At 45.3% G+C, this 230,686-nt stretch carries 216 protein-coding genes and 7 tRNA genes (2 of these 223 running past the window's edge); 125 read left to right on the top strand and 98 right to left on the bottom strand.

The genetic code is table 11. The features are described 5' to 3' along the window. A protein-coding gene (locus tag QEP07_RS07510; RefSeq protein ID WP_285009288.1) for a rhomboid family intramembrane serine protease crosses the window boundary here: on the top strand, positions 1-636 show its 3' portion. Its footprint begins 372 nt before the window's first position; the window shows 636 of its 1,008 coding nt (coding positions 373-1,008); its start codon lies off the left edge, out of view; its stop codon occupies positions 634-636. On the opposite strand, the gene QEP07_RS07505 is transcribed toward QEP07_RS07510, so the two are convergent. From QEP07_RS07505 to QEP07_RS07490, 4 genes are read right to left on the bottom strand one after another with little or no spacing between them, the layout of a single operon-like run. After that, the gene (locus QEP07_RS07505) at positions 615-1,463 is read right to left on the bottom strand and encodes a hypothetical protein (protein WP_285009287.1); all 849 of its coding nucleotides are present in this window, start codon (positions 1,461-1,463) and stop codon (positions 615-617) included. The genes QEP07_RS07510 and QEP07_RS07505 overlap by 22 nt on opposite strands. Beyond that, positions 1,460-1,843, bottom strand: a complete 384-nt coding sequence (locus tag QEP07_RS07500; RefSeq protein WP_256004012.1) for a GntR family transcriptional regulator — start codon at positions 1,841-1,843, stop codon at positions 1,460-1,462. Before QEP07_RS07500 ends, QEP07_RS07505 begins: the two co-directional genes overlap by 4 nt. A gap of 15 nt (positions 1,844-1,858) precedes the next feature. Next, entirely contained in the window at positions 1,859-2,629 is a 771-nt protein-coding gene (locus QEP07_RS07495; protein WP_285009286.1) for a hypothetical protein, read from the bottom strand. 5 nt (positions 2,630-2,634) lie between these two features. Beyond that, positions 2,635-3,462: an ABC transporter ATP-binding protein gene (locus QEP07_RS07490; protein ID WP_285009285.1), complete on the bottom strand. Its 828-nt coding sequence runs from the start codon at positions 3,460-3,462 to the stop codon at positions 2,635-2,637. A gap of 133 nt (positions 3,463-3,595) precedes the next feature. Here QEP07_RS07490 and QEP07_RS07485 point away from each other — a divergent pair, with 133 nt between their 5' ends. After that, the gene (locus QEP07_RS07485; RefSeq protein ID WP_285009284.1) at positions 3,596-4,018 is read left to right on the top strand and encodes a hypothetical protein; all 423 of its coding nucleotides are present in this window, start codon (positions 3,596-3,598) and stop codon (positions 4,016-4,018) included. 178 nt (positions 4,019-4,196) lie between these two features. Here the strand turns inward: QEP07_RS07485 and QEP07_RS07480 are convergent, their stop codons facing one another. Continuing rightward, positions 4,197-4,739 carry a lipocalin family protein gene (locus tag QEP07_RS07480; protein WP_285009283.1) on the bottom strand — a complete coding sequence of 181 codons (543 nt, stop codon included), beginning with the start codon at positions 4,737-4,739 and terminating at the stop codon, positions 4,197-4,199. Positions 4,740-5,083: 344 nt separating this feature from the next. Between QEP07_RS07480 and QEP07_RS07475 the strand changes: the two genes are divergently transcribed. The 4 genes from QEP07_RS07475 to QEP07_RS07460 all read left to right on the top strand — a co-directional run bounded on the left by QEP07_RS07475 (position 5,084) and on the right by QEP07_RS07460 (position 8,453). Then, complete coding sequence (locus QEP07_RS07475) at positions 5,084-6,079, top strand: SDR family NAD(P)-dependent oxidoreductase (protein ID WP_285009282.1); 996 nt, start codon at positions 5,084-5,086, stop codon at positions 6,077-6,079. Between the two features lie 28 nt (positions 6,080-6,107). Further along, complete coding sequence (locus tag QEP07_RS07470) at positions 6,108-6,917, top strand: AraC family transcriptional regulator (protein WP_285009281.1); 810 nt, start codon at positions 6,108-6,110, stop codon at positions 6,915-6,917. A gap of 28 nt (positions 6,918-6,945) precedes the next feature. Then, positions 6,946-7,422: a hypothetical protein gene (locus tag QEP07_RS07465; RefSeq protein ID WP_285009280.1), complete on the top strand. Its 477-nt coding sequence runs from the start codon at positions 6,946-6,948 to the stop codon at positions 7,420-7,422. A gap of 116 nt (positions 7,423-7,538) precedes the next feature. After that, entirely contained in the window at positions 7,539-8,453 is a 915-nt protein-coding gene (locus QEP07_RS07460; protein ID WP_285009279.1) for a hypothetical protein, read from the top strand. 302 nt (positions 8,454-8,755) lie between these two features. On the opposite strand, the gene QEP07_RS07455 is transcribed toward QEP07_RS07460, so the two are convergent. Then, on the bottom strand, positions 8,756-9,400 hold the full coding sequence (locus tag QEP07_RS07455; RefSeq protein WP_285009278.1) for a DUF1349 domain-containing protein: 645 nt from the start codon (positions 9,398-9,400) through the stop codon (positions 8,756-8,758). A gap of 63 nt (positions 9,401-9,463) precedes the next feature. On the opposite strand from QEP07_RS07455, the gene QEP07_RS07450 reads away from it, so the two are divergent. From QEP07_RS07450 to QEP07_RS07440, 3 genes are all read left to right on the top strand, one after another. Further along, the gene (locus QEP07_RS07450; protein WP_285009277.1) at positions 9,464-10,249 is read left to right on the top strand and encodes a helix-turn-helix transcriptional regulator; all 786 of its coding nucleotides are present in this window, start codon (positions 9,464-9,466) and stop codon (positions 10,247-10,249) included. Positions 10,250-10,382: 133 nt separating this feature from the next. Beyond that, a complete protein-coding gene (locus tag QEP07_RS07445) occupies positions 10,383-11,039 on the top strand; it encodes a DUF2927 domain-containing protein (RefSeq protein ID WP_285009276.1) in 657 nt (218 codons plus the stop codon). Further along, positions 11,039-11,776, top strand: a complete 738-nt coding sequence (locus tag QEP07_RS07440; RefSeq protein ID WP_285009275.1) for a DUF2927 domain-containing protein — start codon at positions 11,039-11,041, stop codon at positions 11,774-11,776. The genes QEP07_RS07445 and QEP07_RS07440 overlap by 1 nt, the downstream gene beginning before the upstream one ends. Here QEP07_RS07440 and QEP07_RS07435 read toward each other — a convergent pair. Beyond that, on the bottom strand, positions 11,773-12,414 hold the full coding sequence (locus QEP07_RS07435) for an alpha/beta fold hydrolase (protein ID WP_285009274.1): 642 nt from the start codon (positions 12,412-12,414) through the stop codon (positions 11,773-11,775). The genes QEP07_RS07440 and QEP07_RS07435 overlap by 4 nt on opposite strands. A 6-nt stretch (positions 12,415-12,420) precedes the next feature. Next, complete coding sequence (locus QEP07_RS07430) at positions 12,421-12,831, bottom strand: helix-turn-helix domain-containing protein (RefSeq protein ID WP_285009273.1); 411 nt, start codon at positions 12,829-12,831, stop codon at positions 12,421-12,423. 122 nt (positions 12,832-12,953) lie between these two features. On the opposite strand from QEP07_RS07430, the gene QEP07_RS07425 reads away from it, so the two are divergent. Further along, positions 12,954-13,430, top strand: coding sequence for a hypothetical protein (locus QEP07_RS07425; protein WP_285009272.1), 477 nt, complete (start codon positions 12,954-12,956; stop codon positions 13,428-13,430). Here the strand turns inward: QEP07_RS07425 and QEP07_RS07420 are convergent. After that, positions 13,427-13,780, bottom strand: a complete 354-nt coding sequence (locus tag QEP07_RS07420; RefSeq protein WP_285009271.1) for a winged helix-turn-helix transcriptional regulator — start codon at positions 13,778-13,780, stop codon at positions 13,427-13,429. The two genes, QEP07_RS07425 and QEP07_RS07420, sit on opposite strands and share 4 nt — an antisense overlap. Before the next feature lie 112 nt (positions 13,781-13,892). On the opposite strand from QEP07_RS07420, the gene QEP07_RS07415 reads away from it, so the two are divergent. Next, positions 13,893-14,492 (top strand): FMN-dependent NADH-azoreductase, encoded by a 600-nt coding sequence (locus tag QEP07_RS07415; RefSeq protein WP_285009270.1) that lies wholly within the window; start codon positions 13,893-13,895, stop codon positions 14,490-14,492. A gap of 63 nt (positions 14,493-14,555) precedes the next feature. Beyond that, positions 14,556-15,311, top strand: coding sequence for a hypothetical protein (locus tag QEP07_RS07410; protein WP_285009269.1), 756 nt, complete (start codon positions 14,556-14,558; stop codon positions 15,309-15,311). A gap of 44 nt (positions 15,312-15,355) precedes the next feature. On the opposite strand, the gene QEP07_RS07405 is transcribed toward QEP07_RS07410, so the two are convergent. Continuing rightward, positions 15,356-15,877: a hypothetical protein gene (locus QEP07_RS07405; protein ID WP_285009268.1), complete on the bottom strand. Its 522-nt coding sequence runs from the start codon at positions 15,875-15,877 to the stop codon at positions 15,356-15,358. Positions 15,878-16,003: 126 nt separating this feature from the next. Here QEP07_RS07405 and QEP07_RS07400 point away from each other — a divergent pair, with 126 nt between their 5' ends. Together QEP07_RS07400 and QEP07_RS07395 are read left to right on the top strand one after the other, a co-directional pair. Next, complete coding sequence (locus QEP07_RS07400) at positions 16,004-16,762, top strand: hypothetical protein (RefSeq protein ID WP_285009267.1); 759 nt, start codon at positions 16,004-16,006, stop codon at positions 16,760-16,762. Position 16,763: 1 nt separating this feature from the next. Next, on the top strand, positions 16,764-17,300 hold the full coding sequence (locus QEP07_RS07395) for a type II secretion system protein GspG (protein ID WP_256004048.1): 537 nt from the start codon (positions 16,764-16,766) through the stop codon (positions 17,298-17,300). Between the two features lie 5 nt (positions 17,301-17,305). Here QEP07_RS07395 and QEP07_RS07390 read toward each other — a convergent pair whose 3' ends face one another. The 10 genes from QEP07_RS07390 to QEP07_RS07345 all read right to left on the bottom strand — a co-directional run bounded on the left by QEP07_RS07390 (position 17,306) and on the right by QEP07_RS07345 (position 25,500). Next, on the bottom strand, positions 17,306-18,715 hold the full coding sequence (locus QEP07_RS07390) for an alpha/beta hydrolase family protein (protein ID WP_285009266.1): 1,410 nt from the start codon (positions 18,713-18,715) through the stop codon (positions 17,306-17,308). Positions 18,716-18,734: 19 nt separating this feature from the next. Then, positions 18,735-19,085 carry a DUF2200 domain-containing protein gene (locus QEP07_RS07385; protein WP_285009265.1) on the bottom strand — a complete coding sequence of 117 codons (351 nt, stop codon included), beginning with the start codon at positions 19,083-19,085 and terminating at the stop codon, positions 18,735-18,737. 219 nt (positions 19,086-19,304) lie between these two features. Beyond that, on the bottom strand, positions 19,305-19,679 hold the full coding sequence (locus QEP07_RS07380; RefSeq protein ID WP_285009264.1) for a cupin domain-containing protein: 375 nt from the start codon (positions 19,677-19,679) through the stop codon (positions 19,305-19,307). A gap of 92 nt (positions 19,680-19,771) precedes the next feature. Next, positions 19,772-20,830 carry a glycoside hydrolase family 5 protein gene (locus QEP07_RS07375; RefSeq protein ID WP_285009263.1) on the bottom strand — a complete coding sequence of 353 codons (1,059 nt, stop codon included), beginning with the start codon at positions 20,828-20,830 and terminating at the stop codon, positions 19,772-19,774. Beyond that, the gene (locus QEP07_RS07370) at positions 20,827-21,156 is read right to left on the bottom strand and encodes a hypothetical protein (protein WP_285009262.1); all 330 of its coding nucleotides are present in this window, start codon (positions 21,154-21,156) and stop codon (positions 20,827-20,829) included. Before QEP07_RS07370 ends, QEP07_RS07375 begins: the two co-directional genes overlap by 4 nt. Positions 21,157-21,182: 26 nt before the next feature. After that, positions 21,183-21,686: a DUF892 family protein gene (locus tag QEP07_RS07365; RefSeq protein WP_285009261.1), complete on the bottom strand. Its 504-nt coding sequence runs from the start codon at positions 21,684-21,686 to the stop codon at positions 21,183-21,185. A 31-nt stretch (positions 21,687-21,717) separates the two neighbouring features. Continuing rightward, positions 21,718-22,647 (bottom strand): endonuclease/exonuclease/phosphatase family protein, encoded by a 930-nt coding sequence (locus tag QEP07_RS07360; RefSeq protein WP_285009260.1) that lies wholly within the window; start codon positions 22,645-22,647, stop codon positions 21,718-21,720. A gap of 41 nt (positions 22,648-22,688) precedes the next feature. Then, positions 22,689-23,162 carry a low affinity iron permease family protein gene (locus QEP07_RS07355; RefSeq protein ID WP_285009259.1) on the bottom strand — a complete coding sequence of 158 codons (474 nt, stop codon included), beginning with the start codon at positions 23,160-23,162 and terminating at the stop codon, positions 22,689-22,691. Between the two features lie 12 nt (positions 23,163-23,174). Beyond that, complete coding sequence (locus QEP07_RS07350) at positions 23,175-23,684, bottom strand: GNAT family N-acetyltransferase (protein ID WP_285009258.1); 510 nt, start codon at positions 23,682-23,684, stop codon at positions 23,175-23,177. A 4-nt stretch (positions 23,685-23,688) separates the two neighbouring features. Then, entirely contained in the window at positions 23,689-25,500 is a 1,812-nt protein-coding gene (locus QEP07_RS07345; protein WP_285009257.1) for a glycoside hydrolase family 2 protein, read from the bottom strand. Positions 25,501-25,584: 84 nt separating this feature from the next. On the opposite strand from QEP07_RS07345, the gene QEP07_RS07340 reads away from it, so the two are divergent. Then, entirely contained in the window at positions 25,585-25,929 is a 345-nt protein-coding gene (locus QEP07_RS07340) for a HopJ type III effector protein (RefSeq protein WP_256004069.1), read from the top strand. On the opposite strand, the gene QEP07_RS07335 is transcribed toward QEP07_RS07340, so the two are convergent. Further along, positions 25,926-26,510 (bottom strand): HPP family protein, encoded by a 585-nt coding sequence (locus tag QEP07_RS07335; protein WP_285009256.1) that lies wholly within the window; start codon positions 26,508-26,510, stop codon positions 25,926-25,928. The two genes, QEP07_RS07340 and QEP07_RS07335, sit on opposite strands and share 4 nt — an antisense overlap. A gap of 44 nt (positions 26,511-26,554) precedes the next feature. Continuing rightward, on the bottom strand, positions 26,555-26,950 hold the full coding sequence (locus QEP07_RS07330; protein ID WP_285009255.1) for a group III truncated hemoglobin: 396 nt from the start codon (positions 26,948-26,950) through the stop codon (positions 26,555-26,557). Positions 26,951-27,121: 171 nt separating this feature from the next. Here QEP07_RS07330 and QEP07_RS07325 point away from each other — a divergent pair, with 171 nt between their 5' ends. The 14 genes from QEP07_RS07325 to QEP07_RS07260 all read left to right on the top strand — a co-directional run bounded on the left by QEP07_RS07325 (position 27,122) and on the right by QEP07_RS07260 (position 44,577). Then, positions 27,122-28,798 (top strand): arylsulfatase, encoded by a 1,677-nt coding sequence (locus tag QEP07_RS07325; protein WP_285009254.1) that lies wholly within the window; start codon positions 27,122-27,124, stop codon positions 28,796-28,798. Position 28,799: 1 nt separating this feature from the next. Further along, on the top strand, positions 28,800-30,449 hold the full coding sequence (locus tag QEP07_RS07320) for an arylsulfatase (RefSeq protein ID WP_285009253.1): 1,650 nt from the start codon (positions 28,800-28,802) through the stop codon (positions 30,447-30,449). A gap of 6 nt (positions 30,450-30,455) precedes the next feature. Further along, entirely contained in the window at positions 30,456-31,601 is a 1,146-nt protein-coding gene (locus QEP07_RS07315; protein WP_285009252.1) for a formylglycine-generating enzyme family protein, read from the top strand. Positions 31,602-31,625: 24 nt separating this feature from the next. Then, positions 31,626-32,900, top strand: a complete 1,275-nt coding sequence (locus QEP07_RS07310) for a dicarboxylate/amino acid:cation symporter (protein WP_285009251.1) — start codon at positions 31,626-31,628, stop codon at positions 32,898-32,900. Further along, positions 32,897-33,709: a 3-keto-disaccharide hydrolase gene (locus tag QEP07_RS07305; protein ID WP_285009250.1), complete on the top strand. Its 813-nt coding sequence runs from the start codon at positions 32,897-32,899 to the stop codon at positions 33,707-33,709. Before QEP07_RS07310 ends, QEP07_RS07305 begins: the two co-directional genes overlap by 4 nt. A 92-nt stretch (positions 33,710-33,801) precedes the next feature. After that, positions 33,802-34,674, top strand: coding sequence for a succinate--CoA ligase subunit alpha (gene sucD / locus QEP07_RS07300; RefSeq protein ID WP_256004078.1), 873 nt, complete (start codon positions 33,802-33,804; stop codon positions 34,672-34,674). Positions 34,675-34,802: 128 nt separating this feature from the next. Beyond that, the gene (locus QEP07_RS07295) at positions 34,803-35,294 is read left to right on the top strand and encodes a methionine-R-sulfoxide reductase (RefSeq protein WP_285009249.1); all 492 of its coding nucleotides are present in this window, start codon (positions 34,803-34,805) and stop codon (positions 35,292-35,294) included. A 171-nt stretch (positions 35,295-35,465) separates the two neighbouring features. After that, positions 35,466-35,852: a septal ring lytic transglycosylase RlpA family protein gene (locus QEP07_RS07290; protein ID WP_256004081.1), complete on the top strand. Its 387-nt coding sequence runs from the start codon at positions 35,466-35,468 to the stop codon at positions 35,850-35,852. Between the two features lie 373 nt (positions 35,853-36,225). Beyond that, the gene (locus QEP07_RS07285) at positions 36,226-37,200 is read left to right on the top strand and encodes a ribonucleoside-diphosphate reductase small subunit (protein ID WP_256004084.1); all 975 of its coding nucleotides are present in this window, start codon (positions 36,226-36,228) and stop codon (positions 37,198-37,200) included. Positions 37,201-37,252: 52 nt separating this feature from the next. Further along, the gene (locus QEP07_RS07280) at positions 37,253-39,631 is read left to right on the top strand and encodes a ribonucleoside-diphosphate reductase subunit alpha (protein WP_285009248.1); all 2,379 of its coding nucleotides are present in this window, start codon (positions 37,253-37,255) and stop codon (positions 39,629-39,631) included. 116 nt (positions 39,632-39,747) lie between these two features. Beyond that, a complete protein-coding gene (locus QEP07_RS07275) occupies positions 39,748-40,623 on the top strand; it encodes a carbon-nitrogen hydrolase (RefSeq protein WP_285009247.1) in 876 nt (291 codons plus the stop codon). A gap of 8 nt (positions 40,624-40,631) precedes the next feature. After that, positions 40,632-41,699: an agmatine deiminase family protein gene (locus QEP07_RS07270; protein WP_285009246.1), complete on the top strand. Its 1,068-nt coding sequence runs from the start codon at positions 40,632-40,634 to the stop codon at positions 41,697-41,699. A 36-nt stretch (positions 41,700-41,735) separates the two neighbouring features. Continuing rightward, positions 41,736-42,479, top strand: coding sequence for a 3-oxoacyl-[acyl-carrier-protein] reductase (gene fabG / locus QEP07_RS07265; protein ID WP_256004099.1), 744 nt, complete (start codon positions 41,736-41,738; stop codon positions 42,477-42,479). Between the two features lie 13 nt (positions 42,480-42,492). Then, a complete protein-coding gene (locus QEP07_RS07260) occupies positions 42,493-44,577 on the top strand; it encodes a hypothetical protein (RefSeq protein ID WP_285009245.1) in 2,085 nt (694 codons plus the stop codon). A gap of 8 nt (positions 44,578-44,585) precedes the next feature. Here the strand turns inward: QEP07_RS07260 and QEP07_RS07255 are convergent, their stop codons facing one another. Continuing rightward, positions 44,586-44,885 (bottom strand): FtsB family cell division protein, encoded by a 300-nt coding sequence (locus QEP07_RS07255; RefSeq protein ID WP_285009244.1) that lies wholly within the window; start codon positions 44,883-44,885, stop codon positions 44,586-44,588. Between the two features lie 218 nt (positions 44,886-45,103). Between QEP07_RS07255 and QEP07_RS07250 the strand changes: the two genes are divergently transcribed. The 5 genes from QEP07_RS07250 to QEP07_RS07230 all read left to right on the top strand — a co-directional run bounded on the left by QEP07_RS07250 (position 45,104) and on the right by QEP07_RS07230 (position 49,640). After that, positions 45,104-45,958 carry a sigma-70 family RNA polymerase sigma factor gene (locus QEP07_RS07250; protein WP_285009243.1) on the top strand — a complete coding sequence of 285 codons (855 nt, stop codon included), beginning with the start codon at positions 45,104-45,106 and terminating at the stop codon, positions 45,956-45,958. Positions 45,959-46,024: 66 nt separating this feature from the next. After that, positions 46,025-46,729 (top strand): 5-oxoprolinase subunit PxpB, encoded by a 705-nt coding sequence (gene pxpB, locus QEP07_RS07245; protein ID WP_285009242.1) that lies wholly within the window; start codon positions 46,025-46,027, stop codon positions 46,727-46,729. Then, the gene (locus QEP07_RS07240; protein WP_285009241.1) at positions 46,719-47,681 is read left to right on the top strand and encodes a 5-oxoprolinase subunit C family protein; all 963 of its coding nucleotides are present in this window, start codon (positions 46,719-46,721) and stop codon (positions 47,679-47,681) included. Before pxpB ends, QEP07_RS07240 begins: the two co-directional genes overlap by 11 nt. After that, entirely contained in the window at positions 47,678-48,472 is a 795-nt protein-coding gene (locus QEP07_RS07235) for a LamB/YcsF family protein (protein ID WP_285009240.1), read from the top strand. The genes QEP07_RS07240 and QEP07_RS07235 overlap by 4 nt, the downstream gene beginning before the upstream one ends. Beyond that, on the top strand, positions 48,459-49,640 hold the full coding sequence (locus QEP07_RS07230) for an NRAMP family divalent metal transporter (RefSeq protein WP_285009239.1): 1,182 nt from the start codon (positions 48,459-48,461) through the stop codon (positions 49,638-49,640). Before QEP07_RS07235 ends, QEP07_RS07230 begins: the two co-directional genes overlap by 14 nt. A gap of 49 nt (positions 49,641-49,689) precedes the next feature. Here QEP07_RS07230 and eno read toward each other — a convergent pair whose 3' ends face one another. The 4 genes from eno to carA all read right to left on the bottom strand — a co-directional run bounded on the left by eno (position 49,690) and on the right by carA (position 54,078). Next, positions 49,690-50,988 (bottom strand): phosphopyruvate hydratase, encoded by a 1,299-nt coding sequence (gene eno, locus QEP07_RS07225; RefSeq protein ID WP_256004120.1) that lies wholly within the window; start codon positions 50,986-50,988, stop codon positions 49,690-49,692. Between the two features lie 91 nt (positions 50,989-51,079). Beyond that, complete coding sequence (locus tag QEP07_RS07220; RefSeq protein WP_285009238.1) at positions 51,080-52,171, bottom strand: ABC transporter permease; 1,092 nt, start codon at positions 52,169-52,171, stop codon at positions 51,080-51,082. 6 nt (positions 52,172-52,177) lie between these two features. Continuing rightward, positions 52,178-52,948, bottom strand: coding sequence for an ABC transporter ATP-binding protein (locus tag QEP07_RS07215; RefSeq protein WP_285009237.1), 771 nt, complete (start codon positions 52,946-52,948; stop codon positions 52,178-52,180). Positions 52,949-52,965: 17 nt separating this feature from the next. Further along, positions 52,966-54,078, bottom strand: a complete 1,113-nt coding sequence (gene carA, locus QEP07_RS07210) for a glutamine-hydrolyzing carbamoyl-phosphate synthase small subunit (protein WP_256004123.1) — start codon at positions 54,076-54,078, stop codon at positions 52,966-52,968. A gap of 189 nt (positions 54,079-54,267) precedes the next feature. Here carA and panB point away from each other — a divergent pair, with 189 nt between their 5' ends. Further along, the gene (gene panB, locus QEP07_RS07205) at positions 54,268-55,083 is read left to right on the top strand and encodes a 3-methyl-2-oxobutanoate hydroxymethyltransferase (protein WP_285009236.1); all 816 of its coding nucleotides are present in this window, start codon (positions 54,268-54,270) and stop codon (positions 55,081-55,083) included. After that, positions 55,083-55,775, top strand: coding sequence for an RluA family pseudouridine synthase (locus QEP07_RS07200; protein ID WP_256004126.1), 693 nt, complete (start codon positions 55,083-55,085; stop codon positions 55,773-55,775). Before panB ends, QEP07_RS07200 begins: the two co-directional genes overlap by 1 nt. Here the strand turns inward: QEP07_RS07200 and QEP07_RS07195 are convergent. Continuing rightward, on the bottom strand, positions 55,772-56,221 hold the full coding sequence (locus QEP07_RS07195; protein WP_285009235.1) for a hypothetical protein: 450 nt from the start codon (positions 56,219-56,221) through the stop codon (positions 55,772-55,774). The genes QEP07_RS07200 and QEP07_RS07195 overlap by 4 nt on opposite strands. A gap of 152 nt (positions 56,222-56,373) precedes the next feature. Here QEP07_RS07195 and QEP07_RS07190 point away from each other — a divergent pair, with 152 nt between their 5' ends. Continuing rightward, positions 56,374-58,734, top strand: coding sequence for an ATP-binding protein (locus QEP07_RS07190; RefSeq protein WP_285009234.1), 2,361 nt, complete (start codon positions 56,374-56,376; stop codon positions 58,732-58,734). On the opposite strand, the gene QEP07_RS07185 is transcribed toward QEP07_RS07190, so the two are convergent. Both QEP07_RS07185 and QEP07_RS07180 read right to left on the bottom strand, forming a co-directional pair. Continuing rightward, positions 58,712-59,977, bottom strand: coding sequence for a flavin monoamine oxidase family protein (locus QEP07_RS07185; protein WP_285009233.1), 1,266 nt, complete (start codon positions 59,975-59,977; stop codon positions 58,712-58,714). The genes QEP07_RS07190 and QEP07_RS07185 overlap by 23 nt on opposite strands. Then, entirely contained in the window at positions 59,978-62,020 is a 2,043-nt protein-coding gene (locus QEP07_RS07180; protein WP_285009232.1) for a TonB-dependent receptor, read from the bottom strand. A gap of 87 nt (positions 62,021-62,107) precedes the next feature. Here QEP07_RS07180 and QEP07_RS07175 point away from each other — a divergent pair, with 87 nt between their 5' ends. Both QEP07_RS07175 and QEP07_RS07170 read left to right on the top strand, forming a co-directional pair. Next, positions 62,108-64,333, top strand: a complete 2,226-nt coding sequence (locus tag QEP07_RS07175; protein WP_285009231.1) for an NADP-dependent isocitrate dehydrogenase — start codon at positions 62,108-62,110, stop codon at positions 64,331-64,333. Positions 64,334-64,441: 108 nt separating this feature from the next. After that, entirely contained in the window at positions 64,442-64,864 is a 423-nt protein-coding gene (locus tag QEP07_RS07170; RefSeq protein ID WP_285009230.1) for a hypothetical protein, read from the top strand. On the opposite strand, the gene QEP07_RS07165 is transcribed toward QEP07_RS07170, so the two are convergent. After that, positions 64,861-66,639: a DNA polymerase III subunit gamma/tau gene (locus QEP07_RS07165; protein WP_285009229.1), complete on the bottom strand. Its 1,779-nt coding sequence runs from the start codon at positions 66,637-66,639 to the stop codon at positions 64,861-64,863. The genes QEP07_RS07170 and QEP07_RS07165 overlap by 4 nt on opposite strands. A 178-nt stretch (positions 66,640-66,817) precedes the next feature. On the opposite strand from QEP07_RS07165, the gene rpsF reads away from it, so the two are divergent. The 4 genes from rpsF to mtgA all read left to right on the top strand — a co-directional run bounded on the left by rpsF (position 66,818) and on the right by mtgA (position 68,688). Further along, a complete protein-coding gene (rpsF, locus tag QEP07_RS07160; RefSeq protein ID WP_256004142.1) occupies positions 66,818-67,177 on the top strand; it encodes a 30S ribosomal protein S6 in 360 nt (119 codons plus the stop codon). Further along, complete coding sequence (gene rpsR / locus QEP07_RS07155; RefSeq protein WP_131594648.1) at positions 67,177-67,440, top strand: 30S ribosomal protein S18; 264 nt, start codon at positions 67,177-67,179, stop codon at positions 67,438-67,440. Before rpsF ends, rpsR begins: the two co-directional genes overlap by 1 nt. 8 nt (positions 67,441-67,448) lie before the next feature. Next, the gene (gene rplI, locus QEP07_RS07150; protein ID WP_256004143.1) at positions 67,449-67,892 is read left to right on the top strand and encodes a 50S ribosomal protein L9; all 444 of its coding nucleotides are present in this window, start codon (positions 67,449-67,451) and stop codon (positions 67,890-67,892) included. A 79-nt stretch (positions 67,893-67,971) separates the two neighbouring features. Further along, complete coding sequence (gene mtgA, locus QEP07_RS07145; RefSeq protein ID WP_350223363.1) at positions 67,972-68,688, top strand: monofunctional biosynthetic peptidoglycan transglycosylase; 717 nt, start codon at positions 67,972-67,974, stop codon at positions 68,686-68,688. 5 nt (positions 68,689-68,693) lie between these two features. On the opposite strand, the gene QEP07_RS07140 is transcribed toward mtgA, so the two are convergent. Continuing rightward, entirely contained in the window at positions 68,694-69,164 is a 471-nt protein-coding gene (locus tag QEP07_RS07140; RefSeq protein ID WP_285009228.1) for a glycosyltransferase family 47 protein, read from the bottom strand. A gap of 67 nt (positions 69,165-69,231) precedes the next feature. Between QEP07_RS07140 and QEP07_RS07135 the strand changes: the two genes are divergently transcribed. After that, the gene (locus tag QEP07_RS07135; RefSeq protein ID WP_285009227.1) at positions 69,232-69,717 is read left to right on the top strand and encodes a hypothetical protein; all 486 of its coding nucleotides are present in this window, start codon (positions 69,232-69,234) and stop codon (positions 69,715-69,717) included. Here the strand turns inward: QEP07_RS07135 and QEP07_RS07130 are convergent. From QEP07_RS07130 to QEP07_RS07090, 9 genes are all read right to left on the bottom strand, one after another. Further along, positions 69,683-70,516: an MBL fold metallo-hydrolase gene (locus tag QEP07_RS07130; RefSeq protein WP_285009226.1), complete on the bottom strand. Its 834-nt coding sequence runs from the start codon at positions 70,514-70,516 to the stop codon at positions 69,683-69,685. The genes QEP07_RS07135 and QEP07_RS07130 overlap by 35 nt on opposite strands. Next, the gene (locus QEP07_RS07125; protein ID WP_256004148.1) at positions 70,506-71,306 is read right to left on the bottom strand and encodes a (Fe-S)-binding protein; all 801 of its coding nucleotides are present in this window, start codon (positions 71,304-71,306) and stop codon (positions 70,506-70,508) included. The genes QEP07_RS07130 and QEP07_RS07125 overlap by 11 nt, the downstream gene beginning before the upstream one ends. A gap of 30 nt (positions 71,307-71,336) precedes the next feature. Next, positions 71,337-72,632 (bottom strand): 4Fe-4S dicluster domain-containing protein, encoded by a 1,296-nt coding sequence (locus QEP07_RS07120; protein ID WP_285009225.1) that lies wholly within the window; start codon positions 72,630-72,632, stop codon positions 71,337-71,339. 94 nt (positions 72,633-72,726) lie between these two features. Further along, on the bottom strand, positions 72,727-73,287 hold the full coding sequence (locus QEP07_RS07115; protein WP_285009224.1) for a pyridoxamine 5'-phosphate oxidase family protein: 561 nt from the start codon (positions 73,285-73,287) through the stop codon (positions 72,727-72,729). A 217-nt stretch (positions 73,288-73,504) separates the two neighbouring features. Further along, on the bottom strand, positions 73,505-74,761 hold the full coding sequence (locus QEP07_RS07110; RefSeq protein WP_285009223.1) for an OmpA family protein: 1,257 nt from the start codon (positions 74,759-74,761) through the stop codon (positions 73,505-73,507). A 51-nt stretch (positions 74,762-74,812) separates the two neighbouring features. Next, positions 74,813-75,493, bottom strand: coding sequence for a hemerythrin domain-containing protein (locus tag QEP07_RS07105; RefSeq protein WP_285009222.1), 681 nt, complete (start codon positions 75,491-75,493; stop codon positions 74,813-74,815). A 134-nt stretch (positions 75,494-75,627) separates the two neighbouring features. Then, positions 75,628-77,484, bottom strand: coding sequence for a sensor histidine kinase (locus QEP07_RS07100; RefSeq protein WP_285009221.1), 1,857 nt, complete (start codon positions 77,482-77,484; stop codon positions 75,628-75,630). After that, a complete protein-coding gene (locus QEP07_RS07095) occupies positions 77,441-78,085 on the bottom strand; it encodes a response regulator (protein WP_256004155.1) in 645 nt (214 codons plus the stop codon). Before QEP07_RS07095 ends, QEP07_RS07100 begins: the two co-directional genes overlap by 44 nt. Beyond that, entirely contained in the window at positions 78,082-79,494 is a 1,413-nt protein-coding gene (locus tag QEP07_RS07090) for a sensor histidine kinase (protein WP_285009220.1), read from the bottom strand. The genes QEP07_RS07095 and QEP07_RS07090 overlap by 4 nt, the downstream gene beginning before the upstream one ends. A gap of 146 nt (positions 79,495-79,640) precedes the next feature. On the opposite strand from QEP07_RS07090, the gene QEP07_RS07085 reads away from it, so the two are divergent. Then, complete coding sequence (locus tag QEP07_RS07085; protein WP_285009219.1) at positions 79,641-80,900, top strand: hypothetical protein; 1,260 nt, start codon at positions 79,641-79,643, stop codon at positions 80,898-80,900. Between the two features lie 44 nt (positions 80,901-80,944). Here the strand turns inward: QEP07_RS07085 and QEP07_RS07080 are convergent. Both QEP07_RS07080 and QEP07_RS07075 read right to left on the bottom strand, forming a co-directional pair. Beyond that, positions 80,945-81,017: transfer RNA gene (locus QEP07_RS07080), tRNA-Phe, on the bottom strand. Between the two features lie 88 nt (positions 81,018-81,105). Then, on the bottom strand, positions 81,106-82,443 hold the full coding sequence (locus tag QEP07_RS07075; RefSeq protein ID WP_285009218.1) for a sensor histidine kinase: 1,338 nt from the start codon (positions 82,441-82,443) through the stop codon (positions 81,106-81,108). Between the two features lie 176 nt (positions 82,444-82,619). Between QEP07_RS07075 and QEP07_RS07070 the strand changes: the two genes are divergently transcribed. From QEP07_RS07070 to QEP07_RS07060, 3 genes are all read left to right on the top strand, one after another. Continuing rightward, positions 82,620-82,985, top strand: a complete 366-nt coding sequence (locus QEP07_RS07070) for a hypothetical protein (RefSeq protein WP_285009217.1) — start codon at positions 82,620-82,622, stop codon at positions 82,983-82,985. A gap of 99 nt (positions 82,986-83,084) precedes the next feature. Continuing rightward, positions 83,085-83,615, top strand: a complete 531-nt coding sequence (locus QEP07_RS07065; protein WP_256004161.1) for a ferritin — start codon at positions 83,085-83,087, stop codon at positions 83,613-83,615. Between the two features lie 287 nt (positions 83,616-83,902). Then, positions 83,903-84,790 (top strand): DUF8457 domain-containing protein, encoded by an 888-nt coding sequence (locus QEP07_RS07060; protein ID WP_285009216.1) that lies wholly within the window; start codon positions 83,903-83,905, stop codon positions 84,788-84,790. Positions 84,791-84,796: 6 nt separating this feature from the next. Here QEP07_RS07060 and rodA read toward each other — a convergent pair whose 3' ends face one another. The 7 genes from rodA to purN all read right to left on the bottom strand — a co-directional run bounded on the left by rodA (position 84,797) and on the right by purN (position 92,616). Further along, on the bottom strand, positions 84,797-86,065 hold the full coding sequence (gene rodA / locus QEP07_RS07055; protein ID WP_285009215.1) for a rod shape-determining protein RodA: 1,269 nt from the start codon (positions 86,063-86,065) through the stop codon (positions 84,797-84,799). Then, entirely contained in the window at positions 86,062-87,966 is a 1,905-nt protein-coding gene (gene mrdA, locus QEP07_RS07050; RefSeq protein ID WP_285009214.1) for a penicillin-binding protein 2, read from the bottom strand. Before mrdA ends, rodA begins: the two co-directional genes overlap by 4 nt. Next, positions 87,966-88,481 (bottom strand): rod shape-determining protein MreD, encoded by a 516-nt coding sequence (locus QEP07_RS07045; RefSeq protein WP_256004167.1) that lies wholly within the window; start codon positions 88,479-88,481, stop codon positions 87,966-87,968. The genes mrdA and QEP07_RS07045 overlap by 1 nt, the downstream gene beginning before the upstream one ends. Further along, positions 88,471-89,310, bottom strand: a complete 840-nt coding sequence (gene mreC / locus QEP07_RS07040; RefSeq protein WP_256004168.1) for a rod shape-determining protein MreC — start codon at positions 89,308-89,310, stop codon at positions 88,471-88,473. The genes QEP07_RS07045 and mreC overlap by 11 nt, the downstream gene beginning before the upstream one ends. Before the next feature lie 17 nt (positions 89,311-89,327). After that, a complete protein-coding gene (locus tag QEP07_RS07035) occupies positions 89,328-90,350 on the bottom strand; it encodes a rod shape-determining protein (RefSeq protein WP_084241394.1) in 1,023 nt (340 codons plus the stop codon). Between the two features lie 87 nt (positions 90,351-90,437). After that, complete coding sequence (purH, locus tag QEP07_RS07030; RefSeq protein WP_285009213.1) at positions 90,438-91,964, bottom strand: bifunctional phosphoribosylaminoimidazolecarboxamide formyltransferase/IMP cyclohydrolase; 1,527 nt, start codon at positions 91,962-91,964, stop codon at positions 90,438-90,440. A gap of 73 nt (positions 91,965-92,037) precedes the next feature. Beyond that, the gene (purN, locus tag QEP07_RS07025) at positions 92,038-92,616 is read right to left on the bottom strand and encodes a phosphoribosylglycinamide formyltransferase (protein ID WP_256004176.1); all 579 of its coding nucleotides are present in this window, start codon (positions 92,614-92,616) and stop codon (positions 92,038-92,040) included. A 432-nt stretch (positions 92,617-93,048) separates the two neighbouring features. Between purN and rpsT the strand changes: the two genes are divergently transcribed. From rpsT to QEP07_RS06980, 9 genes are all read left to right on the top strand, one after another. Further along, on the top strand, positions 93,049-93,303 hold the full coding sequence (gene rpsT / locus QEP07_RS07020; protein WP_256004177.1) for a 30S ribosomal protein S20: 255 nt from the start codon (positions 93,049-93,051) through the stop codon (positions 93,301-93,303). 76 nt (positions 93,304-93,379) lie between these two features. Next, entirely contained in the window at positions 93,380-94,078 is a 699-nt protein-coding gene (gene radC / locus QEP07_RS07015; protein ID WP_285010736.1) for a RadC family protein, read from the top strand. Between the two features lie 55 nt (positions 94,079-94,133). Continuing rightward, positions 94,134-96,530, top strand: a complete 2,397-nt coding sequence (pheT, locus tag QEP07_RS07010; RefSeq protein WP_285009212.1) for a phenylalanine--tRNA ligase subunit beta — start codon at positions 94,134-94,136, stop codon at positions 96,528-96,530. Between the two features lie 41 nt (positions 96,531-96,571). Beyond that, positions 96,572-96,862 carry a hypothetical protein gene (locus tag QEP07_RS07005; RefSeq protein WP_285009211.1) on the top strand — a complete coding sequence of 97 codons (291 nt, stop codon included), beginning with the start codon at positions 96,572-96,574 and terminating at the stop codon, positions 96,860-96,862. Between the two features lie 31 nt (positions 96,863-96,893). Beyond that, a complete protein-coding gene (locus tag QEP07_RS07000; protein WP_256004183.1) occupies positions 96,894-97,184 on the top strand; it encodes a cell division protein ZapA in 291 nt (96 codons plus the stop codon). A gap of 261 nt (positions 97,185-97,445) precedes the next feature. Further along, the gene (gene rny, locus QEP07_RS06995) at positions 97,446-99,008 is read left to right on the top strand and encodes a ribonuclease Y (RefSeq protein ID WP_285009210.1); all 1,563 of its coding nucleotides are present in this window, start codon (positions 97,446-97,448) and stop codon (positions 99,006-99,008) included. Between the two features lie 10 nt (positions 99,009-99,018). Continuing rightward, positions 99,019-99,519 (top strand): Mpo1 family 2-hydroxy fatty acid dioxygenase, encoded by a 501-nt coding sequence (locus tag QEP07_RS06990; RefSeq protein ID WP_256004185.1) that lies wholly within the window; start codon positions 99,019-99,021, stop codon positions 99,517-99,519. A gap of 112 nt (positions 99,520-99,631) precedes the next feature. Further along, positions 99,632-102,433 carry a TonB-dependent receptor gene (locus QEP07_RS06985; protein WP_285009209.1) on the top strand — a complete coding sequence of 934 codons (2,802 nt, stop codon included), beginning with the start codon at positions 99,632-99,634 and terminating at the stop codon, positions 102,431-102,433. Positions 102,434-102,543: 110 nt separating this feature from the next. Further along, positions 102,544-103,887: a beta-helix domain-containing protein gene (locus tag QEP07_RS06980; protein ID WP_256004187.1), complete on the top strand. Its 1,344-nt coding sequence runs from the start codon at positions 102,544-102,546 to the stop codon at positions 103,885-103,887. Positions 103,888-103,919: 32 nt separating this feature from the next. On the opposite strand, the gene QEP07_RS06975 is transcribed toward QEP07_RS06980, so the two are convergent. Further along, a complete protein-coding gene (locus QEP07_RS06975; protein ID WP_285009208.1) occupies positions 103,920-105,140 on the bottom strand; it encodes a hypothetical protein in 1,221 nt (406 codons plus the stop codon). Positions 105,141-105,405: 265 nt separating this feature from the next. On the opposite strand from QEP07_RS06975, the gene QEP07_RS06970 reads away from it, so the two are divergent. Beyond that, positions 105,406-106,890 (top strand): alpha-amylase, encoded by a 1,485-nt coding sequence (locus QEP07_RS06970; protein WP_285009207.1) that lies wholly within the window; start codon positions 105,406-105,408, stop codon positions 106,888-106,890. Here QEP07_RS06970 and QEP07_RS06965 read toward each other — a convergent pair. Then, positions 106,887-108,638, bottom strand: a complete 1,752-nt coding sequence (locus QEP07_RS06965; RefSeq protein WP_256004194.1) for a bifunctional lysophospholipid acyltransferase family protein/GNAT family N-acetyltransferase — start codon at positions 108,636-108,638, stop codon at positions 106,887-106,889. The genes QEP07_RS06970 and QEP07_RS06965 overlap by 4 nt on opposite strands. Positions 108,639-108,728: 90 nt before the next feature. On the opposite strand from QEP07_RS06965, the gene QEP07_RS06960 reads away from it, so the two are divergent. The 21 genes from QEP07_RS06960 to QEP07_RS06860 all read left to right on the top strand — a co-directional run bounded on the left by QEP07_RS06960 (position 108,729) and on the right by QEP07_RS06860 (position 126,919). Next, positions 108,729-109,649, top strand: coding sequence for a ComEA family DNA-binding protein (locus QEP07_RS06960; RefSeq protein WP_285009206.1), 921 nt, complete (start codon positions 108,729-108,731; stop codon positions 109,647-109,649). 3 nt (positions 109,650-109,652) lie between these two features. Then, positions 109,653-110,180 (top strand): adenine phosphoribosyltransferase, encoded by a 528-nt coding sequence (locus tag QEP07_RS06955; protein WP_285009205.1) that lies wholly within the window; start codon positions 109,653-109,655, stop codon positions 110,178-110,180. 183 nt (positions 110,181-110,363) lie between these two features. After that, complete coding sequence (locus QEP07_RS06950; protein ID WP_350223362.1) at positions 110,364-111,527, top strand: acyl-CoA dehydrogenase; 1,164 nt, start codon at positions 110,364-110,366, stop codon at positions 111,525-111,527. A gap of 76 nt (positions 111,528-111,603) precedes the next feature. After that, on the top strand, positions 111,604-111,798 hold the full coding sequence (gene rpsU, locus QEP07_RS06945; protein WP_256004201.1) for a 30S ribosomal protein S21: 195 nt from the start codon (positions 111,604-111,606) through the stop codon (positions 111,796-111,798). Positions 111,799-111,915: 117 nt separating this feature from the next. Then, positions 111,916-112,806 carry a tyrosine-type recombinase/integrase gene (locus QEP07_RS06940; protein ID WP_285009203.1) on the top strand — a complete coding sequence of 297 codons (891 nt, stop codon included), beginning with the start codon at positions 111,916-111,918 and terminating at the stop codon, positions 112,804-112,806. A gap of 14 nt (positions 112,807-112,820) precedes the next feature. After that, positions 112,821-113,168, top strand: coding sequence for a ribosome hibernation-promoting factor, HPF/YfiA family (hpf, locus tag QEP07_RS06935; protein WP_256004204.1), 348 nt, complete (start codon positions 112,821-112,823; stop codon positions 113,166-113,168). A gap of 206 nt (positions 113,169-113,374) precedes the next feature. Further along, positions 113,375-113,447: transfer RNA gene (locus QEP07_RS06930), tRNA-Thr, on the top strand. Positions 113,448-113,455: 8 nt separating this feature from the next. Continuing rightward, a tRNA-Tyr gene (locus QEP07_RS06925) sits at positions 113,456-113,538 on the top strand. A 10-nt stretch (positions 113,539-113,548) separates the two neighbouring features. Beyond that, positions 113,549-113,621, top strand: a tRNA-Gly gene (locus QEP07_RS06920). A 64-nt stretch (positions 113,622-113,685) separates the two neighbouring features. Beyond that, positions 113,686-113,757, top strand: a tRNA-Thr gene (locus QEP07_RS06915). A 115-nt stretch (positions 113,758-113,872) separates the two neighbouring features. Further along, complete coding sequence (tuf, locus tag QEP07_RS06910) at positions 113,873-115,060, top strand: elongation factor Tu (protein ID WP_256004205.1); 1,188 nt, start codon at positions 113,873-113,875, stop codon at positions 115,058-115,060. Positions 115,061-115,141: 81 nt separating this feature from the next. After that, positions 115,142-115,212, top strand: a tRNA-Trp gene (locus tag QEP07_RS06905). 13 nt (positions 115,213-115,225) lie between these two features. Then, the gene (gene secE, locus QEP07_RS06900; protein WP_256004207.1) at positions 115,226-115,423 is read left to right on the top strand and encodes a preprotein translocase subunit SecE; all 198 of its coding nucleotides are present in this window, start codon (positions 115,226-115,228) and stop codon (positions 115,421-115,423) included. Positions 115,424-115,431: 8 nt separating this feature from the next. Further along, the gene (gene nusG / locus QEP07_RS06895; RefSeq protein ID WP_256004208.1) at positions 115,432-115,974 is read left to right on the top strand and encodes a transcription termination/antitermination protein NusG; all 543 of its coding nucleotides are present in this window, start codon (positions 115,432-115,434) and stop codon (positions 115,972-115,974) included. A gap of 79 nt (positions 115,975-116,053) precedes the next feature. After that, positions 116,054-116,497 carry a 50S ribosomal protein L11 gene (gene rplK / locus QEP07_RS06890; protein WP_256004209.1) on the top strand — a complete coding sequence of 148 codons (444 nt, stop codon included), beginning with the start codon at positions 116,054-116,056 and terminating at the stop codon, positions 116,495-116,497. Positions 116,498-116,520: 23 nt separating this feature from the next. Then, complete coding sequence (gene rplA / locus QEP07_RS06885) at positions 116,521-117,219, top strand: 50S ribosomal protein L1 (protein WP_256004210.1); 699 nt, start codon at positions 116,521-116,523, stop codon at positions 117,217-117,219. Positions 117,220-117,221: 2 nt separating this feature from the next. After that, the gene (rplJ, locus tag QEP07_RS06880; RefSeq protein ID WP_256004211.1) at positions 117,222-117,743 is read left to right on the top strand and encodes a 50S ribosomal protein L10; all 522 of its coding nucleotides are present in this window, start codon (positions 117,222-117,224) and stop codon (positions 117,741-117,743) included. Between the two features lie 62 nt (positions 117,744-117,805). Next, a complete protein-coding gene (rplL, locus tag QEP07_RS06875; protein WP_256004212.1) occupies positions 117,806-118,183 on the top strand; it encodes a 50S ribosomal protein L7/L12 in 378 nt (125 codons plus the stop codon). Positions 118,184-118,336: 153 nt separating this feature from the next. After that, positions 118,337-122,140, top strand: coding sequence for a DNA-directed RNA polymerase subunit beta (gene rpoB / locus QEP07_RS06870; RefSeq protein WP_256004214.1), 3,804 nt, complete (start codon positions 118,337-118,339; stop codon positions 122,138-122,140). A gap of 72 nt (positions 122,141-122,212) precedes the next feature. Continuing rightward, positions 122,213-126,496: a DNA-directed RNA polymerase subunit beta' gene (gene rpoC, locus QEP07_RS06865; RefSeq protein WP_285009202.1), complete on the top strand. Its 4,284-nt coding sequence runs from the start codon at positions 122,213-122,215 to the stop codon at positions 126,494-126,496. A 108-nt stretch (positions 126,497-126,604) separates the two neighbouring features. Further along, positions 126,605-126,919 carry a DUF3467 domain-containing protein gene (locus QEP07_RS06860; protein WP_285009201.1) on the top strand — a complete coding sequence of 105 codons (315 nt, stop codon included), beginning with the start codon at positions 126,605-126,607 and terminating at the stop codon, positions 126,917-126,919. Here QEP07_RS06860 and miaA read toward each other — a convergent pair. From miaA to QEP07_RS06830, 6 genes are read right to left on the bottom strand one after another with little or no spacing between them, the layout of a single operon-like run. Then, complete coding sequence (gene miaA / locus QEP07_RS06855; protein ID WP_285009200.1) at positions 126,916-127,824, bottom strand: tRNA (adenosine(37)-N6)-dimethylallyltransferase MiaA; 909 nt, start codon at positions 127,822-127,824, stop codon at positions 126,916-126,918. The two genes, QEP07_RS06860 and miaA, sit on opposite strands and share 4 nt — an antisense overlap. 7 nt (positions 127,825-127,831) lie before the next feature. Then, positions 127,832-128,482, bottom strand: a complete 651-nt coding sequence (locus QEP07_RS06850; protein ID WP_285009199.1) for an IS1096 element passenger TnpR family protein — start codon at positions 128,480-128,482, stop codon at positions 127,832-127,834. A gap of 45 nt (positions 128,483-128,527) precedes the next feature. Continuing rightward, on the bottom strand, positions 128,528-129,946 hold the full coding sequence (locus tag QEP07_RS06845; RefSeq protein ID WP_285009198.1) for a CCA tRNA nucleotidyltransferase: 1,419 nt from the start codon (positions 129,944-129,946) through the stop codon (positions 128,528-128,530). Positions 129,947-129,970: 24 nt separating this feature from the next. Continuing rightward, on the bottom strand, positions 129,971-130,537 hold the full coding sequence (locus QEP07_RS06840) for an L-threonylcarbamoyladenylate synthase (RefSeq protein ID WP_285009197.1): 567 nt from the start codon (positions 130,535-130,537) through the stop codon (positions 129,971-129,973). Beyond that, entirely contained in the window at positions 130,524-131,672 is a 1,149-nt protein-coding gene (locus tag QEP07_RS06835) for a glycosyltransferase family 4 protein (protein WP_350223361.1), read from the bottom strand. The genes QEP07_RS06840 and QEP07_RS06835 overlap by 14 nt, the downstream gene beginning before the upstream one ends. Position 131,673: 1 nt before the next feature. Then, a complete protein-coding gene (locus tag QEP07_RS06830; RefSeq protein ID WP_256004226.1) occupies positions 131,674-132,492 on the bottom strand; it encodes a 2,3,4,5-tetrahydropyridine-2,6-dicarboxylate N-succinyltransferase in 819 nt (272 codons plus the stop codon). A gap of 67 nt (positions 132,493-132,559) precedes the next feature. On the opposite strand from QEP07_RS06830, the gene QEP07_RS06825 reads away from it, so the two are divergent. After that, positions 132,560-132,967 (top strand): RNA-binding S4 domain-containing protein, encoded by a 408-nt coding sequence (locus tag QEP07_RS06825; protein ID WP_285009196.1) that lies wholly within the window; start codon positions 132,560-132,562, stop codon positions 132,965-132,967. Here QEP07_RS06825 and QEP07_RS06820 read toward each other — a convergent pair. Next, on the bottom strand, positions 132,934-133,686 hold the full coding sequence (locus tag QEP07_RS06820) for an EcsC family protein (RefSeq protein WP_285009195.1): 753 nt from the start codon (positions 133,684-133,686) through the stop codon (positions 132,934-132,936). The two genes, QEP07_RS06825 and QEP07_RS06820, sit on opposite strands and share 34 nt — an antisense overlap. Before the next feature lie 96 nt (positions 133,687-133,782). Further along, a complete protein-coding gene (locus QEP07_RS06815; protein WP_285009194.1) occupies positions 133,783-134,364 on the bottom strand; it encodes an OmpH/Skp family outer membrane protein in 582 nt (193 codons plus the stop codon). A gap of 192 nt (positions 134,365-134,556) precedes the next feature. On the opposite strand from QEP07_RS06815, the gene gyrB reads away from it, so the two are divergent. Continuing rightward, positions 134,557-136,515 carry a DNA topoisomerase (ATP-hydrolyzing) subunit B gene (gene gyrB, locus QEP07_RS06810; protein WP_256004230.1) on the top strand — a complete coding sequence of 653 codons (1,959 nt, stop codon included), beginning with the start codon at positions 134,557-134,559 and terminating at the stop codon, positions 136,513-136,515. A gap of 112 nt (positions 136,516-136,627) precedes the next feature. Beyond that, positions 136,628-137,239 (top strand): DUF4142 domain-containing protein, encoded by a 612-nt coding sequence (locus tag QEP07_RS06805; protein WP_256004232.1) that lies wholly within the window; start codon positions 136,628-136,630, stop codon positions 137,237-137,239. Here the strand turns inward: QEP07_RS06805 and QEP07_RS06800 are convergent. Next, positions 137,231-137,677, bottom strand: coding sequence for an aspartyl protease family protein (locus tag QEP07_RS06800; protein ID WP_256004235.1), 447 nt, complete (start codon positions 137,675-137,677; stop codon positions 137,231-137,233). The genes QEP07_RS06805 and QEP07_RS06800 overlap by 9 nt on opposite strands. Further along, the gene (gene mdh / locus QEP07_RS06795; protein ID WP_256004236.1) at positions 137,678-138,616 is read right to left on the bottom strand and encodes a malate dehydrogenase; all 939 of its coding nucleotides are present in this window, start codon (positions 138,614-138,616) and stop codon (positions 137,678-137,680) included. Positions 138,617-138,764: 148 nt separating this feature from the next. On the opposite strand from mdh, the gene QEP07_RS06790 reads away from it, so the two are divergent. The 4 genes from QEP07_RS06790 (at position 138,765) to QEP07_RS06775 (ending at position 145,059) form a co-directional block, all read left to right on the top strand. Beyond that, the gene (locus QEP07_RS06790) at positions 138,765-139,214 is read left to right on the top strand and encodes a lipocalin family protein (protein WP_285009193.1); all 450 of its coding nucleotides are present in this window, start codon (positions 138,765-138,767) and stop codon (positions 139,212-139,214) included. Between the two features lie 50 nt (positions 139,215-139,264). After that, complete coding sequence (gene dnaE, locus QEP07_RS06785) at positions 139,265-143,692, top strand: DNA polymerase III subunit alpha (RefSeq protein ID WP_285009192.1); 4,428 nt, start codon at positions 139,265-139,267, stop codon at positions 143,690-143,692. 70 nt (positions 143,693-143,762) lie between these two features. Continuing rightward, positions 143,763-144,080 carry a thioredoxin gene (trxA, locus tag QEP07_RS06780; RefSeq protein ID WP_256004239.1) on the top strand — a complete coding sequence of 106 codons (318 nt, stop codon included), beginning with the start codon at positions 143,763-143,765 and terminating at the stop codon, positions 144,078-144,080. Positions 144,081-144,144: 64 nt separating this feature from the next. Continuing rightward, entirely contained in the window at positions 144,145-145,059 is a 915-nt protein-coding gene (locus QEP07_RS06775; protein ID WP_285009191.1) for a DUF58 domain-containing protein, read from the top strand. Positions 145,060-145,066: 7 nt separating this feature from the next. Here QEP07_RS06775 and QEP07_RS06770 read toward each other — a convergent pair whose 3' ends face one another. The 9 genes from QEP07_RS06770 to QEP07_RS06730 all read right to left on the bottom strand — a co-directional run bounded on the left by QEP07_RS06770 (position 145,067) and on the right by QEP07_RS06730 (position 151,853). Continuing rightward, positions 145,067-145,519 carry a hypothetical protein gene (locus QEP07_RS06770; protein WP_285009190.1) on the bottom strand — a complete coding sequence of 151 codons (453 nt, stop codon included), beginning with the start codon at positions 145,517-145,519 and terminating at the stop codon, positions 145,067-145,069. A gap of 9 nt (positions 145,520-145,528) precedes the next feature. Then, positions 145,529-146,059 (bottom strand): hypothetical protein, encoded by a 531-nt coding sequence (locus tag QEP07_RS06765; protein WP_285009189.1) that lies wholly within the window; start codon positions 146,057-146,059, stop codon positions 145,529-145,531. Between the two features lie 33 nt (positions 146,060-146,092). Then, positions 146,093-146,653, bottom strand: a complete 561-nt coding sequence (locus tag QEP07_RS06760) for an RNA polymerase sigma factor (RefSeq protein ID WP_256004244.1) — start codon at positions 146,651-146,653, stop codon at positions 146,093-146,095. A 32-nt stretch (positions 146,654-146,685) separates the two neighbouring features. Beyond that, complete coding sequence (locus QEP07_RS06755; RefSeq protein ID WP_285009188.1) at positions 146,686-147,645, bottom strand: transketolase family protein; 960 nt, start codon at positions 147,643-147,645, stop codon at positions 146,686-146,688. 1 nt (position 147,646) lies between these two features. After that, the gene (locus tag QEP07_RS06750) at positions 147,647-148,492 is read right to left on the bottom strand and encodes a transketolase (protein ID WP_285009187.1); all 846 of its coding nucleotides are present in this window, start codon (positions 148,490-148,492) and stop codon (positions 147,647-147,649) included. 81 nt (positions 148,493-148,573) lie between these two features. Next, the gene (bcp, locus tag QEP07_RS06745; RefSeq protein WP_285009186.1) at positions 148,574-149,035 is read right to left on the bottom strand and encodes a thioredoxin-dependent thiol peroxidase; all 462 of its coding nucleotides are present in this window, start codon (positions 149,033-149,035) and stop codon (positions 148,574-148,576) included. A gap of 4 nt (positions 149,036-149,039) precedes the next feature. After that, entirely contained in the window at positions 149,040-150,761 is a 1,722-nt protein-coding gene (locus QEP07_RS06740) for a peptidoglycan DD-metalloendopeptidase family protein (protein WP_285009185.1), read from the bottom strand. Between the two features lies 1 nt (position 150,762). Then, positions 150,763-151,374: a fumarylacetoacetate hydrolase family protein gene (locus QEP07_RS06735; protein ID WP_285009184.1), complete on the bottom strand. Its 612-nt coding sequence runs from the start codon at positions 151,372-151,374 to the stop codon at positions 150,763-150,765. 29 nt (positions 151,375-151,403) lie between these two features. Further along, positions 151,404-151,853 carry a T9SS type A sorting domain-containing protein gene (locus QEP07_RS06730; protein WP_285009183.1) on the bottom strand — a complete coding sequence of 150 codons (450 nt, stop codon included), beginning with the start codon at positions 151,851-151,853 and terminating at the stop codon, positions 151,404-151,406. Positions 151,854-152,088: 235 nt separating this feature from the next. Between QEP07_RS06730 and QEP07_RS06725 the strand changes: the two genes are divergently transcribed. Next, a complete protein-coding gene (locus QEP07_RS06725; RefSeq protein ID WP_256004258.1) occupies positions 152,089-154,041 on the top strand; it encodes a KUP/HAK/KT family potassium transporter in 1,953 nt (650 codons plus the stop codon). Between the two features lie 196 nt (positions 154,042-154,237). Here QEP07_RS06725 and QEP07_RS06720 read toward each other — a convergent pair whose 3' ends face one another. Genes QEP07_RS06720 through yihA form a run of 4 tightly spaced genes read right to left on the bottom strand, consistent with a single transcriptional unit; the run spans position 154,238 to position 159,406 of the window. Further along, positions 154,238-156,181 (bottom strand): amino acid permease, encoded by a 1,944-nt coding sequence (locus tag QEP07_RS06720; RefSeq protein ID WP_285009182.1) that lies wholly within the window; start codon positions 156,179-156,181, stop codon positions 154,238-154,240. 8 nt (positions 156,182-156,189) lie between these two features. Next, a complete protein-coding gene (locus QEP07_RS06715; protein ID WP_285009181.1) occupies positions 156,190-157,902 on the bottom strand; it encodes a M3 family oligoendopeptidase in 1,713 nt (570 codons plus the stop codon). A gap of 8 nt (positions 157,903-157,910) precedes the next feature. Continuing rightward, the gene (locus QEP07_RS06710; protein ID WP_285009180.1) at positions 157,911-158,771 is read right to left on the bottom strand and encodes a UbiA-like polyprenyltransferase; all 861 of its coding nucleotides are present in this window, start codon (positions 158,769-158,771) and stop codon (positions 157,911-157,913) included. Further along, on the bottom strand, positions 158,768-159,406 hold the full coding sequence (gene yihA / locus QEP07_RS06705) for a ribosome biogenesis GTP-binding protein YihA/YsxC (RefSeq protein WP_256004266.1): 639 nt from the start codon (positions 159,404-159,406) through the stop codon (positions 158,768-158,770). The genes QEP07_RS06710 and yihA overlap by 4 nt, the downstream gene beginning before the upstream one ends. A 50-nt stretch (positions 159,407-159,456) precedes the next feature. Here yihA and ubiE point away from each other — a divergent pair, with 50 nt between their 5' ends. From ubiE to QEP07_RS06635, 14 genes are all read left to right on the top strand, one after another. Continuing rightward, positions 159,457-160,188, top strand: a complete 732-nt coding sequence (gene ubiE / locus QEP07_RS06700) for a bifunctional demethylmenaquinone methyltransferase/2-methoxy-6-polyprenyl-1,4-benzoquinol methylase UbiE (protein ID WP_285009179.1) — start codon at positions 159,457-159,459, stop codon at positions 160,186-160,188. Then, positions 160,185-160,916, top strand: a complete 732-nt coding sequence (gene porT / locus QEP07_RS06695) for a type IX secretion/gliding motility protein PorT/SprT (protein ID WP_285009178.1) — start codon at positions 160,185-160,187, stop codon at positions 160,914-160,916. Before ubiE ends, porT begins: the two co-directional genes overlap by 4 nt. 43 nt (positions 160,917-160,959) lie before the next feature. After that, on the top strand, positions 160,960-161,718 hold the full coding sequence (locus tag QEP07_RS06690; protein ID WP_285009177.1) for an SDR family NAD(P)-dependent oxidoreductase: 759 nt from the start codon (positions 160,960-160,962) through the stop codon (positions 161,716-161,718). A gap of 10 nt (positions 161,719-161,728) precedes the next feature. Beyond that, positions 161,729-162,175 (top strand): GatB/YqeY domain-containing protein, encoded by a 447-nt coding sequence (locus QEP07_RS06685; RefSeq protein WP_285009176.1) that lies wholly within the window; start codon positions 161,729-161,731, stop codon positions 162,173-162,175. Between the two features lie 106 nt (positions 162,176-162,281). Then, entirely contained in the window at positions 162,282-163,046 is a 765-nt protein-coding gene (locus tag QEP07_RS06680) for an alpha/beta fold hydrolase (protein WP_285009175.1), read from the top strand. Beyond that, complete coding sequence (locus QEP07_RS06675; RefSeq protein WP_285009174.1) at positions 163,046-163,708, top strand: CBS domain-containing protein; 663 nt, start codon at positions 163,046-163,048, stop codon at positions 163,706-163,708. The genes QEP07_RS06680 and QEP07_RS06675 overlap by 1 nt, the downstream gene beginning before the upstream one ends. Positions 163,709-163,734: 26 nt before the next feature. Then, positions 163,735-164,616 (top strand): NAD kinase, encoded by an 882-nt coding sequence (locus tag QEP07_RS06670; RefSeq protein WP_285009173.1) that lies wholly within the window; start codon positions 163,735-163,737, stop codon positions 164,614-164,616. 1 nt (position 164,617) lies between these two features. Then, positions 164,618-165,436 carry a type IX secretion system protein PorG gene (porG, locus tag QEP07_RS06665; RefSeq protein ID WP_285009172.1) on the top strand — a complete coding sequence of 273 codons (819 nt, stop codon included), beginning with the start codon at positions 164,618-164,620 and terminating at the stop codon, positions 165,434-165,436. A 19-nt stretch (positions 165,437-165,455) separates the two neighbouring features. Continuing rightward, a complete protein-coding gene (uppS, locus tag QEP07_RS06660) occupies positions 165,456-166,196 on the top strand; it encodes an undecaprenyl pyrophosphate synthase (RefSeq protein WP_285010734.1) in 741 nt (246 codons plus the stop codon). A gap of 63 nt (positions 166,197-166,259) precedes the next feature. Further along, the gene (gene bamA / locus QEP07_RS06655; RefSeq protein ID WP_285009171.1) at positions 166,260-168,812 is read left to right on the top strand and encodes an outer membrane protein assembly factor BamA; all 2,553 of its coding nucleotides are present in this window, start codon (positions 166,260-166,262) and stop codon (positions 168,810-168,812) included. Between the two features lie 13 nt (positions 168,813-168,825). Then, the gene (locus QEP07_RS06650) at positions 168,826-169,365 is read left to right on the top strand and encodes an OmpH/Skp family outer membrane protein (RefSeq protein WP_285009170.1); all 540 of its coding nucleotides are present in this window, start codon (positions 168,826-168,828) and stop codon (positions 169,363-169,365) included. Between the two features lie 23 nt (positions 169,366-169,388). After that, positions 169,389-169,952: an OmpH/Skp family outer membrane protein gene (locus QEP07_RS06645; RefSeq protein ID WP_256004278.1), complete on the top strand. Its 564-nt coding sequence runs from the start codon at positions 169,389-169,391 to the stop codon at positions 169,950-169,952. A 53-nt stretch (positions 169,953-170,005) separates the two neighbouring features. After that, entirely contained in the window at positions 170,006-170,845 is an 840-nt protein-coding gene (gene murI, locus QEP07_RS06640; RefSeq protein WP_285009169.1) for a glutamate racemase, read from the top strand. A 131-nt stretch (positions 170,846-170,976) separates the two neighbouring features. After that, complete coding sequence (locus QEP07_RS06635) at positions 170,977-172,878, top strand: amidophosphoribosyltransferase (protein ID WP_285009168.1); 1,902 nt, start codon at positions 170,977-170,979, stop codon at positions 172,876-172,878. A 35-nt stretch (positions 172,879-172,913) separates the two neighbouring features. Here the strand turns inward: QEP07_RS06635 and QEP07_RS06630 are convergent, their stop codons facing one another. Further along, positions 172,914-173,534 (bottom strand): LysE family translocator, encoded by a 621-nt coding sequence (locus tag QEP07_RS06630; RefSeq protein WP_285009167.1) that lies wholly within the window; start codon positions 173,532-173,534, stop codon positions 172,914-172,916. Positions 173,535-173,654: 120 nt separating this feature from the next. Between QEP07_RS06630 and QEP07_RS06625 the strand changes: the two genes are divergently transcribed. The 5 genes from QEP07_RS06625 to QEP07_RS06605 are packed head-to-tail and all read left to right on the top strand — an operon-like array spanning position 173,655 to position 179,500. Then, positions 173,655-175,091 (top strand): MFS transporter, encoded by a 1,437-nt coding sequence (locus QEP07_RS06625; protein WP_256004282.1) that lies wholly within the window; start codon positions 173,655-173,657, stop codon positions 175,089-175,091. Positions 175,092-175,151: 60 nt separating this feature from the next. Further along, positions 175,152-175,607, top strand: coding sequence for a deoxycytidylate deaminase (locus QEP07_RS06620; RefSeq protein WP_285009166.1), 456 nt, complete (start codon positions 175,152-175,154; stop codon positions 175,605-175,607). 8 nt (positions 175,608-175,615) lie between these two features. After that, positions 175,616-177,145, top strand: coding sequence for a glutamine-hydrolyzing GMP synthase (gene guaA, locus QEP07_RS06615; RefSeq protein ID WP_285009165.1), 1,530 nt, complete (start codon positions 175,616-175,618; stop codon positions 177,143-177,145). A 19-nt stretch (positions 177,146-177,164) separates the two neighbouring features. After that, positions 177,165-178,334 (top strand): ABC transporter substrate-binding protein, encoded by a 1,170-nt coding sequence (locus QEP07_RS06610; protein WP_285009164.1) that lies wholly within the window; start codon positions 177,165-177,167, stop codon positions 178,332-178,334. Continuing rightward, complete coding sequence (locus QEP07_RS06605) at positions 178,331-179,500, top strand: RsmB/NOP family class I SAM-dependent RNA methyltransferase (protein ID WP_285009163.1); 1,170 nt, start codon at positions 178,331-178,333, stop codon at positions 179,498-179,500. The genes QEP07_RS06610 and QEP07_RS06605 overlap by 4 nt, the downstream gene beginning before the upstream one ends. On the opposite strand, the gene QEP07_RS06600 is transcribed toward QEP07_RS06605, so the two are convergent. The 3 genes from QEP07_RS06600 to QEP07_RS06590 all read right to left on the bottom strand — a co-directional run bounded on the left by QEP07_RS06600 (position 179,501) and on the right by QEP07_RS06590 (position 184,097). Next, a complete protein-coding gene (locus tag QEP07_RS06600) occupies positions 179,501-180,070 on the bottom strand; it encodes a MarC family protein (protein WP_256004287.1) in 570 nt (189 codons plus the stop codon). Positions 180,071-180,179: 109 nt separating this feature from the next. Continuing rightward, complete coding sequence (locus QEP07_RS06595; RefSeq protein ID WP_285009162.1) at positions 180,180-181,694, bottom strand: amino acid permease; 1,515 nt, start codon at positions 181,692-181,694, stop codon at positions 180,180-180,182. Positions 181,695-181,805: 111 nt separating this feature from the next. Beyond that, on the bottom strand, positions 181,806-184,097 hold the full coding sequence (locus QEP07_RS06590) for a sodium-translocating pyrophosphatase (protein WP_285009161.1): 2,292 nt from the start codon (positions 184,095-184,097) through the stop codon (positions 181,806-181,808). A 291-nt stretch (positions 184,098-184,388) separates the two neighbouring features. Here QEP07_RS06590 and QEP07_RS06585 point away from each other — a divergent pair, with 291 nt between their 5' ends. Next, positions 184,389-185,804, top strand: coding sequence for an APC family permease (locus QEP07_RS06585; RefSeq protein WP_285009160.1), 1,416 nt, complete (start codon positions 184,389-184,391; stop codon positions 185,802-185,804). Here QEP07_RS06585 and QEP07_RS06580 read toward each other — a convergent pair. The 7 genes from QEP07_RS06580 to QEP07_RS06550 all read right to left on the bottom strand — a co-directional run bounded on the left by QEP07_RS06580 (position 185,797) and on the right by QEP07_RS06550 (position 196,972). Beyond that, positions 185,797-186,585: a hypothetical protein gene (locus tag QEP07_RS06580; RefSeq protein WP_285009159.1), complete on the bottom strand. Its 789-nt coding sequence runs from the start codon at positions 186,583-186,585 to the stop codon at positions 185,797-185,799. The two genes, QEP07_RS06585 and QEP07_RS06580, sit on opposite strands and share 8 nt — an antisense overlap. Before the next feature lie 223 nt (positions 186,586-186,808). Continuing rightward, on the bottom strand, positions 186,809-188,353 hold the full coding sequence (locus QEP07_RS06575) for a serine/threonine protein kinase (RefSeq protein ID WP_285009158.1): 1,545 nt from the start codon (positions 188,351-188,353) through the stop codon (positions 186,809-186,811). Positions 188,354-188,370: 17 nt separating this feature from the next. Beyond that, positions 188,371-189,654: a serine/threonine protein kinase gene (locus tag QEP07_RS06570; RefSeq protein ID WP_285009157.1), complete on the bottom strand. Its 1,284-nt coding sequence runs from the start codon at positions 189,652-189,654 to the stop codon at positions 188,371-188,373. Further along, entirely contained in the window at positions 189,654-190,454 is an 801-nt protein-coding gene (locus QEP07_RS06565; protein ID WP_285009156.1) for an FHA domain-containing protein, read from the bottom strand. Before QEP07_RS06565 ends, QEP07_RS06570 begins: the two co-directional genes overlap by 1 nt. After that, complete coding sequence (locus tag QEP07_RS06560) at positions 190,438-194,457, bottom strand: FtsW/RodA/SpoVE family cell cycle protein (RefSeq protein ID WP_285009155.1); 4,020 nt, start codon at positions 194,455-194,457, stop codon at positions 190,438-190,440. The genes QEP07_RS06565 and QEP07_RS06560 overlap by 17 nt, the downstream gene beginning before the upstream one ends. Before the next feature lie 2 nt (positions 194,458-194,459). Beyond that, on the bottom strand, positions 194,460-195,932 hold the full coding sequence (locus QEP07_RS06555; RefSeq protein ID WP_285009154.1) for a PP2C family protein-serine/threonine phosphatase: 1,473 nt from the start codon (positions 195,930-195,932) through the stop codon (positions 194,460-194,462). Between the two features lie 92 nt (positions 195,933-196,024). Further along, positions 196,025-196,972, bottom strand: a complete 948-nt coding sequence (locus QEP07_RS06550; protein ID WP_285009153.1) for a hypothetical protein — start codon at positions 196,970-196,972, stop codon at positions 196,025-196,027. A gap of 23 nt (positions 196,973-196,995) precedes the next feature. Here QEP07_RS06550 and QEP07_RS06545 point away from each other — a divergent pair, with 23 nt between their 5' ends. After that, positions 196,996-197,214, top strand: coding sequence for a hypothetical protein (locus tag QEP07_RS06545; RefSeq protein WP_285009152.1), 219 nt, complete (start codon positions 196,996-196,998; stop codon positions 197,212-197,214). Positions 197,215-198,153: 939 nt separating this feature from the next. Here QEP07_RS06545 and QEP07_RS06540 read toward each other — a convergent pair. The 4 genes from QEP07_RS06540 to QEP07_RS06525 form a co-directional block, all read right to left on the bottom strand. Further along, positions 198,154-198,227, bottom strand: a tRNA-Ala gene (locus tag QEP07_RS06540). 134 nt (positions 198,228-198,361) lie between these two features. Then, the gene (locus QEP07_RS06535; protein WP_285009151.1) at positions 198,362-198,856 is read right to left on the bottom strand and encodes a DUF4411 family protein; all 495 of its coding nucleotides are present in this window, start codon (positions 198,854-198,856) and stop codon (positions 198,362-198,364) included. Position 198,857: 1 nt separating this feature from the next. Then, positions 198,858-199,268 (bottom strand): ImmA/IrrE family metallo-endopeptidase, encoded by a 411-nt coding sequence (locus tag QEP07_RS06530; protein WP_285009150.1) that lies wholly within the window; start codon positions 199,266-199,268, stop codon positions 198,858-198,860. Positions 199,269-199,436: 168 nt separating this feature from the next. Further along, entirely contained in the window at positions 199,437-199,787 is a 351-nt protein-coding gene (locus tag QEP07_RS06525; protein WP_285009149.1) for a hypothetical protein, read from the bottom strand. A gap of 298 nt (positions 199,788-200,085) precedes the next feature. Here QEP07_RS06525 and QEP07_RS06520 point away from each other — a divergent pair, with 298 nt between their 5' ends. Next, complete coding sequence (locus QEP07_RS06520; RefSeq protein ID WP_285009148.1) at positions 200,086-202,215, top strand: hybrid sensor histidine kinase/response regulator; 2,130 nt, start codon at positions 200,086-200,088, stop codon at positions 202,213-202,215. Here the strand turns inward: QEP07_RS06520 and QEP07_RS06515 are convergent, their stop codons facing one another. Next, a complete protein-coding gene (locus QEP07_RS06515) occupies positions 202,216-203,421 on the bottom strand; it encodes an MFS transporter (protein WP_285009147.1) in 1,206 nt (401 codons plus the stop codon). A 124-nt stretch (positions 203,422-203,545) separates the two neighbouring features. On the opposite strand from QEP07_RS06515, the gene QEP07_RS06510 reads away from it, so the two are divergent. Continuing rightward, on the top strand, positions 203,546-204,139 hold the full coding sequence (locus QEP07_RS06510) for a DUF4142 domain-containing protein (RefSeq protein WP_285009146.1): 594 nt from the start codon (positions 203,546-203,548) through the stop codon (positions 204,137-204,139). An 80-nt stretch (positions 204,140-204,219) separates the two neighbouring features. On the opposite strand, the gene QEP07_RS06505 is transcribed toward QEP07_RS06510, so the two are convergent. After that, positions 204,220-204,882: a DUF4142 domain-containing protein gene (locus tag QEP07_RS06505; RefSeq protein ID WP_285009145.1), complete on the bottom strand. Its 663-nt coding sequence runs from the start codon at positions 204,880-204,882 to the stop codon at positions 204,220-204,222. Beyond that, on the bottom strand, positions 204,872-205,114 hold the full coding sequence (locus tag QEP07_RS06500; protein ID WP_256004306.1) for a hypothetical protein: 243 nt from the start codon (positions 205,112-205,114) through the stop codon (positions 204,872-204,874). Before QEP07_RS06500 ends, QEP07_RS06505 begins: the two co-directional genes overlap by 11 nt. A gap of 94 nt (positions 205,115-205,208) precedes the next feature. Between QEP07_RS06500 and QEP07_RS06495 the strand changes: the two genes are divergently transcribed. The 4 genes from QEP07_RS06495 to QEP07_RS06480 are packed head-to-tail and all read left to right on the top strand — an operon-like array spanning position 205,209 to position 210,055. Then, complete coding sequence (locus QEP07_RS06495) at positions 205,209-205,571, top strand: response regulator transcription factor (protein WP_256004307.1); 363 nt, start codon at positions 205,209-205,211, stop codon at positions 205,569-205,571. Continuing rightward, positions 205,568-206,620, top strand: coding sequence for a HEAT repeat domain-containing protein (locus tag QEP07_RS06490; protein WP_285009144.1), 1,053 nt, complete (start codon positions 205,568-205,570; stop codon positions 206,618-206,620). The genes QEP07_RS06495 and QEP07_RS06490 overlap by 4 nt, the downstream gene beginning before the upstream one ends. Continuing rightward, positions 206,617-208,041: a glycosyltransferase family 2 protein gene (locus tag QEP07_RS06485; protein ID WP_285009143.1), complete on the top strand. Its 1,425-nt coding sequence runs from the start codon at positions 206,617-206,619 to the stop codon at positions 208,039-208,041. The genes QEP07_RS06490 and QEP07_RS06485 overlap by 4 nt, the downstream gene beginning before the upstream one ends. Position 208,042: 1 nt before the next feature. Continuing rightward, complete coding sequence (locus QEP07_RS06480; protein ID WP_285009142.1) at positions 208,043-210,055, top strand: LTA synthase family protein; 2,013 nt, start codon at positions 208,043-208,045, stop codon at positions 210,053-210,055. Positions 210,056-210,059: 4 nt separating this feature from the next. Here QEP07_RS06480 and QEP07_RS06475 read toward each other — a convergent pair whose 3' ends face one another. Genes QEP07_RS06475 through QEP07_RS06465 form a run of 3 tightly spaced genes read right to left on the bottom strand, consistent with a single transcriptional unit; the run spans position 210,060 to position 213,688 of the window. Further along, a complete protein-coding gene (locus QEP07_RS06475; protein ID WP_285009141.1) occupies positions 210,060-211,223 on the bottom strand; it encodes a hypothetical protein in 1,164 nt (387 codons plus the stop codon). A 1-nt stretch (position 211,224) separates the two neighbouring features. Next, on the bottom strand, positions 211,225-212,472 hold the full coding sequence (locus tag QEP07_RS06470; RefSeq protein ID WP_285009140.1) for a YaiO family outer membrane beta-barrel protein: 1,248 nt from the start codon (positions 212,470-212,472) through the stop codon (positions 211,225-211,227). After that, on the bottom strand, positions 212,465-213,688 hold the full coding sequence (locus tag QEP07_RS06465) for a GAF domain-containing sensor histidine kinase (protein WP_285009139.1): 1,224 nt from the start codon (positions 213,686-213,688) through the stop codon (positions 212,465-212,467). Before QEP07_RS06465 ends, QEP07_RS06470 begins: the two co-directional genes overlap by 8 nt. 106 nt (positions 213,689-213,794) lie before the next feature. On the opposite strand from QEP07_RS06465, the gene QEP07_RS06460 reads away from it, so the two are divergent. Genes QEP07_RS06460 through QEP07_RS06450 form a run of 3 tightly spaced genes read left to right on the top strand, consistent with a single transcriptional unit; the run spans position 213,795 to position 216,236 of the window. Continuing rightward, positions 213,795-214,694 carry a DUF6263 family protein gene (locus QEP07_RS06460; protein WP_285009138.1) on the top strand — a complete coding sequence of 300 codons (900 nt, stop codon included), beginning with the start codon at positions 213,795-213,797 and terminating at the stop codon, positions 214,692-214,694. A 13-nt stretch (positions 214,695-214,707) separates the two neighbouring features. Then, a complete protein-coding gene (locus tag QEP07_RS06455; RefSeq protein ID WP_285009137.1) occupies positions 214,708-215,379 on the top strand; it encodes a 3-keto-disaccharide hydrolase in 672 nt (223 codons plus the stop codon). 2 nt (positions 215,380-215,381) lie between these two features. Continuing rightward, on the top strand, positions 215,382-216,236 hold the full coding sequence (locus tag QEP07_RS06450; protein WP_285009136.1) for a LamG-like jellyroll fold domain-containing protein: 855 nt from the start codon (positions 215,382-215,384) through the stop codon (positions 216,234-216,236). Here QEP07_RS06450 and QEP07_RS06445 read toward each other — a convergent pair. After that, a complete protein-coding gene (locus QEP07_RS06445) occupies positions 216,226-216,474 on the bottom strand; it encodes a hypothetical protein (RefSeq protein WP_256004321.1) in 249 nt (82 codons plus the stop codon). The genes QEP07_RS06450 and QEP07_RS06445 overlap by 11 nt on opposite strands. Positions 216,475-216,584: 110 nt before the next feature. Between QEP07_RS06445 and QEP07_RS06440 the strand changes: the two genes are divergently transcribed. The 3 genes from QEP07_RS06440 to QEP07_RS06430 all read left to right on the top strand — a co-directional run bounded on the left by QEP07_RS06440 (position 216,585) and on the right by QEP07_RS06430 (position 222,294). Next, positions 216,585-218,186 (top strand): PAS domain-containing sensor histidine kinase, encoded by a 1,602-nt coding sequence (locus QEP07_RS06440; protein WP_285009135.1) that lies wholly within the window; start codon positions 216,585-216,587, stop codon positions 218,184-218,186. A gap of 69 nt (positions 218,187-218,255) precedes the next feature. After that, positions 218,256-220,352 (top strand): CehA/McbA family metallohydrolase domain-containing protein, encoded by a 2,097-nt coding sequence (locus tag QEP07_RS06435; protein ID WP_285009134.1) that lies wholly within the window; start codon positions 218,256-218,258, stop codon positions 220,350-220,352. Between the two features lie 91 nt (positions 220,353-220,443). Next, entirely contained in the window at positions 220,444-222,294 is a 1,851-nt protein-coding gene (locus tag QEP07_RS06430) for a glycoside hydrolase family 2 protein (protein ID WP_285009133.1), read from the top strand. Here the strand turns inward: QEP07_RS06430 and QEP07_RS06425 are convergent. Beyond that, positions 222,291-222,944 (bottom strand): DUF6266 family protein, encoded by a 654-nt coding sequence (locus QEP07_RS06425; RefSeq protein WP_285009132.1) that lies wholly within the window; start codon positions 222,942-222,944, stop codon positions 222,291-222,293. The two genes, QEP07_RS06430 and QEP07_RS06425, sit on opposite strands and share 4 nt — an antisense overlap. Positions 222,945-223,385: 441 nt before the next feature. On the opposite strand from QEP07_RS06425, the gene QEP07_RS06420 reads away from it, so the two are divergent. The 5 genes from QEP07_RS06420 to QEP07_RS06400 all read left to right on the top strand — a co-directional run. Continuing rightward, the gene (locus tag QEP07_RS06420) at positions 223,386-223,973 is read left to right on the top strand and encodes an RNA polymerase sigma factor (RefSeq protein WP_285009131.1); all 588 of its coding nucleotides are present in this window, start codon (positions 223,386-223,388) and stop codon (positions 223,971-223,973) included. 86 nt (positions 223,974-224,059) lie between these two features. Next, on the top strand, positions 224,060-225,271 hold the full coding sequence (locus QEP07_RS06415; RefSeq protein ID WP_285009130.1) for a FecR family protein: 1,212 nt from the start codon (positions 224,060-224,062) through the stop codon (positions 225,269-225,271). 145 nt (positions 225,272-225,416) lie between these two features. Continuing rightward, the gene (locus QEP07_RS06410; protein WP_285009129.1) at positions 225,417-228,755 is read left to right on the top strand and encodes a SusC/RagA family TonB-linked outer membrane protein; all 3,339 of its coding nucleotides are present in this window, start codon (positions 225,417-225,419) and stop codon (positions 228,753-228,755) included. A gap of 3 nt (positions 228,756-228,758) precedes the next feature. Next, positions 228,759-230,222 (top strand): RagB/SusD family nutrient uptake outer membrane protein, encoded by a 1,464-nt coding sequence (locus QEP07_RS06405; protein WP_285009128.1) that lies wholly within the window; start codon positions 228,759-228,761, stop codon positions 230,220-230,222. A 30-nt stretch (positions 230,223-230,252) separates the two neighbouring features. Next, on the top strand, positions 230,253-230,686 hold the 5' portion of the coding sequence (locus QEP07_RS06400) for an alpha/beta hydrolase family protein (protein WP_285009127.1). 2,146 nt of this gene lie beyond the right edge of the window; the window shows 434 of its 2,580 coding nt (coding positions 1-434); its start codon is at positions 230,253-230,255; the stop codon falls past the right edge of the window.

The following is a 230,686-nucleotide window of genomic DNA, read 5'->3' as shown; positions in this document are numbered from 1 at the left end:
GAAGCTCCGCCGATCGCGCCGGAGGTGACTAACAGAGGCTTTGCCTCGTTCTTCCTCCCGCGCGAGGGCTATATCATTACGCCGCTGCTGGTGAACATAAGCCTGCTCATCTTTATTATTATGCGTCTTTCCGGGGTGCCTTTCTTTGCGGCAGGCGAAGAGGCGCTGATAAGATGGGGTGCTAATTTTGGTCCGGACACCCTGAATGGGCAGCCGTGGCGTCTCATTACAGCATCTTTTCTAAGCACGGGTGTTCTTCCGCTCCTCGTAAGCATGTTTGCGCTGGTGTACATCGGACAAATATTAGAACCCCTCCTGGGTTCCTTGCGGTTCACACTCGCGTACCTCCTCGGGGCTATAGCTGCAGGTCTAACTTCCCTGTGGTGGAATGACGCCGCAGCAACCTCAGGAGCCTTTGGTGCCATTTTTGGGCTCTGCGGCATTTGCCTGGCAGTGTTCTCCACTGAGCTTTTACCTCGGGGGCTGCGGAAGAGCATGTTCAGAAATATGTGCATCTTTACGCTCCTCTGCCTGTTTTTTCTAAAGCAACCCAGCGATTACTACGTTGCTGTCTTTGGAAGCCTGACCTATGGTGTCGTTTTTGGCTACAGTACCTATCGCTTCTTATACATCTGATTGAGGACTTTGGCCGGCATTTGAACAGTGGTCGAGTCAGAAAGGCTGCCTGATATATTCTTAACCTCCATGTTCGCAATCTTCAGGTTGGTCTTTCCAAGGGTGGTGATGTTTAGATTTTCAGTTATCCAGACTTTAGAGGCATCTTCACCTCCGTCGATATCGATCCCTGAGTCGCCCTCGGTTTTTATATTCATGGTGCCGATATGTTGGGTACGGCTGATGAACTGACTATTTATTAAATGGATGGACGCTGATTTTGGAATAATGTCATTGATGCCAAACTCCCCAACGCGGTTCATATTGCTTTCTAATTTTCTAGTACTTGAACTGGTATTAATCCAAACCGAAGCCGTGTTCTCTGCGTCGAGTTTTAGAGAATCGAAACCAACTGAAAGCGTCACTTTTTGTGCGTTAAGTATTCGCAAACTTTGGATGTCGGGAGCATAAATCGATATGGGCTGATAATAGTCGCTATTTTGTTGTGAGTTGTTGTTGACGGTGACCTGTAATATGCCCTCTTTGTCTACCTTGAAGTTGATAAACGACCGCGCTTGTTCACTTATTTTTACCCCATACTTTTTATCTTTTACAAGGGTAACTGCCAACTCCTTGCCTGAACCTCCGATGATGCTTACGCCGTTAAATTGCGAAGGCATGGTTATAGAAGTCGTCCCTTCAACAGTTCTGTCGAATGTGTCGGGCGTGTAAGTGACAGCAGGCTTTTCTGTCGTCATATAGACACGCGAAACAAAAGCTACCACCAAAATCGGCAATAGGATTAGGCTTAGCCCAAAGATGATTAATAATTTATTGCTGGTTTTCATTGTTCTGATTGTTTAAAGGTTTCGGCGACAAAGGCATTATATCTGTCCTTTAGTTCGTCTAAACCAATGTCTAATAAATATATATTTCTGAAAAATATGGGCAGTTCTTCGTCTACAAATTGCCCTTTTGCAAAGCTCTTAACGTTGGCAACGGCGTCTTCATTCACAAAGAAGCCTATGCCTCGTTTGTTGCTAATGATATTTTTGGTTTGCAGCAATTCATAGGTGCGCATCACCGTATTTGGGTTAACTTCAAGCTCTACGGCCATTTCTCTTACCGAAGGAATTTTCTCCTCAGCCCTCCACTTTTGCAACAGAATACCTTCGCAAACATAGTCTGCTATTTGAAGGTATATTGCTTTGTTATCTCTAAATTCCATGATTTCGTTCTTTGGTTAAACCTCTTTTTCTTTTAGTCGGACATAGGTGATCGACCATATGGCAAGGGTAAGCAGGATCAGAATCAACGTAATCGATATTTCCGCCAGGTCCTTGCCGTCTACCTTCATAAACGGGGATGTTGGAAGTTGGTGCCTGTTTCGGGTCAATGCCTCCCCTGCGTTCGCAACGATATATGTTCCTAGTCCCGTGAAAATCATCACCGAGAGTGCTGTTTTGATATAATGGAATTTATGGAAGTAAATGGAGCCACAAAGAAAAATGGACGTTGCCAGGGCAGGGACAAAATAGAGCGGGGTAAATAAGTCTGGAACATGTAACGCGAAAAATAGATGCAGTTCACGTGCCGTACCATAATTTGCCCGGTAGTTTGTGATAAAGCCAAAATCTATTAGCCAAAAAATACCGATAAAGCTCAGCACCGTAAGTACCGCCGTAAAAAGTACGGCAGCAAGAAATTTCTCGAAAGTCGAGGCAGGTATGAGAAGGTCTATTACTGTTTTGGCTTTCTGCCCGTAATGTGCAAAATAGCTGCTGGCGATTACCGTGATAAAAAGAAATCCAAAAATCAGGAACAGGGGCTCCCTGAAATGTACGCCCACATGTGGGAAGTCCGGACGTATGATGCTAGGCCAAAACGAATACAGGTAAAATATAGTAATAGCTCCAAAGGCAACGCCAAGCGCCATTAAATATATTCTGCCAAACTCCAGCCACTGTCTTCTTAGCAACAGTCCGAAACGTTTAATGTCAAATGTGTTGTTCATATCTTCTAATTGAATACCGTTTTAAGTTTACTTTTTGCAGCAAGCATGGTGTTAAACAAGAGCTCCATGTCCAGTTTGCTGTCTTCGTTATGATAGTTGATGGTTACCGCGTTGTGCCCGGATAATGAGGGCTCAGAATATATGACCGTATTGTCGAGTTCTTTTACACGCTTAAAGCAGAGTTTGGCAGTGATTTCATCTATGGATGCATTGAGGGCAATCTCATGTTCATCCAAAATGATCACCGTGTCGATCAGGTTGTCCAAGTCGCGTACCTGGTGGGTGGAGATAATGATGCAGCGATCTTCCGTTAGCGCCTCGGCCATAACCTTGCGGAACTGCGCTTTAGACGGAATGTCCAACCCGTTCGTAGGCTCATCCATAATAATGAGTCGGGCCCGGGTGGCAAGTCCGAATGCTATGATGAACTTTTTCTTCTGACCATAACTCATGTGGATAAGTTTTTGGCCGGTCGGAATATCGAACTCCGACAGCAACCCATGGAAATAGGTCGCGTCGAAATCCGGATAAAATGGAGCGTTGGTTTTTACGTAAGTATCAATTTTAGTGGCAGGTAAATGAAACTCTTCAGGGATGAAACAGATTTGCTGCAGGAGCGAAGGCTGTCGCCTCGCCGGATTATGGCCCATCACTTCCAGCGTACCGCTATCGGCATATACAAGGCCCGCCATGTTTTTAAGCAAGCTTGATTTGCCAGCGCCGTTCTTACCAAGCAGGCCATATATGTGTCCTGCGCTGAGTTTCATGTTCAGGTTTTTAAATAGGGGCCTCTTCTTCGTATACCCAAAATTCAGATCGTTAATCTTTACCATACTCTACTGTATTAGTTAAATAATACACTAATGTATGTAGTGATTTTGAGTTCTGCAAATTATTGCTGAAAATAATTGTGAAATATTATATATTAGAATGTCTAAGGTTCTCATGCTTAAGGGCTAATGAATTATGAAACGCTTTCTAATGGTCTTTTCGCTGCTGGCAGCATCCACATGCGCTACAGGGCAGGAAAATAAAACACCCATAATATTTGGTGAGTTGTGGCTTGGTGGAGCAGAGGACGGGCTAGGCACGGGTGCAAATATCAACTATCAGCGAGGCATACACCTGTTTACAGCCAGGACTTCTTTGCTAGCCGGTCTGCCAATTCTCGATTCTCTGTTTTTACCTCCCGATAGGGAAATTGATCGTCAGCGGACCAGGGAGTTTGCAATCTTGTACGGTTCGCGAATTACACGAAAGGGTGTTTCGCTTGGTGTCTCAATAGGGGTGTCCCAAAATTTTCATACGGCGTCAATCCTCGATGATGAAAAGAAATATATAGGTGAGGAGTCGCTCCGATATGTGGTATACCTTTCGAAATCAATCTAAAGTTCTTTAAACGGCGTAAAATACCATACCACATCTATGGCGTGTTTCCCGTTGGCCGGCCAACCGCTTTTGGCAGATCTTTCGGTTTAAAGATATTCGCTGATCTTAGAAAAGGCGGTTATGCCGGTTTTGCTTATACGCTAGGCTGGGGTATCCATAAAAAATATACGGAATAGTCTTAATCGTGCCTGGTCCAAACCAGATCCTCAGTGCGGTACCCCAGGTCACGCGCCTGCTTCAGATAGTTATTTTTTACAGACTCCGGAATGCTGGGCGTTCTGGATAGAATCCAAAGATAATTTAAGTTATTACCCACCACAAGTGCATAACGGTATTCAGAGTCTATGTCTATCACGTTGTAACCGGAGTAGAAGGGGCCAAAGAAAGATACCTTGAGTCGGCCCTCTTGCGGGTCGCCAACTGGTTTAGCCTTTCCGATACTTTCCTTCCATTTATTCTTAACAGTATCGTATCCTCTGTTGTCTACCTTAATCGCTCCGCCATCCTTTTCGGAATACGTAGCGGTAACATTGTCCAGATTTTTCTCGTATTTGAAGTCGAGCCTTGCAATTTCATACCACTTGCCAAGGTAGGCTTTAGCATTAAAAGGCTTTACAGCTTTTGCACCCTTTGGAATGCTCACTTTACATGCACTGTACAGGGCTGCACATGCGCCAAGGGCTAACGTTAAATAGAGCGCGTTTTTGCTGCGGTTTTTCATAGTATATCGTTTTCTGCTAACTCTCGTTGATACTCATTGAACAGCGAATGACTGCATTTGTTTGCCGCTTGCGTGCTGAATACCTCCTCTAAAAGCAGTGTGGGTATTGCCAGGCAATACTGACCAGCTACTGGCCGGTATATGAGCGAATGCTATGTGGCTGCTATGCGGTTCAAGCCGGGCAGTATCCGGGCAGCAGCCGGGTAGTATCCGGGTAGTATCCGGGCAAGAACAAGTAGCAGACGCTTTGCAAGCGGCCTTTTTAACAAAGCACATTCGGACGTTTAAACAAAACCGGCTGTTTGCAGTGCTACTAACTTTGTTCCATACAAAATCAAAAAGACATGGAACAGAACAACTATCAGGGAGCACTGCAGATACCAATCGGGTCGGGCTTCAACGCATCATCTACCACGCGTGACGTAATTAATGGAATAGATCTTACAGGTAAAATCGCTATTGTGACGGGCGGGAATACGGGTATAGGTTTAGAAACCACGAGAACGCTGGCAGCAGCGGGGGCAACGGTTATCGTTCCGGCGAGAGATGTTGAAAAGGCCAGGCGTAATCTTGCGGGGCTTGCCAATGTAGAAATTGAGGTTATGGACTTGATGGACCCTGCTTCGATTGATGCCTTTGCCGAAAAGTTTATTGCCTCGGCCAGGCCGCTTCATTTACTTATAAATAATGCCGGTATTATGTGGGTGCCGCTTCGTCGCGATAGTCGCGGCGTGGAATCTCAACTGGCTACCAACTACCTGGCACCCTTTCATCTGACTGCCAGGCTTTGGCCTGCGCTTAAAAAGGCGAATGGTGCAAGGGTAGTCAATGTTTCATCGGGCGGGCACCAGTTTTCGGACTTCAATTTCGAAGATCCTAACTTTTTGCAAAGAGATTATGAGACTTTGCTTGGCTACGGACAGTCAAAAACGGCGGTCAACCTCTTTACGATGGAACTGGATTCACGGGCAAAAGCTTTTGATGTTCGCGCTTATTCATTGTGCCCCGGGGCCGTGGGCGAGACGGAACTCGCCAGGGAAGCTCCGGTAGAGCTATTCCAAAAGATGGGTTACAGCGATGCGGACGGGAACTTCTTGCCCGAGGTTGCGGCTTCCCTGAAGACGCTGGCGCAGGGTGCGGCGACGACCGTTTGGTGTGCCACGAGTCCCCAACTAAGTAATATTGGTGGGGTATATTGCGAACATGTGGACGTGGCGGCTTTAAATGCAGACGAATCGGTGATAGGAGGGGTAAAGCCATATTCGCTGGATGAAGTGAACGCAAAACGTGTGTGGGAGTTGGGCGAACAAATGACCGGCGTGACATTCAACATCTCCTGATATTTAGTACTTTTAACACACAAGCGATATGGATTATCAGTTAAATTATATCAACCCGGAAATTAAACTTTCCTGCTACGAGGGGAAGTTGTTTAAAACGGAAGCGGCATTTGATGATCACTTGCTTGTGTGGTTAATTTCCGGTGAGACAAAGATTATACAGGCCGATGAAACATTTGTGTTCGGTGCGGGCAATACGTTTTTGATTCCCAGGCATCAGTTGGCGACGATCATGAATGTGCCAAAGGACGGCTTGCCGCATAAAGCAGTGGCCATGCATTTGTCGATCGAAAGGCTCAGAAACTTTTACATCGATAAAGACATAAAAGTCAAACCTCTGGCCGGGAAAATCATCAGCTTTCACCAGCATCCCTTGCTCCAGAGCTGCTTAGCCTCGTTGATACCCTATTTTGATATGCAGGATAATTTTCCGGAAGACATCGCATCGCTCAAGATTACCGAGGCAATCAGCATTCTGCGCAGCATTGACAAAGGAATCGATGATATCCTGGCGAATTTTGAAGAGCCGCATAAGATTGAGCTGACCGGCTTTATGGAAAAGAACTTTATGTTCAACATGCCGCTAGAGAGATTTGGATATCTGACGGGCCGAAGCCTTACGACCTTTAAGCGGGATTTCAGTAAAGCCTTTAACATGACGCCGCAACGCTGGCTAACCCGGAAACGACTCGAGTTAGCACATTACGAGTTTACCGAAAAACGCAGACGGCCCGTTGAAGTGTGTTATGAAACAGGTTTCGAAAATCTGTCGCATTTCTCGTATGCCTTCAAGAAGCATTATGGTTATGCGCCTACAGAGTTGTTGAATCGTTTGTGAATAGCAACAGCTTTTCTTATCTTGATGCATGAACATTCAATTTGTAGAAAAGCAACGGTTCCCGAATATACTCCTTTGGATCCTGTTTGCACTTCCGCTTATAGCTTCTTATGGTCTCTATAAACAGTTGGTTTTGAAAGAACCTGTGGGAAATAATCCTGCGCCGGATGGTGTGCTTATCGCCGCTACAATTTTCATCTATTGTCTGGCGGGCCTGTTCGCTATTACCAGACTGCACACTAAGATAGATCAGAATGGGATAGAGATGCGTTTTGCTCCCTTTTTTAAAAAGACGTGGAAATGGGAAGATATAGATCATATTCAGGTAATCAATTATGGCTTTGTAGGCGGCTGGGGTATACGGCTTACAATAAAATACGGAACGGTATTTAACGTTAGCGGTAGTTATGGCTTGGCCGTGATTCTGAAAAGCGGGAAGAAGTTTGTAATAGGCACGAAAAAGCCTGACGAGTTGAATGCCGCGGTGCAGGGGGAACAGATATGAATCGAGGATTTGTATTTCTCGGTTTGGTATTCTTGATATGCAGTGCATCGGCGTTTGCGCAAGAGGTAACTATCAAAGGTAGATTTACAGACACACTCACAAATCACTTCTTTGCGATGCAACGAAGAGTGATCAATAATAGGGTATACGACATGCCGTATAAATCCTATATTCCCAAGAATAAGAAAAATATAAGAAAAGAGCGGCTTAAGAGGCTTTTCAAGCGAAGTCACGAAGAATTTGAGCGCCGACAGAAGCTTCGGGCAGATAAACGCTATAACGTTATTCCAGACGCGGATGGAAGATTTGAAATTCGTGCCAAACTAAACGATACATTGGTATTTACGTTTCACCTGCACGTTGCACAGAAGTATGCGGTAAGGGATCTAGTCAAGATGAAAGATATCGTTATTAAACTAAAACCTGTTCCTTGCGTTCCCGCCTTTAAATGTGATTCCAAGGATGCCAAGCTCTTTGTGGTGATTGCTGAAAAAATAAGTCTTAATCAGAAGGAAGAATATATTTGTTCTGAAAGCGGCAAACCTTATCAAGCGTCCTGGGATCAAATGTTTGAGGCGAAATATAAAGTCTTGAAGAGTATTTACGGTGGATATGCAAAAGACACGATCAATTTTACGGTTTACGACCACGGAACATCAGCCCCCGCATTCTCTGAACATCGGTATGTCATGCTGTTTGTGAGCGAGCATTGCGGGCGACTATTTCATGAGAAATATCAGTACTTTGACGTGTATCCCACTGCTGATGGCAGGTGGGCGCGTGCGGGAGATCCTTATCGATTCGACCGACACTCGCCGAGAGTTATTCAAGCGAGAAAAATCGAATTTAAACCCGGTTTCTCTATCGACATAAGGCAAAGGTACGCTCATGAAATACCGAAGGAGTATCCAAAGGAATATTTTAGGGTTACCAGGAATAAGGCATATCCCCAGGTCGGCGTTTACGTTGAAGAGCTGCTCCAGATTAAGAAGGACGGTACGCTGAAGGCGAGGGGCATTGAACTGAAGTAGGGCAGGCACGTACTGGTAGGTGTGATTTATTCTTATTATATTAGATAAAATTTAAACACTATGTCAGCTATACTTGAAGTTTTGTTAACAACGCTATTTGGAGCGCCCGCTTTAAGAAATAAAAGATTTTTTAAACCTGTTCAAGTCGTCTTGGCGGTTGTGATGTTGTGTTTCGTTGCTTGGATGGCAGTTGATATCTCGTAGCGACTGGCTATCGGTAATAAAAAAGGCCGCCCGCACCAGGCGACCTTTTGATTGCTTCTTGTGTTTCGCCGATGAAATAAGAAGCGAGAGGGCGTAGTTTAATGAGTTTTAAGCCATTCCAGTCGGCGCTGATCTGGCAGATGTTTTACAGTAAAGTTTTCAAATTTGGCTTCGAAGCCATCACCATCAGGGCTGGCGGCCATTAAGCCCACCATTACGGGGCTGTTGTCTTGCAGGGGTGCGTTCCGGGTCATGATGTAGGTCTTGTCGTCAAGTGAATAAAAGATTTCGATCGCGTCCAGCCTGCGTACTACTTTGATCCAGATGAATGGCGGTACTTTTTCGAGCGTAGTAACGCTCCAGTCACTTTTTACATTGGTTACCACTGTACTCACGTTAAATTTGCCGTCAACGAACTCTACTCCGGTTTTAATATAGTGTTTTTCGTCTATGCGTATCATCAGGCCCATCTGATCGAAGCGCGCCTTATATGCTCCGGTCAGTTTTACCTTAGCTTCAAATTCGCCTCCATAATTGGCGTAGTAAAAGGGTGCATCGTCTACCGTAAATCCGTAATGCGAAATGCGCCAGTAATCGGTCTTTGGCGTTACCTGCATGATGAGGCTGTTGTCTTTGATCTCCCACTTTTGGGGTTCGTTAAACCAATGCATCTTATTAAGACTTTGAGCCTGTGCACTGGCAAGGCCCGCAATGAGAAATAGGGCAAAAAAGATTTTTTTCATGATTTTTATTTCAGGACTAACTTGTATGTTTAGCAAAGTTATCGACTGTTTAACCGTTATTCAATGGTGATAAATAACCATAGCAATACTGATTCAAATCTTCGCCAGCTTCTGGATATAAAGTTGCTGGCTCAGCCATTTGGCGGTGCTGAAGGGCAGATTACGCTTGAACAGGCAAAGTTGATTGCCGAAGTATACAATAGGATAGACCAGTGTACCTGCGTGTTGAGCGATCTGAAATCCAGAAAGAGCTATATTTATTATAGTGCCCTCGCGGCACGTCTTGGGATTGAGCAGCGCAAGTTGGAAATCGATTCTATTTGGGAGGATGCATTGCTTTCGAGGATGCATCCAAAAGATGTACAGGCAAAATATCGGCTTGAACTGCAGTACTTTCAGCTCCTTAGTGCTGTTCCGGTGGCCGAGCGCGGTAACTATGAGGTAATTACTGGTCTGCGCGCCAGAGATGAGCAGGGGAAGTTTGTTAAGTTGAAGCACAGGTTGCTTTACATAAGCAGTGCAGACGATGGTTCGGTCTCTTTAGCACTCTGTTTGTATTATTTGGTATACGATCACCCGGGCCACGGCGTACCTGAGGGTGTTATTGTGAACAGGAAAACCGGGCTCGTGATTGGTTATGACGAAGAACAGTTTAACCGGCTTCTAAGCCCCAGGGAACTGCAGGTGCTGCAGCTGATTAAGGCTGGCCTGCGAAGCAAAGAAATTGCCGATAAGTTGTTGCTGAGTATCAACACGGTGAACCGGCATCGACAGAATATTCTTAAAAAGCTTAACGTAACGAATGCTATGGAGGCTTGCAGCGTGGCGGTGGTTACGGGGTTGGTTTAACATGGGTTGTTGACGCCGGAACATTGGAGAATTAGTGCTATATTGGTATATGTTACTAAATAAGCGCTCCCTGCTTCTCGCACTCATGGTTATTTTGACCTCCCTAATCACTTTCCTTGCAACAAGATCTATCATGGATTTGGAAATCAAGGAGATGATTCTGAAGGAAAGGGAAGATCACGAAATCATGAGTTATTTCAACGACATCTGCATTGGAGATGAGTATAACATGGCTAAGCCGGTTACGCGGAAGTTTAAGAGTAACGCCAGAATTTATGTGGTAAACTCAAATCTGTTCGGTGAGCAGATGCAATTTATAGATTCTGTTCTGGTTGAATTTAATAAGCTGCCGACCGATGGCTTTAAGATGGAACTAACAAATGATTCGGCCTCCGCTAGTGTTCATGTATACATTATGTCGGTCGAGAGGGCTAAACGTGTAGAGGGTTTTAAGAATCTTACCTCTGAGTCGTTTGGCCATTTTACAGTAAATGCCAAAGGAAATAATACCTATATAACGGACTCCCAGGTCTTCATTGCCGAAACAGAGCCATTAATAAAGCAAAAAGTACTACTGATGCAAGAGTTAATGAACGCGGTTGGTCTTCTGTATGTTTCTCCACTTTATGTAAAAAGCATCTTCTATGAATTTAAACACCAATCGAAATTCAATACACTTCAGTTCTCCGAACAGGATAAGAAGATTATTAGCCTTTTATACCATCCGAAAATGAAGGCCGGATTAAATAAACTGAAAACGGTTAAAGTAATGAGGGAAATTATGAACTGATGAAACTAAAAAAGCGCACAATGGCATTGGCGGTTATTTTAGCCGCGGTGCTGACCTTCCTAGGTACTAAAATGTCGATGAATATTGAAGCGAAAGAAATACTTCATAAGGAGCGTAGGAACCAGGAAATAATGAATTATTTCAATGATATCTGCATAGGGGCTGAACATGGTTGGGCCCCTCCGGTAACGCATAAGTTTAGGGAAAACGCTAAAATTTATGTGGTAGAGGCGGCTCAATACGGCAGGCAGATGAAATTCATCGACTCTGTTATATTTGCATTTAATGAACTTCCTACTGACGGTTTCAAAATGGAACTCACGGACGATTTAGCTTCCGCAAATGTTCAGGTATATATAGTCACCCTGGAGAATGCCAGACGGGTCAAGGGATTTGAGAATCTTAGCTCTGACCACCTGGGATGTTTTGTTCCAAAGACTGAGGGACACTCCATCCTTAGTTCAACTATATACGTTAATGCTGATATATCGATCCTACAGCAAAAAGCAGTGCTTTTAGAAGAGCTGGTGCAAGCTATGGGATTTTGGCAAGATTCACCGCTTTATACCAATAGCGTTTTTTATGCATATAAGGGTGCCGAAAAGATTCATACCCTTAAATTATCGGAACTGGACAAGCAGGTTATCCGCTTATTGTACCATCCCAAAATGAAAGTAGGGTTGCATAAACCACGAACTGTCGAAGTGATGAGGGAGATTTTAGAAGAAGGAATTTAACTGCCGACTATAATATTTGTGATCTCTTGAGCATGCGTGTAAACCATGAGATGCCCGCCACCGACGATGATCCTGTCTGGCTGTGTGAATTTGACAGGCAAGATGTTATCTGCTGTGCCGTGAATATGAATCAAATCAGCCGGTTTTATTTCATTTCGCCACTTCAATATTGCTGAAAGTGCCCACTTTAAAAAGTTGATGTCTGTATCTGCGATGATTTGGTCGAGCAGGTTTTTTTCAGAGCGTTTTTTCAGGCCAAAAAGAGCATAGGTCACCGGATTTGTTCTTTTTGCAAATTGAGAGATCAATTGATGTAGCTTAAGCTTTCCCGCGAATTTGTAATACCAGGGGAGACTTTTTGAAGTTGGGACACTGGAAATTATAAAAGTTTTGTTGGGTTGAAGTCTTTTAGCGATCTCAGTTGCAAGCATTCCACCAAATGAGAGACCGACTAGATAGAATGGTTTGCGAGTGTCAATTGCATTTGATAATCGAAGAGCGTAATTTTCTAAGGATTCTTCTGTTTTAGGGGTTATCCAATCCAGATAAACCAACTCGTAATCTGGAGGAAACCTTAATCTCTGAAATGCCCGTCTGTCTGCACCAAGACCACTTATGAAGTATATCCTGCCAGGCATCCTGAGCTACTTCAGCTGCTGCTTTAGTATTTCAACTTTCTCCTGCTCACTTTTGAGTAGGCGTTCGTATAGCGCTTTGTTTTCTTCAATCACTTGCATCAGCTTGTCAAGAGGGTTGAAGGTTGGTTGAACATTTATCGCATTCAGCGTAGAAGTGTCATTGCTCGTAAAAGTGTTCGAGATAATGTTAAGTACATTTTCTTCACTAAAATTCTTAATCCCTTCTACTGGTACGCCTAGCACTTTCGCTACCCTTTGCAACAATTCTTCTTCCACCAATTCACTAGCCTCCATTCTGGAAACCGTCTGCTGACTCACACCTAATTCTGCTGCAAGAGCTTCTTGTTTTATACCCCTGAGTTCGCGAATGCGGCTGATCTTTCTGCCCAGGTGCGCTTGCTTTTTGATGGTTTCCATAACGTAAATATACATATTTGAAGGATATTGCAATTCGTTAAGCGGTAGAATACTTCCGTGTTGGTGTAAAGTACCCGCTAAAAGAGTTCGGCACACGAAACCCGATGGGCATTTTTATGCTCATGACTAAAAGAGGTTTTCTGGTTTTAATCCTGTTACTTGCTATAACAGCGCATTATAAGGTGATGGCTCAAAGGAAGAATAGCTGCGATGTGAGTGCCTATGACCGCTGTAAATGGGGCTTCAGCAAATTTAAAGGTGGGTTTGAATCGTCTTTTCATATAACACCTTCGCGGTTTAACAAAGGCCGGCGCATCATTGTATATAACAAGTCGCTGGCAGAACTGTACGCTATTGCCCTTGGTGCCGGAAACCAGTTTTCGTGTGAGCAGATCATTGTCGACGTGCGTAAACCCCAAATGCTGCAGGCTAAGTATTGTTATGAGTTAAATACCCCGCCAGATCTCACGGACGTTATGTTTGTGATCATGCAACAGCATCTGGAGCGGCAGTATCCGGAATATACTGCTGCCCTGGAAGAGCGAACGATTGGCGGCGTGAAGATGAGTTGTGTGGTACTGCGCGACAAGGAAAGCTAGGATGTCTTTCGCATACTTTGCTTGATCTTTTCCCGGTGCTGCATGCCCCAGTCGCGCAGTTCGGAAAGAACATGTGATAGCGACTCGCTGTATGCGGTTGCTTCATAAACGATTCTTTGTGGTGTGTCGTCATACACCCGGCGCACCACAAATTCATTTAGTTCAAGTTCCTTTAATTCTTTGGCAAGCATCTTTGGGCCGATCCTTTTAAGGATCTTTTGCAGTTCTCCAAACCGTCGGGGAGATTCGGTCAGCGAAAATATAATGGCCAGTTTCCATTTACCGCCCAATACGTATAGGGCGTCGCTGATATAGTTAGCGCTGGCGGTGCATTGTTCGTGATTTTCCATAATACAAAGTTAAGTACTTCCATTTAGGGAAGTGCTTCCCTGCAGGGAAGTATGGGTTCAACCCTGATTGGCAGCAATAACTTTGCTGCAAATAATTTGAATCGGAATAATCATGAAAACAATTCTTCATTTAACTTCAAGTCCCCGTCAGGAGGCCTCAGTGAGTATCAGTTTAGGTAAAGCAATCGTAGAGCAGCTCCAGCAAAGGTATCCGGAGAGCAGGGTAGAAGAGGTTGATCTTCTGCAGCGGAATATCCCTCATCTTAACGCCCAGCATCTGAAATCTTTTTTTACGCCAACGGAGCAGCTTACTGCGGCCGATCAGGAAGCCATACGGCATTCTGATAATGCAATCAATCAGCTAATGGCGGCTGATCTTATTGTTATCGGCGCTCCGATGTATAATTTTACCATCCATTCGTCGCTAAAGGCCTGGATCGACCACATCACGCGCGCGGGCAAGACCTTTAAATATGGGGAGCACGGACCTGAAGGCCTGGTTAAAAATAAGAAGATCTATCTCGCCGTGGCTTCCGGCGGAGTTTACACTGAGGGTCCTTATCAGCCGTACGACTTTGTCGTTCCTTACCTGAAATCCATGCTTGGCTTTTTGGGAATGACTGATGTTACGGTATACAGAGCAGAGGGTCTCAATATTCCCGGAATACAGGATCATGCGCTGGAAAAAGCAGTTGCTGAAATAAGTGTTTAATATGGGTTGTGATGATCTGGTTTGTAATTCTTTTACTATCTTAACGGGACCAATTAACGTTTTATGAACCGGATCATTTTTACAGCAATTTTATTAGTAACTGCTTCTTTTGCAGTGGCACAATCGGGTGTGCAGAACGGCGTGAGGGTAGAACGCAGAACTATGACGGGGGCGGAATATAACCGGCTGCCTAAGCAGGCGCTCCCCACAGATTCTCGTGTTTATGATTTGGTTGGAAATGTGCTCGATTCAACAGTGGTACAGCGCCGGCTTGCCACTTATGAATATCAGGTGCGAACCTACGAAGTTGGCGGATCCCTGAGATACGTCCTCACAAAATTCAACGAGCGTGATATAGAGCGCGAACGAGAGCTGGAAGAGTACCTGAAGCCTGGCAACCCTTTGCTTCAGAAGGGTATGACCTTGGATCTTAAACCTTTCGAAAGCCGCGCCGACATAAACGCCTTGAACGGAAAGGCGATAGTCTTGATATTTTGGTGTGAGGACTGTTATCAAAGAATTCCTGATGCCTATAAGGACGTAAATGACGTATTATCAAGGTTTCAGGGGTCAGAAAAGCTTGCCATTATCACTGTAACCCATCATTCTGTTGATCAATCTATAGCAGCCCTTAAAAAAAGTCCTATCGTGAACACACAGCATATTGTAGCTGCGGCTGATCTTACTTCAAAGTTCGAAACTGGCAACAAGCCGGTGATCGTGGTGACTGACCAGGATCACAAGATTGTGTATGCTATTCGCGACTGGGCTGGAATGACGCCACGGAAGCTTTTTCTGTCTCTCAAAGATTTGAAGTAAAGGAGGTCATGTCAAACTCCATGTTTATCTACAGCTATTAACAACTAGGCCATGTTAAGCTCTTTTTTCAATGCATCAGCCTTTGATACGGATCTAATACCATTCAACAGGTATACTATTACCACTACTTTGTAGATGACTCCGGAGAAGAGTGACACTGGATTGGCGAGCGCACTCAAGAGGTGCAGCGCTACAAATGTAGACAAACCAGTGATTAGAGCAGCTTTGGGCTTCCGCTTCGCCCAAAATCCTAGGAGCGCAAAAATGCCTATTATAGCTATTTCCCCCAGTAAAATTGAAAATTTATCAGCATCGCTCTTTGCACTGAAGTAGGCAATGGCGCCAAATACTGCCTCTATACCTGCCACAAAAAAAAGCGATCTTTTAGCCGATGTTACTTTGCCGCCGAGATCAGCAAGTTCGATATGCTTCACCTCACGTTCCGAAATAAAATGATCTTTCTCTTGCTGCGAGCCCTGTAAAGGATATTCGCAATTGTTGCATGTGTAATAGGTTTCCTGATAGGCTGTGTTACAAACAGGACATAAGGTATTTGTTTCGGTCATAGCGTTAATTTTATCATGATAAATATAAGCTACTGTTTGAGTCTTTCAAACAGTTGGAGCAAAAGATATTTTCACTATCTTACTAGAATAAAATTAACCTCATATCAAATAAGCTTTGACTAACCAATGAAAAAGTTGTTTTTAACTGCCGCCATAGCTTTTAGCGGAGTATTCGCAATGGCGCAATCCAATGGCGCAACAGTTACCAAAGTCGAAACTCGTACTGTATCTGGCGCTGAGTTAAAACGCATGATCGGGAATGTTAAAATTACCGATCCAAAGGTATATGACAGGGAGGGGAACGTTGTCGACTCTGCGGAGGTTGTACGCAGACTGGCTACATATGAATATCAAAAAGGCTGGACTCAGGTCAACGGCGAGTACAGGCACCTTATCACAAAAATCGATACCGTAAGACAGGCAGCCGTCGACCGTAATACAAAGCTTATGCTTAAGCCCGCCAGCGCGAAACTGCAGGAGGGGGTTACACTTGACCTGCGACCTTTTAAAAGCCATGTTGATGTGAAGGCTTTGCAGGGTAAAGCTATTGTGCTGGTGTTTTGGTGCGACGGATGTTATGGCGGTAGCCAAGCTGACGCGTACAAGCCGGTAAACGAAGTGCTAAGCAGGTTTTATAATCCTGACAAGCTTGCCATTATTACTGTGACTCATCACGCTATTGAGCATTCTTTTGCCGCGCTTAAAAAAAATCCTATCATAAACACCCAGCATATTGTCGCTGCTCCCCAACTTGCCAGGGAATTTGAAACAAACGGCCGGCCGGTGCTTGTATTGGCCGATACAAATCATAAGATTTTATACGCCGTGAAAGACAATGCGATGATGACGCCGAGGATACTTTATTTTGCTCTAAAGGATTTGTAATATGGAACACGGAACACAATTACAGAACTTGCCCGTTCGGCAGTCAAAGCCGCCTTATCTTTTGGGATTGCTTTGTATAATCCCTTTGATTGGGGCTTTTGTGGGGCTCGGACTATTGTTATATGCCATATTTGTTTACAAGAATAAGTGGTTGGCCGCTATAGGTATTTCGGGCATAGTGTTTACCATTGCGGTTTATGGATCAATGTTTTACTTTATGACACACAGTGATTTATCTAAAGAAGGTTTCGCTGAAATATCGAAAAACCAGTTGACCAGCTTGGTTGGCCACCTGGAAGCCTACAAAATTAAGCATGGCAAATATCCGGACAGTTTGCCTCAATTGCTGACTGATAATAAGTTTGCACCAATACATGATGCCGTCCAGGGAGTTCAGCTGAGGAAAAACACACTTTACAATTATCAAAAAGTAGGTGATGTTTATAAGCTTTCGTCTATGGGGCAGGACGGGATTCCTAACACGAAAGATGATTTCTACCCTGAGATATGGATAGATGCTGATAATAAGGGACAATAGCCTGCTTATTTCTTGTACTGACTGTTAATCCATTTCGAGATTGTTTCCAGCACCTCGGGTGCAATGGTCTCATCTATTTTTGCATATTCATTAAGGTCGCCAGTTTCAGCGTGCTGGAAAAAGTGATTGAGTCCGGGGAAGGCGATGGTCGTGAAATTTTTATTTCCGGCCTCTTTAAGGTGTTTTCCAAAGCCCTCCAGATTTTCGATAGCGGATACTTGGACATCCTTTTCTCCATTTATGGCCAAGACTGGGATAGTTAACTTGGATAAGTATATTCCGGGGTCGTACGCAATGAAATATCGCATCCAGGGATTGAGCACCACAGAAGTCATTGAAGCCATGGCCTTATCAGAATTGGGGCCCTTTAAGCCAGATTTCCACAGGAAGCTTTCCGGTTGACGTTGCATCCAACCGGCCATTTCCTTTTTTAACAATGGTGCGAGTGTTTGGATATCGCCGGTTCGCTCGCTTAAACCATATATCAAGCGATTTAATGTGTCGATTCTTGATAGTTCTTCGTCTGTGAACCCCATGTTTCGATACGCCCATCTGCCTTGGGCAAGCATCAACTCAGAGCCCTTAATACCAACTCCAGCAAGACTTATCAGAAAGGCAATATCTTTGGATCGGGTCGCTGCAATCGGGCCGATAACACCGCCTTCGCTGTGTCCTATCAGTCCAATTTGTTTTGTGTTGATTCCTACCTGCTTCTTTAGATATTCCACCGCCGCAAGCACGTCATCCGCAAAATCAGCTGAAGTTGCTCCTGCCAAAACACCCGTACTCTTGCCCACTCCACGGTCATCCACCCTTAACACGGCTATACCACGACGACTTAAGTAGTCAGCAATAACCCAAAACGGTTTGTGTCCAAAGGCGGTCTCATCCCGATCTTGTGCCCCGGATCCTGTAATCATAATAACAGCCGGATAATCGCTTTTCAGGTCAGGCAGTGTAAGTGTAGCGCCAAACCGAATTGATTTCTCCTTGTTGTAAAAGGTAACATCTTGTATGATATATGGAAACGGTGGTTTGGGCGTCTGGGGGCGCTTAACCTCAAAGTTCACTACCTTAATAAAGGTAACAGGTACTTTCCCAGAGCTGTGATTCCAAAAGCCTTGAATCTTAGAACGGTCGCTATTAAATACACCGCTAAAGCCCTGTTTCATAGCTTCAGAAAAAGCTATTAGGCTATCCGTGCCGATGACCAGGCGAGATACCGGAATGTCAAAGGCATTCTGGTCGGGACTGTCAAATAGCGCTGTGTTTAATTCGGTGGTTTTGTCCGTGGATATTTTCAGTATGATCCGGATCGCTCCCAATTTCGTCTCCCAAATGCTTGGGTCTGATTCTTGGGCCGACGTACCATAAGCAAGCACGCCTAAGAGGCAAAATATTATCAAGCGTTTCATTCAGATTTATAGATGTAAGTTATTTCCTAAGTATCTTCTCCATGGCTCTGCCTTTTGCCAACTCATCGATCATCTTGTCCAGGTAACGGATTTTCTTCATCAGTTCATCTTCAATTTCTTCTATGCGATAGCCGCAAATAACGCCGGTTATCTTGGATGCATTGGGGTTTATCTGCGGGGCTTTGGCAAAGAAAGTTTCGAAGTCCGTTTTCTCGTCAATGTGTTTTTGCAGGCTCTGCTGATCGTATCCCGTGAGCCAAAGTATGATTTCATCTACCTCGGCTTTGGTGCGTCCTTTCTTTTCTGCTTTCTGGACGTAATGTGGATATACGCCGGCAAAAGACATTTTATAAATCCTGGTGTTCATCATATTCCTGAGAATGAATGATTAAATCTTATTATGCAATCTAAGGGATTTATCCGGAAAAGTCAAAGGCAAGATGTTACCAAGTGTCCACGAAATCTGGGATTAATCTGGGGTTTGTTCGGGAATAGTCCACAAAAAGTACCTTTTTTGCGAACAAGCCGTGGACTAGTCCCGAAGAAGTCTTGGACCAAGTTATACCACGGTAGGGCGAAGGGTGGTTAATTAGTTGGCAATGGACATGGTAAGCAGAAAGACTGATGGCTGCAGGGCTTTTACACTGTGGGGTATGCCGGTATGAAGAACCAGCGCTTGTCCGGCAGTTCGTTCAACCGCGCTTCCATCAGCAGTAAATTCAATCTGACCTTCCAGTACCTGTACACTGATAATGCCCGGGGCGGTATGTGTTTTCATTTCAGTTCCCTGTTGCAGCGCAACCAGAACAATGCGCATTTGCTGGTTCTTGAAAATAGTAATCGCATTCCTGTCACCCTGTAGGTATGCATCCTCGTTTTTAATCTGATCTGTAAGTAAATTCAGATCCATGGTAAGTAATGTGGCGTCAAGATCTCTGTGTTGATCGCGGGATGTGTTGCTCATCGTTGATTAGGTTATTAAGCAAAAGTCGGCCTCCACTCGCGCAAAAAGGATAAGGCAGGTCAGCCTTTTCTGTGATGTTTGTCACACGGCACTTAATACCTGCGAAGTAACTCAAGCATCTTCCGGTCGAGCTTGTGTCCCTGATAGTCTTCGTATGCAACGTCCGTACGCCCACTGTCTAGCACACCAAATCCCCCCCGAAGGTTCCAGAGCGACCAGCCCCAGCCGTTCTCTTTCCAGATCTTCAGGTTGTCTTCCATCCAGGCCAAGGCTGTATCGTGCGGGGTGTGACTAAATGCGCCCCATTCGCCAACATGTACGCCCACGCCCTGATCTGAAAGTTTTTTCCATGGCGTAAATTCTTGTCTTAAGCGGTTCTGGTCCCATCGGTCGTTGTCGCCCAACACCAGCGGCCATGTAGGTGGCTTACTCCAATCCATTTTTACCCAGGAGGCTTTGTAATGGCTTACTTGCATTGGGCCGTATCCGCGTGTGCTTTGCGCCACATTCAGTTTGGCAGCGCCAAATAAAGGTTTCGTGCCCCATTGCAGGCCGTCGATGATAATAAGTCGTTTCGGATCTTCCTTACGGATGGTCTCCACGATCCGGGTGATGACTTTCAGATAATCCTCTTCGCTTACGTTTGCCGGTTCGTTGATCAGATCGAAACTCAGTTTGTCGCTGCCTATTTTTTTATATCGCTTGGCAAGGGTTTGCCAATGAAAGGCAGCTGCTTCCAGTGCCTTCTCATCTTTCCAAAGGTTTAGCGGCTCTGCGGGTGGGTTAACGCAGTATCCCGGTATCCGGTGAAGGTTCAGGTTTACATGGATTTTGTATTTCGTGCCATAGGCGATGGCCTCGTCAATCTCCTTCAATACCGCTTCGTTCATAGTAAACCAGTCGCCGGGCTTAGACCAGCACCGGTAAGACATCGGAAGGCGAGCGAAGTCGAAGCCCCAGTCGGCCATCATCCTGAAATCACTTTCCCTGAAGGGCTGGTTATGATCGCCGTTGAACTTCTCCAGCAGATTAAAGCCGCGCCACCGGGGAAGTTTATTGGTTGCCGACTGAGCGCCCATAATTAAGTTGGGGCCGACTAAACTAAATGCGGCCAAGGACATGCCAAGCTGGAGGAATTTTCTGCGTCTCATAATACAAATTTTTTTAACCATGCGTAGGGTTTTCTGGTGGTTAAATACTGGGGATTGCTATCGTGCTGGTAGGCTTCCTGCTCGAAGCAGATGTTCATATACGCGCGGTAGTGATTGCGGTAAACAATTAGATTTACCAGGTAATGCAGGAGGTACAGCAGGTAAAAAGGCAGAATCAACAATTCCAGTTGCTGCCTGAAATGAATGAGTTCGTGCCGGATGATCCGCTGATTGCTACGTGCCCGCTGGTCCTTAAAGAGCATGAAAGGATACAGCGCCATCGCACTTGCGGGTAATTTGCGGAAAGTGACTGCCCGGTACTTCATGATAATAAGATAGGAGAACCCTTAAATCAAGCGTTTGCTACCGCCGGGTAAAGAATGTTTTGCTCTATCTGCGTGAAGTACGCACCGGCATTTCTGTTGTCTTCGGCCGACTGGGCAAGCAGCGTTGCGGCGTTCTCCATTTTTAATGCCTGAGCCATTTTTTCCATAGACCCATACAGGGATATCTTATGAAAGGTGATCAGCTTTGCTGCCTGCAGGATCTGTACGTCTTTGTGGGGCGACTGCTGCTTTTTGTAGCCGCATGCTTCTTTGGCCATAGCCATTAAGGTTTCGTCGGTATTTGACATGATCCTGGAAGGGCGCAGCTTAAGCCATTTTAAAATTTGGGCCAGGCGGTCGACATGCTGTGCCAGCTCATTTCGGGTGGGCGACAAGCAGGACTTCAGTTCGTCGGTAGCGGCATTTTCTGAGAGCTGCTCAAAGAGCTTTTCATATTTCTTTTCGCTGGCATAACAGGCAGATACCATTTCCTGGAATACATCAATCAGATTTATAGGCGGCGTTTTCATGAGTTCTTAACAGTTGGTTCCGGGATTTCGTTCAAAGTATTTTCAGTTCTGTCACTACCGCCCGGTGATCGGATGTCCATGGTGTAACTATGATGTCGGAAAGCTCAGATTGATCGCCCACCAGGAAGGCGTCTTTCACACGGATGCCTTTTTTTGAAACATGAATGAGATCGATCCGGTCGTGGATTTCGGGATTATGCCATAAGCCTGGCTTGGTGGTCCAGGTATAGCCGGGCTTCTTTTTAACGTTTGGATGGATTTGCCGGTATGCGTCAACAAATCCTGATTTAAGGATGTAGTCGGTGCAGGGCCAGTTTACGGCGAAAGGGAGCAAGGGGTCGTTACGTTCCCTGATCGCCTTTGGCGTCCAGTCGAGACAGCTTGGTTCATTAAAGTCGCCCACCAGCACCACGGGAATTCCTTTGGCCATAAGTGGTGCCACCTCGTCCATCATGCTTTTTACTTCGTGCATTCTGGCTTTGGTGGCCGATTGAATCACCTCTGCCCCGGTACTGAATTTTTTGTCGGCAATATCGTAAGATTCGTACGGCGTATACATGAGGTGCATCACGCCGAAGGCAACGGTTTTGGTGCCCGGCAGTTCTATAAGGACGATCTGCGAATTTTTACCCGCGGTGTTTTGGTGGTTAGCGGGTTGTGGCTTTACCGGTGGTACAGGCTTTATCTTATAACGTGAGATGACCGCCCTGCTTCCGCTTATAATATAGTGGTTCCAGCCCAGCTTTTCCGCAAGAATAATTGCTCTTGATGTTTTGTCGCCCATACCACTGGTCTGCTCCTGCAGGCCTACGACGTCTGCTCCTGAAGTCTTGATTGCCGCCAATTCGTATTTGATGCTCGTGTCTCTGGGCAGTTTGCAGCCATCGCCGCCATGCCATAGGTTAAAGCTCATGATGCGAACGTTCTGCTTCGTCTGAGCGCCGACAGGTTTGACTGACATACAAAAGGCGCTGATCAGTAATAAGATTCGGATGCTGGATTTCATTCTTTGTGATTGGTGTGATGTTGTCTTATTGATCTTTTAGCGGCCTGTATTTTTTCGGCTTCATCTATGGAATGAGACGTGTGGATATCCTCGTCCTCTTCGGCAATGTCTGACAGGCGTTTATAATATTTGTGCAGTTGATCCAACTCTTCTTCGCTCAGATCTTCGATATCGACCATACGGTTACTGGAGTGACGGGAGGCTGCAATAAGTTCATTGAGCTTTAACTGGATAGCCTTGTTGTCTTTGTTCTGTGATTTTTGGATCAGGAAAACCATTAAAAAGGTAACGATCGTTGTGCCGGTATTGATGACCAATTGCCAGGTCTCCGAAAAATGAAAGAGGGGACCGCTAATGGCCCAGACAATCACCACCAGCGCTGCAATGCCAAAGGCAGGCCCGCTTCCAACCCAACAGGTGATCAGGTTCGCTACGTTTTCAAACCAGCCGATTTTCTTTTTTTTTGCCATCTTTTATAGGTGTTAATTATGCAAAACTTTTTCGTACGCCCGCCGCGATTTTCCTCTTAAAAGTACTTCCCCGCAGTACACATACCCCGCGTTTTCAAAAGTCCGGATCATGGCGGGGTTGTCGAAGTTGGTATCGGCCTTGATGCTGGGTATGTTTCGTTCTGCCGCAAAGCGGGCGATATGTTCAAGCATTTGTCTTGCCAGACCTCTTCCCAGGTGACTTTCAGCTATGCCTACCCGGTGTATGACAACGAAGTCGCCCGTACTAAGCCATTTTCCTTCGATATTGTCGTACGCTGGCTCGTCGTTTACTAGTACTGCTACGTACCCCACAATCTGGTCTTTTTCCGTCAGCACATATCCTGCCTGTTTGCTGATGTCGTTTCGGACCACTTCCATATTGGGGTAGCCGTCTTGCCATTGCTCGCTGCCCTCTGCCTTTCTTCTTTCAATCGCCTTTGCCAAAATAGCCCATATCTGGTCAATTTCGTTGGCGCCAGCTTTTCTGAAGTTGTATTCCATTTAATTAGTTGATCTTTTTACTTTCATTGATTACTGCCTGATTTACCTCGCGCACCCGTTCAACCTCCATTTTTTCAAAGGCACGATCATACGTGAGCAGCCCGTTTATTTCGTGCTCTACATCGGTGGTCTGCGTATAAATAGCGACGCTTAATCCCTTATACTTCATGAGTTGCTCTACCTGGTCCATCAGTAGTACATACTTGTCGGTGAGCCTTTCCTTTGTTGGTTCGTAACCGTAGGCATTGTTGTCAACCGGCCACATATGTCCCCTCACAAACAGTCCGACGCCTCCGTATTCACCCAGAGAGGCTGCCCGCTTATCGTCCGGCTTTGAGGCGTCGTTCGGGCCTATGTAAATGTGAGTGTCCACAAAGTCGCCATTTCCCGGATCTCCGGCCGCTTTCTGATAGCCAGGGTTGTTATTGAATCCCGAGTTTCCGTTGACCAGCCTCGAGGGATCATACTTTTTCACCCAGTCGGTAATCTCTTTGACGTCGAAAGCTCCCCAGTTTTCATTGAAAGGCACCCAGGCTATGATTGACGGAGGGTTATGCAGATCGTCCATCATTGCCTTGAGCTCCTTACGGAAAGCGGTTCTGGTTTTTGCCGTGTCTTCATGCTGATACCACATGGCAGGCATATCCTGCCACACAAGCAGGCCAAGCTTGTCGGCCCAGTAATAGAAGCGCTTAGGTTCGGTTTTCATGTGTTTCCTGATCAGGTTGAAACCAGCTCTTTTTGTGAATTCTACATCGTATTTAAGTGCCTCATCTGTCGGAGCCGTCAGAATACCATCGGGCCAGTAACCCTGATCCAGCAAGCCCACCTGCATCACAAATTGATTGTTGAGCAGGGGTCTTACCACGCCATTTACCTTGCCAAGGCGCACATCGCGCATGCCGAAATAGCTGGTGACCTCGTCGGTGACCTTTCCGCTTTTATCGTATAGCGTGAGCTTGAGGTCGTATAAGAAAGGGTCGTCTGGCGACCATAGCTTAGGGTTTGGCACCGGAAGGTAGAATGTGGTCCCAGCTTGCGCCTTTGTCTCTGAAATAACTTTTTTACCGTCAAGGGCCGCTGCTGTGATCTGTGCGACATCAGCGCTTACCGTAATCTGCAAGCGGCTATTAGCCACATCGGGCGTTAGCTTTAGGTTTTTGATGTAGTTTTTGCCAACTGGTTCCAGCCACACACTCTGCCAGATGCCGGAGGTAAAGGTGTAGTCGCCGCGCGGACCGTTTTTGCCGGAGGGTGTCTTGCCATCGTTAGGGTCGTGCGCTGCAACAATCAAAACATTACTTCCTTTTTTTAGGAAAGGTGTGATGTTGATGCTGAAGGCATCGTAGCCGCCTGCGTGAGTGCCGGCTTTTTGTCCGTTTACAAACACCGTGGCGTCGTGGTCAACCGCGTCGAAGTGGATGATCACCTGCTTACCTTTCCAGGATGCCGGGATCTCAAAGTTCCTCCGGTACCACATATTGATTTCCTGGTTACGCTCTATACCCGAAAGTACTGATTCCGGACAGTAGGGCACAAGGATGGTTTCTTTTTTGCCTTCAAAGTTTATTGGCCTTATTGGGTTCAAGGCGTTTTCGACCTGCTTTCCGCCAAGATAATCCCATTTTCCGTTAAGCGAAAGCCAGTCGGCCCGCTGTAACTGCGGTCGGGGATAATCTGGAGACGGCATATCTGTGTTCATGGCAGCCTGTGTCCATTTTGTGGGTAGTTTCGGCTTCTGGCCGGATGCTGTGTGCACCATGATCGCTGTTGCGATCACTAAGATGATGAAAAGCAGTCTCTTAGATATTGTCATAACCTATGATATTTTTTGAATGTAATATATGGGTTTGGTGCTAATTGTACAAAAGTATATGTTTGCAGCTCGCTTAAGAATATTATGAAAGAAGATATTGCCGGTTTGCTGAACCTTATTCAGTCGAAGAACATGAATTTTTCGGGCCTGATTGCCTTTATAGAGGAACGTTATGATCATACCCCGACGGCCTTCAGGAATGGAGAGGTTTACAACGAGGCTTCGCAAAATCAGGGTAGCGCGAAGGTGCTGACTTTTGCAAAGCTTAACGGGCTCTCGGAAGAAGACACTTTACAGTTGTTTGCCGAGCATTACGAAGCAGTGCTTGCGACCCCGGAAGGTACAGATCATCAGAACATCAGGCAGTTTATGGCCCGGGGCTGGGAGGGCGTTGCCTTCGAGGGTGTGGCTTTAAAGGCTAAGTCTTAGGGACGGCGGTAGCGTTTCCAGAAAAGATACCAGCGTTTGTTTCTCGGATAACTTCTATGCGAGGTTCTGTTATTGAAAAATATGGCAACGGCCAGAAGGATAATACATCCCGACAGTACGGGACTGATCACGTAAAGGTACCCGAGCGATAAGATTTTTTCCGATCCGATATTAGCGATCAGGGCGGTTGCGCCTCCGGGAGGATGCAGGGTTTTAGTGATCTGCATGCAGACTATGGATAGCGACACAGACAGCGCTGAGGCAAGCCAGAGTTCGCCGGGTATCAGTTTATGGATGGTAACGCCGATGATAGCCGAAATGACGTGTCCGCCGATCAGGTTCCGTGGCTGTGCGAGGGGACTATTGATAACGCCGTAGATAAGTACGGCGGAGGCACCAAAAGAGCCGATCAGGAAAAGATTGTCGTGCGCTTCAAAATACGGACTGTGCAGCAGGCCGATAAGCGCTATGCCGGTAAAAGAACCAAGGAAAGTCCAGAAGTGTTCTTTCCGGTCGACCAGCGTTTCTTTATACAGGATATACCTTGCGGCACGTACATGTTTTCTGATCTTTCGCCTCATTCGGCGCAAAGTTAATATTCGCTGCCGGATTCGGCAATGCTGCGTTACATTAATGGGAAGCCGGGGTGGTTTCGGTAATATTCGATTTTGGACAGGAACATTGTCGCCATCTTTTCTGCACGCCACTTTGCTTCTTCGGTAAGCGGCCCTGCGAAGAGACTGTTCAGCGTAGTGCGCCACAAAGTCAGCCAGGTATCGAAATGGTGCTTGCCAATGGCCATGTTTGCATGCGGTGGGAAGGGGCTTCCGCTGTAATTGTGTTTTTCTAACAACACCGTTTGCCAGAAACGGTACATCTTTTCAAGATGTTCGGGCCAGCGGTCGTTGATTATGGCGCCGAAGATAGGTCCGAGTAATTCGTTTTCCCGGATATTGGTGTAAAAGGTGTCGACCAATAAAACAATATCCTCATCCGTACTGATATCTTTTGATGCTGCCATAGTGCAAAGATACGGCTCCTGCTGGCGTGCAAAATGATGCAGGTCATTATTTCTAAAATGATACAAAAGAACCTAAGATTGATCAGGTTAATCAAAAGCTAATTATTTAATTTGCAGACAGCCGGAGTGCCGGACTTGTTGTATAACCAAATTTTAAAGCTTCTGAGAGGTATGAAAAAAAGAACTGCTGTCTATGTTTTGCTTGCTGTATTTCTGGCTGCGCCACTCGCATCTATGTCGCGAGCACTCCCTAAAAAACCAAAAAAGCCTAATATCATTTTGATTTTGGCCGATGATCTGGGTTACTCCGATCTGGGCTGTTATGGCGGTGAGATTAATACGCCGAATCTGGACCGTATAGCAAAGCAGGGGATGCAGTTTACCCAGTTTTACAACGTGTCGAGGTGCTGCCCGACCAGAGCCTCGCTGCTGACTGGTCTCTATAACCACGATGCGGGGATAGGGCATATGACTACCGCAGAAAATGACAGTGGTTATCGCGGTCACCTTGGGAAAAATACCGTTACGATTGCCGAAGTACTGAAGCAGGCCGGCTATAGCACGGCGATGGTGGGTAAGTGGCATGTTTCTAACACAATTACACAGGAAAAAGAGGAACAAATCAAATGGCTTAGTCACCGCGCAGAATATCCGCTCTTTTCGCCGCTGGAGCAATATCCCACGAAAAGAGGGTTTGATAAGTTTTACGGGACGATATGGGGTGTGATTGATTTTTATGATCCCTTTAGCCTGGTAGAGGGCACTACGCCTGTTAAGCAGGTGCCTGCAAATTATTACCATACCGATGCAATTAACGATAAGGCTTCCGGTTATATCCGTGAATTTGCAAAAAAAGGTGAGCCGTTCTTTCTATATATGGCGCACAATGCGCCACACTGGCCAATCCAGGCGCTTCCTGAAGATATTGAAAAGTATAAGGATACCTATAAAGTCGGCTGGGAGGCCATCAGACGCAACCGCTATCAGCGGATGGTTAAGCTTGGTTTGATCGATTCAACCAAGGTGAAGCTGTCACCGCGCAACCCTGCTCAAATGACCTGGGAGAATAACCCGCATAAAGAATGGGATGCCCGGGCAATGGCGGTGCATGCGGCGATGATAGACAGGATGGATCAAGGGATTGGACGTGTGTTGAAAACGCTTGAGGATACGGGTGAACTGGACAATACCATCATCGTATTTTTAAGTGATAATGGTGCCAGTGCCGAGCTTTCAGAAAGGTATGGACCGGGTTTTGACCGACCGGGCGAAACGCGGGACGGGAGAAAGATCTCGTATGCGACAGACAAATCGGTAATGCCTGGTCCGCAGACAACCTTCTTCTCGATTGGGCCGAGCTGGGCCAATGTAGCCAATACGCCTTTCCGGCTATGGAAGTCGCAATCGCTGGAGGGCGGCGTTCACACGCCTATGATCGTTTCCTGGCCTGACGGCATTAAAAAGAAAGGGAGTAAATCTGCGCAGGTTGGCCATGTAATGGATTTTATGGCGACTTTTATTGATGTTACAGGGGCGGCTTATCCGAAGGAATATAACGGAAATATGATTACGCCGCTGGCAGGTAAGAGTTTGGCACCACTGTTTAGAGGTAAAAAGGTTGAGGGGCATTCCGTATTGTGTAATGAGCATGAGGGCAGCAAGTATGTGAGGTATGACAACTGGAAACTGGTGGTTGCCGGTCCCGACCGGAAGTGGCAGCTGTACAATATGACGGACGATCCGACCGAACTGAACAATCTTGCCAGTCAGCATCCCGACAAAGTCAAAGCCATGTCGGCCATGTGGGATGAATGGGCAAAGAATCATCATGTGTTACCTAAGCCATAATATGAGATACATCATTGGAAGCGCTGTTACTATTGCGCTGTTGGCCGGTGCTTACGCCTTTAAGACGGTTGATGAGATCAAGCCGGGCAAGGCTGCAGACAGCCGTCCGAATATTATGATTATTATGGCCGACGATATGGGCTATGCCGATATTGGAAGTTACGGGAGTGAAGTGTCGACCCCCAATCTGGACCGGCTGGCGGCAAATGGCATCCGCTTCCGGCAGTTTTATAACAATGCCCGATGCTGTCCGACTCGTGCTTCTTTATTAACAGGTCTGTATCCGCATCAGGCAGGCATCGGGCACATGACCAATGATCCGGAAGACAGTGTGGCCTACAACTATAATCTGAAAGGATACCAGGGGGCTTTAAATAATAATTGCGTTACGATAGCCGAGGTATTGAAGGGTTCCGGATATCAGACGCTGATGTCCGGTAAATGGCATGTCGGATATCATGGTCAGCAAAGATGGCCGCTTCAACGCGGTTTTGATAAGTACTATGGGATACTCGCAGGAGCGGCAAACTACTTTACCCCGACGGGGCCCAGGGGGCTGACATTGATGAATGAACAGGTGGAACCGGAGGGCGATAATTTTTATCTGACCGATGCGCTGACGGATTACGCTGTAAAGTTTTTAGACGAAAATCGCAAGGAAAGCAAATTGCCTTTTTTCATGTATCTGGCGTATACGAGTCCGCATTGGCCTCTTAATGCGCTGAAAGACGACGTTGATAAATACCGGAACAAATATAAGTCGGGCTGGAAAGCACTACGGAAAGAACGGTACGCCCGGATGATACAATCGGGCGTGTTGACAGCAGAGGCGGGGTTAAGTAAGGATGATGCGGCCGACTGGGACAAGCTTTCTGCCGAAAAGCAGGATGAGATGGATTTCAGGATGGCGCTGTATGCGGCTCAGATTGACCGCATGGACCAGAATATCGGGCGGGTGATCAAAGCACTAGAAGCATCGAGTGAACTTGAGAATACGCTGATCTTCTTTTTATCTGATAATGGCGCATGCGCAGAAGGCGGGGATCTGGGTGGAGGTCTTAAAGAGAATTTAGGTTCGAAGCGGGGTTATATGCTCAGTTACGGCCAGTCATGGGCCAACGCCTCGAACACGCCGTTTAAAAAGTACAAACATTGGGTGAACGAGGGTGGTATCAGCACACCGCTTATTGTTCATTGGCCTAAAGCAATCCCTAAAAATAAAAATGGTAAATTTACTGACCAGTATGGGTTTCTCCCGGATCTTATGGCGACAGTAGTAGAGGTTTCGGGGTCGAAATACCCGGCAAGGTACAAGGGGCAGGATATTTTGCCTATGGCTGGCAAAAGCCTGCTGCCTGTTATCCGGGGTGTTGAAAAGCCAGTGCATGCTCAGCCGATTTTTTGGGAGCATGAAGGCAATTCGGCGGTTAGGCTGGGCAATATGAAACTGGTGTGCGAATATGAGGAAGGGAAGCCACGGAAGTGGCAGCTATATGATATTAGCAAAGACAGATCTGAACTGAATGATCTGGCAGAAAAAAATCCAGAGCAGGTTCGCAGGTTATCTGCAGCTTATGATGAATGGGCGTTACATACTGGCGTTAAGCCCTGGAATGAGATCAGAAAGATTTTAGCTTCGAGAAGGAAGTAGAGAGATATGAAAAAGAGGGTTAGCAGGCGCTTGTTTGGAAGTTGTGGTTTGATGCTTATCGTGGCATTGTTTTGCGGCTCTTGCCAGCCGAAGGCAGGTGAAGAAAATCTGGAAAAGAAAACCGCTGATGATGCATCCTGCCATAGTCATATGCCGAGCAGATTTGGTGCTGCGGCAGCACCGGATTTGAGAGCCGGCACAGCATCGAAAGCCGGGTCTAAGCGTGGCATGAAGTGGATTGAAGGCGGATCCTTTTCTATGGGGGCTGCGACGGCTGGAGGACGGGCCGATGAATATCCTGCGCATCAGGTAAAAGTGGATGGTTTCTGGATGGACGAGAAGGAAGTTACTAATGCACAGTTTGCAGCCTTTGTAAAGGCTACAGGCTATAAAACTGTGGCAGAGCGTAAGCCCGATTGGGAAGAACTCAAGAAGCAGTTGCCTCCCGGCACGCCAAAGCCGCCTGATGATGTGCTTGTGCCGGCTGGTCTAACGTTCAATCCGCCAAATCATCCTGTACCGCTAAACAATGCCGCGCAATGGTGGCGCTGGACTCCGGGAGCAAACTGGCGGCATCCGCAGGGACCCGGTAGTAGTATTGATGGCAAAGACGATTACCCGGTTACACAGGTTTCGTGGGAGGATGCCACCGCTTACGCGAAATGGGCAGGCAAACGTTTGCCAACCGAAGCGGAGTGGGAATATGCCGCGCGCGGTGGTGCGGAAAATGCGATATATCCATGGGGAAATGATCCGGTTGAACAGGGCAAACCAAAAGCGAATACCTGGCAGGGCAGCTTCCCCGACAGGGATACCTCATGGGACGGATTTTCTGGTCTGGCCCCAACCGGTTCGTTCGCTCCGAACAAATATGGTTTGTACGATATGGCCGGGAATGTGTGGGAATGGGTGTCGGATTGGTATACAGCGGATTATTATGCGACTTTGCCCGGAAAAGGAACTGTAAACCCCAAGGGGCCGGCTAAGGGCTATGATCCGGATGAGCCTTTTGTGCCGAAAAAAGTAACCCGGGGTGGTTCGTTTATGTGCAATGCATCTTATTGTGAGGGCTATAAAGTGACCTCGCGGATGAAGTCTTCACCCGATACGGGACTGGAAAATACTGGTTTCCGTTGCGTGGCTGGAAACTAACCGGAATTTTCTATATTGGATGCTATGAAGAAAGTTTTTTCTAACCTGACTTTTCAGGTGCTCATAGCTATTACGTTCGGCATTTTGGTCGGGGCTTTTATCCCGGAGTTTGCGCCACATGCGAAACTGATCAGCCAGAGCTTTATCAATATGATCAGCATGCTCATTGCACCGATCATCTTCTTGACGATCGTGCTGGGTATTGCACATATGGGCGACATGAAGAAAGTTGGCCGGGTAGGTGGTAAAGCTTTGCTGTACTTTGAGATTGTGACTACGCTGGCTATTATGATCGGGATGGTCGTGGCGAATGTGGTAAAGCCCGGTGAGGGCGTTCAGACAGCATCGGGGGATGTGAACAAGGTGAAGGATTATGCTGATAAAGCCGGGGAGATCAATTGGGCGGAGTTCTTTGCGCACATCATTCCACATAATATTTTTGAAGCCTTTAGTACGGGCGACATCCTGCAGATATTGTTCTTTGCTATACTTTTCGGTTATGGGTTAAGTAAGATGGGAGAGCAGGGCGCCTCTTTGCTGAGTACTTTCGATAAGTTGTCGAAGGTTTTTTTCAACATTATGAAGATTGTGATGCGTCTGGCCCCGATTGGGGCATTTGGCGGAATGGCTTATAGTGTGGGTACTTATGGCCTGCATACGCTTTTACCTATGGCAAAACTAATGGCTTCTGTATACCTGACATGCGCGCTTTTTATTTTTGTTGTACTAAATGGCATTTGCCGGTATTATAAGTTTAGCTTGTGGACTTACCTGAGGTACATCAGGCAGGAGATCCTGATTGTGCTCGGTACATCTTCCTCGGAGTCTGTTCTTCCGAGTATGATGCAGAAAATGGAGGCTATTGGCTGCAAAAAATCTGTTGTAGGTTTGGTAATCCCGACGGGCTACTCGTTTAACCTGGATGGTACGGCGATCTACCTCTCGATGGCGGTCATTTTTCTGTGTCAGGTGTTCCATGTGGATTTGTCGGTAGGCCAGCAGTTGAGTATACTTGCAGTGCTGATGGTGACCTCCAAGGGTGCCGCGGGTGTTACCGGAAGTGGATTTATTGTGCTGGCCTCGACGCTGACAGCGCTAAAGATCATGCCGGTTGAACATATTGCGATATTGCTGGGGGTCGACCGTTTCATGTCGGAAGCCCGCGCGATTACCAATATGATAGGCAATGGTATTGCTGCCATTGTGATCGCGAAAAGTGAAAACGATTTTGACGAGAAGAAGTACCTCCGGGCGACGAATCCGGACGCTATAGAAAGAACTGAAGAAGATATTGTATGAAATTTAACTGGATAGCTGCGGTGGGTATAGCCGCGTGTATATGGGGCTGCAGTGGTGTAAAAAAGGGTGCTGATGCGGTTGCCGAAGAACGCGGCTGGGAGTCGCTCTTTAACGGCAGGGATATTAAGGATTGGCGCGTCAAAATACACCATCATGAGACTGGTGTAAACTTTGGGAATACTTTCAGGGTGGATGACGGTCTGATCAAGATCCGGTATGATCAGTATGGCGACTTCAACGATCAGTTCGGACACCTGTACTACAAGACACCATTTTCTTATTACCATTTGAAATTTGAATATCGCTTTGCAGGGGAACTGCAGCGTGGTGCGCCCGATTATACATTACTTAACAGCGGGGTGATGTTTCATTCTCAGGACCCGCGCACGATGCTGAAGGAACAAGACTGGCCAATCTCTATTGAGATGCAGCTTCTGGCCGGACTTGGGGATGGCAGGCCGCGCCCGACTGGTAATATGTGTTCGCCGGGTACTAATGTAGTGTATAAAGGCAGGATCGCTGCGGACCATTGTATCAATTCAACGTCGAAAACATATGGCCGTGATGAATGGGTAAGCGGCGAACTTATCGTGTTGGGCGATTCGCTGATCAGGCATGTGATTAATGGGGATACGGTGCTCGAGTATTCTAAACCGCAGATTGGTGGCGGTATTGCAAACCGGTATGATCCGAAATATAAGGTGGACGGCAAGTTGCTGAGCAGTGGTTTTATTGCGCTTCAAAGCGAGGGGCAGCCCATCGATTTCTGCAATATAAAAATACGTCGTTTAACTAAACAGGGTAAGTAATATTGGCTGGTATCCAGCGAATGTATTTTTTTTGATTTGTTTCGTGATTGCTGCTCAGTTTTATCTAAGTTTGCAGCAAAAATTATAGATACATGAGTGTTTTAGTAAATAAAGATTCAAAAGTCATAGTTCAGGGCTTTACCGGAAATGAAGGTACTTACCATGCTTCTCAGATGATTGAGTATGGAACGAACGTAGTCGGTGGTGTTACGCCAGGAAAAGGCGGTCAGACCCATCTGGACAGACCGGTATTTAACACTGTGAAGGATGCTGTTGATCAGGCTGGTGCTAATGTGTCTATTATTTTTGTGCCGCCTGCTTTTGCTGCCGATGCCATTATGGAAGCTGCTGAAGCCGGTATTAAAGTGATCGTCTGTATTACTGAAGGTATTCCTACGAAGGATATGATTCAGGTTAAGTCTTACATAGCTGACAAAGACTGCCGTTTAATTGGGCCGAACTGTCCGGGTATTATTACTGCCGATGAGGCTAAGATTGGTATTATGCCGGGCTTTATCTTCAAAAGAGGTACAGTAGGCGTGGTTTCTAAGTCGGGTACGCTGACTTACGAGGCGGTAGATCAGGTGGTGAAAGCCGGGTTGGGTATCACTACTGCTATCGGTATTGGTGGTGATCCGATTATCGGGACAACGACCAAGGAGGCTGTTGAGCTTTTAATGAATGATCCGGAGACAGAAGGCATCATCATGATCGGTGAGATTGGTGGTGGCATGGAAGCGGAGGCTGCGCGCTGGATTAAAGAACATGGTACCAAGCCGGTAGTTGGTTTTATCGCGGGTCAGACTGCTCCTCCGGGACGCCGTATGGGCCATGCAGGTGCAATTGTTGGTGGTGCTGACGATACCGCCGCTGCAAAAATGAAAATTATGGCTGAATGCGGTATCCGCGTTGTGGAGAGCCCGGCTGAAATCGGCGCTGCCATGGCCGAACTGCTGAAAAAATAAAGAGCTTCTTGCTTAATAAGCCCCGGTCGACCTGGTTGATCGGGGCTTTGTGTTTTTAATTGACATAAGTATTACTTCTGATGGAAACTATTGGGGCTGTTAAATTCGTATTTTAGGGTAAACAAAAGATGAAGGTATTGCAGTATAAAACAGTTGTGTTGGCTGGCTTGTTCATGGTAGCAGGTATGGTAGCCTGTGGTCAGCAACCGAAAAAGTCTAAAGGCACTGAAGTTTCAGGTAAAAAAGCATCAAAAATGGAGTGGAATAAGTTAACAAAAGAAGAGGAGGACGTTATTGTCCGAAAAGGCACGGAATATCCCGGCACCGGGAAGTTGCTCAATAATAAGGAAAAAGGGACCTATATATGCAGGCGTTGTAATGCGCCTTTGTACAGGTCTGAAACCAAGTTTGAATCGCACTGCGGATGGCCGAGTTTTGATGATGAGATAGACGGGGCTGTATTGAGGGTGCCAGACGCGGATGGTTCGCGGACGGAGATCATCTGCGCGAATTGTAAAGGTCATCTCGGACATGTTTTTCTTGGTGAAGGGTTCACTGCAAAGGATACCCGGCACTGTGTGAACTCTATTTCCATGCAGTTTGTTCCGGATAAGAAATAGTCAGTTTATTTTAAGATAATTTTCAATGCCAGACGATAATTTGTCTGGCATTGTTTGTTTTTACGGATTTAGTTTTCTTATGTTTGCAGGGTTCACCAAACTCAATAACGAATGAAGTATTACTTATTCTTATGCTGTCTGTTGATGTCTCTCAAAGGTTTTTCTCAGAATATGCCAGCAAATCAAGTCCTGGATGAGTTTGTTAGCGGTAGTGTAAAGCCTAAAGCAGAGAGCGAATCAGTAAGTTCTTCAAATGTTGTTTCAAAGACGGTTTTAGCTACTTATTATGCCCGGAAATTTGAGGGGCGCAGAACTTCAAGCGGGGCGCGTTATCGTGCTGCTAAAATGACTGCGGCGCATCTTACCCTTCCGTTTGGCACAATAGTTACCGTGACTAACCCCGCGAATGGGAAGTCGGTCGAAGTTGAGATCAATGACCGTGGTCCGCATTCCAAGAAATTCAGTATTGATGTGTCGGCCGGTGCCGCAAAGGCATTGGGCTTTTACGGTAAGGGTGTAGCTGAGCTGGAAATCAGCTATGTTCCTGAAGAAGATTAGGCTTTAACTTTTTTAGAATCAAAGTCAGTTTTTTCTGATTTATTAACAATCTTGAATTTTTCCTATCCGCTTAAAAAGAAATATTTAGCTTTTTCGCTGGTTGATTCTGACAAAATTCTGATCGGATCCGGGGGATAAACTCACAACTTGTTAACAACTTCTTTCGCCAAAAAAATCACTCGTCTTTATATTTGTTTAAGTAAGATTCTTTAGTAAATCACACGTCGGTTTTTAGTTAAGGGTTTAGTATTTAGTAGCTTAAGTTAGGTCGTAAATTTCATGTTTTCTGATCTTCAGCGCTGAATGGCCACTTCACCGACTTCCGGGTTTTTTTAGAGGGTCGGCAGATATCATTCACCTTAAACAAATACTTATGCAAGAAGAAGAACTATTATTGAAAGAAAACAAGGACCGCTTCGTTCTGTTACCGATTAAATATCCGGCTATTTGGGAGATGTATAAGAAAAGTGAAGCCAGCTTCTGGACAGCGGAAGAAATTGATCTTTCGGACGACCTGAAGCATTGGGAGAGTCTGAATAGTGGGGAGCGCCACTTTATTTCTCATATTTTAGCTTTTTTTGCAGCGAGTGACGGTATTGTAAATGAGAACCTGGCTGTTAATTTCATGAGTGAAGTGCAGCTTCCTGAAGCCCGTTGTTTCTACGGCTTTCAGATCATGATGGAAAATATCCATTCGGAAACCTATGCGTTGCTGATCGACACCTATATCAAAGATCCGGAAGAGAAGGACCGTTTGTTCCATGCGGTAGAAACAGTTCCATGTGTAGGAAAGAAAGCAGAATGGGCATTGAGGTGGATTGAGAACGGAACGTTTGCGGAGCGACTGGTTGCGTTTGCTGCGGTGGAAGGTATATTCTTCAGCGGAAGTTTTTGCTCGATCTTCTGGTTGAAAAAGCGAGGCCTTATGCCTGGTTTGACTTTTAGTAATGAGTTGATATCAAGGGATGAAGGTATGCATTGTGAGTTTGCCTGCCTGCTTTACAGCATGCTGCAGAATAAATTGAGCGAGGAGCAGGTACATGGTATCATTAAAGATGCTGTGGAGATAGAGAAGGAATTTATTACGGATGCTTTACCTGTGGCATTGATTGGTATGAATGCCAAACTGATGTCGCAGTATATTGAATTTGTGGCCGACAGATGGGTTCAGGAACTTGGTTACAAGAAAATATATGGGGCAACAAATCCGTTTGATTTTATGGAGATGATCTCCCTGCAGGGAAAAACCAACTTCTTTGAGAAGCGTGTGGGAGATTACCAGAAGAGCGGTGTCCTGACTGCTTCGGACGACAAGGCACAGGCCTTTTCACTTGATGACGATTTTTAGTCTGCTTTAACAACAGATGAACAATAACAACTAATCATAAATACCTAGAAATATGTTTGTAATTAAAAGAGATGGCCGCAAGGAAGCGGTGAGGTTTGATAAGATCACAGCGCGGATTGAAAAACTTTGTTATGGGTTCAATGCTGAACTTGTAGATCCGATTGATGTGGCGAAAAAGGTTATTGAAGGTTTGTATGATGGTGTGACCACTTCAGAGCTGGATAATCTTGCTGCTGAGACCGCTGCTTCTTTAACCACTAAACATCCGGATTATGCTTTGCTGGCATCTCGAATAGCTGTTTCGAACTTGCATAAAAATACAACGAAGTCGTTCTCTAAGACGATGGAGATGCTGTATACTTATATTGATCAGAAGACAGGTAAGCAGTCTTCCCTTATCGCAGATGACGTGTGGGAAGTCATTAAAAATAACGCCGACCTGCTGGATAGTACCATCATTTATGACAGGGACTTTGGGTTTGATTACTTTGGCTTTAAGACGCTGGAAAAGTCTTATCTGCTGAAGGTAGAAGGTCAGATCGTGGAGCGGCCGCAGCATTTGTTTATGCGCGTAGCGGTGGGAATTCACAAGGAAGATGTCGAAAGTGCGATTGCTACCTATAATCTGATGAGTGAGCGCTGGTTTACCCATGCTACACCAACCTTATTTAATGCGGCAACGCCTAAACCGCAAATGTCGTCGTGCTTTTTGCTGACCATGCAGGACGACAGTATTGAAGGTATTTATGATACATTGAAGCAAACGGCTAAGATTTCGCAAAGTGCCGGTGGTATTGGCTTAAGCATTCATAACATCAGGGCTACTGGGGCTTATATTGGCGGTACTAACGGAACCAGTAATGGTATAGTGCCTATGCTGAAGGTGTTTAATGATACTGCACGGTATGTAGACCAGGGTGGTGGTAAACGTAAAGGTGCTTTTGCCATATACCTGGAACCATGGCACGCTGATGTGTTCAGTTTCCTGGATTTACGTAAAAACCACGGAAAAGAGGAACTGCGCGCAAGAGACTTATTTTATGCGCTATGGGTATGCGACCTGTTTATGAGAAGGGTAGAGGAAAATGGTGACTGGAGCCTTTTCTCTCCTGATGAGGCACCTGGTCTGGCTGATTGCTTCGGTGAGGAATTTGACGCGCTTTATGAGCGTTACGAAAAAGAAGGAAGGGCAAGAAAAACGGTGAAGGCACAGGAACTTTGGTTTGCCATTTTAGATTCGCAGATTGAGACGGGTACGCCTTATCTTTTATATAAAGATGCGGCAAACAGTAAATCTAATCAGCAGAATTTAGGTACGATCAAAAGTTCTAACTTATGTACTGAAATTATTGAGTACACTTCTAAGGATGAAGTTGCAGTATGTAACCTGGCTTCTCTGGCCCTGCCGAGATTTGTGATCAACGGTGAATTTGATCATCAAAAGTTATACGAGGTGACCTATCAGGCTACGTTAAACCTGAATAAAATTATTGACTATAACTATTATCCGGTAGAGGAGGCAAGAAACTCCAATATGCGTCACAGACCTGTGGGGCTTGGCGTTCAGGGACTTGCTGATGCATTTATCTTGATGCGTTTGCCTTTTGAAAGCGAAGGTGCAAGGATCTTAAATAAAGAAATTTTTGAGACCATTTATTTTGCGGCAATGACAGCTTCTCATGATCTTGCAGTGAAGCATGGTCCGTACCAGACTTTTAAAGGTTCTCCTTTGTCGCAGGGCAAATTCCAGTTCGATCTATGGAATGTGAAACCTGAGAGTAACCGTTGGGACTGGGATTCGTTGAGAGAGAAGGTTGTGAAGGATGGGGTTTACAATTCACTGCTTGTGGCGCCGATGCCTACGGCTTCAACTTCGCAGATACTGGGTAACAACGAATGCTTCGAACCTTACACTTCGAATATTTATACAAGAAGGGTACTGAGCGGAGAGTTTATTGTAGTGAACAAGCATTTGCTTAAGGACCTGGTGGCTCTAGGTTTATGGAGCCCGGCAATGAAAGACAGGATTATACTTGCAAATGGCTCTATACAGGATATCCCTGAGATCCCTGATTACATTAAGGAACTTTATAAGACGGTTTGGGAAATTAAGATGCGTAGCATTATTGATATGGCTGCCGATAGGGGCGCTTACATTTGCCAGTCACAGTCGCTCAACTTGTTTATCAGTGCACCGAATACTTCGAAATTAACGTCAATGCATTTTTATGCCTGGAAGAAGGGATTGAAAACCGGGATGTACTATCTGCGTACGCAGGCTGCATCGCAAGCGGTTAAATTCACCGTAGAGAATCAGGCAGGTAAAAATATGGAGCCGGTAATTCCAGAGCGCATCGAACAGCATGCTGAGGAGATTATTGAGGGTCCGGTTTGTACAATGGAAGAGGGTTGTATAAGCTGCTCAGGCTAGGTTTTAACCTTAATGAAAAAAAGGGGGACGGTTCTTATAACCGCCCCCTTTTTTTATTGGACGAAAAACGCTAACCGATAAAAAATGGTAACTTTGCAGTTTAAAATTGGTAAAGCATGGCTAAAGTACAAGTTGGATTGGTGCAGATGAGCTGTACAGGTAATAAGCAGGAGAACCTTGATAAGGCGATTTCTAAGATCAGGGAGGCCGCTGCAAAGGGCGCCCAGATTGTATGTCTTCAGGAACTATTTACGTCGCTGTATTTCTGTGACGTTGAAGACTATAGTAATTTTGATTTAGCGGAGCCTATCCCAGGGCCGTCTACCGACGCCCTGCAGGTTGTTGCAAAAGAGCTGGGTGTGGTGGTGATCGCGTCGTTATTTGAAAAGCGGGCGCAGGGTTTATATCACAATACTACGGCTGTTCTGGATGCTGATGGTGCTTATTTGGGTAAGTACAGAAAGATGCATATCCCGGACGATCCGGCTTACTATGAGAAGTTTTATTTTACGCCTGGCGATCTTGGATATAAGGTGTTCGAAACAAAGTTTGCCAAAATCGGTGTTTTGATCTGCTGGGACCAATGGTATCCTGAAGCATCCCGTATTACAGCGCTGATGGGGGCCGATATTTTGTTTTACCCGACGGCTATCGGCTGGGCAACTGACCAGGATGATGAAACGAATAAGGATCAGTATAATGCCTGGCAAACGATCCAGCGTTCGCACGCGGTTGCCAATGGCGTACCTGTGGTTAGTGTAAACCGGGTTGGCTTTGAACAGGACGGGGCGATGAAATTCTGGGGCGGAAGTTTCGCAACCAATGCACAGGGACGGATTTTATATTTAGGATCGCATGAGGAAGAGGAAACCGCGGTAGTTGAGCTTGATCTGACAGAGTCGGACTTTTTCCGTAAGCATTGGCCGTTCCTGAGAGACCGAAGGATAGACTCGTACCAGCCAATTACCAGGAGATATATTGATCAAGATTAAGGAACTGCATGTCATCTTTTAACGAAGTTATTTTTGAGAACAGTCCCGGCCGGCTAGGTTATCGTTTCCCGGCAGAGTGGGAAAAACATGAGGCAACCTGGCTTACCTGGCCGCATAAGGAAGCCTCTTGGCCCGGCAAGATTGACACGATCTACAAGCCTTACTGCCAATTTATCAAGATTGTAGCTGAGGGGGAGAAAGTTCGCATAAACGTGAACGACGAGGAAACCAAACGCTTTGCGATTGCTCAGTTGGAAAGCGTTGGAGCTGATCTTGCCCAGATTGAATTTTATTTCAACGGGAGTAATGATGCATGGTGCAGGGATCATGGTCCGGCATTTTTATTGAATCGGGCGGGCGACCAGAAGGTAATTGTAGACTGGGGTTATAATGCCTGGGGCGACAAGTATCCGCCATATGATCTGGATGATGTGATACCTACAAAAATTGGGCAGCATTTCAACCTTTCGGTATATCACCCGGGCATCGTTATGGAGGGAGGTTCAGTCGAGTTTAATGGTGCAGGCGTGGTTTTAACCACGACGGCCTGTTTGCTTAACGAGAACAGGAACCCTGATTTGACTCGGGATCAGATTGAACGTTACCTGCGTGAATTTTATGGGGTGGAGCATATACTCTGGCTAGGCGATGGTATCGTTGGAGATGATACGGATGGTCATATTGATGATATCACACGTTTTGTGAATGAAGACACGGTGCTCACCGTTGTGGAAAGCAATCCGCTCGACGAGAACTATTTGTTGTTGCAGGAGAATCTGCAGCAGTTGAAATCGATGCGTTTGCCAGATGGTCGGCCGCTGAATATCGTGGAACTGCCGATGCCTTCGCCCGTTATTTACGAAGACACGCGTTTACCGGCCTCTTATGCCAATTTTTACATTGCCAACGCTGCAGTGATTGTGCCGACGTTTAGGGACGTGAACGATGAGAAGGCGCTGAAGATCATAAAAAGCGTATTCCCCGACCGCAAGGTTGTAGGCATCGACTCTACAGATATTATCTGGGGCTTGGGCAGCTTTCATTGTTTGAGTCAGCAAGAGCCGGCTACCCGTTAATATTATAATTGCTATTTTCAACAAACCATAGATAAAATGAAGTTATTAGAAGGAAAAACTGCGCTTGTTACGGGCGCATCAAAAGGGATAGGAAGAAGAATTGCTGAAAAGTTTGCTGAGCAGGGAGCGAATGTTGCTTTTACCTACCTCTCGTCGGTCGAAAAAGGCATGGCGCTGGAAAATGAACTGCAGCAGTTTGGTACAAAGGTGAAAGGCTATCGCTCCGACGCCTCAAAGTTCGACGAAGCGGAGAAACTGATCAATGATATTGTGGCTGATTTTGGAGGGGTAGATATTGTGGTGAATAATGCTGGTATTACTAAAGATGGCCTGTTGATGAGGATGACTGAAGAAAATTGGGATGACGTGATAGATGTGAATTTAAAGTCTGTTTTTAACGTCACCAAAGCAGTGTCTAAGGTAATGATGAAGGCGAGAAGCGGTTCTATCATCAATATGAGTTCTGTAGTGGGCGTGCAGGGAAATGCTGGTCAGGCCAATTATGCTGCTTCCAAGGCGGGAATAATCGGGTTCTCTAAGTCGGTAGCAAAAGAGCTTGGTTCCCGTAATATACGGACCAATGTGGTAGCCCCAGGTTTCATTCGCACAGAGATGACAGATGTTCTTGATCCGAAAGTAGTTAAAGGTTGGGAAGAAGGCATTCCTTTGAAACGCGCAGGTGAGACAGAAGATGTAGCGAACGTATGCCTGTTCCTGGCTTCAGACATGAGTGCTTATGTAACTGGTCAGGTACTTTCTGTTTGCGGCGGAATGTTGTAGCCATGTGTTTGGTATGGGCGATTCGATTGCAGTTACCTCACTAAGTTTATTCGGATGCCTGATTCTGGGGATTAGTGTCGCCTGGATGTTGTATCGCCATAATACCTTTCTTGATAGGAGACTAAAGCTCGGGTTGGCCACAATCCGGGCTTTAGTCATTACAGCCATTGCGTTTCTGATCCTGGCTCCGCTCATCAGGGGCATTTCTTTTCTGGTGGAAAAGCCGGTTATCGCCATAGCTATAGATAACTCGGAATCGGTGCGGGCAATCGAGCCCGTTAGCTTTAATGCAGGAAGGTTCGAAAGCCAAATGAACCGGATCGCAAACACGCTTTCGAAACAATATGAGGTGAGGCTGTTTAGTTTTAGTGACAGCGTAAAAAGCGCTTTGGATTTCAATTATGCCGGGAAAGTAACAAACGGAACTGCCCTAGCAAATCGTATTGCCAATCAGTTGTCCGGCCGCAATATTGGCGCTGTTGTGCTTGCATCGGATGGTATTTTTAACCGCGGTGGAAATCCGGTTAATGCATTTAAAAAGCTGAATGCTCCGTTTTACACGGTGATGCTGGGAGATACGGTTCCAAAAAGGGATGTTCGGATTACTAATGTACATCATAATCAGATCGCATTTCTGGGTGATGAGTTTGTGATCTCGGTACAGGTGCAGGCAGTTAAAAGTGATGGGGAAACCACCTTCTTCAGCGTTGAGCAGGATGGAAAGGAGGTTTATCGTAACCGCCTGGTTATTACCGGCGATGCCTTCGCGAAAGAAATGCTGGTCCGACTAAAAGCGACTAAAACGGGCATTCAGAAATTTCGACTTAAAGTAGGTGAACTTGAGCATGAGATTTCGCGGTTGAACAACCAGGCCGAGGTTTTTATCGAGGTTTCAGATGCCCGGAGAAAAATCCTCATCGCTGCTGCCGGTCCGCATCCTGATATCTCCGCTTATAAGCAGTCGCTTACTTCTAATACACACTTTGATGTAAAGGTGGTGCTCGGTGATGATTTGAGCAGGACAGATCCCTCAAACTACAATCTGATTGTCTTATACCAGTTGCCTTCAAATCTTTTAACGGAGACCGCCTTTTTGAATCTGGTCGGGAAAAGTAAGGCTGCCAGATGGTATGTTACAGGGGCGCAGACGAATATTGCAGGTTTTAATCGTTTACAGAACCGGGTCAATCTTCAGCAGGAAGGCGGCGGCCTGCAGGAGAAGTACGCATTTGTCGACGAGCGCTTCGGTGCTTTCCGTGTGGGCGTTAGCGATGCGCGTAAGCTGGGGAATTTTGCTCCGTTGCTTAGCCCGCCTGTCAGCCTTAGCATTCCCGGCGACGCAAGCATAGTCTTAAAAAGCAGAAGCGGAAAGACTGGTACCGGAGAGCCTCTGTTATTTTTGACCAGTGAGGGCACAAAGCGTTCGGCATACCTGATGGGCGAAGGGTTGTGGCGATGGAGGCTCTCTGATTTGTCTGACGAGGGGCAGCCAGATCTGCTGGACCAGTTGCTGCCGAATGTAGCTCAGTACCTTACCGTAAATGATGACAAACGGAAGTTCGACGTGTACACTTTGAAGAATGGCTATGGTGAGCAGGATAATGTGGTATTCAACGCCGTTTTATATGACGATAACTACCAGCAGCTAAATACGCCAGATGTTAGTCTGGAACTTCGTAATAAATTGGATGGCAGGCGCTTCAATTTTCTATTCTCAAGAACCGAAGCCGGATATACTCTTGACGCCGGATTTTTACCGCCTGGCGAATACACCTATTCCGCCGCTGCGGTCTCTGCCGGAAGAAAGCTTGCTGACAGCGGCACGTTCCATGTGACTGAGCTGCGTACCGAATTTCAGGAAACTACTGCAAATCATGAATTGTTAAAGAGCCTGGCCGCGCAGACGAATGGGGAATGGTTTGAACCGGATAGCGTTAACCATATTTTAGAACGCATCAGGGCGAATGAGCAAATACGCAGTGTGAGCTATGAGGACCGCAGGTATACTGAACTGGTAAACTATAAATGGTTATTCTGGCTGATCGTATCGCTGCTTGGCCTGGAGTGGTTGATGAGAAAGAGAAATGCTGCAATATAGCCTGGATTCTAATCTTTCTTCGCTTCCCTGATAATTACGAAAACATCTTCATTATCTTTTTTCATAAAGTATTTCTCGCGCGCAAATTTTTCAGCGGTATTGAGATTCGTATTGAGCTCGTTCAGGTCCTTTTTCACTTGAGCAATCTCTTTTATATAGAAGGTTTTTTCCTCTTCGAGCTTATTTAGCGCTGTTTTGTATTCGTATTGCGCAATGATGTCGTTTCTGTCGAAGAATAACATCCAGACCACAAAAGCGGCTACGGCTAAGAAGTATTTATTGCTGACTAGCTGAAACATACGGTTCATATACAAACTTATTGAAAAGATTGATTATTCACAATGGTTTCCATAAAAGTAATTCGCGGTATTGGAACAATATTCTGCACCATAGGTCTTGGGGACATTTTCTGACGAATTATGTTCTGCAGGGCGGCTGCTTCGCTGTATAATTTCTTGAACTTTCCGGTATTCAAGGAAATAACGGCATTACTATCGACCTTAGCTGTCAACCAAATACAATCTGCATGAGAGAGCTTAAGATAAATAAGTCATTTACAAGACGCGATCATGATTCTTTATCACGTTACCTGCACGACATCGGAAGATATCCGGTTTTAAGTCCGGATGAGGAGGTGAGACTTGCCATTAGAGTGAAAGGTGGTGACACGGCGGCGTTGGACAGGCTGGTCAATGCTAACTTACGGTTTGTCATCTCCGTGGCTAAGAAATATGAGGGGCAAGGGCTTCCATTACCTGATCTTATATCTGAAGGTAATATGGGCCTCATCAAAGCGGCAGAAAAATTCGACCACACTAAGGGCTTTAAGTTTATCAGTTTTGCCGTTTGGTGGATCAGACAATCCATCATGATAGCTATTTCCAGCCAAAAACGCATGATTCGCCTGCCGATGAATCAGATAACAGATTTAGCGGATATACGAAAGGCCGAAACAGATTTGGAACAGAAGCTGGAGAGAAGCCCCTCTATCGAGGAAATTGCGGAGCATACAGGTATCCCCCTGGAAAAGCTTATGCACTATCGTTCCGAAAACTTGTCGACTGTGTCGTATGATGTTCCTGAGGACGATGACTTTCTAAATGTTCGCCCTGTTTTGCATGACAAGGAAGAGCCATCTCCGGATGCCGGAATGATCTCAAGTGATTTCAGTAGTGAGGTATCGAAGATACTGGCAACACTACCTGTGAGGAATAGGAAGGTGCTGGAAATGTCATTCGGGCTTCAGGGTCAGCAGATGCAACTGGATGATATCGCCGATGTGTTTGGAATGAGCAAGGAAACGATACGGAAGAGCAAGAACGACGGGCTGAACATGCTTAGAGAGCATAAGCAATTAAGTTATATGCTGCAATATCTCTGATCGACTTGATTTATTCTGCCTGACCACTGCTATTTTTGTTATCTTGAGCCCTTGGCGTTATACCTGATGGCTGATATTTTAAAAACGGCGAGATTCTACCCTTTGGGTGACCAGGCAATTGTTTTATCGCTTGGCAATACCATTGATTCGCAGACGTACGAACTGATTGGCAGATTGTCTGCTTACCTGGAGAAGAACCAGCAGGAAGGTTTTGCAGAGTTTGTACCTGCCTTTACTTCCGTTACGATCTTTTATAACCCTTTGGTCATTAGCTACGACCAGGCGGAGTACAATTTGCGATCTGCGCTAGGCTCTATTGGAGGTCTGGGTACGGCGACTGGTGCGAGAGTGGTGGAAATACCTGTCTGTTACGGAGGGATTTACGGTCCGGATCTGGACATAGTCGCTTCGCACACGGGCTTGAGTGAAGGGGAGGTTGTGCGTTTGCACCAGACGTCAGAATACCAAGTGTATATGATTGGTTTCGCACCCGGATTTCCTTATTTGGGAGGTTTAGATACGTCTTTGGCAACGCCAAGAAAGGATAAACCAACAACTTTGGTTAAGGCTGGCTCTGTAGGCATTGCCGGAAAGCAAACGGGAATTTATTCTATGGACACGCCGGGAGGATGGCAGATTATTGGCCGTACGCCCTTACGGCTTTTCGATCCGGAATCAAAAGATCCTGTTTTGCTCAAAGCAGGCGACAGAATCAGGTTTTTCGCAATAGATGAAGACGAGTTTGCTCATTATGTAAGTCATGGGAATTAGGGTTTTAAAAAGCGGGTTGCTGACGACGATTCAGGATACAGGCCGGCATGGTTACAGGAGGCAAGGTATCATAGTGTCGGGAGCCATGGATAGCCTGGCTTTACGAATCGGTAACCTGCTGGTCGGCAATAACGAGGACGAAGCCGCTATCGAGTGCAGTATTTTAGGCCCGTCCTTATATTTTGAAGAAAGCACGCTTATAGCAATCACAGGTGGCGATCTTTCAGCCAGTGTTGACGGTAGACCTTTAGCAACGTGGCGGCCCGTCTTAGTGCAAAAGGGTGCTACGCTTTCGTTCGGAAAACCGAATAGTGGATGCAGAGCCTATGTTTGCATTTCCGGAGGACTTGACCTGCCGAAAATATTGGGCAGCCACTCCACATACTTAAAGGCACGAATTGGCGGCTGGCAGGGAAGGGCACTTCAGGTGGGCGATTGCTTACCATTTCGATCGACCGCGGGCCCGACATTGCAGGGCGGAAACTGGTCGCTCCATCATGGGATCTATCCAGACATAACAACGGAGACTGTACGCGTGACCGAAGGGCCTGAGTATTCCTTGTTCAGGACAGAGAGTCTCAGCGCGTTTACCAGCCGACGCTTCCAGATCAGTAGTCTGGCCGACCGCATGGGTTATCGGATGTGGGGAGAGAAGCTACTGCTTAACCAGCATACTGATATGCTTTCAGAAGCCGTTGCCTTTGGCACGATTCAGGTGCCGCCAGATGGCGACCCCATTATTTTGATGGCCGATCATCAGACCACAGGCGGCTATCCAAGGATTGCACAGGTGATCACGGCCGACCAATCCATTTTGGCACAGAAGCAAAGTGGACAGTTTATTTTATTTAAAATGGTTAGTTTAGCAGAAGCCCATGCGGCGTTGAAGGATACCGAGGGTAAGCTTCGACAGTTGCGGCAGACTTTATCATTTAAATTTGGAGGACTATGAAGAGCGATATGAGTGTTGACCTGAATTGCGACATGGGTGAGGGCTTTGGTGTTTATAGTGCAGGCAAGGACGTGGAGCTTATGCCCTATGTAACTTCTGTGAATATCGCCTGCGGGTTTCATGCTGGAGATGCCTCGGTGATGAAGCGTACTGTGCGCCTGGCGCTCGAGCATGGGCTGGCTGTTGGCGCTCACCCCGGCTTGCAGGACCTGAAAGGCTTCGGCAGGCGGGAGATGTCTATTTCGCATGAGGAAGCCTACGATATTACTGTTTATCAAGTGGGTGCGCTTGCGGCGTTCGTGAAAAGCGAAGGCGGCATTTTGCATCATGTAAAGCCTCATGGAGCGTTATACAATATGGCCGCCGAAAACCGGCGACTATCCGAAGCTATCGCCGAAGCAGTTGCGAGAGTAGCACCCGAGCTTATCCTATATGGCCTATCGGGAAGTGAACTGCTTGTTGCCGGACGTAAACTCGGGCTTCCTGTGGCTAGTGAGGTATTTGCCGATCGCAGATACCAATCGGACAGAACGCTTGTACCGCGGACTCAGCCTAGTGCTGTGATCGCTGATGAGGACGAGGCCTTGCAGCAGGTATTGTCTATGGTTAAGACCGGCGTTGTGCAAACACCGGGTGGAAATAGCATAGAGATACAGGCAGACACCATTTGTATCCATGGAGATAGCCCTCGTGCACTTGAGTTTACAAAGAAAATATACCATGGGCTACAGGGTGCGGGGGTCACGCTGAGCGCTTACAAACAAGGTCCGGATTCATATGATGGAAAATAAAAACAAAGGCGCGCTCCTGGGGGCTGCCTTCCTGATGGCTACTTCTGCTATCGGTCCTGGTTTTCTGACACAAACCACCGTATTTACACAATCGCTTGGCGCAAGTTTTGGATTTGTAATCCTGGTGTCGGTGCTTATCGACATTGGTGTGCAACTCAATATCTGGCGGGTAATTACAGTATCAGAAATGCGGGCGCAGCAGATCGCAAACCAGTTGGTTCCAGGCCTGGGTGCCTTTGTATCGCTGCTCATCGTGCTCGGAGGACTTGCGTTTAACATTGGCAATGTGGCCGGTGCCGGTCTCGGGCTTAATGCTCTTTTAGGGATTCCTGTGCTCAGCGGCGCGGTTTTGTCGGCCGGTCTAGCCATCGCTATATTCATCGTGAGAGAGGCTAGAAAGGCTATGGATTGGTTTGCGCAGGCAATGGGTTTTGTCATGATCCTGACTATAATCTATATCGCACTAACGTCCGCGCCGCCTGTTGGAGAAGCGGTTTTCCGTACGGTAATGCCTGAAAAGGTCGACCTGATAACGATTATAACGCTAGTGGGGGGCACGGTAGGCGGCTATATAACTTTTTCGGGCGGGCATCGTCTGCTGGACGCGGGCATAAAAGGTGCTGCGTCTTTAAAGCAGGTCGACCGCAGTGCGGTGACTGGCATTTCTGTAGCATCACTTATACGCGCCCTGCTTTTCCTGGCATCGCTTGGTGTGGTTAGTAAGGGATTAAGTATTGATGCAGAGAATCCCACCGGCTCAGTTTTTCAACTCGCTGCCGGACCTCTTGGCTATAAATTGTTTGGTTTGGTGATGTTCTCAGCGGCGATTACGTCGATTATCGGCTCGGCATATACTTCCGTTTCTTTTATCAAAACGTTTCATGCCAAGATAAATGACAATGAAAATAGGGTAATCATCGCGTTCATCATTATCTCTGCACTTGTATTCGTAACAATCGGTAAACCGGTAAAACTTCTGATTATGGCAGGTGCCATCAACGGTTTTATATTGCCGCTCACCCTTTTGATCATTCTGATCGCTGCCCATAAAGAGAAGATCATCGGGGCTTATGTCCATCCGAAATGGCTGACCGCCATCGGAGGAGTCATTGTTGCGGTAATGACCTATATGAGCTTGCAGGTGTTGTTTGACTTGGTCGGCAAATAAAAATCCCCGTTGCAGCAAGCAACGGGGATTTGAAATGTGAGAAGTGAAATTACTTCCTTATAGCATATTTAAAATCTTTTCCGATGAAACGGGCGGCAGCTCCAAGTTCTTCTTCAATGCGAAGTAACTGGTTGTATTTAGCAATCCTATCGGAACGGGAAGCAGACCCGGTTTTAATTTGTCCGCAGTTTAAAGCGACAGCAAGGTCAGCAATCGTAACATCCTCGGTCTCACCTGAGCGGTGCGACATCACTGATGTATATCCGCTGTTTTGAGCAAGAGAAACTGCATTAATGGTCTCTGTTAATGATCCGATTTGATTTACTTTAACAAGAATGGAGTTAGCTGTAGCCTCGTCAATACCTTTTTGTAATCTCTTAACATTGGTTACGAATAAGTCGTCGCCTACCAGTTGCACACGGTCGCCAACGCGGTCGGTCAGTAACTTCCATCCAGCCCAGTCATCTTCGCCCATACCGTCTTCTATCGAAATAATCGGATATTTTTCTGTCAGGGAAGCCAGATATTCAGCCTGTTCAGCGCTAGTGCGGATCGCGCCTTTCTCGCCTTCAAATTTAGTATAGTCGTATTTACCGTCTTTGTAAAACTCTGAAGCGGCACAATCGAAAGCCAGGCATATTTGTTCACCTGGAGTGTAACCTGCCTTTTCAATCGCTTTAAGGATCGTTTCAACAGCGTCCTCCGTACCGTCGAAGGTTGGAGCAAAACCGCCTTCATCGCCCACAGCTGTAGACAGACCACGATCGTGCAGGATTGCTTTAAGGTTGTGGAAAACCTCTGTGCCCCAGCGAAGTGCTTCCGAGAAAGAAGAAGCTCCTACAGGCATGATCATAAACTCCTGGAATGCGATAGGGGCATCGGAGTGAGAACCTCCGTTTACGATGTTCATCATCGGGATAGGAAGTGTGTTTGCGTTTACTCCTCCGATATAGCGATATAAGGGCTGACGGCTTTCCTGAGCTGCAGCTTTTGCCACGGCCAGCGAAACACCCAGGATTGCATTGGCACCGAGGTTACCTTTGTTTTCCGTTCCGTCCAATTTGATCAGTAAGCTGTCAATAGCATTTTGCTCAAATACGTCGATACCTTTCAACTCAGCAGCAATCTTATCATTTACGTTAGCAACGGCTTTAAGTACGCCTTTACCAAGATAAACTTTTTTGTCACCATCCCTTAGCTCTACAGCTTCATGGACACCTGTTGAAGCACCAGAAGGAACTGCTGCGCGACCAAGTACGCCATTTTCTGTAATTACATCTACCTCAATAGTAGGATTGCCACGGGAGTCGAGTATTTGCCGTGCATGAACATCTATTATTAAACTCATTTTTATTGGTTTTTATTAGTTAAACACCTTAGTGTACAAATTACAATTACTAAGGCAATATCCAAAGTTAGAATAAATTTTAATTATGATGCTATTCCCATTTAAAAACTTTGACTGCAAGGGCGTAAATAGCAGTCCCCCAGATCACCATGATCAAAATCTGGTATCGCACATCCCATAAACCGGCACCCTCAAAAGCTACTTTTCGCATAGCGTCATTCAGGTAAGTAAGCGGCAGGGCCCGGCTTATAGGCTGCAGCCAGGAAGGGAATGCATCAATGGAAAAGAATGTTCCTGAGAGGAGGAACTGTGGAAGCGTTATGATGTTGGAGATAGGTGGTATGGTACTTTCGCTTTTGGCTACACCTGAAACCACAAACCCGAAACCCATAAACACGACTAGTCCGATTAAGGCCAGAAGAAGCATGTTAATCACTGTGACTGCACCGTGTATCAACGTAAAATGAAAAAAGAAATGTCCGAGCAGAATAATAAAGAGTGCTCCGAGCAGCGCAAAACCAATGCGCGCAAGGCCTTCTCCGAAAACAATGCTCGACCTCTTCACCGGGGTTGCAAAGAAACGCTTGATTACGAGATTTTGCCTCAAACTAAAAAAAACAAATGCGGTACCAAAAACCCCGGTACTTAACAGTGAAAAACCCAGCTGACCAGGAAGGATGAAATCGATGGTGCGGTATATACGTCCGGTCACAGTACTCTCTTTCAGTTCTGCTACGGTTGGCATAACGCCTTTGCTATTAAGATTAAACAACAAATTGTTTAAAACAGATTTGAAAATGCTGCCTTTATCTACAGCCGCTGATGTGTATTGAACCGAGACGGTATACGCGGGATACCCTGCTGGATTAGAAGCAACCGCGATCAACGCATCGTAAGTGCCTTTTTCCAGGGCGCTTCGAATCTCTGAGGTATCTTTGTTTTTTACAAGTTGAACAACGGTATTGGATTCAAGTGCTTTAATCACCGGGTTTTGTAAGTCAGATCCCGGTTGTACAGCTACGCGAAGATGTATACCTCCGCCACTCAGGAAACCAAAAACAAGAATAAAAATGAGTGGAAAAGCCAGGGTGAATATTACCGCCGAGGGGCTGCGCATAATGGATCTGAAACTAGCTTTAGCCAGGGCTAGGGTGGCAAGCGTATCGCTGTAGTTCTTCCTCATATGTTCTTAATGATCTTCCCGCCAGGCTTTACCCGTGAGGTTAATAAATACGTCTTCAAGGTTAGCCCGTTTTACTTCCTTTTTACGTTCGAAACCACTGTTGACGAGGTTATCTATGAGATTATCGGGGGTATCCAGCACCAAGATCTCGCCATTTTCCACAAAAGCAACACGATCACACAGTTGTTCAGCTTCATCCATGTAATGTGTAGTGAGTACAACCGTAGTGCCTTGATTGCGAATATTGGTGATAAGGTCCCAAAGGTTGCGTCTGGCCTGTGGGTCCAGGCCCGTTGTGGGCTCGTCAAGGAAGATAATTTTAGGATTATTGATCAGGGTGGTAGCAATCGAGAAACGCTGCTTCTGCCCCCCTGAAAGCGCCTTATACTTAGCTTTGGCTTTGTCCTGCAGGTTGACCTTTTCCAGCATGTCCATAGGCTGCACATCGACACCATACAGTCCTGAGAAAAGTTCTATAAGCTCTATAAGATTGAGGTTTGGGTAATAACCCGCAGCCTGCAGCTGCACCCCAATAACGCGTTTTATGAGCGTAGGGTCCTTGTCAACATCCAGCCCATCTACATGAACGGAACCGGAGCTTTTCTTTCGCAAGGATTCGATAATCTCGAGCGTGGTGGTTTTACCAGCACCGTTCGGACCAAGTAAGCCAAATATTTCGTTTTCAAACACCTCAAAGCTGATGCCTTTAACGGCTGTAAAATCGCCATACTTTTTTACCAGGTCTTTGACACTGATAATCGCTTTTTTTTGCTCCATGGAAAAGCTAGTACTGACTACCAGGTGACTTCGCCTTTTATCATTCCGATAAAGTCATCGAAAAGGTAACGCGAATCATGCGGGCCCGGTGATGATTCGGGGTGATATTGTACAGAGAATGCCTTCTTGCCTTTCACTCGGATACCTTCAATGGAATTGTCGTTCAGGTTCACATGTGTGATCTCTACCTTGTCAGATGCCCTTACCTCTTCAGGTATAACTCCAAAACCATGGTTTTGCGACGTTACCTCGCAATGGTTTTTGATAATATTTTTTACCGGGTGATTTAATCCACGGTGGCCGTTGAACATTTTCATCGTTCCGATACCGTTTGCTTCGGCAAGTAGCTGATGTCCGAGACAGATACCAAACATTGGTTTATTAGCTTCCAGTACCTTCTGGACAGTTTCGATCGCATAAGGCATTGCAGAAGGATCGCCGGGGCCATTTGATATAAAGTAACCATCTGCACCCCATTCGTTCATCTCTTCAAAAGTGGTCTTGGCAGGGAATACTTTTACGTACAGGTCCCTGTCATCAAAATTCCGCAGAATATTTTTCTTAATTCCCAAATCCAGTGCTGCAACTTTATAAGGCGCATCCGGTGAACCGATGTAATACGGTTCTTTCGTAGATACCTTTGAGGACAGTTCAAGACCGTCCATAGAAGGCACTTCGGCAAGTTTTGCTTTTAGTTCGTCCAGATCAGTGATTTCAGAAGAAATGATCGCGTTCATGGCGCCTTTATTTCTGATGTGACGAACAAGCGCACGTGTATCAATGTCTGAAATGCCGACAATGTTTTCGTTTTGGAAGTAATCCTGAATAGATTCAGAGGCTTCTTTCCGGCTATAGCCAATGTTATAATTTTTACAAACCAAACCCGCGATCTTTATGCTCTCCGATTCAGTTTCCTCCTTATGTATACCATAGTTTCCGATATGGGCATTTGTGGTAACCATAATTTGAGCGAAGTATGAAGGATCTGTAAATATTTCCTGGTATCCTGTCATGCCCGTGTTAAAGCAGATTTCGCCAGTTGTAGTACCTATTTTTCCGGCAGCCTTACCATAGTAAACCGTTCCATCAGCCAGTAACAAGATTGCAGGCAACTTCGTGTAGTTAGTCATCGTAATTATTTTCAGAGGTTATCGTTTTGAAAAAGAGAGGAAAAGAAGCGATCGGTGCGACGCAGGTGTCGTTTTTGCCATTCGAAAATGTATCGCGATATAACTCCTTCATTTCGGAGTACAAAGATACGTTTTTACAGTATCTTATCAAGTGTTTTTACTAAATTTGTCGGCACAAAATAAACACGCATGTCGGTACACAAGGAAGTTAAGCGCATTACGACCCATATCCTTCAGGAGATGAAGCAACAAAGGGAGAAGATAGCTATGCTTACAGCTTATGACTATTCTATGGCTACTATTCTTGATGATGCCGGACTGGATGTGCTGCTTGTTGGTGATTCTGCTTCAAACGTTATGGCAGGACACGAAACTACGTTGCCCATTACGCTTGATCAGATGATCTATCATGCGCAGGCCGTTGTACGTGGCGCCAAGCGCGCATTCGTGGTAGTTGATCTGCCTTTTGGAAGTTACCAGGGTAACTCTAAGGAGGCGCTGAACTCTGCCATCAGGATTATGAAAGAATCCGGCGCGCATGGAGTGAAGTTGGAAGGCGGGGCGGAGATTGCAGAGTCGATTTCCCGTATTATCACGGCAGGTATTCCGGTTATGGGCCATCTTGGTCTTACACCACAGTCGATCTACAAGTTTGGGACCTATACCGTACGTGCAAAAAATGAGGCAGAAGCAGATAAGCTCAAGTCGGATGCCCTTGCTTTACAAGATGCAGGCTGCTTCGCTGTAGTCCTTGAAAAGATTCCCGCCAAGCTCGCTCAGACAGTCTCCAAAAGCCTTGTGATTCCTACTATAGGTATTGGTGCCGGACCGTACTGCGATGGGCAAGTACTTGTTGTAAATGATATGATCGGACTTACTAAGGGTTTCCGTCCGCGTTTCCTGAGACAATACCTTGATTTGTACGAAAACATACTTGGTGCTGCACAGAGCTATATTAAAGATGTTAAGTCGGCTGACTTCCCCAATGAAAAGGAGCAGTACTAATGGCTGTTGCTGAGCGCGATGTTCTTTATGAAGACAACCATCTTATTGCCATAAACAAGAGGTCGGGCGACATTGTCCAGGTTGATGAAACGGGCGACGAGCCGCTGGACGAGCAAGTCAAAAAATACCTCGCTGTCAAATATAATAAACCTAACAGTGCATTTCTTGGTGTTGTACATCGACTGGACAGACCGGTTAGTGGCGTAATTCTCTTTTCCAAGACAAGTAAAGCGCTTGAACGGATGAATGCTGTGTTCAAAAACAGGCAGGTAAAAAAGACTTATTGGGCCGTTGTAAGAAATAAGCCGGCCAAATTGTCTGGTACGCTGGTTCACTGGCTGGTAAAAAATCCCAAAAAAAATGTAGTGAGTGCTTACCAAAGCGAAGTAAGCGGCAGTCAGCGCGCCGAGCTGAGTTACCGGCTTATTGGTGAACTCAATGGTTATTACCTTTTAGAGATTGACCCCCTTACCGGCAGATCCCATCAGATCAGGGTTCAATTGTCTACCATGGGCTGTCCAATTGTTGGCGATAACAAATACGGCTATCCGCGGGGGAGCCGAAAAGGGAGTATCTGCCTACACGCCCGGCGCCTTCAATTTACCCATCCTGTAAAGAAAGAGCCGGTAGAGATATTTGCGAAGCTTCCTGAAGATGGTTTCTGGGATCGCTTTGAAGGTTTTGACAGTTAGTGGCAATCTGTTTTATCAAGCACAATATCTTTGCTAAAGCTTAGCTTAGATTTATCCTTAAATATAACTTTACCTCCCTGTTCCGTCATCTCTCCTGTGCCTTGAAGTAGTTGTTCAGCTTTTCGGAGGAAAACGATTTCCCGTACCGATTGCATGCCTTCTGACTGAAAAGTGTAGTCGCCCACCAGGGTGTCACCATTCATCTTGCCCGTAAAGCTGCCGAGATTTTTATCCTTTTCATACCACTTGTAATTAAGTTCACCATTGACATCATCATCTGACATGTTTAACTTCATCTCTACGGTATCCCGATCGCTTACCCACATGTAGCAAGCCGTATCGGCGTTATTTGTGATTGTGTCGTCGGTATGCTGACTTGATTTGTCGCTGGTGCAAGAAAAGAACAGCAGGCTTACAGAGGCCGGGAGAATCAAAGATTTATTCATCGCGTAATAGTTTTGATACTGTTTTCACAGCAATTGGTCTGCCAAATCATTTATATATGTCGCACAGCCATTGGCTTATGCGTCTTTTTAGATATCTTAGCATAATCATCGCCTTCATGGTTCCTTATTGTTCTAAAAATGAATGACTATTAATGGACATAAAGAAGGTACTCCATATATTTTTGCTGCTGATAACAGTATGCTGTCAGCCACTGACCGCACATACATCAGATCGTGTCGGCATTCCTGAGGCAAAAGACGGTATCCTGGATCTTCGAAAGTATTCTTTCAATCAAGAGATCGCGCTGAATGGGGAATGGAAATTTTATTGGCTGAAGCTTGTTAATCCTAAAACAGCAGCGGAAACCGGCGTAAAAGCGCGCTTCCCTTTTCGATGGGATGGGTACAATATGAATGGGGTGAAGCTCCCAAGCTTTGGTTACGCATCATACAGACTTAGGGTGTTGCTGCCTGAAACGACTGAGCAGTTGCAATTGACTATGCCCGATGTTTATTCTGCGTATACACTTTTCATCAACGGGGAAGAAGTGCTGTCGAATGGTCAGGTAAGTAATGACCCCGCCAAATTTATTCCTCACTGGCAGTATAAAGCGGTAGACATTGAGCAGGGAACCGATACGCTCGACCTCGTACTCTATATTGCCAATTTTGTACATAGTAAGGGTGGGGTTAAAAAGCCAATACTGCTCGGACAAAAAATGCATCTGGAAAGTGAGCGGCAACAGGCAGAAGCAATAGATCTTGTGCTGACGGGGTGTTTGTTCATGGGCGGCCTGTTTTTTCTGGGCCTTTACGTGCTCAGTAACCGTGATAATGCTATTCTGTTGTTCTCGCTTTACTCAATAGTTTACAGCTACAGAATCGCTGGCATTGACAATTATGTTCTGCATTCTGTTTTTCCTGATATCAGCTGGTATCTTACCGTTAGACTAGAGTACTGTACCTTATTTTTTGGCATTGGACTATTTGGCTTGTATACGAAGTTCTTGTATCCAAACCAGATGAACAAATACCTCGCAGCCATCATTATTACCATATGTTTTGGATTTGCTATCATCTCTCTCGTAACACCACCTTTGATTTTCACGAGACTGATTAACCCCTTTTTGCTTGTGATGGTTTTTTGCATCGTTTATATACCCTATGTGTATATAGCCGCCTACCGTGCACGCAGGCCTGGCGCGGCCTATGCCTTGGCAAGTTCGGTGGCATTAATGTCGATATTTACCATATCGCTCCTTCATTACTGGACGATCATTCCTCAGTTGCAACTCGTTAGTTTCGCCGGCTATATCAGTTTCTTTTTCCTGCAATCGCTTGTATTATCGCATCGTGTGTCATACATTCTGAAAGAGGCACGGCAACAGGCTGAAACAGGACTGAAAGTGAAAACAGATTTTCTAAGTACGATGAGCCATGAAATACGTACGCCGCTCAACTCTGTTATCGGAATGAGCCATCTTATGCTTAAAAATAATCCTCGCGAAGATCAGGTAAAGCAGTTGGACGTATTGCTGTTTTCTGCTAATCATCTGCTTTCGATAGTTAACGACATTTTGGATTACAACAAGATTGAAGCCGGAATGGCCAAGTTCGAGTACGTGGAAATGGATATTATTTCCCTGGCAGAAAACGTACTCTCCGGGTTGCAAATTCAGGCGCAGCGCAAGGGAATAAGCCTGACCGCCAAGTTAGATAGCCGCATCAGCTTTAAGTTGATCGGTGATCCAACCCGAACTTCACAGGTTATCACTAATCTGGTGCATAACGCAATTAAATTTACCAAGGAGGGCGGTGTAGAACTTCGTATTGATCTTGAAGAAGAAACCGAGACGGCGGTCTGGCTCCGCGTCAGTGTTGCAGATACAGGTATTGGCATATCTCCCGATCACCAGCACATTATCTTCGACCGTTTTACACAGGCTGACTCCTCAACATCAAGAAGTTTCGGCGGTACCGGTTTGGGCCTCTCCATTTGTAAAAGAATTCTGGAGTTGCAAGGTGCAAAGCTTGAGGTTTCCAGTGAAGAAGGAAGAGGATCGGTGTTTTATTTCCGCCAGCGCTTTGATCGTGGTTCTAATGCGGCGGCTCAGCCACCTGCAGTTGAACTCAGAAAAGAGAGGTCGCTGGCTGGCGTGGAGATTTTACTGGTAGAGGACAATCCACTCAATGTGAAAGTGGCTCAGGGATTTTTAAGCAGCTGGGGCGCTCATGTAGACCTGGCAGTAAACGGAAAGGAAGCGCTCGATCTTGTAGATCCGGGCAAGCACAAGGTGGTTCTTATGGATTTACATATGCCCGTTATGGATGGGTATCAATCGGCCCGCGAAATGCGAAGCAGAGGTGTAAATATCCCAATTATCGCATTAACCGCTAATTTGCCAGATGAGATTAAAGACCAGATTGTGATGTCGGGAATTAATGATGTGGTGGTAAAACCCTTCCTCCCTGAAATCTTGCTTTCAATGATTACGCGCTACGTAAGGAAGTGATCATCTGTGTTACCATTGCTTTGGCACTGAGCAGGGCTGCTTCCACAGTGCCCGAAAATTCATTTGAAAGCGCTTCGCCGGCGAAATAAATTTTGTCTGCAACAGGTGTGTTGAGCAGCCTTCTTGCGCTGGTGGTGCGTGGTGTCGGGTAGCTGTACGCGCCATAGATCCATTTATGTTGCTCCCAGTTTGCGATCGCCATAGCCTGGAGATGGCTTTTCACCCTTGCCTCCGACATGCCGAGAGTTCCGGCCAGCGATCTCAGTGCGACCTGCTTCAACTCCTGTTCGGGCAGTTTACTTAATTCTTTTGCATAATTGCCTCCGGCCCATCCGGTAAGTATATTGCTGGTGTAGGGAAGTTGGGTCCACCAGGTTTGTATCGCTTGGTCACTAAAAAGGAATGCCGCATCTTTTGGCCAAATGGGCGTGGAGAAGGAGGCAAATATTTTTATAGCCGCTCCAAAGCCAATATCCCCGGCTGCTTTTTTGTAATCATTTAACGGCGGGAAAAAGGAGAGTTTCGTGTTCTCGTCGGTGTCCGTCAGTCGGGCAAGCGGAACAGTCACAAGAACCTTGTGGGCAGAATACGTTTGCATGGCAGTACGTACCTCGCAAAGTTCTCCGTCCCAGTTAATATTCCTGACACAACAATCTGCATGAAGCTGCACGCCAAGCTTAACGCATCGCTCTATAAGGTATGCTGCCAGCACACCATATCCGGGGCTGATCTGGTAGGTACGGTCTTCTTCCGACCACTCCTTGTACAAAGCTTTAACACTTATTCTGTCTGGGTCGGCTGTATCATAACCTTCTGCATACCGTATCGTTTCAGCCCTTAGTTCTTTACATTCAGGATGCTTGAAGTGGGTGTCTAGGAACTCCATCAGCGTCATATCTCTTTCTATCTGACTCATGGCTTCAAGCAATCCATCCCAACCCTCCATCATCATTTCAGATCGAAGCAGTTTACCTTTCCTTGCCCGATAGGTTGTGCCGTTCACCTCGCTGTAAGATATTCCAGCCTCGTTCAATAAAGAGAATGTAAGATCAGCTTCGCCATGTATAAATTCAGCACCATATTTAAGGCTCGAACTAAACCCTTCTATTTTCAAATCCAAAATGCGACCACCGAAACGATCGGAAGCTTCAAGGATAGTTACTTCACACAATTCACCGAGCAGACTGGCAGCATATAGCCCAGATATACCGCCGCCAACTATTATCACAGATTGCTTATCCATTTAAAGTTTAACAGATAAACCGGCATAGAAGTTTCTTTTTGCAGCGGCGTTGAAATATCTGCCTCCGAAAGCGTTCAGGTCATTTCCCAAACTGTAGTGCTGATTAAGAAGGTTATCTGCCCCAACGTACAGAACAATTGGTGTATAGCCGGCCCGAAAGGTTTTTGCAGCTTTGGCTTGTACAAGATGATATTTGGCGCCAAAGATGGTATTTGCGTCGTTTAGCGGGATGGAAGATGTGTACAGATGCTGTAAGAACAAACTGTACTGACCAGATAATACCAGATCGGCGCTTGCTGAAGAAACAGTTTTAGGTACACCGGTAAGCATGTTACCCGAATAATCGTTTCCAGCATTTAAGTACCCACGGAAACGGAAGTGACTAAGCGTCCACGAATTTTGTACCTGAAGAGATCGCAGCAAGCCAGAGGAACGGGGTGGCAAAAGCCATAATGACATACTTGTTTCAAGGCCTTCTTGCCTTGTACCGCCGGAATTTATAAAATACTCAGTGTCCGCGGCGTCCACACGTCTTACGATTGCCGCTCTAAGCTGATAAAAGAAATAATTCAAGTCAATTTCCAATTTTCGGTTTGCCGACCTGTAGTTAATCCCTCCTTCCGTATTCCAGCCATGCTCAGCTTCCAGTCCGGTATTCACCAGCTGGTTTGAGGCGCGAACTTCTGCCAGGGTGGGTGGGGAGTAGCCCCGGCTGGCGGAAGCTCTGAGGGTAAGGTTGTCATTTCTACGGTAGGAAACAGCCAGACGCGGCATTATCTGCTTATCAAAACTTATTTTTTCACGACCCGAGGGCGTGGGCATCAGCGTTTGGAAATGGTAGTTGAAAAGATTTAGACTTGTTGAAAGTTCGACAAGCACCTTGTTATGTAGGTCGAAACTAACCTGAGCGAAAGCAAAATTCGAATGTGCTGTCAGATCATCGGCCGACTGCTGCGGTCCTCGCAGACCTCCGTAATTATCGTAATTGTCGACGTCCGAGCGTGTGCGCGTTCCTTCTATTCCGAGATTAGCGTTGATGGTGACTTCGGATAATTCCCTTGTATATTCCAGGTAAGTACGCAAACCAAGGCTTTGTTCCTTGCGTGTTTCAAAGTTGGTGATGAAAGGATTTTTGAAATCGGTATGTGAGCCATAAACACTAATCAAATATCTTAGGTCTTTATTGATCAGCCAATTGTTGGATACCCCTCCGTAAAATGTCCGGCTATAAATTCCCGCCTTCTGTTCTGCCGCACCAGGGGTGGTGCCTGTTGCTGGTCTCGACGCTCTCGGATTTAAAGTAAATTGCTGGGCAGTTAGTCCCCCCGGCGTCTGGTACTCCAGGTCAGAATAGAAGGCGAAAACTTTTAGAACTGCGTCGGTACTATAACGGAACTCATGCAGAGCCTGAATGTACTTTCGTTCCATGGCACTATGATCCCGGTACCCGTCACTCCGCTGGTAAGCCTGAGTCAGCCTCAGTTTATAACGATCGGAGGTCAGGCTATAGCCAGCCGATTGCCTGAAAAGCCCGAACGACCCAGCTTCAATACTAACCGAAGGGCCTTCTGAATTGTTACCTGGGTCAACAAGGATCACGCCGCCTGAATTAGCGCCATATACACTGCTTTGGGGCCCTTTCAGTATTTGGATTCCCGATATTGCCGCCGCGTCGATCGCGTTAAGGTAACTGTTGCCGCCCGCATCAGTCAATGGGAACTCGTCTAAATAGATTTTTACATTTCTAACACCAAACGGCGAACGCAGTAGACTTCCGCGGATGGAGAGCCGGTAACTACCAGGAGAACGCTCGTCCATCCGGATCCCGGGCAAAGTGTTCATGGCCGACACCAGCGAGCTGGAGGGCTGCCTGCTCAATGCGGTCGAATCAATTAAGCTTATCGATCCTGTGCTTCTCTGGAGTGTCTGCTCGGAAAAGTAGGGCCGTATTACGATTTCCCTCAGGGTTTTACTTGTGTCTGACTGCGCGCTGGTGGAAGTCGCCCAAAAGGCAAAAAGCCATACACTTGTTATTCTTTTCATCTGTTTATTTATATCTTTAACCGGTTTTTATCAAAGGAGTTTGATAAATAACCGCTTTTTTTTCTCTTTCACCTAATCGTTTTAAAAATGTCAGACACGTCAAAGATTATTTATACTAAAACAGACGAAGCGCCGCTTTTGGCAACCTATTCTTTTTTACCGATAGTTCAGGCTTTCACCGCATCAGCAGGTATTGATGTAGAGATAAGGGATATTTCCCTGGCAGGAAGAATATTAGCGAATTTTCCGGAGTTTTTGAACGAGGGCCAGAGGATTGAGGATGCTTTAACTGAGCTGGGTAAGCTTGCCACCCAACCTGAGGCAAATATCATAAAGCTGCCCAATATTTCTGCTTCCATCCCGCAGTTGAAGGGTGCAATAGCTGAACTTCAGGCTCAGGGTTATGCGCTTCCTGATTATCCGGAAGATGCGCAAACCGATGAAGAAAAGACGATCAAAGCTAAATACGCCAAGGTTTTGGGGTCGGCTGTAAACCCGGTTTTACGTGAGGGTAATTCCGACCGCAGAGCTCCTAAAGCAGTGAAGAATTATGCAAAGGCAAATCCTCACAGTATGGGTGCCTGGTCGCCGGATTCGAAAACCCGTGTTGCAAGCATGAACGAGGGAGACTTTTATGGATCTGAGAAGTCTGTTACCGTAGCTGAAGACACGCAATTTAAAATTGATTTTATAGGTGCCGATGGTGCAGTAACCGAGCTGAAAGGACTTTCTCCTTTGAAGGCCGGTGAGGTGATTGATAGTTCGGCAATGAGTATTTCAAAGCTGAAGTCTTTTGTCGCCAGAACGATTTCAGAGGCAAAGGACGCAGGAGTGTTGTTATCTGCGCATCTGAAAGCGACGATGATGAAAGTGTCTGATCCAATCATCTTCGGCGCTATCGTTGAGGTTTATTTCGCTGACGTCTTTGAAAAATATGCAGACTTGTTTACGGAACTGAACGTTGACACCCGGAATGGTCTTGGCGATGTATACGCAAAAATCTCCGGAAACGCACTGGAGGCTGAGGTGAAAGCCGCCATTGATGCTGCCATTGCCAACGGACCCGCGCTCGCGATGGTAAATTCTGATAAAGGCATCACCAACCTGCATGTCCCTTCAGATGTCATTGTCGACGCTTCTATGCCTGCGATGATCCGTACCTCAGGTCAGATGTGGAATAAAGATAACAAGCAGCAGGATACTATAGCTATAATCCCAGACCGGAGTTACGCCGGAGTATATACAGCTACAATCGACGATTGTAAGGCCAACGGAACTTTTGATGTAAAAACCATGGGTTCTGTCCCTAACGTCGGTCTGATGGCTCAGAAAGCTGAGGAGTATGGTTCGCACGACAAAACGTTCCAGGCAACGGGTACAGGTGTTATCCGGGTTATGGATGCCGCGGGGAACGTCTTTTTTGAGCAGGCTGTAGAAGAAGGTGATATATTCCGTATGTGCCAGACCAAAGACGCGCCGATCCAGGACTGGGTTAAGCTTGCGGTAAACCGGGCCCGCTTGTCGGCCACACCGGCTGTGTTTTGGCTCGATGAAAACAGGGCTCACGACCGTGAGATTATTGCCAAAGTAAAGACTTACCTGAATGATCACGATACTTCTGGCCTGGATATCCGCATCCTGGCTCCTGTGGAGGCTACAAGATTTACACTTGAGCGCATAAGAAAAGGAGAGGATACCATATCCGTAACCGGTAATGTGCTCCGTGATTATCTGACAGACTTGTTCCCGATACTTGAATTGGGAACTTCAGCTAAGATGCTCTCTATTGTACCGTTGATGAATGGTGGTGGCCTGTTTGAAACAGGTGCAGGAGGATCTGCTCCCAAGCATGTGGAGCAATTTCTGCAGGAAGGATATTTACGTTGGGATTCTTTAGGAGAATTTCTAGCGCTCGCAGTTTCACTTGAACACCTTGGTCAGACCCAGAATAATGCGAAGGCACTTGTTTTAGCTGAAGCGCTTGACGCCGCCACGGAGAAGTTTCTTGCTAATGACAAGTCGCCCGCCCGGAGAGTCGGACAGATCGACAACCGCGGATCTCACTTCTATCTGGCGACGTATTGGGCTGAAGCCTTAGCAGCCCAGACTAAAGATGCGGAACTACAGCATACATTTGCTCCGCTGGCAAAGCTCCTGTCAGAAAATGAAAACGTAATATCTGAGGAACTGATCGCTGCACAGGGTAAACCTCAGGATATAGGCGGGTATTATCATCCCAACGATGAGTTGGCCTTTAAAGCAATGCGTCCAAGTGCTACGCTGAACTCAGCACTTGAAACGATAAAGGTGTAATTCCCTCCATTATTAAAGTTTGAAGCCCGCCTATCTGTACCATAGGCGGGCTTTTTTGCGGCAAACAAAGTGGTCTGGTCGGGCGTTATCTATTCAAAACAGACAACTATGAACACAGAAAACAATAAAGAAGATTTTAAGGAGCCTGCACGCGATCTCATCCATCGTGACGATCTGGGAGAAACCCGGGATTTCGAGAACCTTTCTTTCGACAAGGACAAAAACACATTTGAAGTTGATGTTAAAGGAGATGACAAGGATTACGATCATCCTTTTGGATATGAAGTACCTTCTGATAATGGGGCAGATTTTGACTCGACCTTTGATGAGGCCAATCCCTATATAGGTGATGAATATGCTGATAAGGAAACTCAGGCTGAGAAAACTCTGGAGCAACTTGGGATGCATGTAGACGAAGGTGAAAGCGTTGTTTTAGATCCTGAAGATGAGTTCCTTGCGCGGACGCCAGAGGATGAGCGCGACGACCTTGATGAAGAGGGCTATCCGATAAATGACCGGCCGGTCAGTTAACTGTTGATGTCGAGGTTGAACATCCGGCGCAGGTCTTCCAGTTTCGGGTTCTTTTCTACCAGGTACTGATAGCGCTCTGTGCTGGTGTAAAGCCTGTTAACCACGGGCCGGACGATCTGCTTTGCTTTAACGGTAACATTAAAGTTTTTTAAGCGCGGCCGTAAGAAGTTTAGCAGGTCGATCATTTCATCATGCAGCAGACCCTCCTGAATTTTATGTTCTACATGCACGGTTATTTCTTCAGGCCGATCTAAAACCGGATCGTCACAGGTAAGCAGAGTGTATACATTTATCTTACCCTTCTCTTTCACAAGCGATGCATATTCTTTCCAATGAACAAGCAATTGATCGAAAGTGAAGGGCTCAGCATCGTTCCCGGTCAGATATTTAGGTTCTTTATCGTTATCACCACTGGCGATACTTTCAAGATCTGTTAAAGAAGGGATGAGCATGGAAGCCTTAGAAGTTCCGGCTGATGGTTTTAGCGCAATTTTATTCTGGGGCGGCGCAGGAGTGGCGGGGGCAGGTACATTCTTTGAAACCGCTGAGTCGGGTACTACTGATGTTTTTTCCAGAACTGACTCGACTTTTTTTATTTCCTCAATGACTAAATTCGTTTTTTTTTTAATCTGAGCATTGTCAGTGTCTGTGTGTGCCGCAAGAGGTTGAGACAACCTGACCACTGATTCTATATGACACATTTTTATGAGCGTAAGCTCTACCTGAAGGCGCTGATTCTTGCTGTTTTTATAGTTAAGATCACACTGATTGGCAAGATTGAGTGCCGTTAGTATAAACGATGCTGACAGAGCCTGACCCTGACTGATATATTTTTGTTTGATGTTCTCACTTACTTCCAGCAATTTGGTTGTCTGTGGATCTTTAGATACCAAGAGGTTGCGAAGATGACTTGCCAGGCCGTTGATAAAATTATTTCCGTCGAAGCCGTTATTTAATATTTCATCGAAAAGCACCAATGCACCGCTTATATCGGAAGAAACCAGCAATTGTGTCAGTTTGAAATAGTAATCGTAATCAAGAATATTCAGGTTCTCAATTACAGATTTATAGGTAAGATTCCGGTTGGTGTAACTAACAATCTGATCGAACATAGACAGGGCATCCCTTAATCCACCGTCGGCTTTCTGCGCAATAATATGGAGCCCGTCGGGTTCTGCAAGAATGTTTTCCCGCTTCGCAATCCTGCCCAGATGCTCCGAAATATCCTCAACATGGATTCTGTTAAAGTCAAAAATCTGACACCTGGATAAAATTGTCGGTAATATCTTATGCTTCTCAGTGGTCGCCAAGATAAAGATGGCATAAGAAGGAGGTTCTTCAAGCGTTTTCAAAAAGGCATTAAATGCACTTGCAGAAAGCATGTGAACCTCATCAATAATGTAAGTTTTGTACTTACCCCCCTGAGGCGGTATGCGTACCTGTTCAATAAGGCTGCGAATGTCGTCTACCGAGTTATTGGAGGCCGCATCCAATTCATGGAAATTAAAGGAATGCCCGCTCTGAAAAGAGAGACAGGATTCACACTCACCGCAGGCCTCCTGCTCAGCAGTAAGGGATGTGCAGTTTATGGTCTTGGCCAAAATCCTTGCGCAGGTGGTTTTACCTACGCCACGCGGACCGCAAAAAAGGAACGCCTGGGCTAACTGATTGTTTTTGATGGCATTTTTAAGCGTGCCGGTAATGTGGTGTTGTCCAACAACCGTTTCGAAGGTTGCAGGACGGTATTTCCGGGCAGAAACTATGAAATTATCCATCGCAACGAAATTAAGAAATTTTGCGGAGCTACGCATTGCGGTGTATGTTTTTTATTTTACCGTCGGTGCCTAGGGCTAACCAATTGACATTTCAATAGTTGGTGTTTGTTTGTTGAAAATTTATTCCTATTTTTGCGTCCCGTTATAAAGCGGAAAAAACATAAATATTTAAATAACAATGAATCAGTACGAAACTGTTATCGTTCTAACCCCGTTGTTGTCAGAAGAAGTTGCTAAAGAAGCGATTGCTAAATTTACCAAGATTCTTACTGATGGCGGAGCCGAAATTGTCCAAGCGGACAATTGGGGTTTGAGAAAATTAGCGTATCCTATTGCAAAAAAAGCAAGTGGATTTTTTCACCTGACAGAGTATAAGTCTTCAGGCGAATTGATTAGTAAACTGGAATTGGAGCTTAAGCGCGACGAGCGTGTTATGCGTTTCCTTACTGTTAAGCTTGACCGTCATGCGGTAGCTTACAACGAGAAGAAACGTAGCGGAGCTTTTAACAAAAAACCAAAACAGGAGGCTGCAGTATAATGGCAAAGGATCAGATACAATATGTTACCGCTCCAAAAGTGGACGATAACAGAAAGAAATACTGCCGTTTCAAAAAGAACGGAATCAAGTATATCGATTATAAAGACGCAAACTTTCTTTTGAAGTTTATCAACGATCAGGGCAAGCTTTTACCCCGCCGTTTAACTGGTACTTCATTGAAGTTTCAACGTAAAGTAGCACAAGCAGTTAAGCGTGCGCGTCATATTGGTTTATTACCGTTTGTTGCTGACCAGTTAAAATAGGAGTTGAGATGGAAGTTATTTTAAAACAAGATATCAAATCCCTAGGGGAAAAAGATGATATCGTAACTGTTAAGCCTGGGTATGGCCGTAATTACCTGATTCCTCAGGGTTACGCGCAGTTGGCTACCGCTTCTGCAAAGAAAGTTCTTGCTGAGAATCTTAAGCAGGCTGCCTTTAAGCAGGATAAGATTAAGAAAGATGCGGAAGGTGTTGCTGCTAAGCTTGCAGATGTTAAATTGAGCATAGGCGCTAAAGCTGGTGAAACAGGAAAGATCTTCGGTGCTGTGAATACCATCATGATTGCTGATGCTTTGAAGCAAAAAGGTTTTGATGTAGATCGTCGCCGTATTACTTTTGAAACTGAACCTAAGTTTGTTGGGGAATACGTAGCAAACTTAAACTTACACAAAGAGGTGAAAGTTAAAGTTCCTTTTGAAGTAGTAGCAGAATAATTGCTGATTGAATTTATAAAAGCGTCCTGTTTCTCAGGGCGCTTTTTTTTTTAGACAGAAAATCAAAGACAAACCAATCGTGAAGCGTTCCAAGAGTAAATCGAAATCTACGGGTGCAACAAAAGTCGTTCATATTGCGCTTAAAATCTTGCTTTGGTTTGTCACAGTTACAGTTCTCTGGGTATTTGCGTATCGGTTCGTGAATCCGCCAATTACTATTTTAATGATTCAGCGCAATGCTGAGCGGGACAGTCAAAGTAAGCCAGTCAAAATGCAAAAGAAGTGGCGCGACTTAGAAGACATCAGCGTCCACATGAGAAATGCCGTCATCGCGGCCGAAGATCAGCGGTTTTTAACCCATTGGGGCTTCGATCTTAAAGCCATAGAGAACGCTTACACCACAAATAAAAAAGGCAAAAGGCTTAAAGGCGGCAGTACGATAACCCAGCAAACAGCTAAAAATGTTTTTCTGTGGCCCGGTCGGTCCTGGATACGAAAAGGCTTTGAGGCCTACTTCTCCGTACTTATAGAAGTGCTTTGGAGTAAAAAAAGGATTCTTGAAGTCTATCTCAATGTAATAGAGATGGGCGATGGCATTTATGGTGCTGAGGCGGCCTCGCAGAGCTACTTCGACAAATCCAGTAATAAATTAACCAGAGCACAGGCAGCACTCATCGCCGCGTGTTTGCCAAATCCCCGGCGCTGGAGTCCTAAAAAGCCCACTTCTTATATTCTCCGCAGACAATACCTGATCATGAAAAATATGCGCAGACTTGGAATCCCGAAAAGTATATAATATGCTTAGGCGAACACCTTGGCGTGCCAGCTTTGTCCAAAAGGGACTTCCCATTTTGACTCAAATTCCTCCAGCGTGGTTACCAGGTTATTAAATACGATAGTTTCAGGCCCTACGGCTTTAATATCTACTAAAGTCTGGAAATCTTCTTTGGTGGCAACGACGACTACGTCATTTACCTTGTACGCCATATTAAAGCGGTCGAAAAGATCAACCTGATATTCCTGCTCAATTTCCTTGATGACACGTACCGACGCGTCAATAGAACAACCCGTTGCAGAAGCCGAAGCTTCATCTACAACCAGCACGATAAAGAAATCATGAACAATCTCTGCTTTAGCTTTTAATGCCTGTCCGTGAGCAGTCCACTGACTCAAGAAGGTGTCCAACCGTTTCCGTATAGCCTGCACCTCGTCTGAAGTAAATTTCCGATTGCTCTGGTATACCCAGACCTTAGATTGTGGAGAAAAACTCATGTCTCAAAAATACGAAATTAATTAACTTCAGCTACGATTTAATAACGTAGTCAAGCTTCTAAAAAGTATGTTCATCGCTAAATCCATATTTTCTGTAAAAAGTGGATTGTTCCTGGCATCAGCAGCATTCTGTCTGTCATTTGCATTTGTTGCCTCGCCTGAGGAAGACGCGACAAATGTGCAGGAATTGTTAAAGAATCATCATAACGACAACGCAACAAGTCATAGGTTAAAACGGTTTGAACTCCATGTTACCAACACAGGCTTTTGCCGGTACAAGCGTTTCTTAGCAGCAGGAAAGATTGAGTATTTTTCTTTTAATGTAGCCAAATTCGTGGATATGGACTATTACGGGTCAGACAAAGAGGGTACATTGTACCTGCGTACCAAAGCTGAAGATGTTATTGTGCAGACCTACCACGACAAAGGTGGCGATATAGACAGTGTGTCGACCTACATGAGCATCCCAATCAGGAATATAGAGCCAGAGATGTTAGCCGATCTTCGGACAAGGCTTATCAGAATGAGTTCAAGGCAGCTTGCTCAAAAATAGTATGCTGTTTGAACCGGGTCACCGGTCCGTTGATGTGGTAAACTTCAGTTTCCTCATGTCTTGATGCAACAATAATTCTCGTGTCTATAGCATGGCGTTCAAACATGCCCTGCACCAGATCCGCACAGTTGTTTTGAGCCGATAAGTGTGCCAGGATAAGATGGGTCATAAAAGCCGGCTTGTGGTCCATAAATAGCTCCAGCGCTTTTTGATTCGATAAGTGACCAGAGCCGCCGCTGATCCTGCGTTTCAGGAAATATGGATAGTTGCTTTTCATTAGAAGCTCATCGTCGTAATTGGCTTCAAGAAAGGCGGCGTGACAACGCTTGAATTGATTGGTTAGCTGATCGCATACGCGGCCGATGTCTGTAAATACGCCTACATTCGTTTCTCCGCATGAAACCACAAAGCTGTAAGGCTCTGCGGCGTCGTGATGCTTGGCAAAAGTGAAGATTGTCAGCTCACCAATCTGAACGCTCTGCTGGTCGGACAGCGAGCGTAAAAGGTAGGACGGAAGTTCGAAACGACACTTAAGCAAGGTCTTGTTAGAAATGTAGACCGGAACCTGATACTTGCTAGCCAGCCCGCACACACCTTTTATATGATCTGTATGTTCGTGGGATATAAATATTGCACGAATATGCTGCATAGGCAAGCCCAGCCTGCGCATTCTTGTTTCAGTGAGCCGACACGAAATGCCGGCATCAATTAAGACAGCATCTTGCTTATTGCCCACAAAGTAACAGTTGCCGTTACTGCCTGAGTTCAAAGAAGCAATATTCAATTGACTACAATCCATTTGCCCGTGCGGTGATTTCAGCAATATCCAAAACCTGGACATCCTGATCCTTCTCTTTCAGCTTCACGCCATCCCTCAGCATGGTCATGCAAAACGGGCAGCCTGCCGCTATAATATCCGGCTGTAAAGCAAGCGCTTCCTCCGTTCTTTCGATATTGATATCTTTTCTCCCTGGTTCGGGTTCTTTGAACATCTGAGCTCCGCCTGCTCCGCAGCATAGGCCTCCCGACTTGCAGCGTTTCATCTCAACCAGATCGGCATCCAATGCCTCAAGGGCAGCGCGCGGTGCTTCATATATATTGTTGCCGCGACCAAGATAACAGGGGTCGTGAAAGGTGATTTTTTTTCCTTTAAACTGCGCCCCGCCTTCTGCTTTCAGCTTGCCCTCGTTAATCAACTGCTGAATTAACTGAGAATGATGGATAACTTCATAACTCCCGCCCAGTCCCGGATACTCATTTCTGATCGTGTTGAAACAATGCGGGCATCCGGTAACGATCTTTTTAACGTTATAGCCATTTAACAATTCAATATTGGCCATTGCCTGCATTTGAAACAAGAATTCATTGCCCGCACGTTTTGCCGGGTCGCCGGTACAGCTCTCTTCTGTTCCAAGAACAGCATACTTTAAGCCAACGTGATGCAGTATCTTGCATATATCCCGGGTAATCTTTTGTGCCCGCTCGTCATAGCTGCCCGCACAACCAACCCAAAACAATATCTCCGGCTCTTCACCCTTGGCAATCAGTTCGGCCATTGTTGGCACCTTAAAATTCAGTTGTTCGCTCATTCCACAGCGTATTTCTACTAACAGATTAAATTAATTTTGCTCCGCCCAATTAAAACGGTCGGCCGGTGCATATTTCCATGGAGCACCGTTATTCTCTATGTTACCAAGCATCGCATTCAAACTGCCTGGCACTTTAGACTCTTCCATTACAGCATATCTGCGCAGGTCCATAATGATCGCCAGGGGGTCAATGTTTACCGGGCACGCATTTGTACAGGCATTGCAACTTGTACAGGCCCATATTTCTTCTCTGCTGATGTAATCGTCGATCAAAGACTTTCCGTCCTCGAAACCAGCACCGTTTTTGTCAATGTTTCTGCCGACTTCCTCCATTCTGTCGCGCGCGTCCATCATGATTTTTCTTGGCGACAGCAATTTTCCGGTCATGTTGGCCGGGCATACCGCAGTACAGCGGCCGCATTCCGTGCAGGTATAAGCGTTCATCAGATTTACCCAGGTAAGGTCGTTCACATCCTTCGCGCCAAATCTTCCTTCCTCTGCAGCAAGCGGCGTAAAAGAGGGATCCAGCATGGCCTTAACTTCGTTGGTAACGCTGCTCATATTGTTGAATTCACCCTTTGGTTCCAGGTTGGAAAAATAAGTGTTCGGGAAAGCAAAAAGAATATGGAGATGTTTGGAGTAGGGCAGGTAGTTAAGGAAAACCAGGATACCGATGATATGGAACCACCAGCACGCGCGCTCAATCAGAATCAGTGAACCTTCGCCCGCTGGCAGAAAAGGAACGAGATATTGACTCACCGGAAAGGATCCCGCTGTAATATAATGTGCTGAACCCATCGACTGTAGCTTCGCGTCGGCTGCATTCATTAGCAGGAAGGCAGTCATCAGCAATATCTCGGTAATAAGAATATAGTTGGCGTCGGACCGCGGCCAGCTTTTCATCTCCACACCACGGAAACGGCGTAGCTTAAGTATGTTACGTCTGACAAGGAAAATCGCACAGGCGATCCAGACACCAATGGCCAGGAGTTCAAAAGAACCAATGAGCGTATTATAAAGCATGCCCAGTCCGCCAAAGATCCGGTGCGTACCAAATACACCATCGATCATGATCTCCAGGACCTCAATGTTGATGATCACAAAGCCGGCATATACCACCATATGCAGAATGGCCGGTATTGGCCTGAAAAACATTTTAGTCTGGCCAAATGCTACTTTCAGCATGGTCATCAGCCGGAGCTGAGGCTGGTCAAACCGGTCTGCCGGCCTGCCCAGCCTAATATTGCGGATTACTTTCTTTAGGTTAAATGCAAATAAGCCAAAGGCCGCCAGCGTAATGATTATAAATATTATTTGTGCCAACATTCAGATCATGATTATCGTATGCTAAGTTAGGATAAATACCCCAAAAAGCCGATCTTATGCTAGCATAAATTAACTGTCGACAGGAAAAATCCTACTAAAACTCAAGTTTTCCTTCTACAGAATCATCCATCGTTTTACCGGTAATTACCGATGCTGCCATCTTGATAAAAGCTACAGCCTCGCCATGGCGCGTATCCCAATAGTAAACGTTGGTAGGTACAACCTTCAGCAAGCTAATATTTTCATCGTCTTTACCGTCCTGAAACCAAACCTTCAAAAGCGGATTCCATAGTTCCTCGATCTTTTTTCTGTCTCTCACTATCTCGGTTATGCCGTAGATGTTAAGGAAACCGGAGTTTTTGTTCTCCTGAAAAAACAGGTGTGTGAAGGGGTCAGACTCTATTTCGTGATTCTTATGACTTTCCTTCATGCTCATAAACCAGAGGTTTCCCTCATCGTCAACCTCCAGGACAGACATCGGCCTTACCGACAATGGCAAGCCTGTTTTAATATTGGTGCAAAAAAAGCAGTTTTCCGCGCTCTTAGCGATATGCTTCAGCTTTTCCAGGGCTTCTTTCCCCTCTAGCGATTCAATGTGATCGTTGGTAGACTGAGTGTTGTTTGAACTGTCGCGTGCTTGATCTTTGTTTTCCATTATAGCAGATTTAAGTTAAGTAGTGTTCTGAATAAAACACCCACAAGGACTTTTTGTTTAGCGCTGCACAGCATTGAGATGTCGCTGTTACCTTGGAGTGACACCTTCTAATTCCTAATTTAGGTAGGGCTCTCACAGAGTATGACCAGGCGTTTTCTACCACGATGAAACAGCATTGAGTCGCCTTTTTGCTGGAAAAAGGCGACTCACCCCGGACTCACTTGCCACTTTGTCTTATGAACTCGACTCTTCTGTTCTTGGCGTTACCAGCTTCGCTAATATCATCGCTAACAGGTGCATTGGATCCTTTTCCTTCGGTTTCGACTCGATCGGGACTGATTTTGTAAATTTTAACGAGCGCGTCGCGAACCGCTTCTGCTCGCTTTGCAGACAGGATCAGGTTGGCTTCAGGTTTCCCTACTGCGTCGGTATGGCCTATAATTTTGATTTTCAGATCGGGGTTTTCCATCATAGCAGCCGCTACTTCCTTAATCGTCCCTTCATTGTCTGATTTTACTTCAGCGGAATTGGTAGCGAACAGGATTCCGCTAGTTTCCAGTCTCCCTGTGGTCAGTAGTTTAGAGCGATTGTCTGAACTGCCTTCCGCGAAACGGAAGTTGGATACATAATAGCCAAGCTGATCATTGGTGTAATTGGAGCCGGACATGTCAATTTTTAGCTGATTTAAATTTCCGTCGAGCGGGGCCGCTTGAGGCAGGTCAAATACTTTTTCCTTATCTATCCAGATCCTGACTCTCTCTTTTTGGATGCTGATGGCAACATGAATTACGCTGCCTACCTTGCTTTCGAAATTTGCAACACGGTATTTATCACTTTCCAGTTTCTTGGCTCCGTTTTCATAGGAGGTCAGTTGTACCACAGCTTCCGATCGGTAGGGTGCGATATTGAATTTCAAGCAATTCTTAAGGCGGTAGTCATATGATAGAATCTCTCCTTTATTCCCCCGGTCGTAAAGGGCAAAGCCAATTGCTGGCACCAAATAGCCACCCGCCTTCGGCCAGTTCATGATCAGGTCAAATTCAATCGTTGTATTCTCCGCAACGTTTACGACCGGACTTACGAATGTTCCAGGATAAACGCGCAACCAGTTTCCTTTGGCGGTGTTCAAGGTGACGACCTCAGCTTTACTTCTGGTGTACCATTTCAGAGGAAAAGAGCCAGGCGCGTCCTGGGAGAAATCATCTACCAGCAATACTTTAGATCCAGGAACGAAGTCGTACGTGGTAGTACTGGTGAGTGCCGGGTTTGTTGTGGTATGGCCGCTTTCGGCTTTCGCTGGAGGTTGGCCCGTTTTGCTGGCTTCTGCAGTTTTGCTGCTCTTTCCTTCCAGTGCTTTATCCACAGTTTTGGAGGCAATGTCTTCTGCCTTTTGTTTCAACTTGTTTAAAAAGCTCTGAGCGTTTGAATTGGTGCCGGCCAGCAGAAGGGCTGAGACTAAGATTAATTTTTTCATGTTATTTTGATCTTATTTTACGTGCATTTACTGTTGTGAATAAATCGACTACTAATTTTCTCTGGCATACACATTTAGATTAAGGAATTCCAGTCTCTCCGGCGACAGTACTTCCTGAGCGAGGTCAAAGACTCGCCTAAACTGCGGTGCCGTTGCGCTACAATTCATGCTATTCAGCCAGTTGGCAAGTTCTCTGTTGCTGTTGTGAATAAGCATCCATTGCAGGAAAGCCTGCTGACTTTTGCTGTTAGCAGTGTTTAAATGCTGCATTTGCATCGCCTGTAGTTCCTGGTCGCTGAAAGTGTGCCACAGGAGGGGATTGATTAATTGCTCCTCCATGGTCATGTGGGTAAAATTATAGGCTGTAAATTCCACAAAGGCGTCTAGCAGACTATAAGAGATTGCTTCTTTTTCTGTCTCGCTTTTTGCATCCTCGAGTCCGCAGATAAGAACATCCATATTCATGGTTAGGGCGTCTGCGTGGTAATGTTGATTGGCAAAATACCCAGTCATACTTAGTGCGTTGGCGCCCAATTTTTGAAATACGAAGTCAACTTCCCACTTGGTGTGCTGGTGCATCAGCAACAAGACCAGTTTGATTCTTTCGAAGGCGGTATTAGCTTCGGTTTGAATTAGAAAGTCTGTTTGCTGAAGCAGAATAAGCGTATCGGCCAGTAGCGCCCTTAATCCTTTGTGTACATTCCTAAACAGGTTAAATCTGATCTCTTCCATGGTATAGCTTAGTTCGTTTTGTTTGTTACGCTGCCGCTAGGCGACAGGTTTGAAATTACGATTCAAAAATAAGCTCGGAATGGACGCCCGGGAATGGGCAGTACTGTTCAAGTACCTGGGTAGTATTGCTTATTTTAATGGTTAAAGGGTATGTTAACCGTTATTTTGGTGGTATTATGGCTAGATTGAATGTTGATATCACCTTTAAGCAGTTCAAGTCTGTTTTGAATATCGGGTGAACTGTTCTCCAACTGGCCTGTAGTTTGAAATTCAAATGAGAAATCTACGGCGAAAGCTTTGCGGGTGATGGCGTAGCGGATCTGTTTATCGGGGGTACAAGCTAGAATGTCCTGGGACAGCAACTGGAGAATTCGGAAAATGTGCATGGATTCGTCTGCATCAAAATGCTGATTGACCTCATCGGTATTACCCTGTTTGATCTCGTAGTCGTTAAATGTATCGTTAATTAATCCGTTGATGCTTTGTGTCAATCCCAAAAGGTCCATTTGGTATGGTCTGAGGCGATGAAGTATGCTTCGAACTTCAGCCATGATCGCTGCAATATGTTCAATGGAAGTGGTAATCAGATTTTTTAGGGGTTCTTCGCTGATTTGCTGCAGGCGCCAGGACCGGTTTTTGATCAGGATCAGTTGCTGGCCGATATTGTCGTGCAGTTCCATGGCTACACGTTTCTTTTCCTGCTCCTGGCGCTTAAGGAGCTCTTTAAGAAATGCGCTCTTTTCTGCAATAGTTTTCCGCTGGATATGCTCCTGCTGCTTACGGTAAAAGTTAAGCCTGTTCGCAAGGGCGTAAGATAGGATCAAAGCCTCCAGTAGCGTACCCCAATGCATGCTCGTGCGAGTTATGAGGTTATCCGGAAGAATATTCAGGTCTTTCAAATTGTATATTGCATTGCCTAGCATTAGCGATCCGAATCCTAATAAAAAATAAATCGCTGGCTTATACCCATTTTTCAAACTTTGCACACCTGCTCCAAACCAATATAAGAAATAGGGGTACATTAGATATTGTACAAGCATGAAGGAGTAGGGTCCTTTGCAGAAAATATCAGTCAGCAGTATGATCAAGGAGAAGAAAAACATCAATCCCTTGATTTTATTAAAAAGAGGGCTGTTCTTTTTTGTCTGAAGAAACGAATTGGTAAATAGTATGCTCATTAAACTTGCCAGGGCGATGATTGTTCCCGCGCTGTTTAACCAGTCGAGTGCCCCCAGCATTTCGGGCAGAAAACCGTTATAAAAAAACACGTTTAGGCTCCAGAAGAAGATTGCTCCCAAATAGTATAGATAGGGCTGTTCTTTTGTTAGTATATATACAAACAGGTTATAAATAGCAAAAGCGATTAGCATACCAAAAACAACCCCATTCAATAGATCAGTCAGGTAACTTTCTTCGAAAGCCTTCTGCAAGGTGATGAATTTAATGGGTAGCCTGAGTATATTATTACTGCTGGCTTTAATGTAGATCTCTGCCTCTGTATCGATTGGAATCGAAACCGGGATCAGCAAATTGTTTACGCTCACTTCGCCTGTCGCTTTAGGTGTCGTGGATTTTTTGGTAAATATCTTTATCAGTCGGTCCCCGTTTTTCTGATAAACGCTGACCGACTCGAGAACCGGGGGACTATCGATTTGAATGTGCCAGTCCTCTTTATCGCTTTGATTAAGTATGCGGACTTTTACCCATACGGAGGCTTTTGTGGATCCAAGTGACAGCGTCGCGAATTCTGATGCCTTGAAGTTTTCGTAAGGTATCTGCTCAGTTGGCAAATTATTGTCCTCGTCGACCACAAACATCGGGTGCCTTAGGACATAGCTTTTTTCAATGCTTCTGAGTCTAATATCCTGGGAATAGCCTGGTCTTGCACTGAAAAAGACGACCAGTATCACTGTTAAAAAAGCTTTGATGAAGCCTTGGGTCATACGGTTACCGATGTTCAATGGCAAAACGCAGGAGGCTGTTCTTACCATTCAGATTTAACTTTTTCAGGATGTTCATCCGATGGTTAGAGACCGTTTTTTCACTAATGAATAATTCATCAGCAATCGCCTTGGTACTTTTGTAGCTTCCGACCAGCCTCAGAATTTTCCTTTCTGAGGGGGTAAGGATATGCAGCAGCTCAATAGCCGTGGGATTATTGGCTCCGGTTCGGCGCTGGCTGAGCAGAAAGGAGCTCATTTCTGGACTGATATAGGAATTTCCGGTCAAGACCGCTTCTATGGCCTGGATGATATCTACCACGGCATTTTCTTTCAATACATAGCCGGCCACGCCAATATCCAGGGCGCGCAGGAAGGTGTCTTTCGCCTTATGCATGGTGAGCAGTATGACATTTGCATCAGGAACGAGTTTAATCAGCTCTTCGGCTGCAACCAGTCCGTTCATTTCAGGCATGTCTATGTCTAGAATGGTTACCATAGGACGACGCGTTTTGGCAACGGCGAGTGCTTCCAGCCCATTTTTTGCTTCAAAAATGACTTCGTAGCCCGGTTCCGTTTCTATGACTTCTTTGAGTCCCTTGAGGAAAATCGGATGATCATCAGCGATGAGTATAGTGGTTTTTTCGTTCATGTCGATAGTATTTGCATAGGTATATTGATATAAACTTCGGTGCCTGAGTTGCGTTTACTGCTCATTTTAAGATCGGCCTCCAAAAGTTTGCAGCGTTCGCGGATGCCAGACAGACCCAGTCCTGATGAAGTGTAGCCGGTATCATAACCTTTCCCATTGTCCCTGTACTTCAGGACGATATAATTTTCGGAGATCTGGATGTTGATGCTGCAAGTGGTGGCATCGGCATGTTTGGCCAGATTGCTGAGCAGCTCCTGGACGATTCTGTAGAGGTTCATCTGGGCCTCCCTTGTCAGCAACTGATCGATTTCCGCTATTTTTATTAGAAGGGTTGTTGATATTTCATGAGCCATGTCCTCAGCCAGTCGTTCCAGGGAGCGTTTTAGTCCAAGTGTGTCCATTTGATATGGTCTAAGGGAAAATGAAACATTGCTAACCTCCTCTATGGCTTTTCCAATGTCACGAGTGATATTTTCAAAAAGTTCGGTATTGGTTCCCTCGCTAAGTTTTTCCAGCGCATGCATTTCATTCTTAAGCAATACCAGTAGCTGTCCGACTTGGTTGCTCAGTTCAGCGGCGATACTTTCCTTTTCATTTTCCTGCGCAATCAGGAGCTCCCTGGAGAACCCGGCGGTTTGTTGCAGCATTTCAGTTTGCAGGCGCATCGTCTGCTTTTTAGAATCGTTCAGTTTTACAGCTAGCGCGTAAGATAGTACCAGGGCTTGCAGGCAAAGTCCCATTTGCAGGCTCATAGAGGAGTGGAAGCCCTCATAAACGCCGTAACAGACTAGAAGGAAAGTCAACGCGGCCAAATAATGATATGCTGGTTTGTAGCCCTGTATCAAGCTTAAGCAGGCAGCGGACAGCCAATAGCCAGCTGCGAGAGCCAGGCATGCCTGCAGGACTCTAAAGGCCATAACCGGATGACCGGAAAGATCAATGAGCATTGGAATCAGTAAGATTGGTATCAGCCATCTACCAAGACGGTAAATCTTGGGATAATAGGCTTTCAACCGCAAGTAGCCATTACTGAAGGGTATGCTGAAAATCAAGGCGATCGTCGAGCTTATGGTGAGCCCACTTAAACTCCAAACTGGTATCCCTTGGGTAAGATAGCCGTTCCGGATCAGTAAAAACAGAATGCTGAAACACAGATAACCTGAGTAATATAAATGCGTTTTGTCCGCGGTGGCGATATAAGTATACAGGCTGTAAATCATCAGGGCAAGTAAAGCCCCGAACATGAAGCCATTAACGATATTTTTGACATGCTCGTCTTCGTATATCGCTTCCAGCGTGCCAGAATGTACCGGTACCTGGTGTTCGTAATTCAGTACAAGCTCTTTGGGGGCAGCGTTCAAGTTTGCAGCCAGCAAGAATAATACACAGAGAATCTGCCTGACAATCATATTCAAATATAGATAAGATTAATGTACTGAAAATGGGTAGTAGTACCCATAAATATGATTGATGTCGCTTATTTATCTGTGAAGGGGCTCCTTGTACTTTTGACCCAATCGATGATTTAATAAAAACCATAGCAATAGACGATTACATGAAAAAATTAAGTGCATACCTGATAGGTGTTTTGTGTATGGCCAGCCTGCCGGCTTGCAAAAAGGACAAAGAGAAACGAGGAGATGAAGAAAATCCCGTGGTGGCGGCATTAGTCCGCCCCAAAGGGAGCTCGATGGGTACGGCAGTGACGGGGCGTGTAGGCCCGGAAGGAGGAGCACTCGCTTCTCCAGCATGCAATGTGGCCATTAATATTCCCGCTGGTGCCTTGAAAGAGTATGTGACCATCGGGATTGAGCCCATTACAACAACCAATATCGCTGGCGTGGGCCAGTCATTCAGGTTGACACCGCATGACGTACAGTTTGAAAAACCTGTTTCGGTGACTTATGCATATGATGCGGATTCTGTGGCCATGGTTGAGACCTTCGGGTTTGCCTATCAGATGGCCAGTGGGGTGTGGAAGTTTGTAGGCACCAGCAGTTATGACGTCCAATTGGGCACAGTAACTTTTAAAACCAAGCATTTCAGCGACTGGTCTGTAATGAACCGGGTTTCTCTTTCTCCACTGAATGCCAGTCTGGAACCTGGAGATAGACAGGTCATTAAGGCGTTCATTTATACAGAATCGAAATACGAAGACCTGCTGGAACCGCTTACGGGTAAACCGGGAACTGAGCCTGGCTATCCGGTCGGCACACCCGTTCCACTTCCTTCCAGATACATTAAATCCTGGAATCTGACTGGACCTGGAAACATCATTAGCTCGAACGGCAATACGATTACTTACCAGGCACCCGCATCGGTGAACGGCTTTTCCAATGCGACGGTAAGTCTGGCCCTGAGCGCACCTATGACAGGTACATTTTTATTGTTGTCCAACATCGAAATTATGGGCGATGGATGGGCGGAGCTGACTATAGGCGGTTCTGCCTATACTAAATTCCCGGTCACACCTGCCGTAAAATCGGGGCAGCGGTATCTTTTATCAAATCCTGAAGCCGAGGGTGGTGGTCAGTTTTTACTGACCTGGAATGGTGGCGTAGGTACTTATGCTTATGATCTAACTGCTACCGGAAACAAGTTTCATTTTCTGATGGGTCACGGAGGGTATACCAGTGCCTATGTAGATCCTTTGCTGGCAGACCTCGTTCCAAGTGGGGGAAGTATCAACATTACAAAAATGGACAATAAATGGGTGGAAGGTAATTTTACCGTTCCAAATGCTGGAATCGGGCCTATGCTGCTTCAGACGACCCACATCAGTGGGCGCTTCAGAGCCAGAGTATATATTCCTTAGCGTTTGAATGCAAAAAAGCCTTAGAGAAATCTAAGGCTTTTTTGTGGTGTGGGCCGGGATCGAACCGGCGACACATGGATTTTCAGTCCATTGCTCTACCGACTGAGCTACCGCACCATCTGTGAACTTCAAGAAGTATCACATTCCCTCGGTTGGGGAGTGCAAATGTAGCTTCTTTTTTTGAATGTCAAAATGTTTTTTGAAATTAATATACGGTCTTGCCTTCACCAGACGCGTAAGCTGCTGATATTACGGAACTTTGACCTGAAGGAAATTTCAGCGTAAAACAGGTGCCTTCACCCGGCCGACTGCTGAAACTAATTTTGCCGCCTTGCATTTCCGTAAATTCCCAGCATAACAAGAGCCCCAGTCCCACACCCTTCTCCTTATTTGTGCCATAGGCCGACTGCGTTTCCAGCGAAAACAACTTTTCCTGCTTATCCTCCGAAATGCCTATTCCGTTGTCCCTAACCATCAACTTGGTGAACCCCTCTCCAACCTCACTAAAAATGCTGATGTCACCGCCGGTATGTGTAAATTTTATCGCGTTGTTCACCAGATTGCGTATAATAAGGCTAAACATATCCGGGTCTGCAACGATACTCGCGTCTGGTGCTGTCAGGTTACGGATGGTAATCATCTTTTCCAGAGCAGCCGCACGCTGCACTTTTAAACATCCCTCCACAGATTCGTTGAGGTTTAGTTTCTGCAGATTTACCGTAACGCCTCCCTCCATTTGCGATTTTGTCCAGTTAAGCAGGTTAAACAACATTACCTGAGTATTTTTCGTTTCCCGCAGCAGACTCTTCTTAATTGCCTTCTCTTCTTGTTCCGACAAATTATAATCGATCAGTATTTCCAGAAAACTTTGTATCGAATTCAGGGGAGATCGTAAGTCGTGCGACAAAATGGACAAAAGCCTCGTCTTGGCGTCGTTTGCTTGTTTCAAGGCCTTGGAGGCCTTGAGCACTTTAGCCTTCTCTGTTTCGTGGCTTCTGATGAGGTAAGCCATCACTACGCCGATGCAGACAATTACGGCAATGTATGTTGTTAAAATGTCGATGAAATAGCTTGCCCGTCCCTCGTAACTTTCGCTGATCAGCTGCGGATTTGAGTACTCCGATATCACCAGGGCAGAAACCACAGCAGCGTTAAAAACCACCCAGAACTTATACTGATCGGAAGGCATCAGCGAGATCGTGAAAACCATCAGTACCACAAAAAGCAGTAGGGTAGGACCCTGTGCCCCCGAATTGATATAATAGTTCATCGCCAGAACGCTGGCCATAGAAAAGGTAAAAATGGCAACGCTGGCTTTCAGGTTTCCGAAGTACCGCGAATTAACAAACAGTAAGGCCACTAAAATAAACGCTGCCGAGAGTACATAGCCGGCATAGGGAACGCCTATAAAAAGATTAAAAAATATGGCTGCGGGGATGAGCAGAAGCGCAATAATGCTCACCTCATGGAAAATCCTTGCCTGGAGGATGGTCTGATCAGGACTACCGATCAACCGGTCATGAAGCCGCCTCAACCTATTCATTGCCGAATTCCACATTGCCTCAATATACGAAATGAAAGCCGAATAAGTTCACCATAGACTGTTATTTTCTAAAAGTATGCCGGCAAGCATGAAGAGGCTGCGAAAAAAATATAATTGGCGATTTGGATTAATTCTAAATAATTTCAACCTTTGCATACCGCGTTAGCGTGTACAATATGCAGGAACTAGACTTACCACAAGGATTCAATTTTACAGAAGTATTCTCTACACCCGCAGGAGCCGTGTATCAGTCGGACGCAGAGCGTTGCTGGTATATTGATTTTGGCGGAAAGCTGGCCCGGTTTGATTACCGTAATCTGTTGAAATTAAAGAAAGCTGTTTATCAGATTGATATAGAGCACCGGTTATTAACCACAGATAAAACCCCTGATCTTGAGATCATTTTTATTTGCGCGTGCGACCACTGCTATGTACTGTCCTTAATCCAGATCATTAACCTGAAAGACCTTCTTCAGGGAACCTTCGCTATGCTGGAGCTTAATCACATCATCTTCGACAGGCTGCACAGGATAGTTGCCTGATTAGCTTAGAATTAGAATCTTTCCATATTGCGTTAATATTCTTTCTGGTCGTATTATAGCATTACTTTTGATGTAGTAATACCACAAAGGAGAAAGAACATGAAAGATATAATCCGCGCAAAGTGCTTAATTTCATCAGATGTAGAAGCACTTATCAACCAGCAAATAAAAAAGGAAGCGCATTCATCGGCGATTTACCTCTCTATGGCATCGTGGTGCAACCGCAATGGGTACGACTATTCGGCCGACTACTTCTTTAAGCAGGCCGAAGAGGAGCGCATGCATCAGCTTAAGTTTTATAAATATGTACTTGATATGGGCGGAACGGCTATTTCACCGGAAATCACCAACATCAGAATAGAATATAATTCATTCCGTGAAGTGTTCGAAGAAGCGCTTGATCAGGAGATCAGCGTAACACAATCTATCAAAAATATAGCTGCGCGCTGCCATAAAGAGCAGGACTATGTGACTCTGGAATTCCTTAACTGGTTCTTCAAAGAGCAGCGTGAAGAAGAATACAAGGCCCGCCGTGCCCTGGAGCTTTTCGACGTGATCGGAGAAGAAGGCACCGGAAGATGGCAGATAGACAAGCATGTTGGTCAGATAAAATACGACAGCGAAGATTAATTAGCCTCCTGTCCCTTAAATTAATAAAGGCACATACAACAATGTATGTGCCTTTTTTTCGTATGTTCAATAGCGGCTATGTCAAAAAAGGATAAGGATAAAAAGGACAAAAAAGACAAGAAGGATAAGAAAAAGAAGAAGAAAAAAGTATGCTGCGAAAAGTATCTTAGAGGCAAGCGGTGCGATAACTGTCCCTTAGCCTGAGCATATCACTTCGGGCCTTCTGTTATGGTATTGCTTTTGCTGCGGGCAAAGGTGAATATCATAATTTTGTAGTACTTTTGAATATGATGAACCAGACCGATATCTTCAGGAAAATAGGAGGAATACTGAATGAACTCCAGGATCAATATGAGTTTTTAGCACAAAATCCCGAACAGCTCAATGAACTCGAACTGGAACTGTTTCTGGCCAACGCAGATTTTTTGTCAGACCATGTGCAGATCGTCAGAAAGCTTAATCACAACAAACCAGTAAAGCAACTTGCGGAGAGGGCAGAGCCTGAAATAGCGGAAGTGATACAGGAGCCAGAGCGTGTCCCAGTTATTGACGAGCCGCTGGAGCCTGGTCACCCCACCGAAGCGCCGAAAGACTATGCTTTTTTTGAGCGCCCGGAAGAGCTTGTTAAATTTGTAGCTGAAGAGCCGGCCGCAACCTTTGAGTTTGTGATGACCGACAGACGAGAACCGGGCGAAAGCGAAGTTACTGAGCAACCAAAACCAGAACATCATGAGGAAGTTGCACCCATACAGGAGTATCGTGCCCCGCTCGTAGCCGATAAGCCTGAAGAAAAGCAGATACCTGAACCCGTAACGCACCTTGTTCCGGATAAGCCGGAAGAGAAGATCGTTACTCCTGCACCTACTTTGAACGACCTGTTGTCGGCAAGATCTGCAAAGGCGGAGAACGAGCGCGATGAACTGGCTAAACCTGCTGTGCAGGATCTGAAAAAGGCTATTACACTTAACGAGAAGCTGCTGTACATTAAGGATCTCTTCAACGGCTACAATCTCGCGTACTCTGAGGCCATAGACTTGATCAACAAAATGCCGGACTTTGAAACGGCCGACACCTTTCTCCGGAAAAACTACGCTGAAAAGAACAACTGGCAGGCCAAGCAATCAACCGTCGATAAGTTTTATGAGCTCCTGAATCAGCGTTTTCCCAAAGGATAAGTGTGATTAAATAAAGCCCATCCGGTTCGCGTCAAGCTTAAGGAAAATAAACAACAACACGGTGAAGCTCCAAAGCGATGATCCGCCGTAGCTGATGAATGGGAGAGGAATGCCTATTACGGGCACTATCCCTATCGTCATGCCAATATTGATGAATACGTGGAAGAAGAGTATGCTTGCCACACAGTAACCGTATACCCGCGAAAAGCTCGAGCGCTGACGCTCTGCAAGGTTAATGATCCGGAGCAGCAGGAAAGTAAACAGCCCGATCACAACAAAACAACCGGCAAAGCCCCATTCCTCACCTATGGTAGAGAAAATAAAGTCGGTACTTTGCTCCGGTACGTAGCCATACTTCGTCTGCGTACCCTGTTTAAAGCCGCGTCCGGTCAACTGTCCGGAACCTATCGCGATCTTAGATTGAATCACATTGTAGCCCACACCCTTGGGGTCGGTCTTCAAGCCCAGCATGATCTCAATCCGTGTGCGCTGATGCTGTTTAAGAACCTTTTCGTAGGCCAGTTTTACCACAAACAGGTAGGCTATCGCAACTACCGTCACGATGATAGCCGAAAACATGGCCTTCTGTTTTCTCCGGTAAGTATATACAAAAAGGCTTCCTACCACCAGTATAACCGGTATCAACACATTCATCGGGACAAGGAAGTCTGCCACAAACAGCACAATCATACCCAGGAAGATGAGCAAAAAGTAGCCAGATAAGCCCTCGCGGTAAAGCGGAAACATAAAAGACAGAAACACCAGGGCCGATCCGGCGTCGGGCTGCAGCAGTATGAGTATCAAAGGCAGCAGGATGATCACGCCGGCAAAAAATATCGACTTAAAGTCGGAAAATTTAGGATTAAACGTACTCACGTAACGGGCCAGCAATAGTGCCGTGCCAAACTTCGCCAGCTCCGAAGGCTGCAGTCTGAAGCTTCCCAGAGCGATCCAGGCTTGGTTGCCACCAACATTACGCCCGATCAGCAACACCACCACAAGCAACAGTAAGGTTAGGCCATATATGATGGGCGAGAATATGCTGAAGAATTTTGCATCCAGAAGCAATATCGAAAAGCCTATAAGCAGGCCGCTTATGATAAAAATAAGCTGCTTGCCATAATTTGTACTGAAGTTAAAAATCCCCGGGTCGTCAGTCGCGGTAAAAATGGAGGCATAGATATTTACAAAGCCGATGCTGCACAGCGCTATGTAGATCAGGATCGTTACCCAGTCCACATTAAAAAAGAACCTGTTTCCCTGATTATAACTCATCGCTGGATAGATGCTATTTGCTGTTTCAGTGTATCCGGGGCGGGGGCTACCTTTTTAACTTTAGGTTTCGGCGGATCTGGCATGACTACTTCCTTCTTCATCGCCTCTACGTCGCCGGCACGCCTGCCCGCAATGGTACCTTTAATATATTTTTCTGTGATATAACTCGCAATAGGAGCGGCGTACTTGCTCCCGTAGCCCGCATTCTCTACAATTACGGCAATGGCAATTTTAGGATTGTCTCTCGGCGCAAAGCCGATAAATACCGAGTGGTTTTTACCTCTTGGGTTTTGTACTGTTCCCGTCTTTCCGCACATCACGATGTCGTCAATTCTGGATCCGATAGCCGTGCCCCACGACGCATTCACCGCATCCTGCATACCGTCTATCACCGGCTCAAAATGCCGAGCATCTACGCCGACGTAGTTTTTCTTCACGTATTCTTTATTGATCACCCTGTTCTTACCGATACCCTTGATCAGGTGGGGCTTGATAAAGTACCCCCGATTGGCAATTGCTGCCATAATATTTGCCATTTGCAGTGGCGTGGCGTCCATCTCCCCCTGGCCCACCGCCAGCGAAATAACTGTAGAATAGCCCCAGTATTTGCTGTACTTACCCGAATAATAAGCCGCATCGTACAAGCGTCCGGTGCGCTCCCCGGGCAAGTCGACCCCCAGACTGTCGCCAAGCCCCCATAACATGACTTTCTTGCGCCAATCGTCATAAGCAATCCGCTGGTTCTTATATTTCCGCTGCGTCAGCTGTCTCTGGAAAACGTAGCAGGCATAAGTGTTGCACGAGCGGGCCAGCGCCATGCGCAGGGCCACAGGACCGTCATAGTGCTCACATTTAAGCCGGTGACTCCCCGCTTGAAAATAGTGCGGACAAAAAAACGTGGTATTCGGGTCCATAACGCCTTCCTGCAGACCAATTAACGCATTCAGCGGCTTAAACGCCGATCCGGGTGAGTAATAACCCCTGATTGGCCTGTTGTTGAACACCCGGTGCGGATTTTTTAATAGCTCCATGTAGTTGTTGCCCGATTGCCTGCCTACCATCAGGTTGGGGTCGTAACCCGGACTGCTTACAAAGGCCAAAATCTCCCCTGTAGCCGGTTCAATGGCTACAATGCTGCCAATTTTATTTTGCATCAGCTCTTCACCAAGTTTTTGCAGACTCTTGTCCAGCGAAGAGATCAGTTGCTCACCAGATACCGCTGCGGTGTCAAACTTACCCTCCGCATAGCTTCCCTGCGGAACATTGTGTACATCGTAGAGCATGTTCACCACCCCGCGTTCGCCCCGGAGCACATGCTCGTAAGATTTTTCGACGCCCGACTTACCGATGTAATCGCCCGAGCGGTAGTAGCCCTGCGAGGTCTCAATCTCCTTAGGTGTTACCTCTTTCGTATAACCGAGGAAGTGACTGGCAATGCTGTCCGGGTACTGCCGGATGGTTCGGCTCTGCACAAAGAAGCCCGGAAACCTGGAGAGCTGTTCAGACAAAGCCTGATATATTTCCACCGAAAGCTGCTTTTCAATACTTCCCGGCTGGTATCTTGACAGGCGCCTGGTCTTCCTGAAGTTCCGGCCAAACCTGGCCGTATCCACGCCAATAATGCGGCAAAGCGCCAGGGTATCAAAAGGCTTGACGTCATTAGGTATAGCCATAAGATCGTATACCGGCTCATTCTGCACCAGGATCTTCTCATTGCGGTCCAGAATAACCCCCCTGGCCGGGAAAGTATAAATCTTCCGAAGCACGTTGCTCTCGGCCGAGAGGAAATACTTATCACTATATACCTGCATATAGAAAAGCGTGCTCAGCAAAATCAGGCCCATCAATATGAAGAGGCCCTGAACAACATATTTTCGGTTAAACAGATTCTGATTGTTCATCAGCGTGCTTTCCTGTTATAAAATAGAAACTCTACCAACACCACCAGGAACAACGTAAGCAGGCCACTCAGCAGGCACCTGAACAGCGTGTACGAAAACTCCGTAAACCTGAAGGTTTCCAGTATAAAAAAAACCAGATGGTGTGAAAATACACAAAAGAATGCGTACAGTATAAACCATTTAAAGCCCATATTGCCCAGCGTAGGCTCAGGCTCGTCAAAACCGTCCCGGCTCACTGTCACAGAAATAAACAGGATGCGTACAAAAGCCAGCATCACACAGGCCGCCGCATGCACGCCCAGGGTGTCATAGAAAGCATCCAGTGTGAGACCCGTCAGAAAGGCCAGGAGGTACAAAAGCAAATTGGGAATTCCGAAAGGCAGAAGCAGCAGAATCAGAATATATAGAAAAGGGTTGGCCAGGTTATAAAAACCCATGTTGCGCAAAAACAGGATCTGTACCAGTATAAGCACAACCCACCTTACTATGTTCACCAATATAAGCTTACTGTTCATCCGGTGTTTTAGCTTCTAGTTCCTTTTGTTCAGCGGCATACTTATCCGTAATCACATACACATATTGCAGCGTGCTGAAATCGTTAAACAGCCTGATGCCGATGGTCATAAAATTACCCCCACTGGCAATTCCCGTGTTAATCACCTGTCCCACCGGTATACCTGCCGGAAAAGCAGAATAACTCGAAGTCACGATCGTATCCTTCAGCGTCAGTTTGAAGTGGTTCGGGATATCCCTGATAACAGCCGTCCGATAGTCAAAGTTTCTGTCGCCCCACACCAGCGAGCCCACCGCCTTGTTTCTTTTAACGCTTACACTGATAAAAGTTTTCTGATGCAGCAGCGATTGTATGGTGGCCAGGTGTTCCGACACATCACGGATATATCCAACCACCCCCGTAGTGGGCGAAGCCACGGGCATACCCTCTGCAATGCCGTCTGCACGCCCCCGGTTTATCGTGATCATATTGTTCCGAAGCGTGATAGAGTTTTTGATGACCCGCGCAGCCAGATAGGTGTACTGAGGTACGCCAGCCGTGTCTTTTACGGTCACTGCCTTAGCGGTATCCACCAGTTTTAACGCAAGGATTTCCGTTTTCAGCTTCGCATTTTCCGCTGCCAGACTATCATTTACAGCGCCCAGATTAAGATACTTTCTGAGTACATTCAGATTCTCGTAGGTTTTCCCGACAATCTCGTTGGTAGAATTGATCGTTACGCCACGCTGATAAGCGTTGTTTTTAACCGTAAGGATAAGACCGATGACAAAAAAAATAATAAACAGGAAGAATGCGTTGTATCTGCTGATGAAAATCCAAAGGTTACGCATCCGTCACCGTTATTTGCTTATTGCATCAAAAACTTATAACCGCCAATATTTTTAAGGGCTATACCAGTACCTCTTACTACGGCACGAAGCGGATCTTCCGCCACGTGAACAGGAAGTTTAGTCTTAGCTGCAACCCGCTTATCCAAACCGCGAAGCAAAGCACCACCGCCGGTCAGGTAAATACCCGTCTGGTAAATATCCGCCGAAAGCTCCGGCGGCGTAATTTCAAGCGCCTTTAATATTGCTTCTTCTATCTTCGATATAGATTTATCCAGGCAGTGGGCAATCTCTGTATACGATACCGTGATCTGTTTAGGCACACCTGTCATAAGGTCCCTGCCCTGCACCGCAAAATCAGAAGGCGGATCCTGAAGCTCCGGCAAAGCCGCACCAACTTCAATTTTGATCTTCTCTGCCGTACGGTCGCCGATCATGATATTATGCTGACGGCGGATGTAGTTAACAATATCCGAGTCAAAATTATCACCCGCCACACGTATCGACTGGTCGCACACAATACCAGATAACGCAATAACCGCAATTTCTGTAGTACCACCGCCTATATCGATGATCATGTTACCCATTGGCTCTTCCACATCGATCCCGATACCTACCGCTGCCGCCATCGGCTCATGGATCAGGTAAACTTCCTTTGCTCCGGCAATTTCCGCCGAATCGCGCACCGCACGTTTCTCCACTTCCGTAATGCCGGAAGGAATACAGATCACCATCCTTAGCGAAGGGAACATCCAGCCCTTCCCACCGTTCAGCATGCGGATCATTCCTTTAATCATGGCCTCAGCAGCATTAAAGTCGGCAATTACACCATCCTTAAGCGGTCTGACGGTACGAATATTATCGTGGGTCTTACCCTCCATTTGCATGGCCTGCCTGCCAATGGCGATAATTTTATTTGTTTGTCTGTCGAAAGCAACGATTGAAGGTTCATCAACCACTACCTTGTCATTATGTATAATCAGGGTGTTTGCCGTGCCAAGATCAATAGCAACCTCCTGTGTGAACCAATTGAATAAACCCATTTATCAGGTAACGTTTTAAAATATTAATATTTCGAGTACTATATTAATGTAAAACTACATCTTTTTATTGTATTCGCAGACAAATAATTAGTGTTTAAAGTGTCTGATTCCGGTCGTTACCATGGCAATTCCCTTATCGTTTGCCATCTTAACAGAATCAGCGTCTTTTATAGATCCACCTGGCTGTAAGACAGCAGTAATTCCTGCTTCAGCAGCAAGTTCCACGCAGTCTGGGAACGGGAAAAACGCATCCGAAGCCATTACAGCGCCCTGCAGACTAAAGTTAAAGGATTCCGCCTTCACAACCGCCTGTTTTAATGCGTCAACACGCGAAGTCTGCCCCACACCGCTCGAGATCAGCTGATCATTTTTAACAAACACGATGGTGTTAGACTTGGTATGTTTTACAATTTTATTGGCAAAGTGCAGGTCTTTCAGTTCCTGTTCCGTAGGCTTTTTCTCCGTTACCGCAGTCATCTGCTCAGGGCCTTCAATAATCAGGTCCTTATCCTGTTCAATGACACCATTAAGTAAAGTCTTGAACTGCCTTTTGCTCAGCTCCACTTCATTACGCTGCAAAATAACACGGTTTTTCTTACCGCGGAAAAGCTCAACTGCTTCCGGTGCATAGGAAGGAGCAATAAGCACTTCAAAAAACAGCTTGTTGATCTCTGTTGCCGTATCCAGGTCTATTTCACGGTTGGCAATTAGTACCCCGCCAAAAGCCGAAACCGGATCGCAGGCCAGCGCTACGTTCCAGGCCTCCAGAATGGTCGGCTTAGAAGCTACACCACAAGCATTGGTATGTTTAAGGATAGCAAAGGTAGGCGCCTCAAATTCATCGATCAGGGCAACCGCCGCATCTACATCAACCAGGTTGTTATAAGAAAGCTCCTTGCCGTTCAGTTTGGTAAACATCGCATCAAGGTCGCCATAATAAACCCCCTGCTGGTGCGGGTTTTCGCCATACCTGAGGGTTTGAGACTGCCCAATACTATGCTTAAATACCGTCAGCGGATCTTCGCTGTTGAAGTAGTTAAATATAGCCGTGTCGTAATTTGATGAAGTATGGAAGGCTTTCTTTGCATAAGCTTTACGCTGCTCGAGGGTGGTTTCGCCGTTTTGTGTTTCCAGCTGTTGCTGTAACACGCCGTAATCATCTTTAGAGGCCAGGATCACCACGTCGTTAAAGTTCTTGGCGGCAGCCCGAATCAGGGAGATACCACCAATGTCAATCTTCTCAATAATCTCAGCTTCAGAGCCGCCCGCTTTAAGCGTTTCTTCAAAAGGATAAAGATCTACAATCACCAGGTCAATTTCCGGAATCTCGTACTGTGCAATCTGCTCCTGATCGGAAGTCAGGTCCCTGCGGTTAAGAATCCCGCCGAAAACCTTAGGATGCAAGGTCTTAACACGTCCGCCCAGGATAGAAGGATAACCTGTAAGGTCCTCAACAGCGGTAACCGGCAGCCCCAGGTCCTTAATGAACTGTTCGGTACCACCTGTAGAAAACAACTGTACATCCTGGCTGGCCAGTAAGCGAACCAGCGGTTCGAGGCCATCCTTATAATAAACTGAAATTAAAGCGTTTTTGATCTTTATCGATTGACTCATCAGCGAAAAATTTTGAGCCGCAAAAATAAGATTTTTAAACCGATAATTGAATAGGCTGAAGGATAAAGTGCAGCTATTTTTTCAACTTTTTAACGATCCCCTCTATGATTCTTGGATAGTGCTGGTGCTCAAGCTGCTGGCCCTTAAACTTGATCATCTCCAAAGTATCTCCCGGCTCTATTTTGTAACGGGCCTGGTGAATGTATTCGCCCTCATCATAATTCTCGTTCACATAATGGATCGTAATGCCGCCCTCAGCATCGCCCGCGGCGATTACCGCATTGTGTACATGGTCGCCATACATACCTTTTCCACCATACTTAGGAAGTATGGCCGGATGGATATTTACAATCCGCCCTGCGTACTCATTGATCAGCCTGATGGGCACAAGCCAGAGAAATCCGGCAAGCACAATCAGGTCAATATCCAGGTTCCTGAGCAGATCAATTACTTCGTCGGTTTCATAGAACCCGCGGCGGTCAAATACATGCGAGGGGATTTCAAAATTATCTGCACGCTGCAGCACGTAAGCATCCGGGTTGTTGGTCAGCACAAGCGCGATCTCTACCTCAGTACTGTTTTTGAAATGTTCCATCAGTTTCTGGGCGTTTGAACCCGAGCCTGAAGCAAATATGGCAATGCGTTTTTTCATATATTATCCTGGATGCATCAAAAATAGGATTTTAAGCGTGGGCGCAAAATGTTTTATGCAAATTCGCACCTCGCTCTCAGTAAAGCGCAGAAAAAAGCGGACTAAGCCCTGGGAAAGTGTCTTATTGGTATACCACAGGGTGATGTTTGCAATAGGTTTGCATGACCTTTGCTATACCCAAGGGGGTATACCAAACCTATCCCAAACCTGTAGCAGACATGCTGCACAGTGGTAGTTTGCCCAGACTCAGATCTTTAGTTCCGTTTCGTTATCCCGAACTTGTATGGTACAAAGGAGCTTGCGGCCTGCTTTTAAACAAATAAAAAAAAAGTCTTGTCACTTTGTAAATTAAAAACATTAGTTCTATATTTGCAGTCCGAAAAAACGAAAATAAGGGGCTTGGCTCTGAGAAAAAATATTTAACAACAAAAAATGGCAAATCATAAGTCTTCAATAAAAAGAATTAGAGCAAACGCAGCAAAACGTTTACGTAACAGGTACCAGGCAAAAACCACCCGTACTTTTATCAAAAGGTTGCGTGCTGCTGAAGATAAAAAAACAGGATTAGAGCTGCTTCCTAAAGTAGTATCTATGTTGGATCGTTTGGCCAAAAAGAATGTTATTCACAAAAACAAAGCGGCTAACAATAAATCTAAGCTGACTAAGTTTGTTAATGGCTTAAAATAGCATTAGCTTTACAGCATAATAAAACGGGGTATGTGAAAACGTACCCCGTTTTTTGTTTATAAGCATTTTTTAAATGATGAAGGCATATGAACAAAAATTAGGTATAAAGCTGTGGGCCGAGGCCGACAGGCCGAGGGAGAAACTTTTGCTGCAGGGGCGCAGGCAACTTACCGACGCCGAACTTATTGCTATCCTGATCGGCTCGGGCAGCAGGAACGAAACGGCGGTCGACCTCAGCAAACGTATTCTCGCATTTTATAACAATGATCTGGCTGAGCTCGGCCGGGTGTCTGTAAAAGATCTGTCTAAATTTAAAGGTATAGGCGAGGCCAAGGCGCTGGCGATTGTAGCTGCTCTTGAGCTGGGCAGGCGGCGTAAAGAGACGGCAGTACCGTCTATCCGCAAAATGAGCGGAGCTAAAGACGCTTTCGATGTACTTTTGCCGGTATTTGCCGATCTGAATCATGAAGAATTCTGGGTGCTGCTGCTCAACCAGGCCAATGTGGTTATTGGCAAACATCTGATCAGCAAGGGCGGACTTGCAGGAACGGTGGCAGATCCGAAAGTGATCTTTAAAACCGGTCTGGAACACAATGCGGCCAACGTAATCCTGGCGCATAATCATCCCTCCGGAAATCTTAAACCAAGTGAAGCGGATCTTCATATCACCAAAAAGCTTGTGGCGGCCGGACGTATGCTGGATATGCCAGTCCTGGACCATCTCATCATCACCAACCGGCAGTATTTCAGTTTCGCTGATGCGGGACTGATTTAAGGTTTACGCAGATAGCTTTATTTTATATCTTTGCGCTTTACACCGAAATTACAAGATGAAAATATCATATAATTGGCTTAAACAGTTTATTCAAACCGAAAAAACACCTGAGGAACTCTCCCTGATCCTGACCAATATTGGTCTGGAAGTAGAAAGTCTGGAGACTGTGCAGCCGGTACCAGGAGGTCTGGAAGGTTTGGTGACGGGCCATGTATTAACCTGCGCGCAGCATCCTAATGCCGACCGGCTGAGGGTGACTACCGTGGACGTTGGTGGCCCGGAACCATTGCAGATTGTCTGCGGTGCGCCAAACGTAGCAGAGGGTCAGAAGGTTGTTGTAGCCACTGTAGGTACCACGGTTTATCCCAACGAGGGCGAGCCGTTCAAGATCAATAAATCCAAAATACGTGGCGAGGTGTCTGAAGGGATGATTTGTGCTGAGGATGAAATTGGCCTGGGCAATTCTCATGCAGGCATTATGGTACTGCCCGAAGAAGTGCAGCCGGGTACTCCTGCAAAGACCTATTTTAAGCTGGAAGACGATTATATGTTTGAGATCGGTCTGACCCCTAACCGGGCAGATGCTGCGTCGCACCTTGGTGTGGCCAGGGATCTGGCGGCTTATCTGCGTACAAATATTCAGATGCCCGATCTGTCCGGATTTAAGGAAGGCAGCACAGCCGGGATTGAGGTAAGTGTAGAGGATGCAGAAGCTTGTAAGCGCTACAGCAGTCTGACCATCACAGGTGTAACAGTTAAGCCATCGCCCGACTGGCTGCAGGATAAACTAAAAGTTATCGGCATTCGCCCGATCAATAATATTGTAGACATTACCAATTATGTATTGCACGAGCTGGGTCAACCTTTACATGCTTTTGATGCCGATCAGATCAGGGGCGGAAAAGTGGTGGTCCGCAAGTGTGCAGAGGGAACACCTTTTGTAACGCTTGATGGTGTGGAGCGTAAACTTGGGGCGTCTGACCTGATGATCTGTGATGCGGAGGGGCCTATGTGTATTGCAGGTGTTTTTGGCGGCAAAAGCTCAGGTGTTTCTGAAGAAACCGTAAATGTGTTCCTGGAAAGCGCATATTTTGATGCAGTGTCGGTGCGCAAGACTTCCAAGGCACATGGCCTTAAAACGGATGCTTCTTTCCGCTTTGAAAGAGGGACGGATCCGGAAATGACCGTTACGGCATTAAAGCGTGCGGCTTTATTGATTCAGGAACTTGGAGGCGGACAGATCAGTTCTGCTGTTTCTGATATTTATCCTAACCCGGTACAGCCTTTTGATGTGGAAGTAAGTTATGCGAACATCAACAGGCTGATCGGCGCCAGTATTCCTGAGGCGGAAATCCGGGGGATCATTTCGGCGCTGGGTATTGAGATAGCGCAGGAGCAGGGAGGTACATTGTCACTGAAAGTGCCAGCCTTTAAGGTAGACGTAACCCGCGAATGCGACGTTACCGAAGAAGTACTTCGTATATACGGATACAATAACATTGAAATACCAAGTAAGATCAACGCTTCACTGTCGTACAGTGCTAAGCCGGATAGGGAACAAACGCAGCATGTGATAGCAGATATGCTTACGGCCAACGGGTTTTTGGAGATATGGTGTAATTCGCTTACCAAAGGTGCGTATTCGAAAGTGCCTGAAGAAGCGGTGCAGATACTGAACCCGCTGAGCTCCGACCTGAATGTTATGCGTCAGGAGTTGCTGCTTCCGGCGATGGAGAGTGTGGCTTATAACCAGAAAAGAAAGGCGGCCGACCTGAAGTTTTATGAGTTCGGCAAAACTTATCACCTGATCGACGGAAAATATGTGGAGCGTCCGCGTCTGCTGCTGCTGATGTCGGGTGCTACTTTGCCCGAACAATGGAACCACAAAGACACTCCGGTGAGTTTTTACCACCTTAAGGCAGCGGTAGATGCGGTGATGAATCGCCTGGGCGTAGGCAATTATCAGTTGGCCGAAACCCAGGATGCAAATTTTGCGTACGGACTGAAATATTTCCGGGGCGAAAAGGTGATCGTGAGTTTTGGGGCAGCCACGGCTGCGGATAAGAAAAAGGCTGACGTAGACAAAGACGTTTACTATGCTGATTTTGATTGGGCGTTGCTGCTCGATATGGTGAGGAAAAATAAGATCATCAATAAAGAAGTGCCGAAATACCCGGCGGTAAGACGGGATCTCTCCATGCTGGTGGATACTACGGTAACCTTCGAGGCATTGAGTACCATCGCCTATAAATCGGACCGCAAGCTGGTGAAGAACGTGCAGGTCTTTGATGTGTATATGGGCGATAAGCTGCCCGCCGGTAAGAAATCTTATGCGCTGAACTTTACTTTGCAGGACGAGGAGCAAACGTTAACGGATAAACAAATTGATTCCGTTATGCAAAAGATTATGCATAACTTAGCGCAAACAGCGAATGCCGAGATTAGAAAATAGGCCTGTTTTAAGAAATTTAAGTAGATTTTAGAAATAAAGAGATGTCTTCAGTTGCAGATCAGTTAACCGCAGTGATGCATAAAACAGCCAGGCTGATTGAGTTGTGCAATGCGCTGCAGGAAGAAAATGATCTCTTGAAGCTTGAAAACCAGTCGGTAAAAACGGCCAATGATGTTTACAGGAATAAGCAGGCTGAGCTTGAAGAGAAGATGCGGGTGTTGAAGCTGGCGAAAAGCATTGAGGGTACAAGTGAAAAGACTCTTGATATAAAGCAAAAAATTAACGATTTTGTGCGTGAAATAGATAAGTGCGTTTTGCTGCTTAAAAGATAGCAGTGGTGATAGAGTGAAACAAAACTAAGAAATGGGAGAAATCTCGATAAAAATAACCATCGCCGATCGTATTTACCCTCTAAAGGTGAATACTGAGGAGGAGGAAATTGTGAGGCGGGCGGCCAAAATTATCAATGAACGTATAAAGGACTATCAGGAAAATTACGCGGTCAGGGATAAGCAGGATTTGCTTTCGATGGCAGTATTGCATTATGCAACTGCAGTATTGAGGGTAGAAAGTAAGATTCAGACTCAGGACACTGAAGTGGCATCAAAGGTTGGCGAGCTGGATGGTTTATTGAATGATTTTTTCTCTAAATAGTACGTTCTTTATATTAGTAATTGACAAAAAATATTAGCCGCAGCTAGTTTTTGAGTTTCACTATTTTTAAAGCTTAACACTTCAATATTTATAGGATTGAGAGAGTGTATTTCATTTCATAGCATCTGAAAATGACTTAAATCCTAATTATGCTAACGTTGAGGTTTTTAAAATTTGGGACTTGTAAAATTTAGTTGCGGTTTTTTTTTAAACGATAAACGGATGGACCCATCCGCAACAGGGCATTAACGTAAATAAAAAATGGAAATATTAGGAATTATAGGATATGTACTTCTCGGTTTAATTATCGGAGTCTTTATAGGCAGGTACCTGCTGCGCAGCCTGCTGAAAAACCAGGAAGTTGCTGCTCAGAACAAAGTAAAAAAGATATTAAAGGATGCGGAAACCAACGCGGAAATCTTGAAAAAGGACCGCTTGCTGGAAGCCAAAGAGAAATTTCTCCAACTGAAATCTGAACATGAGCAGGAAGTGAATTCCAGGAACAATCAGCTTAATCAACGTGAGAACTCGCTGAAGCAAAAGGAGCAGTCGCTTAACCAGAAGCTTGAAAACGCAAACCGCAAAGAGCAGGAACTTGATAATCAGCGCAAAAGCCTGGAGCGACAAACGGAAATAGCGGTTAAGAAGCAGGAAGAGGTTGATGTACTTAAAAACCAGCATGTGAGGCAACTGGAGACCATAGCAGGCCTTACTGCTGAGGAGGCCAGGAGCCAGTTGGTGGAAACGATGAAGCAGGAGGCACGTACTCAGGCCATGATCCAGGTTAAAGACATCGTAGACGATGCTAAGCTTACGGCAACTAAGGAAGCAAAAAAGGTAGTTATTCAAACCATTCAGCGTACAGCTGTAGAAGCTGCTATTGAGAATACGGTATCTATATTCCATATTGAAAGTGATGAGATCAAGGGTCGCGTTATTGGTCGCGAAGGTCGTAACATCAGGGCGCTTGAGGCTGCCACCGGTATTGAGATCATTGTTGACGATACACCGGAGGCAATAATTCTTTCAGGATTTGACCCGGTAAGGAGGGAGATTGCCAGACTTGCCCTGCACCGCCTTGTAACAGACGGCAGGATACACCCGGCGCGTATTGAGGAGGTTGTAGCCAAAACAAAGAAACAGATTGAAGACGAGATCGTGGAGATCGGTGAGCGCACGGTGATTGATCTGGGCATCCATGGTCTGCACCCTGAACTGATCCGTATGGTGGGACGTATGCGTTACCGCTCGTCTTATGGTCAGAACCTGCTGCATCACTCCCGCGAGGTGGCGAATTTCTGCGCAACCATGGCTGCTGAACTTGGGCTGAATGCGAAAATGGCTAAACGTGCCGGCTTACTGCACGATATAGGTAAAGTGCCTGATGACAATCCGGAACTTCCACACGCTATTCTCGGTATGCAACTGGCTGAAAAATATAAGGAGCATCCGGAGATCTGCAACGCTATTGGTGCTCACCACGATGAGATCGAGATGACTTCGATGATCTCACCGATCGTTCAGGCTTGCGATGCGATTTCAGGCGCACGTCCGGGTGCACGCCGTGAGGTGGTTGAAAGTTATATCAAGAGATTGAAAGAACTGGAAGAGCTGGCTTTATCATACCCTGGCGTTGAGAAGACCTTTGCCATTCAGGCTGGTCGCGAACTGCGCGTAGTGGTAGAGAGTGAGCGTGTTACCGATCAGCAGGCGGAACTGCTTGCTGCGGATATCTCTAACCGTATACAGACCGAGATGACTTATCCCGGCCAGATTAAGGTAACGGTGATCCGGGAAACCCGTTCCGTTGCTTTTGCGAAGTAAGCACTCAACTATGGCGGCTCCAGCAAAACGTGAGATTGACCGGCTTTTCGAACAGTATTCGGAAAGCCATCAAAACCATACGAACGAGCTATTGCACTGGATATGCGTTCCGCTTATCGTTTTCAGTCTGCTCGGTCTGGTTTGGTCGATACCCTTTCCACATCTCGAATTTCTGGGCAGGTACAACGGCTATGTGAACTGGGCTTCATTCCTGATCGCATTTTCCGTATATTATTACTATCGTCTTTCTCCGGTGATGTCTTACCTGATGCTGATCCTGATCTTTGTGATGAGCATGGGGATAGTGCAATTGGAGAAACTGGAGGCTGCGGGCGGACCGGCTGTGTGGCAGGTTTGTCTGGGCATTTTTGTCGTGTCCTGGGTGGGGCAGTTCATTGGTCATAAAATAGAGGGTAAAAAGCCCTCTTTTCTTACCGACATTAAATTCTTATTAATAGGACCAATATGGCTTTTGCACTTTCTTTGCAAAAAAGCAGGCCTAAGATATTGAACCTAAAGGCAGTTAACATTGGCTTAACACTTAGGTAAACAAAAGGTAATTTATACCTAACATAGGCCTAACATTGTGGTAATAGCTTTGCTGGAAATTAATATACAGCAAATTGAAATCACAACTAAATCTTAAAGCCCTGATAATGCTGATTGCAGGCATTATCTTCAGTACTACTGTCTTTTCACAGGATTCCGGCAGAATATCCGGTACAGTTTCAGACAAAAAAACAGGCGAAACGGTCGTCGGTGCTTCTGTAAAGTTAAAAGGCACGAACCGGGGAATGGCTACAGATGCTAACGGGAAATACATCCTGTCTGGTTTATCTGACGGTACTTACACTATTCAGGTGAGTTATGTCGGCTACCTGCCCACCGAAATAACAGATATCACTCTTTCCGGCGGCAAGCTCGTCACGGTAAACGTAATGCTTGAAGAAGAAGCAGGACAATCGCTGCAAAGTGTACAAATCACCGCTAAAGTTAATCGCGAAAATGCGGCGGCTTTGAATGTTGAGCGTAAAAATTCTACACTTGTTATACAAAAGATAGGGGCGCAGGAACTAGCATTAAAAGGTTTGTCGAATGTTAGCGAGGGCGTAACCAAAATTGCTGGTATTTCTGTAGTAGGTAATAAAAATGTGTTTGTCAGAGGGCTGGGCGACAGGTATAATAATACCACACTGAATGGCCTGCCTATCCCTTCCACCAATCCTGATCTTAAACTTATTCCTCTGGATATCTTTCCATCTTCCCTTGTTAAAAATATTGGTGTAACAAAATCATATTCACCTGAGTTGTACGGTGATTTTTCAGGAGGATCGATAGATATAGTGACTAAAGACTATCCTGAAAAGGGATTCTTTAAAGTTGGTATCTCTTCAGGTTACAACTCGATTACCACAGGAAAAGATTTTTTATCGACTAAAGGAAGTGCCCTTAATTATCTAGGCTTTGCTAGAGGTGACCGTGAGTTACCGGCCCGTGTAGCAGGTACAAGGGTATTTGAATCTACCAGTCCGGCCAACGCGCCCGGTTTCAATACAGCGTGGTCACCTGAAGAAAGGACTGCTCCGGTAAGTACTGGCTTTAACTTTTCTGGCGGTGATCTGTACACGTTAGAAAGCGGATCACAAGTTGGTTTTTTGGCAAATGTCACTTATAAAAATGATTATCGCTTCAATGATGGCGTTAGCGCTATTTACAATGCGCAACAGGCTCCGGATTATTTTTATAACACGAGGCGCTATAGTTTCACGACAAATACCTCCAGCTTGCTGAACCTGTACTATAAGACTAAAAATAATAATAGCTACTCGATCACTGGTGTCTATGTGAACGATTCAAGCAACGATATTTTTGATCAGAACGGTTTCAAGAATGATTTGAGCGGCAATATATATGCCCGACGGGACGCTTATGTCCAGAACTCTTTGTTGAACACGCAATTCTCCGGAAATAACAGCCTGAGCGATCGTCTGAAGCTAAAGTTTGCGTTTGGATACGCCAACATCAAAGGCAGTACACCGGATAGGGTACAGAATAGCTTTATAGACAATGAAAACGGAACATATTCTTTCCTGAAGTTTAATACCAGCGATAATCACAGGTTTTTTGCTGACCTGGAAGAGGATGATTTCTCAGGAAATGTATCCTTTGAACTGGTCTCTAAAAATGAGGACGCGATCTTTAAAACGCTACAATTTGGTTTTCAGGGAAGACATAAGAACAGGGTATTCGGGTCAAGGCAGATTGATACAAAGATCGGTCTGAGTCCAACACTCATGGTAAATCAGGTAGATCAGTATCTCAATGACGGTAATTTAGGTAGCGGCGAGGATAATGCGACATTCCGTTATCAGGAAAGTTACTTTGCACCAAATAACTATGAGGCCGATCTTTCTGTTGCAGCATCTTATGTCAACTTTAATTTTCAGTTCAATAACAAGTTGAAGTTAATCGCCGGAGTGCGTGGCGAGTATTCAAATCAGAATACTTACTTCAAAACGGGTAACCAAACCTATGATTCCCCTTATCAGGTGAATACGCTTGATAATATAGATATCCTTCCAGCAGCAACACTTAAATACAATTTCACGGAAAGCTCCAACATATTATTTGCAGCAAGTCGGACCATATCCAGGCCCCAGTTTGTGGAAGCTGCGCCTTTCCGATATAACGTTGGATTTGGTATCGCAGAGGGCGAGGGTAACCCAGATCTGGTAAATAGTTCGAACTATAATGCAGATCTAAAGTATGAATGGTACCCAAGCAACAGTGAGCTTGTCGCGCTAAGTGCTTTTGGGAAATATATTGATAAACCGATCGAACTTAGCCAGGTGAATTCTGCCGATCCTCTGTTTACTTATATTAACACCGATCAGGCAATAGTGGCCGGGCTCGAATTTGAGTATAACAGAAACGTCGGAAACATTTTCGGCTCAGGATCCAAAGTTCTGAAGGCTATGTCGGCCGGAATTAATGCTTCGTATATTTATAGTCAGATCAAAGTGTCTGATGAGACGATCAATACTTCGGCGAAACCTATAGCACCGACGAACAGATCAAGGCCACTTTTTGGGGCATCTCCTTATCTGGTAAATCTGGACTACAGTTACCGTCAAGAATGGTCGGCAAAATCAAATACCACTTTTACGGTAACATACAATGTTTTCGGAAAGCGGTTGTTCGTTGCTGGCGCGCAGCAGGCAGGCGACATATACGAGATGCCGGTAAATACGCTGGATTTCATCGTTAACACTAAGATCAATAGCAGGATAGGGCTAGACTTAAGTGTTGGTAATATACTAAACCCTACAGTGAAGTTCCAGCAGGAGTTTAATGACAATAATCTATCTTATAATGAGTATAAGAAAGGTACTAACGTGGGAATCAATCTGAACTACACCTTCTAGTCTTTAACAATTCATTAACACAAAAATACCGGTCTAATAACATTACGTTAATTATCGCTTAATAGTAGACCGGTTATTTTGTAACATAAAATTAAAGCAAATAAAACACAATGAATACATCAAAAATTTCAAAGGTCTTTTTCTTCGCTGCATTAGCCGGAGCTTCAGTTTTTACTTCATGTAAAAAAGACAAGGTCGAGAACGGTGGTGATTTAACCGGAGTTCTTCCAAATGGTTCTGTAATCACTGGCAACATCACGGAAAATGTGACGTTGGGTAAAGGGAATACCTATACCTTAAAAGGAGGAGTACACGTTAAGAGTAACAAAACACTTACCATACAGGAGGGCGTGGTTGTGAAGTCTGACGCAACGGAGCCAACAACAGCTTATTTACTTATTGAGCCAGGAGCTAAGATTATGGCTGAAGGCACGGCTTCAAGTCCTATCATTTTTACATCCGGTGCCGCTGCTCCGAAAGAACAGGATTGGGGCGGAATCATTATCTGCGGTAATGCTCCGGTGAACGGCGAAGGTGGCAGGATTGCTTCTGAAATGGGTGCAGGCGTAACTTATGGCGGTCAAAATGCGGATGATAACTCCGGTGTTCTTAAGTATGTTCGTGTGGAATTTACTGGTAAAAAGCAAACGGCTGATAAGGAACATAACGGTTTTACGTTCGAAGGCGTTGGCCGCGGTACTGTTGTTGAGCACCTGGCTGTTTACAGAGGAGGAGACGATGCTTTTGAATGGTTTGGCGGTACTGTTAACGTGAAATATCTTTTCGCATACGGTGCACAAGATGATACATTTGACTGGACATTCGGATGGAGCGGAAATGCTCAATTCCTTGTGGGTGTACAGGCAGATGGTGTGGCCGACAGAGGGATGGAGGCTGACAACAGCAATAAAAATAATGCAGCTAACCCATACTCAAATCCCACTATTTCGAATGTGACATTAGTTGGTTCTACAACTGCAAAAACTGGTGATGACCCGACTTCAGCAACAGAAACTGGAAAGACGCTGGGACTTAAGCTCCGCGAAGGTACTAAAGGAAAACTTCACAATTTCGTTGTGTACAATTTCAACAACGGAATAGATGTAGAGCATGATGGAACTTTAGCTAACATGGCGGATGGTTCACTGGCAATCAAAAACTCTGATATTTCAAATGTTAAAGCTTTCGTATTTAAACATACTACACCTACAGGTGGAACCCGTCCGGTGTTTAACGGTGTGAATATGTTTCTGAATGCAGCTTATGCAAACACTGTGAACGAAGCTAATGCGAAGCCAGCATATATCACAGGAGTATTTGTTGGTTCTACTGCAACTGGCGCCGTAAATCCTACTACGCTTGGAACTTTCTTTACGGCAGCTAACTATAAAGGTGCAGTTGAAGCAGGTAATGACTGGACCAACGCAGCATGGGTGAGAACAGATAAAAGATAGTCTTTTCACTTTGCGAACAAAAAAGCGGGTACTTACATGGCACCCGCTTTTTTATTTGATGGCTCATAAGCATATACAACCTGGAAAGGGGTATTTCTGTATTTCGCTGCCAGTTTTCCTAGCTTAAGCTCCTTGCGTTGAGGAGTTGGTTCACAAACCGTGTAAAGTTTGTCTTTGTAAATGACGGGCTGCCCCTGAGGTTTATCGAACTGTACAGCCATTGTAATATGTGTAGGATACAACATAGCAATCATGGGCAGGTCGTAGATCTCCTTAACAAGGTAGAAAAACAGCGCGACCCGGTCATCGCAATCACTGGCACTGGAGAATAGTGTTTGTTCAGGAGATAAACGTTTTTCTTTTCCAAACTGCCTGGTGTCATCTTCATACAAAAGCGCATGTCGTGTAAACTTCATCAGATAGTCCACACCTTTTTTTTGTGACATACCCTTAACGTTGCTCTTAAGCATTGGTATAAGGGAACTATATGTTTCTTTTGTCAAGGGTATATTAAAATAATACTCAAAATCGACCCCTGGATAGTTCTTAAAGATGGCCTCTAATTCCTGGTTGACCTTGATGTCGAAATGGTAAGACTTGTGTCCGTATTGAAAGGAAAGCCGCTTGTCGATATAGGCCGACGGCTTAAAATTGGGCATATAGGTAACCTTGTAAGAAAATGCCCCCTTGGCTGTGGGAAGACCAATCATATAATCCGACGACACCCGCGTAAAGTCTGTATGTGAGTAATCGTGGTAATTTAGGCACATGTATTTTCTGCCTCCTACGTTAATAGAAGGAATATCGGAGATGTTTTCATTGTTATACACAAAGAAAACCAATCGTTTGTCACTGATCGTTAGTCTTGCATCGAATCCCGATTTAACCATCAGGAACCATTTATAAAAGGTGTAACGCTCATAGGAATTTTGTTTGGGGCTGATAGCTTGGGCAGCCCGACGGACTAGCTGATAATAAAGCCAGTCGTTTAGTCGATTCGCTTCCTTATAATTCAGTAATGTATCTATGATAGGAGCAATTGCGGCTTCAGTCACAAGCTTTTCATAGCAAGACCCAATGTACTCTGTAGAAAGTGAATCCGGTTGAGGTACAAGGACAGACGAATCCAACGCTATGTTGAAAGTTTTGTCGGAAAATTCATAACTAATCGTCAGCTTCCTGGTCTGGCTCTGGGCGTGAACTGTTATTATTGTCAGTATAGCTGCTATATAAAACAATTTTAACCTGCCCATAATGTTTTAGTTAATGATTTGGTTATACTAAATATACATAAATTTAACATATGTTGCTACGATCGGTTTGTTATATTTTTAGTGTAATCGTAACTAGAGGTTAACAATGACTTAATACATCAGCTCTACTTTTGTGGTGTAAATATTTGGTTAGTATTTATACGTTTAGGTTTAGTTGATAACATAAAGCCACGATGGATGTCGTGGCTTTATGTTTTGGTACAGTTTGTGCACGTTGGCTACCACACCTGAATTACGTTTCGATATGGAAAACTTCACAATGCTTCAGTTTTTTGAATGGTATTATCCGGCCGACGGCAGTCTCTGGAATTTCTTTAAAAGCGAAGCGAAACGGTTAAAAGGCATTGGAATAGATAGTGTTTGGCTGCCTCCAGCTCATAAGGGTATGGATGGAAGCGAGTCAACGGGCTACGATGTTTATGATATTTATGACCTCGGTGAGTTCGATCAGAAAGGAAGTGTGAGTACCAAATATGGTACGAAGGATGAATTCTTGGCTGCAGTTAAGGCAGGGCGGGAAGCTGGTCTGCAGGTTTATGCGGATATTGTGCTGAACCATATGGGTGGTGCTGATGAGACTGAAGAAGTAACGGTGCGGAAGGTTAACCCGGACAACCGGAATGAATTTATCAGCGAGCCTTATGTGATCGAGGCGTTCACTCGTTTTACCTTTCCCGGAAGAAAAGGCAGGTATTCTGAGTTTATCTGGGACCATCAATGCTTCGCAGGGGTTGATTATGATGCGCGAAATGATGAGACGGCTATATACCGGATACAGAACCAATATGGGGATGGATGGCAGGAGGTGCTCTCTGATGAGTTTGGTAACTACGATTATTTAATGCTTTCCGATATCGAATATCGTAATCCGCATGTGCGGGAGGAACTGAAGCGTTGGGGAAAGTGGTTTTATGAGACAGTTGGTTTCAACGGATTTCGGCTAGACGCTATAAAACATATGGATCCGCAGTTCTTCAATGAGTGGCTTGATTTTATGCGTTCTGAATACCAGGAAGAGTTTTATACGGTGGGCGAATATTGGGCGCCAGGCGATCTGGCTGGATTGCTGCGATACATTGAGGTTACGGAAGGCCGGATGTCTTTGTTTGATGCTCCTTTGCAGGCTAATTTTCATGCCGCTTCTAAAGCAGGTGATGGTTATGATCTGCGGACTATTTTTGACAATACGCTGCTGCAGGCCAGGCCTGAACTGGCTGTAACGCTTGTAGAGAATCATGATACACAGCCGCTTCAGTCGCTGGAACAAACTGTTGAGCCCTGGTTCCGGCCTTTGGCTTATGCCTTGATCCTGCTGCGGGAGGCAGGATATCCCTGCGTTTTCTACGCCGATTTGTATGGTTCCAAATATGAGGATACAGGGGGCGACGGCAACGCACATGAAGTGACCATGCAAAGAATGACCGGACTAGAGGAAATGCTGCATGTGCGAAAAAAACTAGCTTATGGCATGCAGCGCGATTATATGGATGACCCGCAGTGTTTAGGCTGGACGCGTGAGGGCGACGAGGAACATGAGGGTTCTGGCTGCGCCGTGCTTCTTACGAATGGAGCTGAAAGGGTAAAGGCGATGGAAATGGGAAAGGCCTTCGCTGGCAAGACGTTTAAAGACATTCTCGGCCACGTGGAAGGCGAGGTGCTGATCAACGACGAAGGCTGGGGCGACTTTAAGGTGAATGGCGGATCTGTATCTGTCTGGGTACCCGCTTAAATATTCTTGCCTATTTTCTCCAGCATTTCGGCCGGGATGTTTTGAGTGTCCACGAGCAGGAAGCCGTCCAGGCAATCAGAAAACTTAGGATCGATATTAAAGCAGATGATCTTGGCATTCAGGTTCATGTATTGCCTGAGCAGTACGGGAATCTTGATATGTGAGTTTTCGATATCTGATATGAGGCTGTCGAGGTCCTTCAGTGACTCACTGCTTTCAATGAGCAGGTCTTTATCGATGGCCGAGAGGTCGGCCTTAAACTTATTCTTTGGCTTCACATAATGTGCCAGCTCATAGTCGAAATGGTTTTTGGTGATGTAGTCTACGATGAGCGACTTGGAAAACTTGGAGAAGCTGTTACTGATGCTGACCGGTCCGAACATATATCGGTACTGCGGATTGTCGAGCAGGTACTTTAATATGCCTTTCCATAGCAGGAACAGGGGAAGGGGCTTTTGCTGATATTCCTTTCTGATCCATGACCGGCCCAGTTCTATGCCTTTGCGCAAAATAGGGTAAAAGGGTTCCTTGATTTTGAAGAGCTCAGAAAGATAGAAGCCCCGGCGGCCCATGGTGTTCAGGATTTCATCGCCACGGCCGATGCGGTAGGCGCCGACAATGTTTTCCTGCTCTTTGTCCCAGATGAAAAGGTGATTGTAATAAATGTCGTAATTATCCAGGTCGATCTTCTTGTTTGTCCCTTCCCCCACCTCGCGGAAAGTGATCTCTCTTAATCGGCCGATTTCCTTGAGTATATTGGGGATGTTGGAGGTAGGTGTGATATATACTTCGTAGTTCTTTTCGGTCCAGACGCGGAAATTTTCAAGCGTTTGCACTTCGGCACTGATGATATGCCGCTCGGTCTCTTCTACAACAGGTTCGGGTTTTTTCTTGATCTTGAACAGGCTGATCGGGTTAAAGAGCTTTCTTTCTTCTTCGAGCCCCGTACCCAGTGCATAGGTGCGTGCGCGTAAAAAGTCGAGCAGCTTATTGGTGTTATTGCGATAGGAGATATCTTCTATATTGATGGGCTTACCGATCCGTACCCTGATTTTAAGGCCTTGCTTATTCAGGAACTCGGAAGGTAGTTTGGCCGTACGGAGCGTAGGGTGAATGAAACTTAGGATATTGAACAATACGCCGTTGTTGCCATGGAAATAGATGGGCACCACGGGTACTTTGGCCCTGGCGATCAGTTTACCGACTACAGGATGCCATAAGCGGTCTGTGATCTCCTGTTTGTCCAGGCTGAAGGTGGAGACTTCTCCCGCCGGAAAGATACCTATCGGTACACCCGATTGCAGTAAGTCGAACGTAGCCTTCAATCCGCTTATGCTTGAGGAATGCTGAACGTTCTCAAAGGGGTTTACGGCTACAAAGAATTCGCTGAGGTTGGGGATCTTCTTCAGGATGAAGTTGACCATGACTTTAGCTTCAGGTCTGACCGTACAAAGCAGTTTTACCAGTGCCAGTCCCTCAATTCCGCCGTAAGGGTGATTGGCGATGGCGATGAAACCGCCAGTCTTAGGGATGTTCTTCAGGTCATCTTCATCGAAGTCGATGGAAACACCAATCGTTTCTAATATTTTGTCCACGAACTCCAGACCGCTGAAATCTTTGTTTTGTGAGAAAACTTTATTGATATCGTTGAGCTTCATGATCTCCATGAGCAGGGCGGCTAAGCCGGGTACGCCTAGTTTGTCTATTTTGGTGGCTTTGGCGAACTCCTGGGTGGTAATGATTTTCATTGATTGGTGGTGTTTGGTATTGTTTTCAAAAATACGAAGATTTATGAGTTCGCTCACCGTATAAGCTAATTTAGATATAATTTAGTCGACATGAGACAATGGATTAATCAATATTTTAGTTTATCTAAGCGGGAGTTTAATGCTGTTCTTTTTCTAATTGCCCTGATTGCGGCCCTCGCTTTGTGCCCTTACTTTTTTTCGCCATCAGCAGAAATTTCCGCTAAGGAGCGCGAGACCTTCCGGGCGGAGATTGAAGCGCTGGTAGCTTCTGAACGTGTTGGCTACCATAATAGGACCAGTGACATGGGAAGTGTTTTAGCGACCGCTTCGCGGCCGACCGCTGTCCGGTTGTTCTATTTTGATCCGAATAAAATGCAAGTGGATGACTGGGAGCGCCTGGGGCTTAGTCCCAGGCAGGCTGCGGCCGTTGTTAAATATGTAACGGCTGGCGGTAGTTTTAAAAGACCGGAGGACTTGCAGAAGATGTATACGATCAGCAAAGTTCAGTATCAGCGCCTGGTGCCATTCGTGCGGATTGATGCGCCTGTAAAGCAGGAGGTAGTTGTAAAGCTGGGTGAAAGAATGCCTGGCGTAGGACTGCCTGTCCGTACACGGGAAGTCATTGAACTGAACACGGCCGACAGTACCCGCCTTTGCGAGATCGATGGGGTAGGGCCGGCATTTGCCCGGCGGATTATTGTGTACAGACAGCGCTTGGGCGGTTTTTTTAAAAAGGAACAACTGCTGGAAGTCTTTGGATTGGACTCGGTCCGTTACAATCAGATTGCCCCTCAGGTGAGTATAGATGTTACTCAGCTAAAAAAAATCAATATCAATACGGCCGATCATGCCACACTGAAAAGGCTTCCATATCTGAGGTATAAGCAGATAAATGCGCTGATTGAATACCGCAATCAGCATGGTAGTTATGGGCATGCTGCAGATTTAGCAAAAATAGCTATTTTGACTCCCGACATCATTGAAAGGGTGGTGCCGTATTTAACCTTTTGAGCTATGATTGAAAATGCCATTAGAGCTGCGCTGAGAGACGTACACGATTTTCCCAAACCGGGTATTGTTTTTAAAGATATTACACCGATTCTGAAAGACCCTGTGTTATGCGCCAGGATAAACGAGGCTTTGTTTTCCGAAGCCCGCAAACTGGACGTTGACGTGGTGGCCGGGATAGAAAGCCGGGGCTTTTTGTTCGGGCCGGCACTAGCCCAGTCGCTGGCTGTGCCGTTTGTGCCCATCAGGAAGTCGGGTAAGTTGCCGTACACCACGGTTGAGCAGAGTTATGATCTGGAATATGGAAGTGCGACAATTGAGTGCCATGCCGATGCCTTTGAACCTGGACAAAAAGTTTTGATCCATGATGACCTGCTCGCTACTGGCGGTACTGTGGTCGCGGCCTCACAATTGGTGTCCAAGCTTCAAGCTGTGGTTGCGGGATATTCGTTCGTGATTGCGCTGGATTTCCTGAACGGACGGGATAAGCTGAAGCCGTATGCAGATGAGATACATGCGTTGATATCGTTTTGACCCGCAGGCGCTGCAAATAATTTTTAAAAAAAATAGCGGCTGCTAAGCGCCGATGGAAAATGGCCGGGTTAGGTTTCTGAACCAAATACTGTTTCATTCTGTTTTTAGCCAAACTTTTACGCTGTGCCGGTGTAGTTTAATTTAATTATTATTGCCGGGATCAAGTATAAAAATATGGTAGAAATGACAGAGAATCAATCAGGTTATAGTTTTGCTGTTTCGGAGAATCAGCGTATGATCCGGAGTATGGTAAGTGATTTTGCCGAGCGCCATATTCGGCCTGAGGTAATGGACTGGGATGAGCGTCAGCATTTCCCTGTGGAACTCTTTAAACAGTTTGGCGAACTGGGCCTGATGGGGGTGCTTGTGCCTGAAGAATATGGCGGCTCGGGTTTTGGCTACCAGGAATACGTGGATGTGATTGTGGAGGTGGCGAAAGTATGTGGTTCGGTTGGACTTTCCCTGGCTGCGCATAACTCGCTATGCACCGGGCATATCCTGGCATTCGGAAACGAGGAACAGAAAAGGCGCTGGCTGCCCAGGCTGGCGACTGGAGAATGGATTGGGGCATGGGGGCTCACGGAGGCAAATACAGGTTCTGATGCCCTGCGTATGACGACTACAGCGGTGCTGGAAGGGGATGAGTATGTAATTAATGGAGCTAAGAACTGGATCACTCACGGAAAGAGCGGCGACGTGGCCGTGGTTATGGTGCGGACTGGCGAGAAGGGAAGTTCCGGTGGTATATCGGCTATAGTGGTTGAGCGCGGTACGCCGGGATTTATGGCGGGTAAGAAGGAGAATAAGCTCGGTATGCGGGCATCGGAAACCACAGAGATGATCTTTGATAACTGCCGGGTGCCGAAGGCTAACCTTCTGGGAACGGAAGGGGAGGGTTTTAAGCAGGCGATGAAGGTGCTCGACGGGGGCCGGATATCTATTGCGGCACTCTCTTTGGGTATCGCCAGGGGCGCTTATGAAGCTGCTGTTGCGTATGCTAAGGAACGGCACCAGTTCGGTCAGCCGATCGCAAATTTTCAGGGTATCAGTTTTAAGCTGGCTGATATGGCTACGGAGATTGAAGCAGCGGAACTGCTGATCAGGCAGGCGGCAGACTTGAAGAACAGGCATATGCCGGTGACTAAAGAGTCGGCCATGGCCAAATATTATGCATCGGAAGTGGCGGTAAGGGCTTCGACGGAAGCGGTACAGATTTTTGGCGGTTATGGCTATACCAAAGATTTCCCGGTGGAAAAATTTTACCGTGACAGCAAGCTGTGTACCATAGGGGAAGGTACTTCTGAGATACAGAAGATTGTGATTGCCCGCGAAGTTCTGAAAGATTAAATGTTTTTATTTGATTATGAGTTATTAATTGTATCTTTGCAATCCTAAAAACAACGAGAGGAGGTATTTTTACGTTATGATCATTATCAATATTAAAGACGGCGAATCATTAGATAAAGCGTTGAAACGTTTCAAGAAGAAGTTTGAAAAGACAGGTGTGTTAAGAGAGCTTCGCAGTCGTCAGGCATACGAAAAAAAATCTGTTACTCGTCGTACAGAGGTTAAACACGCTATATATAAGCAGAATATGCAAATGGAAGGAACGATTTAGTTCTTTTGATGCCAAAATATAGAGCCCCGCAGTGAACTACCGCGGGGCTTTTTTTTGCATTTTAATTTGGTTTCTTTATTAAGATTTAACGATATTGACATTATTGAATTGTGCGCTATGAATATGCTTGTTGACCATTTTTTGAAGTTCCTGCAGCACGAAAAGCGATATTCTGCCAATACTATCGGTGCGTATCAGAATGACCTGGATCAGTTCGCTGGCTTTTTAACGAGTGAGTTTGAACTTGAGGTGGGTTTGGCTCAACCTGTGCATGTCAGGGCTTATGTAGCCTGGCTGATGGAGAATGGTGTTGCCGAAAGTTCTGTCAACAGAAAGGTTTCGGCATTGCGGAGTTTTTATAAGTACCAGGTCAGACAAGGAGAAATGAAGGTAAGCCCGGTGAGACAGATCAGGACACCGAAGGTGCCAGCCAGGGTACCTGTCTTTGTAGATGATCAGAAGATGAATACGCTGCTCGACTCTGAAGATATATTCGACAAAAGTTTTTCCTCGGTGAGGGACCGGATGATCCTGGAGGTGTTGTTCGGCACCGGAATACGGGTTTCTGAGCTTCTGGCGCTAAAGGAGCAGGATGTCGATAAATATAATTGCAGCATCACGGTGACTGGTAAGCGCAACAAGCAGCGCGTGGTGCCGCTTACTAAATTACTCTCTGATGAGCTACGGGATTTTATTGTTTTAAAATCAATACAGGAATTCAGTACTAACGCGTATGCTTTGTTCGTTACTAATAAAGGTCTCCCTATGAGCCGAGGTCAGGTGTATGGAATTGTCCGCCGTTATTTAACATATATTTCAACTCAGAAGAAGAAGGGTCCGCATGTTTTGCGGCATTCTTATGCGACGAGCCTGCTGAATCGTGGTGCGGATTTGAATGCCATAAAGGAATTGCTGGGGCACGAAAGTCTTGCTGCCACTCAGGTATACACGCATAATACTATAGAAAGATTAAAATCAATTTATAAACTCGCCCATCCAAAGGCATAAAAAAGGAGGAAAATATGAAAGTTACAGTTCAGTCGATCCATTTCAATGCAGACAAGAAGTTGTTAGACTTTATCCAACGGAAGGTAGATAAGCTTGATCAGTTCTTCGACCAGATCATCAGCGGGGAAGTATATCTCAAGCTTGAAAACGTAGAAGATGAAGCGAACAAGATAAGTGAGATCAAACTGATTGTGCCTGGCGGGACAATGTTCGCCAAAGAGCAGTGCAAGTCGTTCGAAGAAGCTACAGATCTGGCCATTGAATCCTTAAGAAAGCAGATCACCAAACATAAGGATAAGACCCGGGCAAAATTGAGCGAACATAAAGCATTGATCGTCGAAAATGAACTGTCTGATTATTAGCCAGATATTTCGAAAACCTTGCAAATAGAGAAATGGCGGATAAAATTCCGCCATTTTTTTTGAAAATAATTTTGCGCAGTTCCTTTATTCTTGTAGATTTGCATTCCATTTCAGAGAGGGCGTTGGTGCTAAAGATAAATGGAATGTTCTATGAAAGATTAAAATTATAATATGCTTACGCTTTTTAAGGTGTAAAGTATATATAAGCCTCCTTAGCTCAGCTGGTAGAGCAACTGACTTGTAATCAGTAGGTCATTGGTTCGATCCCGATAGGAGGCTCTTTTTTTGGGGAGATACCAGAGTGGCCAAATGGGACAGACTGTAACTCTGTTGTCGCAAGACTTCGAAGGTTCGAATCCTTCTCTCCCCACAAAAAAGAAGCGGAAGTAGCTCAGTTGGTAGAGCGATAGCCTTCCAAGCTATAGGTCGCGAGTTCGAACCTCGTCTTCCGCTCTAACAAAAAAAAAGGTGGGCAGTCCGCAGCGCATTGAGTATGATGGATTGCAAGCTGAGATTAGCCGAAGTAGCTCAGCGGTAGAGCACTTCCTTGGTAAGGAAGAGGTCGTGGGTTCAAGTCCCATCTTTGGCTCAAATAAAATTAAAGGCTTTGTTAGATCTGTTAAAGCAGAGCGGACAAGGTTTTTTGTATTGAAGGTATCAAAACAACAAATAATAAAAGTTAACCTACAAATAAGTATAAAAACATGGCAAAAGAAAAGTTTGACCGCAGTAAGCCGCACTTAAACATCGGCACAATCGGTCACGTTGACCACGGTAAAACAACCTTAACAGCAGCTATCACTAAAGTGTTATCTGATGCAGGTTTATCTGAGGCGCGTTCATTTGATTCGATTGACTCAGCTCCTGAGGAAAAAGAAAGAGGTATCACCATTAACACTGCACACGTTGAGTATTCAACTGCTAACCGTCACTATGCACACGTTGACTGTCCAGGTCACGCGGATTACGTGAAGAACATGGTTACTGGTGCTGCGCAAATGGACGGAGCTATCATCGTTGTAGCTGCTACAGATGGTCCGATGCCACAAACTCGTGAGCACATTCTATTGGCTCGTCAGGTAGGTGTACCTTCATTGGTTGTATTCATGAACAAAGTGGATATGGTTGATGACCCTGAGTTGTTAGAACTGGTTGAAATGGAAGTTCGTGAATTGTTATCATTCTATGAATTCCCTGGTGATGATATTCCTGTTATCCAAGGTTCTGCTCTTGGTGGCTTGAATGGTGATCCGAAATGGGTTGCTAAGATCATGGAACTGATGGATGCTGTTGACAGCTACATTCCAATTCCTCCACGTTTGACAGACCTTCCATTCTTGATGCCTGTTGAAGACGTATTCTCGATCACTGGTCGTGGTACTGTTGCAACTGGTCGTATCGAGCGTGGTCAGATCAACACCGGAGATCCTGTTGAGATCCTGGGTATGGGTGCTGAGAACCTGAAGTCGACTGTAACAGGTGTGGAAATGTTCCGTAAGATCCTTGATTATGGTGAGGCTGGTGATAACGTAGGTTTATTGTTACGTGGTATTGAGAAAACTGATATCCGCCGTGGTATGGTTATCTGCAAGCCAGGTTCTGTAACTCCTCACACTGATTTCAAAGCTGAGATCTATGTATTGTCAAAAGCTGAAGGTGGCCGTCACACTCCATTCTTCAACAAGTACCGTCCGCAATTCTATTTCCGTACTACAGACGTAACTGGTGAGATCTCACTGGCTGAAGGAACTGAAATGGTTATGCCTGGTGATAACGTTACCATCACTGTTAAGTTGATCAACGCTATCGCAATGGAAAAAGGACTTCGTTTCGCTATCCGTGAAGGTGGTAGAACCGTAGGTGCTGGTCAGGTAACTGAAATTTTAAAGTAGTCTCAGGTTAGTATAATAACCGGGATGAGATAAAAAGATCAAGGTACTTGGGTGTTATAGCCTAAGTACTTTGTTCTAAACACGGGAATAGTTCAATGGTAGAATAGAGGTCTCCAAAACCTTTGATCAGGGTTCGAATCCTTGTTCCCGTGCAAACAATTAATTATGGCTAAAGTAGTTGAATTTATAAAAGAATCGTATGAGGAAATGACTCAGAAGGTCACCTGGCCTACCTGGGGAAATTTGCAGAGCTCTGCCATACTTGTTTTGATAGCCTCTCTTATTATTGCTTGCCTGATATTTGCGATGGATAAGGGTTCTACTTTTGTTTTAGATACTTTTTATAAATCACTTTCTAATTAAATTGCTGAATGAACGATCAGTTGAAATGGTACGTAGTTAGAGCTGTTAGCGGGAAAGAGAAGAAAGTGAAGCAGTATATTGATTCTGAGATAAGCCGTCTTGGGGTCTCTCATCTTGTTCCTCAGGTATTGATTCCTATGGAAAAATATTACCAGATGAAGGATGGGAAAAAGATAGCTAAGGAGCGTAACTATTATCCTGGCTATGTTTTAATTGAGGCTGTTTTAGACGGAGAACTTGAGCACGTTATTAAGAATGTAAATAGCGTTATAGGGTTCTTAGGCGATAAGGGGGGAAATCCGGTTCCTATGCGTCAGGCGGAAGTTAACCGCATATTAGGTAAAGTCGATGAGATGAGCCAGCAGAGTGAGACAATGAATATTGCTTATTATGTTGGTGAGAACGTTAAAGTAATGGACGGACCGTTCAACGGTTTTACCGGAGTTATCGAAGAGGTAAACGAAGAGAAAAAGAAATTGAAAGTTATGGTGAAGATCTTTGGCCGTAAAACGCCGCTTGAGCTTAACTATATGCAAGTAGAAAAGGAGTAATACCTCCCATATAAAAACCTTAATTGTTACATTGCTTCCAACATTAACATTGAGTTTTACAAATTAACAAAAACAGAAAATGGCAAAAGAAGTCAGTGCACTTGTTAAATTACAGATCAAGGGCGGAGCTGCAAATCCATCGCCACCGGTAGGACCTGCTCTGGGTGCTAAAGGTGTTAACATCATGGAGTTTTGCAAGCAATTCAATGCTCGTACCCAAGATAAGCCAGGTAAAGTATTACCCGTTGTAATTACTGTTTATGCTGACAAGTCGTTCGAATTCATCATCAAAACCCCTCCGGTGGCTATCCAGTTAAAGGACGCTACTAAGATTCAGAGCGGTTCTGCTGAGCCCAACCGTAAGAAAGTTGGTTCGGTGACTTGGGATCAGGTTAAAGCAATTGCTGAAGATAAGATGACTGATTTGAATGCTTTCACTATCGAGTCGGCAATGAGCATGGTTGCCGGTACAGCACGCAGTATGGGAATCACCGTTAGCGGTGACGCGCCCTGGACTAATTAATTAACAAAAAATAGTTTACAACAGTGGCTAAATTAACAAAAAATCAAAAAAAGGCACATGCTAAACTAGAATCCGGAAAGCTGTATTCTTTAAAGGATGCTGCTGCTTTGGTTAAAGACATCACCATGACTAAGTTCGATGCTTCTGTAGACATCGACGTGAGCCTTGGTGTAGATCCACGTAAAGCCAATCAAATGGTACGTGGTATCGCTACTTTACCACACGGTACAGGTAAAACTGTACGTGTACTGGTACTTTGTACTCCTGATAAGGAGGAAGAGGCTAAAGCAGCTGGAGCGGATTTCGTAGGTTTAGATGAATATGTGAGTAAGATAGAAGGTGGATGGACCGATGTTGACATTATTATCACTACACCGTCTTGCATGGCAAAAGTAGGTAAACTGGGCCGGGTTTTAGGTCCGCGTAACCTGATGCCAAACCCTAAGTCGGGCACGGTTACCAATGAAGTTGGTAAAGCAGTTACTGATGTAAAAGGTGGTAAGATCGATTTTAAGGTTGACAAAACAGGTATTATACACGCTTCGATAGGAAAAGTATCGTTTCCGGCTGAGAAGATTTATGAGAATGCTTTAGAAGTACTTCAGGTAATTTCTAAGTTAAAGCCTTCTGCTGCTAAGGGAACTTACTTCAAGAGCATTCACGTATCCTCTACAATGAGTCCTGGAATTGCAATCGAAACTAAATCAGTAGCGGGGATCTAATTATGAATAGAGAAGAAAAACACGAACTTGTTTCTGCTCTGCAAGGTAAAATGCAGGAGTATGGTAATTTTTACATTGCCGATACTTCCAGCTTAACCGTTGAGAAAGTAAACAGCATCCGCCGCAAATGTTTCGAAAGCGGTATTGAAATGCAGGTAGCTAAAAATACTTTGATCAGAAAAGCGATTGAAGGATTGGAAGGCGATGCATCAGATATCTACGTTGCGTTAAAAGGTCAGTCAGCACTGTTGTTCTCAACAGTTGGTAACGGACCTGCAAAATTGATCAAGGCGCTTAGAAAAGGATCAGATAAGCCAGTGCTTAAAGCAGCGTACATTGATTCTACGGTGTTCATCGGAGATAATCAGCTGGATACCTTGGTAAGCCTGAAATCAAGAGAGGAACTTATTGGCGACATTATCGGCTTGTTGCAATCACCTGCTAAAAACGTTGTTTCAGCATTGAAATCTGGTGGAAGTACGATTGCAGGCCTGGTAAAAACTCTTCAGGAAAGAGAAGGTTAGAACTCCTTAAAAGTTCATATTGAATAATTATTTTATACGTAAATTTTTAAAAATCTATAAAAATGGCAGATTTAAAAGCGTTTGCTGAGCAATTGGTAAACTTAACAGTTAAAGAAGTTAACGAGCTAGCTCAAATCTTGAAAGACGAGTATGGTATTGAACCAGCTGCTGCTGCAGTTGCTGTTGCAGGACCTGCTGCTGGTGGCGATGCTCCTGCAGCTGAAGAAAAATCAACTTTTGATGTTATCCTGAAAGAAGCTGGTGGTCAGAAGTTAGCAGTTGTTAAACTGGTTAAAGACTTAACTGGTCTTGGTTTGAAAGAAGCAAAAGACTTAGTTGACGGTGCACCTAAAGAGCTTAAAGCAGGTGTTGCTAAAGACGAAGCTGAGGCTTTGAAAAAGCAATTAGAAGAAGCTGGAGCTGTAGTTGAAATTAAGTAATCACTTAATTTTACGATCACTTTAACATAGACTCCGACTGAATAGTCGGAGTCTATACCTGTTTATAAACATTTCATCTTGTTTGGTTGGTGAAATCGTTTTGCGGCTAACCAAACAAATAGTTTATTCTTAAAGTAATTTAACTTTAGTCCATTGGCAAATAAAGTCGACCAAAGAGTAAATTTTGCACGTAGTAAGCATGTCATAGATTATCCCGATTTTCTAGATGTGCAGTTGCAATCATTCAGAGAATTTTTTCAGATTGAAACTACTTCTGATAACCGTCATACTGAGGGGTTATTTAAGGTGTTTGCTGAGAATTTTCCGATCACAGATTCCAGGAACATTTTTGTTCTGGAGTTTCTGGATTATTTTATCGATCCACCACGTTATGACATTGCAGAATGCATTGACAGAGGATTGACTTACAGTGTTCCGTTGAAGGCTAAGCTTAAGCTTTCATGTAATGATGCGGAACACGAAGATTTTGAAACCATTATTCAAGACGTATACCTGGGAACCATACCTTATATGACTCCTAAGGGTACTTTCGTGATTAACGGTGCAGAGCGTGTAATTGTATCTCAATTGCACAGGTCGCCAGGTGTGTTTTTCGGCCAGAGCCGTCACACTAACGGGACTAAACTTTACTCTGCCCGTGTAATTCCGTTTAAAGGATCATGGATTGAATTTGCTACAGACGTAAACAACGTCATGTATGCCTATATCGATCGTAAGAAAAAGTTCCCGGTTACCACCCTGCTTCGTGCCATCGGTTACGATTCAGATAAAGACATTCTGGAATTGTTTGACCTGGCCGATGAGGTTAAGGTGAGCAAGTCAGGATTGAAGAAGTTTATCGGTCGCAAGCTTGCTGCAAGGGTGTTAAGAAAGTGGGTTGAAGATTTTGTAGATGAGGATACCGGAGAAGTTGTATCTATTGATCGTAACGAGGTGATCCTGGACAGGGACACTATCTTAGAAGACGACCATATTGACATGATCATCGACGCTGGTGTTAAGACGATCATCTTATCTAAAGATGATGGTGCCAGCCAAGCTGATTATACGATTATATATAATACTTTACAAAAGGATACTTCCAACTCTGAAAAGGAAGCCGTTGAAAACATCTATCGTGCACTGCGTAATGCAGAACCACCTGATGAGGAAACTGCTAGAGGTATCATTGAGCGTTTGTTTTTCTCTGACAAGCGTTATGATTTAGGTGATGTAGGACGTTACAGGATCAACCGCAAGTTGAAAATGGATACGCCTGATCATGTTAAGGTGTTGACAAAAGCGGATATTATTGCGATCGTTAAATACCTGATCAAGCTGATCAACTCGAAAGAGGAGGTGGATGATATCGACCACTTGTCTAACCGTCGTGTTCGTACGGTTGGCGAGCAGTTATATGCGCAGTTTGGCGTAGGTCTTGCCCGTATGGCACGTACCATCCGTGAGCGTATGAACATCCGCGACAATGAGGTATTTACCCCAACTGATCTGATCAACGCACGTACTTTATCGTCGGTGATAAATTCGTTCTTTGGAACCAACCAGTTGTCACAGTTTATGGATCAGACTAACCCGCTGGCGGAGATTACGCATAAGCGTCGTCTTTCGGCTTTAGGTCCGGGTGGTCTATCCAGGGAGCGTGCAGGTTTCGAGGTTCGTGACGTTCACTATACGCACTACGGTCGTTTGTGTACTATTGAAACTCCTGAGGGACCAAACATCGGTTTGATCTCGTCACTGTGCGTGCATGCCAAGATCAATAACCTTGGTTTTATTGAGACGCCGTACAAACGCGTAGACAATGGTATCGTTGCTGTTGATGAGCCTGTTATTTACCTGTCGGCAGAAGATGAAGACGGAAAGACAATTGCTCAGGCTAACGCCGAATATGACGACAAAGGTAATTTTGTTACCCCGCGTGTAAAAGCACGTTATGAGGGTGACTTCCCGATTATCGAACCGGAGAAGCTTGATCTGATGGACGTAGCTCCTAACCAGATTACTTCGATAGCGGCATCTTTGATTCCTTTTCTGGAGCATGATGATGCGAACAGGGCTTTGATGGGATCGAACATGCAACGCCAGGCGGTGCCGTTGCTTCGCCCGGAGGCTCCTATTGTAGGTACCGGTCTGGAAGGACGCGTAGCACGTGACTCCAGAACACTTATCAATGCTGAGGGAGATGGTGTAGTTGAGTATGTTGATGCGAACGAGATCGTCATTAAATATGAGCGCGATGATAACGATCGCCTGGTATCTTTTGAGGGTGACAGCAAGACATATAAGCTGATTAAATTTAAGAAGACCAACCAGAATACTTGTATCAACCTGAAACCGATTGTTAAAAAGGGTCAGCGGGTTGTTAAAGGTCAGGTACTTTGTGAGGGTTACGCTACTCAGGACGGTGAACTTGCTTTAGGGCGGAACCTGAAGGTAGCTTTCATGCCTTGGCAGGGTTACAACTTCGAGGATGCGATTGTAATTAACGAAAGGATCGTTCGTGAGGATATCTTTACTTCATTGCATATCGAGGAGTTTGAACTTGAAGTCCGTGATACAAAACGCGGTGAAGAAGAGCTGACACCGGATATACCGAACGTGTCTGAAGAAGCGACTAAGGATCTGGATGAGACTGGTATTATCCGTATTGGTGCTGAAGTAAAAGAGGGCGATATCCTGATCGGTAAGATTACACCTAAGGGTGAGTCGGATCCGTCGCCGGAAGAGAAATTGTTGCGTGCGATCTTTGGCGACAAAGCTGGTGACGTAAAGGATGCTTCGTTAAAAACGCCACCTTCAATTAAAGGTGTGGTTATTGACACCAAGCTTTTCTCAAGGGCTAAGAAAACCACTAAAGCAGAAGAGAAGTCGGCCATCGAAAAACTCGATAAGAAGTATGAACTGGCTATGCAGAATCTTAAGAACGAGCTTGTGGATAAGTTGTTCGTGATCGTAAATGGCAAAACTTCACAGGGTGTGTACAACGTCTATAAAGAGCTGTTGTTCCCTAAGGGTGCCAAGTTTACGCAAAAGAGTCTTTCGGAGCTTGAATACGCGCATATTAATCCATATAAGTGGACTACTGACGATGATAAAAATGAGCAGATAAAAATGCTTCTCCATAACTATGGTATTCGTGTAAACGAAGAACTTGGCGCTTACAAACGCGATAAGTTTGCTATCAGCGTTGGAGACGAACTTCCATCGGGTATTGTTCAGATGGCTAAGGTTTATGTGGCTAAGAAACGTAAATTGAAAGTCGGTGATAAGATGGCCGGACGTCACGGAAACAAGGGTATTGTGGCACGTATTGTACGTGATGAAGATATGCCATTCCTTGAAGACGGCACTCCTGTGGACATTGTACTGAACCCGCTTGGTGTACCTTCGCGTATGAACCTTGGTCAGATTTACGAGACTGTATTGGCTTGGGCTGGTAAAGAGTTGGGCGTGAAGTTTGCAACACCGATTTTTGATGGTGCTAAGCATGATGAGGTGGAAGAGTGGATTGCGAAAGCCGGTTTACCTGCGTCGGGCAGAACTTACCTGAACAATGGTTTGACGGGTGAGAAGTTTGACCAGCCGACCACAGTAGGGATCATCTATATGCTGAAACTTGGACACATGGTTGACGACAAGATGCACGCAAGGTCTATCGGACCATACTCATTGATTACACAACAACCATTGGGTGGTAAAGCCCAGTTCGGTGGTCAGCGTTTCGGTGAGATGGAGGTTTGGGCACTTGAAGCATTTGGTGCGGCAAACATCCTTCAGGAGATCTTGACTGTGAAGTCTGATGATGTTATCGGAAGGGCTAAGACTTACGAGGCGATCGTAAAAGGCGAAAATCTGCCAACTCCAGGTGTTCCGGAATCTTTCAACGTATTGGTTCACGAATTACGTGGTTTAGGTTTAGATATTACTTTAGACTAATATTCGGTAGGGTTTGCTGCTGGAGGTTGTTCTTCGGCAGCAAACCTTATCCGGTATTCAAATAAAAGAACTATGTCTTATAAAAAGGATAATAAATTAAAAAGCAACTTTACTTCGATTACGATCAGTCTGGCTTCGCCTGAAGCTATTCTGGAGCGTTCAAGTGGTGAGGTGCTGAAACCAGAGACGATTAACTACCGGACCTACAAGCCTGAGCGTGATGGCTTGTTTTGCGAGCGTATTTTTGGTCCGGTGAAGGATTACGAGTGCCATTGCGGTAAATATAAGCGCATCCGTTACAAGGGGATTGTTTGCGACCGTTGTGGTGTGGAGGTAACTGAGAAGAAGGTACGTCGTGAGCGTATGGGGCATATCAACCTGGTTGTTCCGGTAGCACATATCTGGTATTTCCGTTCATTGCCAAACAAAATCGGTTACTTACTTGGTTTGCCGACTAAGAGACTGGACTTGATCATTTACTACGAGCGTTATGTGGTAATACAACCGGGTCTGATGGCTGACGAAGGTATCCAATACATGGATTTCCTTACTGAAGAGGAGTATCTTGATTTACTGGATAAGTTGCCAAAAGAGAATCAGTATCTTGATGATAAGGATCCAAATAAGTTCATCGCGAAGATGGGTGCTGAAGCACTTGAAGACCTTCTTAAGCGCATTGATCTGGATACTTTGTCTTATAATTTGCGTCACCAGGCTGCAAACGAAACTTCTCAGCAACGTAAAAACGAGGCTTTGAAGCGTTTGCAGGTTGTAGAAGCGTTCCGCGGTTCAAAAACACGCATTGAGAATAACCCTGAGTGGATGATCATCAAGATCGTTCCGGTTATTCCGCCTGAATTGCGTCCTCTTGTTCCTTTGGAAGGCGGCCGTTTTGCTACATCAGACTTAAATGATCTTTACCGTCGTGTTATTATTCGTAATAACCGCTTGAAGCGTCTGATTGAGATCAAAGCGCCGGAGGTGATTCTCCGTAACGAGAAGCGTATGCTTCAAGAGGCGGTTGACTCATTATTTGATAACTCACGGAAAGTTAATGCGGTTAAAACTGAAGGTAACCGTGCTTTGAAATCTTTATCAGATATTCTGAAAGGTAAGCAAGGTCGTTTCCGTCAGAACTTATTGGGTAAGCGTGTCGACTATTCCGCACGTTCGGTTATTGTCGTTGGGCCTAATCTTAAACTCCATGAGTGTGGTTTGCCTAAAGACATGGCTGCTGAACTTTACAAACCGTTTATCATTCGTAAGATGATTGAACGCGGTGTGGTTAAAACTGTAAAATCAGCCAAGAAGATTGTTGACAGAAAAGACCCACTGGTTTGGGATATATTGGAGAATGTCCTTAAAGGACACCCTGTATTACTGAACAGGGCACCTACGTTGCACAGACTAGGTATTCAGTCGTTCCAGCCAAAACTTGTAGAGGGTAAGGCCATTCAGTTGCACCCGCTGGTGTGTACTGCGTTTAACGCGGATTTTGACGGTGACCAGATGGCTGTTCACCTTCCGCTTGGTCACGCCGCTATATTAGAGGCACAGGTACTGATGCTTGCTGCGCATAATATTCTTAACCCTGCGAATGGTACACCTATCACCGTACCATCTCAGGATATGGTTTTGGGTCTCTATTATATAACTAAAGGCCGCAGAACTGATGAAAAGCGTGTAGTTAAAGGTCAGGACGCCATTTTCTATTCTCCGGAAGAGGTTATTATCGCTTACAATGAGAAGAAAGTTGATCTTCATGCGTTTATAAAAGTAAAAGTAAATGTTAAGGAGCAGGACGGAAGTATCGTAAACAAACTTATCGATACTACTGTGGGCCGGGTTTTATTTAACCAGATGGTGCCTGATGAGGTCGGCTATATCAATGAACTATTAACTAAGAAGTCACTCCGTGACATTATTGGTGAGGTAGTTAAAATTACCGGTATGGCCCGTGCATCTAAGTTCCTTGATGATATTAAAGAACTTGGGTTCCAGATGGCATTCAGAGGTGGATTGTCATTTAACCTGCAGGATGTAAACATCCCGGTTGAAAAGCATGCGCTTTTAGAGCAGGCTTCGGCTGAAGTTGAAGAGGTAAGGAATAACTATAACATGGGATTCATTACCAATAACGAGCGATATAATCAGATCATCGATATCTGGACCCGTATCAATAACCGTCTTACTTCGTATGTGATGAATCAGTTGTCTAGCGACAACCAGGGTTTCAACTCTGTGTATATGATGCTTGATTCTGGTGCGAGGGGTTCTAAGGAGCAGATTCGTCAGCTTTGCGGAATGAGGGGATTGATGGCGAAGCCACAAAAATCCGGTTCTGGTGGTGAGATTATTGAGAACCCGATTTTGTCTAACTTTAAGGAAGGCTTGTCGGTACTCGAGTACTTTATCTCTACTCACGGTGCCCGTAAAGGTTTGGCGGATACTGCGTTGAAGACTGCTGATGCGGGTTATCTGACGCGTCGTTTGCACGATGTTGCTCAGGATATGATCGTGAATTCTGAGGACTGTGGCACCTTAAGAGGTATGTACACCACTGCGCTTAAGGATAATGAGGATATCGTAGAACCATTGTATGACAGGATATTGGGCCGCATTTCACTTCATGATGTATTCAATCCTTTAGATGGTTCATTGCTTGTAGCAGCCGGTCAGGATATTGATGAGGATATTGCCAAGGCCATTGAGGAATCTCCGCTTGAAGGTATCGAAATACGGTCGGTATTAACATGCGAAAACGAAAGAGGTGTCTGTGCACTTTGCTACGGACGTAACCTTGCTACTGGTAAACGGGTGCAACGTGGTGAGGCTGTCGGCGTAATTGCTGCGCAGTCTATCGGTGAACCGGGTACTCAGCTTACACTTCGTACTTTCCACGTGGGTGGTACCGCGTCAAACATTGCGGCAGAGTCTCAGCTTACAGCGAAGTTTGACGGTATTGTTGAGTACGAGAACGTAAGGACAGTTGAAACGAAGACTGAAGAAGGCGATGTTCAGATTGTTCTGGGTCGTTCAGGTGAGTTTAAGATCGTTGAACCAGGTACGGGAAAAGTCATCATGACCAATAATATTCCTTATGGTTCATTCCTGTTTGTAGAGGACGGAGCGAAAGTGTCTAAAGGTGATAAGATCTGCTCATGGGATCCTTATAACGCCGTGATCATTTCTGAATTTGCCGGAAAGATTGAATTCGACGCTATTGTCGAAGGTGTTACTTTCCGCGAAGAATCAGACGAGCAGACTGGTCACCGTGAAAAAGTGATTATCGATACCAGAGACAAAACCAAGAACCCGTCAGTTCGTGTGGTAGATAAGAAGGGTGAGCTGATCCGTAACTATAACATCCCTGTTGGTGCGCACATTGCCATTGATGAAGGTGATATGGTACAGCCCGGACAGATTTTGGTGAAGATACCTCGGGCAACTGGAAAAACACGGGATATTACAGGTGGTTTGCCACGTGTAACCGAACTTTTCGAAGCCCGTAATCCTTCAAACCCTGCTGTAGTAACAGAGATCGACGGTGTAGTAAGCCTTGGTGGTGTGAAGCGGGGTAACCGTGAGATTACCATCGAGTCTAAGGATGGCGAGATCAAGAAGTATCTTGTTCCGCTTTCAAAACATATCCTGGTTCAGGACAATGACTTTGTGAAAGCAGGTATGCCATTGTCGGATGGTTCGATTTCTCCTGCAGATATTCTTGCAATTAAGGGCCCTGCGGCAGTTCAGGAATATCTTGTAAACGGTATTCAGGAAGTTTACCGCTTACAGGGTGTAAAAATCAACGACAAGCATTTTGAGGTGATTGTTCACCAGATGATGCAGAAGGTACATATCGAGGATCCGGGAGATACAAGCTTCCTGGAAAACAACTCGGTAGACCGTTGGGATTTTATGAATGAGAATGACGCTATATATGACAAGAAGGTTGTTGTTGACGCAGGTGATTCAACTACGGTAAAACCAGGTCAGATCTTGTCTCTACGGAAGTTAAGAGATGAAAACTCTCAACTGAAGCGTAAAGATTTGAAGCAGATTGAAGTGCGCGATGCAAGGTCTGCAACCGCAAGCTCTATGCTTCAGGGTATCACGAGGGCATCCTTAGGTACCAAATCGTTTATTTCAGCAGCATCTTTCCAGGAAACTACTAAAGTACTGAATGAGGCAGCCATTGCTGGTAAGCGCGATGAGATGCTTGGCTTAAAGGAAAACGTAATCGTTGGTCACCTTATACCATCAGGTACTGGTGTACGCGGCTACGAGAGAATAATCGTAGGTTCTCAAGAAGAATACGACAAGTTGCTCGCTTCAAAACAGGAAGAAGAGGCTTAAGCCAAATTAATATTGAAGGCCCCCCTTGCTTTAAGAGTTTGGGGGGCTTTTTTTATGTATTGTAATATATGGGTGTTTTAATTCAGCCCAATTGTCTAAGTTTGCGATATGGAAGAACAAAATCCCGAAAATCAGTTGAATATTGAACTGTCCGAAGAGGTAGCTGAAGGTATCTTTTCCAACCTAGCTATTATTACACATTCCAATACTGAATTTGTCCTTGATTTTATCAGGGTGATGCCAGGAGTGCCAAAAGCCCGGGTTAAGTCTAGAATAATTTTAACACCGGAGCATGCCAAGCGTCTCCTCTCGGCAATGGAAGATAATATTAAGAAGTTTGAGGCCATAAACGGCCGCATAAAGGCCTCTGAAGAGCAAACAGGTTTCCCGTTAAACTTCGGCGGTCCGACAGCGCAAGCCTAACGCAGCCTTGTATTGAGCGTGTCGATGATGAGATCGGTTTGATGGGGATTAAACCAAATGATCTCCTGATCCTTTCTGAACCAGGTCAGTTGCCGTTTTGCGAAGCGCCTGGTATTTTGTTTGATCTTTTCAACCGCATCCTCGAATGACATCTGGTGGTCTAGGTAGTCAAATAGCTCGGTGTAACCTACAGTATTCAATGCGTTGTATCCTCTATGATGTACCAGGTTTCTAACTTCTTCGAGCAGGCCGGCAGAGATCATCAGATCCACTCTTTTATTGATTCGCTCATAGAGTTTATTACGGTCCATATCGAGACCAATTTTTACAATATTGAAGGGTCTGGACTTTTTCGTATTCGTTTGAAATGAGGAGAGTTTTTTGCCTGTTGATAAAAAGAATTCCAGCCCTCTGATAATGCGCTGTGGGTTTGACTGATCAACTTTCTGATAATACTCCGGATCGCAAACTCTCAGTTTCTCCCTGATTCCTTCAAGTCCAAAGTCGGCTAGCTCCTGATTTAGTTGAGCTCTGATTTCCAAATCTGTCGCCGGGAGATCATCTAAGCCCCGTGTAACCGAATCAATATAGAGGCCAGACCCGCCCACCATAATCAAAATATCTTTGGTAAGAAATAAGCGCTCCATAAGCGCCAGTGCCGATACTTCAAAATCGCCAGTACTGAACAGCTCTGTAATGCTATGAGAATTGATAAAATGATGAGGTGCTGCAGCTAGTTCTTCGTTCGATGGCTTCGCCGTACCGATACTCATTTCCCGGTAAAACTGCCGGGAATCTGCAGAAACAATTTCGGTAGCGTAAAAATTTGCGAGTTGAATGGCCAGTGCAGTTTTACCAATTGCGGTAGGCCCTACAACGACAACAAGTGTTTTTTTAGTGTCCATAGGAGGACTAATAATCGTCCTCCCGGCTGTTGTTGTAGTCCTCTTCTTCGTAATTTTCATTATCTGAAAACTCGTCGTCTTCAGCTTCGTCGCTTTCGTCAGATTTATCTTCAGTATTGATCCCTCTTCCGTCCATCGCTTCGAGTTCCTCAGTATCTTCCGGGATGAAATCCATCTCATTCAGGAAATCAAAATCCGAAGAGGTTGTGCTGGCAGACATCGCAACTGTACCAAGATTGTTCTTATCAATGATCTTCGGTGCTTCACCTGTGCTCTTGATAAGCACCGGATATTCAATATTCGGGTCAGTCTCCAGTATGATTTTAATGAGTTCTACATGAAAGTCGAAAGGCCTGTCAAAATCGTAGATATAATAGAACTTTTGATGCGGGTCCTCAATGAAATTACTCAGTTTTGATTTCTCCATTGATGCCACTCCACGATCGATTTTCCGCTGGCTGGGCATAAAGGCAATCTCGTCACCCTTGATCCAATTGTCTGTACTCACAAAAAAGGAAGACGATTTTTCGGCAGCATATCCAGTAGATCTGTGGATTGCCCGGTGAAGATCCTCAAATGTTTGATTTGATTTAATATCTATTTCCCGTACTACTTCATCGAAATCTTCGAAACTAACTCTGAATCTGTAAATTGCCATTTGTGGTTGTTTTCAAGCTGTAAAATTAAAATAAAATTATACTTTCTACAATTTGTTGGTGCGAGATACTGGTACCAAGCCTATTTTTTTGCCCTCCTGCAGCATGAATTGCAATGCATCCTCGTAAGTATTTGTGATGTCGCCCTCAAGGATTGCTTCCCTGATTGCTTTCTTTATGATTCCCACTTCCCTGCCTTCTTTAAGTCCGAATACCTGCATGATGTCATTGCCCGTTATGGGCGGTTGCCAATTACGAATTTTGTCTCTTTCTTCGACGTCTATCAGCTTTTGCTTAACGAGTTCGAAATTCTTGCGATACTTCTTGATCTTATATTCATTCTTTGTGGTGATATCAGCGTTGCAAAGCTTCATCAGACTCTCAATATCTTCACCTGCATCAAACAGAAGTCGCCTCACAGCCGAGTCGGTAACCACCTCTTGCGCCAGGACAATGGGCCGGAGATGTAATTGAACAAGTTTTTGAACGAACTTCATCTTTTCATTAAGAGGAAGCTTTAGCTGTGCAAATATGTGCGGGACCATTCGCGCACCTTTGTCTTCATGCCCGTGGAAAGTCCAGCCCTGGCCCTTCTCGAACCGCTTAGTGGCGGGCTTTGCGATGTCATGAAGAATTGCAGCCCAGCGCAGCCATAAATCGTCGGTAGTGGCGGCTATATTGTCCAGAACCTGCAGCGTGTGATAAAAGTTATCTTTGTGACCTTTATTATCAATGATATCTACTCCATGCAAGTTCGCCATTTGCGGGAATATAATGTGCAGCAGGCCGGAGTTGAAGAGATGCTTAAAGCCAACAGACGGTTTTGCGGAGAGAATAATTTTATTCAGCTCGTCGGTGATTCGTTCTTTTGACACGATCGTTATCCGTTCTTTATGTAGCTTGATTGCGTCCAAGGCAGCCTGATCAATTGTGAAGCCTAACTGGCTGGCGAACCGGATAGCACGGAGCATACGCAGCGGATCGTCGGAAAACGTGATTTCAGGATCCTGAGGCGTTCGGATCAGCTTGCTTTTTAAATCCGAAATTCCATTGAATGGGTCGACGAGCTTACCGAAATTCTCTCCGTTAAGCGCGAATGCAAGCGCGTTTATTGTAAAATCACGTCGTAACTGATCGTCTTGAATGGAACCATTCTCAACAATGGGCTTGCGTGAATCAGTGCGATACGACTCTTTTCTTGCCCCAACGAATTCTATGTCAAGGTCGTTAAATCTTAGCATTGCCGTACCGAAGTTTTTAAACACGGATACACGTGTATTTAATTCAATGCCAACAAGCTCCGCAAATTCAATTCCATTTCCCAAGACAACCACATCAATATCCTTCGACGGTCTTTTCAGGAATATATCGCGGACGTAGCCTCCAACTACGTATGCCTCAATAGACTTACGATCTGCTATTGATGCGAGTATTTTAAAGACCGGATTCTCTAGATGATATTTCATGACGAGGAGCAAAAGTAGCAAAACTTACCTTCTGATAAAGGAAAATTGCCCTCCGGCGCCCAATTTTACTATGGTAGAAGGCTTTTTATGAACACTCAATTCCTGCTCCCAGTCTACAACATGATCAACGGCCGATTTGATCTGCTCATCTATCTCGTTAAAAAAAGCAGGAGTAGGCAACCCGGCTAAATTCGCTGATGTAGAGACGATAGGTTTTCGAAATCTTTGTATGAGCTGGGTGCAAAAGTCGTGTTTCACAATCCGGATTCCGACGCTTCCATCTTTGTTTATCACGTTTTCGGCTAAGTTTCTTGCTCCTGAAAATATTACCGTGAGCGGTCTTTCAGCGTATTCGATCAAATCGTATGCAACCTCAGGTACCTCAGAAACATAGCTTTGTAATTTGTTGACTGTATCTAGTAAAATGATAAAGCTTTTGTCCTCAGGGCGTCCCTTTATCTTATTAATTTTTGCAACAGCTTCAGCATTCGTTGCATCGCAACCAATTCCCCAAACCGTATCAGTGGGATACAAGAGTACGCCTCCACTTTTCAATACATTTAAAGCTATTTCAATTTCAGATTTTAACATGGCTCTGGTGTTTGTATTTGGCCGCCGCAATGGCATAGATATTCATCAGATCGTTTGCTATTATTTGATTGTTAAATCGCTGGGCGAAATCCAAACCTTTCGATGACATCTCTTTACGGAGTTCAGCTGAACGCAATACGTTGTTTATTGCCAGCGAGAGTGCTTTCTCGTCCCGGGGGTCGACATAGATACTGTCTGGTCCGCCTGCTTCTTCCAGGCAGGATCCTTTTGCTGCGATCACAGGTATGCCAGAGAACAGTGCTTCGATAATTGGAATTCCAAACCCTTCGTACAGGGAGGGATACACAAATAATTCAGCAAGCTGGTAAATGGAGGGAAGATCTGCAAACGACACATCCTGAAGAAATAGCACGCTGTCTTGCAAACCCAAAAGTTCTATTTCTTTAAGCACATCCTTATAGTAAACTGTTTGCCTGCCTATCACAACGAGTTTGATCGGCGGTTCTACCAAGGGCAATGCCTTTATCAAGATTTTTAAATTTTTTCGCTCTTCTATGGTGCCTACACAAAGGATAAACTGCTTGGGTAAACGATACTTCCTAAGGGCATTTTGCTTTGATTCATCCGTGGAAACCCTCTTGAAAGAGTCGTCGCAACTTTGGTAAACCACGTCAATTTTTTCGGGTCGTACATTAAAGTGGCTGACTATATCCCGCTTCGTAGATTCACTAATTGCTACAATACGGTCGGCGTTACGACAGGCATACCGACATTTCCATGTATATATCCATCGGTCGACGGTATTGAAGTACTGCGGGAATTTCAGGAATATAAGGTCGTGGATGGTAACAACCGATGCAATCCCCACTTTGTTCAGTCCGATTGGCAGCTCGTGGCTCAGTCCGTGGAACACGGATACCCCGTCAGAAACAAGATTTTTTTTAAGGCGAAGTAAGCGCCACATTGGCCCTGCGGATGGCGGGTTGACCACCGTGAGCCCGTTAGCGTTTAGGAAGCGAGCGATTTGCGGATGATCTTTAATTTTGGGGGTATACAAGAAGTACTGGTTTTGAGGGAAATGCTCAATCAAACCTGAGATTAACGAGCGACTGTAGTTTCCTAGTCCGGTTAAATTATTTGTCGCCCTTTTCCCATCAAAACCAATACTTATCATGTTATACCGCTACGTTGTTTTCTCTTAACGCATCGTTAAGCGATGTCTTTTTGTCGGTCGATTCCTTACGCTGCCCTATAATAAGTGCGCAAGGTACTTGATATTCGCCGGCAGGGAACTTTTTTGAGTACGATCCAGGTATAACTACCGATCGGGCCGGTACAACTCCTTTGTATTCCACGGGTTCAGCGCCGGTCACGTCGATGATCTTTGTAGACGCTGTTAGCACTACATTTGCCCCCAACACAGCTTCCTTTTCAACTTTAACACCTTCAACAACAATGGCTCTCGACCCAAGGAAACAATTGTCTTCTATAATTACGGGTGCTGCCTGTACCGGCTCCAGAACGCCGCCAATGCCAACCCCGCCACTCAAGTGAACGTGTTTGCCAATTTGTGCGCAGGAGCCCACGGTAGCCCAGGTATCCACCATGGTACCTTCGTCTACATAGGCACCGATGTTAACGTATGACGGCATCATAATTACGCCTTTAGACAAGTAAGCGCCGTATCTTGCGCTCGCTCCAGGAACCACGCGTACACCAAGTTCCTTGTAATTGGTTTTAAGTTTCATCTTATCGTGGAAAACGAAGGGTCCGACTTCGGTAACCTTCATTTCTCTGATAGGGAAGTAAAGGATTACCGCCTTCTTAATCCATTCGTTTATTCCCCATGAATTCAAAACGGGTTCGGCAACACGCAGTTCGCCTTGATCTAACTGCATAATTACGGTTTCGATCGCTTCACAATATTCGTTATACTCTAGTAAAGTTCTGTCTTCCCATGCCGCTTCAACCAACTTTTTTAAATCTGCTATCATTTCTAAGATTGTTTTTTTGACAAAATAAACGAATTTTATGTAGAGCACATCGTATTTTTGATTTTTTATGGCTGAGCAGGAAAAACTACGGATTGATAAATATTTATGGGCGATCAGACTTTTTAAAACAAGAAGTCTGGCCACAGAAGCCTGCAAAGCGGGTAGAATAAAGCTAAAGGGACAGAACGTGAAGCCATCCGCAATTGTAAAGATCGGCGACGTTTATCAGGTTTCAAAGGGTATCGAACGAAAGGTTATAGAGGTGGTTGATTTACTTTACAATCGTGCGGAATCTAAGATCGCTTTAACTAAATATAAAGATATCACGCCGGTAGAGGAAACACATGCGTTTAAGTCAGTGTTTCATGCGCCCGCGCTGCGCCGCGACCGTGGTTCCGGTCGACCTACAAAAAAAGACCGCCGCGAGACCGACGATCTTATTCAGGGAATGTTCGAAGAAGGCGATTCGGAATGATGTGCATTGCCAAGTAATCTCATCCGGTAAGCCTGCATAGCAGTTTTGCCTAGCTTTTTCACCAGTTTGAAGTTCGCTATTGCACCTACCGCCGCACCCACAACGGGAAGGACCTGCGCCAATTTGGCTATATCTATGTAGTCACGATATTCTTGCTGAAAGGTTTTCCAGTCGAAATTATCCGCATCAGGAATATCAAGAATTCTTTCGTCCCATTTTTGCATCTTCTGGTAAATATTCTGTGTGCCTTTTGTGCTGGAAAATGCAAGTTGGAATATGTGTAATATGTACAAGCGTTCGCGGAAATCAGATATGTCAAATCCGTAAAGTGTGGCTATTTCGAATAAGAGTTTAATTTTGATGCCGATGAGTATCGGAAAGTCGGCCATACTCGTTACGAAACCACCAGCACCGGCGAGCCCACCTTCAGCAGCGCTGCCTTTTGCATAACTATCGATCCTGTCTTTAATAAGTGCTTCGCGGTGTATCAGACTGGTTGTACCGTGCGGTGGGGCTGCCGACAGGTGTGTGGCGCCGAACAAAACGGTTTTAACCAATCCCTTTATTGCGGCGGTAACGGCGTTGTGCACCTTCTCGGGTATGTAGTTGTTTATCTTTTTCTGGACGCGTGCAGCCAAATGATCGAATGCTGAAGGGGGACTGGATAGCTGCCGTTGCCATAAATCCAGTTCCATCCTGATCCTGTCGAGATATTCCATCGTCAGCGTTCAAGCAAAATTTGTTCCTCAATAGTTCCTGTAAACAACGAAGCCGGCATGGGTAGATGCCGGCTTCGTTATAAAGAGAATGTCAAATTACTTTTTATATCCGTCATTTAATCCTTTGATCACTTCGTTGGTCACGTCGAGGCTTTCATCTGCGAACAAAATAGCGCTGTTTCCCTTGGAATAGGTAAGTACCATTTTATATCCTTTTTTTCTGGCGTACTCTTTCAGGTAATCCGCAATTTTGTCGTAAAGCTTTTCGTTTTCTGCTGCCTGCTCCGTTTGTAAAGCCTGACCAGCGTTTTGCTGATAAGCCCCAAGTTCCTGCTCTTTGCGTTTGAGACGTTCTTCAGTCGCCGCGCGTTGATCTGCAGCCATGGTGTTTGCCTGCTGCTGATACTGTGCTACTTCACGCTGAAATGCCTGTCCCTTTGCTGCCATGTCGCCCTGGGCTGCCTTAGCCTTGGTTTCAAGCTTCAGTTTCATGTCTTTGAAGTACTGATATTTTGCTAGTAGCGTGTCAGAATTTACGTAAACAATTTGCTGAGACACTTCCGTTTTTGCGTCAACTGGTTTCGAGGAAGCTTCCTTTTGCTCCTTACTTCCGCATGCCGCTACCACTGAAACTATTGCGACGGCGGCAAGACTACTAATTCGATTTGTAATTTTCATTATTCGTTAAATTAATCAACTCATTTCTCCCATGAGGCATAAGTGGAGCAAATATAAAATTTCAAATCTAGTATCCTAATAAAGTGCGGTTTTTTGATTTATACGTCGCGCTTTTTAGCTTAAATAGTTATCCACATTTGCCTTATTGAGGCATATTTTCGTTATTTTTGAGTTTAATTTTTTATAAAAAATATGAGCGAAGAACTAGATTCAAAATCAAATTATTCGGCAGACAATATACAGGTGTTGGAAGGTTTAGAAGCGGTGCGTAAGCGCCCTTCTATGTATATAGGCGACACCGGAGTAAAGGGGTTGCACCACCTGGTTTATGAGGTGGTGGACAATTCAATTGACGAAGCTTTGGCGGGCTACTGTACTGATATTGTTGTTACTATACATCAGGGAAATTCCATCACTGTTGAAGATAACGGACGGGGTATTCCGACAGGAATCAATAAAAAGGAAGGAAAGTCTGCTCTGGAGATCGTTATGACTGTACTTCATGCCGGCGGTAAATTTGATAAGGATACTTACAAGGTTTCAGGTGGTTTGCATGGTGTTGGGGTAAGTTGTGTTAACGCACTGTCTACACACGTAAAAACCGTTGTTCATCGTGAGGGAAAAATCTTTACCCAGGAGTATGAGCGTGGTAAGCCTCTTTTTGATGTAAAAGAAATCGGTACATCTGACAGGACAGGTACCATTCAGACGTTTCAGCCTGATCCGGAAATCTTTACTCAGACGTTAGAATATCGCTACGATACGCTGGCTTCCAGATTACGCGAACTTTCGTTTCTGAACAAAGGCATTAAACTGACGCTGACTGATGAACGCGAAGTTGACGAAAATGGCAATTTTCTTACCGAGCTTTTTTATTCAGAAGGTGGACTTAAGGAGTTTGTTCAGTTCCTGGACGGGAACAGGCCGTCATTAATTGAGTCGCCTATCTATGTGGAAGGGATAAAAAATGGAATCCCTGTAGAGCTGGCTATGCAATACAATGACAGTTATGCTGAAAATGTTCACTCCTACGTAAATAACATCAATACGCATGAGGGGGGTACACATATTGCCGGTTTCAGACGCGGCCTGACACGTACCCTGAAGGCTTATGCAGATAAGTCAGGATTGCTCAAGAATGTCAAGTTTGAGATAACCGGTGATGACTTCAGAGAGGGTTTGACTGCTGTGGTTTCGGTAAAGGTTCAGGAGCCTCAGTTCGAGGGTCAGACAAAGACGAAACTAGGTAACTCCGAGGTAATGGGGGCAGTTGACGTGGCTGTAGGGGAAGCTTTAGGGAATTACCTTGAGGAATATCCAAAGGAAGCCCGGGCGATTGTAAATAAAGTGATCCTGGCGGCTACTGCCAGAGCTGCGGCACGTAAGGCACGGGAGATGGTTCAACGTAAGAGCGTGATGGGGGGCTCCGGTTTACCTGGAAAGCTGGCTGACTGTTCAGATAACGATCCGGCGAAGTGCGAGATTTATCTGGTAGAGGGTGATTCGGCGGGAGGAACCGCCAAGCAAGGTCGTGACCGTAATTTTCAAGCCATATTGCCTTTGAAAGGTAAGATTCTGAATGTGGAGAAGGCGATGGAGCACAAGATCTATGAAAATGACGAGATCAAAAACATGTTTACTGCCCTTGGTGTAAGTATCGGTACACCGGAGGATGATAAAGCGCTTAATTTGACCAAGCTGAGGTACCACAAGATCATTATTATGACCGATGCTGATATTGACGGTTCACACATCACTACCCTTATTTTAACCTTCTTTTTCAGATATATGAAAGCTTTGATTGAAGCTGGTTATGTGTATATCGCTGCGCCGCCGCTTTATCAGGTTAAGAAGGGGAAGGAATTTGAATATTGCTGGAACGACCAGCAGCGCGATGCTGCGATACAGCGTTTGAAAGGTGCGGGTAAAGAGGAGAGCGTTCATGTGCAGCGTTACAAAGGTCTGGGCGAGATGAATGCCGAGCAGTTGTGGGATACGACACTGAATCCGGCTACACGAACATTGATGCAGGCAACAATTGAGAATGCTGCCGAATGTGATCATACTTTTTCGATGTTGATGGGTGATGACGTGGCGCCGAGAAGGGATTTCATAGAACGTAATGCAAAGTACGCCAAAATAGATGCATAGTTTTCCATGTTATTTTTTAAGAAAGCCGCTTCGTGCGGCTTTTTTTATAATATGGCAGCAAACTAAAGCGCTCGCTGATTGTTTTTATAGTATGCTATTTAAGAATCTTGCTATGAAGACTATTGCTTTATCATTTATCGTATCAATATTTATTTTCGCGTTAAGTTCCTGCGATAATGCGGGAGGCAGAGAAGACCGCTTAGCTGATTCTACAAGCCTTGGTGACCGTGCAGATGCCGCAGCTAACGCTGACAGTCTGCCTGATGAGGTTAATGAAACGAGTGAAGCAGGTGTGAACGATGATTCTGCTGTTTTTATGAAGCGAGCGGCTCTGGGAGGGAAAATGGAGGTTATTTTAGGAAAGGTGGCGATGGAGAGGGGAAATGATGAAAGGGTTAAAGAGTTTGGGGCGAAAATGGTGGCAGACCACACTTTAGCGAATAGTGACCTGATGAAGCTGGCTGAAAAGGCATCTATTTTATTGCCCTCTGACTTCCCTGCTGAGGAAAAGGCGCATATGGACAAACTATTGGCGATGAAGGGTGCTTCCTTTGATAAACACTATATGGAGATGATGGTGAAAGACCATAGTAAAACGTTGGACTTGTTTAGGTCGGCCGCAAGAGCCCGGGAAAACTCGGTACGGAATTACGCAGAAAAAGTTTTGCCTGTATTGCGCGAGCATCACAAGCTGGCCACAGAGATTTATCAGAGTTTAAAATAGCTCATTATCGAATGCGATATGGCTTAAGTAGAGTTTAAGCTTCCGGAAGTTGACCACGGCTTGGTGCCGGTACAAGATATCGCTGCCTATTATTGCTGCAATCGGGTTATGTCCTAAGCTCTCATACGCGATGTTTACTGAGCTTAGGTCTAGCGCCACAGCAGTGTAGTCGCTGATAACCAGGCGGCCTATTCTAAACTGAGGTATGACTGCGGTGACGGTATCAGAGGTTGTAAAAAGGGTGGTTGCCTGCGTGGTGCTGACATAGTTCATGTCTGATAAATGCGACTCAATAAAAGCTTTATCAAAGACCGACCTGGATGCACCTGTGTCAACTACAGCTGTGAATTGCTTTTTGAAAACGGTAATTTTAACAAGAAGATGAAAGCCGCTATCTTCCAATTCGATAATATTTAATGGAACCGTAATGGTACCCATTTAGATCAGTTTCATATCAGATAGAACATTATTCATATTTCGGACCGCCTGAGCGCTTCTATTAAACAAAGCGGTTTCCTGCTCGTTTAAATTGTAGTCTATGATCTTCTCCCAGCCATTCCTTCCAATGATGACAGGAACGCCAAGGCAGATGTCCGATTGTCCATATTCACCCTCGAGTGAAACGCAGCAGGTAAACAGCTTTTTCTCGTCTCTTACGATACTTTCAACCAATGCAGCGCCGGCTGCTCCGGGAGCATACCATGCTGAAGTTCCTATAAGCGCTGTAAGCGTAGCTCCGCCGACCATGGTATCAGCTGCAACCTTCTCCAGGGTTTCCTGGTCCAGTAACTCCGTAACATGCATGCTTTGGTAGGTCGCATACCGGATAAGCGGGATCATTGTTGTGTCTCCATGGCCGCCGATTACAAATCCCTGGAGGTCGTTCGGACTGCATCCTAACGCCTTACTTAGGTAATATTTAAAGCGGGCACTGTCCAGGGCGCCTCCCATACCAATAATCCTTTGCTTAGGCAATCCTAACGATTTAAGCGCGAGATAGGTCATAGTGTCCATAGGATTGCTGATCACAATGATGATGGCGTCGGGAGAATATTTTAGTATGTTCTCCGCTACACTTTTCACAATACCGGCATTTATTCCGATGAGTTCCTCACGGCTCATCCCGGGCTTACGGGGAAGTCCGGAAGTAATAACTGCCACCGATGAGCCCGCAGTCATGCTATAATCTCCGGTGACGCCGGTTATTTTGGTGTCAAAGCCCAACAAAGCAGCCGTCTGCATCATGTCTATCGCTTTACCCTCGGCCAAACCGTCTTTTATATCTATCAAAACAAGTTCTTCTGCCAGTTCTTTTCTAGTGATGTTGTCGGCACATGTTGCGCCTACAGCTCCTGCACCTACGACCGTTATTTTCATGGTGTTTGAATTTTTTGGGTTGCTTAATATTTCGCTAAACTATGGATTTACCATAACAAAAGCTATTGAAAACTTTATTCTTTATTGCTGGTTTTATCATAAAGAATTTACATTTGCTTAATTGCATCAGCAAAATTACAAAGCCTTTATGGATAACACACCTGTACAGAAAGTCGATATTTTGATGTATGCCGGAAAATGGTATACGCTATATTCGATACCAACTTTAATGAGCAGGAACTGGAGGCAGACTACGGAAACCTATGTGATCCACCCGGATGGATACTATGCTGTATTTAATACCTATAGAGTGCCCGGTAGCGACGATCAGAAATATTTTCGCTCTAAGTTGTACGTGGTTCGCGGCAGTGGCAATGCTCATTTTAAGCTTCAGGCTGTTTGGCCATTCAAGCTGGATTACTGGGTTATTGAACTGGCGGAGGATTACTCTTACGCGGTGGTGGGGCATCCTGAGTATAAACATCTTTCTATCATGTCACGCAGGCCCGGAATTGATGAGGTGCTATTACAGGAGATTGTCGACAGGTGCAGCCGGAAAGGATATGATACAGGTAAGCTGGTGGATCAGCAGCATTAATTAGTTTTCAACCGCCCGTTTTACGCGGTAAAAAATCAGTATTTTTGGGTATGTATTTGATTTTTGATACGGAAACGACAGGTTTGCCCAGGAACTGGAACGCGCCGATTACTGATACTGATAACTGGCCGAGGTGTATACAGATTGCTTGGCAGCTGCATGATGATTTTGGAGCGCTCATTGAGAATCAGGATTTTCTTGTTAAGCCGGATGGATTTAATATTCCGTACGATGCTGAGCGTATCCATGGTATATGTACAGAACTTGCTCAAGAGCAGGGTGCTGATTTAAAAGAGGTACTCATCAAATTTAATGAGTCACTTTCCAAAGCAAGTTTCGTGGTTGGTCAAAATATTGGTTTTGATATAAATATCATGGGCTGTGAGTTTTTCAGGCTGGGCATGGAGAGTCCGCTTTCACAGTTGCCGGTTCTCGATACCTGTACGGAATCTACAGCTGAATTAATTAAGCTGCCAGGAGGGCGCGGGGGAAAGTTCAAACTGCCCAATCTTACTGAACTTCATCAGTACCTTTTTGGTGAGCCGTTTGCTGAAGCGCACAATGCCACTGCAGATGTTGAGGCAACTTCGAGATGTTTTCTTCAATTAATCGCAATAGGGGCGTTCAAGCCCGAAGAATTAAGAAGGGACGTTGAATATCTGAGGAGGTTTAAGGAGCAAAATCCTGGACTAATTAACTGTGTAGGCCTCAAGCACGTGAATCTTAAAGCGGCTTCTGAAGATATCAGGAAGCGTTTAGGGAGATCGGCTGATGGTGTATCCAGGCAAGTAGACAAAGAAGCTCAAGAGAGACTTAAAACGGCTGTTTTTGCTCACCTCCATAATCATACGCAGTTTTCTGTGTTGCAGTCTACAACCAATATTCCCGCCTTAATAAAAGCTGCAGCTACCATGAAGATGCCGGCAGTAGCTATGACAGACCATGCGAATATGATGGGTGCTTTCCATTTTGTAAGTCAGGTACTGAACCACAACAAAATTGCTGAGGCCAAAAATGCTGCCGCTATAAATAACGGCGAGCCTGCGACTGAAACGATTATAAAGCCGATAGTTGGCTGCGAATTTTTCGTATGCGACGATCATACCGATAAGAAGCGGAAGGATGACGGGTACCAGGTTGTCTTTTTAGCAAAAAACAAAAATGGCTACCATAATCTGGCCAAGATGTCTTCGATCGCCTACACAAAGGGATTCTATTATGTTCCTCGAATCGATCGACATATTATTGAGCAGTATAAAGAAGACATTATTGTCCTTTCCGGTAGTCTTTATGGTGAAGTATCGAGTAAGTTGCTGAATATAGGAGAGAGGCAGGCAGAGGAGTCATTGTTGTGGTGGAAGTCTGTGTTTGGAGAAGACTTCTATATAGAGATCATGCGTCATAATCAGGATGACGAAAATATTGTGAACGCATCACTGATATCGTTGGCTAGAAAGCATGAAATTAAATTGATTGCTACCAACAACACCTACTATATCAGTAAAAAGGACGCCAATGCACACGATATTCTTTTGTGTGTTAAAGATGGAGAGAAGCAGGCAACTCAGATAGGCAGGGGACGGGGGTTCCGTTACGGGCTACCTAATCAGGAATATTATTTCAAGTCTTCAGATGAAATGAAGGTGCTCTTTTCTGACCTTCCTGAAGCTATAACAAATATTCAGGAGGTAATTGATAAGATAGAGACATACAAGCTGGCCCGCGAGGTGTTGTTACCTAAGTTCGATATCCCACAGGAATTTGTAGTTGCAGAAGATGATACAGATGGTGGTAAGAGGGGTGAAAATAAGTATCTCAAACATCTGACCTATGAAGGTGCCAGGCGCAGATATGGAGAACTTTCTCCAGACATCATAGAAAGACTGGATTTCGAGTTGCATACCATTGAGAAGACGGGGTATCCGGGCTATTTTCTGATTGTTCAGGATTTTATCGCTGAGGCAAGGAAGCTTGATGTTTCGGTAGGGCCGGGGCGGGGTTCTGCCGCAGGATCTGTAGTTGCCTATTGTCTCGGGATTACAAACATAGATCCGATCAAGTACGATCTTCTTTTTGAGCGTTTCCTCAACCCCGACCGGGTGTCAATGCCGGATATTGATATTGACTTCGACGACGAGGGCCGCGGAAGGGTAATGGATTATGTGATTAGGAAATATGGGGCTAATCAGGTTGCCCAGATCATTACTTACGGAACTATGGCTGCGAAGTCGTCTATCCGGGATACAGCCAGGGTACTTGATCTACCCTTATATGAGGCTGACAAAATTGCGAAGCTGATACCGAACATGAAGTTGGCGAAGATCTTCAGTTTGGAGGAAAAAGCTTTGAAGGAGGCATTGCGTGCAGACGAATATGAGAAGGTTTCGGAGCTGAAGAGTATGGCCTCTGCTAAAAATCTGAGCGCCGAGACTATTCTTCAGGCTCAGGTATTGGAAGGCTCGCTCCGGAATACGGGGATACACGCCTGCGGTGTTATCATAACGCCAGATGATATTACCAATTTTGTACCGGTGGCAACTGCCAAGGATTCGGACCTATATGTGACGCAGTTTGATAACTCTGTAGTAGAAAGTGCCGGCCTCCTGAAAATGGATTTTTTAGGGCTTAAAACGCTTACCCTCATCAAGGACACCGTTAAGCTTGTGAAACAGGGCCAGGGGATAGAGCTTGACCCGGATAGGTTCCCTATTGATGATGTAAAAACATATGAGTTGTTTCAACGCGGAGAAACCATAGGCATATTTCAATATGAAAGCAGTGGAATGCAGAAATACATGAAGGAGCTAAAGCCCACGGTGTTCGGCGACCTGATCGCTATGAATGCGCTCTACAGACCAGGGCCGCTTGAATACATACCGAGTTTTGTAAGACGTAAGAATGGTGAGGAAGAGATTAAGTATGATCTTGAAGCTTGTGAAGAATACCTAAAGGAAACTTACGGAATTACGGTCTACCAGGAACAGGTTATGCTTTTGTCGCAAAAGCTCGCGGGTTTTACAAAAGGTGAAGCAGACGTGTTACGGAAAGCGATGGGTAAAAAGCAAAAGGATGTCCTTGATAAAATGAAACCCAAGTTCATTTCACAAGCGGCAGAGAAGGGGCATGATGCTGTGATCCTTGAGAAAATTTGGAAAGACTGGGAAGCCTTCGCCTCCTATGCGTTTAATAAGTCGCACTCCACATGTTATGCCTGGATTGCCTACCAGACTGCCTACTTGAAGGCACACTACCCCGCCGAGTACATGGCGGCAGTGCTATCAAACAACATGACCGACATAAAGCAGGTAGCATTCTTCATGGAGGAATGCAAACAAATGGGAGTATCTGTGTTGGGCCCTGACGTAAATGAATCGGATATTAAATTTTCAGTGAATGCAAATGGCCAGGTCCGGTTCGGGTTATCGGGGATAAAAGGTGTAGGTGAAAAGGCGGTAGAAAGTATCATAGAAGAGCGTGTCACTCATGGCCCGTATAAGAGCGTTTATGATTTCGCTAAACGATCCAACACGCGTACTGTCAATAAAAAAGCCTATGAAAGCTTTGTTTATAGTGGTGCGTTAGACGGCTTCGGATATCATCGTGCGCAGTACTTCTTTGTCGGTGTCAACGACAAGATGAACGGCATTGAAAAGATGATCAAATATGCCAATGACTTCCAAAACAACGAGTCTTCGTCTCAATCGTCGCTTTTTGGAGGTTCCGTAGCGAATCTTATTCTGGAACCTTCTCTACCTGTAGCGCCGGAATGGAGTTTAATTGATCGTCTGAAATATGAAAAGGATTCGATTGGGATCTTTTTGAGTGGACACCCCCTTGATAATTACAGGCTCGAACTTAATGAGTTTTGCCAGCACAAAGTTAAGCATCTGGCGCTGGTCAATAAAATAAGATCCGGCGACAGCAACGAAGAACTTGTTGCAGAATTTGATTCGATCAAGAATCGGGAACTTGTAGTGGGTGGACTTGTCGTGGCCTCTTCACAGCGGATGACAAAGACTGGTAAACCTTTTGGTACAATCGTGTTTGAGGATTACGACGACACGTGCGAACTTGCTCTTTTTGGAGACGATTTTATTAAGTTCAAGCAATTTCTTACAGAGGGGTATTTTCTTCAGATACGGGGTAGGGTCGCTGAGCGGTTTAGAAAGGAGGGCGACTGGGAATTCAAGATTACCGCTATAAATCTGCTGTCAGAAATAAGAGACAAGCTCGCAAAATGTGTGACTATTCAGGTGCCTCTTGAGCGGGTTACAGACGACTTTATGCGTCAGATAAACGACATTTTAGAAATTAATAAGGCAGAAACCGAACACCAGAGTTGTCAGCTGTTATTTGATATATACGACAGTGAGCAAAGTGTAAATATTAAAATGCCGTCTAAAACAATGAAAATAAATCCAAATAACAGGCTCCTAGAACAATTGATTCAACTCGATGTTAATCCTAAGTTGAACTAATGTCATATTGGCACTGCCAGGTTGATGGCATTACAATTGATAATATATTTGTAAATAAAAATTTGAAATTATGGCTTTGGAAATTACGGATGCAAACTTCGAGGAAGTTGTATTAAAATCAGATAAACCCGTTTTAGTTGATTTTTGGGCAGAATGGTGTGGTCCATGTCGCATGGTGGGCCCGTCAGTCGATGAAATATCTAAGGAGTATGAAGGGAAAGCAATAGTAGGGAAGGTAAACGTCGATAATAATCCACAGATATCTACTCAGTTTGGTATCAGAAATATCCCGGCTCTACTGTATTTTAAGAACGGTGAGGTTGTCGATAAGCAGGTTGGAGCTGTTCCTAAGTCTGTGCTGTCTCAAAAGCTTGATAAGCAGTTGTAGTCGACAAAAAAATATGTAAGGAAAGCGTTCATGATTCAATGGACGCTTTTTTTATATTTACTATATGCAAATCATCAATGAACAGGAGGACGGTTTTTCGAATCTAGACTTACTCGCTCAGCAGGTCGTTGAGGGTTTTATCACAGGTTTACATCAAAGTCCATTCCACGGCTTTTCCGTTGAGTTTTCCGAGCACCGCTTATATAACGCTGGGGAAAGTGTGAAAAGCATTGACTGGAAACTTTATGCAAAAACGGAAAAGCTTTTCAGTAAGCGGTATGAAGAAGAAACAAACCTTCGGTGTCAGTTTGTTTTGGACGTCTCTTCGTCCATGTATTTTCCGAACGGTCCCAATAACAAGCTCCGCTTTTCGATATTGGCAATTGCAGCATTAATTAAATTGTTAAGACGCCAAAGAGATGCATTTGGCTTAAGCATTTTTACAGATCACCTTTTAGTAAGTACAGACACTAAATCAACATTATCTCATCAGAGGTATCTCTTCGCTGAGCTTGAGCGGGTTTTCAAAGAGAGGATGCAGAATCGGAAGACAGATTTGACTCAAATACTTCATCAGATAGCAGAGTTGGTTCACAAGCGGTCATTGATCGTACTATTTAGTGATATGCTTCAATCATACAACGCTGAGGCTGAGATCGATCGAATGTTTACTGCGCTGCAACATCTGAAGTTTAACAAGCATGAAGTGATAATATTTAATGTGTCAGACAAACAGAAGGAGATTGACTTTAATTTTGGGAACCACCGTTACGAGTTTATCGACTTAGAAACTGGTGGCCGCATAACTACCTTCACAACTGACATCAAGCGTCAATACGCTTCAAGAATACGCGACTATTATAAGGCTCTTCAACTAAAGTGCGCTCGTTATAAAATAGATCTGATTGATGTGGATATACAGCAAAATGTTGATCAGGTTTTAGAGAAGTATTTAATCAAGAGAAAAAGAATGGGTTAAACGAACTTTAGTTGCGGCCCGGTCTTGAAGTTCGGTATCTCGATAAAATCTCCCGTTTAAATGCCTCCTGAGCCCGATAGAACTTGCCGACGGTTTTAATAGGCAGGTTCGATTTTAATTTGAAGTAATATTTCCTGTCTAGATTGAGCTCTTTTTGTCTCATGGTAAAATCGTTGAGAATCAACGCTTGCACTTCACTGTCATTCAGTTGTTCAATTTCGTCAATCTTTCTAAAACTGATCATCCTTTGCGTACGCTCCTTGCGCAGAAGTTCCTGCTCATTTTGCCACTGATTATAAATAGGCCAGAAAATCTTCGCATCACTTGGAGACAAGTCTAATTTTTCTGTTAGATAGGCGATTTTATACCGTTCAATCTCAACAAGGCGCGATTCCCGGGTACCTTGAGCGTACAAACCAAGAGGTATCAATAGAAAAATAATTGCGATTAAATTCTTCATTCTGTTCATTTATAGATTGCTTGCCAAGTCGCTTTGTGAGTAATTATCAAGAATATACTTTTCGAGTGCCTGATCTTCCGCCGATGCTATAGGATCGCCCTGATTTAATGACTCAATGTGTTCAATTATAACTTGCTCGTCGATGTCAAACAAAACCTGTTCGCTAACAATATCATTGAAACGCTCATTTTGAGCGCTTTGAGACGGATTCAACCATTTATTTCCTGCCATATACCCGGCAGCCAGCAAAATAACAAAACACGCCACTGACGCATATTTAATGAAGCCGGAAGGCCACAATCTGGTGATTTTAGCTGGTTCTCCAACCTTCGCAGAGGTTTTAGAAATAATCTCTGCGGCTAATTGCTCAAAGTAATTCGACGGCACAATAAAGCCGCTATTTGTACTAGGGGGAAACTTTTCTAAAAAAATTCTGGCTCGTACTTGATCGCCCAGTTCTTCAAAGTAGTCTGAAGGAATCGTGAACCCAGTATCCTTCAAGCCCTTCATCCATTCCAAGTGTTCTAAATTCTCTTCCATTGCATTATATTGATGGAATAATTGGCAAAAGGTTTAAAACCGAATGTCCTCATTTAGCATAAAAGCCTCAATTTTTTTAACGGCGATATGAAAGGATGCCTTAAGTGCACCAACACTCGTTCCTGTAATTTCAGAAATCTCTTCATATTTAAGTTCATCGAAATACTTCATGTTAAAAATCAGGCGTTGTTTTTCGGGAAGTGTAAGTAACGCCTTCTGCAACTTTAGCTGGAGTTTGTCGCCGTCAAAATACGGTGAAGCTAAAAGCGTTCTCTCCAGCTCGCCTGACACCTCGTCTAATGAGGTGTTGTTTTGCTGCTTCTTTTTGTTTAAAAAGGTGATTGACTCATTCGTTGCAATCCTGTACAGCCAGGTGTACAGTTGCGAATCGCTGCGAAAATTGGCGAGGTTTTTCCAAACTTTAACAAAGACATCCTGTACCAGGTCGTCGGTGTCGTCATGATCAATGACCAGCCGTCTGATATGCCAATATAGTTTTTGTTTGTATTTCTGGATAAGCAGATTGAATGCTTCGTCTCTCGTCTCCGGTGAGGAGAATTTCTTTAAGATCTCAGCGTCTTCAACCTGCTTCATTATATCTGTTGCTGTTTCCGAAATTGGCTTTTCTACTTGCCTGCGCGCTTCATTACTTTTTGTGTTGCTGCAACTATATCGGCGCTATCCAGTCCGTACTTTGTCATCAACTGATCCGGGGTCCCACTTTCTCCAAAGCTATCGTTAACGGCAACAAATTCTTGAGGCGTTGGTAGTTCGGTTACCAATAGTCTCGAAATGCTCTCTCCCAGGCCGCCATACTTATTATGCTCTTCACAGGTAACGACGCATCCTGTCTTTTTAACCGACTTCAGAATGGCCTCTTCATCAAGTGGTTTTATTGTGTGGATGTTAATGATTTCTGCATCGATTCCCAGTTCAGCTAATTTTTCGCCCGCTTCAATTGCTTTCCAGACCATATGTCCTGTAGCTACGATAGTTACATCTTTACCCTCATTCACCATCCATGCTTTTCCGATCTCGAACTTCTGGTCCGGATCTGTAAACACAGGTATTACTGGTCTTCCAAACCGCAAATACACTGGTCCATGGTGTTCAGCAATGGCGATAGTAGCAGCCTTAGTCTGGTTGTAATCGCAAGGGTTAATTACGGTCATGCCTGGGAGCATCTTCATCAGGCCTATGTCTTCAAGAATTTGGTGGGTTGCACCATCCTCGCCTAACGTAAGGCCGGCATGAGAGGCACATATCTTGACATTTTTATCAGAATAAGCAACCGACTGACGAATTTGATCATAAACCCTTCCGGTTGAGAAGTTGGCGAACGATCCGGTAAACGGTATTTTACCGCCGATGGTAAGTCCTGCAGCGATTCCTATCATGTTCGCTTCAGCAATTCCCACCTGGAAAAAGCGTTCTGGAAATTCTTTAATAAACGCGTCCATTTTTAACGATCCGACGAGGTCAGCGCATAAGGCGACAACTTCTGGATTCTTTTTGCCGGCCTCCAACAGTCCTGCGCCAAATCCGGAGCGCGTATCTTTCTTCTCCGTGTATGTATATTTCTTCATCTTAGTAATCAGTTTGAGTGCTGGTAAGTTGCGCAAGCGCTGTCGTTAATTGCTCGTCATTCGGCGCTACGCCGTGCCACTTGTGTGACCCCATCATAAAGTCGACACCATAACCCATTTGGGTGCTCATTAAGTTCAATATTGGCTTACCTTTTCCCGTAAGCGATTTGGCGTAATGGAGGGCCTTCACAATGCTGTCCATATCATTCCCGTCGGAGTCTATCACATGCCAGCCGAAGGCTTCAAATTTAGCACGTAAATTTTCTAAGGAAAGGACTTTTTCTGTTGGACCATCGATCTGCTGGCCATTGTAGTCAACAGTAGATATCAAATTATCTACTTTATTAAATGGCGCATACATGATGGCCTCCCAGTTTTGACCCTCTTGCAGTTCTCCGTCACCATGCAGTGAAAATACAATGGATGTGTCTTTATTAAGCTTTTTAGCTAAAGCCGCACCTATGGCCACAGACATACCTTGTCCCAGTGAGCCCGAAGCTACACGCACTCCGGGCAGTCCTTCATGCGTTGTAGGATGTCCTTGTAGTCGCGAATCAAGTTTTCTGAAAGTAGCCAGCTCACTAAGCTCAAAATATCCCGATCTCGCTAAGACACTATAAAAAACAGGTGATATGTGTCCGTTAGACAGGAAGAACAAGTCTTCGTTTTTTCCATCCATCTGGAAATCCGATGAGTGATTCATCACCTCAAAATAAAGAGCCGTCATAAAATCTGCACAGCCAAGTGACCCCCCAGGGTGTCCTGATTGGCAGGCATGGACCATCCTTACAATGTCCCTTCGAACCTGAGAAGCGATGTCCGTTAATTCATTAATTGTATGTTTCATTTATTTGGGGGTTATATAAAATAATAGCAAACTTATGTAAAACTAGGGTACTAACCATAGCGAACGAAAAAAAATGAAATTTCAACTAAGCAGGCTAAGCACCTGAGCCGAAGAATTCTTTGTGTCAACTTTTGTTATGATATGTAAGATATATCCTTCTTCGTCAATAACAAATGTTGTTCTGTTTGTACCCATATAAATCTTACCATACATACTTTTCTCTCCCCATACACCATATAGCTCAACGATCTTTTTGTCCGGATCGGCAAGCAGGGGAAAAGGTAAATTGTGTTTTGTAACAAACTTCTGGTGGGATTTCTCATCATCAATGCTTACACCCAATACAACTATCCCTTTCCCAATTAAACTTTCATAGTTGTCTCTGAAATTACATGCTTCCGCTGTGCAGCCCGGCGTATCATCCTTCGGATAAAAATAGAGGATAACTATTTTTCCTTTAAACTGGCTTAAGGAAACCATATTACCGTTCTGGTCCTTCTCAGTGAAGTCCGGGGCCTTTTGACCTGCTTTTAGTTGTGTCATGATGCTATTTGTAAAAGGTTACATTATACGTTTTGGCGTTGTTTTTCATATCTGTAACAACAAGCTTAAAGGTATGTTTACCAGATAACGTAAGATCATCAAAGGTGTGCCAGAGCGTTGCGGTCTTAGCGTCAAATTCCATAAGTACCCATTTGTCGTCTATATAGCCGTTGAAGCTTTTAAGACCCGATAGGTCATCCCTTATTTTAAACGTTACCTTACTCACGTTTCCCATCCGTTTTCCTTCTGATATATTGAGCGGGGTGATGGTTGGGGCTATTGTGTCGACAGAAATATAATAATTACCAAAAGTCCGTGGCGTTGCTTTAACGTAACCGTCTTCAAATGATCCGCCCTGTGATATTCCGGATGCGTTAAGGATCACAGCCTTTTCCTGATAAGGGATCAAAGTGCTGTCAGCTTTTATCCAAAGCTCAAACCCCGTGTGCAATGGAACTTTGTTGTTATGAATCTGATAGGATGATGAGTATACATTATATGACTGGCGCGGCAACTTTTTGGCAGAGAAATAGACATCGTTATAAAGCGTTCCCTTGGTCAATATCACCCTCACATCATCCTCAATGTATTCATTTCTATCGGTGAATTTAAAGATTGTATCTGCCTTAACCTCCGGCGTTTTAATGACCGCTTGGTTGTCCGACTGAACGTTAAACGTTAAGGTGCTCTTATTTCCGCGGCCATCTATTACCGTGTATTTCATCCGGTGAAGTTTGCCGTCATTAAATGTTACGCGCCCATAATTTAGAACGTTACTATAAATTTTAAGCGGGTTGCCAGGATCAACAAAACTCTTTTGAATCGATATCTTGGTTTTAAGGTAATGCGGATAATCGATATGAGCATTGATGGCTCTGCTGTTAACGAACTCAAAGCGTTCCATAGAGGAACTGTATATCACCGTTCCATCAAGTTCAAGTTGAATCGCGTACACGCCGTTCAGGCCAGAAGCGCCGGTATGGCGATCGTTTGTGACGATTCCGAACCCTACCTCACCGCCCAGGCGCAGGGTAGTTACGTGATGTATCCGGTAGTTTCCAGCTGAACCAATAAGCCGAAAGTACTGTTTTGGAGTCAACTCATTAAAAACCTTATGATTCAATCGATACACATATAATGAATGTATCACGGGGGGAACGTTGTCCGGTATCTCTATGCCGAATAGTTGAGGATTTATAGTTGCCTCCGTTTTAGAATCTCTTATCTCAAAATGGAGGTGCGGTCCGGCCGATCCTCCGGTGTTCCCCGAATAAGCGATCACCTGTCCCTTTCGTACTGGTAAGAGCGAGCTATCAACAAGTTCATCTACCTCAAATGACTTTTTATGGTATTGAATGCGTTTTACCTGATCGGCTATCTCCGGGCCAAATCGCTGGAGATGCGCGTATACAGAAGTGAACCCATTGGGGTGGTTAACGTATAAGGCAAGTCCAAAGCCTCCATTCTGCACTCTAAGGCGCGATACGAAGCCATCAGCCACAGCAAAAACCGGATAGCCCTCGCGTTGATTGGTGCGGAAATCAAGTCCGGAATGAAAGTGATTAGACCGCAGTTCACCAAAAGAGCCGGAAAGCGCTGGAGGTTTGATGTCCAGGGGCTGACGGAAGTCAACCAACGGATATTTGTTGTTACTCCATACTGGTTGGCTATACGCGAATATTGGCACAATTGCCCAGATTATAAAAACTGATAAAATTCTGATCATACTACCTGATGTCAAATTTTATTAGCTCTTGTCCGCATAGCCAAGCCTGCAACTTATCGCCCGGGACTATGCGACCTACGCCTTCTGGCGTACCGGTGAAAATTAGGTCCCCTTTTTTTAATGTAATATACTTTGATATGAATGATATGATGTTATCAAATGAGAAGATCATATTGCGCGTGTTGCCAAGCTGTTTCGTTTCCCCGTTTACGTCCAGTCGAAAATCAAGATTGTAGATGTCTTGGAAGTCTGACTTTGGTAAAAAATTGCTGATTGCCGCGGAATGATCAAATGCCTTGGCCAGTTCCCATGGCAACCCTTTTTCCTTATGTTTTGCCTGGATATCCCTCGCGGTGAAATCAATCCCAAGTCCTATTTCTTCGTAATAGTTTGATGCGAACTTTTCGGAAATATGTTTACCTTCTTTACATATTTTTAATATTACCTCAAGTTCGTAATGGATATCGGACGAGAAATCGGGGATGTAAAAAGGTTTTCCATCCCTTAGAAGGGCAGTATCAGGCTTTAAAAAAATTACAGGTGTTTCAGGTATCGGATTGTTTAATTCTTTCGCATGTGCCGCGTAGTTTCTTCCTATAGCAATTATCTTCATATTCTATAAAGAGCATCCAATCAGTGTGCTTACAAAACAGATATCCGTTTCACTATTGTTTCAGCTCCTGCCGAAATTCTCAAAAAGTATACACCAGGGTTTAATCGATTTGGAATAGCGTAGTTTTTAGTCTGCTCGCCCTCTCTTAGTCGTTCGTTAGCCAAAGTCACCACTTCATTGCCAAGCATATCAAGTATCCTGACGGAAAAATTCGCTTCCTGGTCAAGACGAATAATGAGATTAACCTTGTCATTTACCGGGTTAGGATAAATTTTAAGAACAGTTAGGTTTTTTTCAGTCCTCTGGGGGACGTAATCCAAGCCTCTTAGGTTGGAGAAACCATCGTAAGGTATTTTCCCCAAATAATACTTAGCCCTATAATTCGGAAGATCTACTTTAATTTGTGGTACTTTGTTGATTTTCTTCGCACGCATACTGTTTAAGGCGCTGTCAGCCTTTTGAGCAAAACTCTGGTTCATGCCGAGTTGACCTACAAATAGTAAGCATATGAAATGCATTATAAGCGCTATTTGGTTGTGTTTGCTCATGTTTGGTGCGACCAAAAATATAAATAAAAAAACAAAATCTTCAATGGTTTTGTTCGGCAGAAGAACATTTAACAATATTTAACACATAATGGCGTTAGGCTCATTTTAATAAAAATGAGGTGAGGTTAGAATTTGTTGTAATTTTGTCGCCTAAATTCATGCAAAAGTGTCAAGTCAAAAGCATTTAAATGCGCTAACCGCCGGCGGGTTGCTGGTAAGCTTAGGAATCGTTTATGGAGATATCGGTACATCTCCGCTCTATACACTCAAGGCGATTTTCAAATCAGTAATAGACAGTGGTCAAATCATTGATACGGAATTAGTGCTTGGAGCGCTTTCCTGTATCATTTGGACGCTCACCTTACAAACAACCGTCAAATACGTATTGATTACGCTTCGAGCTGACAACAAAGGTGAGGGCGGTATATTTTCGCTTTATTCCTTAGTTCGAAAGAATGCAAAATGGCTGGTAGTGCCCGCTGTTGTAGGCGGTTGTGCTTTGTTAGCAGATGGTATTATAACTCCAAGCATAACAGTCACTTCGGCGATCGAAGGTTTGCAGCTAAAGTTTCCTGAGGTTCAGGTCATCCCAATCGTTCTCGCAATTATCACGGTTCTTTTCATCATACAGCAATTTGGGACTAACCTGGTTGGTAAGCTGTTTGGTCCTGTTATGTTATTTTGGTTCAGTGTATTAGGCTTGCTCGGATTTTTGTTTGTTATTCAGGATATATCTATTCTACGCGCACTGAACCCTTATTATGCCGTCAAACTTATTTCTGTAAGCCCCACTGCATTATTAATATTAGGAGGCGTATTTTTATGTACTACCGGGGCAGAAGCCCTATATTCTGACATGGGCCATTGCGGTCGCAAGAATATCCGTATTAGCTGGATTTTCGTTAAAGCGATGCTTATCCTTAACTATCTCGGACAGGGAGTTTGGGTTTTGCATCATGGGGGCTTCAACAGTGATATTAATCCGTTTTTTGAGATCGTTCCCCAAGGTTACCTGCTATTCATGGTGGCTTTGGCTACCTGCGCCGCGGTGATAGCGAGCCAGGCTATGATCACCGGATCCTTTACATTGATATCAGAAGCAGTCAGGCTTAATCTCTGGCCCAAGGTCAGGATAAACTATCCAAGTAATCAAAAAGGGCAGATCTATGTGCCCTCTATCAATTGGATTTTGTGGGTAGGCTGTATATGTATTGTGCTGGTTTTCCGAAGCTCCACAAATATGGAAGCAGCGTACGGATTGGCAATAAATATCACGTTTTTGGCCACTACAATTTTAGTCGCCGCTTATATGAAACGAAAAAAAGTACCAACCTATGCTATTGTCGCCTTTCTCGTTACCTATGGCTTAATTGAAGTTACTTTTTTGGTCGGTAATCTTGCAAAGTTCCTGCACGGCGGCTGGGTTACTGTGATGATTGGGATGGCGCTCTTTACGGTAATGTGGAGTTGGTATATCGCAAGAAAAATAAAAAACCGTTTTGTTAAATACGTCGAAATCGAAGACTATTACCAAATCATAAGTGAGCTAAGTTCCGACATTTCAGTACCGAAATATTCTTCTCAGCTTGTTTATCTAACAAGTGCCAACTTTAAAACGGAGATCGAATCAAAGATTATCTATTCTATCATTCAGAAAGAACCCAAGCGAGCGGACATTTACTGGCTCGTACACGTAGATGTAGTTGACGAACCGTTTACGAGAGAATACAAGGTGGAGTTTTTAATCCCGGGAAAGCTGATTCGTATAGACTTTAAATTAGGGTTCCGGGTTGAGCAGCGGGTCAACCTCCTATACCGAAAGGTTGTAGAAGAGCTTGTTAAAAATGGTGAAGTCGACATTACGAGTCAGTATACGTCTTTGAACAGGCATAAAATTGCGGGTGATTTCAGATTTGTACTATTGGAGAAGCACCTTTCCAAGTTTTCTAATCTATCTTTCTATGAACGCACGGTGATGGATTATTATTTTATTTTGAAAAGGTTAAGCCTTTCAGAAGAAAGGAGTTTTGGTCTTGATTCCAGTTATGTCGATGTAGAAAAGGTACCGTTGATCTTCGTAACGCCTGATGACATCGAACTGAATAGATTGCCGGCATAAAAAAAGGCTCCGGGCGGAGCCTTATTGAAGGTACTCAAACCAACAATTATAGGGATAATTAGGAGGGGTAATTCAACAATGCCTTTGAGTATTGTTGAATTTTAAATCTAATGTAGAGATATATTCTCAGAATGTAGAATATATTTGAAAATAAATTCAAACGTTATTAATCTTTGGTGTTTTTGGGGAGTTTCCTCTACGTTTCTGCACGTCGTAATTTACTATGCTTATACCCGTAGAGAAAATATACGACAAGACCTACGACCAGCCATACTCCGAACCCAATCCAATTGGAAATACCTAATTCGGACATCATATAAAGGCAACTGAGTAATCCTAGTACTGGGATTAAAGACAATTGCTCCTTAATGCAATAATATAATACGATCAGGCAGATGCTCAAAAATATCCAGGTAGGTATTTTATGTTTAAACAAAGTCCAGCCGTATTCATATTTTTTTTCATAACTCAGCGCGGAACCAGCCACAAATTTTTCGTACTGATCTAAGGATTGGGCACTTAGATAAGCTTCAAGATCCGTGATAGGGGTTGAAGAGGCAGCCATCTTATTGCTAATTTCCCTCCCTAATAGCTCTAGTTCGCTTCCATCTAGAGAAGTGATCAACGTAGTAGGATCCTTTATTTTTGGTGTGTTGAATAAAAAGGAAGATGCCTCAGCCTTAAAGAACATCCCGGCCGAAATTATGGCAGCTATGAACCCAATAGGGGCTATATATCTCGAGTTGATATAGGGCGTCCTGAATTTCCCACGCTGTACATCAGTCCGGTTTTGCAGAACCAGCACCCCGGCACAAACTAGAACGAATGCGAATAATGTCCCGATTGAACACAGATCTGTAACCGTCGTTAAGTTTAAGAACAAGGAGGGTACCGCAACAACGAAGCCAACTACGATAGTTGAAAATGAAGGGGTTTTATAGACGGGGTGCAGCCTGGAGAAAGATTTCGGAAGAAGGCCGTCTCTGCTCATGCTCATCCATATTCTTGGTTGCCCCATTTGGAAAACAAGCAATACGCTGGCCATAGCAAATATCGCACTCACGGCGATAACTCCGCTTAATAAACGTAAATCTATTTGTTCAAAAACAAAGGCGAGCGGATCCCCTACAGCCAAACGATCATACCGGACAATGCCTGTCAACACCAGGGCAATAGCAATATAAATCACCGTGCAGATCACGATAGCCCACATCATCCCTCTTGGAAGGTCGCGTTGTGGATTTTTACATTCCTCTGCGGTGGTAGAAATTGCATCAAATCCGATGTAGGCGAAGAAAACCGCAGACACCCCTTTCAAGACACCCGATATGCCGTTGGGAGCAAAGGGGTCCCAATTGTCTACATCAACATAAAAAATGCCGACTGCCAGCACGAGCAATATGACGGCTAACTTTACAACCACCATTGCGTTACTCGCGTTCCTGGACTCGCGCATGCCACGGTACACCAGCCACGTAATAAATATAATGATACCAAGGGCTGGCAAGTCGGCCACAAAATGGAACCCCGCAATTTGTGGTGCAGTTAACCAGGCATTATTTGCAAGTCGCGTAGCTTCGTCCAGATCTGCATAGCTTTTGCCTGCCTTAAGCAAGGTCTCAGTTTGCAGATGCCCGTTAAAAGCAGTGAGATAATCCATTGTCATCCAGTCTGGCAGATTTATTCCGTCAATCCCGAGAAAAGGTATTCGTAAGGAGGACAGAAGTCCAGTAAAATAATCGGACCATGAAATAGCAACGGTAATGTTTCCGACCGCATACTCCATAATTAATGACCAACCGATGATCCAGGCGACAATTTCACCAAAAGCCACGTACGAATACGTATACGCGCTGCCTGATACAGGTACCATCGATGCAAACTCCGCATATGCAAACGCAGCAAAACTGCAAGCGACTGCCGTAAAAATAAAAAGGAAAATCACCGCCGGGCCGCCGTCTGCACTTGCCTTCCCAATAGTACTGAATATGCCCGCCCCAATTATCGCTGCGATACCGAAAGAAGTTAGGTCTCGAACAGTAAGCGTGCGGTGTAAGGCTGTGCCTTGATCGTCATAACGGTCAGCCGCACCTTCGAGAATTTCAGCTACAGTCTTTTTTCTAAACAGTTTTTTAAGCATGTATCTTATTAGTCTAGCTTGTCAAGTTCTACTTTAATAAAGGTCGCCAATTCGGTAATGTATGATGGGCTGAAATCAAACTGTATCCCTGCAGTTTTGTATATATCGCCAATTGGCTCGCTGTAACCAAGAGATAAGGCTTGTAAATATTGCTTCAGCGCAGTATCGGGGTTTTCTTTATAGTTTTTCCATATAGCAATCGCACCTAATTGCGCAATCGCATACTCTATGTAATAAAACGGAACTTCAAAGAGGTGTAGTTGCTTTTGCCATAAATTCCCAAGTTCAGGTTCAAGTTCACTCCAGTCCGCGAATCCGCCTCCAAACCGCATATAGATCTGTCTAAATGCCTCTTCCCTATCGGTTGCATTGTGACCTGGGTTGGTATATATCCAGTGCTGAAACTGGTCGATTACAGCGACCCAAGGCAAAGTTTTGAGTACATCAGTAAGTTGCTCGCGCTTGGCACGCTGCAATTCCTCCTCATTCTCAAAGTAGATATCCCATTTGTCCATAGACAAGAGTTCCATACTCATGGATGCTAATTCAGCTACTTCAGCGGGGCAGTGTTTAAAGTCATTAAGCTCCAGATCCGCCGTGAGAAAGGTGTGCACAGCGTGTCCGCCTTCGTGAACCATCGTTGTCAGATCGCGTAACGCATTTGCTGAGTTCATGAATATAAACGGGGCACCGGTTTCAGCCAGCGGATAATTATACCCTCCCGGTGCTTTACCTTTTCGACTATCCACGTCAAATAAATTATTCGCTTTCATGACAGTTAACATTCGTCCTAGTTGCGGGTCGATGGCAGTGAAGCACTTGATTGTTTTGTCGATCAGATCTGAGCCATCTCTGAAGGGTTTTAAGGCTGGTTTTCCGGAGGTGTTTACATCCAAATCCCATGGTCTCAATTTATTGATCCCTAGACGTTCGGCACGTTTTTCGGCCTGACTCCGCAATATAGGAACGATCTCCTTCTCTATCGCTTCATGAAACTGATAACAGTCCTGAGGGCTATAGTCGAAGCGGCCAAGAGCTTGGAACATATAATCTCTATAATTTTCAAAGCCAGCGTTAAGCGCAACTGTATGCCGCGTCGCCACCAACTCATCAAAAAGGATATTGAGCTCGTCCCTGTCGACCAGCCGGCGCTGTTGTATCGCTCTCCACGCGTGTTCGCGTACGGCTCGGTCGGTGTCTTTTATAAAGTTCGAAGCCTGTTCAAGCGTATATTCGTGATCATTGATAACTACACTCATCTTACCTGTCACCGATTGATATTTTTGCTGGGTAACCTGAAGTTTGGTCAGCAAATCGACGTTTTCATCCCGGTATATTTCTATCGACTTCCTTATTCCGCGGATATAGACAAAGTATTTGGCCTGGTCTAATTCATCTATGAAGGGACTATCGTTAAATTTACGGTTAAGCTGGTTTGCTATCGGAGATACCTTTGGTTCAATCTGGGTCGCAAAGTATTGAAAATCTTTAACAAGCTCTTCGTCGGTCGTATCGCAGGTCATCCTGATATATCTCCATGCAAAGTCCTCCTCAAGTGCTGCTTCGAGCTCGCTCTTATCCTGAAGCCATTTTACGAGCTGTTGAACATTATCAATATCCCGGGTTAAAAGTTCGTTGAAGATCGGCTCCAGGCTATCCCATGTCATAGTAAGATCATCGGGAACATAATTTCTTTTCTTTTTAGTCAGAGTCAAGTCCATTGTAAATATTAATGAGTTGTTCTAATGAAAATGTCAACAAGGAAGCAAATGGCAAAAACAACGGATGCATAGCCGTTAGTAGTTGCGAATGCCTTGTTAACCTTACTTATATCTGAGGGTTTTACCAAACTGTGCTGATAGATCAGCATGAAACAGAAGAAAGCAACACCTACATAGTAAAAATAGCCAAATGCTATAAAAAACACAGGAATAATAACACACGCTGCCGATAACATATGCAGCGCTATTGATAATCTTAATGCGCCTTTTCTTCCGAGGACCACAGGAATTGATCGTAATCCTTCACCGCGGTCAAACTCCTCGTCCTGAAGTGCATAAATGATGTCAAAACCACTCACCCAGAATAGCACGGCAAAGGCATAAAGAACAGGCACGACTTCAAAAAAGCCTGTCACAGCAACAAAAGCACCCACGGGAGCCAATGCTAGACCCGCCCCCAAAACAAGATGACAAAACGCCGTAAATCGTTTTGTGAAGCTGTAAAACAGTACAACAAACAGCGCTATCGGTGACAAGTACAGGCACAAGGGGTTAATAAGTGCGGTAGTTCCCACAAATAAAACAGCGTTAATGATTACGAACAACAGCGCCTCGTTAGCCGAGACCTTGCCCGCCGGGATGTCGCGCATAGCTGTCCGGGGATTTTTAGCATCAATATATCTGTCGAGATAGCGGTTAAATGCCATAGCCGAATTTCTCGCAAAAACCATACAGAACAGTACCTTCAATAGCAGATCCCATTCGAATGACGTCTGCACAGTGGTGACTCCAAGAAAAAAGCCGATCAATGCAAATGGCAGTGCAAAAACAGAATGGGCAAAGAGCACCAGGGAAAAGTATTTTTTCATGGCAGTGGTTCCTTTTTCGCGCTACTCGGTTGTGGCATAACAAAATCCAGGTTGACTGCTGAAACAAATTCTAGTATATTTTCCCTGCCCAGTCCGGTTTCGGAAGAAGTTATGAAGTAAGATGGGATCACTTCGAACCATTCACTAAGGGCCTTTTTAAAGAGAGATACATGTTTGTCTGTCTTCGATGCAGACTGTTTATCGGCTTTAGTGAATATCAGAGAGAAGGGTATCTGGATTTCTCCCAGCCAGTAACAAAATTCAAGATCAATCTTTTGCGGCTCAAGGCGGCTGTCGATTAAAACAAAAACGCATTGCAGGCTTTCACGCTTGGTGATGTAATGGCGAATAAATTTTTCCCATTGTTCTCTGCTGCTTTTTGATGCTTTCGCATAACCATATCCCGGCAGATCGACGATATACCAATCCTGGTTGACCAAAAAATGATTAATCAGTTGTGTCTTCCCGGGTTTCTGGGAGGTTTTAGCTAACCCGTTTTGTTTTAAGAGCGTATTGATCAACGATGATTTTCCTACGTTTGATCTGCCAATAAAAGCATATTCAGGGAGGTTAGGTGGGGGCAAGGCTGAAACCTTCGTGTTACTGCAAACGAATGCTGCCGATTTTATAATCATATACAAAGGTAGAAAATTAGTTTTCAACAATACTTATCTTTGCCTCATACATGAACGAAAACATTACACCGTACCAATCAGACACCGTTGCTAAAAAGGAGCAGGTGGCGACAATGTTTAATAATATATCCAGGACATATGATTTTTTAAATCACTTCATGTCTTTAGGTATCGATATAATATGGCGTAGACAGGCAATAAATACGTTAAAGGCATCTCGTCCGCGGGTCATTTTAGATGTAGCTACCGGCACTGGTGATTTAGCTTTTCAAGCAATAAAGACCTTGCATCCGGAAAAGATAATTGGTGTCGACATTTCGGGAGGTATGCTCAATATTGCACGCAGCAAAATAAATGCCCGCGGTATGGCGCACGTCTTCTCCGTGCAGACCGGGGACTCTGAAAGTTTAGGCTTCGAGGATAACCACTTTGACGCGGTTACTGTCGCATTTGGTGTCAGGAACTATGAAAATCTGCAAAAAGGGCTGTCAGACATGTATAGAGTACTTAAGCCCGGCGGTAAAATCGTTATTCTGGAATTTTCCAAGCCCCGGATATTTCCTGTCAAACAGCTTTATAATCTTTATTTTAAATGTATTACACCATCGCTGGGGCGGATTTTTTCCAACGACTCAAGAGCATATTCATATCTTCCTGAGTCTGTTTCAGCTTTCCCCGATGGGTCTGACTTTACAGCACTGTTAGAAAAAGTAGGGTTCATGCAAACAGAAGAAAGGCGGCTCACCTTCGGTATCAGTGCCATCTATACTGGTATTAAATGAAGTTAGCGTATGTACCCCTTTTTTTATTAATCTTCATCAGCCCCCGCGCCTTGGGGCAGAACTGGGGAGGCGGTGTGGATGACACAGATATCCATTTTGGGTTCACATTCCAGTATATTTCATCCGAGTACAAAATATCTAAAAAAAGTGATTGGCGATCTGTGTACGAGGACGACATCGGACAAGGAGTACAACCTGGTGAGCTCAGGGCGTTATATTCAGAAAGTACCCCCGGTTTCGGTATCGGTTTTGTGGTGAACAAACGCGTAACCAGTCATTCAGATCTGCGATTCACGCCAGTGTTGGCATTTAGTGATAAGCTATTGCGATATCAGTACGTTAATGCTGATCAGAACCAGGAAAAGAAAGTCAACGGAACGCTGGTAGAGCTGCCCTTAAGTTTTAAGCTTAAGTCCGACAGGCGGACAAATTTCAGGGCCTACATGCTTGGTGGTGTAAAGTTTACTGCAGACATATCGTCCAGAAAGAAAACGAACAATAGTCTGGTTACCGATCCGGCAGAGAAATTTATAAATTCCAAACGGGGCTATTTTTCCTATGAGACCGGGGTGGGCTTCGATCTTTACTTTGAGTATTTTAAGATGTCACCAGAAATAAAATTATCATACTCGGCTGGCGATGTCTTACAACATGAAAATCATCGTTTCGCTTCTCCAATTGATAAACTGAATTTGAGAAATCTGACCTTCAGTTTGTTTTTTGAATAGCGCAGGTTCAAAAATTTATAGCTTTGTCTCTAAATTACTCATCATGTCAAAAATTGCATTAATAACGGGCGCCACCTCCGGCATTGGCGCGGCATGCGCAGATTTGCTTGCGGCAAATAGGTATCACCTGATATTAGTGGGTCGGCGCGCGAATAAGCTAGATGAAGCCGCTCTTAAACTAACAAAGCGATATGAGGTAGAGGTTAAGAAGGTTGTGGCAGATGTAAGAAATCTGGAAGAAATCTCCGTTTGTTTTGACGCACTTCCATCCGGATGGAAAAAAATAGATATTCTGATCAATAACGCCGGCTTGAGCCAGGGTTTAGATCCCATCCACCAGGGAGACACTGTCGACTGGAATACCATGATTGATACTAATGTAAAAGGACTTTTATACGTTACCAGGCTCGTTTCACCGTGGATGGTAGCGCAAAAAAAAGGTCATATCGTCAACATAGGGTCAATTGCCGGGCACGAAGTTTATCCCAATGGTAACGTTTACTGTGCAACGAAAGCTGCTGTCGATGCACTTAACAAAGGAATGCGTATAGACTTATTGCCCTATGGCATCAAAGTTACCGCAATCAGTCCGGGAATGGTTGAGACTGAATTTTCCAAAGTTCGTTTCAAGGGTGATGAAGGTCGGGCAAAGAAGGTGTACGAAGGCTTGGATCCGCTCACCGCGAGCGATGTAGCAGAAGCGGTTTGGTTTGCAGTTAGCAGGCCAGCTCACGTAAATATTAATGAAATGCTTATTATGCCGGCAGCCCAGGCTAGCGCAACTATAGTTGATAGACGATAAATACGATAATATGATAGGGAATAATATAGATCAGGAAATAAAAAATGCCATGCTGGCTAAAGATCAGGCGAGGTTACGAGGATTGAGAGCAATTAAAGCAGCTTTTTTGCTTGCTAAAACAGAAAAAGGATCTACAGACGAGATTTCAGAAGAAGGCGAACTGAAAATTTTGCAGAAGTTGGTTAAACAGCGCAGGGAGTCAGCCGATATTTATAAGCGGCAGGGCAGAGAGGATTTGAGTGCCATCGAAGAAGAAGAAATCGCCGTTATAAGTGACTTCATGCCTAGCCAGTTGGATGCAGAGGCTGTCAGAAAAGTCATCTCCAGGCTTATCGAAACTTCCGGTGCTTCCTCTATGAAAGACATGGGGAGGATTATGGGTCTTGCTAATATGGAGCTCGCGGGAAAGGCGGATGGGAAGCTTATTGCCGAAATAGTAAAACAAGAATTGGCATAAATTGTGTGTTTTTGCTGGAGTCTATTCTTAAAATAAGTGTTTGAAATTGCATTAAATTGATTCCAGCGCACTAACTTAGTAGCGTACTATCTACATTGGTCAAAATATGAAATACGAAGTAATAGAAAGTGACGGGTTCAAATATATAGAGGCTGGGAAGGGAGAAACCCTGGTATTACTTCATGGCTTGATGGGCGAATTAAGTAACTGGGAAGATGTGATCGATCGTTTTAAAGATCGCTATCACATTCTTGTTCCCATATTACCTATATATGAATTGCCAATCCTCACGTTGGGGGTGAAGAGCCTTTCCAAATTTTTGCACAGGTTTATTAAATATAAAAGGTTACCGCAGGTAGTTCTTATTGGAAATTCCCTGGGCGGTCATGTGGGGCTTGTTTTTACTGTTGCGCATCAGGAGCATGTTAAAGCTTTGGTTTTGACAGGAAGTTCTGGTTTGTATGAAAATGCATTCGGAGGTTCTTTTCCAAGGCGCGAGAGTTACGATTATGTCAGAGAGAAAGTTGAGTTTACTTTTTATGATCCCGCTACAGCTACAAAGGAACTTGTTGATGAGGTTTTCAAAAGCATAAATGAGCGGTCAAGGGTAATACGCATACTAACGTTGGCTAAATCCGCAATCCGACACAACATGGCTAAAGAACTTCACAGAATTACAATACCTGTATCCCTGATTTGGGGCAGGCAGGATAAAGTAACGCCTCCCGAAGTAGCCGAGGAATTCCATCAACTCTTGCCTAATTCTGAACTTAATTGGGTAGATTTATGTGGACATGCACCCATGATGGAGCGACCTGCAGAGTTTAATATGTATTTGGAGAAATTTCTAACCCGAGTATTACTAAAATAATGTTTGCGTCTGAACTCATATCTAACACCATTCCGCCGCTTCGGACGTCCGATTCAGTTCAGAAGTCTCTGGAACGGATGGCAGAGTTCAAATTATCCCATTTGCCTATAGTAAACGAAACACAGTTTCTCGGATTACTTGCCGAAGAAGAACTTATCGAAATAGCTGATCCAGATACCGCCATTGGTGCATTACCGTTGTCAATTCTCAATCCATTTGTGTTTGAGGACGCCCACATGTACGATATCATCAGGCTGTTTAATCAGCTTCATCTCTCTGTAGTTCCAGTTCTCGATTATAAGAAAAACTACCTGGGTTTAATTTCGGGTAATAATATACTGGAATACATCTCAAACCTATACGCCGTAAAGGAGCAGGGGGGGATTATTGTTCTCGAGATCAGTAATAGAAACAATTCTTTGGCGCACATGGCTCAGATTGTTGAGGCAGACAACGCGCAGATACTGTCCTCATACGTACAATCGTTTCCTGAATCCACAAAGCTAGAGGTAACATTGAAGATTAACCGGACCGATCTTTCTGCAATCATAGCCTCTTTCGAACGCTTCAATTATCAGGTAAATGCTGTGTTTAACACAACAACACCGGATAATGGTACCGCTGATAGGTATAATTCTTTGATGAATTATCTAAATGTCTAAGTATCATAAATAATGGATATTTTTTAATGAGGATAGCAATCTATGGCAGAGAATTTAATAACAGCGTGCTTCCGTATGTTCAGGAGGTGTTTGACGTATTAAACGCTCATGAGATCCAGACACTTATTTACCACCCTTATTTAGTGTTTGTTCGAAACAAGGTGAAGCTGCCAGATAACGTTTTAATTTTTAGAAACCATCAGGAACTATTAGGACAGGCTGACGTTTTTTTAAGTCTGGGGGGCGATGGTACTTTGTTAGATACGCTGTCCCTTGTCCGTGATTCAGGCATACCTGTAATAGGAATCAATTTTGGCCGCCTCGGGTTTTTAGCCAGTATAAACAAAAATGACATACGCGCCGCCATTGCGGCGTTGCAAAGGCAGGAATATGCGCTCGACCAGCGCACATTGCTTAGGCTCGAGTCTAGCGAGAAGCTGTTTGGTGAGGAGAACTTTGCGTTGAATGACGTTACGATTCATAGGAGAGATAATTCAGCCATGATGATTATCCATGCCTATATGAACAATGAGTTTGTAAATTCATACTGGGCAGACGGTCTTATTGTGGCTACCCCTACTGGCTCTACAGCCTACTCTTTAAGTTGTGGCGGACCCATCATTTATCCGAACTCTCAAAATTTTGTTATTACACCGATAGCTCCCCATAACCTCAACGTCAGACCATTAATAATTCCGGATGACGTATCTTTAACTTTCGAGATTGAGGCGAGGAGCGCTAAATTCCTTGTATCCTGCGATTCCAGGACCGTTACAGTAGACAAATCCGCAAAAATTGTTCTGAGCAGGGCAAAATTCAATATAAATCTTATTAGGCTAAATACTGAAAGCTACTTAACTACCTTAAGAAATAAATTACTATGGGGTATTGATACCCGAAATTACTAAGATGGGAAAGCCAGCGTGGACAGTCACCATAATATTACTCTTTCTCAACCTCGGCCTTAAAGCACAGGTACTTGAAGTAGGCGCTGGGATTGGTGGTTCCGGGTATGTAGGCGATCTGAACATCAATAGGCTGCTCAAAATCAGCGGGATATCGGCAGGAGGGTATGTTAAGATGAATTTTGATGCCCACTGGTCTCTAAGCGCAAACTATACCTATGGAAAGATACGTGCAAACGACCTTAAATCTGATGAGCCTGAATTTAGACAACGAGGGCTTAACTTTACTACAGCACTCAATGAGGCAAGTCTACAGGTTGATTTTAATTTTTTCGACTACTTTGCGGGGGGCGGGAGAAGAAAATTTACGCCATATCTTTTCGTGGGGGCCGGTGGTATCTTGTTTAATCCCAAGGCCAATTATTCAAAGTACGACCTTTACGATGTGGTATTGAGACATTACAGGACGGAGGGTCAAAATATAGTATACCGCAATTACGCGTTCACTGTACCTTATGGTGCTGGCCTGAAATTCCAACTTAAGGAAAACTGGGGACTATTTACCCAGATTGGATACAGGACGGCTTTTACAGATTACATAGACGATGTAAGCAAAACCTATCCCGGAGAAAACTACTGGGAGGTTGCCGGTTTTAAGCCTGAACGCATTAATGAAGCCAAATCCCTGTCGAACCCCTCTCTGCAAAACTTTGAAAGTCTGCAATATACTCAACGAGGCGATTTTAGAAAAAGAGATACATATATGTTTGTTGGTATTGGCATATCTTATACCTTTGTGTCCCAAAAATGCTATACATTTTAAGTATATCGAAGAATAATTGATGGGTTTCAGAGAACAGATTGATCTAACAAAGTTACCAGAGCATATTGCAATCATTATGGATGGCAATGGTCGCTGGGCAAAAAATCAAGGAAAGATAAGGCATTTCGGACATGAAAGCGGTGTCCTGTCAGTTAAAGACATTGTTGAAGGCTGCGCTGACATCGGAATCAAGTACGTTACAGTCTACGCTTTTTCTACCGAAAACTGGAACAGACCTATCGAAGAAGTAAATGCACTGATGGAATTACTCATTTCCACAATCAATCAGGAAACGCCTACCTTGACAAAAAACGACATAAAGCTTAATGCTATAGGTGATATTGCTTCATTGCCTCAAAAATGTATAGAGGATCTCGCCAGTGCTATGGAAAAAACGTCCTCTAATAAAAGATGCACGCTGACTCTGGCGCTTAGTTACAGTGCAAAATGGGAAATCATTAATGCCGCAAAAAAACTGGCAGAGAAAGCCGTTCGTGGCGAGTTAAATGTTGACGATATCAATGAACATCACTTCTCGGCTATGTTGACCACGGTGGACATGCCGGATCCTGAACTAATGATCAGGACCAGCGGAGAACACCGGGTAAGTAACTTTCTACTCTGGCAGATGGCATATACCGAGCTTTATTTTACAGATAAGCTTTGGCCAGACTTCAGACGCGAAGATTTGTTTGAAGCCATCGTCGATTATCAAAAACGTGAGCGACGCTTTGGTAAAACTAGTGAACAAGTCAACTAATTTTACTTTTAACACTTTTTAACATGTGTTTAAATTAACTTAGCATCGATTTTAAGAATCTAAATGAAAAAAATAATATACCAGCTTACAGTACTGTTATTGCTGAGTTTGCCAGCATTGGCGCAGATAACACGGCCGCAAATAAACCCGACATTACCATCTCTTAAAGTTAAAGGTACTGATCTAGACTATTTTAATCCTAGGGAGTATATTATCGGAGGCATTACACTAACCGGCACGGAACACCTGGATAAGGACGTAATTATAGCACTTACCAAACTATCAAAAGGGGATAGAGTTCTTCTACCCGGAGATGCCACTGCCAACGCAATCAAGAATCTTTGGGCTCAGGGGTTATTCGAAGACATACAACTTGACATTGAACGGATCGTTGAGGATACCGTATATTTTGATATCAAAGTCGTCGAGCGCCCGCGTCTCGGAGGGTTCGAAATAGAAGGCGTAAGCAAATCCCAGAAAACGGATATTCTGGAGAAGCTGGGAGATAAAAGCGGTAAGTCAATTATCAACGAGAATCTATACAACACCACAACGGCTGTTATTAATAAATATCTTTCTGAGAAAGGGTATTTCTTTACCTCGGTTGACTATGCTACCAAGCCAGATCCGAGCATAGACAATGGGATGATACTCCAGGTAACTATTGACAGAGGCAGAAAGATGAAGGTTAAAGAAATCAACTTTACCGGAAATAAAGATTTTTCAGATGCCAGATTGAGAAAGTTCCTGAAGAAGACCAAGCAGCAAGCCTTTTACAAACTATTTGGTTCCGGAAAGTTCAGTAAAGAGAAATATGAAGAGGATAAACTGAAGCTTATTGCTGAGATGCATAAACGGGGTTACCGTGATGCGGCATTATTAAAAGACAGCATCTATCCATATAATGAGAAGTCAGTCGGAATCAGCATCGATCTTTTTGAGGGACCGAAGTATTATTTCGGTAATATCACATGGGTGGGGAATGCAAAGTATACAACCGAAATGCTTGAGAAAGCTCTGGGAATCGAGAAAGGCGAACTTTTCAGTGAGGAGAAGCTTGAAACCAAATTGCGCGGAAGCGCAAACGGGGACGATGTTTCGAGTATATACCTGAATGATGGCTATCTGACTTTTAGCGCGGAGCCAGTTCAGACACGGATATATAATGATACCGTTGATATCGAAATGCGCATCTATGAGGGCCCGCAATATACGAACAACCGTATTACAGTTAAGGGAAACACGATTACAAATGATCGAGTTGTGCTTAGAGAGATCAGAACAAAACCAGGCGAGAAGTTTTCAAAAGATCTTTTGATCCGTACTGTACGTGAGATCGGCCAGCTAGGTAATTTTGATGAGAGTAAAACTGTACCGACTCCGCGACCAAATCCTGCTGACGGAACTGTCGATATTGAGTACACTGTAGAGGAGAAACCATCAGACCAGATCGAACTTTCAGGTGGTTTCGGCGGAGGCAATATAATTGGAACGCTTGGGTTAACATTCAATAATTTTTCGTTGAAGAACCTGTTTAACCTGGACGCGTATAAGCCGCTACCAAAAGGCGACGGGCAAAGGTTGAGTCTCCGTGGGCAGACGAATGGTAAATATTACCAGTCATACAGTTTTTCGTTTTCCGAGCCATGGCTTGGTGGTAAAAAGCCAATCAGCTTTGGAATAAGTGCTTTTACTTCCTTACAATCGAATGGTTTTCGCAATAGACAGAGTCCAGAGTATTCTAAGATCCGTTTAAACGGTGTAACGGTTAGTTTAGGAAGAAGATTAAATTTCCCGGACAATTATTTCCAACTCACTCACGCGATAAATGCACAACAATATATTCTGAATAACTACCCAGGCTATCTGTTTAGAAATGGAACGTCTTTCAATTTCAACCTTACTCAGGAACTTAGCAGGGATTCCAGAAATTCGCCGATATTTCCTACTGAAGGTTCAATCTTCAGATTTTCTATACAAGCCACTCCACCATATTCGTTGTTAAATAATGTTAACTATGCAACAGCTTCCGATAAAGAGCGTTATAAGTTTACTGAATATCATAAGTGGAAGTTTGAAACCCAATGGTTTCAGCGCTTAGCGGGTAAGTTTGTAGTGAAGGCTCAGGCCCAGTTCGGCTTTCTTGGTTCTTACAACCAAGCTGTTGGACAGTCGCCGTTTGAGCGGTTTAAGTTAGGGGGAGACGGAATGCAGGGATTTGATTTCTTACAAGGGTCTGAACTAATCGCAATGCGCGGTTATGCTAACAACTCTGTGATACCGGTAGGATCTAATCCTACTGTCGCGCAGCAGTCCGGCAGTCCGATATTTACCAAATATGTCATGGAGCTTCGGTATCCTGTCATCGCCAGTCAGCAGGCTACAGCGTTTCTTGTTGGCTTTGCAGAGGGAGGTAACACATGGGATAAGTTTGGCGACTTCAACCCTTTCAACATTCGTCGTTCGGTAGGTTTGGGTGCAAAAATATTTTTACCGATATTCGGCATGCTTGGAATCGATTATGGATATGGGTTTGATAAGATTCCCGGTATTCCTGACGCCAACAAGGGTCAGTTCCATTTTAGTATAGCGCAACAATTAGGAGGATTTAATTAACAGGAGAAAAGTGATGAAGAGGATTTTATTTGCGGCGTTGCTGCTTTTTTCAGGGTTTAGTGCATTTGCACAGAAGTTTGCTTATGTAGATACCGAGTATATCTTAAAACATTTACCGGAGTACAAGTCTTCACAAAACCAACTTAGCGTAATGTCAGAACAATGGCAAAAGCAGCTTGACCAGCAGTTTGTAGCGATCGATAAGATGTACAAAGCCTATCAGGCGGACCAGGTTCTTCTTACAGAAGATATGCGTAAAAGAAGAGAGAACGAGATCATAGAAAAGGAAAAGGAAGCTAAAGACCTACAGCGTAAATTTTTCGGGCCTGAAGGGGATCTTTTCCAGGCCCGCGTAAAGCTATTAAACCCAATTCAGGAAAAAGTGTCGAAGGCAGTAGGGGAGGTAGCGAAAGCAAAGCTTCTTGACTTTATCTTTGACAAGAGCAGTGAAGCAACGATGATGATCTATGCGAGCAGTAGCTATGACGTAAGCAATGATGTAATAGTAAGATTAGGCTATAAGCCAGGTTCTCTGGTAGGTAACACACAGTAAAAATTAAGAAAACAAAAAGAGAGATGAGAAAATTAATGACCGCATTGATGGTAACTGCAGGATTATTTGTAGCCGGCAGTGCTAATGCACAACAAAAGTTCGCACATTTAAATTCAGCATTGGTGATTGATGGAATGGCCGAGGTTAAGGCAGCCAGAACTACGCTTGAGGCTTTCCAAAAGGAGAAAACTGCCGTGATTGAAAAAATGTATACCGAGTATCAGACTAAATTGAAAGCAGCACAAGACAAGCAGAAGACACTAAGCGAAGCAAACAAAGAGGTTGTGGGCAAGGAGCTACAAACGATGGGCACAGAGCTGCAGGACCTTGAAAAGAGAATCGAAGACGCTAGGACGAAGGCACAACAGGAACTTGAACAGAAGAACACAGAATTGTTTAACCCGATTCAGGTAAAGGTAGACAACGCCATTAAAGCTGTCTCTAAGGAGAAAGGTTATGCATATGTGTTTGACACTACAAATCCGGCTTTGGTTTATTTCGACGGAGGTGACGATATCACACCATTAGTAAAAACAAAACTGGGCGTAGCTCCAACGGCAGCAAATACAACTGCACCAAAAAAATAAGGTTAACTATAAAAACGTTAAATTGCAGGGCTGACTTTTTCAGCCCTTTTTTTATGAAAATTGACGAAGCACCTATAGGAGTATTTGATTCTGGTTATGGCGGGCTTACAGTACTCAAATCGATTATGGGGAAGTTGCCGAAATACGATTATCTTTATCTGGGAGACAATGCGAGATCGCCTTATGGCGATCATTCATTTGAAACAGTCTTTCAGTATACCCTCGAATGTGTCGAGTGGTTCTTTAACCAGGGCTGTCAATTGGTTATTCTCGCATGCAATACCGCTTCAGCTAAAGCATTACGGACGATTCAGCAACGTGTGCTTCCATTTAAATACCCAGGACGCCGGGTTCTTGGGGTCATCAGACCAACAGCGGAAGTTATCGGGACCTATACGGATTCAGGGAAAATCGGCGTATTAGGAACCAGAGGAACAATCAATTCGCAATCTTACCTGTTGGAAGTCCGTAAATTTTATCCCCACATCGAAGTATACCAGCAAAGTTGTCCAATGTGGGTGCCGCTGGTGGAGAACAACGAACACCTGGAGCCTGGAGCAGATTACTTTGTGCAGAAGTATATAGATCTCATCTTTGAACAGAACAACAAGATCGACTGTTTATTATTGGCATGTACTCACTACCCCTTGCTTGTGCCTAAAATCGAACAGTATATACCGGTTGGGGTTAAGCTTATTGGTCAGGGTGGGATCGTGGCAGACAGCCTTTGCGACTACCTGCGCAGGCACCCGGAGATTGCCAATCGCTTAAGTACAAACGGCGAGGTTAATTTTAGGACCACTGGTGATTCAGCAGCTTTCGATAGACAGGCTTCAATATTCTTTGAGTCGACGGTCAAGTCCAGTCATCTTTCATTAGCTAAAGTGCTTTAGGATGGCTACAACCAAGCATCAAGTCTAGTACCGGTATGATCTTCATGTGAATATCATACTTCGTGACGTTCAATTTCCTTCTAGGTTTTTATTATTATTAGCGGTAAATTTGCGGCTCAATAAACCACCGAATGAGTGATTCAATAAAACATGAATGCGGAATTGCTTTTATCCGCCTTTTAAAACCGCTCTCATACTACCAGCAAAAATACGGAACAGCGCTTTATGGCTTAAACAAGCTATATCTGCTCATGGAGAAGCAACACAATCGCGGGCAGGATGGTGCCGGTATTGCTACCATTAAGCTAGATATGAAGCCAGGTAGCCGCTATATCAGCCGTTACCGGTCTATGGCGCAAAATGCCGTAGCCGATATTTTTGGGTACGTTCAAAACAAGTTTGTGCCTATTCAAAATGAGGCACCGGAGTTGATGGCTGACGCGGAGTGGCTAAAAGCTAACGTAAGTTTTGTTGGAGAAGTTTTATTAGGTCACCTGCGGTATGGTACGCATGGTAAAAACAGTATAGAGAATTGTCATCCCTTTCTTCGCCAGAACAACTGGATGACCAGAAATCTTGTCATTGCCGGTAACTTCAACATGACCAATGTGGATGAACTGCTGGAGCAACTATACGAATTGGGTCAGCATCCAAAGGAAAAGGCCGATACGGTCACTGTATTAGAAAAGATCGGTCACTTTCTCGACGATGAAAATCAAGAGCTTTTTGATTCTTACAAGAAGGAAGGCTTGACTAACGTTGAAATAACACAAAAGATTTCAGAGCATCTGGACATCGCAAACATATTACGCCGTTCGGCGAAGAACTGGGATGGCGGCTACGCCATAAGTGGTATAGTAGGAAACGGCGATGCCTTTGTATTACGTGACCCTTCCGGCATCAGACCGGCGTTCTATTACCACGACGACGAGATTGTTATCGCGGCATCTGAACGCCCGGCAATCCAGACCGCCTTCAATATTCCGTTTAAATCCGTCAAAGAAATACAACCAGGCCATGCGCTTATCGTTAAAAAGAGCGGTAAAGTAACACAGGAGGTTTTCAGGGAACCTCAGGAAAAGCGCGCCTGTTCATTTGAGCGGATATATTTTTCAAGAGGCAGCGACGCAGAGATTTACCGGGAAAGAAAGCATCTGGGTGCGCTTTTGTGTGGGCAGATTCTGGATGCAGTGCAAAGCGATCTGAAAAATACGGTATTTTCTTTCATCCCTAATACTGCTGAGGTTTCATTTTACGGTATGGTAGAGGGGCTCTATGCCCATATCCGTCAGATTCAAAAAGAGGCTTTGCTGCATCGTAAGGATAAGCTTACAGACGCAGAACTCGATGAATTGCTGTCCATGACTCCCCGCGTCGAAAAACTGGCCATAAAGGATGTGAAATTGAGGACATTTATTACTCAGGATGCAGATCGGCAGGACATGGTCGCCCATGTTTATGATACGACTTACGGTGTAATTAAGAATCACACAGACACGTTGGTTGCGATAGACGACTCTATTGTTCGCGGTACCACCTTAAAGCAAAGCATCATCAAAATTATCGACCGCTTGCATCCAAAGAAGATCATTATCGTTTCCTCGGCTCCTCAAATCCGCTATCCGGATTGTTATGGGATTGACATGTCGAAAATGGGACAGTTTGTTGCTTTCGAAGCAGCAATACAATTGTTAAATGAACGGGGACTAAGCCATATCATTGAGGATGTTTATCAAAAATGTAAAGCCTCCCTGCTTCTTCCAAAAGAAGAAATTATCAACCACGTTAAAGAGATCTATGAGCCCTTTACTCAGGAAGAGATTTCTGCCCAAATCACTAAAATCATCACCCCTGACAATATAGACGCTGAAGTTCAGGTTATCTACCAGACTCTTGAAAATCTGCATGTGGCTTGTCCGGCACACTCCGGCGACTGGTATTTTTCAGGGAATTATCCCACTCCAGGCGGAAATAAAGTGGTAAATAAAGCTTTTGTCAACTGGAAAGAAGGAAATAACCAGCGGGCGTATTAAGACACGGTCAATGGGTAAGGAAGCGAGGTGTTTTCTTACCCCCTGATTACTACCTGGAAGAAAAGGCGTAAAGCAAAGATAAGAATAACGCTCCCGGCTATACGGTTCAAAAGCTGAATGGTATGAGGTTCGATCTTATGTCTTAGTCGCGCAGCATAATATGTTTTCACGCAGTCAACCAGCAATTGTGTAGCCATCGCAACAGCAAAAAAGAGTATTTTTTCGTTGAAGTCGTAATGGAGTTGCATCGATATTATTCCGCCCACCATAATCCAGAACATCAGTGTGGTAGGGGATAAAAGACACATGAAAAAGCCCTTTAGCAAGTAGCCACGTTTTTTAATCCTTGTCACTTCGCTTAAGCTGTAATTAACCTCCACCTTTTTGATCAGATAATATAATCCTATCGCAAACAGGAAAAGACCGCCAATGATCGATACATATTGATTATAAGCAGCATTATAGTCAACAAACTGGGTACTGAAAATGGTCAGAGAGATAAAGATAATATCGCTCAAAACCACACCTACTGCAAGCGAGAAACCGGCTTTAAAACCCTTTTCAATACTCGTTTTGATCATAGAGAAGAATACGGGGCCAGTTAAAAACGAAAATAATATTCCAGCGCCTACTCCATGTAATATTGCCTCAAACATTCAGCTTCTTTATAATTAATGTGCTAATATGCGATTTATAACTCGTCTGTCGTGTGATTATTACACTTTATGTTCTGGTTTTTTTTACTAAGTTTAGCCTTTTAAATAACCAATCTAAACATGAGTGCAGAAAATTTACAAACAAAGTGGGGCCAGTTTATTCCTTTGGTCACGGTTTTCTTTTTTTGGGGCTTCGTTGCAGCTAGTAACGATATCCTGATACCCGTATTTCAGAAAGCTTTTGATCTAACCCAAAGTCAAAGCCAATGGGTTTCCCTGGCCTTTTATATCGCTTATACAGTGGGTTCATTAATCTATGCGGGAATATCTATACTTATTAAAAAAGATATCGTTAACACCATCGGTTACAAAAACTCATTAGCCCTCGGGCTGGTAATTTCTGCAGTAGGAACACTCCTGTTTTATCCGGCCGCGAATACGGGTTCATTCCCTTTGATGCTCTCAGGACTGTTTATCGTGGCCCTCGGCTTTTCGCTTCAGCAGACCGTTGCTAACCCATTGGCTATTGCGCTGGGTCCTATCTCTACCGGTTCTCAACGTCTGACGCTTGCCGGCGGTATCAACAACTTTGGTACTACGATAGGTCCGCTAATTGTAAGCTTCGCAATTTTCGGGGCCAGCACAAATGCTACGAGCTCAATCAGTATCGAAAGCGTAAAAGTACCTTACCTTATACTGGGCGCTGCCTTTATAGCGGTTGCTATCTTCTTAAAATTGTCACCGCTTCCCGATCGCCCGCCACTTGTAGAAAGCACCATCGAAGACGCATCGTCAATCAAAGGATCTGCGCTTAAATACCCACAGTTGGTACTCGGGATGATCGCAATCTTTGTATACGTGGGCGTTGAAGTATCTACCGCTAGTAATCTTCCTGCTTATATGGAGCGGGAACTTGGTTTCGAGATAAGTGACATTGCACCGTATATTTCACTCTATTGGGCCAGTATGATGATTGGTAGATGGACAGGTGCAGTAGAGGCGTTTACCGACAAAGTCAATATACAAAAAGTACTTCGTTTCGTAGCTCCATATCTGGCATTTTGCATCTTCCTTGGAGTCAATGCCATCGCAAATCATGATCTGGCACCCTTTTATATCTACGCTGCGATAATCCTTATACTGATCATTGCCGATACAGCCAGTAAAGGAAGTCCTGCAAGGATGCTCTTAATATTCTCATTTGTAGGGATCGCGGCGCTGCTAATAGGTATGTTTACCACCGGTATGGTCAGCGTCTACGCAATCACGAGTGTCGGTTTATTTTGCAGTACCCTTTGGCCGTGTATATTTACGCTGGCGGTAAGCGGCTTAGGTAAGCACACCAGCCAGGGAAGCAGCTTCCTGATCATGATGATCATGGGTGGAGGTATCGTGAGTTATATACAAGGGTACGTATCCGAGTTTACAGGGCTGCAGTACAGCTATATAGTGGGTATACTCTGTTTCGCATACCTGGCGTTTTATGCATGGAAAGTCAGTGGTATCCTGCGTAGCCAGGGTATCAGTTTTGACAAGAAGGTTTCAGGCGGACATTAATTTTTAATCATATATATTAGCCCTGGAATTTTACCGTTCCGGGGCTTTTTTAATTATAGAATGACAGAAAAACCCAGTTTCAATCATATTTTTATGAACCTGGCCTCCGAGCTGGCCTTACGTTCACATTGCGTTCGTGCCCACGTGGGTGCCGTACTAGCAAAAGATACCAGGATCATATCAATCGGTTATAACGGACCTCCTGCCGGTACGCACAATTGCGATGAAGAGTGGCCTCAAACAGGCTGTGCGCGTGATTCCAGAGGCAGTTGCTCGCTGGCCCTTCATGCCGAAGAGAATGCCATTTTGTATGCGGTTAAAAACGGTTCAAAAATATCAGGGTCAACTCTATACACCACACTGTCGCCCTGCATCGCCTGTGCCAGGTTAATTTTATCCTCCGGGATAAAAACCGTGTTTTATCGGGATTCCTATGCAGAATATAAAGGGCTCCCAAGCGATGAAGGCGTGGATTTTTTAGAGCGGTTCGGCGTCGAGGTCATTAAATTTTCTTAACTTTGGCCATGCTAGAAAAAATCATCATTCTCGATTTTGGTTCCCAATATACACAGTTAATAGCCAGGAGAGTACGCGAGTTAAATGTTTATTGCGAAATTCATCCATTCAACAATGTTCCAGAGATAGGTGCCGATGTTAAAGGTGTCATCCTGTCCGGTAGCCCATATTCGGTAAGACAGGAAGATGCACCTCAGATCAGTCTGGAAATGTTCCATAAAAAGTTTCCGGTATTGGCCGTTTGTTACGGTGCGCAATACATCGCTCAGCATTCCGGAGGCGAGGTTCAGCCTTCATCAACCAGGGAATATGGTCGTGCACATTTAAACTATATTGCATCAGAAAACAAACTCTTCAAGAATATCCCTGCAGAGTCGCAGGTTTGGATGTCTCACGGCGACACCATCACCAAGGTGCCTGATAACTTTGAGCTGATCGCCAGCACAAGCAGTGTAAGAGTTGCAGCATACCAGGTCAAAGATTCCGATACCTATGCCATACAGTTCCACCCTGAAGTTACACATAGTACAGATGGAAGGCAGCTTCTGCAAAATTTCCTTGTCGACATCTGCGGATGTAAGCAGGAGTGGACAGCAGATGCATTCGTGGAAACAACCATTGCATCACTTCGTCAGAAACTGGGCGATGATAAGGTAGTGCTCGCATTGTCTGGAGGGGTAGACTCCAGTGTGGCGGCTATCCTGTTGCACAAAGCGATCGGTAAAAACCTGCATTGTATTTTCGTCGACAACGGTTTGCTCCGTAAGGGCGAATATGAAGCGGTTTTAGAACAATACAAGCATCTTGGATTGAACATTAAAGGTGTCGACGCTAAAGAGCGTTTCTTGGGGCAGCTTGCCGGCGTTAAAGATCCCGAATTAAAGCGCAAGGCTATCGGCCGGGTATTCATCGAGGTATTTGATGACGAGGCTCACCTTGTTAAAGACGTGATTTGGCTGGCGCAGGGAACCATCTATCCGGATGTAATTGAGTCGGTCTCTGTTAAAGGTCCATCTGCAACGATCAAGTCGCATCACAACGTGGGTGGCTTACCTGATTTCATGAAACTCAAGGTGGTAGAACCCCTAAATACACTCTTCAAAGACGAAGTCAGAAGGGTAGGACGTTCGTTAGGATTGGAAGACTTTATCATTGGACGTCATCCTTTCCCTGGTCCGGGCCTGGCCATTAGAATATTGGGCGAAGTAACAGCTGAGAAAGTAGCCATTCTGCAAGAGGCTGACGCCATTTACATCAATAATCTGAAAGAAGCCGGACTATATGACAACGTTTGGCAGGCGGGGGCCATCTTCCTGCCGGTTCAATCCGTGGGTGTGATGGGCGACGAGCGCACTTACGAAAATGTCATTTGCCTGCGTGCCGTCGAGTCTGTAGATGGCATGACGGCCGACTGGTGCCATCTTCCTTATAACGTACTCGCAAAGATCTCTAATGAGATTATTAATAAGGTAAAGGGAATCAATCGCGTAGTGTATGACATCAGTTCAAAGCCACCTGCTACTATTGAGTGGGAATAGATATCAGTTTCTTGTTTTATTGTGCCTATTAATATCTGCGTGTTCACCGAAAGTTCAGCAGGCAGAAAATAAACCGGCACAGGTTGGCGCGCAAAAAAAGGTAATTGAAGCTAAACCAGTAGAGAAGTTTACGCAGGCAAAGATCGCCTTGCTGGTACCTTTCAGGCTTGAATCTGTGAATCTTCGTACGGCTACCAAAGCAGATGTCGATAGATCTGCCATGGCTATCGACTTTTACCAGGGATTCAAACTTGGGGTCGACTCAGCAGCCTCGTCTGGGCTTAATTTCACGCTGAATGTACATGACACGGGCGACAGTCAGGCCCAGCTTGAACGCTTGATCACCACGGGTCAGTTAAGGTCTGCGAATCTGATCGTCGGACCGGTGTTTCCCGATGGGCTTAGGCATCTAAAGAACTACAGCGTAGACAGGGGCATTCCTATCGTCAATCCGCTGGCGGCAACGCACCCGGCAGAGTTCAACAACCCTAACCTGATTTCCATTGTGAACAACATAGATCAGCACGCAGCCAAAATCGTCAATTATATCGTTAAGCGGTATGATCCGGCAAATACGGTTGTGGTATTGATTAGCCGGAAGGATCCTGACGACGAGATTATGGCTACGCCGCTTAGGATGCTTTTCCTATCAAAAGGTAGTAAGTTTTCTTTTCAGGAGTACGCTTCGGTATTCACCATGGAAACCAAGCTCATCAAGCAAAAAAAATATGTCGTTATTGTCAGTTCTTCAGCACGCGACTTCGTCGCTCCAACAATCGACAAGCTTGTAAAAATGAAAAATGTCGGGCTCAACGTCGACTTGTATGGGCATCCCGATTGGGTTAAACAGAACTATACTGTCGATAAGCTCCAGCTCCTGCGCACGGCTGTTACTTCATCTTACCGGGTCAACTACACCGATCCGAGGGTTAACCAGTTTGTGAAGAAGTATCGTGCCCTTTACCAGTTTGAGCCAGATGAATTCGCTTTTAAAGGTTTTGACATCGGGTTCTATTTTGGGAAGATGCTGTCTAAATACGGCACCGACTATGCAAAACATTTGTCTGCGGAAAAATATACCGGACTGCACAACCGGTTCGTATTTGACCTTGATGAAGCACTCGGATATATGAATACAAGCCTGATGCTTTTACGGTATCAGAACTACCAGTTAAGCGAGCTTGAATGAAAATCCACCACCAGTTACGGGCATTTCAGCAGATTTTAGAACGCTACCAGGGCGACATCCCTTTGCATCGCTTTCTCTTCGGTTATTACAAGCAAAATAAGCAAATGGGCTCTTCCGACAGACGTTGGGCCACACGCTATATTTACAGCTATTTTAGATTGGGTAATGCCTTGGCCACACGAAGTCAAAATCTAAGGCTGGCTGTCGCCGATTTTCTGTGCAATGACACACCCAGTCTGATCGTTGAAAGCGAGCTGCCTTTTTACGTCGACCAAATGAAGTCTGCTCTCCATGATAAGTTCAATCTGCTCACTGAAACCTTCCCGGATTTCAATCTGCAAGACGTCTTCCGTTTTCAGGAACACTTAAGTGCCGGTGTGGATCGAGCGGCTTTTGCGGCGTCGCATTTTATACAGCCTGATCTTTTCATACGCGTTAAACGTAGCTACATGCCACAGGTGCTCAACGAACTATTAGCACACGAGGTGCCCTTCCGGGAGCTATCTGAAACGACAGTGGCGTTGCCAAATGGTACCAAGCTAGAGCAGATATTGACGGATCAGGCGCTCTTCGAGGTGCAGGATTTATCTTCTCAGGAAACGGGCAAATATTTCGAACCTGGCAAGTGGGAATACTGGTGGGACTGCTGTGCGGCATCGGGGGGCAAATCGCTTCTTCTGCACGATTCAGAACCTACCGTTCAATTACTGGTAAGCGACCTGCGTTCCAGTAGTCTTGACAACCTGGAAGAACGCTTTCGCGCCGCAGGTATCAAAACGTATCAGAAAAAGGTACTTGATCTCCTGCAAAATAACGAGCAGGTTCTGCATCATTACGAATTTGACGGGATCATCCTGGATGCGCCGTGTTCAGGCTCCGGAACATGGGGGCGTACACCCGAAATGCTCCATTACTTCGATGCCAATAAGATCGAGGCATTTGCAGCGCTGCAAAGGGCGATCGCGACCAACGTTTGTAAATACCTCAAAGCGGGCGCCCCGTTGATTTATATCACGTGTTCTGCATTCATGCAGGAAAATGAAACTTCAGTAAAGTGGCTCACTGAAAACCTTCCGCTTTCCCTTGAAAAGGCAGAAGTCATTAAAGGCTATGACCACAAAGCCGATACCATGTTTGTTGCCCGACTGATCAAAACCGAGGCATAGTTACAGGCCGGTGTTATTCCTGAACAGTTTGATCGCTATGGCAAGCAGTATGATGCCAAAGGCCTTTCTGAGTACGTTCAAACCAGATTTTCCAAGCAGCCGCTCAATACGGTTTGTATTCTTAAGAACAAAATACACAAAAAGCATATTTACTACAATTCCGACAATGATGTTTTGAGTCGCATACTCTGTCTTAAGTGAAAGCAGGGTAGTCATGGTTCCTGCCCCGGCAATTAAAGGGAAGGCCAGAGGAACAATAGATACTGTTTCAGGTGCGTCGCCTTCCTTGAAGATGGTAAGACCTAATACCATTTCCATCGCAATAAAGAAGATGACAAATGAACCGGCAATCGCAAATGAAGCCACGTCAAGCCCAATCACTTTAAGTAACGATTCGCCCGCAAACAAGAAGATGATCATTAATATCGTTGCCACTATGGCCGCCTTCTCAGACTGTATATGCCCCGCTTTTTTCCTAAGTTCAATAACCACAGGGATGGAGCCCAATATATCAATGATAGCAAAGAGGATCATTGAAGTAGATAATATCTGACTAAAACTAAAATTCATATGTCGGCATATAGTGAGTAAATATAACCATTTAGGATATTGTATTGCAGATAAAAAAAGCCGCTTTTCAAATTGAAAAACGGCTTTAATTTTTTCGCCCTTATCCCGATTAATCCAGTTTCGGCGCAGGTGGGTCTTTAGGTATTACCGTTTTACCTGTATTATTTAGCACAGAGTGCTTGCGGCTGTAACCAAAATAAATCACAAAGCCCAGAGCAAGCCATCCGAAAAGTCTTAACCAGTTGGTCCACCCAAGGCCAAATATCATTGCACCACACACCAGAACGCCTAGTATAGGAATTACGGGTACCCATGGCGTCTTAAACTGGCGTGGCAAATCAGGATCAGTTTTCCTTAAAATGATCACCGCTACGCATACCAGCATAAACGCAAACAAGGTACCAATGCTCGTCATATCGCCAACTACATCGCCTGGTACAAAAGCAGCGAAAAGCCCCACCAGGATCAATATAAAGAGGTTTGCTTTGTACGGGGTTTTATATTTACTGTGAAGGTCGCTGAATATCTTTGGCAGCAAACCATCACGGCTCATTGAATAAAATACCCGGCTCTGCCCGAGGAGCATAACAAGGATAACTGAAGAAAACCCGGCAAGTATCGCTACTGTTACCAGTTGCGCAAGCCAGCCGTAACCGGTCATGTATTCGCTTATCGCCGCTACTACGGATGCTTCACCACCTTTTGTTCTAAAGAACTCGACTGGTGCGATCCCTGTAAGGACATGAGCAAACAGGATATAAAGCAATGTACATACAGCAAGAGAGCCCAAGATACCTATCGGCATAGCAGTCTTTGGATTCTTTGTCTCCTGAGCAGCAGTACTCACCGCGTCAAAACCGATAAAGGCGAAGAACACTGTTCCTGCCGCTCCAAGAATACCCATGATGCCGCCAAAAGAGTGACTGATACCGGCACTGTCAACGTACTCACCAGCAGGCGGGATATAAGGCGTATGATTTGCCGCATTCACAAAACCCCAGCCTAAAACGATGATCAATATCACGATGCTCACCTTGGTAATCACGATCAGCCCGTTTACGAAGGCAGATTCAGATGTTCCTTTAATCAGCAGGAAGCTCAGCAATGTCACGATAAATAGCGCCGGGAGGTTCATAATACCCGATGTGCCGTCAAGGGAGGTCTGCAACGGCGAATGGCACCATTCATAAGGTATGGGTGCAACGTGCAATACCTCTACCAGCAGTTTATTTAAGTATTCGCTCCAGGCAATACCTACAGTAGCTGCCCCAACAGCGTACTCAAGCACAAGGTCCCAGCCAATTACCCAAGCCATAATCTCGCCCATGGTGGCGTAGGTGTAGGTATAGGCACTTCCCGAAATTGGGATAGATGAAGACAGTTCCGCATAGCATAAGCCGGCAAGCGCGCAGCCTATTGCAGCGATCACAAAACCAATCGTAACTGAAGGACCCGCGTTTTGTGCCGCAGCGGCCGCGGTGCGTACAAATAAGCCGGCACCAATAATCGCCCCAATACCCAAGGCCACCAAAGCACCCGCACTTAAGGTACGTTTCAAACCCTTGCTCGTCTCGTCTGCTTCCGCAAGCAGCAGATGCATGGGTTTTTTCTTAAATAAACTCATATTTTAGGTTTGTCTAGTTTGTTAATGAATAAAGTTTCAAACGTAAATAAAATCTGTTTAAAAATAAAGGGGATTTTGTCTCAAAACCCCCTTTGTTTTCTTAAACTATCGCTATTGAGCGTCCGTTTCGTCCGGCAACGAAGCTTGTACAGCTCTTTCTAACGAATCCATTTGTTTTTCTAGCTGTTTTTGCATCGAATGCATGCTTTTTTCAAGTTGCATCACTGGAGCTTGCATAGATAGCCGCTCACTCGCAGATACAGCAATATAAGGTGCAATAACCAGGGAGACAATCGACATAAGTTTGATCAGGATATTCATTGAAGGTCCAGAAGTATCTTTAAAAGGATCACCAACAGTGTCGCCCGTTACGGAAGCTTTATGTGGTTCAGATTTTTTGAAGTGCATCTCCCCATTAATTTCAACACCCTTTTCGAACGATTTTTTTGCGTTATCCCATGCACCGCCAGCATTGCTCTGGAAAATCCCCATCAATACGCCCGATACGGTAACTCCGGCTAAAAGTCCGCCCAGAATTTCTGCCGAACTTACTTCCGGGAATACACCTTTGAAACCGAATCCCACGATAATCGGAACCAGGATCGCGATAGCGCCCGGCAGCATCATCTCACGGATAGAAGCATTAGTCGATATGGCGACGCATTTTTCATATTCCGGTTTAGCTTTGTACTCCATAATACCGGGGATATCACGAAACTGTCTGCGAACCTCCCTAACCATATCCATAGCGGCTTTACCCACGGCTGCAATGCATAATGCGGAGAATATAAACGGTATCATAGCGCCGACAAACAAGCCCGCCAGCACCGGTGCTTTATAAATATCGATGGCCGATATCCCCGCAACACCGACAAAAGCGGCAAACAATGCCAGGGATGTAAGTGCTGCCGAGGCGATTGCAAAGCCCTTTCCTGTTGCAGCAGTGGTATTGCCAACCGCATCCAGATTATCGGTGCGCTCGCGCACCTCAGGAGGAAGTTGGCTCATCTCTGCAATTCCGCCTGCGTTATCGGCAATCGGTCCGAACGCATCAATCGCCAACTGCATAGCCGTAGTGGCCATCATACCAGCGGCTGCAATAGCCACTCCGTAAAGTCCGGCAAAAGCATAGGAAAGAATTATTCCCCCCGCAAGCACCAGGATAGGGGCCACGGTAGATTTCATACCCACAGACAAGCCTCCGATAATATTCGTAGCATGCCCCGTGCCCGACTGCTGAATGATAGAATTCACAGGTCCTTTACCCATCGCGGTGTAATATTCCGTGATAATACTCATCAGCGTGCCTACAACCAAACCGACGATAATGGAATAAAACACATCCAGACTTGAAAAATCCACACCGCGTAAGTGAAGCTGTTCAGGTAACATCCCTTTCACAACAAAAAACGAAGCAATAGCCGTAATGACTATAGAACCCCAGTTGCCCAGGTTCAATGCATTCTGAACATTGGAATCCTCACCCTTGATGCGGACGAACCATGTACCTATGATCGAAAAGATAATGCCGAGCCCGCAGATAACCATTGGCAATAAAACGGGCGACATGCCATTGTAATCGTCAGTTACCTGAATTTCCTGTCCCAAAACCATCGTCGCCAGTATAGTTGCCACATAAGATCCGAAGAGATCGGCACCCATACCTGCCACGTCACCTACGTTATCACCCACATTGTCAGCAATGGTCGCAGGGTTTCTCACATCGTCTTCCGGGATACCAGCTTCCACCTTACCCACCAGATCGGCACCCACATCAGCGGCTTTGGTGTATATACCACCACCCACACGGGCAAACAAGGCTATCGACTCTGCGCCAAGTGAAAAGCCGGTCAGCACCTCAATAGCGGTCTTCATTTGCGTGCTGTTTGCTTCAACAACATCGAAAATGTTCAGGAATACAATAAACAGACCTCCCAAACCAAAAATAGCCAGTCCTGCTACACCAAGTCCCATTACAGCACCGCCGGTAAACGATACCTTCAAGGCCTGCTTTAAACTTGTACGGGCAGCTTGCGTGGTTCGTACATTCGCTTTGGTCGCAGCCTTCATGCCGATGTAGCCAGCCGTAGCTGAAAAAACAGCACCGATAATAAAGGCAATGGAAATAATCCAGCTAGAGTGGAGTTCTACTCCGTTTATCTCATGCACTGTGCCCGAATAGGCCAGGAGAGCAGCCGTAACAAGTACAAAAATGCTCAGGACACGCCATTCCGCTTTCAGAAAAGCCATTGCGCCGTCGGCGATGTAGCCGGCCAGTTCCTGCATGTTTTTGTCGCCCGCATCCTGCTTGTTTACCCAGGCACTTTTAACCGCCATCACCACAATACCCGCAAGCCCCAGTGCAGGGATGAGATAAATTAAATTCTGTTGTAAAAACTCCATAAATGTTCTCGTTTAAATTTCTGATAGGTCTTTAGATATTTGGTTGTTTTAGCCCTACCCTCTATTCAAAAGAAAATCAATCGAATACGGGGTGATGGGCTATTGCAAAAATAGCGGTGTTTGCGTAATTACCAAATTTTTGAGGCTCCGACCGCAAATATTTATTTCGGCGGTCCAATCCGTCCGATTTATGCTAAAAATGATTCACATACAGTCGCATTGAACTTAACTGACTTTTAAATATATTAGCCCAGAAAATATTCAATAAAGGTAGTTTTAGCAAACAAACATATGGAAGCACAGTCGCACGACGGCACGTTTAAAAGAGAACTTGGGTTACTCGACGGAACCATGCTTGTAGTCGGATCCATGATAGGGTCGGGCATCTTTATTGTCAGTGCGGATATCGCACGCAATGTAGGTTCGGCGGGCTGGCTGATACTCGTATGGGTTCTCACAGCGGTTATTACCATGATCGCCGCAGTCAGTTATGGTGAGCTAAGTGCAATGTTTCCAAAAGCCGGTGGACAATACATCTACCTAAAAGAAGCTTACAACAAACTCATAGCCTTCTTGTATGGTTGGAGTCTCTTCGCTGTCATACAAACCGGAACCATTGCAGCGGTCGGCGTCGCATTTTCAAAGTTTGCCGCATACCTCTACGAACCTTTCAGCGATGAAAATATTCTCTGGACAGCAGGCTCCTTCCAGCTCAATGCCGCCCAGATCGTATCTATCATCACTATTGTGCTGCTTACTTATCTGAACAGCAGGGGAGTTAAAAACAGTAAGATGCTGCAGACTATCCTCACCATCATTAAGATATTATCACTATTTGGTCTCATTGTTTTTGGATTCAGCCTGGCAGCAAGTTCCGAAGTATGGAATGCCAACTGGGCCGACGCCTGGCAGCCACGTGCTTTCGACACCAGCTCCCTGAGTTGGGCAGATGTGAGCGGTACCCTCCTTGTGTCAGGTATTGCTGCAGCTATGGTAGGTTCCCTTTTTTCCAGCGACGCCTGGAACGGAGTTACTTTTATTGCCGGAGAAATCAAAAATCCCCAGCGCAACGTCGGATTAAGCCTCTTTCTTGGAACTTTTATCGTCAGTGTGATTTATATCCTGGCCAACCTGATGTATATCTCCGTTCTTCCCCTGAACGAAATAGCCACAGCAAAATCTGACCGGGTTGCAGTAGTGGCCGCTCAGTCAATTTTCGGGCCTGCAGGAACCGTCATTATTGCCCTCATGATTATGATATCCACCTTTGCGTGCAACAACGGACTTATTATGGCAGGGGCTAGGGTATATTACACTATGGCCAAAGACGGGTTGTTTTTCAAACAGGCAGCACGTCTAAATTCAGCAGATGTACCCGGACGCGCATTGTGGGTACAAAGTGTTTGGGCCTCCGTACTATGTCTCACCGGGAAATACGGCGCATTGCTCGATTTTGTGGTGATTATCGTGCTCGTCTTTTATATTCTGACTATATACGGCATTTTTATCTTAAGGCGGAAAATGCCAGAGGCCGAGCGGCCCTATAAAGCGTTTGGCTATCCCTTTCTTCCTGCCTTCTATATCATCACCGCATCCGCACTATGCATTGCCTTGCTGATATTTAAGACAAGCACATGCGGATGGGGTGTTGTGATTATGTTAATCGGAATTCCGGTCTATTATTTAACCGGCCGCAAGACTAGTTAAATTCTGAAATATCTACGACACGGTCCTTACCGGGCTTAAAGAAATACACGCTGGTATTGCCTTGCTGCTGCCAGGTGTAATTTTGCTGCACAGTTCTGATGATGTTGTCAGCCTCTTCAGGCCTGTAAGGAACGTTTAAAGTTTCATTAGCTACATAATTCACCTGGTATAGCGAGTTAGGCGTTAAAAAAACCAGTGTAGTCCGGTCAGGAGAGTGTGTAAGGAATTCACCTTGTATGCGCTCTTCCGGATTTTGTCTTTTAAGCACATATACTTTCGCATTTACATTGGCTACAAAGAAGTCATTGTTCACCACGTAACCATTGCGGCCAATCTGGTTAATTCCCTTTGTAACATCTTTGTCGCGCTTGCCGTTTGAAGCCCTGTAAAGGCTGGCCACGTCAAGCTTGCCGTCGTTAAAGGCAACGATAAAAAAGGGTGCAGTAAGTCCCGAGTTATCCGCCACCTGCACCAGCATCGCCGTTTTTTGTGTATTGATAAACTCTGCAAAGCCAAATTTTTCAGCAACAGCTCCAGTATCTGATTCGCCCATCTGGATTTTAACAAGCGTATCCCTAAACTTAACCGTATACACTGGTTTGCCGTCCGACCCGGCATCTTCCCCCTTATAAGGATATATTTTCAGAACACTATCAGGAGCGCTGCTGTTAAATTTCTCATTTACTGTCAGCGGCCGGGCCACATAAGTAGCGCTGGTGTCACTTTTACCACAGCTATATAAAATAGCCGATAAACCGATCAGGTACAATACTCTCTTCATCAGAATAACTGTTTTAATGGTGTTTTAATTGGTTAGTTTTTCTGTAAAAATAGAATTTGCCCCGAATTGTGCCTAAGAAAATCTGAAATAAAAGAGAAACAGGGATAAGCTAAAAGCTATCCCTGTTATTAAAGATGGTTGACCCACCACAGATCAACCTAAACCAAACAAACCGAATATATAACGTGAGGCACTATAAAAAGTTTTAAAAAAACTAAAAAAATTATGGAACCTCTTTCAGGTCGGCTTTATTAAGCCAGCCTTTTGTAACCTCGCCATCATTATTCGTGTGGGTTACATAAATAAAACCATTCTGTTCATCTACTACGCTAAACTTATTCATGGTCCATAAACCGAACACCCCGCGCTTAGACGCATCCGTTTGAGGGGCATCGTAAAAGAACAGGGTGCCTTTGGGCAGCTGATAACGAACACCTTCACTAACCAGTACAATGTCTTTGTTTTTTGACGTGTTTTCTTTTGGAATTGCAGACTGCTGCTCCGTTGGCTGCTCGGCACCCATTTGCGCCTCATAGATTTGTTTAAGACTGTCTACATCCGTGCTGCCCTGTAGCGCTGCCGTATCTGTAATGATAGGCTTAATGGTATTTACCGTGTCTTCCGGTATCGTTTCCGCGACAAGCGATGTCGTATCTGGCGTATTGCTCAGGCTATCTGTATAGTATGCAAGCTGCCGCTGATTAATATCGTTCAGATAGATAGAATAAGCCGCAAATAACGTCAGCGCAACCAGCGCTAATACCATCACGTAGAATATTGGCTTGGAAACCCTTACCGCGTCTGGCGAGGCCTCCTCAGGTTCGGGTAAAGCCAGGCTAGGGGTCTCCATAGGTGGGGCGACAAGTTCTCTGTGATGAATCAGCGCATTTTGAAGCGCTATGCCGTCTGCATACCTTTTTTCAGGAAGTTTTTCCAGGCACTTCCTGATCAGATTAAGAAGCCAGGCCGGCACGTTCATCTCCTCAGCTTTTGTTTCGGCCGACCAGCCCTCGGGGATGTTCTGACGCCGAAGGTCTAGCAAGTCGGGCACTGGCTTTTCCATATGGGAAAGCATCACCGCATTCCGGTGTGTCTCACTGTTGTTGATCTGTGGGAAGGGTACTGAGCCTGCAAGCAGTTCATACAGAATTACACCATAACTATACACATCCGTCTGAAAGAACATTTCTCCATCATGCTGTTCGGGCGCCATAAATTCAACCGCACCGGCATAGCGTATACTACTCCGCCGCTGCTCGTCCGACATGATCGACAAGCCAAAGTCAAATAAAATATAGTTGCCTGTTGCCGTGTTAAACTTCACGTTATTGCTCTTGATATCGCCATGTTTAACACCCACTTTATGGCAATGTGCTAAAGCGCTGGCTAGGTGCTCGGCCACCTTAATCGTTTCCCTTATTGTAAATACCGGCTCATGAGGAGGTTTCAGTAGATCACCAAGATCTGGACCCTCTATATAGTCCATTTCTATGAACGGGAAGGAGCCACTTTCGGTGAGCCCGTAATTCATGATCTTAACTACGTTCGGGTTCGGAACCTCATTTACCTTCTTTAGCTTTTCCACCTCATTTTTAAACGTGCGGTAGTTCCTGTCCGACATGTCCTCCGAGAGGATCGGCGTAGGCAATATCTTTACCGCAGTAATGATTTCGCCCAACCGCTTACCCTTATACACAGAACCTTGTCCGCCCGTACGCAGCGCACCCAGGTTTTCAAGCCCCTCTGCTATGGTAAATACTTTGCTCATAGTTTGAATATTATTTTCTAAAAATAAGGTACATCATCAACTAATCCATCTTTTGTCCGCCTATTTTTCTTCGGATCCTTAGGCTTTTTATTCACAGGTGGCGGCTGTACAACCGTATTCCGCACTGTATCGCTTTTAGGCGCGGCTGCAGTATCAGCCAATTGCTGTGCCTGGGTGCTGGTGTCAGGCAGAACTCCATTTTGGGGCAAGTCAGCCCGATCGTCGAACAATGCCGCCACTCCCAAAAAGCTTAACACGAGAAGTATTACGGCCGCCGCAGCTATCCACCACTTCGCTTTGTTCAACCTTTCATACCGTTTCACCGTAGCCAAAAGCTTTTCATTCTGCTCCTTGTAAGCGTCAAGCATGATGGCCGCATCTTCATTCCGATCAGCAGCTTCCATATAGCCGCAGATAGTCTCATAAAGTTCCGTGCCGTTGGCAAACCGGTTCTCCGGGCGCTTTTCCAGGCATTTGTAAATGACCTGCAGCAACCAGGGTGGAACCCGCATTTCGTGACTTCGCTTGTCGTCCGACCAGCTTTCAGGCAAGCGCGCCTCTCTCAAAGCCAGCAGATCCGGTATTTCTTTTTCTATATGCGCAAGCATCACCATGTTGCGCGAGGTATCGTGACTGTTAATGAGTGGGAAGGGTACAGTACCAGCCAGCAATTCATATAGGATAATACCATAGCTGTAAACATCGCTTTGAAAGAGCATTTCGCCTTCATGCTGTTCAGGAGCCATAAACTCCACGGCCCCAGCGTTCCGCAAACTCGTTCTGCGCTGCTCGTCCGACATCACGGCCAGACCAAAATCCAGCAGTACATAGTTGCCTGTGCTCGCGTTAAACTTCACGTTATTGCTCTTTATATCACCGTGCTTCACGCCCACACGGTGACAATGCGCCAGCGCAGCGGCCAACTGCTGGGCAAGCTTCAAGCTTTCCCTGATGCTGAACACCGGCTGATGCGGCGGTTTAAGTAATTCCTCCAACTCGGGGCCCTCGATATACTCCATCTCTATAAAAGGGAGGGCACCGCTCTCGGTGAGGCCCGAGCTCAGGATTTTCACGACATTCGGACTTGGGTTTTCGTTAACCTTCTTAAGCTTTTCCACCTCATTCTTGAAATCCCGGAAATGTTTGTCCTCGTGATCCTCAGAATGGATGGGCGTAGGCAACAATTTTACGGCGGTAATAATGGCACCCGTTCGTTTACCTTTATACACAGAACCCTGGCCGCCTGTACGCAGCGCTCCCATGTTCTCGAGCCCTTCCGTTATCGTAAATACTTTCGCCATCAGACTGTTGCAGATTGGTGTGAGCTATAACTAAATTCCAGCACGGCCGACTCGCCCAGAATAATCTGATCACCCTCCTGCAGCGCATGTCCCAGTTCAGTAAAGGTCAGTTTCACCGGGTTATGCTCCGAGGGCGATTTTACCTTTACCTTGTTCCTCGGCGGCACGCCTCCGTCGTCGGCAAACAGCATGAAGGCAGCGCTCTCCTCATTCCAGATGATATGTGCGTGCTGTCGGCTCACATACTTATTGGCCTGGTTGCTGCTGCCGTCCGGAAAGGCAATGTGGTTTTCACGCACAAAGCCATCCTGATCCTGCGCCATCCGTTCCCTGCCGATGTTAATACGTCCGTCGGCAGCACTTATGGTATATTCTTGTTGTTCCGCTTCGCCGTTCAGAACGCGCAGAAAAGCGGTGTCCGACTTTTGTGTAATGGTGATCTCCGGCATTTTTATGCAGAGTGCCACATCCAACTGATCCATTTTCACAGCGCCTTCTGGCAATTCATCCAGAAAGGCAATATCCAGCGTCCAACGTTCGGGCAGGTCAATAGCAAAATCATCCGCCAGCCGCTGCAGCTCCTGTTTAAAGCGATTCTCTTCCGCTGAGAAAACCGCAGCGTCGTATAGGTAACGCTCTTCCGGCAAACAGGCGATGCACAGCTGCAAGCCTTTTATCGACCGTCCTTCGCCGCCCTCCATTTTCTGCATCTCCTGTTTTATGAAAAACAGCATGGCTTCCCTGATCGCTTTTATATCCCTCGGTTTATCCGGGGTGTTCTTATTAAAAAGATTGAACATACTCATCGGCTTTAATCTTATTTGCTGTTTGCTTTTTCTTACCTTTTTCCAATTCCTCTTTAAAATCCTTGATATATCCCAGCTTAAGCAGGGCAGGGATCACATGCTGGCCAGCAAGCAACACCGCTTTGCTGGAACCTTTGGTCGATTCAATACGAATGCAGGTCACCACATGTCCCTGACCATCTTTCTTTGGCACAAAGAAAACGTACCAGCCATCGTTAATCTGCTCCTGCTTCCATATCCGTTCCGGTGTACCCGTTTTTCCGGCAACATTCATTTTCAGCGTCCACACTTTACCCGCACTCTGCTTCAGCATATAATCTTTCATTAGTTCAGCATACCTAGGGTTTTCAGCAAGTTTTATACCCGGTTTCACTGAAGTTGCAGAATCACTTACCTTCAGCACATAACGATTCGGTACCAGCGTGCCCTTGTTGGCAACGCCCATCGCCACGCGCGCCACGGCCGCGGGGGTAGCAATCAGTTCACCCTGTCCCCATGCCATGCCCGAAATCCCCTTCGCCCGGGTCCGGCGTATCCTTGCCGGATCATAACGCGGTTTGGTGTTAAACTCCGTCTCCCTCCACAGTGAAAACCATTCCTTCTCCTGCTCGGCGTTTTGCGCACCCTTTTCATAATAATAACCGCCAACCCCATGCAGGAACATTCCTGTTTTCAGATAAAGGCGGGCCATATCCTCCTCCAGGTGCTCCTCGTTGGCCAGTTTGATATAGTACACGTTGTTCGACTTTACCAAGGCCCGTTCAAGACTGATCAAGCCAGTCTCATCAGGTTCCAAGCCTTTAGTCCGGATCCTTTCATGCGCAGCCACCGGAAATTTTCGCTCGGCCGCCGCCAAACCCAACTTGTTAAACGCCGCCATGGTGGTCACCAGTTTGGCGGTCGACCCCGGCTGCGTAGCGTAAGTAAAACCAAGGTCGCTGTTGGTATACCATCCCGACAAGCGGTTCTGTTCTGCAGCGCTCATGGTCAGAAGCTCCCAGTCCTTCACCGGTGGCAGCGGATACACCGCCGAGGTAAGCACATCGCCGGTATTGTCTTCCATAATCACCACCGATACCCTGTTGTTCTGCAGCGAATCATCTTTGGCTATCGACTGCTGTATCGTGGCCTGCAACCTGGCATCAATCGTCAGTTTCACATCGCGGTTACGTTTTTTGAAGGCATCCACATCGGCACTGTTAATGCCCGCCAGCAGGAGCGGGGCCAGGGCCGCGTAGTCGCGCTTACTCACCGTCATCTCTTTAACACCCCGAGGCAGGAAGCGGTTTTCGCGGTATTTGCTAGCCTTAGTGCTAAACGAAGCCGTTGGTGTCCGGAAACCCCGGAGTTCCGCAGCGTGTTCGTACTCGGCAAAATAGCCGTTCGTACTGCCGGTAAACACACCGGTATTCATGTCGCCGGTCCAGAAGAACGTCTGCTCTTCAAAAGGGTAGTAGCGGTCTACCCGTTTATGTTCTGCCGAGTCCAGATTGTAGTTTACGCCGGCTGCCTGCAAAGTTTTACGCTGCTTGCGCACAAAATCAGGATTGCTTGTAGCCAGTATGCGCCCTTTACGATCGTACAACTGCCCCGCCTCCAATTTATTCATTAAGATAGAGATGCGCGGATTGTAGCTAAACATGCGAAGCCCGCTGCGGTCGGCCACCAGAGCCGGTTGCACCACCCATCTTTTATTATCAATAATATAACGCGAAACCGTGAAAGTCAGCAGCAGTATCGCAATACTGGCCGACAACAAAGCAGGCACGAGGTTGCGGTCCTGCTGCCGGGTAATAAACTCCATCTGCACCGGGGTTCCCCTGATCACAGAGATGGAAAGCAACGCACCCGTTGCCAGCATGTTCGCCACCAGCGAGGAGCCGCCGTAACTGATAAAGGGTAGGGCAACGCCCGACAAAGGCAGGGCTCCTGTAGAACCCCCTGCAATCAAGAGGAACTGTACAAACATACTGATGCCAATGCCCGAACATAAATAGAAGAGGAAGGGCGTACCCGTCTGCCGACCAATCACTACAGCCCGGTTCAGAAAAATAAGGAACAAAATGAAAATACTAACCACACCTGCCCAACCAAACTCTTCACCTATAGCCGGAAGGATCATGTCCGTATGCGCCTCAGGTATATTCTTAGCGAAGCCCTCGCCAACACCCTGTCCGCTGATGCCCCCGCCAGCCATAGCCCAAATACCGTTCGCCACCTGGTCGCCCCCATACACCTCGTTATTCCATGGATCCTGCCAGATCGACTTTCTCTCATTCAGGCGGTTCACCGGCCCCGGTATCAGTTTATCCAAATACGGAATCTGATCGATAAGCAGGAAACCAGCCATAACCATAATAATCATGATGGCCGATTCACTGGTGCGCTTTTCATAGAAAATCATCGCAAGCGTCAGTAACACAGCTGTAAGCAGACTGCCCAGCCAGATGTTCAGGAACCAAACCGACAAAGTATAGGTGATGATGGCTACCATCATCATCGCAAAATCGCCCCTTGAAAAGGAGAATAAAATAATAAATGTAAAACATACCACCATCGCCGGACCCAAATCACCCAGGGTGAGATACAGGAGAATGGCGAGCACCATCGCCACCAGCGCGAAAGAGAAGAAGTACCAGCGCTTGTGCCAGCTGCTGTATTCTGTGATGAACTTTTCATTGCTGGCGAAAAAGCCGGCAAGGAATAAAATAATGCCATATTTTACCAGTTCGCTGGGTTGAACGCCAAACAGGTTTACCTTAACCCCGCTACCTTCCGGACCGCTGCCGAAAGCGACTGTTAAGCCAAGAAGAACGAGCGAGGCAATGGCCCATTGCCATCCGCTGGCCTTCCCGCTGCTCCGGCCAAGAATAAACATCCGGTAAAAGCCAGAGTCCACCGTAAGTCGCCTGAACTTAACCATCAGCATGACAATAATGCCGCCTATACCTATACCAAAAAACGTCAGTGTATCTCTGGCCAGAAAGCGGTCGCGCAATGGGTCCTGCAAACTGAGAAGAGAGATGAACGATAAGCCCGTCATGAGCATAATTACCGGAAGGAGCAACTGATCTGCCTGGGGAAACTTCCATGCCAGGATAGCCTTGAGCAGGAAGAAACCAAAGAAGAAGGATCCGGCAATAATGAGGAACCACTGATTAAACTCTTCCGCCGTCCGTACAATGAGTGAGCGTTCTTTTTTCAGAATTTTAAAATCCCTTACCGAAAACAAGCGTATGCTATGCGGACTTTGCCGGAAAACAAAAGACACATCACTGTCGAGCACTTGCACACCCTGGGAACGGCCAAACTGCGAGCCCGGCTGCAGAGGCAAAACCTGGTAAGCCTTACCATCAGGCAGGTGCATAAAGGCATAGCTGCCATTCCCATCTGTACGTACATAAGCAGTCAGGCCCAGCGTCTTTATACCCACTTCATCTTCAGCGTAGGTGCTGTCCTGAGGCAACACCATGTGCAGCTTAACCAATACACCCGCCACCGGTCGGTCCAGCGAGTCCACAATCTTCCCGGTAATGCTGTATGCCCCCTTCTTCATATCCGCAACAGCAGGAAGCTTAGGCGGATTTGTACGCTCCTGCGTAAAACGCAGCGAATCTTCGCCCGTATAGCCCAGTAGCGCCCTCGAGTCGAGTACCCGGCGCTTAAAACTTTTACCACCCTCTGCAAAAGCCATATCGGCATCTACGAAATACCGGCTTTTATTAATCTCACCCACATTGTCGAGTACCAGTCCGGCCGGTTTACTAGCCGTTGCTACCACACGCTCCACCAGCGCCATATCGCGCGGGTCCTCAAAATAATAACCCTTCTCGAGCAACTGGCGCATTCGTTTTCCCGGTTGCTTGTCGTTCAGGTTTATCATGGTGCCGTTCCTTAAACGCGAGGGCACCTCGTCAAAACCATCCTGAAGGTGGTTATATAACGTAAAAAACAGTGCGCCTAAAACAATAGATATGATCAAAAACAGAAAGCGCATAGTTAATTCATCTTTTCAGGTAAGGAATCGGTTGTGAATGTGCTGGCAGGAACAGATCCGCTAACGGAGCTGCCGGATGGAAAGCGGAATACGCTTTGCACAGCGTTGGGCGTGTTAATAAACCGCACCTTCCTGAATTCAAGCGCATTGCTGCCCGAGGTAATCGCAGTCGAAAAGTTCTGAAAGGTGAAGTTCTCCAGACGCAGGTGCTTATTGGCCGGCCTCACATTGATCGGAATGCCTTTAAATGTAGAATCTGCCACCAACCTAATATTCTTTTCTGCAATCAGGTACAGTGTATCGCGATCAATCTGTAAGGGCTCTGTGATCTGTATCGGCGATTTAAACAGAGAATCCGTCAAGATCAGCACATTCTGGTTCAGCTTATTGATCGTGTCCTGCAACTTTTTCTCCTGTGCATTCCTCGGTGGCTTTATGACACTTAGTTTACGCTGCTGCATACTGCGAAGTTCTGCGCGATTGTTCTGCCAAAGCAAGAAAGCGATCACGCCCGCCATAGCAACGCAGAGAATAGAGAGCAGCGTAATCCAGCCAGTATTGCTGCGTACGGTCTCTTGCCTGGCACCCTGCGTGGCAGAAAGCCTGTCGCCTTCCCACTGCGCCGTCCGGGGGTCAGAATTTTCGACCTTATCCGCAAGCGGCGTAGGGGCGACACGCTGCTTCCGGTTTTTGCTCGCCGGCATGGCTGGTTCGTGTTGGGCCGACTGCTTATCATTCTTCACAAGCACTACTGTGATATTATCCAGACCACCGTTCAGGTTTGCTGCCTTAACCAGGGCCTCCGCCTTTTGCTGCAGCGAAGCCGGACTGTTCAAAATGTCCGTCATCTGCTGCCGGTTCACCATATCACTCAGTCCGTCACTGCACACCAGCAACACATCACCGGGCAAAAAGGGAGAATGACCCGTTTCAATATAATCCTGCTGGGCGGCAATACTTATCCCGAAACCCAGCGCCTTGTTAATCTCATTGCGCTTCGGGTGGCGCATGGCCTCCTCTTCGGTCAGCCGCCCACTGTCCTCCATAAAACCAACGAACGACTGATCTTTGGAGATCTTGACCAGCGAGCGGTCGCGCAGCAAATACAGCCGCGTATCCCCAACATGGGCATACCAGAATTGGTTTTTGTCCAGATCAGCTACCGCGAGGGTAAGCACACAGGCCATTTGTTCATGACCGTTGTTCTTGATTTTTTCAGCGCGTATATCCTCATCCGCGGCAATAATGGCATCCCGCATCAGCGCAGGATAATCCGCATTAGGACGGTTCAGAAATTGTATGATTGATTTCCTGGCAATAGCCGAAGCGATTTCGCCCCCGGCATAGCCCCCCACGCCGTCGATCACGCAGGCAATAACAACATCATTGTTTTTGGTTTTCTCCGCAATGAAAGTATCCTCATTGTTGTCCCTAACCCGGCCCGGGTCTGTTAGTCCAAAGTAACTCTTATCCATTCTTTTTTGGCGAATTTTTAATGTTCCTGAAGTGTGCAACCAGCAAAAGCACACAAATGAAGAAAAGCGCAAGCGCTAAAATCTGCGACATACTAAGATTTAAATATATTCATACCAATTATGCCGTTCAATATAATCCTTGAGTTTACCGGCAGCTCATGCCATTTAGGCTCCTCCGCATCGCTCCGTTCGACCAATAACTCATTTACTATCGTTTTCTCCCCGAAAGAAGCCAGATAGAACTTCTCTTCATCGGCCGCATAACGAATGCGGAGATGCGGTGTATTTACCCATTCCGAAGGAATCCGGAAAACGCTCGATTCCTCTCGGATCTCTTCATCGCCCGACACGGTAATTTCGGCCGCTTTCATGATATATTCCAGCTTCTTGCCTGTATAAGCCTTATCAGGTATGGTCGTCTCAAACCTTGCAAGAACAGCGCTAACCGCCTGGGTCACCTTTTTTTCGTCATGTTTTAGCGTATCCACATACGGAATTTCATAATACCCTTCGCTATAATAGATGAAGTCCTTCAAGATATCATTATTGATATCAAACGTCTGTGCCATACCCGTTTGCCGCGGAATAAACGTTACCCTCAGGTTTTCCTCCTGCTGATTGCTGTCGGGCAGCAGCTTGCCGATAAAACCGATATCCCCCTTGCGGTAGTCGGGGTGCGACACGAAGCGAAACACCCACTTGTTACTCGCAGGTTCCACCCGTTTCCCGCTTTCAACCATCTTATTCAAAATCTCATAAAATTTCTTCACCGTTTCATGCGCTACAAGTCCGAGAATCCCTTTCTTGTGTGCCATAAATTCGCGGTAATCCTCCACGTTCAGACAAATAATAAATTCATGATAAAAGATCACCCGTTCGGAGAAAGAAAGCTCGGAGATCGACTGCTCAAATCGGTCGATAATGTACTTGTATACCATATTCGGCGTAAGCGGCTTAGCATTGCCAGGTGTAGTCCCGTCATTGGTCAGAAACCAGTCCTGTATGCCTATGCGCTGCCAAAAAGAAGGTTTTGTCGTCATCGAAATGCGTAAATTGGTGATGAATGAAAGATAATAATAATGGTCTGTATTCTATTAACAAAAATCCGTTAATGATGTTTGCACTTCTATCCTTGCGAAACCTCACTGGCTGGCTGCGTATGATGAGGCATCAGCCAGACTATATTTATCAGCTACTATGCAAAGCCAGATCAGATAACCAAAACAAAAAAGCCACTTATAAGGGGCTTTTTTGTTTTGGTTTGGCTCAAGTTCAATCATAATTGCTTTTCATAAAGATATCACGTTTATGGCTCTCGTTTCTTTTTACTTTTCTTTATGTGCTTATTGGTACGATCTGTTTGTTCTGTCTTACCCACCCCTGTATAATAGCTGGGTTTCAGTTGGGTGAGTATTAACATAGAATGGGTACTTCATCAGCACTTGATCAGTGAGGCATATTTCCCAACCTCTTTTCCATATATAACCTCACCTCATTCTGAATGAATTGGCTATTTGGCTGCTTCTCAACGATGGTTAGTAGATAAAAACCATCGAAATTTTCCTGATGGTCATGCAAGGCGCTCTCCAGTTCCTTCCAGGACAGATATCTGCCAACTGGTGGCTTGTCATAGAATTTAATCTCGCCGCGAGGAATAGTATACTGGAAGATAGGGTATAAGTATTTGTGCTTTTTTATGCATCGACAGAAAAACTGATAATACCGCTTTTGGCGCGACCCTCCATTTTCGAGACCAATTGATACAATCCTGTTATTCGGGCTGACGTCGATTGTATCAACTAGATAGTAAACCTTTTGCTGCGCTTGAACCGAAGCGCCGATTATTGAAGATAAAAAGGTGATAAACAAAAGCAATGATATCTTCATACTCGCGGGCAATTAGTGGGTGTTCGCTGTAATTATAAGGACTTTTTGTACAGCTAAGTCAACCTTTATTTAATAAGTTCTCTTTGCTTGTCTTTGGCTGTCATGGACGGTGAGCGTTTTTATAGGACCAAGATATGAGTTTCTTCCGATTATAGGGAGTATACTAAATTCTAAATAGGACTTTAGAGTCTATGATATGATGGATCGTCGAACAGTTCGATCATCATATCGTTATAGCGGTAGCTTATTTTCCTGTTCATGTCGAAATTTTGGTAACGGATTTTGTGCACGTATAAAAAAAGCCTCTCAGTCGAACTGAAAGGCTTTGATCTAGTGGAGAATAGCGGAGTCGAACCGCTGACCTCTTGCCTGCCAGGCAAGCGCTCTAGCCAGCTGAGCTAATCCCCCGTGTGGCTACGGCAACAAAACGTTACCAGAGTGGGGGCAAAAGTAAGGATTTTTAAAAAGTATGCAAATAAAATGTCAAAATGCTGCTTTTTGAGACGTGCACGCCTTGTTAAGCGTCCAGAGTTAGACTGATACTAGAATCGCTCCTTTAGAAGCCTAAACATCTCAATGATATTTACACACATGCCAGAAGTCTGACAGGCGTCTGGGATTTTAATTTTGCTTTTTCTTTGAGGTTCGCTAGTTTCATGTGTAACGATTTTTAAGTTTTTAGCTTGCGCATATGCCACCAACCAGGCGTCTGCTTCATCAGCATCCAAAAATTCATTTAACGCCGAGAGATTGTAGTGATTGCTCATGCCATTTGCCCAAGCACATACCGCTGCATAGTGCCCAATAATACTCGTAGTATCTTCAAAAAAATCTTTAGGCAGATTACTCCTACACCAGTTACTTAACTGGTCGTTGCCAGAGTACAACTCTGCCTGAACTTTATCGATAGAACATATTATTTTTTTCTCAGCCAGCTCAATTACCTTGCTCCAGAAGCCCGGAACGACATCAATAGGATAATGCATCCGATGGGCTTGTATAAAAAAGTTAGCATCTGAAACAAATAAGGGCGACACGTTAGTAGAGGTAGTTACTTACAAAATTCTGATATGTATCTCCCTTCAACCCGGTAATCTTATAAGCATCTCTATAAAGTAAGCGTTCTTGTTTTACGGCCTTATCTACGTAATTAGCAAAACTTACACTAATTCTTTTGCGGGCAGTTAGATAGAAGTCGCCGCCCCCTGTTGCTTGTTCTTTTTTTAATTTGACGCCTGAAATGTAATTATGGTAAAAGTTAAAGAAGTCTTTTTTAGACATTAAGCCGAGATCGAGTGCTCTTCTTGCTATCACAATTTGGCTTACCTTGAAAAACCTGGCCACGGTAGCCGGATTTGGGTTGTTTTTCCAAAGTTCCAAGAAATAATCTTCTGGGACTAAGAACTCGGCGGCAACATGATCACATAGTAACTCAATAGGGTCCACCATTAAAGTTGACTATTACTCCTACCTCCTCAATTTTTCCGACAAGGAAATTTAAACTGTCTTCAAAAGTCTTAAAATTCTTAGCCCAATCTGGCTGTAAATTCAATGTATTGCGAATATTGGCTACAATGGAATGTACGTCTGCATTGGCATTGAAGCTTGCGACGAACTTCAAGGGTTTGGCTCCGGTGTCAAGTAAATAGTCTGTGAGCCATTCTGTCTACGCTGCATGATCAGTATGGTATCATATACATTTAGGCTTACTTTTGCCGTAGGCTTGCTGCCAGTTCTAAAAAAAGGAAACGGTATTGCTTCTTGTGGCGGGTCATTTAGAAATAGATAGCCGAAAGGAATATGAACCCTTTTGGAGAAGTCCTCAAGTTGCTTTACAGTCGGCCTTTTGACCCCATTTAACCATTTGTGGACAGTAGGGTTGTTATCCAGAAATTCATCCACACGATGTCCAGCCCGGGTAATTGCCCAAGTAAGCATTGTAGGGTTAACTTCAATTTCTGCTCTCATTATTGCAAATATACTCTAGTTTGACTCGTAAGGTACAAATAACAACGCTGAATTTTTCAAAGTAATTTCACGTGCGACGGTTATACCCTTGTCCGGTCATTTTTCGGGCATAATCAAAGCTTTCTTCGGGAAAATGGGGTGCTTTTCCGAAGAAAGTACGGATAGTGCCTTGATTAAGGCCGAATCAGTCGAAGCCCAGATACCTGGGATATTCCTGCCTTGCTACTTTGCAACTGTCAGTTTTAATATCTATTTTACGACGATAATTGATCAGGGGAGATCATATTCTTAATCAGGAATGAATTATAAAAATATCAGGGGGAGTATATTTTATTGCCTCTTATTTTTCATAGCAATTGTCGTTGTATTTCAATTGTACAACCTGTCCGCAATTCATTCGAACCAGAGATCGGCTGTCAAGCTCCAGGTGCTGCTCAATCTTTCGGAAGAAGCGAACGACAATCTGGGTTCAGTACAGCAAGACTACCGGTCTTATCTTTCAGAGCCTTCTCCTGAAATGCGGGCAACCATTTTCGCCCATCAATTCATTGTGCGGCAGTCGCTCGACAGCCTCAGGAGTCTTTCAGCGACAAGTTCGGTGCTGAAAAAATATTCCCAGAGGATCAAGGAAGCTTATATGACAGAAGAGGCCTTAATGACGGCCGACGTAAATGGTGTGCGAAATACCGACAGCGCGCTTAGGGCCGTGGTTAATCATGAATTGAGAATGGATGTGGTCTGGACGTTGTTGTATGACTACCGGAAAATCGTTAAAGGGCAGCTTCAGAATACCAACTATAACATCTCCAGACTTGCGGAGACTTCAAGAAATACAGGATATGTATTGGCCCTGCTTGCTCTGCTGTTAACAGCGGCTTTCGTTTCGGGTAAAAGAGAAAATAAGCGAAGCGCCGCTAAATTATCCAACGACGCACTGTTTATGCAGTCGCTGCTCGACACCACCAGCACGGCCATGCATATAGCCGACCAATCCGGGCGCATACTTTACGTCAACAAGTCCTTTTGTGAATTTTTAGGCCTCGAAGCAAATTACATTACGGGGAAATTGTTCAAGGAACTTCATCCAGGCAGGTCCCTTAATTTTGAGAACCCATCGTTGCGGGCCGACCCCCATCTTTCGCCTTTCGAGACTGAGGAAGTCGTCCATATAGATGGTGAGAAAAATTACTTCTTTACCCGTAAGTTTCCGCTCCGCGATGCTGCCGGTCAGACCTACGCTTTTGCAATCATCAGCAGGAACATTACAGAGCGTATCCTGAACGAGGAGGGGCTACGGAAATCACGTGAGGAAGCGGAACATGCACGGCTTACCCAGGAACAGTTTATGGCCAATATCAGTCACGAGATACGTACGCCCATGAATGGGGTGATGGGAATGGCCGAATTGCTCAAGGCGACACCGCTGACCGAAGAACAGGCTGAATATGTCGGAATCATCAGCCAGTCATCCAATAATCTCATGGTGCTTATCAATGATGTTCTCGATTTTGCCAAGATAGAGGCTGGGCGGCTTGAACTGGAATGCATTTCCTTCAAGATATCAGAAGTTCTCAATCAGGTGCTCTCTACCATGCGGTTTAAGGCAGCCGAACGCAAACTCGACCTGTCGCTCCATGCAGATCATAAAGTGCCCCTTGGCGTTCTGGGCGATCCGCTGCGGCTTTACCAGATTCTTTCCAATATCGTTTCCAACGCCATTAAGTTCACACCTTCAGGATCGGTTACCATCGACGTCACAGCCAGGAGCCACGACTCCAGCCGGGTCATGGTTATTTTCAGGATTACCGATACAGGCATTGGGATACCGGAAGACCGGATCGACTATATTTTTCAGAGTTTCGCCCAAACCAGCCTGGACATCAGTCGCAAATACGGTGGCACCGGGCTGGGTCTGGCCATTGTAAAACAACTCGTCAATCTTTATAACGGGCGGATATCTGTAAGCAGCAAACTAAACGAGGGAAGTTGTTTTGTTGTGGAAATCCCATTCGAGCCGGCACCTGTAGGCGTGCGCACCATAGCAGAGGCCAATAAATTTGAGCTGCTGAAAGGTAAGAGCATACTTATCGTGGAAGACAATATCATCAACCAGAAGGTGATCGTCAAAACACTGGAAAATTCCGGAATATCCACAACGCTTTGTGACAACGGTTTCGACGCACTCGAGCGACTTAAAACCCAGCGCTTCGATGCCGTGATCATGGATATTCAGATGCCCGAGATAGATGGGCGGGAAACCACCAGACGCATCAGGGCTGAACTGAACCTTGATGTGCCGGTCATAGCCATGACCGCCTCGGTTCTCTCAGACGAACGCGATCGCTGTAAAGCCGCGGGGATGAACGAATACATATCAAAACCCTTTGTCAAAGAAGATCTTTTCGAAAAACTACTGCTCTTTATGTAGCTATTCCGGGTTGGTCCTGGAGATCCGGGCTATAAATACCATTAAAGCGCCCGAAAGTAAGATCAGCAGCAGGTAACTCAAGCTCAGGTTTACCCCGCCGCTGGCTGGTATAAGGTATATGATCCCATAACTCAGGAAGGAAACCACTACATAGTTAATACCGCCGGTTAACCCGCTGGCTATACCTGCATTTTTTGGGAAGCGGCTCAGGCAGTAGGTAAAGAAGCTGTTAAACGTGTACCCTGAAGCTGCGTGGATAATAAAAGCAAAGATGATCAGCGTATACAGATTTTCCGCAGAACCCATCACCCCAAGCATCAGCAGTCCGGCGGCGCATTGTATGCCAAGGTTTACGAACAGCTTTTTGTTAAAAGGCCGGTTTATCGTCGATTTACTGATCATCCCGCCGGTCATCACCGCCGCGCCCAGGATCAGCGAACTGTAACCCGCAACAATAGGGGTCATGCCCAACTGGTGTTCAATAATGAACGGACCGGTCATGTTATAGATCATCACCATGCTGTATGCCAGTCCCAGCATCACGATGCCTAGCGTAAAACTCGGCGTTTTCAGCATGTTTCCGTACACTCCGGAAATGGTTTTCAGGTTAAAACTCATTTTCTGTCTGATCGTCTCTCCGCTGAAGATCAGTTCGAGCAGAAGAATAACGACGGCGAAAACGGTAAGAAAATAGAAGTTTGCCTGCCAGCCAAAATACGTCTGCAAATAACCGCCAGCAAAGGGCGCGATGATTGGTGCCGTAGCCCAGATAATGGAAAACATGCTCAGATAATGCTTCAGTTTGTCGCCCGAAAACAGGTCTACAAAATAAGCTCGTTTAGATACCACTACTGCGCCGACCGTAATGCCATGTACAATGCGCATCGCATAAATCACATAAATACTCGTGGTGTTGGCAATCGTCAGGCTGGCCAGCGCGAATACCGCCAGGCTTACCAGGTTGATCCGGTAACGCCCAAAGCTGTCGAGCAAACTGCCTACAAACAATTGTGAAACGCCATAGCTTATCAAGAACAGGCTGAGCGTCAGCTGCACCTGTATGTCGCTGGCCTTAAGTGAAGCCGCCATGCTGGGCAAAGAGGGTATATATACATCGGTAGCGAAACCCGACATTGGAATAAGTGCAAATGCAAGCACGGTTGATATGCCTTGATTTTCCGGCTTAAGTCTTTTAGCAGTACGCAAGTTCTGATCTTTTTGAGGGCGCAAATTTACGGTTTAGCAAAGTTTCTCATCCCGTCGGTCAGACATGCCTGTGTAAAATAAAACCAAGCCCGGCCCATTTTGTTATTAAAACAAAAAAGCAGCTATGAAAAAATTAAATCAATCTCTACTTGTTCTGGCTATAGGCTCTTTATGCTACGCCTGTACCAACAACAGCAACAAAAATACAGTAGCCGTAGAAACGCGGACCGACAGCCTTTCCTCTTATGATTCGGCCACAACCGTTCACAATGCGGCCGATACGGCATCTAACCCGCTGGTTACCTTTGCCCTTAAAGCAGCCGCTGGCGGAAAGATGGAAGTCGAACTGGGTACCGTTGCCCAGGAAGTGTCAGACAATCCACGTGTGAAGGCCTTTGGTGCCATGATGGTCAAAGATCACAGCAAGGCAAATCAGGAACTGACGACCCTGGCAGAACTTAAAGGCATCCGTCTTCCCTCTACCATGCCCGAAGAAATGCAGCATCATATCAATGACATTAAATTTCTCAAAGGCAAAGAATTCGATACGAAGTACATGGCCATGATGGTCGACGACCACAAAGATGACGTTAATTTATTTGAAGATGCGTCGAAGACATCCAAAGACGCCGATATTAAAGCCTTCGCTTCTAAAACCCTTCCTATTTTGAAGATGCACCTTGATTCAGCTAAATCCGTAAAAGGTTCTATCAAATAAGATAAAAGGTTCTTAAACTAAAAAGGCGCCTTCCGCAAGGAGGCGCCTTTTTAGTGTTTTAGCGCTTTACTAAGCTTTCACTACTGCAGTTTCTCTACCGCAGCCATATGGTTGCGAAGCGAAGGCAAGTGTTTTTCCGCATAGGCCTTTACCTGCGCATCTGATGATTTAGCGCCAAGCTCATGCAGGGCAATCGCCTTACGATGATCATTCAGCATGGTCGTCAGGTACACGCGGTCAAACTGCTCGCCGCTTAGTGCGTTAAGCTGCTTGGATGCCATAGCGATGTCCATATCTACAGGAATAGAGTCGGGCTGCATTTTGCTGATGTTTTTCGATGTAGCCAGGGCCTGCAGTTCTGCGTTCGCCTTGGTATGATCTGTCACCATCATTGCACCAAAACTTCTAACCTCGCCACTTTGTCCCTTTTGCTGGGCAATGCGACCCAGCTCTACTTCCTTCTTTCCCGCAAGCGCCGCGTGTGCAACAAAATCGGCAGCGCTTATCTGTCCGTTTTGGTCTGTCGGAAAGTTTAATGCAAGGGTATCCAGTGTGATCTGGCTTCCTGCTGATGTTAAGGCTGTCGGTTTATCCGGCGTGTTAAGATTTTCCGTTACAGCTTCAGCGCCGGTTAAAGGTGCAGTACCTGTTGTGGTAACTGCCGTTTCCCGGGCTCCGGAACAAGCGCCGATTGCACAGGCAGCAATCAAGGCGACCGACAGGTTTAATATGTTAGTCTTCATCGTCTTCTCCGTTTAATGCGTCCAAATCATCTTCATACAGGTCAGTATCCGGATCATCGCTTAAGTCCAGGTCCAGATCTTCCTCCGTGTTTCCGGTATCTTCCGATGAGTCATAGTCGCTCATCTCGTCAGCGTCGTCAACCGGTCGCTCCGGTCGTTCACCGATGTTCTGCTGTGCCGACATGAGCAATACATTGTCCACGTCCTGCTGTGTTGTTTCATTCGTTTTCATAGGGTTATGTTTTTTTAAAAAGAACAACTTACATAGTCTTTTAGTTTATTTATATTAGCATATACAAAACACAAAACATCCCTTAAATATCCGTATGAGAATTTTGATTGCTGAAGACGATGAATTAATGCTTAAGACCCTAGAGTTCCGTTTAAAAAAGGACGGACACGACGTTGTCATTGCCAGGGACGGTCGCGAGGCCCTTTCTAAAATTGACACCATGAGTCCGGATCTTGTCATTTCAGATATCATGATGCCTTATAATTCCGGGCTCGAAATCGTAGGTGCAGTTAAAGAAAAGCTCAACACACCTATCATCATCCTCTCTGCTATGGGGCAGGAAGATGTCGTTTTAGAGGCATTTAAGCTCGGTGCAGATGATTTTATCACCAAGCCATTCAGTCCGAATGAGCTCTCCGTCCGCATCAGAAGATTGGCCATACAAGTCCCCAAATGATCTATCTTGGTGTTTCCCTGATATTTCTGCTTGGTACTGCAGTTACATTGACGGTATTTATGAGCGTTTATCTGCTTGTCAGAAAGAAACGGCGACAGAAATACGGTAAATGGAACCACATGTCCGACCTTCTGGTTCGCAAGGCGATCTTTTTTGATGAAGATGATAAGCATCATATTATACCGATCACCACCAGGTTAAATGAGCTGTTGGCGAACCAGCGATTCAGGCATCATCTGACCAGAAAAATTGTTTCAGCCTCAAGAAGCCTTTCGGGGCAATCGTTCCGCAACCTTCAGAGGCTATACATACAGCTTGGGCTCGACAAGTTCGCGCTTAAAATGGCGGAGAGCTCGCAATGGCATAAAAAATCGCATGGTTTGCAGCAGATCGGCGCCATGGAACTCACCGAGCATCTGAATCTTGTATCCCGCTTCACCAACGATAAAAATGACCTGGTTCGAGTCGAAGCTCAGATTGCCGTACTTAAACTATCTGGTTTCGAAGGTCTTCGGTTTCTAGACAACGTATCCTACCAGATTTCCGAATGGCAGCAGATCCGCCTGCTGAAAGAACTTTCCCAATTGCCGCACACAGAGCTTAAGGGTGTTGATCATTGGCTACGATCCGACAATGCCAGTGTGATCATTTTTGCACTTAAGCTCGCCCGGAATTATCATCATTTCGAACTGTACGACGATATCATGCTATGCCTTGATCATCCCCAGGCCGAAGTGCGCGCACAGGCTGTCCTGACACTATCCGACATATACACGGAAAACACTTCCGATAGACTTGTTGAAATATTTCCCGGTCAACCCGTCGATATCCAGCTGGTCATTGCAAAGGTTCTCGCCAAAATCGGCGACAGGGAAGACGTACCTGCCCTGATAAATTTTTTGGCTACATCTCACCTCGGCCTAAAACTTGCACTTGTACGCACACTGTTCATTATTGGCGAAGGAACCGACCTCCTCGAACAATACGTAGATACGAATGTCTATCCCATCAATGAGATGGTAGCACAAGTAAAAAATGAAATGAAATGAGCTGGCAGACTATACTACTAGATATCTTTACCTACGGACTTTTGCTCTATTCCGTGCTGCTCCTGTCGGGCTATCTTTTTATTGGTGCGTATTCCATCGGCGAGGTAAGAAATTATCTCCGCAAGAATAGTTTTACCGATTACCGGGTACTTGCCGGCTCCAACGAATCGCCAAGCATCAGCATACTGGCACCGGCCTACAACGAAGGAGCCAACATCATCGAGAATGTGAGGTCGCTGCTGTCTATTAACTTTAATAACCTGGAAGTGATTATTATTAACGATGGCAGCAAAGACGATTCACTGGAAAAGCTTATTAGTGCTTACGACCTTTACAAGGCAGATTTTTTTGTGAATCCGCAGATCCAGACCAAACCGGTACGGGGTGTTTATAAAAGCAATAAGGCTGTTTACAGGAAGCTTATTGTGGTCGACAAGCAAAACGGCGGTAAAGCAGACGCTCTTAATGTGGGGATTAATATTGCTCAAAACAGTTATATCGTATGTATTGACGTGGACTGTATCCTTGAGCAGGATGCCCTGCTTAAACTAGCCAAGCCTTTTCTGGAAACGACAGAGAAGCGCGTCATTGCCACGGGTGGTGTTATCCGCATAGCCAACAGCTGCGAGGTCGAAAACGGTCGACTTGTTAAGGTTAATTTGCCGAGGCAATTCCTGCCAAGGGTGCAAACGCTGGAATATATCAGGGCCTTCCTATTAGGAAGGATGGCATGGAGCAGGCTTAACGGCCTTTTATTAATATCCGGGGCTTTTGGTGCTTTCGATCGGGATATTGTGATTAAATGTGGCGGATACAACCATAATACGGTGGGTGAAGATATGGAACTGGTTGTTCGGATGAGAAGATACATGGAAGAACAAAACGAGCCTTACAAAGTTAGTTTTATTCCTGATCCGCTGTGCTGGACAGAAGCGCCTGCCTCCTTTAAGATTTTGGGCAGGCAGCGTAACCGTTGGACCCGCGGTACGATAGAGACCTTGCAGATGCATAAGGTCATGTTCTTCAATCCCAAATACCGCCTTTTAGGTATGGTCAGTTATCCTTACTGGTTTTTTTTCGAGTTTTTAGCACCGATCGTTGAATTTCTGGGCATGGTGGCATTCCTGATATTCGTACTGCTCGGACTTATTCATTGGACTTTCTTCCTGGGCCTGTTGTTTTTTATATTCAGTTTCGGCTTTTTGTATTCCGTTTTTGCCATTCTTATGGAGGTGTTGACCTACAATCAATATAAACGCAGTCGCGATATCCTTATGCTGGTTTTAACGGCATTCCTTGAACCATTTATTTTCCATCCCTTCGTGGTTTGGTCAGCCGTTATGGGAAATATAGACCTCCTGAGAAAAAAGAATGCCTGGGGCGAGATGACCAGGCAGGGTTTCACAAAAAAGCCGAACTAAGATGATCCGGATAAAAGCAGCGTCACATTTGTTTATCAAGCTTTCATTGGTCTGGCTGATGGCGGTTTTATGCATCGGCCTTTTTGAAATTGTATTAAATGGGCTCACCCATGAGTTTCCTGCAGGTTGGCCTGCCATGGTGCTTTGGTCATGGCTGGCCGGTTTTCTGTTCTGGTTGAAATGGCAGGTTGCAGCGTATATCCTGTTCGTTTTACTTTATTTCGCCAAGCCTCGTCTGGCCAGACTTGTTTTCAGCGTTTTTATCGTTCTCATCATTATAACACATCTGTTGCTTATCCAGTATTTTAATGTGTCGCTGGTGCCATTAGGGGCCGACCTTTTCGGTTACTCTTTGTCCGATATCAGGCAAACAGTCGGCGCTTCAGGCGGTATAGGCTTTCTGCCTCTCATATTTCTTTTGATCTTTATTGCTGCGGTAGCGCTTAGCCTCAGGTATATCCCGCGCAAACTGCAGGTGCCATTCTGGTTGGCTGTCGCCTTCCCGGTACTATCCCTTTTGCTCCACCTAACCTCGGCATACGCTTTTTGGAAGGGACCAGGATATTCTTCAGATTTCAGCAATAATCTGGTGACAAACAAAGCTGATTATTTCTTCTCCGACAGCTACGATCATTTTTTTCCGGGCGACGATGACGTCGATATTTACGCCGATGCTTATATAGGCGATTACATAACCTCGGCTCCAGGTAACGTTGCTTTTAAATATGCAGATGAACAGAAATACCCCTTTTTACACCAGGAGGTCAGCCGCGATGTACTTGGTCCGTTTTTCCAACCGGGTAAGCAGCGTCCAAATATAGTGATCGTCCTTGTAGAAGGCCTGGGCAGAGCCTTCACCAACGAAGGCGCATATCTGGGTAACTTTACGCCCTTTCTGGACTCCCTGGCTGGGAAAAGTCTTTACTGGAAAAATTTCCTTAGTCAGGGCGGGCGAACATTTGCCGTACTCCCTTCCATAATGGCCTCACTGCCATTTGCCAGAAACGGCTTTCTTGAGCTTGGCAACGATATGCCTGAACATCTTTCATTATACAACATTTTAAAGAGGGCAGGTTATCATACCGCCTTTTACTATGGAGGAGATGCAGCATTCGATAATATGAATATCTTTTTGAAAAAGAATGATGTCGACCAGGTCAACGATGCAAAGAGCTTTCCGGCCGGATACAGGAAAATGCCCGCTGTTAACGGATTTACCTGGGGCTATAGCGATAAGGAACTCTTCAGACATTACTTTTCAAAAACCGCTGCAGTGCCGTCTCTCACACCTCAGCTTAATGTAATACTTACCGTTGCTACGCATAATCCATTTATCATAAATGAGCAGGCGCGATATACCGCGGTGTTCGAAAAAAGGATGTCCGACCTGGGCTTCGACGAGTCGAAAAAAGACACTTACCGGCACTATGCCTTACAGTATTCCACCATTATGTACGCCGATCAGGCGCTGAGGGAGTTTTTTGAGCAATATAAAAGGCGTGCAGATTACCAGCAAACCATTTTCGTTGTCACCGGCGACCACAGGATGCCGGAAATCCCGATGAGCAGTAAAATAGACCGGTATCATGTGCCGCTCATGATCTATTCACCGCTTCTGAAAAGAACCGCGACGTTTAACTCGGTCTCCACGCATTTCGACATTGCACCCAGCCTCTTCAGCTTCCTGGAACAGAATTATCAGCTGCCGGCGCCAGCTTTGAGCAGCTGGATGGGGCTGGGCTTAGATACGGCGCGGGCATTCAGGAACATTCACGCTTATCCGCTCATGCAAACCAAGACAGAAATCGTCGACTTCATTATGGACGAATACCATTTAAACGGAAGCCAGCTTTACAAGCTCTCGCCAAACATGAGTGAGGAAGCCATTGAGGATGAACAAAAGAAAAGTCAGCTGAAGCGGGCGTTTGACCGGTTTAAGCAGCGTAACAGCAAGCTGAGCAATGGATCTCCTTTGTTGCCCGACTCCATTTACAAGCGATTTGCGCCCCAGTAACCAGTTACCTGCCTAAGCGATCTTTTTCGGCCTGAAGTATGTTTGTGACCATCGGCCGGTAAAAGTTCCAGAAGAAACTTGAGCGCTCCATCGGGTTGTCGCTGTTGTAAAACAGCCATTTAAAAAAGCCTATACCCTTAAAGTAGGAAGAAGTGATGCTCACCTGGTTGTCACTGAAGTCACCGCAAAAGTAAAAAAAGCGGTAATCCGGTCCGTCATGCGAAAGCACAGCAGGAAAGCGGTGCGGCAAATGGTGCTGGTCCAGCACACGACGGCCATGGTGGTTAAGTCCTATTTCGAACGAGGCCATCTCCTTATTGATCTTCCGGTCAGGAACTACCACGTCAAACCAAAATGGATATTTGACCCGCCGGGGCAGCCCGAGCTTGTTCGCGCCCTCCTCAGTGCTCACGATATGGGGAAGCGGCATGGTCATATGTGTGCTGTCTTCCAGAATAACTACCTGGTCAGATTCACTTACAAACGCGATTCCTGACTTTTGGAAAGGCCAGCGATTGTTGTTGTCTCTTTTGTAATTTCTGATCAGCCATCCGGGCAGTTCCTTGTTCCTGTTGGTATCTAAACTTTCGAAGAAACGCCCTGTCCAGCCTGTCCAGCGCATTGCAAACAATTTCTCGAACGAATGGCGCTCGGATGTATTGGTGGGCGACCCTATGGTATTAAATTCTGTAATGATCAGTTTTCGCTTCGCCTTCATTAACCTCAGGAAGTTCATATCCTGCTCACTCAATCCCCCATATATGAGGCCCGACCGCTCTTTTTCGTCGCCATGCTGCCGCCACTCATTGTTAAAGATGCCATAGGTGTCTGTATAGTAGGCTATATCCGCGTCATTGCTCAACTGTGCCAGCTGCTCCTCACTGAAGCGTTCCAGCCCTTTTAGCCTGTACTTTTCGTTGTCCAAAGGGAAAAATCCGAAGTAGTCTTCTGCTATTTGGTAAGGTTTGGTCCGTGTTTTCGTAAACCGTTCATGGTTTAATATCCAGGTGAGCGATAAATGTTCCTGTCCCCGGCGGGTGAGTACCGTTTTGTCTACAATTGCTGCGACCAACTTCGTTTTAGAAGACAGGGCCCATGCCAGCCACATCCATAAGGGTAGCAGCAGAACCAGTAACAAAGCGATCCCGATGATTTTCTTTTTGCTCATTTCAGAAGCGTCTCATATAACCAATCCCCACATCGATCTGATTGCCCTTCGTGTTCACAAGATATTCCTGGTTATCCAGTCCCACGTTTAAGGTCAACACATTAAACGTCTTAACCGCCTTGCGAAACCCAAGATTAATATTGTTCGACCTCAGTTTAAAATCGGTATTTCCGATCAGCACATTATTCTGGGGGTTATCTGGTGAAACTCCGGTACCCAGACGCAAACTCAGATAATCATCCGCTCCGCCGTAGTAATATCTCGTAGTCAGCGCAAAAGACCTCGAAATATTTTTATGGGCGGGTGTCAGGAAGGTTCTCAGGTTAAACCACAGACTTTTATAATATTTGCCTACCGAAGCAGTGTATATCCATGTTGCCTCACCGAAGTTAAGATAACGAAAACCAGCCTCTGCTTCAAAAGCGGCCGGCAGGTTCGCGTATAATGAAAAGCCTGCACGATACTTTGGAAACACTCCAACGTCGTCCGAATAGCCACCGCTAATATAAGCCTGGAAGGTCTTTGAGATCCGTGGATAGGCATCCAGCTCAAACTGCAGACCGTTACTTCTGAACCGGTTCGCATAGTTTATTCTGGCGGTAACCGAACCCAAGCCTGTTTGTCTGCTGTAATCAAGACTTGCCAAATGCCAGGGGTCATCAAACTGTTTATCGAAATACACAAAATCATAGGTTACACCCATCCTGTTTTTTGAAGAATTTTCCCTTACCCTGGCTGCGAGTGCGCGGGCCTCGGTATCGCCCGGTGTTGCTTTTAGTACAATTTCAAGGTCAGCGTTTGCTTCAGACCACCTTTTGAGATCGTTAAGGATTTTTGCCCTGAGCAAGAGCAGATCCCGCGCCTTAGGATCAATACCAAGACCCTTGTTCGCATATTCAAGCGCCTTAAGTGAATTATTTTCCCAGAATTCAAGGCTTCCGATTGCCAGTAAGGCGTCCAGATGATCCGGTTCAGCAGACAGCACACGATGGAACTCCCGGCGTGCGCTGTCGGGTTCATCGTTCCAGGTGTATAACCTGCCAAGAAATATCCTAATATCCGCATAATCAGGGCTCATAGTTAGGGCAGACTTTGTTATACGAATTGCTTCCGCATAGTTTTTTTCCTCAAAAGCAAGCTTCCTGGCCTGTTGAAACAGTTCGTCGGAGCTTTGCCCGGACTGTGCCCTTGCCGTTACAGCAAAACACAGCATTACTGCAACAAAGAAACAGCTGAAAGGTCTACACATTGTTTTGCGGGATAAGTACAAGAAAAGTTGTTCCCTGTCCGGGTGCTGAGTTAATGCTTAGGCTTCCTCCCAGGCCATTGATGAGGTGGCTAACCAGTGAAAGCCCGAAACCGTAGCCCTTTTCTCCTGAAGTGCCTGCGGTCGACTTAGCCCCGCCGCTCATAATATTGTCTATCATTTCCTGGTGCATGCCCGTTCCTGAATCTGAAACACTGATACTAAGTATATTTTGATGTGATTGTACAATCAAATTCAGTACCACATGCACACGTCCATTTTTACCGGTAAACTTTATAGCGTTAGATATCAGGTTGCCCGCGATTTGCAGCAGCTTGTTGCGCGAGAACGGAATATGTTCCGCACCTTTCATCAGCTCAATGTCCAGCTGAACACCTTTATTAACAGCCTGTGGTGCATAGAGCTTCTGTAGCTTTTCTGCGAACACGTTCAGATTGAATTGATTCTCCTTTAAGTTTCGAACAGCACTTTCCTCGGTCAGTATTTCATCAGCCAGCTCAAGTACCGATTTGCTGCTCCTGTTGATCAGGTTAATGAATTCGAGCACCTCTTCCAGCTTAACGCTTGAACCTTGCTCCGCGATAATCTCCGATAAACCAATAATCCCGGCCAGCGGGCCTCGAATGTCATGCGCCACTTTCTTTTTAGACTCATTCGCATCCTTCACCTTGGTCCGCAACGAATCGATTACCTTATGGACGTTCAAACGGTTTACGATCTCGTTTGCAATGATTTTAAGCAGCTCGACTTTTTCCGGTGTCAGCGATTTCAGCTGCGTGTCAAGCACACAAAGAGCGCCCAGGTTTGCCCCATCATTATTTTTAAGCGGCACGCCGAAGTAGTACCTCAGGGAAAGCGGATCCTTTACATAAAAATTCTCCTTAAAACGCTCATCTGCCGAAAGATCTTTAACCTCAAAATGATCGTCTCCCATGATGGTATACTGGCAGGCCGACTCCTCTCTGGTCATTTGATCTATTTCCAGGCCATGTCTGCCCACGGTCCACTGCGTAAAAGAGTCGATCAGGTTCACTAAAGAAATGTCTGTGCCTGCAACTTTTGCAGCCAGGTGCGTCAGATCTTTAAAATTTTCGGATAAACTAGCATAATCCAGGTCAAGCTCAGACAAGCTGATGATGCGTTCCATTTCGTTTCCCGGAACTGGGTATTGTTTTTCGTTCACTGGTAAATAGGTCATTGATTAAGTAATTCTTTTCCTAAAATAAACGAAATAAAGCAACCTGCCAATACAATCCGCATTAATCTTTTGCTATCTTGCAACAGCATTAACGCTACATAACCTGATGAAAACAACTTTAAACATCCTCGCCCTTTTGCTTCTTTGCCTCTCAGCACAGGCCCAAAAGCACACACTGCAACTTAATCTTAAAAAGGGAGAGGTTTACCCCCAGAGAATGACCATTCACAGTGTAGTTAAGCAGGCCGCTGCCGGTCAGACTATCGATATTACTATTGATATGATCAGTTCCGTTGAATATAAGGTTAACAATGTCACGGCTGAAGGTTATGTGTTTGACGCCACTTATAAGGAGCTTTCCATGAAGGTGGCTTTTCCAGGTGCTGCAATGAGTTTTTCTTCGGGGCAGACCGGTGCCGATGATATGGTATCCCGTCTCCTGAATAACATTGTAGGAAAACCGTTTCAAATCAAAATGACCAGACTTGGTAAAATTACCGATGCAACAAACCTCCAGCAGATATTGGAATCAGCGTTTAAAGAATCCTCCGGTCTCAGCGAAGAGCAGCGGGGTCAGATCTCTGGTGCGTTCGGCACAGAATCCTTTAAAAGAAATCTGGAATCGTTTTCAGGCATATATCCGACCCAGGCTGTAGCTAAGGGTGATACCTGGACGGTACACCACGAAGCACCAGGCAACATAGGAATGAGCATGGACGCGAAGTACACACTTTCCGAAACAACCGCTACCCATTATGTATTGAATGCAAACTCTACGCTCAATACCGACACGCAGCAATCAGTAGGTGGCGACAGGACGGCGCAGGTCGTCCTTGGCGGTACTCTGACAGGCAACCTTAAACTTGACCGCAAAACTGGCTGGGTCTCCGATGGGAAGATCACCACCTCCATGAAAGGAACCACAACCATGAGCAAAGCCGGTGCGGACGGCGAAGACGTTAAGATCCCTATGGAAATGACCATGGAGATGAGCATTAATAAATAATTTTAAACCTTAAATGTACAAATCAATAGCCCTGTTCACATTGCTGCTGTTTGGCCTGTCAGTAAGCGCCCAGCAAACCAATCTTAAACCACTGTTCAACGGCAAGGACCTTACCGGCTGGACGAAATATATACAAAAGCGGGGGCTCAACACCGATCCCAAGAAAGTGATTTCGGTAGCCGATGGCAGCATCTATGTTACCGGAGAAGAGTTTGGATATGTGGCGACCAATAGAGTTTATCATGACTTCCGTCTGCTGCTCGACTTCAAGTGGGGTACTAAGAAGTTTCCGCCAAGGGAGCGCGACAAGCGCGATGCTGGTATCTGCTTCCATGTAGGCGAAAATGATAACCGCATATGGCCGAAGTCGGCCGAGTTCCAGATACAGGAAGGAGACGTAGGCGATCTTTGGTTAATCGACAGCGTCACTACCTTTATTGAAGGCTTGCAGACGGAGCCTAAGGACTATGCCAGGGTTGCGAAAACCAAAGATGCTGAACGGAAAAGCGGGGAGTGGAACTCACTGGAACTGATCTACCGCAACGGACGGTTCCGGTTCATCGTCAATGGCATTATTGTAAATGAAGGAGAATATCTGAGTGTTTCCAACGGCAGGATCCTGCTTCAGTCGGAGGGTGCGGAGATATGGTACCGCAATATCCAAATTGAAGAATATAAAGACTGATCATGAAAATAACCGTCCTCTCAGTGCTTTGCCTGGCAGCTGTTTCGGCAGGCGCGCAGCAGATGAGCAAAAAGTCGCTCATTCTCGATCTTAATGCCGACAAAGGCGTGTTTGCCAATGAACAGAATCTCGTCTACAAGTGGCAAAACCAGGTAAAGACCTTTCCGGCAAGAGATTTTGAGAAGCGCGATGAAGGGCGGAAGGTTCCGGGGTCGGGATGTCCAAAGCTATTAGCAAAAGTACCTGAATTGAACGGACATAACAGCATTGCCTTTAAACAGCAGGAACTGGTCAACATGGACGAAGATGCTTTTGATCACCTGATCCAGGGCACCGGCTATACCTGGTTTGCGGTTCTGAAGCCAGGAAAGCAGCCGGGCGAACTGAAAGACGTCAACTGTTTCTTCGGTAACCTTAGGAACAAACCAAACAACGAAGGCTTCTGGGGTGGCTTTGCCGACGACAATACCTTCTGGATGAGCAGCAGGAATGCCATAACGTTCGGCCGCTGGGATAAGAATAATCCGTACGTAGCCTCCAAAAAGATCCTTAGTCAGAACCGGTACTACCTCATCATGGGCCGCATGGGCAAGGGTACAGATACGGTGATGCTTTCGCTTTACCTGAACGAGGGGGCCGCCCCGATCGCAGTGCACCCCTTTCCCGTTAATCCAAGAGCCAATTCCTCAAAAATGGCGGTCGGACAGGAGAGGGATGCTATTGAACACCCGGGCAGGGAGTCTTTCATAGGCGAAATGGCCAGGTTCATGGTGTACGATCGCCCCTTAAGCGATGAGGAGATGATCATGGCTGCAAAGCAGCTCCGTCACTACTACAACATTCCGGTTATGCCCTAGGCTCAGCTGTAGCGTATACCACTTCAAATCCACCATACATTGCCATATCAGCCGTGTGAAGGACTTTTAGCTTGAGTTTTAAGCGCTCAATAAGTTCTTTGGCAAAAGTGATGCTCCTGTGGATATCATTCGTCCCCCTTATTTCAATGCCTCTGGAAAGCATTTTAAATTTATTAGGTTCAAACTTTTCAATGAATTTCTGCAGGTCTGCATGATAGTTTGTGTTTGGATTTTGCATAGTTTTTATTTCGTATGTATCCTAAAGTCAGAACACCGGCTAATTGTTTGAGATAATTTTTAAAAACAAAATAGTTCGAATCCATATTTGTGTATTGATATTATGCAGATATGAAGAAAAGACAGCCTTTAATATCCTCAGAGTCTCAGTTCGTTGCAATGGCCGCACAGGCCCCTGCAATGGTGTGGGTTTCGGGACCCGATAAACTGGCTGTTTACTTTAATGAGGGCTGGCTTGGGTTTCGGGGCCGAACCCTTCACGACGAGGTGGGTATCGGATGGTTTGAAGGGCTGCATCCCGACGACGCCGAAAGCTTTCAGAACAACTACAGCTCGTCATTCGATGCCCGGAAGGAATTTCAGATCCGCTGCCGGCTGCAAAAACATAACAAAGAGTTCCGGTGGGTTGTACATCATGGTGTGCCGCTTTTTAGTGCAGAAGGCGACTTTATCGGTTATGCCGTAAACTGTATGGATGTGCATACTTTCTTCAGGTCGGCCCTTCCCGAGGAGCAATCTGTCATTAATGAGGAACTGCAGCATTCTAAGCAGGAGCTGTTTCTGCTCAACAGTGAACTGGAAGAGCGAATACTGGAACGCACGCTCGACCTTGCCGAAAGCGAGCATCGGCTGCGTACCATTGTAGAAAGCGCTCCTTTTCCTATCGGTGTTTACGAAGGCCGCGAAATGCGGATCGTAATGGCCAATAAGAGCATCATAGAAGTATGGGGAAAGGGAAGTAACATTGTCGGTAAACGTTACAGGGAGGTACTGCCTGAACTCGAAAGTCAGGGGATCTATGAGCAGCTCGACCGGGTGTACATGACCGGCGAACCTTATCATGCCAGAAATCAGCAGATCGACCTGGTGGTCGACGGGCAGATGGGCTCGTTTTTCTTCAACTACAGTTTCACGCCGATCTATGATACCAACGGGCATATCTACGGTGTAATAAACACCGCTGCCGACGTCACCGACCTGCAAACTGCGTTGCAGAAGATCGAGAAGAGCCAGGAAGAACTTAGGCAGATTGACCAGCAGAAGGACGACTTTATCGGTATAGCGAGTCACGAACTGAAAACACCGCTGACTACCCTTACGGGCATCGTACAGTTGCTTCACAGAAAACTGCAGGACAGTCCCGATCCATTCATCTCCGGGGCAATGATCCGCGCAAATAACCAGATCAAGAAGATGATCAGCCTTATTCATAGCTTTCTGAATATCTCCAGGCTCGAGTCGGGCACCATAGTCATCGAGAGTGAGCGCTTCTCCATCAACAAGTTGATCAAGGAGATGGTAGAGGAGATACAGATGACCTCCCCATATCACGACATTATTTATTCCGATTGCGAGCCGGTTACCGTATATGCGGACCATGAAAAGATCGGATCGGTAATTTCAAACCTGCTCAGTAACGCCGTAAAGTACTCACCGCGTGGTAAAAATATTGAAGTGAAATGTGTGCGTTCAGGCGATATGCTGCTCACCAGCGTCGCCGACGAAGGTATGGGCATAAAACCGGAAGATGTCGAAAAGATATTCGACCGTTACTATCGCGTAGAATCTGATCATACCAGGTCTATTTCGGGCTTTGGCATCGGTTTATATTTAAGTGCGGAGATCGTTAAACGTCACGGCGGCCGCATCTGGCTGGAGAGCGAGAAGGGCATAGGCTCAACGTTTTATTTCACCCTTCCGGCTGCCGACTGAGATTATTTTTATATCTTGAGCCTTCAAATGGCTCCAGGGCCGCTTTTGTAACCAAATTAACTACACAATATGAAGAAAAATTTAGCGCGTATCTTCGGATTGCTGCTAATCGGTATTTCTGCGGGTTCCTCCCTTTCCGCGCAGATTAAAGCAGACATCAAAAATTTTGATCAGAAAAATGAAGCCGTTGTTAGTCAGCAAGGGCACATCCTTAATTTAAGCTGGCCGGCCGGCAATGGGTCTACCGGAAAAGTGCAGTTCGACCTGCAAAATGGCAAGCCGCTTTTTAAAGTCATCAGCATCGGTAAAGGAGCCGCGCAGAAAAACATATCAGAAGGGGTAGATCCGGCGTTCCTGCTCAGTGTGGGGAAACGCGACCTGATGTCGCAAAACGGATGGAACATCTTTTTCGATAAGGTTCCGCTGAGGCCCTACAAGACCTATACGGTAGAGCTTAAGAAAAACTCAGCCTCAGTCAGAACGGTAGGAAGCCGCACCGTCGTGCGCATCGGAAAGGTTAAGGCCGATCGTTTCTCGGGAGATCTGGAAGTGACTTTCTATAACGGAAGCCCAATGTTTAACATCGCTGCCGTAATGAGTACCGATGTAGATGCTACGGCAATCGTATACGATGCAGGTCTTATAGACCGCGGTGGCAGCTGGAAAAACGTGGTGTGGACGAGCACCGATGAGAAGATGCAAACTGCAGCAGTTGTGGCCAGCGATAATGCGACCAATCTGAAAGTAAGATATCGCAGCATTGCCGCACAGGGCAAAGAAGGAACGCTCGCCGTATTCCCGGCCCCGCACCAGTACTTCTATCCGCTCGATGAAGCTTTCAACCTGAAGTTTACCTGGTATGGCAACAAATACCGCGATCAGCTTAACGGCTACGGCATCGGTATCCGGCAGGATCTGGAGGGCGACCGCCGCTTTGTGCCATGGTTTAACGCCCCGCCTAAAACACAGCAGCGGCTCAATTTCTTCTGTCTGATCAGCGATCAGGGCAATGATGATGCCTTTGCGCAGATCAAACGCTTCACCAATAACGATACTTACGCCAAGCTGCCCGGCTTCAAAACCATGTCGAGTCACTTCCACAACGAGTTCATCATGAGTGTTGTACTGGCAGGCAAACCAATCCCTGAAAAGCCGGAGTTTGTCGACGTATTTAAGCGAGGCGGCGTAGATATGGTACACCTTGGTGAGTTCCATTACACGGCCAACCCTAAGGGCCCAGATTCCCTGCGCCTGCGCGAACTGAAAGCATTGTTTGAGCAGTGCGAGCGTTTGTCGGACGACCAGTTTCTGCTGATACCCGGCGAAGAGCCTAACGAATTTTTTGGCGGACACTGGCTGCAGATATTTCCAAAGCCCGTATACTGGGTGATGTCGCGCCGCCGCGATGTACCCTTTGTTGAGAACAAGCCCGGTTTCGGAAAAGTATATCATGTAGGCAACAAGGAAGAGATGCTTCGCCTGCTCGAAGAAGAGAATGGCCTGGCTTGGACCGCGCATGCCCGTACCAAAGGATCAGTAAACGCACCGGATATCTACAACCACGAAGCTTTCTTCAAATCAGACCGCTTTATGGGTGCTGCCTGGAAAGCGATGCCCGCCGATCTCTCGCAGCCTCGTATGGGTAAAAGGGTGCTCGACCTGATGGACGATATGAACAACTGGGGCGAAAAGAAAACAGTAATTGCCGAGGCCGACTTGTTTACCATTACGCACGAAAACGAGATGTATGCCCACATGAATGTGAACTATATGATGCTAGACAAGCTGCCCAAGTACAGCGAAGGCTGGCAGCCGGTAGTAGATGCCATGCAGAAAGGTAAGTTCTTCGTGTCAACAGGCGAAGTACTTATGCCACAACTTACTTTCAACGGTAAGATCTCAGGTGAAACCTTCTCGCTGAATGCTGGCGGACTGGCAGATATGACGCTTAAGCTGCGCTGGACTTTCCCGATGAACTTTATTGAGATCATCTCGGGCGACGGCGAGAAAGTATACCGCGAGCGCATCGATTTATCGAAAACCAGAGCATACGGCGAGCAGGTGTTTAACCATAAAGCGAAGCTGGCTGGTCGTAAATGGGTTAGGGTAGAAGCCTGGGACATCGCTGCCAATGGTGCCTTCAGTCAGACCTTCCACATCAAATGAGACAAAAGATTAAAACTATGAGACGGATCTGAATCCAACATCCTGTTTAAAAGACAATATTTGAGGTTAACTTTTAAGAATAAAACAAACAATGAACAAAAACCTGTTATTATCTGCTGCACTCTCCTGCATGGCTTTGTATGCCAGTGCGCAGACGAATCAGTGGAAGCCTGTCCCCGGCAAAATCATGTCGCCCTGGGCCGAAAAGGTAGATCCAACAAATGTACTTCCTGAATACCCGCGCCCGCAAATGGAGCGTGCTGCCTGGAAAAACCTGAACGGGCTTTGGGACTACTCGATCACCCCTAAAGAGGTATCGGCCAAGCCTAAAAGCTTCCAGGGTAAGATATTGGTTCCCTTCGCTGTAGAGAGCGCGCTTTCCGGTGTAGGTAAAACCGTGGGCAAAGACAGTGTGCTTTGGTACAATACCACTTTTACCGTGCCCGCCAATTTGAAAGGCAAGACCTTGTTGCTGCACTTCGGGGCGGTCGACTGGCGCTCGGAAGTTTACGTAAACGGCAAAAAGGCCGGTACGCATGAGGGCGGTTTTGATCCGTTCAACTTCGACATCACCAAGCTTGTAAAGGGCTCCGGCAAACAGGAACTTACCGTGAGGGTATGGGACCCGACCGATCAGGGTCCGCAGCCGCGCGGTAAGCAGGTGCGCAAGCCAGAAGGAATCTGGTACACGCCTGTAACCGGTATCTGGCAAACCGTATGGCTGGAAGGCGTAGCACCTACTTACCTGGCCAACGTGAAGCAAACTCCGGATATCGACGCGCAAACGCTGACCGTAGAGCCTAAGGTAAGCAATGCCAAGGCAGGCGATCAGGTGCGGATCTCGGCATGGGATGGAGGCAAGAAGGTAGCAGAAACGACCATAGATGCTTCTTCTACAGCTAGCCTGAAAATCAGTAACCCTAAGCTCTGGGATACCAAAACGCCATTCCTGTACGACCTTAAGGTTGCCGTGGTTAGAGGAGGCAAGGCCATCGATAGCGTAAAAAGCTATTTCGCTATGCGTAAAATCTCCCATGCGCCCGATAAGAATGGTATTCAGCGTATGCTGCTTAACAATAAATTTGTATTCCAGTTTGGCCCTCTCGATCAGGGATGGTGGCCAGATGGTTTATACACCGCGCCGAGTGATGAGGCATTGGTTTTTGATGTGATCAAGACCAAGGAGATGGGCTTCAACATGATCCGTAAACACATTAAGGTAGAGCCTGCAAGATGGTACCATGCCTGCGACAAACTGGGTATGCTGGTTTGGCAGGATATGCCAAGCGGCGACCTTGGAAACCGCTGGGACAGTCGGCCAGGTGTATACGGCAGAGCAACAGACAAAAACCGTACTGCTGAATCTGAAGGTTATTACCGTAAGGAATGGACCGCCATTATGGATGCGCTGCATAATTCACCAAGCATCGTGGTTTGGGTACCTTTCAACGAAGCATGGGGGCAGTTTAAAACCGTAGAGATCACGGAGTGGACCATGAAGAAAGATCCTTCGAGATTGATTAACGCTGCCAGCGGCGGTAACTTCTTCCTGACAGGTCACATCATCGACTTGCACCACTATCCGGAGCCGGCTATGCCTACACCCGAACTGTTCGGTAAAGAGCGTGTCCTCGTACTCGGAGAGTACGGCGGTTTAGGATTGCCTGTCGACGGCCACGTATGGCAGCAGAAAGACAACTGGGGTTACCAGAGCTTTAAGACAGCCGACGATATGTTTAAACGCTATTCCACCTTCATAGACGACATGAAGAAACTTATCGACGACGGTCTTTCGGCTGCGGTTTATACACAAACCACCGACGTAGAAGTAGAGACCAACGGTTTCATGACCTACGATCGTAAAGTCATTAAAATACCCGTACAGCGTTTGAAAAGCGTAAACGACAAACTGTATACGGGCAACAATGCGCTAATGCCTTAAAAAGGGCGCTTAACCCATACGCTATTACTCACTTGAAGCCTATCATACGCTATAAAAGCGATATAGGCTTCAAGTGTTTTAAGGGAATACCCCGCTGGCAATTCCATAAAATCACTGCCATCCCGGCGCTTTGCTCCGCTAAGTTCCATAAAAGCTTCCGGAATGCCTGAGCTATTCAGGCCTTGCGGGAAAAACACCAGCAGCATTGCCCGGTTGCGGTGATAACATTGTTCCAAATCATCAGGCATCTCCCAACTGAACTCCACGCCGCCCGGTAAGAGCTCAAGCGACGGATTAACCGCTGGAGGCAAGTCGCCTTTCGAAACCAGCGCCGCGCTGTAGTTCATCTCAATATCCGGATATGCACCCTGCAACGCATGAACCTTATTATATGCTACGGCCGCATTGTAAGGATTGCTATCGCTCTCTTCGGTTACCCCTGCAAAGCCCAGTTTGATGAATGGCACGAAATTCCTCAGGAAGGCATTCACAACCGTCATACGCTGGTAGTTGGCCAGCATCTTTGGTGTAGGTGGTTTGGTTCGCTCACCAATGATGCGCGTTACGTTCTTGCCGTTTAATGTATAGCTCACCAGATTTCCGATACGTCCGTGTACAAAGCCAAACGGACCTGCTGTAAGTTTTCCCATAATGTTCTTTTTACTGTATATGTTGCTTAGGCAAAGTACGGTACAATATTACCCGGGGCCGGGGCAAAGCGCACCAGAACAGGCTTTTCTCCTATTAACTTTTGATGGCGTAGCGATGGTTCAATGAACCTTGTATGATCGTTGAATGATCCGGGGATCATTCAACCATTGTTCAACCATCGGTAAGCGAGCGTTAGTAAGTCGTGTTGTACTAGTTCGCCTTCAATATAAGAACCCGAATAGCCAAAGCGGAACTTTCGTCCCGAATTGTCTTGATATTAAAGAAGCGGCTCCATAAATATCGTTTTTGTTGCTTCAAACATACAAAATATGACCAATTTTGTTGTTTTCACACGACAAAATCGGCAAACTTGTTGACATTCGATAATTGTGTATATTTGAAGCAAATCAATCAGTAGTATAGTTTAATACCGCCAGACAATGGCACTAAGACCATTACATAACGAAGCTGAGCTACTGAAAGAAGTGGTAAAGGGAAACGAAAGTGCCTTTGCAGAGCTCTTTTATGGATACCATCAGCAGTTGGGCGTGTACGTGCAGATGCTTACGGGCTCTAAAGAAATGACCCAGGAGATTGTGCAGGACGTTTTTGTGAAGGTATGGATGAACAGGGAAGCGCTGGGCACGGTAGACAAGTTTACCTCCTACCTTTTTATTCTGACCCGCAACTATACCTTAAACTGTATACGCAAGAGCAGCCGGGAGCAGGCACAGATCAGTTCTTATGGCATCGAAGCACTGAAAGATGAGCTGGAACACCCCGAAGATAAATCGCTGTTAGACGACCCGGAATATATCAGCCTGGTAGAGCGCGCTGTGGCTCAGCTGCCGCCCCAGCAACAGAAAGTTTTCCGCCTGAGGCAGCAGGGATTAAAGAATCCGGAGATTGCCAGGGAAATGGACATCTCTACAGAGTCTGTTAAAAAGTACCAGCAATGGGCGTTAAAGGCCGTAGCCGAGTTTGTTAAGGCCCACGCCGCACTCTCCGTGCTGCTGTTCATAAAATAAATTTCAAATCACATATCCCCTTTTTTATCCCCGCTGTGTCTTTAGGGTAAAGAACATTAAAGAACCGTATAAGCGAGACACAAGGCATGATGAACAATACCCGGCTTACCGAACTTTTTGAACTGCAAGTCAGCAGAAATGCCAGCGATGCAGAGCGGGACGAGCTGCGGGCACTGATGGCCGATGAACAGCACAGCGAGCAGGTAAAGGACTTGTTTGCCGCCTTGTGGACTCAATTTAATCCCGAAGGAACAGTTTTCAGTGCGGAGGAGTCGGAGACAATGCTGAAGCATGTGTTTGCCCAAGCGCCAGCGCAACCCCGCGCAACCCGGAAAACCTTATGGTCTGCCGGTAGAATAGCAATCAGTATTGCCGCTGCGGTAGCGACGATTGTTTTTGGCGTATGGTTTTTTAACTACCGTCAGCCCGACGATAGGGGAGATCTCTCCAACATGACAAAAAATGACGTAGCGCCCGGAAAATACGGGGCAACCATAACCCTGGCGAACGGCAAAGTGATCACGCTGAGTGACGCCAAAAGCGGCGTAGTCATTGGCGGCGGCGCGGGACTGGTTTACAACGATAATACTGCAGTTATACCCGGTGAAGACGGTGAGATTCTGAAAAAGGGGTTAGATAAGGGATCTTCCGCTTCACCCGGGATGACAGCGGTAACACAGAAAGGGCAGACGTACCAGTTTACCCTGCCAGATGGCACCAGGGTATGGCTGAACGCAGATTCAAAACTCGAGTTTCCCGCCAGTTTCGCCAGTAGCAACACAAGAAATGTGCGATTAAATGGCGAGGGGTATTTTGAAGTGGCTAAAGACAAAGCACATCCTTTTATTGTAGAAGGAGGCGGGCAGCAAGTAAAAGTATTGGGAACGCATTTCAATATCAGCAACTATGCCGATGAACAGGGCGTTAAGACCACCCTGCTCGAGGGCTCGGTGCAGGTAGTACCTGCCGTAAACCAAGGCACGCTGACCCTTAAACCTCGTCAGCAAGCCATTTATAACGGTCAGAAGCTAAGCCTTAAAGAAGTAGACCCTGACGACGTCGTTTCCTGGAAAAACGGAGATTTTGTGTTTGAAGATGAAGATTTCAGGACAACCATGCGGAAGATAGCCAGATGGTACGATCTGGAAATAATATACGATCAATCAGTCCCTGTTCATATAGAACTTGCCGGTTGGGTATCCAGAAACAGCAATTTATCTACCGTGCTGAAACGGATAGAAGTAGCCAGCAAATTACACTTTACTATAGAAGGAAGGAGGGTGACCGTAAGGAAGTGACGTATACAAACTGATGAGACAAAAAAAACCAGGAATGCGACAACATCCCTGGTCTGTAGTCTGGCTTAATCAACTAAATGAATACCTGCAGCTGCCCCTAGCTTCGAAACAAAAGGCATGCTGCATCAACCAAACCAAAACGTAAATGTATAAAAATACTAACAGACTTGGTATGCCTGTGAGGCTATACCATAAAATCCTGCTCATTATGCGACTAACCACCGTAATTTTGATTGCAACACTCATGCAGGTCAGCGCAGCGACGTTTGGCCAGCGCATCACTATAAACCAGCGCAAAGCCAGCTTTGAGCAAGTACTCAAAAGCATCAGAAACCAAAGCGGCTATGATGTGATCATGGACAGAAACATCCTGAAGAAAGCAGGTCAGGTAAATATATCCGTCAAAGACGCAACCATAGATGAAGCCATGAAAAGCCTGCTCTCAGGATTGCCGTTAAAGTACACCATAGACGGAAAAATCATCGTGATCGAAGAGAAGTCCGGTACCATAATCGATAACATTATTGCCCGATTTCAGGCCATTGATGTACGGGGTAAGGTGGTGGACTCCCTAGGCAACGGCCTAGCTGGTGCCACGGTAAGTGTAAAAAGCGGCAAAGGCTCTACATCGACAGACGCCGGAGGAAATTTTATGTTGAAGAATGTGGATGAAGGGGCAGTGTTGGTTGTGAGTTATTTGGGTTATGTGACGAGGGAGGTTTCTGTAAGTAAGGAGTTTAATTATGTTCAATTGCAGCAGAGTTCGAGTAAACTGGACGAAGTGCAGATACAAGCTTATGGGGTTACCTCTAGGAGGTTAAGTACCGGGAACATCTCGACAGTTAAGGCGGAAGACATTGAAAAACAACCAGTTAATAATCCACTATTAGCATTGCAAGGTCGCGTACCGGGGTTAGAAATTGTTCCTCTAACCGGCCTAGCTGGTGGCCCTGTCAACCTGCAAATACGTGGTAGGAATTCGTTAAATTTCGAAACGTCTCCCTTAATAGTCGTCGACGGTATGCCAATCGTAAACAATATACCTGGATTAGGGCACCCCGGGTTCACAGGGAATTTACTTTCCTCACTAAGCTTTTTAAGCCCAAGTAGTATCATGTCCATTGAAGTATTAAAAGACGCAGACGCTACTTCTATATACGGTAGTCGCGGAGCAAACGGAGTAATATTAATCACTACTAAAAAGGGCAAGATTGGTGAAACAAAACTAGAAGTAAACGCACATAGTGGATGGTCCAACGTGCCCTCTAGGGTGAAAATGTTAAACACTGACCAGTATTTAAACCTTCGCAAGGAAGCATATGCGAACAGCGGCATTAATATAGAAACATTACCGTATAACAGTTCTAGGCCACTATCGGATCTAAAGTTTTGGAACCAGAACCGATATACCGATTGGCAGGAAGAGTTGATCGGTAGCGCCGCAAGATATACAAATTTCCAAGCTACGCTTGCGGGAGGCACGTCAAAAACGCAATATATAATCGGCGGAAACTTTAATAGAGAAAATACTGTTTTTGAGGATGATAACTTTAATCAAAAAGGAGGGATACATTTCAGTATAACTGGAACAACCGACAATCAAAAGCTTAAAACTACCATTTCCGGAGCTTACATCTCAAACAAAAACACCCTACCCGGTATAGATTTAACTGCACTGTCATTGTCTTTGGCTCCGAATGCACCATCATTAAAAACGGAGGACGGGGAGTTAAATTGGGAAAAAATGCCTTCCGGTGCGAGAAGTTGGGACAACCCGTATGCCGAACTGGCAAAAAAATATGAGGCTACAATAGACAATATAATAGCTACAGCTGACTTATCCTATGAGCCATTTTCCTCTCTTGAATTTAAGACAACACTTGGATATAACAGAACTAGAGGCAACTCAATAAGGAGGTATAGAGTAATTTCAGCATCGCCCCCAGAAACAAAGGGTGCGACTGCCGCTGCAGCCTTTAATGAAAATAATATCATAAATATGAATGCGGAACCGCAAGTTAGCTATAAAGCAAATATTGGGGAGGGGAAACTAAATCTTTTAATTGGCGGATCCTTTCAAACTACTAGTGCGGCAACGGAGTTAATTGATGTCGGAGGGTTTACTCATGATGCCTTAGTTGAGAATCTGGAACTTGGCTTAAGTCCTCGAGTAAAAAACACATCGTCCCAATATAAATACTCCGCAATGTTTGGTAGAATCAACTACAATTTTGACAATAAATATCTCCTCAATATAGCAGCCAGACGAGATGGCAGTTCAAGGTTTGGCCCTGGACAACAATTTGGTAATTTTGCATCAGTTGGTGTTGCGTGGATAATTAGTGAAGAAAAGATATTTAAATCCATGCCGTCTTTCTTTAGTTTCGGAAAAATAAGAGCGAGTTACGGCTCATCTGGCAATGATGGTATCGGAGACTATCAGTACTTAGAGAGATATAGTTCAGTTAATGCAACTGATCCGTATTTAGGTGTGAAGGGTTACCAAACCACTGGCATATTTAATAGCAATTATCATTGGGAAACAACCAGAAAATTCGAGTTAGGGATTGAAACCGGATTTTTTGAGGATCGAATATTTACTTCTGCAAGTTTCTTTAAAAATAGATCTGATAACCAACTGATTGGCCAGCCACTTCCAAGTACCGTTGGTCCAGGAATAGCTTTCACAAATTTTCCTGCAACCGTGCAAATAGCCGGCTTTGAAAGTGTTGTCACGACAGAAAATATAAAATCGAACTTATTCAATTGGACAAGCGCCATTAACTTCTCAACTGTTAAAAACAAACTTGTTTCGTTCGACAATTTTGAACAGTCTAACTACACTACATATCTAGAACTAGGAAAGCCTTTCTATGGACAAGCTTCAGTCTATGAGTCAGCTGGCGTTGACCCATTAACTGGAAGGCTACGGTTCAAAGATAGGTTCGGAAATAATACGTTTGAACCAGATACGACAACAAAGAGCATCAGAACAGATGCGCAATTCTATGGCGGATTTTTGAATTCATTTACATATAAAGGATTCTCATTAAATATTTTGTTCCAGTTCTCAAAACAGGTGGCGAGAAACCCGTTACTTAACTATTTCGGGTCAGCTGGGGGCGGTCCTTTGAATGTCATGGAAGATTTTGCCGATCGTTGGCAGAAGCCAGGAGATGTTTCAAACATTCCCAAGGTTAACTATTTAAAATCTGAAGAAGATTGGGCATCCTTTAGTCTTCTTGAGGCGAGTGACTTTGCATATGTCGACGCGTCGTATATCAAATTAAAAAACATCTCTTTTTCGTACTCATTTTCGGAAAGAGTCTCGAAAAAGATAAAAGCTAGAAACTTGAAGATTTATATGCAGGGTCAAAATCTCTGGACGCTAACGAAATATAAAGGTTTTGACCCTGAAACGAAATCTATCTCATCGTTGCCATTACTTCGGACAATAGTTGTCGGACTACAAATTACTTTTTAAAAAATGAAAAATACCTACAAACGTAGAGATGCAGTTGCTATTGTGACGGTACTCATAGCATTAACAACATTTTATGGTTGCAAAAAACTGATTGAAGTTGAAGCTCCAATTGATCAAATTGTGAGCAAAGAGGTGTATAATTCTGATGCTACGGCAAACGCTGTGTTAATCGGAATTTTCACGAGATTAAGTAACAGCATGTTTACTGGTCAAGGTCTCTCTATGAAAGCTGGCTTATCAGCGGATGAGTTAATCCCAGTGACAGATCCGTCTAACTTATTGTCTATATTATATACTAATTCTCTTACAAATGAAGGAGATCAACTGTTTTGGCAGGAGTTATATGAACTTATTTTTAGGGCTAATTCCGCAATAGAAGGAATAGGGGAATCAACAAAAATGAGCGATAAAATTAGAGGCCAGTTGTTAGGAGAAGCTAAGTTTCTAAGAGCATTTGCCTACTTTTACTTAGTTAACCTGTATGGAGATGTTCCACTTTTGACATCGACGGAGATTCAAAAAAACAGTCTAGCCGGAAGAGTAAGGAAGTCATTAGTTTACGATCAAATTGTCAAAGACCTAAAAGAAGCTCAACTGACACTAAGTGAAGAGTATCTTGACGGCAATTCTACTAATTTCGTAGCTGAACGTTTAAGACCAAATAGAAGCACTGCAACCGCACTTTTGGCCAGGGTTTACCTATTTATTGGAAATTGGGAAGACGCGGAGGAAGAGTCAACGAACCTCATTGAAGATAAAAGTTTATTTAAAATCGAGACTCTGGAAAGGACCTTTCTAAAGGATAGCAAAGAAGCGATTTGGCAGTTACAGCCAACCGAAGCGGGCGTAAATACATACGATGCGCAAGCCTATGTGTTAGCCGAAGGGGATGGTGTCTCAGTACCAGGCCCAAATGGATTCGAAAGGCCTGTATATCTCAGTAATTATATTTACGATGAATTCGAGGTGGGAGACCGGCGTAAAGATATTTGGACAGCAGTAGTCACGGTAGATGGGAATGCCTTTCCGTACTCTTTTAAATATAAGATCTGGGAAAGAAATAAGCCTCGTCAAGAATATCTCGTCATGTTTCGACTGGCTGAACAATTCTTGATTCGTGCAGAATCCCGAGCAAATTTAGGGAAATTGTCAGGAGCCAACTCCGCTCTAGATGACATTAATGTGATTAGACATAGGGCTGGTTTAAAAGACTTTACTGATGGCAGTAAAGAGTCAATAATAGATGAGATATTGACTCAGAGGAAATTTGAGTTTTTTTTAGAGTTCGGACATCGATGGCTTGACCTCAAGAGAACAGGGAAAGTTGATGAGATAATGAGCAAAGTTGCCCCCTCAAAACATGGTGTGTGGCTGCCGTACAAGTCGCTTTATCCAATTCCTGTCACTGATTTACGAACCAATCCGAACCTTAAGAACAATCAAAATCCAGGCTATCCCTCAAATTAGATAGCTGCGGATTTCACTAAATCTAAGATAATGTTGAAATATTTGATCTCGATAATTATTTGCCATTGTGCAATTCCATCTGCTTTAGCCCAAAAAAGGCCACTTGCAATTGACAGCTTTAAATCTTGGGAAAGTTTAGGAGACAAAAAGGAGATCAGCGGCGATGGGAGGTATGTCGGGTATAGTTATGGATCCGTCACTTCTGGAACCTATCTGATCCTTCAAGGAATAAAAGAGAACTATAGAAAACTCTTCGGTGCCTTTAGAGGTGAGATCAAATTGTCATTTACTGACGATAGCAAAACCCTAGTTTTTATCAACGAAAGTCATCTAAATCTCTTCGACATACGGTCTGAGAAGTTGGAGTCAATCGGAGCTGTTCAAGACTTCAAGTTGTTTCGCGCCGGTAAAGAAAACTGGCTGGTATATAAAACGACTGACCAAAGTCTGTATGTGAGGAATCT

Origin of the sequence: Pedobacter faecalis, assembly GCF_030182585.1 — a bacterium.
GTDB lineage: Bacteria > Bacteroidota > Bacteroidia > Sphingobacteriales > Sphingobacteriaceae > Pedobacter > Pedobacter faecalis.
Note: the sequence above shows the minus strand (reverse complement) of the source record. Positions and strands in the feature narration are given on the sequence as shown.

Excerpts from the sequence above, each read along its gene's own strand:
- QEP07_RS07070 (WP_285009217.1), top strand. The coding sequence starts at position 82,620 with ATGCAGGAACTAGACTTACCACAAGGATTCAATTTTACAGAAGTATTC.
- QEP07_RS07180 (WP_285009232.1), bottom strand. The coding sequence starts at position 62,020 with ATGAAAAGAATAACAAGTGTATGGCTTTTTGCCTTTTGGGCGACTTCC.
- QEP07_RS07440 (WP_285009275.1), top strand. The coding sequence starts at position 11,039 with ATGAAACTAAAAAAGCGCACAATGGCATTGGCGGTTATTTTAGCCGCG.
- QEP07_RS06625 (WP_256004282.1), top strand. The coding sequence starts at position 173,655 with ATGAGTGCAGAAAATTTACAAACAAAGTGGGGCCAGTTTATTCCTTTG.
- QEP07_RS06495 (WP_256004307.1), top strand. The coding sequence starts at position 205,209 with ATGAGAATTTTGATTGCTGAAGACGATGAATTAATGCTTAAGACCCTA.
- QEP07_RS07170 (WP_285009230.1), top strand. The coding sequence starts at position 64,442 with ATGAACACAGAAAACAATAAAGAAGATTTTAAGGAGCCTGCACGCGAT.
- QEP07_RS07435 (WP_285009274.1), bottom strand. The coding sequence starts at position 12,414 with ATGCCTGGCAGGATATACTTCATAAGTGGTCTTGGTGCAGACAGACGG.
- QEP07_RS07175 (WP_285009231.1), top strand. The coding sequence starts at position 62,108 with ATGTCAGACACGTCAAAGATTATTTATACTAAAACAGACGAAGCGCCG.
- QEP07_RS06470 (WP_285009140.1), bottom strand. The coding sequence starts at position 212,472 with ATGTGTAGACCTTTCAGCTGTTTCTTTGTTGCAGTAATGCTGTGTTTT.
- QEP07_RS06480 (WP_285009142.1), top strand. The coding sequence starts at position 208,043 with ATGATCCGGATAAAAGCAGCGTCACATTTGTTTATCAAGCTTTCATTG.
- QEP07_RS07405 (WP_285009268.1), bottom strand. The coding sequence starts at position 15,877 with ATGACCGAAACAAATACCTTATGTCCTGTTTGTAACACAGCCTATCAG.
- QEP07_RS07505 (WP_285009287.1), bottom strand. The coding sequence starts at position 1,463 with ATGAAAACCAGCAATAAATTATTAATCATCTTTGGGCTAAGCCTAATC.
- QEP07_RS06485 (WP_285009143.1), top strand. The coding sequence starts at position 206,617 with ATGAGCTGGCAGACTATACTACTAGATATCTTTACCTACGGACTTTTG.
- QEP07_RS06585 (WP_285009160.1), top strand. The coding sequence starts at position 184,389 with ATGGAAGCACAGTCGCACGACGGCACGTTTAAAAGAGAACTTGGGTTA.
- mdh (WP_256004236.1), bottom strand. The coding sequence starts at position 138,616 with ATGAAAATAACGGTCGTAGGTGCAGGAGCTGTAGGCGCAACATGTGCC.
- QEP07_RS06965 (WP_256004194.1), bottom strand. The coding sequence starts at position 108,638 with ATGAAAATCATTACCACCCAGGAGTTCGCCAAAGCCACCAAAATAGAC.
- QEP07_RS06570 (WP_285009157.1), bottom strand. The coding sequence starts at position 189,654 with ATGGCGAAAGTATTTACGATAACGGAAGGGCTCGAGAACATGGGAGCG.
- porT (WP_285009178.1), top strand. The coding sequence starts at position 160,185 with ATGAAGTTAGCGTATGTACCCCTTTTTTTATTAATCTTCATCAGCCCC.
- QEP07_RS07190 (WP_285009234.1), top strand. The coding sequence starts at position 56,374 with ATGGACATAAAGAAGGTACTCCATATATTTTTGCTGCTGATAACAGTA.
- QEP07_RS06460 (WP_285009138.1), top strand. The coding sequence starts at position 213,795 with ATGAAAACAACTTTAAACATCCTCGCCCTTTTGCTTCTTTGCCTCTCA.
- QEP07_RS07315 (WP_285009252.1), top strand. The coding sequence starts at position 30,456 with ATGAAAAAGAGGGTTAGCAGGCGCTTGTTTGGAAGTTGTGGTTTGATG.
- rpsR (WP_131594648.1), top strand. The coding sequence starts at position 67,177 with ATGGCAAAGGATCAGATACAATATGTTACCGCTCCAAAAGTGGACGAT.
- QEP07_RS06715 (WP_285009181.1), bottom strand. The coding sequence starts at position 157,902 with ATGGACTTGACTCTGACTAAAAAGAAAAGAAATTATGTTCCCGATGAT.
- QEP07_RS07195 (WP_285009235.1), bottom strand. The coding sequence starts at position 56,221 with ATGAATAAATCTTTGATTCTCCCGGCCTCTGTAAGCCTGCTGTTCTTT.
- QEP07_RS06955 (WP_285009205.1), top strand. The coding sequence starts at position 109,653 with ATGATTGAAAATGCCATTAGAGCTGCGCTGAGAGACGTACACGATTTT.
- QEP07_RS06450 (WP_285009136.1), top strand. The coding sequence starts at position 215,382 with ATGAAAATAACCGTCCTCTCAGTGCTTTGCCTGGCAGCTGTTTCGGCA.
- QEP07_RS06710 (WP_285009180.1), bottom strand. The coding sequence starts at position 158,771 with ATGAAAAAATACTTTTCCCTGGTGCTCTTTGCCCATTCTGTTTTTGCA.
- QEP07_RS07460 (WP_285009279.1), top strand. The coding sequence starts at position 7,539 with ATGCAACGAAGAGTGATCAATAATAGGGTATACGACATGCCGTATAAA.
- rpsU (WP_256004201.1), top strand. The coding sequence starts at position 111,604 with ATGATCATTATCAATATTAAAGACGGCGAATCATTAGATAAAGCGTTG.
- QEP07_RS06545 (WP_285009152.1), top strand. The coding sequence starts at position 196,996 with ATGAAAGATAATAATAATGGTCTGTATTCTATTAACAAAAATCCGTTA.
- QEP07_RS07330 (WP_285009255.1), bottom strand. The coding sequence starts at position 26,950 with ATGGCAGCATCAAAAGATATCAGTACGGATGAGGATATTGTTTTATTG.
- QEP07_RS06760 (WP_256004244.1), bottom strand. The coding sequence starts at position 146,653 with ATGAAGCAGGTTGAAGACGCTGAGATCTTAAAGAAATTCTCCTCACCG.
- radC (WP_285010736.1), top strand. The coding sequence starts at position 93,380 with ATGAAGGCATATGAACAAAAATTAGGTATAAAGCTGTGGGCCGAGGCC.
- QEP07_RS06775 (WP_285009191.1), top strand. The coding sequence starts at position 144,145 with ATGCAAATCATCAATGAACAGGAGGACGGTTTTTCGAATCTAGACTTA.
- QEP07_RS07395 (WP_256004048.1), top strand. The coding sequence starts at position 16,764 with ATGGAACACGGAACACAATTACAGAACTTGCCCGTTCGGCAGTCAAAG.
- QEP07_RS07325 (WP_285009254.1), top strand. The coding sequence starts at position 27,122 with ATGAAAAAAAGAACTGCTGTCTATGTTTTGCTTGCTGTATTTCTGGCT.
- QEP07_RS06845 (WP_285009198.1), bottom strand. The coding sequence starts at position 129,946 with ATGAAATATCATCTAGAGAATCCGGTCTTTAAAATACTCGCATCAATA.
- QEP07_RS06770 (WP_285009190.1), bottom strand. The coding sequence starts at position 145,519 with ATGAAGAATTTAATCGCAATTATTTTTCTATTGATACCTCTTGGTTTG.
- QEP07_RS06505 (WP_285009145.1), bottom strand. The coding sequence starts at position 204,882 with ATGAAGACTAACATATTAAACCTGTCGGTCGCCTTGATTGCTGCCTGT.
- QEP07_RS06740 (WP_285009185.1), bottom strand. The coding sequence starts at position 150,761 with ATGATCAGAATTTTATCAGTTTTTATAATCTGGGCAATTGTGCCAATA.
- QEP07_RS06960 (WP_285009206.1), top strand. The coding sequence starts at position 108,729 with ATGAGACAATGGATTAATCAATATTTTAGTTTATCTAAGCGGGAGTTT.
- QEP07_RS06750 (WP_285009187.1), bottom strand. The coding sequence starts at position 148,492 with ATGAAACATACAATTAATGAATTAACGGACATCGCTTCTCAGGTTCGA.
- QEP07_RS06680 (WP_285009175.1), top strand. The coding sequence starts at position 162,282 with ATGAAATACGAAGTAATAGAAAGTGACGGGTTCAAATATATAGAGGCT.
- QEP07_RS07430 (WP_285009273.1), bottom strand. The coding sequence starts at position 12,831 with ATGGAAACCATCAAAAAGCAAGCGCACCTGGGCAGAAAGATCAGCCGC.
- QEP07_RS07365 (WP_285009261.1), bottom strand. The coding sequence starts at position 21,686 with ATGAAAACGCCGCCTATAAATCTGATTGATGTATTCCAGGAAATGGTA.
- QEP07_RS06980 (WP_256004187.1), top strand. The coding sequence starts at position 102,544 with ATGAATACATCAAAAATTTCAAAGGTCTTTTTCTTCGCTGCATTAGCC.
- QEP07_RS07485 (WP_285009284.1), top strand. The coding sequence starts at position 3,596 with ATGAAACGCTTTCTAATGGTCTTTTCGCTGCTGGCAGCATCCACATGC.
- QEP07_RS07290 (WP_256004081.1), top strand. The coding sequence starts at position 35,466 with ATGCCAGCAAATCAAGTCCTGGATGAGTTTGTTAGCGGTAGTGTAAAG.
- QEP07_RS06440 (WP_285009135.1), top strand. The coding sequence starts at position 216,585 with ATGAAGAAAAGACAGCCTTTAATATCCTCAGAGTCTCAGTTCGTTGCA.
- QEP07_RS07420 (WP_285009271.1), bottom strand. The coding sequence starts at position 13,780 with ATGGAAAATCACGAACAATGCACCGCCAGCGCTAACTATATCAGCGAC.
- mrdA (WP_285009214.1), bottom strand. The coding sequence starts at position 87,966 with ATGAACAATCAGAATCTGTTTAACCGAAAATATGTTGTTCAGGGCCTC.
- QEP07_RS07100 (WP_285009221.1), bottom strand. The coding sequence starts at position 77,484 with ATGGTAAGAACAGCCTCCTGCGTTTTGCCATTGAACATCGGTAACCGT.
- QEP07_RS07275 (WP_285009247.1), top strand. The coding sequence starts at position 39,748 with ATGGCTAAAGTACAAGTTGGATTGGTGCAGATGAGCTGTACAGGTAAT.
- QEP07_RS06940 (WP_285009203.1), top strand. The coding sequence starts at position 111,916 with ATGAATATGCTTGTTGACCATTTTTTGAAGTTCCTGCAGCACGAAAAG.
- uppS (WP_285010734.1), top strand. The coding sequence starts at position 165,456 with ATGGGTTTCAGAGAACAGATTGATCTAACAAAGTTACCAGAGCATATT.
- QEP07_RS07220 (WP_285009238.1), bottom strand. The coding sequence starts at position 52,171 with ATGAGGAAGAACTACAGCGATACGCTTGCCACCCTAGCCCTGGCTAAA.
- dnaE (WP_285009192.1), top strand. The coding sequence starts at position 139,265 with ATGTATTTGATTTTTGATACGGAAACGACAGGTTTGCCCAGGAACTGG.
- QEP07_RS06550 (WP_285009153.1), bottom strand. The coding sequence starts at position 196,972 with ATGACGACAAAACCTTCTTTTTGGCAGCGCATAGGCATACAGGACTGG.
- QEP07_RS06555 (WP_285009154.1), bottom strand. The coding sequence starts at position 195,932 with ATGGATAAGAGTTACTTTGGACTAACAGACCCGGGCCGGGTTAGGGAC.
- QEP07_RS07260 (WP_285009245.1), top strand. The coding sequence starts at position 42,493 with ATGGGCGATTCGATTGCAGTTACCTCACTAAGTTTATTCGGATGCCTG.
- QEP07_RS07115 (WP_285009224.1), bottom strand. The coding sequence starts at position 73,287 with ATGGAAAACAAAGATCAAGCACGCGACAGTTCAAACAACACTCAGTCT.
- QEP07_RS06645 (WP_256004278.1), top strand. The coding sequence starts at position 169,389 with ATGAGAAAATTAATGACCGCATTGATGGTAACTGCAGGATTATTTGTA.
- bcp (WP_285009186.1), bottom strand. The coding sequence starts at position 149,035 with ATGACACAACTAAAAGCAGGTCAAAAGGCCCCGGACTTCACTGAGAAG.
- QEP07_RS07200 (WP_256004126.1), top strand. The coding sequence starts at position 55,083 with ATGGCTGTTGCTGAGCGCGATGTTCTTTATGAAGACAACCATCTTATT.
- QEP07_RS06850 (WP_285009199.1), bottom strand. The coding sequence starts at position 128,482 with ATGGCAATTTACAGATTCAGAGTTAGTTTCGAAGATTTCGATGAAGTA.
- ubiE (WP_285009179.1), top strand. The coding sequence starts at position 159,457 with ATGAACGAAAACATTACACCGTACCAATCAGACACCGTTGCTAAAAAG.
- QEP07_RS07000 (WP_256004183.1), top strand. The coding sequence starts at position 96,894 with ATGGGAGAAATCTCGATAAAAATAACCATCGCCGATCGTATTTACCCT.
- QEP07_RS07045 (WP_256004167.1), bottom strand. The coding sequence starts at position 88,481 with ATGAACAGTAAGCTTATATTGGTGAACATAGTAAGGTGGGTTGTGCTT.
- QEP07_RS06605 (WP_285009163.1), top strand. The coding sequence starts at position 178,331 with ATGAAAATCCACCACCAGTTACGGGCATTTCAGCAGATTTTAGAACGC.
- QEP07_RS06650 (WP_285009170.1), top strand. The coding sequence starts at position 168,826 with ATGAAGAGGATTTTATTTGCGGCGTTGCTGCTTTTTTCAGGGTTTAGT.
- QEP07_RS06445 (WP_256004321.1), bottom strand. The coding sequence starts at position 216,474 with ATGCAAAATCCAAACACAAACTATCATGCAGACCTGCAGAAATTCATT.
- rpsT (WP_256004177.1), top strand. The coding sequence starts at position 93,049 with ATGGCAAATCATAAGTCTTCAATAAAAAGAATTAGAGCAAACGCAGCA.
- QEP07_RS07165 (WP_285009229.1), bottom strand. The coding sequence starts at position 66,639 with ATGGATAATTTCATAGTTTCTGCCCGGAAATACCGTCCTGCAACCTTC.
- QEP07_RS07500 (WP_256004012.1), bottom strand. The coding sequence starts at position 1,843 with ATGGAATTTAGAGATAACAAAGCAATATACCTTCAAATAGCAGACTAT.
- QEP07_RS06720 (WP_285009182.1), bottom strand. The coding sequence starts at position 156,181 with ATGCTTAAAAAACTGTTTAGAAAAAAGACTGTAGCTGAAATTCTCGAA.
- QEP07_RS07230 (WP_285009239.1), top strand. The coding sequence starts at position 48,459 with ATGATGGAAAATAAAAACAAAGGCGCGCTCCTGGGGGCTGCCTTCCTG.
- QEP07_RS06530 (WP_285009150.1), bottom strand. The coding sequence starts at position 199,268 with ATGGTGGACCCTATTGAGTTACTATGTGATCATGTTGCCGCCGAGTTC.
- QEP07_RS06635 (WP_285009168.1), top strand. The coding sequence starts at position 170,977 with ATGAGTGATTCAATAAAACATGAATGCGGAATTGCTTTTATCCGCCTT.
- QEP07_RS07415 (WP_285009270.1), top strand. The coding sequence starts at position 13,893 with ATGAAAACAATTCTTCATTTAACTTCAAGTCCCCGTCAGGAGGCCTCA.
- rpsF (WP_256004142.1), top strand. The coding sequence starts at position 66,818 with ATGAATCAGTACGAAACTGTTATCGTTCTAACCCCGTTGTTGTCAGAA.
- QEP07_RS07305 (WP_285009250.1), top strand. The coding sequence starts at position 32,897 with ATGAAATTTAACTGGATAGCTGCGGTGGGTATAGCCGCGTGTATATGG.
- QEP07_RS06830 (WP_256004226.1), bottom strand. The coding sequence starts at position 132,492 with ATGATAGCAGATTTAAAAAAGTTGGTTGAAGCGGCATGGGAAGACAGA.
- QEP07_RS07370 (WP_285009262.1), bottom strand. The coding sequence starts at position 21,156 with ATGAAGTACCGGGCAGTCACTTTCCGCAAATTACCCGCAAGTGCGATG.
- QEP07_RS07075 (WP_285009218.1), bottom strand. The coding sequence starts at position 82,443 with ATGAATAGGTTGAGGCGGCTTCATGACCGGTTGATCGGTAGTCCTGAT.
- QEP07_RS06840 (WP_285009197.1), bottom strand. The coding sequence starts at position 130,537 with ATGTTAAAATCTGAAATTGAAATAGCTTTAAATGTATTGAAAAGTGGA.
- QEP07_RS06510 (WP_285009146.1), top strand. The coding sequence starts at position 203,546 with ATGAAAAAATTAAATCAATCTCTACTTGTTCTGGCTATAGGCTCTTTA.
- QEP07_RS06565 (WP_285009156.1), bottom strand. The coding sequence starts at position 190,454 with ATGTTCAATCTTTTTAATAAGAACACCCCGGATAAACCGAGGGATATA.
- QEP07_RS07185 (WP_285009233.1), bottom strand. The coding sequence starts at position 59,977 with ATGGATAAGCAATCTGTGATAATAGTTGGCGGCGGTATATCTGGGCTA.
- QEP07_RS06820 (WP_285009195.1), bottom strand. The coding sequence starts at position 133,686 with ATGGAATATCTCGACAGGATCAGGATGGAACTGGATTTATGGCAACGG.
- QEP07_RS06670 (WP_285009173.1), top strand. The coding sequence starts at position 163,735 with ATGAGGATAGCAATCTATGGCAGAGAATTTAATAACAGCGTGCTTCCG.
- hpf (WP_256004204.1), top strand. The coding sequence starts at position 112,821 with ATGAAAGTTACAGTTCAGTCGATCCATTTCAATGCAGACAAGAAGTTG.
- QEP07_RS06435 (WP_285009134.1), top strand. The coding sequence starts at position 218,256 with ATGAAGAAAAATTTAGCGCGTATCTTCGGATTGCTGCTAATCGGTATT.
- QEP07_RS07270 (WP_285009246.1), top strand. The coding sequence starts at position 40,632 with ATGTCATCTTTTAACGAAGTTATTTTTGAGAACAGTCCCGGCCGGCTA.
- pxpB (WP_285009242.1), top strand. The coding sequence starts at position 46,025 with ATGGCTGATATTTTAAAAACGGCGAGATTCTACCCTTTGGGTGACCAG.
- QEP07_RS06675 (WP_285009174.1), top strand. The coding sequence starts at position 163,046 with ATGTTTGCGTCTGAACTCATATCTAACACCATTCCGCCGCTTCGGACG.
- rpoC (WP_285009202.1), top strand. The coding sequence starts at position 122,213 with ATGTCTTATAAAAAGGATAATAAATTAAAAAGCAACTTTACTTCGATT.
- QEP07_RS07255 (WP_285009244.1), bottom strand. The coding sequence starts at position 44,885 with ATGAACCGTATGTTTCAGCTAGTCAGCAATAAATACTTCTTAGCCGTA.
- panB (WP_285009236.1), top strand. The coding sequence starts at position 54,268 with ATGTCGGTACACAAGGAAGTTAAGCGCATTACGACCCATATCCTTCAG.
- QEP07_RS07475 (WP_285009282.1), top strand. The coding sequence starts at position 5,084 with ATGGAACAGAACAACTATCAGGGAGCACTGCAGATACCAATCGGGTCG.
- QEP07_RS06490 (WP_285009144.1), top strand. The coding sequence starts at position 205,568 with ATGATCTATCTTGGTGTTTCCCTGATATTTCTGCTTGGTACTGCAGTT.
- QEP07_RS07465 (WP_285009280.1), top strand. The coding sequence starts at position 6,946 with ATGAACATTCAATTTGTAGAAAAGCAACGGTTCCCGAATATACTCCTT.
- QEP07_RS07390 (WP_285009266.1), bottom strand. The coding sequence starts at position 18,715 with ATGAAACGCTTGATAATATTTTGCCTCTTAGGCGTGCTTGCTTATGGT.
- QEP07_RS07320 (WP_285009253.1), top strand. The coding sequence starts at position 28,800 with ATGAGATACATCATTGGAAGCGCTGTTACTATTGCGCTGTTGGCCGGT.
- QEP07_RS07140 (WP_285009228.1), bottom strand. The coding sequence starts at position 69,164 with ATGAGTTTTTCTCCACAATCTAAGGTCTGGGTATACCAGAGCAATCGG.
- QEP07_RS07285 (WP_256004084.1), top strand. The coding sequence starts at position 36,226 with ATGCAAGAAGAAGAACTATTATTGAAAGAAAACAAGGACCGCTTCGTT.
- QEP07_RS07280 (WP_285009248.1), top strand. The coding sequence starts at position 37,253 with ATGTTTGTAATTAAAAGAGATGGCCGCAAGGAAGCGGTGAGGTTTGAT.
- QEP07_RS07135 (WP_285009227.1), top strand. The coding sequence starts at position 69,232 with ATGTTCATCGCTAAATCCATATTTTCTGTAAAAAGTGGATTGTTCCTG.
- eno (WP_256004120.1), bottom strand. The coding sequence starts at position 50,988 with ATGAGTTTAATAATAGATGTTCATGCACGGCAAATACTCGACTCCCGT.
- pheT (WP_285009212.1), top strand. The coding sequence starts at position 94,134 with ATGAAAATATCATATAATTGGCTTAAACAGTTTATTCAAACCGAAAAA.
- QEP07_RS06825 (WP_285009196.1), top strand. The coding sequence starts at position 132,560 with ATGGCTGAGCAGGAAAAACTACGGATTGATAAATATTTATGGGCGATC.
- QEP07_RS07355 (WP_285009259.1), bottom strand. The coding sequence starts at position 23,162 with ATGGCAAAAAAAAAGAAAATCGGCTGGTTTGAAAACGTAGCGAACCTG.
- QEP07_RS06425 (WP_285009132.1), bottom strand. The coding sequence starts at position 222,944 with ATGGGAAAACTTACAGCAGGTCCGTTTGGCTTTGTACACGGACGTATC.
- QEP07_RS06455 (WP_285009137.1), top strand. The coding sequence starts at position 214,708 with ATGTACAAATCAATAGCCCTGTTCACATTGCTGCTGTTTGGCCTGTCA.
- QEP07_RS07385 (WP_285009265.1), bottom strand. The coding sequence starts at position 19,085 with ATGATGAACACCAGGATTTATAAAATGTCTTTTGCCGGCGTATATCCA.
- QEP07_RS07410 (WP_285009269.1), top strand. The coding sequence starts at position 14,556 with ATGAACCGGATCATTTTTACAGCAATTTTATTAGTAACTGCTTCTTTT.
- murI (WP_285009169.1), top strand. The coding sequence starts at position 170,006 with ATGAAAATTGACGAAGCACCTATAGGAGTATTTGATTCTGGTTATGGC.
- QEP07_RS06420 (WP_285009131.1), top strand. The coding sequence starts at position 223,386 with ATGGCACTAAGACCATTACATAACGAAGCTGAGCTACTGAAAGAAGTG.
- QEP07_RS06520 (WP_285009148.1), top strand. The coding sequence starts at position 200,086 with ATGAATTATAAAAATATCAGGGGGAGTATATTTTATTGCCTCTTATTT.
- QEP07_RS06685 (WP_285009176.1), top strand. The coding sequence starts at position 161,729 with ATGATAGGGAATAATATAGATCAGGAAATAAAAAATGCCATGCTGGCT.
- QEP07_RS07105 (WP_285009222.1), bottom strand. The coding sequence starts at position 75,493 with ATGGAAGAGATCAGATTTAACCTGTTTAGGAATGTACACAAAGGATTA.
- sucD (WP_256004078.1), top strand. The coding sequence starts at position 33,802 with ATGAGTGTTTTAGTAAATAAAGATTCAAAAGTCATAGTTCAGGGCTTT.
- QEP07_RS07350 (WP_285009258.1), bottom strand. The coding sequence starts at position 23,684 with ATGGAATACAACTTCAGAAAAGCTGGCGCCAACGAAATTGACCAGATA.
- QEP07_RS07455 (WP_285009278.1), bottom strand. The coding sequence starts at position 9,400 with ATGAAAAAAATCTTTTTTGCCCTATTTCTCATTGCGGGCCTTGCCAGT.
- QEP07_RS07340 (WP_256004069.1), top strand. The coding sequence starts at position 25,585 with ATGAAAGAAGATATTGCCGGTTTGCTGAACCTTATTCAGTCGAAGAAC.
- QEP07_RS06590 (WP_285009161.1), bottom strand. The coding sequence starts at position 184,097 with ATGGAGTTTTTACAACAGAATTTAATTTATCTCATCCCTGCACTGGGG.
- QEP07_RS06765 (WP_285009189.1), bottom strand. The coding sequence starts at position 146,059 with ATGGAAGAGAATTTAGAACACTTGGAATGGATGAAGGGCTTGAAGGAT.
- rplJ (WP_256004211.1), top strand. The coding sequence starts at position 117,222 with ATGAATAGAGAAGAAAAACACGAACTTGTTTCTGCTCTGCAAGGTAAA.
- QEP07_RS07400 (WP_285009267.1), top strand. The coding sequence starts at position 16,004 with ATGAAAAAGTTGTTTTTAACTGCCGCCATAGCTTTTAGCGGAGTATTC.
- QEP07_RS07125 (WP_256004148.1), bottom strand. The coding sequence starts at position 71,306 with ATGAGCGAACAACTGAATTTTAAGGTGCCAACAATGGCCGAACTGATT.
- QEP07_RS06595 (WP_285009162.1), bottom strand. The coding sequence starts at position 181,694 with ATGAGTTTATTTAAGAAAAAACCCATGCATCTGCTGCTTGCGGAAGCA.
- QEP07_RS06755 (WP_285009188.1), bottom strand. The coding sequence starts at position 147,645 with ATGAAGAAATATACATACACGGAGAAGAAAGATACGCGCTCCGGATTT.
- QEP07_RS06990 (WP_256004185.1), top strand. The coding sequence starts at position 99,019 with ATGGCGGCTCCAGCAAAACGTGAGATTGACCGGCTTTTCGAACAGTAT.
- QEP07_RS06620 (WP_285009166.1), top strand. The coding sequence starts at position 175,152 with ATGACAGAAAAACCCAGTTTCAATCATATTTTTATGAACCTGGCCTCC.
- purN (WP_256004176.1), bottom strand. The coding sequence starts at position 92,616 with ATGAAAAAACGCATTGCCATATTTGCTTCAGGCTCGGGTTCAAACGCC.
- QEP07_RS06500 (WP_256004306.1), bottom strand. The coding sequence starts at position 205,114 with ATGAAAACGAATGAAACAACACAGCAGGACGTGGACAATGTATTGCTC.
- QEP07_RS07085 (WP_285009219.1), top strand. The coding sequence starts at position 79,641 with ATGAAAAAATTAAGTGCATACCTGATAGGTGTTTTGTGTATGGCCAGC.
- QEP07_RS06410 (WP_285009129.1), top strand. The coding sequence starts at position 225,417 with ATGTATAAAAATACTAACAGACTTGGTATGCCTGTGAGGCTATACCAT.
- rny (WP_285009210.1), top strand. The coding sequence starts at position 97,446 with ATGGAAATATTAGGAATTATAGGATATGTACTTCTCGGTTTAATTATC.
- mreC (WP_256004168.1), bottom strand. The coding sequence starts at position 89,310 with ATGCGTAACCTTTGGATTTTCATCAGCAGATACAACGCATTCTTCCTG.
- rplL (WP_256004212.1), top strand. The coding sequence starts at position 117,806 with ATGGCAGATTTAAAAGCGTTTGCTGAGCAATTGGTAAACTTAACAGTT.
- carA (WP_256004123.1), bottom strand. The coding sequence starts at position 54,078 with ATGACTAACTACACGAAGTTGCCTGCAATCTTGTTACTGGCTGATGGA.
- QEP07_RS06815 (WP_285009194.1), bottom strand. The coding sequence starts at position 134,364 with ATGAAAATTACAAATCGAATTAGTAGTCTTGCCGCCGTCGCAATAGTT.
- yihA (WP_256004266.1), bottom strand. The coding sequence starts at position 159,406 with ATGATTATAAAATCGGCAGCATTCGTTTGCAGTAACACGAAGGTTTCA.
- QEP07_RS07130 (WP_285009226.1), bottom strand. The coding sequence starts at position 70,516 with ATGGATTGTAGTCAATTGAATATTGCTTCTTTGAACTCAGGCAGTAAC.
- QEP07_RS07450 (WP_285009277.1), top strand. The coding sequence starts at position 9,464 with ATGGTGATAAATAACCATAGCAATACTGATTCAAATCTTCGCCAGCTT.
- rodA (WP_285009215.1), bottom strand. The coding sequence starts at position 86,065 with ATGAGTTATAATCAGGGAAACAGGTTCTTTTTTAATGTGGACTGGGTA.
- QEP07_RS06860 (WP_285009201.1), top strand. The coding sequence starts at position 126,605 with ATGGAAGAACAAAATCCCGAAAATCAGTTGAATATTGAACTGTCCGAA.
- QEP07_RS06690 (WP_285009177.1), top strand. The coding sequence starts at position 160,960 with ATGTCAAAAATTGCATTAATAACGGGCGCCACCTCCGGCATTGGCGCG.
- QEP07_RS06560 (WP_285009155.1), bottom strand. The coding sequence starts at position 194,457 with ATGCGCTTTCTGTTTTTGATCATATCTATTGTTTTAGGCGCACTGTTT.
- QEP07_RS06730 (WP_285009183.1), bottom strand. The coding sequence starts at position 151,853 with ATGAACCAGAGTTTTGCTCAAAAGGCTGACAGCGCCTTAAACAGTATG.
- QEP07_RS06975 (WP_285009208.1), bottom strand. The coding sequence starts at position 105,140 with ATGGGCAGGTTAAAATTGTTTTATATAGCAGCTATACTGACAATAATA.
- QEP07_RS07090 (WP_285009220.1), bottom strand. The coding sequence starts at position 79,494 with ATGATTGTCAGGCAGATTCTCTGTGTATTATTCTTGCTGGCTGCAAAC.
- guaA (WP_285009165.1), top strand. The coding sequence starts at position 175,616 with ATGCTAGAAAAAATCATCATTCTCGATTTTGGTTCCCAATATACACAG.
- secE (WP_256004207.1), top strand. The coding sequence starts at position 115,226 with ATGGCTAAAGTAGTTGAATTTATAAAAGAATCGTATGAGGAAATGACT.
- QEP07_RS06575 (WP_285009158.1), bottom strand. The coding sequence starts at position 188,353 with ATGAGCAAAGTATTTACCATAGCAGAGGGGCTTGAAAACCTGGGTGCG.
- QEP07_RS07470 (WP_285009281.1), top strand. The coding sequence starts at position 6,108 with ATGGATTATCAGTTAAATTATATCAACCCGGAAATTAAACTTTCCTGC.
- QEP07_RS07490 (WP_285009285.1), bottom strand. The coding sequence starts at position 3,462 with ATGGTAAAGATTAACGATCTGAATTTTGGGTATACGAAGAAGAGGCCC.
- QEP07_RS07065 (WP_256004161.1), top strand. The coding sequence starts at position 83,085 with ATGAAAGATATAATCCGCGCAAAGTGCTTAATTTCATCAGATGTAGAA.
- fabG (WP_256004099.1), top strand. The coding sequence starts at position 41,736 with ATGAAGTTATTAGAAGGAAAAACTGCGCTTGTTACGGGCGCATCAAAA.
- QEP07_RS06735 (WP_285009184.1), bottom strand. The coding sequence starts at position 151,374 with ATGAAGATAATTGCTATAGGAAGAAACTACGCGGCACATGCGAAAGAA.
- QEP07_RS07295 (WP_285009249.1), top strand. The coding sequence starts at position 34,803 with ATGAAGGTATTGCAGTATAAAACAGTTGTGTTGGCTGGCTTGTTCATG.
- QEP07_RS06800 (WP_256004235.1), bottom strand. The coding sequence starts at position 137,677 with ATGGGTACCATTACGGTTCCATTAAATATTATCGAATTGGAAGATAGC.
- QEP07_RS07380 (WP_285009264.1), bottom strand. The coding sequence starts at position 19,679 with ATGAGCAACACATCCCGCGATCAACACAGAGATCTTGACGCCACATTA.
- QEP07_RS07235 (WP_285009240.1), top strand. The coding sequence starts at position 47,678 with ATGAAGAGCGATATGAGTGTTGACCTGAATTGCGACATGGGTGAGGGC.
- QEP07_RS06415 (WP_285009130.1), top strand. The coding sequence starts at position 224,060 with ATGATGAACAATACCCGGCTTACCGAACTTTTTGAACTGCAAGTCAGC.
- QEP07_RS06805 (WP_256004232.1), top strand. The coding sequence starts at position 136,628 with ATGAAGACTATTGCTTTATCATTTATCGTATCAATATTTATTTTCGCG.
- QEP07_RS07120 (WP_285009225.1), bottom strand. The coding sequence starts at position 72,632 with ATGTTGGCACAAATAATATTTATAATCATTACGCTGGCGGCCTTTGGC.
- rplK (WP_256004209.1), top strand. The coding sequence starts at position 116,054 with ATGGCAAAAGAAGTCAGTGCACTTGTTAAATTACAGATCAAGGGCGGA.
- QEP07_RS06970 (WP_285009207.1), top strand. The coding sequence starts at position 105,406 with ATGGAAAACTTCACAATGCTTCAGTTTTTTGAATGGTATTATCCGGCC.
- QEP07_RS07110 (WP_285009223.1), bottom strand. The coding sequence starts at position 74,761 with ATGAAAAAATTAATCTTAGTCTCAGCCCTTCTGCTGGCCGGCACCAAT.
- QEP07_RS06600 (WP_256004287.1), bottom strand. The coding sequence starts at position 180,070 with ATGAATTTTAGTTTTAGTCAGATATTATCTACTTCAATGATCCTCTTT.
- QEP07_RS07005 (WP_285009211.1), top strand. The coding sequence starts at position 96,572 with ATGTCTTCAGTTGCAGATCAGTTAACCGCAGTGATGCATAAAACAGCC.
- QEP07_RS06525 (WP_285009149.1), bottom strand. The coding sequence starts at position 199,787 with ATGAGAGCAGAAATTGAAGTTAACCCTACAATGCTTACTTGGGCAATT.
- rplI (WP_256004143.1), top strand. The coding sequence starts at position 67,449 with ATGGAAGTTATTTTAAAACAAGATATCAAATCCCTAGGGGAAAAAGAT.
- QEP07_RS06405 (WP_285009128.1), top strand. The coding sequence starts at position 228,759 with ATGAAAAATACCTACAAACGTAGAGATGCAGTTGCTATTGTGACGGTA.
- QEP07_RS07425 (WP_285009272.1), top strand. The coding sequence starts at position 12,954 with ATGACTAAAAGAGGTTTTCTGGTTTTAATCCTGTTACTTGCTATAACA.
- trxA (WP_256004239.1), top strand. The coding sequence starts at position 143,763 with ATGGCTTTGGAAATTACGGATGCAAACTTCGAGGAAGTTGTATTAAAA.
- QEP07_RS07375 (WP_285009263.1), bottom strand. The coding sequence starts at position 20,830 with ATGAGACGCAGAAAATTCCTCCAGCTTGGCATGTCCTTGGCCGCATTT.
- nusG (WP_256004208.1), top strand. The coding sequence starts at position 115,432 with ATGAACGATCAGTTGAAATGGTACGTAGTTAGAGCTGTTAGCGGGAAA.
- QEP07_RS07250 (WP_285009243.1), top strand. The coding sequence starts at position 45,104 with ATGAGAGAGCTTAAGATAAATAAGTCATTTACAAGACGCGATCATGAT.
- QEP07_RS07360 (WP_285009260.1), bottom strand. The coding sequence starts at position 22,647 with ATGTCAGTCAAACCTGTCGGCGCTCAGACGAAGCAGAACGTTCGCATC.
- tuf (WP_256004205.1), top strand. The coding sequence starts at position 113,873 with ATGGCAAAAGAAAAGTTTGACCGCAGTAAGCCGCACTTAAACATCGGC.
- QEP07_RS07240 (WP_285009241.1), top strand. The coding sequence starts at position 46,719 with ATGGGAATTAGGGTTTTAAAAAGCGGGTTGCTGACGACGATTCAGGAT.
- QEP07_RS07495 (WP_285009286.1), bottom strand. The coding sequence starts at position 2,629 with ATGAACAACACATTTGACATTAAACGTTTCGGACTGTTGCTAAGAAGA.
- QEP07_RS06465 (WP_285009139.1), bottom strand. The coding sequence starts at position 213,688 with ATGACCTATTTACCAGTGAACGAAAAACAATACCCAGTTCCGGGAAAC.
- QEP07_RS07215 (WP_285009237.1), bottom strand. The coding sequence starts at position 52,948 with ATGGAGCAAAAAAAAGCGATTATCAGTGTCAAAGACCTGGTAAAAAAG.
- QEP07_RS07310 (WP_285009251.1), top strand. The coding sequence starts at position 31,626 with ATGAAGAAAGTTTTTTCTAACCTGACTTTTCAGGTGCTCATAGCTATT.
- QEP07_RS06835 (WP_350223361.1), bottom strand. The coding sequence starts at position 131,672 with ATGATAAGTATTGGTTTTGATGGGAAAAGGGCGACAAATAATTTAACC.
- QEP07_RS07060 (WP_285009216.1), top strand. The coding sequence starts at position 83,903 with ATGATGAACCAGACCGATATCTTCAGGAAAATAGGAGGAATACTGAAT.
- QEP07_RS07345 (WP_285009257.1), bottom strand. The coding sequence starts at position 25,500 with ATGACAATATCTAAGAGACTGCTTTTCATCATCTTAGTGATCGCAACA.
- QEP07_RS06475 (WP_285009141.1), bottom strand. The coding sequence starts at position 211,223 with ATGAGCAAAAAGAAAATCATCGGGATCGCTTTGTTACTGGTTCTGCTG.
- porG (WP_285009172.1), top strand. The coding sequence starts at position 164,618 with ATGGGAAAGCCAGCGTGGACAGTCACCATAATATTACTCTTTCTCAAC.
- QEP07_RS07480 (WP_285009283.1), bottom strand. The coding sequence starts at position 4,739 with ATGAAAAACCGCAGCAAAAACGCGCTCTATTTAACGTTAGCCCTTGGC.
- QEP07_RS06430 (WP_285009133.1), top strand. The coding sequence starts at position 220,444 with ATGAACAAAAACCTGTTATTATCTGCTGCACTCTCCTGCATGGCTTTG.
- QEP07_RS06580 (WP_285009159.1), bottom strand. The coding sequence starts at position 186,585 with ATGAAGAGAGTATTGTACCTGATCGGTTTATCGGCTATTTTATATAGC.
- QEP07_RS06790 (WP_285009193.1), top strand. The coding sequence starts at position 138,765 with ATGGATAACACACCTGTACAGAAAGTCGATATTTTGATGTATGCCGGA.
- bamA (WP_285009171.1), top strand. The coding sequence starts at position 166,260 with ATGAAAAAAATAATATACCAGCTTACAGTACTGTTATTGCTGAGTTTG.
- QEP07_RS06950 (WP_350223362.1), top strand. The coding sequence starts at position 110,364 with ATGACAGAGAATCAATCAGGTTATAGTTTTGCTGTTTCGGAGAATCAG.
- gyrB (WP_256004230.1), top strand. The coding sequence starts at position 134,557 with ATGAGCGAAGAACTAGATTCAAAATCAAATTATTCGGCAGACAATATA.
- purH (WP_285009213.1), bottom strand. The coding sequence starts at position 91,964 with ATGAGTCAATCGATAAAGATCAAAAACGCTTTAATTTCAGTTTATTAT.
- QEP07_RS06630 (WP_285009167.1), bottom strand. The coding sequence starts at position 173,534 with ATGTTTGAGGCAATATTACATGGAGTAGGCGCTGGAATATTATTTTCG.
- QEP07_RS07035 (WP_084241394.1), bottom strand. The coding sequence starts at position 90,350 with ATGGGTTTATTCAATTGGTTCACACAGGAGGTTGCTATTGATCTTGGC.
- QEP07_RS07095 (WP_256004155.1), bottom strand. The coding sequence starts at position 78,085 with ATGAACGAAAAAACCACTATACTCATCGCTGATGATCATCCGATTTTC.
- QEP07_RS07445 (WP_285009276.1), top strand. The coding sequence starts at position 10,383 with ATGGATTTGGAAATCAAGGAGATGATTCTGAAGGAAAGGGAAGATCAC.
- miaA (WP_285009200.1), bottom strand. The coding sequence starts at position 127,824 with ATGGACACTAAAAAAACACTTGTTGTCGTTGTAGGGCCTACCGCAATT.
- QEP07_RS07335 (WP_285009256.1), bottom strand. The coding sequence starts at position 26,510 with ATGAGGCGAAAGATCAGAAAACATGTACGTGCCGCAAGGTATATCCTG.